216 protein-coding genes, 1 tRNA gene, 1 other RNA gene and 2 pseudogenes (2 of these 220 cut by a window edge) are annotated in these 223,910 nt (G+C 64.4%); 125 read left to right on the forward strand and 95 right to left on the reverse strand.

Annotated features, from left to right (window positions below):
• From trpB to AC2EBU_RS12225, 16 genes are all read right to left on the reverse strand, one after another.
• Positions 1 to 867 carry the 5' portion of a tryptophan synthase subunit beta gene (trpB, locus tag AC2EBU_RS12150; protein ID WP_484610689.1) on the reverse strand. 417 nt of this gene lie to the left of the window's left edge, so 867 of the gene's 1,284 nt are visible here — the first part of the coding sequence; the start codon lies at positions 865 to 867; its stop codon lies off the left edge, out of view.
• A 13-nt stretch (positions 868 to 880) separates the two neighbouring features.
• Positions 881 to 1,567 (reverse strand): phosphoribosylanthranilate isomerase, encoded by a 687-nt coding sequence (locus AC2EBU_RS12155; RefSeq protein WP_484610690.1) that lies wholly within the window; start codon positions 1,565 to 1,567, stop codon positions 881 to 883.
• Positions 1,564 to 2,355, reverse strand: a complete 792-nt coding sequence (gene truA / locus AC2EBU_RS12160; protein ID WP_484610691.1) for a tRNA pseudouridine(38-40) synthase TruA — start codon at positions 2,353 to 2,355, stop codon at positions 1,564 to 1,566. Before truA ends, AC2EBU_RS12155 begins: the two co-directional genes overlap by 4 nt.
• Before the next feature lie 35 nt (positions 2,356 to 2,390).
• A complete protein-coding gene (locus AC2EBU_RS12165; RefSeq protein ID WP_484610692.1) occupies positions 2,391 to 5,291 on the reverse strand; it encodes a FimV/HubP family polar landmark protein in 2,901 nt (966 codons plus the stop codon).
• Between the two features lie 112 nt (positions 5,292 to 5,403).
• The gene (gene asd / locus AC2EBU_RS12170) at positions 5,404 to 6,534 is read right to left on the reverse strand and encodes an aspartate-semialdehyde dehydrogenase (RefSeq protein WP_484610693.1); all 1,131 of its coding nucleotides are present in this window, start codon (positions 6,532 to 6,534) and stop codon (positions 5,404 to 5,406) included.
• 320 nt (positions 6,535 to 6,854) lie between these two features.
• Entirely contained in the window at positions 6,855 to 7,925 is a 1,071-nt protein-coding gene (gene leuB / locus AC2EBU_RS12175) for a 3-isopropylmalate dehydrogenase (protein ID WP_484610694.1), read from the reverse strand.
• Positions 7,926 to 8,009: 84 nt separating this feature from the next.
• Positions 8,010 to 8,660, reverse strand: coding sequence for a 3-isopropylmalate dehydratase small subunit (gene leuD / locus AC2EBU_RS12180; RefSeq protein WP_484610695.1), 651 nt, complete (start codon positions 8,658 to 8,660; stop codon positions 8,010 to 8,012).
• A 4-nt stretch (positions 8,661 to 8,664) separates the two neighbouring features.
• Positions 8,665 to 8,796: an entericidin A/B family lipoprotein gene (locus tag AC2EBU_RS12185; RefSeq protein WP_484610696.1), complete on the reverse strand. Its 132-nt coding sequence runs from the start codon at positions 8,794 to 8,796 to the stop codon at positions 8,665 to 8,667.
• A gap of 12 nt (positions 8,797 to 8,808) precedes the next feature.
• The gene (gene leuC, locus AC2EBU_RS12190; protein WP_484610697.1) at positions 8,809 to 10,230 is read right to left on the reverse strand and encodes a 3-isopropylmalate dehydratase large subunit; all 1,422 of its coding nucleotides are present in this window, start codon (positions 10,228 to 10,230) and stop codon (positions 8,809 to 8,811) included.
• Positions 10,231 to 10,497: 267 nt separating this feature from the next.
• The gene (gene gltA, locus AC2EBU_RS12195; protein WP_484610698.1) at positions 10,498 to 11,799 is read right to left on the reverse strand and encodes a citrate synthase; all 1,302 of its coding nucleotides are present in this window, start codon (positions 11,797 to 11,799) and stop codon (positions 10,498 to 10,500) included.
• A 61-nt stretch (positions 11,800 to 11,860) separates the two neighbouring features.
• Positions 11,861 to 12,136, reverse strand: a complete 276-nt coding sequence (locus AC2EBU_RS12200; RefSeq protein WP_484610699.1) for an FAD assembly factor SdhE — start codon at positions 12,134 to 12,136, stop codon at positions 11,861 to 11,863.
• Positions 12,137 to 12,149: 13 nt separating this feature from the next.
• A complete protein-coding gene (locus tag AC2EBU_RS12205) occupies positions 12,150 to 12,854 on the reverse strand; it encodes a succinate dehydrogenase iron-sulfur subunit (protein WP_484610700.1) in 705 nt (234 codons plus the stop codon).
• 30 nt (positions 12,855 to 12,884) lie between these two features.
• Positions 12,885 to 14,690 (reverse strand): succinate dehydrogenase flavoprotein subunit, encoded by a 1,806-nt coding sequence (gene sdhA / locus AC2EBU_RS12210; protein ID WP_484610701.1) that lies wholly within the window; start codon positions 14,688 to 14,690, stop codon positions 12,885 to 12,887.
• A gap of 25 nt (positions 14,691 to 14,715) precedes the next feature.
• Positions 14,716 to 15,081, reverse strand: coding sequence for a succinate dehydrogenase, hydrophobic membrane anchor protein (gene sdhD, locus AC2EBU_RS12215; protein WP_484610702.1), 366 nt, complete (start codon positions 15,079 to 15,081; stop codon positions 14,716 to 14,718).
• Between the two features lie 19 nt (positions 15,082 to 15,100).
• Positions 15,101 to 15,532: a succinate dehydrogenase, cytochrome b556 subunit gene (gene sdhC / locus AC2EBU_RS12220; RefSeq protein ID WP_484610703.1), complete on the reverse strand. Its 432-nt coding sequence runs from the start codon at positions 15,530 to 15,532 to the stop codon at positions 15,101 to 15,103.
• Positions 15,533 to 15,651: 119 nt separating this feature from the next.
• Complete coding sequence (locus AC2EBU_RS12225; protein ID WP_484610704.1) at positions 15,652 to 16,437, reverse strand: GntR family transcriptional regulator; 786 nt, start codon at positions 16,435 to 16,437, stop codon at positions 15,652 to 15,654.
• Between the two features lie 181 nt (positions 16,438 to 16,618).
• On the opposite strand from AC2EBU_RS12225, the gene AC2EBU_RS12230 reads away from it, so the two are divergent.
• From AC2EBU_RS12230 to acnB, 4 genes are all read left to right on the forward strand, one after another.
• Positions 16,619 to 17,605: a malate dehydrogenase gene (locus AC2EBU_RS12230; protein WP_484610705.1), complete on the forward strand. Its 987-nt coding sequence runs from the start codon at positions 16,619 to 16,621 to the stop codon at positions 17,603 to 17,605.
• Positions 17,606 to 17,621: 16 nt separating this feature from the next.
• Positions 17,622 to 18,605: an HpcH/HpaI aldolase/citrate lyase family protein gene (locus tag AC2EBU_RS12235; RefSeq protein ID WP_484610706.1), complete on the forward strand. Its 984-nt coding sequence runs from the start codon at positions 17,622 to 17,624 to the stop codon at positions 18,603 to 18,605.
• 84 nt (positions 18,606 to 18,689) lie between these two features.
• A complete protein-coding gene (locus AC2EBU_RS12240) occupies positions 18,690 to 19,295 on the forward strand; it encodes a hypothetical protein (RefSeq protein WP_484610707.1) in 606 nt (201 codons plus the stop codon).
• A 56-nt stretch (positions 19,296 to 19,351) separates the two neighbouring features.
• Positions 19,352 to 21,943, forward strand: coding sequence for a bifunctional aconitate hydratase 2/2-methylisocitrate dehydratase (gene acnB, locus AC2EBU_RS12245; protein WP_484610708.1), 2,592 nt, complete (start codon positions 19,352 to 19,354; stop codon positions 21,941 to 21,943).
• 243 nt (positions 21,944 to 22,186) lie between these two features.
• On the opposite strand, the gene AC2EBU_RS12250 is transcribed toward acnB, so the two are convergent.
• From AC2EBU_RS12250 to AC2EBU_RS12260, 3 genes are all read right to left on the reverse strand, one after another.
• Complete coding sequence (locus AC2EBU_RS12250) at positions 22,187 to 23,101, reverse strand: bile acid:sodium symporter family protein (protein WP_484610709.1); 915 nt, start codon at positions 23,099 to 23,101, stop codon at positions 22,187 to 22,189.
• 34 nt (positions 23,102 to 23,135) lie between these two features.
• Positions 23,136 to 24,884 (reverse strand): AMP-binding protein, encoded by a 1,749-nt coding sequence (locus AC2EBU_RS12255; RefSeq protein WP_484610710.1) that lies wholly within the window; start codon positions 24,882 to 24,884, stop codon positions 23,136 to 23,138.
• A 378-nt stretch (positions 24,885 to 25,262) separates the two neighbouring features.
• A complete protein-coding gene (locus AC2EBU_RS12260; protein WP_484610711.1) occupies positions 25,263 to 25,832 on the reverse strand; it encodes a hypothetical protein in 570 nt (189 codons plus the stop codon).
• A gap of 140 nt (positions 25,833 to 25,972) precedes the next feature.
• Here AC2EBU_RS12260 and AC2EBU_RS12265 point away from each other — a divergent pair, with 140 nt between their 5' ends.
• A complete protein-coding gene (locus AC2EBU_RS12265; RefSeq protein WP_484610712.1) occupies positions 25,973 to 27,067 on the forward strand; it encodes a PA0069 family radical SAM protein in 1,095 nt (364 codons plus the stop codon).
• 84 nt (positions 27,068 to 27,151) lie between these two features.
• Here the strand turns inward: AC2EBU_RS12265 and trhP are convergent, their stop codons facing one another.
• The 4 genes from trhP to AC2EBU_RS12285 form a co-directional block, all read right to left on the reverse strand.
• A complete protein-coding gene (gene trhP / locus AC2EBU_RS12270) occupies positions 27,152 to 28,558 on the reverse strand; it encodes a prephenate-dependent tRNA uridine(34) hydroxylase TrhP (protein ID WP_484610713.1) in 1,407 nt (468 codons plus the stop codon).
• A gap of 50 nt (positions 28,559 to 28,608) precedes the next feature.
• Entirely contained in the window at positions 28,609 to 29,475 is an 867-nt protein-coding gene (locus AC2EBU_RS12275; protein ID WP_484610714.1) for a sulfurtransferase, read from the reverse strand.
• 6 nt (positions 29,476 to 29,481) lie between these two features.
• A complete protein-coding gene (locus AC2EBU_RS12280; RefSeq protein ID WP_484610715.1) occupies positions 29,482 to 30,369 on the reverse strand; it encodes a DMT family transporter in 888 nt (295 codons plus the stop codon).
• A 69-nt stretch (positions 30,370 to 30,438) separates the two neighbouring features.
• Positions 30,439 to 31,578, reverse strand: coding sequence for an aromatic ring-hydroxylating oxygenase subunit alpha (locus AC2EBU_RS12285; RefSeq protein ID WP_484610716.1), 1,140 nt, complete (start codon positions 31,576 to 31,578; stop codon positions 30,439 to 30,441).
• Positions 31,579 to 31,807: 229 nt separating this feature from the next.
• Between AC2EBU_RS12285 and AC2EBU_RS12290 the strand changes: the two genes are divergently transcribed.
• The 4 genes from AC2EBU_RS12290 to AC2EBU_RS12305 all read left to right on the forward strand — a co-directional run bounded on the left by AC2EBU_RS12290 (position 31,808) and on the right by AC2EBU_RS12305 (position 36,170).
• Positions 31,808 to 32,038, forward strand: a complete 231-nt coding sequence (locus tag AC2EBU_RS12290) for an exodeoxyribonuclease VII small subunit (RefSeq protein WP_484610717.1) — start codon at positions 31,808 to 31,810, stop codon at positions 32,036 to 32,038.
• Positions 32,035 to 32,961, forward strand: a complete 927-nt coding sequence (locus tag AC2EBU_RS12295; protein ID WP_484610718.1) for a polyprenyl synthetase family protein — start codon at positions 32,035 to 32,037, stop codon at positions 32,959 to 32,961. The genes AC2EBU_RS12290 and AC2EBU_RS12295 overlap by 4 nt, the downstream gene beginning before the upstream one ends.
• A 5-nt stretch (positions 32,962 to 32,966) precedes the next feature.
• Complete coding sequence (gene dxs, locus AC2EBU_RS12300) at positions 32,967 to 34,853, forward strand: 1-deoxy-D-xylulose-5-phosphate synthase (protein WP_484610719.1); 1,887 nt, start codon at positions 32,967 to 32,969, stop codon at positions 34,851 to 34,853.
• A gap of 237 nt (positions 34,854 to 35,090) precedes the next feature.
• Positions 35,091 to 36,170, forward strand: coding sequence for a TRAP transporter substrate-binding protein (locus tag AC2EBU_RS12305; RefSeq protein ID WP_484610720.1), 1,080 nt, complete (start codon positions 35,091 to 35,093; stop codon positions 36,168 to 36,170).
• A 161-nt stretch (positions 36,171 to 36,331) separates the two neighbouring features.
• Here the strand turns inward: AC2EBU_RS12305 and AC2EBU_RS12310 are convergent, their stop codons facing one another.
• The 3 genes from AC2EBU_RS12310 to AC2EBU_RS12320 form a co-directional block, all read right to left on the reverse strand.
• Positions 36,332 to 38,146, reverse strand: a complete 1,815-nt coding sequence (locus tag AC2EBU_RS12310; protein WP_484610721.1) for a TRAP transporter large permease — start codon at positions 38,144 to 38,146, stop codon at positions 36,332 to 36,334.
• Positions 38,147 to 38,148: 2 nt separating this feature from the next.
• Positions 38,149 to 38,769 carry a TRAP transporter small permease subunit gene (locus AC2EBU_RS12315; RefSeq protein WP_484610722.1) on the reverse strand — a complete coding sequence of 207 codons (621 nt, stop codon included), beginning with the start codon at positions 38,767 to 38,769 and terminating at the stop codon, positions 38,149 to 38,151.
• Positions 38,770 to 38,943: 174 nt separating this feature from the next.
• Entirely contained in the window at positions 38,944 to 40,089 is a 1,146-nt protein-coding gene (locus tag AC2EBU_RS12320) for a substrate-binding domain-containing protein (protein WP_484610723.1), read from the reverse strand.
• 67 nt (positions 40,090 to 40,156) lie between these two features.
• Here AC2EBU_RS12320 and AC2EBU_RS12325 point away from each other — a divergent pair, with 67 nt between their 5' ends.
• From AC2EBU_RS12325 to AC2EBU_RS12345, 5 genes are read left to right on the forward strand one after another with little or no spacing between them, the layout of a single operon-like run.
• On the forward strand, positions 40,157 to 40,894 hold the full coding sequence (locus AC2EBU_RS12325; protein ID WP_484610724.1) for an ABC transporter permease: 738 nt from the start codon (positions 40,157 to 40,159) through the stop codon (positions 40,892 to 40,894).
• Positions 40,894 to 41,670 (forward strand): ABC transporter ATP-binding protein, encoded by a 777-nt coding sequence (locus AC2EBU_RS12330; protein ID WP_484610725.1) that lies wholly within the window; start codon positions 40,894 to 40,896, stop codon positions 41,668 to 41,670. The genes AC2EBU_RS12325 and AC2EBU_RS12330 overlap by 1 nt, the downstream gene beginning before the upstream one ends.
• On the forward strand, positions 41,667 to 42,494 hold the full coding sequence (locus AC2EBU_RS12335) for an ABC transporter substrate-binding protein (RefSeq protein ID WP_484610726.1): 828 nt from the start codon (positions 41,667 to 41,669) through the stop codon (positions 42,492 to 42,494). Before AC2EBU_RS12330 ends, AC2EBU_RS12335 begins: the two co-directional genes overlap by 4 nt.
• Positions 42,491 to 43,285 (forward strand): molybdate ABC transporter substrate-binding protein, encoded by a 795-nt coding sequence (locus AC2EBU_RS12340; RefSeq protein ID WP_484610727.1) that lies wholly within the window; start codon positions 42,491 to 42,493, stop codon positions 43,283 to 43,285. The genes AC2EBU_RS12335 and AC2EBU_RS12340 overlap by 4 nt, the downstream gene beginning before the upstream one ends.
• On the forward strand, positions 43,266 to 43,829 hold the full coding sequence (locus tag AC2EBU_RS12345) for a molybdopterin-binding protein (protein WP_484610728.1): 564 nt from the start codon (positions 43,266 to 43,268) through the stop codon (positions 43,827 to 43,829). Before AC2EBU_RS12340 ends, AC2EBU_RS12345 begins: the two co-directional genes overlap by 20 nt.
• 6 nt (positions 43,830 to 43,835) lie before the next feature.
• Here AC2EBU_RS12345 and modC read toward each other — a convergent pair whose 3' ends face one another.
• From modC to modA, 3 genes are read right to left on the reverse strand one after another with little or no spacing between them, the layout of a single operon-like run.
• Positions 43,836 to 44,930 (reverse strand): molybdenum ABC transporter ATP-binding protein, encoded by a 1,095-nt coding sequence (modC, locus tag AC2EBU_RS12350; protein ID WP_484610729.1) that lies wholly within the window; start codon positions 44,928 to 44,930, stop codon positions 43,836 to 43,838.
• Complete coding sequence (gene modB, locus AC2EBU_RS12355; RefSeq protein ID WP_484610730.1) at positions 44,927 to 45,613, reverse strand: molybdate ABC transporter permease subunit; 687 nt, start codon at positions 45,611 to 45,613, stop codon at positions 44,927 to 44,929. The genes modC and modB overlap by 4 nt, the downstream gene beginning before the upstream one ends.
• 18 nt (positions 45,614 to 45,631) lie before the next feature.
• Positions 45,632 to 46,402, reverse strand: a complete 771-nt coding sequence (gene modA / locus AC2EBU_RS12360; protein ID WP_484610731.1) for a molybdate ABC transporter substrate-binding protein — start codon at positions 46,400 to 46,402, stop codon at positions 45,632 to 45,634.
• 77 nt (positions 46,403 to 46,479) lie between these two features.
• Here modA and AC2EBU_RS12365 point away from each other — a divergent pair, with 77 nt between their 5' ends.
• A complete protein-coding gene (locus tag AC2EBU_RS12365; protein WP_484610732.1) occupies positions 46,480 to 47,283 on the forward strand; it encodes a TOBE domain-containing protein in 804 nt (267 codons plus the stop codon).
• A 58-nt stretch (positions 47,284 to 47,341) separates the two neighbouring features.
• On the opposite strand, the gene AC2EBU_RS12370 is transcribed toward AC2EBU_RS12365, so the two are convergent.
• Entirely contained in the window at positions 47,342 to 48,481 is a 1,140-nt protein-coding gene (locus tag AC2EBU_RS12370) for a helix-turn-helix domain-containing protein (RefSeq protein ID WP_484610733.1), read from the reverse strand.
• A gap of 167 nt (positions 48,482 to 48,648) precedes the next feature.
• On the opposite strand from AC2EBU_RS12370, the gene AC2EBU_RS12375 reads away from it, so the two are divergent.
• From AC2EBU_RS12375 to AC2EBU_RS12395, 5 genes are all read left to right on the forward strand, one after another.
• The gene (locus tag AC2EBU_RS12375; RefSeq protein WP_484610734.1) at positions 48,649 to 49,125 is read left to right on the forward strand and encodes a 4Fe-4S dicluster domain-containing protein; all 477 of its coding nucleotides are present in this window, start codon (positions 48,649 to 48,651) and stop codon (positions 49,123 to 49,125) included.
• A gap of 30 nt (positions 49,126 to 49,155) precedes the next feature.
• On the forward strand, positions 49,156 to 51,003 hold the full coding sequence (locus tag AC2EBU_RS12380; protein ID WP_484610735.1) for an aldehyde ferredoxin oxidoreductase family protein: 1,848 nt from the start codon (positions 49,156 to 49,158) through the stop codon (positions 51,001 to 51,003).
• Between the two features lie 3 nt (positions 51,004 to 51,006).
• Positions 51,007 to 52,362, forward strand: a complete 1,356-nt coding sequence (locus AC2EBU_RS12385) for an NAD(P)/FAD-dependent oxidoreductase (RefSeq protein WP_484610736.1) — start codon at positions 51,007 to 51,009, stop codon at positions 52,360 to 52,362.
• Between the two features lie 67 nt (positions 52,363 to 52,429).
• The gene (gene thiS / locus AC2EBU_RS12390; RefSeq protein WP_484610737.1) at positions 52,430 to 52,684 is read left to right on the forward strand and encodes a sulfur carrier protein ThiS; all 255 of its coding nucleotides are present in this window, start codon (positions 52,430 to 52,432) and stop codon (positions 52,682 to 52,684) included.
• Positions 52,647 to 53,015, forward strand: coding sequence for a hypothetical protein (locus AC2EBU_RS12395; RefSeq protein ID WP_484610738.1), 369 nt, complete (start codon positions 52,647 to 52,649; stop codon positions 53,013 to 53,015). Before thiS ends, AC2EBU_RS12395 begins: the two co-directional genes overlap by 38 nt.
• 144 nt (positions 53,016 to 53,159) lie before the next feature.
• Here AC2EBU_RS12395 and crcB read toward each other — a convergent pair whose 3' ends face one another.
• Entirely contained in the window at positions 53,160 to 53,537 is a 378-nt protein-coding gene (crcB, locus tag AC2EBU_RS12400; protein WP_484610739.1) for a fluoride efflux transporter CrcB, read from the reverse strand.
• 254 nt (positions 53,538 to 53,791) lie between these two features.
• Between crcB and AC2EBU_RS12405 the strand changes: the two genes are divergently transcribed.
• The gene (locus AC2EBU_RS12405) at positions 53,792 to 54,544 is read left to right on the forward strand and encodes an aspartate/glutamate racemase family protein (RefSeq protein WP_484610740.1); all 753 of its coding nucleotides are present in this window, start codon (positions 53,792 to 53,794) and stop codon (positions 54,542 to 54,544) included.
• Between the two features lie 10 nt (positions 54,545 to 54,554).
• Here AC2EBU_RS12405 and AC2EBU_RS12410 read toward each other — a convergent pair whose 3' ends face one another.
• From AC2EBU_RS12410 to AC2EBU_RS12420, 3 genes are read right to left on the reverse strand one after another with little or no spacing between them, the layout of a single operon-like run.
• Positions 54,555 to 55,856, reverse strand: coding sequence for a TRAP transporter large permease (locus AC2EBU_RS12410; protein ID WP_484610741.1), 1,302 nt, complete (start codon positions 55,854 to 55,856; stop codon positions 54,555 to 54,557).
• Positions 55,849 to 56,358, reverse strand: coding sequence for a TRAP transporter small permease (locus AC2EBU_RS12415; RefSeq protein WP_484610742.1), 510 nt, complete (start codon positions 56,356 to 56,358; stop codon positions 55,849 to 55,851). Before AC2EBU_RS12415 ends, AC2EBU_RS12410 begins: the two co-directional genes overlap by 8 nt.
• A 21-nt stretch (positions 56,359 to 56,379) precedes the next feature.
• The gene (locus AC2EBU_RS12420) at positions 56,380 to 57,360 is read right to left on the reverse strand and encodes a TRAP transporter substrate-binding protein (RefSeq protein ID WP_484610743.1); all 981 of its coding nucleotides are present in this window, start codon (positions 57,358 to 57,360) and stop codon (positions 56,380 to 56,382) included.
• Positions 57,361 to 57,553: 193 nt separating this feature from the next.
• Between AC2EBU_RS12420 and AC2EBU_RS12425 the strand changes: the two genes are divergently transcribed.
• The 3 genes from AC2EBU_RS12425 (at position 57,554) to AC2EBU_RS12435 (ending at position 62,604) form a co-directional block, all read left to right on the forward strand.
• A complete protein-coding gene (locus AC2EBU_RS12425) occupies positions 57,554 to 58,078 on the forward strand; it encodes a winged helix DNA-binding protein (protein WP_484610744.1) in 525 nt (174 codons plus the stop codon).
• A gap of 86 nt (positions 58,079 to 58,164) precedes the next feature.
• The gene (locus AC2EBU_RS12430) at positions 58,165 to 62,013 is read left to right on the forward strand and encodes a hydantoinase B/oxoprolinase family protein (RefSeq protein ID WP_484610745.1); all 3,849 of its coding nucleotides are present in this window, start codon (positions 58,165 to 58,167) and stop codon (positions 62,011 to 62,013) included.
• Between the two features lie 57 nt (positions 62,014 to 62,070).
• Positions 62,071 to 62,604, forward strand: coding sequence for a DinB family protein (locus AC2EBU_RS12435; RefSeq protein ID WP_484610746.1), 534 nt, complete (start codon positions 62,071 to 62,073; stop codon positions 62,602 to 62,604).
• Between the two features lie 108 nt (positions 62,605 to 62,712).
• On the opposite strand, the gene AC2EBU_RS12440 is transcribed toward AC2EBU_RS12435, so the two are convergent.
• The 9 genes from AC2EBU_RS12440 to gyrA all read right to left on the reverse strand — a co-directional run bounded on the left by AC2EBU_RS12440 (position 62,713) and on the right by gyrA (position 74,033).
• Entirely contained in the window at positions 62,713 to 63,306 is a 594-nt protein-coding gene (locus AC2EBU_RS12440) for a ComEA family DNA-binding protein (protein WP_484610747.1), read from the reverse strand.
• 133 nt (positions 63,307 to 63,439) lie between these two features.
• Positions 63,440 to 64,597: a lipopolysaccharide assembly protein LapB gene (gene lapB / locus AC2EBU_RS12445; RefSeq protein ID WP_484610748.1), complete on the reverse strand. Its 1,158-nt coding sequence runs from the start codon at positions 64,595 to 64,597 to the stop codon at positions 63,440 to 63,442.
• Complete coding sequence (locus AC2EBU_RS12450) at positions 64,587 to 64,886, reverse strand: LapA family protein (RefSeq protein WP_484610919.1); 300 nt, start codon at positions 64,884 to 64,886, stop codon at positions 64,587 to 64,589. Before AC2EBU_RS12450 ends, lapB begins: the two co-directional genes overlap by 11 nt.
• 75 nt (positions 64,887 to 64,961) lie before the next feature.
• Positions 64,962 to 65,276, reverse strand: coding sequence for an integration host factor subunit beta (locus tag AC2EBU_RS12455; protein ID WP_484610749.1), 315 nt, complete (start codon positions 65,274 to 65,276; stop codon positions 64,962 to 64,964).
• Positions 65,277 to 65,372: 96 nt separating this feature from the next.
• Positions 65,373 to 67,178 (reverse strand): 30S ribosomal protein S1, encoded by a 1,806-nt coding sequence (rpsA, locus tag AC2EBU_RS12460; protein ID WP_484610920.1) that lies wholly within the window; start codon positions 67,176 to 67,178, stop codon positions 65,373 to 65,375.
• A gap of 33 nt (positions 67,179 to 67,211) precedes the next feature.
• Positions 67,212 to 69,218 (reverse strand): bifunctional 3-phosphoshikimate 1-carboxyvinyltransferase/cytidylate kinase, encoded by a 2,007-nt coding sequence (locus AC2EBU_RS12465; protein ID WP_484610750.1) that lies wholly within the window; start codon positions 69,216 to 69,218, stop codon positions 67,212 to 67,214.
• Between the two features lie 5 nt (positions 69,219 to 69,223).
• A complete protein-coding gene (locus AC2EBU_RS12470) occupies positions 69,224 to 70,123 on the reverse strand; it encodes a prephenate dehydrogenase (protein ID WP_484610751.1) in 900 nt (299 codons plus the stop codon).
• A gap of 2 nt (positions 70,124 to 70,125) precedes the next feature.
• Positions 70,126 to 71,211 (reverse strand): prephenate dehydratase, encoded by a 1,086-nt coding sequence (gene pheA / locus AC2EBU_RS12475; protein WP_484610752.1) that lies wholly within the window; start codon positions 71,209 to 71,211, stop codon positions 70,126 to 70,128.
• Between the two features lie 173 nt (positions 71,212 to 71,384).
• Positions 71,385 to 74,033 carry a DNA gyrase subunit A gene (gyrA, locus tag AC2EBU_RS12480; protein WP_484610753.1) on the reverse strand — a complete coding sequence of 883 codons (2,649 nt, stop codon included), beginning with the start codon at positions 74,031 to 74,033 and terminating at the stop codon, positions 71,385 to 71,387.
• Between the two features lie 229 nt (positions 74,034 to 74,262).
• On the opposite strand from gyrA, the gene ompA reads away from it, so the two are divergent.
• The 4 genes from ompA (at position 74,263) to ssrA (ending at position 76,827) form a co-directional block, all read left to right on the forward strand.
• Complete coding sequence (ompA, locus tag AC2EBU_RS12485; RefSeq protein ID WP_484610754.1) at positions 74,263 to 74,961, forward strand: outer membrane protein OmpA; 699 nt, start codon at positions 74,263 to 74,265, stop codon at positions 74,959 to 74,961.
• A gap of 69 nt (positions 74,962 to 75,030) precedes the next feature.
• Complete coding sequence (gene ubiG / locus AC2EBU_RS12490; RefSeq protein WP_484610755.1) at positions 75,031 to 75,759, forward strand: bifunctional 2-polyprenyl-6-hydroxyphenol methylase/3-demethylubiquinol 3-O-methyltransferase UbiG; 729 nt, start codon at positions 75,031 to 75,033, stop codon at positions 75,757 to 75,759.
• Positions 75,756 to 76,427: a phosphoglycolate phosphatase gene (gene gph / locus AC2EBU_RS12495; protein ID WP_484610756.1), complete on the forward strand. Its 672-nt coding sequence runs from the start codon at positions 75,756 to 75,758 to the stop codon at positions 76,425 to 76,427. Before ubiG ends, gph begins: the two co-directional genes overlap by 4 nt.
• Positions 76,428 to 76,439: 12 nt before the next feature.
• Positions 76,440 to 76,827, forward strand: a transfer-messenger RNA (tmRNA) gene (gene ssrA / locus AC2EBU_RS12500).
• A 315-nt stretch (positions 76,828 to 77,142) separates the two neighbouring features.
• On the opposite strand, the gene AC2EBU_RS12505 is transcribed toward ssrA, so the two are convergent.
• Entirely contained in the window at positions 77,143 to 77,292 is a 150-nt protein-coding gene (locus tag AC2EBU_RS12505) for a hypothetical protein (protein ID WP_484610757.1), read from the reverse strand.
• 59 nt (positions 77,293 to 77,351) lie between these two features.
• Between AC2EBU_RS12505 and AC2EBU_RS12510 the strand changes: the two genes are divergently transcribed.
• From AC2EBU_RS12510 to AC2EBU_RS12560, 11 genes are all read left to right on the forward strand, one after another.
• Positions 77,352 to 77,693, forward strand: a complete 342-nt coding sequence (locus tag AC2EBU_RS12510) for a hypothetical protein (protein ID WP_484610758.1) — start codon at positions 77,352 to 77,354, stop codon at positions 77,691 to 77,693.
• Between the two features lie 75 nt (positions 77,694 to 77,768).
• Complete coding sequence (locus AC2EBU_RS12515) at positions 77,769 to 78,614, forward strand: major capsid protein (protein WP_484610759.1); 846 nt, start codon at positions 77,769 to 77,771, stop codon at positions 78,612 to 78,614.
• A 120-nt stretch (positions 78,615 to 78,734) separates the two neighbouring features.
• Entirely contained in the window at positions 78,735 to 79,055 is a 321-nt protein-coding gene (locus AC2EBU_RS12520; RefSeq protein ID WP_484610760.1) for a hypothetical protein, read from the forward strand.
• 1 nt (position 79,056) lies between these two features.
• Positions 79,057 to 80,220 (forward strand): hypothetical protein, encoded by a 1,164-nt coding sequence (locus AC2EBU_RS12525; RefSeq protein ID WP_484610761.1) that lies wholly within the window; start codon positions 79,057 to 79,059, stop codon positions 80,218 to 80,220.
• A gap of 3 nt (positions 80,221 to 80,223) precedes the next feature.
• Positions 80,224 to 81,309 carry a hypothetical protein gene (locus tag AC2EBU_RS12530; RefSeq protein WP_484610762.1) on the forward strand — a complete coding sequence of 362 codons (1,086 nt, stop codon included), beginning with the start codon at positions 80,224 to 80,226 and terminating at the stop codon, positions 81,307 to 81,309.
• The gene (locus AC2EBU_RS12535; protein WP_146463192.1) at positions 81,306 to 81,701 is read left to right on the forward strand and encodes a hypothetical protein; all 396 of its coding nucleotides are present in this window, start codon (positions 81,306 to 81,308) and stop codon (positions 81,699 to 81,701) included. The genes AC2EBU_RS12530 and AC2EBU_RS12535 overlap by 4 nt, the downstream gene beginning before the upstream one ends.
• Before the next feature lie 4 nt (positions 81,702 to 81,705).
• Positions 81,706 to 83,724: a hypothetical protein gene (locus AC2EBU_RS12540; protein ID WP_484610763.1), complete on the forward strand. Its 2,019-nt coding sequence runs from the start codon at positions 81,706 to 81,708 to the stop codon at positions 83,722 to 83,724.
• Complete coding sequence (locus tag AC2EBU_RS12545) at positions 83,717 to 83,938, forward strand: hypothetical protein (RefSeq protein WP_484610764.1); 222 nt, start codon at positions 83,717 to 83,719, stop codon at positions 83,936 to 83,938. The genes AC2EBU_RS12540 and AC2EBU_RS12545 overlap by 8 nt, the downstream gene beginning before the upstream one ends.
• A 76-nt stretch (positions 83,939 to 84,014) precedes the next feature.
• Positions 84,015 to 84,305 carry a DUF6127 family protein gene (locus tag AC2EBU_RS12550; protein WP_484610765.1) on the forward strand — a complete coding sequence of 97 codons (291 nt, stop codon included), beginning with the start codon at positions 84,015 to 84,017 and terminating at the stop codon, positions 84,303 to 84,305.
• Entirely contained in the window at positions 84,302 to 84,778 is a 477-nt protein-coding gene (locus AC2EBU_RS12555; RefSeq protein WP_484610766.1) for a hypothetical protein, read from the forward strand. Before AC2EBU_RS12550 ends, AC2EBU_RS12555 begins: the two co-directional genes overlap by 4 nt.
• Positions 84,775 to 85,230: a lysozyme gene (locus AC2EBU_RS12560; protein WP_484610767.1), complete on the forward strand. Its 456-nt coding sequence runs from the start codon at positions 84,775 to 84,777 to the stop codon at positions 85,228 to 85,230. The genes AC2EBU_RS12555 and AC2EBU_RS12560 overlap by 4 nt, the downstream gene beginning before the upstream one ends.
• Positions 85,231 to 85,243: 13 nt before the next feature.
• Here the strand turns inward: AC2EBU_RS12560 and cadR are convergent, their stop codons facing one another.
• Complete coding sequence (cadR, locus tag AC2EBU_RS12565; protein WP_484610921.1) at positions 85,244 to 85,708, reverse strand: Cd(II)/Pb(II)-responsive transcriptional regulator; 465 nt, start codon at positions 85,706 to 85,708, stop codon at positions 85,244 to 85,246.
• 102 nt (positions 85,709 to 85,810) lie between these two features.
• Here cadR and AC2EBU_RS12570 point away from each other — a divergent pair, with 102 nt between their 5' ends.
• The 8 genes from AC2EBU_RS12570 to AC2EBU_RS12605 all read left to right on the forward strand — a co-directional run bounded on the left by AC2EBU_RS12570 (position 85,811) and on the right by AC2EBU_RS12605 (position 96,603).
• On the forward strand, positions 85,811 to 88,048 hold the full coding sequence (locus AC2EBU_RS12570; protein ID WP_484610768.1) for a heavy metal translocating P-type ATPase: 2,238 nt from the start codon (positions 85,811 to 85,813) through the stop codon (positions 88,046 to 88,048).
• 4 nt (positions 88,049 to 88,052) lie between these two features.
• Entirely contained in the window at positions 88,053 to 88,826 is a 774-nt protein-coding gene (locus AC2EBU_RS12575; protein WP_484610769.1) for a transglutaminase domain-containing protein, read from the forward strand.
• 611 nt (positions 88,827 to 89,437) lie between these two features.
• Positions 89,438 to 90,721, forward strand: a complete 1,284-nt coding sequence (locus tag AC2EBU_RS12580; RefSeq protein ID WP_484610770.1) for a TolC family protein — start codon at positions 89,438 to 89,440, stop codon at positions 90,719 to 90,721.
• Positions 90,722 to 90,782: 61 nt separating this feature from the next.
• The gene (locus AC2EBU_RS12585; RefSeq protein ID WP_484610771.1) at positions 90,783 to 91,340 is read left to right on the forward strand and encodes a hypothetical protein; all 558 of its coding nucleotides are present in this window, start codon (positions 90,783 to 90,785) and stop codon (positions 91,338 to 91,340) included.
• On the forward strand, positions 91,337 to 92,467 hold the full coding sequence (locus tag AC2EBU_RS12590) for an efflux RND transporter periplasmic adaptor subunit (RefSeq protein WP_484610772.1): 1,131 nt from the start codon (positions 91,337 to 91,339) through the stop codon (positions 92,465 to 92,467). Before AC2EBU_RS12585 ends, AC2EBU_RS12590 begins: the two co-directional genes overlap by 4 nt.
• 1 nt (position 92,468) lies before the next feature.
• Entirely contained in the window at positions 92,469 to 95,588 is a 3,120-nt protein-coding gene (locus AC2EBU_RS12595; protein WP_484610773.1) for an efflux RND transporter permease subunit, read from the forward strand.
• Between the two features lie 45 nt (positions 95,589 to 95,633).
• The gene (locus AC2EBU_RS12600) at positions 95,634 to 96,020 is read left to right on the forward strand and encodes a hypothetical protein (RefSeq protein ID WP_484610774.1); all 387 of its coding nucleotides are present in this window, start codon (positions 95,634 to 95,636) and stop codon (positions 96,018 to 96,020) included.
• 58 nt (positions 96,021 to 96,078) lie between these two features.
• Positions 96,079 to 96,603, forward strand: coding sequence for a hypothetical protein (locus tag AC2EBU_RS12605; protein ID WP_484610775.1), 525 nt, complete (start codon positions 96,079 to 96,081; stop codon positions 96,601 to 96,603).
• Between the two features lie 172 nt (positions 96,604 to 96,775).
• Here AC2EBU_RS12605 and AC2EBU_RS12610 read toward each other — a convergent pair whose 3' ends face one another.
• On the reverse strand, positions 96,776 to 97,921 hold the full coding sequence (locus AC2EBU_RS12610) for an ABC transporter substrate-binding protein (protein ID WP_484610776.1): 1,146 nt from the start codon (positions 97,919 to 97,921) through the stop codon (positions 96,776 to 96,778).
• A 137-nt stretch (positions 97,922 to 98,058) separates the two neighbouring features.
• Between AC2EBU_RS12610 and AC2EBU_RS12615 the strand changes: the two genes are divergently transcribed.
• A tRNA-Ser gene (locus tag AC2EBU_RS12615) sits at positions 98,059 to 98,146 on the forward strand.
• Positions 98,147 to 98,193: 47 nt separating this feature from the next.
• Here AC2EBU_RS12615 and ureG read toward each other — a convergent pair.
• The 7 genes from ureG to AC2EBU_RS12650 form a co-directional block, all read right to left on the reverse strand.
• Positions 98,194 to 98,856: an urease accessory protein UreG gene (ureG, locus tag AC2EBU_RS12620; protein ID WP_484610777.1), complete on the reverse strand. Its 663-nt coding sequence runs from the start codon at positions 98,854 to 98,856 to the stop codon at positions 98,194 to 98,196.
• A gap of 30 nt (positions 98,857 to 98,886) precedes the next feature.
• Complete coding sequence (locus AC2EBU_RS12625; protein WP_484610778.1) at positions 98,887 to 99,594, reverse strand: urease accessory protein UreF; 708 nt, start codon at positions 99,592 to 99,594, stop codon at positions 98,887 to 98,889.
• Entirely contained in the window at positions 99,591 to 100,256 is a 666-nt protein-coding gene (gene ureE / locus AC2EBU_RS12630) for an urease accessory protein UreE (RefSeq protein ID WP_484610779.1), read from the reverse strand. Before ureE ends, AC2EBU_RS12625 begins: the two co-directional genes overlap by 4 nt.
• Before the next feature lie 37 nt (positions 100,257 to 100,293).
• On the reverse strand, positions 100,294 to 102,012 hold the full coding sequence (ureC, locus tag AC2EBU_RS12635; RefSeq protein ID WP_484610780.1) for an urease subunit alpha: 1,719 nt from the start codon (positions 102,010 to 102,012) through the stop codon (positions 100,294 to 100,296).
• Between the two features lie 12 nt (positions 102,013 to 102,024).
• On the reverse strand, positions 102,025 to 102,330 hold the full coding sequence (locus AC2EBU_RS12640; protein WP_484610781.1) for an urease subunit beta: 306 nt from the start codon (positions 102,328 to 102,330) through the stop codon (positions 102,025 to 102,027).
• 19 nt (positions 102,331 to 102,349) lie between these two features.
• Positions 102,350 to 102,931: a HupE/UreJ family protein gene (locus AC2EBU_RS12645; RefSeq protein WP_484610782.1), complete on the reverse strand. Its 582-nt coding sequence runs from the start codon at positions 102,929 to 102,931 to the stop codon at positions 102,350 to 102,352.
• Positions 102,932 to 103,018: 87 nt separating this feature from the next.
• Complete coding sequence (locus AC2EBU_RS12650; protein ID WP_484610783.1) at positions 103,019 to 103,321, reverse strand: urease subunit gamma; 303 nt, start codon at positions 103,319 to 103,321, stop codon at positions 103,019 to 103,021.
• An 83-nt stretch (positions 103,322 to 103,404) separates the two neighbouring features.
• On the opposite strand from AC2EBU_RS12650, the gene AC2EBU_RS12655 reads away from it, so the two are divergent.
• The 5 genes from AC2EBU_RS12655 to AC2EBU_RS12675 all read left to right on the forward strand — a co-directional run bounded on the left by AC2EBU_RS12655 (position 103,405) and on the right by AC2EBU_RS12675 (position 109,977).
• A complete protein-coding gene (locus AC2EBU_RS12655) occupies positions 103,405 to 106,992 on the forward strand; it encodes a hybrid sensor histidine kinase/response regulator (RefSeq protein WP_484610784.1) in 3,588 nt (1,195 codons plus the stop codon).
• Positions 106,973 to 107,986, forward strand: coding sequence for a response regulator (locus AC2EBU_RS12660; protein WP_484610785.1), 1,014 nt, complete (start codon positions 106,973 to 106,975; stop codon positions 107,984 to 107,986). Before AC2EBU_RS12655 ends, AC2EBU_RS12660 begins: the two co-directional genes overlap by 20 nt.
• A gap of 137 nt (positions 107,987 to 108,123) precedes the next feature.
• Entirely contained in the window at positions 108,124 to 108,690 is a 567-nt protein-coding gene (locus AC2EBU_RS12665) for a cytochrome b (protein WP_484610786.1), read from the forward strand.
• A 45-nt stretch (positions 108,691 to 108,735) separates the two neighbouring features.
• Positions 108,736 to 109,323 (forward strand): YceI family protein, encoded by a 588-nt coding sequence (locus AC2EBU_RS12670; RefSeq protein ID WP_484610787.1) that lies wholly within the window; start codon positions 108,736 to 108,738, stop codon positions 109,321 to 109,323.
• 78 nt (positions 109,324 to 109,401) lie between these two features.
• Positions 109,402 to 109,977 carry a YceI family protein gene (locus tag AC2EBU_RS12675; protein WP_484610788.1) on the forward strand — a complete coding sequence of 192 codons (576 nt, stop codon included), beginning with the start codon at positions 109,402 to 109,404 and terminating at the stop codon, positions 109,975 to 109,977.
• A 44-nt stretch (positions 109,978 to 110,021) separates the two neighbouring features.
• Here AC2EBU_RS12675 and AC2EBU_RS12680 read toward each other — a convergent pair whose 3' ends face one another.
• Complete coding sequence (locus AC2EBU_RS12680) at positions 110,022 to 111,056, reverse strand: zinc-dependent alcohol dehydrogenase family protein (RefSeq protein WP_484610789.1); 1,035 nt, start codon at positions 111,054 to 111,056, stop codon at positions 110,022 to 110,024.
• Between the two features lie 351 nt (positions 111,057 to 111,407).
• Between AC2EBU_RS12680 and urtA the strand changes: the two genes are divergently transcribed.
• The 5 genes from urtA to urtE all read left to right on the forward strand — a co-directional run bounded on the left by urtA (position 111,408) and on the right by urtE (position 117,602).
• Positions 111,408 to 112,676, forward strand: coding sequence for an urea ABC transporter substrate-binding protein (gene urtA, locus AC2EBU_RS12685; RefSeq protein ID WP_484610790.1), 1,269 nt, complete (start codon positions 111,408 to 111,410; stop codon positions 112,674 to 112,676).
• 71 nt (positions 112,677 to 112,747) lie between these two features.
• Positions 112,748 to 114,340, forward strand: a complete 1,593-nt coding sequence (gene urtB, locus AC2EBU_RS12690; RefSeq protein WP_484610791.1) for an urea ABC transporter permease subunit UrtB — start codon at positions 112,748 to 112,750, stop codon at positions 114,338 to 114,340.
• Positions 114,337 to 115,476 (forward strand): urea ABC transporter permease subunit UrtC, encoded by a 1,140-nt coding sequence (gene urtC, locus AC2EBU_RS12695; protein WP_484610792.1) that lies wholly within the window; start codon positions 114,337 to 114,339, stop codon positions 115,474 to 115,476. Before urtB ends, urtC begins: the two co-directional genes overlap by 4 nt.
• Complete coding sequence (urtD, locus tag AC2EBU_RS12700) at positions 115,473 to 116,351, forward strand: urea ABC transporter ATP-binding protein UrtD (protein WP_484610793.1); 879 nt, start codon at positions 115,473 to 115,475, stop codon at positions 116,349 to 116,351. Before urtC ends, urtD begins: the two co-directional genes overlap by 4 nt.
• 558 nt (positions 116,352 to 116,909) lie before the next feature.
• Positions 116,910 to 117,602, forward strand: coding sequence for an urea ABC transporter ATP-binding subunit UrtE (gene urtE, locus AC2EBU_RS12705; protein ID WP_484610794.1), 693 nt, complete (start codon positions 116,910 to 116,912; stop codon positions 117,600 to 117,602).
• 108 nt (positions 117,603 to 117,710) lie between these two features.
• Here the strand turns inward: urtE and AC2EBU_RS12710 are convergent, their stop codons facing one another.
• The gene (locus tag AC2EBU_RS12710) at positions 117,711 to 118,832 is read right to left on the reverse strand and encodes a galactose-binding domain-containing protein (RefSeq protein ID WP_484610795.1); all 1,122 of its coding nucleotides are present in this window, start codon (positions 118,830 to 118,832) and stop codon (positions 117,711 to 117,713) included.
• 16 nt (positions 118,833 to 118,848) lie between these two features.
• The gene (locus AC2EBU_RS12715; protein ID WP_484610796.1) at positions 118,849 to 119,412 is read right to left on the reverse strand and encodes a hypothetical protein; all 564 of its coding nucleotides are present in this window, start codon (positions 119,410 to 119,412) and stop codon (positions 118,849 to 118,851) included.
• A gap of 174 nt (positions 119,413 to 119,586) precedes the next feature.
• Here AC2EBU_RS12715 and AC2EBU_RS12720 point away from each other — a divergent pair, with 174 nt between their 5' ends.
• The 5 genes from AC2EBU_RS12720 (at position 119,587) to AC2EBU_RS12740 (ending at position 122,294) form a co-directional block, all read left to right on the forward strand.
• Positions 119,587 to 120,012 carry a nuclear transport factor 2 family protein gene (locus AC2EBU_RS12720; RefSeq protein WP_484610797.1) on the forward strand — a complete coding sequence of 142 codons (426 nt, stop codon included), beginning with the start codon at positions 119,587 to 119,589 and terminating at the stop codon, positions 120,010 to 120,012.
• Between the two features lie 12 nt (positions 120,013 to 120,024).
• Positions 120,025 to 120,564 carry a DUF924 family protein gene (locus tag AC2EBU_RS12725; RefSeq protein WP_484610798.1) on the forward strand — a complete coding sequence of 180 codons (540 nt, stop codon included), beginning with the start codon at positions 120,025 to 120,027 and terminating at the stop codon, positions 120,562 to 120,564.
• 42 nt (positions 120,565 to 120,606) lie between these two features.
• The gene (gene yghU / locus AC2EBU_RS12730; protein WP_484610799.1) at positions 120,607 to 121,476 is read left to right on the forward strand and encodes a glutathione-dependent disulfide-bond oxidoreductase; all 870 of its coding nucleotides are present in this window, start codon (positions 120,607 to 120,609) and stop codon (positions 121,474 to 121,476) included.
• Positions 121,477 to 121,504: 28 nt separating this feature from the next.
• Positions 121,505 to 121,906: a VOC family protein gene (locus AC2EBU_RS12735; protein ID WP_484610800.1), complete on the forward strand. Its 402-nt coding sequence runs from the start codon at positions 121,505 to 121,507 to the stop codon at positions 121,904 to 121,906.
• A gap of 148 nt (positions 121,907 to 122,054) precedes the next feature.
• Entirely contained in the window at positions 122,055 to 122,294 is a 240-nt protein-coding gene (locus AC2EBU_RS12740) for a DUF1272 domain-containing protein (protein ID WP_484610801.1), read from the forward strand.
• Between the two features lie 235 nt (positions 122,295 to 122,529).
• On the opposite strand, the gene AC2EBU_RS12745 is transcribed toward AC2EBU_RS12740, so the two are convergent.
• Together AC2EBU_RS12745 and AC2EBU_RS12750 are read right to left on the reverse strand one after the other, a co-directional pair.
• A complete protein-coding gene (locus AC2EBU_RS12745; RefSeq protein WP_484610802.1) occupies positions 122,530 to 123,252 on the reverse strand; it encodes a haloacid dehalogenase type II in 723 nt (240 codons plus the stop codon).
• Positions 123,249 to 124,319 carry a GlcNAc-transferase family protein gene (locus AC2EBU_RS12750; RefSeq protein WP_484610803.1) on the reverse strand — a complete coding sequence of 357 codons (1,071 nt, stop codon included), beginning with the start codon at positions 124,317 to 124,319 and terminating at the stop codon, positions 123,249 to 123,251. The genes AC2EBU_RS12745 and AC2EBU_RS12750 overlap by 4 nt, the downstream gene beginning before the upstream one ends.
• On the opposite strand from AC2EBU_RS12750, the gene cutA reads away from it, so the two are divergent.
• Positions 124,318 to 124,716 (forward strand): divalent-cation tolerance protein CutA, encoded by a 399-nt coding sequence (cutA, locus tag AC2EBU_RS12755; RefSeq protein WP_484610804.1) that lies wholly within the window; start codon positions 124,318 to 124,320, stop codon positions 124,714 to 124,716. The two genes, AC2EBU_RS12750 and cutA, sit on opposite strands and share 2 nt — an antisense overlap.
• 25 nt (positions 124,717 to 124,741) lie before the next feature.
• Here cutA and AC2EBU_RS12760 read toward each other — a convergent pair whose 3' ends face one another.
• Positions 124,742 to 125,575 (reverse strand): urease accessory protein UreD, encoded by an 834-nt coding sequence (locus tag AC2EBU_RS12760; RefSeq protein WP_484610805.1) that lies wholly within the window; start codon positions 125,573 to 125,575, stop codon positions 124,742 to 124,744.
• A gap of 209 nt (positions 125,576 to 125,784) precedes the next feature.
• Between AC2EBU_RS12760 and AC2EBU_RS12765 the strand changes: the two genes are divergently transcribed.
• Complete coding sequence (locus AC2EBU_RS12765) at positions 125,785 to 127,107, forward strand: enoyl ACP reductase FabMG family protein (RefSeq protein WP_484610806.1); 1,323 nt, start codon at positions 125,785 to 125,787, stop codon at positions 127,105 to 127,107.
• A 70-nt stretch (positions 127,108 to 127,177) separates the two neighbouring features.
• Here AC2EBU_RS12765 and AC2EBU_RS12770 read toward each other — a convergent pair whose 3' ends face one another.
• From AC2EBU_RS12770 to AC2EBU_RS12815, 10 genes are all read right to left on the reverse strand, one after another.
• On the reverse strand, positions 127,178 to 127,663 hold the full coding sequence (locus AC2EBU_RS12770) for a nucleoside deaminase (protein WP_484610922.1): 486 nt from the start codon (positions 127,661 to 127,663) through the stop codon (positions 127,178 to 127,180).
• 28 nt (positions 127,664 to 127,691) lie between these two features.
• Positions 127,692 to 128,456 (reverse strand): ABC transporter permease, encoded by a 765-nt coding sequence (locus tag AC2EBU_RS12775; protein WP_484610807.1) that lies wholly within the window; start codon positions 128,454 to 128,456, stop codon positions 127,692 to 127,694.
• 22 nt (positions 128,457 to 128,478) lie between these two features.
• Complete coding sequence (locus AC2EBU_RS12780; RefSeq protein WP_484610808.1) at positions 128,479 to 129,318, reverse strand: ABC transporter ATP-binding protein; 840 nt, start codon at positions 129,316 to 129,318, stop codon at positions 128,479 to 128,481.
• Between the two features lie 93 nt (positions 129,319 to 129,411).
• Positions 129,412 to 130,449 carry an ABC transporter substrate-binding protein gene (locus tag AC2EBU_RS12785; RefSeq protein ID WP_484610809.1) on the reverse strand — a complete coding sequence of 346 codons (1,038 nt, stop codon included), beginning with the start codon at positions 130,447 to 130,449 and terminating at the stop codon, positions 129,412 to 129,414.
• Between the two features lie 231 nt (positions 130,450 to 130,680).
• Positions 130,681 to 132,996 (reverse strand): NADP-dependent malic enzyme, encoded by a 2,316-nt coding sequence (locus tag AC2EBU_RS12790; RefSeq protein WP_484610810.1) that lies wholly within the window; start codon positions 132,994 to 132,996, stop codon positions 130,681 to 130,683.
• Between the two features lie 105 nt (positions 132,997 to 133,101).
• Positions 133,102 to 134,583, reverse strand: a complete 1,482-nt coding sequence (locus tag AC2EBU_RS12795) for a nucleobase:cation symporter-2 family protein (RefSeq protein ID WP_484610811.1) — start codon at positions 134,581 to 134,583, stop codon at positions 133,102 to 133,104.
• Positions 134,584 to 134,854: 271 nt separating this feature from the next.
• The gene (locus AC2EBU_RS12800) at positions 134,855 to 136,111 is read right to left on the reverse strand and encodes a M20/M25/M40 family metallo-hydrolase (RefSeq protein WP_484610812.1); all 1,257 of its coding nucleotides are present in this window, start codon (positions 136,109 to 136,111) and stop codon (positions 134,855 to 134,857) included.
• The gene (gene uraD / locus AC2EBU_RS12805) at positions 136,108 to 137,901 is read right to left on the reverse strand and encodes a 2-oxo-4-hydroxy-4-carboxy-5-ureidoimidazoline decarboxylase (protein ID WP_484610813.1); all 1,794 of its coding nucleotides are present in this window, start codon (positions 137,899 to 137,901) and stop codon (positions 136,108 to 136,110) included. The genes AC2EBU_RS12800 and uraD overlap by 4 nt, the downstream gene beginning before the upstream one ends.
• A gap of 5 nt (positions 137,902 to 137,906) precedes the next feature.
• On the reverse strand, positions 137,907 to 138,854 hold the full coding sequence (gene puuE / locus AC2EBU_RS12810) for an allantoinase PuuE (protein WP_484610814.1): 948 nt from the start codon (positions 138,852 to 138,854) through the stop codon (positions 137,907 to 137,909).
• On the reverse strand, positions 138,851 to 139,519 hold the full coding sequence (locus tag AC2EBU_RS12815) for a GntR family transcriptional regulator (RefSeq protein ID WP_484610815.1): 669 nt from the start codon (positions 139,517 to 139,519) through the stop codon (positions 138,851 to 138,853). The genes puuE and AC2EBU_RS12815 overlap by 4 nt, the downstream gene beginning before the upstream one ends.
• An 86-nt stretch (positions 139,520 to 139,605) precedes the next feature.
• Between AC2EBU_RS12815 and uraH the strand changes: the two genes are divergently transcribed.
• The 3 genes from uraH to xdhB (AC2EBU_RS12830) all read left to right on the forward strand — a co-directional run bounded on the left by uraH (position 139,606) and on the right by xdhB (AC2EBU_RS12830) (position 143,903).
• Positions 139,606 to 139,959, forward strand: a complete 354-nt coding sequence (uraH, locus tag AC2EBU_RS12820) for a hydroxyisourate hydrolase (RefSeq protein WP_484610816.1) — start codon at positions 139,606 to 139,608, stop codon at positions 139,957 to 139,959.
• Between the two features lie 105 nt (positions 139,960 to 140,064).
• Complete coding sequence (gene xdhA, locus AC2EBU_RS12825) at positions 140,065 to 141,552, forward strand: xanthine dehydrogenase small subunit (RefSeq protein ID WP_484610817.1); 1,488 nt, start codon at positions 140,065 to 140,067, stop codon at positions 141,550 to 141,552.
• Entirely contained in the window at positions 141,549 to 143,903 is a 2,355-nt protein-coding gene (gene xdhB / locus AC2EBU_RS12830; protein ID WP_484610818.1) for a xanthine dehydrogenase molybdopterin binding subunit, read from the forward strand. Before xdhA (AC2EBU_RS12825) ends, xdhB (AC2EBU_RS12830) begins: the two co-directional genes overlap by 4 nt.
• Before the next feature lie 94 nt (positions 143,904 to 143,997).
• On the opposite strand, the gene AC2EBU_RS12835 is transcribed toward xdhB (AC2EBU_RS12830), so the two are convergent.
• A complete protein-coding gene (locus AC2EBU_RS12835) occupies positions 143,998 to 144,594 on the reverse strand; it encodes an energy transducer TonB (protein ID WP_484610819.1) in 597 nt (198 codons plus the stop codon).
• A 124-nt stretch (positions 144,595 to 144,718) separates the two neighbouring features.
• Here AC2EBU_RS12835 and xdhC point away from each other — a divergent pair, with 124 nt between their 5' ends.
• Together xdhC and AC2EBU_RS12845 are read left to right on the forward strand one after the other, a co-directional pair.
• Positions 144,719 to 145,582 carry a xanthine dehydrogenase accessory protein XdhC gene (gene xdhC, locus AC2EBU_RS12840; protein WP_484610820.1) on the forward strand — a complete coding sequence of 288 codons (864 nt, stop codon included), beginning with the start codon at positions 144,719 to 144,721 and terminating at the stop codon, positions 145,580 to 145,582.
• Positions 145,583 to 145,713: 131 nt separating this feature from the next.
• A complete protein-coding gene (locus tag AC2EBU_RS12845) occupies positions 145,714 to 146,961 on the forward strand; it encodes a urate hydroxylase PuuD (RefSeq protein ID WP_484610821.1) in 1,248 nt (415 codons plus the stop codon).
• Between the two features lie 221 nt (positions 146,962 to 147,182).
• Here the strand turns inward: AC2EBU_RS12845 and AC2EBU_RS12850 are convergent, their stop codons facing one another.
• From AC2EBU_RS12850 to AC2EBU_RS12860, 3 genes are all read right to left on the reverse strand, one after another.
• Complete coding sequence (locus tag AC2EBU_RS12850; protein WP_484610822.1) at positions 147,183 to 147,512, reverse strand: RNA recognition motif domain-containing protein; 330 nt, start codon at positions 147,510 to 147,512, stop codon at positions 147,183 to 147,185.
• Between the two features lie 80 nt (positions 147,513 to 147,592).
• Positions 147,593 to 147,859, reverse strand: coding sequence for a translation initiation factor IF-1 (infA, locus tag AC2EBU_RS12855; RefSeq protein WP_484610823.1), 267 nt, complete (start codon positions 147,857 to 147,859; stop codon positions 147,593 to 147,595).
• Between the two features lie 28 nt (positions 147,860 to 147,887).
• A complete protein-coding gene (locus AC2EBU_RS12860; protein ID WP_484610824.1) occupies positions 147,888 to 148,124 on the reverse strand; it encodes a hypothetical protein in 237 nt (78 codons plus the stop codon).
• Between the two features lie 359 nt (positions 148,125 to 148,483).
• On the opposite strand from AC2EBU_RS12860, the gene AC2EBU_RS12865 reads away from it, so the two are divergent.
• Complete coding sequence (locus AC2EBU_RS12865; RefSeq protein WP_484610825.1) at positions 148,484 to 150,127, forward strand: bifunctional aminoglycoside phosphotransferase/ATP-binding protein; 1,644 nt, start codon at positions 148,484 to 148,486, stop codon at positions 150,125 to 150,127.
• A 43-nt stretch (positions 150,128 to 150,170) separates the two neighbouring features.
• Here the strand turns inward: AC2EBU_RS12865 and arfB are convergent, their stop codons facing one another.
• Positions 150,171 to 150,608, reverse strand: a complete 438-nt coding sequence (gene arfB / locus AC2EBU_RS12870) for an alternative ribosome rescue aminoacyl-tRNA hydrolase ArfB (RefSeq protein WP_484610826.1) — start codon at positions 150,606 to 150,608, stop codon at positions 150,171 to 150,173.
• A gap of 301 nt (positions 150,609 to 150,909) precedes the next feature.
• Here arfB and AC2EBU_RS12875 point away from each other — a divergent pair, with 301 nt between their 5' ends.
• Positions 150,910 to 151,860 carry a TerC family protein gene (locus AC2EBU_RS12875; protein ID WP_484610827.1) on the forward strand — a complete coding sequence of 317 codons (951 nt, stop codon included), beginning with the start codon at positions 150,910 to 150,912 and terminating at the stop codon, positions 151,858 to 151,860.
• A gap of 186 nt (positions 151,861 to 152,046) precedes the next feature.
• Here AC2EBU_RS12875 and AC2EBU_RS12880 read toward each other — a convergent pair whose 3' ends face one another.
• Both AC2EBU_RS12880 and AC2EBU_RS12885 read right to left on the reverse strand, forming a co-directional pair.
• Entirely contained in the window at positions 152,047 to 152,856 is an 810-nt protein-coding gene (locus tag AC2EBU_RS12880; protein WP_484610828.1) for a 3-hydroxybutyrate dehydrogenase, read from the reverse strand.
• Between the two features lie 63 nt (positions 152,857 to 152,919).
• Positions 152,920 to 154,473: a class I adenylate-forming enzyme family protein gene (locus tag AC2EBU_RS12885; protein ID WP_484610829.1), complete on the reverse strand. Its 1,554-nt coding sequence runs from the start codon at positions 154,471 to 154,473 to the stop codon at positions 152,920 to 152,922.
• A 42-nt stretch (positions 154,474 to 154,515) separates the two neighbouring features.
• On the opposite strand from AC2EBU_RS12885, the gene AC2EBU_RS12890 reads away from it, so the two are divergent.
• The gene (locus AC2EBU_RS12890) at positions 154,516 to 155,073 is read left to right on the forward strand and encodes a response regulator transcription factor (RefSeq protein WP_484610830.1); all 558 of its coding nucleotides are present in this window, start codon (positions 154,516 to 154,518) and stop codon (positions 155,071 to 155,073) included.
• Between the two features lie 40 nt (positions 155,074 to 155,113).
• Here the strand turns inward: AC2EBU_RS12890 and AC2EBU_RS12895 are convergent, their stop codons facing one another.
• Positions 155,114 to 155,737: a chalcone isomerase family protein gene (locus AC2EBU_RS12895; protein ID WP_484610831.1), complete on the reverse strand. Its 624-nt coding sequence runs from the start codon at positions 155,735 to 155,737 to the stop codon at positions 155,114 to 155,116.
• 107 nt (positions 155,738 to 155,844) lie between these two features.
• On the opposite strand from AC2EBU_RS12895, the gene AC2EBU_RS12900 reads away from it, so the two are divergent.
• Positions 155,845 to 156,441: a thioredoxin fold domain-containing protein gene (locus AC2EBU_RS12900; RefSeq protein WP_484610832.1), complete on the forward strand. Its 597-nt coding sequence runs from the start codon at positions 155,845 to 155,847 to the stop codon at positions 156,439 to 156,441.
• Positions 156,442 to 156,582: 141 nt separating this feature from the next.
• Here AC2EBU_RS12900 and AC2EBU_RS12905 read toward each other — a convergent pair whose 3' ends face one another.
• The gene (locus AC2EBU_RS12905) at positions 156,583 to 156,714 is read right to left on the reverse strand and encodes a hypothetical protein (RefSeq protein WP_484610833.1); all 132 of its coding nucleotides are present in this window, start codon (positions 156,712 to 156,714) and stop codon (positions 156,583 to 156,585) included.
• A gap of 208 nt (positions 156,715 to 156,922) precedes the next feature.
• Between AC2EBU_RS12905 and AC2EBU_RS12910 the strand changes: the two genes are divergently transcribed.
• Positions 156,923 to 157,936 carry a M14 family zinc carboxypeptidase gene (locus AC2EBU_RS12910; protein ID WP_484610834.1) on the forward strand — a complete coding sequence of 338 codons (1,014 nt, stop codon included), beginning with the start codon at positions 156,923 to 156,925 and terminating at the stop codon, positions 157,934 to 157,936.
• A gap of 1 nt (position 157,937) precedes the next feature.
• Positions 157,938 to 158,735 carry an alpha/beta fold hydrolase gene (locus tag AC2EBU_RS12915; RefSeq protein WP_484610835.1) on the forward strand — a complete coding sequence of 266 codons (798 nt, stop codon included), beginning with the start codon at positions 157,938 to 157,940 and terminating at the stop codon, positions 158,733 to 158,735.
• On the opposite strand, the gene AC2EBU_RS12920 is transcribed toward AC2EBU_RS12915, so the two are convergent.
• On the reverse strand, positions 158,721 to 160,211 hold the full coding sequence (locus tag AC2EBU_RS12920; protein WP_484610836.1) for an 8-oxoguanine deaminase: 1,491 nt from the start codon (positions 160,209 to 160,211) through the stop codon (positions 158,721 to 158,723). The genes AC2EBU_RS12915 and AC2EBU_RS12920 overlap by 15 nt on opposite strands.
• Here AC2EBU_RS12920 and AC2EBU_RS12925 point away from each other — a divergent pair.
• The 3 genes from AC2EBU_RS12925 to AC2EBU_RS12935 all read left to right on the forward strand — a co-directional run bounded on the left by AC2EBU_RS12925 (position 160,210) and on the right by AC2EBU_RS12935 (position 163,237).
• A complete protein-coding gene (locus AC2EBU_RS12925; protein WP_484610837.1) occupies positions 160,210 to 161,034 on the forward strand; it encodes a hydroxypyruvate isomerase family protein in 825 nt (274 codons plus the stop codon). The two genes, AC2EBU_RS12920 and AC2EBU_RS12925, sit on opposite strands and share 2 nt — an antisense overlap.
• On the forward strand, positions 161,031 to 162,341 hold the full coding sequence (locus AC2EBU_RS12930; protein ID WP_484610838.1) for a glycerate kinase type-2 family protein: 1,311 nt from the start codon (positions 161,031 to 161,033) through the stop codon (positions 162,339 to 162,341). The genes AC2EBU_RS12925 and AC2EBU_RS12930 overlap by 4 nt, the downstream gene beginning before the upstream one ends.
• A gap of 269 nt (positions 162,342 to 162,610) precedes the next feature.
• Positions 162,611 to 163,237, forward strand: coding sequence for a Crp/Fnr family transcriptional regulator (locus tag AC2EBU_RS12935; RefSeq protein WP_484610839.1), 627 nt, complete (start codon positions 162,611 to 162,613; stop codon positions 163,235 to 163,237).
• 87 nt (positions 163,238 to 163,324) lie between these two features.
• Here AC2EBU_RS12935 and AC2EBU_RS12940 read toward each other — a convergent pair whose 3' ends face one another.
• The gene (locus AC2EBU_RS12940) at positions 163,325 to 164,458 is read right to left on the reverse strand and encodes an NAD(P)/FAD-dependent oxidoreductase (protein WP_484610840.1); all 1,134 of its coding nucleotides are present in this window, start codon (positions 164,456 to 164,458) and stop codon (positions 163,325 to 163,327) included.
• Between the two features lie 82 nt (positions 164,459 to 164,540).
• On the opposite strand from AC2EBU_RS12940, the gene AC2EBU_RS12945 reads away from it, so the two are divergent.
• Positions 164,541 to 165,065 (forward strand): DsrE family protein, encoded by a 525-nt coding sequence (locus tag AC2EBU_RS12945; protein WP_484610841.1) that lies wholly within the window; start codon positions 164,541 to 164,543, stop codon positions 165,063 to 165,065.
• Positions 165,066 to 165,182: 117 nt separating this feature from the next.
• A complete protein-coding gene (locus tag AC2EBU_RS12950; protein WP_484610842.1) occupies positions 165,183 to 167,876 on the forward strand; it encodes a bifunctional acetate--CoA ligase family protein/GNAT family N-acetyltransferase in 2,694 nt (897 codons plus the stop codon).
• On the opposite strand, the gene AC2EBU_RS12955 is transcribed toward AC2EBU_RS12950, so the two are convergent.
• A complete protein-coding gene (locus AC2EBU_RS12955) occupies positions 167,852 to 168,790 on the reverse strand; it encodes a ketopantoate reductase family protein (RefSeq protein ID WP_484610843.1) in 939 nt (312 codons plus the stop codon). The two genes, AC2EBU_RS12950 and AC2EBU_RS12955, sit on opposite strands and share 25 nt — an antisense overlap.
• A 2-nt stretch (positions 168,791 to 168,792) precedes the next feature.
• Positions 168,793 to 169,092 (reverse strand): hypothetical protein, encoded by a 300-nt coding sequence (locus AC2EBU_RS12960; RefSeq protein ID WP_484610844.1) that lies wholly within the window; start codon positions 169,090 to 169,092, stop codon positions 168,793 to 168,795.
• A 230-nt stretch (positions 169,093 to 169,322) separates the two neighbouring features.
• Here AC2EBU_RS12960 and AC2EBU_RS12965 point away from each other — a divergent pair, with 230 nt between their 5' ends.
• From AC2EBU_RS12965 to AC2EBU_RS13000, 8 genes are all read left to right on the forward strand, one after another.
• Positions 169,323 to 170,723, forward strand: coding sequence for an NAD(P)/FAD-dependent oxidoreductase (locus tag AC2EBU_RS12965; protein ID WP_484610845.1), 1,401 nt, complete (start codon positions 169,323 to 169,325; stop codon positions 170,721 to 170,723).
• Positions 170,723 to 171,550 carry a DUF1365 domain-containing protein gene (locus AC2EBU_RS12970; RefSeq protein ID WP_484610846.1) on the forward strand — a complete coding sequence of 276 codons (828 nt, stop codon included), beginning with the start codon at positions 170,723 to 170,725 and terminating at the stop codon, positions 171,548 to 171,550. The genes AC2EBU_RS12965 and AC2EBU_RS12970 overlap by 1 nt, the downstream gene beginning before the upstream one ends.
• 16 nt (positions 171,551 to 171,566) lie before the next feature.
• Positions 171,567 to 172,796 (forward strand): class I SAM-dependent methyltransferase, encoded by a 1,230-nt coding sequence (locus AC2EBU_RS12975; RefSeq protein ID WP_484610847.1) that lies wholly within the window; start codon positions 171,567 to 171,569, stop codon positions 172,794 to 172,796.
• A gap of 3 nt (positions 172,797 to 172,799) precedes the next feature.
• Positions 172,800 to 173,366, forward strand: coding sequence for a chalcone isomerase family protein (locus AC2EBU_RS12980; protein WP_484610848.1), 567 nt, complete (start codon positions 172,800 to 172,802; stop codon positions 173,364 to 173,366).
• Positions 173,366 to 174,685, forward strand: coding sequence for an MFS transporter (locus tag AC2EBU_RS12985; RefSeq protein ID WP_484610849.1), 1,320 nt, complete (start codon positions 173,366 to 173,368; stop codon positions 174,683 to 174,685). Before AC2EBU_RS12980 ends, AC2EBU_RS12985 begins: the two co-directional genes overlap by 1 nt.
• Entirely contained in the window at positions 174,682 to 175,227 is a 546-nt protein-coding gene (locus AC2EBU_RS12990; protein ID WP_484610850.1) for a DUF3833 domain-containing protein, read from the forward strand. Before AC2EBU_RS12985 ends, AC2EBU_RS12990 begins: the two co-directional genes overlap by 4 nt.
• Positions 175,228 to 175,340: 113 nt before the next feature.
• Positions 175,341 to 176,075, forward strand: coding sequence for an SDR family NAD(P)-dependent oxidoreductase (locus AC2EBU_RS12995; RefSeq protein WP_484610851.1), 735 nt, complete (start codon positions 175,341 to 175,343; stop codon positions 176,073 to 176,075).
• Positions 176,072 to 176,509 (forward strand): nuclear transport factor 2 family protein, encoded by a 438-nt coding sequence (locus tag AC2EBU_RS13000; RefSeq protein ID WP_484610852.1) that lies wholly within the window; start codon positions 176,072 to 176,074, stop codon positions 176,507 to 176,509. Before AC2EBU_RS12995 ends, AC2EBU_RS13000 begins: the two co-directional genes overlap by 4 nt.
• Positions 176,510 to 176,530: 21 nt before the next feature.
• On the opposite strand, the gene xdhB (AC2EBU_RS13005) is transcribed toward AC2EBU_RS13000, so the two are convergent.
• Both xdhB (AC2EBU_RS13005) and xdhA (AC2EBU_RS13010) read right to left on the reverse strand, forming a co-directional pair.
• The gene (xdhB, locus tag AC2EBU_RS13005) at positions 176,531 to 178,930 is read right to left on the reverse strand and encodes a xanthine dehydrogenase molybdopterin binding subunit (RefSeq protein ID WP_484610853.1); all 2,400 of its coding nucleotides are present in this window, start codon (positions 178,928 to 178,930) and stop codon (positions 176,531 to 176,533) included.
• Positions 178,927 to 180,411 carry a xanthine dehydrogenase small subunit gene (gene xdhA / locus AC2EBU_RS13010; protein ID WP_484610854.1) on the reverse strand — a complete coding sequence of 495 codons (1,485 nt, stop codon included), beginning with the start codon at positions 180,409 to 180,411 and terminating at the stop codon, positions 178,927 to 178,929. The genes xdhB (AC2EBU_RS13005) and xdhA (AC2EBU_RS13010) overlap by 4 nt, the downstream gene beginning before the upstream one ends.
• Positions 180,412 to 180,495: 84 nt before the next feature.
• Here xdhA (AC2EBU_RS13010) and AC2EBU_RS13015 point away from each other — a divergent pair, with 84 nt between their 5' ends.
• The 11 genes from AC2EBU_RS13015 to AC2EBU_RS13065 all read left to right on the forward strand — a co-directional run bounded on the left by AC2EBU_RS13015 (position 180,496) and on the right by AC2EBU_RS13065 (position 192,491).
• Complete coding sequence (locus AC2EBU_RS13015) at positions 180,496 to 181,428, forward strand: LysR family transcriptional regulator (protein ID WP_484610855.1); 933 nt, start codon at positions 180,496 to 180,498, stop codon at positions 181,426 to 181,428.
• 63 nt (positions 181,429 to 181,491) lie between these two features.
• Positions 181,492 to 183,054 carry an ABC transporter ATP-binding protein gene (locus AC2EBU_RS13020; RefSeq protein ID WP_484610856.1) on the forward strand — a complete coding sequence of 521 codons (1,563 nt, stop codon included), beginning with the start codon at positions 181,492 to 181,494 and terminating at the stop codon, positions 183,052 to 183,054.
• Positions 183,041 to 184,105: an ABC transporter permease gene (locus AC2EBU_RS13025; RefSeq protein ID WP_484610857.1), complete on the forward strand. Its 1,065-nt coding sequence runs from the start codon at positions 183,041 to 183,043 to the stop codon at positions 184,103 to 184,105. The genes AC2EBU_RS13020 and AC2EBU_RS13025 overlap by 14 nt, the downstream gene beginning before the upstream one ends.
• Complete coding sequence (locus AC2EBU_RS13030) at positions 184,105 to 185,025, forward strand: ABC transporter permease (RefSeq protein ID WP_484610858.1); 921 nt, start codon at positions 184,105 to 184,107, stop codon at positions 185,023 to 185,025. The genes AC2EBU_RS13025 and AC2EBU_RS13030 overlap by 1 nt, the downstream gene beginning before the upstream one ends.
• 37 nt (positions 185,026 to 185,062) lie before the next feature.
• Complete coding sequence (locus tag AC2EBU_RS13035) at positions 185,063 to 186,223, forward strand: BMP family ABC transporter substrate-binding protein (protein ID WP_484610859.1); 1,161 nt, start codon at positions 185,063 to 185,065, stop codon at positions 186,221 to 186,223.
• Positions 186,224 to 186,282: 59 nt separating this feature from the next.
• The gene (locus tag AC2EBU_RS13040) at positions 186,283 to 187,332 is read left to right on the forward strand and encodes an adenosine deaminase (protein WP_484610860.1); all 1,050 of its coding nucleotides are present in this window, start codon (positions 186,283 to 186,285) and stop codon (positions 187,330 to 187,332) included.
• Positions 187,333 to 187,334: 2 nt separating this feature from the next.
• Entirely contained in the window at positions 187,335 to 188,462 is a 1,128-nt protein-coding gene (locus AC2EBU_RS13045; RefSeq protein WP_484610861.1) for an AI-2E family transporter, read from the forward strand.
• A 78-nt stretch (positions 188,463 to 188,540) separates the two neighbouring features.
• A complete protein-coding gene (locus AC2EBU_RS13050; protein ID WP_484610862.1) occupies positions 188,541 to 189,650 on the forward strand; it encodes a BMP family ABC transporter substrate-binding protein in 1,110 nt (369 codons plus the stop codon).
• A 73-nt stretch (positions 189,651 to 189,723) separates the two neighbouring features.
• A complete protein-coding gene (guaD, locus tag AC2EBU_RS13055; protein ID WP_484610863.1) occupies positions 189,724 to 191,001 on the forward strand; it encodes a guanine deaminase in 1,278 nt (425 codons plus the stop codon).
• A 143-nt stretch (positions 191,002 to 191,144) separates the two neighbouring features.
• Positions 191,145 to 191,714, forward strand: a complete 570-nt coding sequence (dcd, locus tag AC2EBU_RS13060; RefSeq protein ID WP_484610864.1) for a dCTP deaminase — start codon at positions 191,145 to 191,147, stop codon at positions 191,712 to 191,714.
• A gap of 54 nt (positions 191,715 to 191,768) precedes the next feature.
• A complete protein-coding gene (locus AC2EBU_RS13065; protein WP_484610865.1) occupies positions 191,769 to 192,491 on the forward strand; it encodes a pseudouridine synthase in 723 nt (240 codons plus the stop codon).
• Between the two features lie 151 nt (positions 192,492 to 192,642).
• Here the strand turns inward: AC2EBU_RS13065 and AC2EBU_RS13070 are convergent, their stop codons facing one another.
• A complete protein-coding gene (locus AC2EBU_RS13070; protein ID WP_484610866.1) occupies positions 192,643 to 193,416 on the reverse strand; it encodes an alpha/beta fold hydrolase in 774 nt (257 codons plus the stop codon).
• A 118-nt stretch (positions 193,417 to 193,534) separates the two neighbouring features.
• Here AC2EBU_RS13070 and AC2EBU_RS13075 point away from each other — a divergent pair, with 118 nt between their 5' ends.
• The 9 genes from AC2EBU_RS13075 to ntrC all read left to right on the forward strand — a co-directional run bounded on the left by AC2EBU_RS13075 (position 193,535) and on the right by ntrC (position 203,085).
• Positions 193,535 to 194,485 (forward strand): YncE family protein, encoded by a 951-nt coding sequence (locus AC2EBU_RS13075; protein WP_484610867.1) that lies wholly within the window; start codon positions 193,535 to 193,537, stop codon positions 194,483 to 194,485.
• Between the two features lie 88 nt (positions 194,486 to 194,573).
• On the forward strand, positions 194,574 to 195,320 hold the full coding sequence (locus tag AC2EBU_RS13080; RefSeq protein ID WP_484610868.1) for a polysaccharide deacetylase family protein: 747 nt from the start codon (positions 194,574 to 194,576) through the stop codon (positions 195,318 to 195,320).
• A 4-nt stretch (positions 195,321 to 195,324) separates the two neighbouring features.
• On the forward strand, positions 195,325 to 196,281 hold the full coding sequence (locus AC2EBU_RS13085; RefSeq protein WP_484610869.1) for a sterol desaturase family protein: 957 nt from the start codon (positions 195,325 to 195,327) through the stop codon (positions 196,279 to 196,281).
• Positions 196,282 to 196,344: 63 nt separating this feature from the next.
• Positions 196,345 to 197,238: an EI24 domain-containing protein gene (locus AC2EBU_RS13090; protein WP_484610870.1), complete on the forward strand. Its 894-nt coding sequence runs from the start codon at positions 196,345 to 196,347 to the stop codon at positions 197,236 to 197,238.
• Positions 197,204 to 198,088, forward strand: coding sequence for a competence/damage-inducible protein A (locus AC2EBU_RS13095; protein ID WP_484610871.1), 885 nt, complete (start codon positions 197,204 to 197,206; stop codon positions 198,086 to 198,088). The genes AC2EBU_RS13090 and AC2EBU_RS13095 overlap by 35 nt, the downstream gene beginning before the upstream one ends.
• A 221-nt stretch (positions 198,089 to 198,309) precedes the next feature.
• The gene (gene glnA / locus AC2EBU_RS13100; RefSeq protein ID WP_484610872.1) at positions 198,310 to 199,725 is read left to right on the forward strand and encodes a type I glutamate--ammonia ligase; all 1,416 of its coding nucleotides are present in this window, start codon (positions 198,310 to 198,312) and stop codon (positions 199,723 to 199,725) included.
• Positions 199,726 to 199,863: 138 nt separating this feature from the next.
• Entirely contained in the window at positions 199,864 to 200,427 is a 564-nt protein-coding gene (locus tag AC2EBU_RS13105; RefSeq protein ID WP_484610873.1) for a hypothetical protein, read from the forward strand.
• Positions 200,424 to 201,521 carry a nitrogen regulation protein NR(II) gene (gene glnL / locus AC2EBU_RS13110; RefSeq protein ID WP_484610874.1) on the forward strand — a complete coding sequence of 366 codons (1,098 nt, stop codon included), beginning with the start codon at positions 200,424 to 200,426 and terminating at the stop codon, positions 201,519 to 201,521. The genes AC2EBU_RS13105 and glnL overlap by 4 nt, the downstream gene beginning before the upstream one ends.
• Positions 201,522 to 201,558: 37 nt before the next feature.
• Positions 201,559 to 203,085 carry a nitrogen regulation protein NR(I) gene (gene ntrC, locus AC2EBU_RS13115; protein WP_484610875.1) on the forward strand — a complete coding sequence of 509 codons (1,527 nt, stop codon included), beginning with the start codon at positions 201,559 to 201,561 and terminating at the stop codon, positions 203,083 to 203,085.
• A gap of 31 nt (positions 203,086 to 203,116) precedes the next feature.
• Here ntrC and AC2EBU_RS13120 read toward each other — a convergent pair whose 3' ends face one another.
• From AC2EBU_RS13120 to AC2EBU_RS13155, 8 genes are all read right to left on the reverse strand, one after another.
• Positions 203,117 to 205,060, reverse strand: coding sequence for a PhoX family protein (locus AC2EBU_RS13120; RefSeq protein WP_484610876.1), 1,944 nt, complete (start codon positions 205,058 to 205,060; stop codon positions 203,117 to 203,119).
• A 3-nt stretch (positions 205,061 to 205,063) separates the two neighbouring features.
• A complete protein-coding gene (gene xth, locus AC2EBU_RS13125) occupies positions 205,064 to 205,843 on the reverse strand; it encodes an exodeoxyribonuclease III (protein ID WP_484610877.1) in 780 nt (259 codons plus the stop codon).
• 109 nt (positions 205,844 to 205,952) lie between these two features.
• The gene (locus AC2EBU_RS13130; protein ID WP_484610878.1) at positions 205,953 to 206,468 is read right to left on the reverse strand and encodes a dihydrofolate reductase; all 516 of its coding nucleotides are present in this window, start codon (positions 206,466 to 206,468) and stop codon (positions 205,953 to 205,955) included.
• A gap of 1 nt (position 206,469) precedes the next feature.
• Positions 206,470 to 207,342, reverse strand: a complete 873-nt coding sequence (locus AC2EBU_RS13135; protein ID WP_484610879.1) for a DMT family transporter — start codon at positions 207,340 to 207,342, stop codon at positions 206,470 to 206,472.
• A 199-nt stretch (positions 207,343 to 207,541) separates the two neighbouring features.
• Positions 207,542 to 208,384, reverse strand: a complete 843-nt coding sequence (locus tag AC2EBU_RS13140) for a thymidylate synthase (protein ID WP_484610880.1) — start codon at positions 208,382 to 208,384, stop codon at positions 207,542 to 207,544.
• A gap of 78 nt (positions 208,385 to 208,462) precedes the next feature.
• Entirely contained in the window at positions 208,463 to 208,948 is a 486-nt protein-coding gene (locus AC2EBU_RS13145; protein ID WP_484610881.1) for a CZB domain-containing protein, read from the reverse strand.
• 123 nt (positions 208,949 to 209,071) lie between these two features.
• Complete coding sequence (locus tag AC2EBU_RS13150; RefSeq protein WP_484610882.1) at positions 209,072 to 210,517, reverse strand: FAD-binding oxidoreductase; 1,446 nt, start codon at positions 210,515 to 210,517, stop codon at positions 209,072 to 209,074.
• Positions 210,514 to 210,897, reverse strand: a complete 384-nt coding sequence (locus tag AC2EBU_RS13155; protein ID WP_484610883.1) for a DUF2069 domain-containing protein — start codon at positions 210,895 to 210,897, stop codon at positions 210,514 to 210,516. Before AC2EBU_RS13155 ends, AC2EBU_RS13150 begins: the two co-directional genes overlap by 4 nt.
• Positions 210,898 to 210,918: 21 nt before the next feature.
• On the opposite strand from AC2EBU_RS13155, the gene AC2EBU_RS13160 reads away from it, so the two are divergent.
• The 7 genes and pseudogenes from AC2EBU_RS13160 to AC2EBU_RS13190 all read left to right on the forward strand — a co-directional run bounded on the left by AC2EBU_RS13160 (position 210,919) and on the right by AC2EBU_RS13190 (position 217,530).
• The gene (locus AC2EBU_RS13160) at positions 210,919 to 212,163 is read left to right on the forward strand and encodes a YihY family inner membrane protein (RefSeq protein WP_484610884.1); all 1,245 of its coding nucleotides are present in this window, start codon (positions 210,919 to 210,921) and stop codon (positions 212,161 to 212,163) included.
• Positions 212,164 to 212,574: 411 nt separating this feature from the next.
• A pseudogene (locus AC2EBU_RS13165) lies at positions 212,575 to 212,712 on the forward strand (RHS repeat-associated core domain-containing protein); the annotation flags it as partial.
• A 96-nt stretch (positions 212,713 to 212,808) separates the two neighbouring features.
• Positions 212,809 to 213,219: a hypothetical protein gene (locus tag AC2EBU_RS13170; protein ID WP_484610885.1), complete on the forward strand. Its 411-nt coding sequence runs from the start codon at positions 212,809 to 212,811 to the stop codon at positions 213,217 to 213,219.
• 248 nt (positions 213,220 to 213,467) lie between these two features.
• A complete protein-coding gene (locus AC2EBU_RS13175; protein WP_484610886.1) occupies positions 213,468 to 214,610 on the forward strand; it encodes a DUF1963 domain-containing protein in 1,143 nt (380 codons plus the stop codon).
• 88 nt (positions 214,611 to 214,698) lie between these two features.
• Positions 214,699 to 214,980, forward strand: coding sequence for a hypothetical protein (locus AC2EBU_RS13180; RefSeq protein WP_484610887.1), 282 nt, complete (start codon positions 214,699 to 214,701; stop codon positions 214,978 to 214,980).
• A gap of 496 nt (positions 214,981 to 215,476) precedes the next feature.
• Positions 215,477 to 216,538, forward strand: coding sequence for an RHS repeat domain-containing protein (locus AC2EBU_RS13185; protein WP_484610888.1), 1,062 nt, complete (start codon positions 215,477 to 215,479; stop codon positions 216,536 to 216,538).
• On the forward strand, positions 216,526 to 217,530 hold the full coding sequence (locus AC2EBU_RS13190; protein WP_484610889.1) for a hypothetical protein: 1,005 nt from the start codon (positions 216,526 to 216,528) through the stop codon (positions 217,528 to 217,530). Before AC2EBU_RS13185 ends, AC2EBU_RS13190 begins: the two co-directional genes overlap by 13 nt.
• Positions 217,531 to 217,586: 56 nt before the next feature.
• On the opposite strand, the gene AC2EBU_RS13195 is transcribed toward AC2EBU_RS13190, so the two are convergent.
• Positions 217,587 to 218,809, reverse strand: a protein-coding gene (locus AC2EBU_RS13195) for an IS3 family transposase (RefSeq protein ID WP_484610890.1) whose coding sequence is annotated in 2 segments (ribosomal slippage) — positions 217,587 to 218,551 and positions 218,551 to 218,809 — 1,224 coding nt in all. Because the reading frame shifts where the segments join, the coding sequence is not laid out codon by codon here.
• Between the two features lie 369 nt (positions 218,810 to 219,178).
• Positions 219,179 to 219,343, reverse strand: a complete 165-nt coding sequence (locus tag AC2EBU_RS13200) for an integrase core domain-containing protein (protein WP_484610891.1) — start codon at positions 219,341 to 219,343, stop codon at positions 219,179 to 219,181.
• Positions 219,344 to 219,592: 249 nt separating this feature from the next.
• Here AC2EBU_RS13200 and AC2EBU_RS13205 point away from each other — a divergent pair.
• From AC2EBU_RS13205 to AC2EBU_RS13245, 9 genes and pseudogenes are all read left to right on the forward strand, one after another.
• Positions 219,593 to 219,760: pseudogene (locus AC2EBU_RS13205) on the forward strand (RHS repeat-associated core domain-containing protein); the annotation flags it as partial.
• 24 nt (positions 219,761 to 219,784) lie between these two features.
• Positions 219,785 to 220,351 (forward strand): hypothetical protein, encoded by a 567-nt coding sequence (locus AC2EBU_RS13210; protein ID WP_484610926.1) that lies wholly within the window; start codon positions 219,785 to 219,787, stop codon positions 220,349 to 220,351.
• A 12-nt stretch (positions 220,352 to 220,363) separates the two neighbouring features.
• Positions 220,364 to 220,723, forward strand: a complete 360-nt coding sequence (locus AC2EBU_RS13215; RefSeq protein WP_484610892.1) for a hypothetical protein — start codon at positions 220,364 to 220,366, stop codon at positions 220,721 to 220,723.
• Positions 220,724 to 221,078: 355 nt separating this feature from the next.
• Entirely contained in the window at positions 221,079 to 221,537 is a 459-nt protein-coding gene (locus AC2EBU_RS13220; RefSeq protein WP_484610893.1) for a hypothetical protein, read from the forward strand.
• A 184-nt stretch (positions 221,538 to 221,721) separates the two neighbouring features.
• On the forward strand, positions 221,722 to 222,021 hold the full coding sequence (locus tag AC2EBU_RS13225) for an RHS repeat-associated core domain-containing protein (protein ID WP_484610923.1): 300 nt from the start codon (positions 221,722 to 221,724) through the stop codon (positions 222,019 to 222,021).
• The gene (locus tag AC2EBU_RS13230; RefSeq protein ID WP_484610894.1) at positions 221,912 to 222,454 is read left to right on the forward strand and encodes a hypothetical protein; all 543 of its coding nucleotides are present in this window, start codon (positions 221,912 to 221,914) and stop codon (positions 222,452 to 222,454) included. The genes AC2EBU_RS13225 and AC2EBU_RS13230 overlap by 110 nt, the downstream gene beginning before the upstream one ends.
• A 4-nt stretch (positions 222,455 to 222,458) precedes the next feature.
• Positions 222,459 to 223,127: a hypothetical protein gene (locus AC2EBU_RS13235; protein WP_484610895.1), complete on the forward strand. Its 669-nt coding sequence runs from the start codon at positions 222,459 to 222,461 to the stop codon at positions 223,125 to 223,127.
• A 274-nt stretch (positions 223,128 to 223,401) separates the two neighbouring features.
• The gene (locus AC2EBU_RS13240) at positions 223,402 to 223,641 is read left to right on the forward strand and encodes a NucA/NucB deoxyribonuclease domain-containing protein (RefSeq protein WP_484610896.1); all 240 of its coding nucleotides are present in this window, start codon (positions 223,402 to 223,404) and stop codon (positions 223,639 to 223,641) included.
• A gap of 86 nt (positions 223,642 to 223,727) precedes the next feature.
• On the forward strand, positions 223,728 to 223,910 hold the start of the coding sequence (locus AC2EBU_RS13245) for a hypothetical protein (protein WP_484610897.1). Its footprint extends 471 nt past the window's final position; 183 of the gene's 654 nt are visible here — the first part of the coding sequence; it begins with the start codon at positions 223,728 to 223,730; its stop codon lies off the right edge, out of view.

Here is a 223,910-nt window from a genome sequence, read left to right on the forward strand (position 1 = left end):
GACACCAGCACTGCCGCGCTGCAGTGAGGCGGAATGCCGTCCGCTGTCCAGCCCTTCGCCGGCCGCTTCGACACCGATCAGCCGGACTTCGTCCAAGCCAATGTAAGGGTAGAAAATCCCCATGGCATTGCTGCCTCCGCCGACGCAGGCAATCACTGCATCCGGTTGTGATGACGTCAGTCCGAGTTTTGCCAGCATGACGGGCATCTGGCTGCGACACTCGGTTCCGATCACACTCTGAAAATCGCGAACCATCATCGGGTAGGGGTGTGGGCCGGCGACGGTCCCGATGATGTAGAAGGTCGTATCGACGTTTGCGACCCAGTCCCGCATGGCTTCATTCAACGCGTCTTTGAGGGTCCGGCTGCCGCTCTCCACCGGTACCACGGTTGCCCCCAGAAGTTTCATGCGGTACACATTGGGGCTTTGGCGCTTGACATCTTCGGCGCCCATGTAAACCACACATTCGAGCCCGTAGCGCGCGCAGATGGTTGCCGTTGCCACACCATGCTGACCGGCACCGGTCTCGGCGATGATGCGCTGCTTTCCCATTCTCCGGGCCAGCATGGCTTGCCCGATGGTGTTGTTGATCTTGTGCGCTCCGGTGTGATTGAGGTCCTCGCGTTTGAGGAATATCTGCGCACCACCCTGTTCGCGGCTCATCCGGGCGGCATGGTAGACAGGTGACGGACGGCCGACGAAATGGCTGAGCTCCGACTGGAACTCTGCGAGGAAGGCCGGATCGTCCTTGAACTGCTCGTATGCCGCCCGCAGCTGATTGATTGCATGGGTCAGTGTCTCACTGACGAAACTGCCGCCGTAGATGCCGAAGTGGCCGGAAGCATCCGGCTTGTCGTAGTGGGTCATAATGGAAACTGGGTCAAACAGCCGAGGCGTCCGCGCTTCGAACTGCCTCGACAAAACGCTGAATGGCAATTGGATCCTTGATGCCTTTGGACGCTTCCACGCCCGAACTGACATCAACGGACAACGATCGCCCCCGGGAGCGGAAAGCCCGGATGCCATCGCCCACGTTTGCAGGTGTGAGTCCACCAGACAAAACGAGGTGAGAGTCGACGCTTGGAGGAACGAGTGACCAATCGAAGGTTTTGCCGCTGCCACCGTACGCGTCAACAAAGGTGTCGAGCAGGATGGCACTGGCTGCTTTGTAATTATTGGCAAATTCTAGCAAGTCAAAGGCCGCGCCATTTTTCTGCGGGATTCGTGCCGCTTTGATCCAGCGACGTGAGGCCAGTTTTGCCAGTTCGGCGCAGCGTTCCGGTGTCTCGTCACCATGAAACTGAACCAATGCGCTGTCGACCAATCTGCACGCCGACATGAACCATTCGTTGGTCGGGTTCACGAACAACAATACCGGCTGTACGAACGCTGGCAAAGGGCGGGCAAGTTCGGCGGCTCTTGCCGGTGCGACAAAACGCGGACTGCGCTCGTAAAGGACGAACCCGATCGTATCGACCCCGGCAATACAAGCGGTCTCAACGTCATGTTCCCGGGTCAGGCCGCAGACTTTGATACGGGTTCTGGTCGGGTAGTCTGGTTTGCTCACGGATTTGGGATCCAGTCGAACGCGGGTGTCCGTTCGGGCAGCCCCCATTGGGGTGCGTAAACCGGGCCCGCAAAATACAGCCCGTCAGGCGGGAACGTGGGGGCTGCGGCATCGCGGTTGCGTGCTGCGAGAACTTCGCCGACCCATTCTGGACTGCGCTGGCCACTGCCGACCGCGATCAGGCAGCCCATGATGTTCCGGATCATGTGATGCAGGAATGCGTCAGCCTGAAACTCAAAGCGCCAATACGCGCCCTGTCGACTGATTCTCGTTGCCGACATGGTCTTGATCGGGCTGGGTGATTGGCAACCACTGGCCCGAAAGGAAGTGAAATCATGTTTGCCAACAAGGTGCATTGCTGCGGCCAACATCGCGTCCCGGTCAAGCGGGCGAAAAACCCACCCGACAAGACCCGATTCCAAAGCTGGGCGAACGGCGGCTTCCTTCAGAACATAGATGTATCGACGAGCCAATGCGCTGGCGCGGGCGTGAAACTGATCGGGGACTGGTTTCGCCCACTCCACCGCAATATCCTTCGGCAGAAAGGCATTCGTTCCCCGGACCCATGAGAAACTGTCACGCGAAACGGGCGAATCCAGGTGAACTACCTGCATCAGCGCATGGACTCCCGCATCGGTTCTTCCGGCGCAGTTGACGCGCATCGAGCTTCCGACGAAAAGCGTCAACGCTGTTTCCAGCCGATCCTGGATGGTCAAGCCCGAAGGCTGGCTCTGCCAGCCCTGATAGGCTCCACCGTGGTAGGAAATACCCAGCGCGATACGCGCCACGGAGTCAGCCACTGCTGGCGAGCACCCGTCGATATTCAACCTAAGTCTGCGAGGAAGCGCTGGGCTTTGGCCTTCACCGAGCCACTTGACTCGGCAATGACCTCACGCACCAGTGCCTTGGCCGCGTCGGTGTCCCCTATCGCGTGGAACTCTTGGGCAAGTGACAGTTTGGTCTCCATGGCATCGCCACCGATATCAATTGGCGTGGTTGGCGCGGCTGCGGCAGGGGCGCGAGTCGGCGCAGTGGTCGGAGCGACCGCCTCTGACGCCGGTGAATCAAGGTCCAAAGACAAACCGCCCAAGTCAAACTCGAGCATGCCATCATTGGTCGAGGTTGCAGGAGCCGGCTTCGACGGAGGGGCGGAGGCGACCCCAAGATCGGGGATCTCAATGGAGTTGCCAATGTCCAGCGATCCGACATCAGCAACAGCCAGCGGTTGGATGGCCTGTACATTCAGGCTGACCGTCGGCGGCTGTTCGCTGCGGACAGGAGCTTCCGACGCCGCGAACGAATGCTCACCTGAGAAATCAAGGTCGCCCAGGTCGAGGTCAATTGAATCATTGGTCGTTGCAATCGGCTGCGTTTGCACTGCGACTGGAATGGTGCTGGACGCAAACGAAGATTCAACGTCCACGGCAGTCTCTGCGGGCCCAACCGGTTTGCCTCCTGGACGATACAGCGGGTTGGATGAATCGACTTCCAGCCCCAAGGCCGCAATACGTTCCCAGTCTGGCCCCGTGCCATTGGTGCTCTTGTAGACATCGACTGCGAGGGCTTCGAAGGCCTTGAGGTCGCGGCGTTTCGCGTAAATGTCCAGCAACTTCCCGTGAATAGCCAATCGTGTCGGGTGCAGCTTGAGCGCTTCTTTCAGGATTTCCTCAGCCTGCAGGTCTCTGCCGTAGGCGAGGTAGACATCGGCTTCAGCGACTGGGTCCACATCCCCCGCAGCGTCCAATTGGCTGGGGGAATAGGCCATTGAGGAGGCGGCCGTTGCTGCCTCGTTGGTGTCAATGCGTTGCCCGCCACTGGAGCCGAAAAAAGAGTCAGGTTGGAGACGGCTTTCGAGGAATGAACTGTCGACGGCACCGGTTTTCCTGGTTTGTCGCCAGCGGTAAAAACCGAAACCGCCAAGCAAAGCGATGAGCCCACCGCCCAAAGGTGCCAAGAAGGGGTTGTCAAGCAGACTCTCGAGGAAAGTCGGCTCTGGCGGAGGGGGTGGGGGCGGCGGCGCGGGTTTCTTGATCGGGGCTGGAGCCGGCGCAGAAGCAGCCGGGGCGGGCGCTGCAGATGTGGGCGTCCCTGTGGCAATACTGGAGGACGTGCTGGTCGCCGACGATGCAAGAGCCGTGGGTGTAACGGACGGGGTTCCGGCGTTCAGGCCGGTAGTTGCAGTTGCTGCCGCAGTCGTCGCCGCCGGGGTCGAAGCGGCGCCGACAGCTACCGAAGCTGCGGCACTGGCCTTCGGTGCGGCAACTGAGGCTGCCGGTGCAGCCGGAGTGCTGGCCGATGCGGCGGATGCCGGCTTCGAAACCGCAACAGCCGAAGCGGCGGGTGTGGGAGAAGATGCTCCCGCAATAGCGGGTTTGCTCGCCGGGGCCGCTGCTGGAACGGCCGCGGCCAAGGGTACCGCCGGACCTTTCCCGGCCGACGCAGGGCCCGAGGCCGAAGGCGAAGCGGCAGTGGCAGTGGAGGCCTTCAGTCGGGACAGTTCACCAATGTTCCGATTCAGTTCGGCCGCACGTTCGCTGGCTTCTTTGGCCTGTCGGGCACTGGCAATTTCGGCCTCTGCACTTTTGCCTTGAACATTGCCTTTGGAGAGCGTCAGCTTGTCCGCAGCGGGGGCTACCGATTTCTTGTCGTCGACCTGAGTTTGCACCGCCCCTGCCGCAGTGCGGGCTGCGGCCTCAACCGCTGTTACCGGTGTGCGCTCGGCCAACGTTCGCCGGAAATCATTGAAGCTACGTGCTTGAAGGCTGACTGTGCGCCTTGCCTCGGACGTTTGTATCGCAGTGACCTGTTCACTGGAAGGTACATCCAGTACTGCGCCCGCCCGGATACGGTTGACATTGCCACCTATGAATGCCTGCGGATTGGCTCGCAGCAGCGCTACCAGCATCTGGTCGAGCGACGCGCCCTCCGGCTTGACTCGCGCTGCAATCTTCCCGGCGGTGTCGCCGCGGTTGACCGTCACAGTGCTCTCAGTGGCTGAAGCACCCGCTTTCGGTTTGTCGTTTTCTGCCTTTTTCGTAGCACTCGCTGCGCCAGCGATCGGGCGCGCCGCAGTGGTTGTCTGAGGCGCAGTCTGCGTCAGGGAGGATGGTGTTGCCACTGCGGGCGTTTGCCCCGTTACGGCTGTCGTCGACAGATCGGACCCGGATTGTCGGGCCGCTGGCGGATCAATCAGCAAGGTGTAGTCCCGCACGATACGGCCGGTCGCCCACGTCGACTCAAGGATCAGATCGACGAATGGCTCGTTGACCGGACGCTCACTTTGGACCCGAATGAACCAGCGCCCATCAGAGCGGCGTGCCAGACTGGTTTGTGTATTGGCCAGGGCACTGTTGAAATCCACGCCGGCCGCCCGGAAAGCACTTGCAGCAGCAATACCGACTTTCAGAGAAGAGGCTTCTTCATCACTGATCTGTGTAATCTCGACCTCGGCACGCAGCGGCTCGCCCAAGGAGGAGAGGACACGCGCCTGCCCCAGCGCAAGGGCTTGAGCTCCGGTGGACAGCGCAGCCAGCGAGCAGGCCAGCGCGATCGCGTGGAGGGACCACGGGTTCCGTAGTCTGAAGGGTTCGAAATCCGCCCCTGCCTCCGTGGTCATTGTTTGTGAATTCATTTTTTGGAGCAAACGCCTTACCGCAATATCTGGATTCAGATATTTGACATTAACATCAATGCCTTGGCGTGACAAGCTGAGGTGAGTTTTCAATCTGCCCAGTCATCGCTTGCCCGCTTTCGGCAAGGGGCGTTGTTGCCTTGCGGCAACGGGCTGTCACCCCCTGTTACGCGGCGACAGCCCGCTGCAGGGGGCGGCGGGTTGTTCAAGCGTCCAGCAGGATACGCAGCATCCGACGCAGCGGCTCGGCGGCGCCCCAGAGCAATTGGTCGCCGATGGTGAAGGCGCCGACATACTCCGGCCCCATCGCCAGCTTGCGGATGCGGCCCACCGGGATGGTCATCGTGCCGGTCACAGCGACTGGCGTCAGGTCATGGATGGTGGCTTCGCGCGTGTTCGGGACGACTTTGGCCCACGGGTTGTCGGCGGCGATCATGGCCTCGATATCGGCCGCCGGCACATCCTTCTTCAGCTTGAAGGTCAGGGCCTGGCTGTGGCAGCGCATCGCGCCCACGCGGACGCAGAAACCATCCACCGGAATGGCAGGGGTACCGAAGCCTTCGCCCATGCCGAGGATCTTGTTGGTTTCGGCCATGCCCTTCCACTCTTCTTTGGACATGCCGTTGCCCAGATCCTTGTCGATCCAGGGAATCAGGCTGCCGCCGAGCGGCACGCCGAAGTTGGCGGTCTCGGCGCCGGACAGGCTGCGCTGCCTGGCGATCACCTTCCGGTCAATTTCCAGAATGGCGCTCTTCGGGTCGTCCAGCAGCGCCTTCACCTCGGCGTTCAAGGTGCCGTACTGCGTCAGGAGCTCGCGCATGTGCTGCGCACCACCGCCGGAAGCGGCCTGGTAGGTCTGGGTGGACATCCATTCAACCAGGCCAGCCTTGTACAGCGCGCCCACACCCATCAGCATGCAGGAGACGGTGCAGTTGCCGCCGATCCATTCCTTGCCGCCTTTGGTGAGGGCATTCTTGATGACCGGCATGTTGACCGGGTCCAGGATGATGACGGCGTCCTTGTGCATGCGAAGGGCCGACGCGGCGTCGATCCAGTGGCCCGTCCAGCCGGCGGCGCGCAGCTTGGGGTAGACCTCGTTGGTGTAGTCCCCGCCCTGGCAGGTGATGATGATCTCGCAGCGCTTGAGTGCGTTGATGTTGTTCGCGTCCTGCAGCGTGGTTTCGTTCTTCGCCATCGCCGGGGCCTTGCCACCGGCGTTGGAGGTGGAGAAGAACAACGGCTCGATCAGGTCGAAGTCTTTTTCCTCGACCATGCGATCCATCAACACCGAGCCGACCATGCCGCGCCAGCCGACCAGACCTACCAACTTGCTCATTTCAAACGCCCTTTCAGAAGATAAACAGTGCCAGACCAGACTGTTTTCCCGGCTCGTCAGGCCGGGGAGGGCGCACGACGAACCAGGCCGGATCAGCCCTTAATGGTCGTGGTTTTGGTGGAGATTGCGCGCACAGCCACACCGGCCATGGCGGCGGGTGCTGGATTCAGGGTGAACAGGCAGGCGGCAAACATGGGCAGGATTTTAGCGCATGGAGCCTTTGGCAAGGCTTACAACGACGAACCCAGGGTGTTGGGCCTGTGCGCAGCGTGCAACAATCAATCGGCACGGCCGTTTCTGCCTGCGCCTGCTGCGTCGGGTCAGCCCAAAGCCTTCACCACCGCGTCGCCCATCTGGGCTGTACTGACTTGGGTTGTGCCCTCGCTCCAAATGTCCGGGGTGCGCAGCCCTTGGGCGAGCACCTTCTGCACAGCCGCTTCAATGCGCTGGGCGGCTTCCTCCTGGTTCAGGCTGAAACGCAGCATCATGGCGGCCGACAGGATGGTGGCAAGCGGGTTGGCGATGCCCTTGCCGGCGATGTCGGGCGCGCTGCCGTGGCTGGGTTCGTACAGGCCCTGGTTCCTGCTGTTCAGGCTGGCCGACGGCAACATGCCGATGGAGCCGGTCAGCATGGAGGCTTCGTCCGACAGGATGTCACCGAACATGTTGCCGGTGACCACGACGTCAAATGCCTTCGGCTTCTTGACCAGTTGCATGGCCGCGTTGTCGACGTACATGTGCTCCAGATGGACGTCCGGGTACTGGGCATGCACCTCGGTCACGACATCCTTCCAGAACTGGAAGGTCTCCAGCACATTGGCTTTGTCGACGCTGGTGACTTTTTTGTTGCGCTTGCGTGCCGCCTGGAAGGCGACATGGGCGATGCGCTCGATCTCCGGCTTGCTGTAGCGCATGGTGTCGAAGGCTTCCTCGGCGCCCGGGAAATGACCGTCCACCGCGGTGCGGCGGCCGCGGGGTTGGCCGAAGTAGATGTCGCCGGTCAACTCGCGGATGATCAGGATGTCCAGGCCGGCGATCAATTCGGGTTTGAGGCTGGATGCGCCCACCAGCTGTTCGTAACAGATGGCCGGGCGGAAATTGGCGAACAGGCCGAGGTTCTTGCGCAGGCCCAGGATGGCCTGCTCCGGGCGCAGGGGGCGGTCCAGCTTGTCGTATTTCCAGTCGCCCACGGCGCCGAACAGCACCGCGTCGGCTGCCTTGGCCAGATTGAGGGTCGATTCGGGCAGGGGATGGCCGTGCGCCTCGTAGGCGGCGCCGCCGACCAGGGCGGATTCGGTTTCGAAACGCAGGTCCAGTGCATTCAGGACCTTGACCGCTTCCGCGACAATTTCGGTGCCGATGCCGTCACCCGGGAGAATTGCGATTTTCATGAAAAGTATCTATTTGATAGCGAAAAGTGACCTTCTCACGCTGGGTATTGGCACTTTTTGCTTGAAGAATGGCCGAAAGTCGGTTCAAAAGGTCGCGGTATGGGCCAGCCAAGGTTTGGTGGCAAGACGTTCTGTCTCAAAGGCCTTGATTTTGTCGGCGTGGCGTAGTGTCAGCCCGATGTCGTCCAGGCCGTTGAGCAGGCAGTAGCGGCGGAAGGGCTGGACCTCGAAAGGAATTTCTTCACCCTGCGATTGAATGACCAACTGGCGTTCGAGGTCAATTGTGAGCTGGTACCCCGGGAAGGCATGAACATCGTCGAACAGTCGGGCGATGGTGGCCTCGGGCAGGACAATGGGCAAAAGGCCGTTCTTGAAGCAGTTGTTGAAGAAAATGTCAGCAAAGCTGGGCGCCAGGATGGCGCGGAAGCCGTATTGGTCGATGGCCCACGGTGCGTGTTCGCGGCTGGAGCCACAGCCGAAATTCTTGCGTGCCAGCAAAATCGAGGCGCCCTGGTAGCGCGGCTGGTTGAGGACAAAATCCGCATTGGGGCGCCGTGAGGCGGGATCCTGACCCGGGAAGCCAGCATCGTGGTAGCGCCATTCATCAAAGAGATTGGGGCCGAAACCGGTCTTGCGGATGGATTTCAGGAACTGTTTGGGAATGATGGCGTCGGTGTCGACATTCTCGCGGTCCATGGGCGCCACCAAGCCCTGGTGCACGGTAAAGGTTCTCATCGGTTCACTTCTTTCTGGCGGCGTCTTCGAGCTTCTCGCCGGCCTTTTGAATGTCCTGTCCGACCCCCTTGACCGTGTTGCAACCGGCCAGCAACGTGATGGTGGCAAGGGCAAGAATGGCAACGATCCTGTTCATGGCAACACTCCTTCAGGTGAATTGACGGATATCGACAAAATGGCCGTGCACGGCAGCGGCAGCGGCCATGGCCGGGGAGACCAGATGGGTTCGTCCGCCCGCGCCCTGGCGGCCTTCGAAGTTTCGGTTGCTCGTCGAGGCGCATCGTTCGCCGGGCTCCAGGCGGTCGGCGTTCATGGCCAGGCACATCGAACAACCGGGCTCGCGCCACTCGAAACCTGCGGCTTTGAAGACTGTATCCAGACCCTCTCGCTCGGCTTGTTCTTTCACCAGACCGGAGCCAGGGACGACCAGTGCCAGTTTGACATTGCGTGCGACTTTGCGGCCCAGTTTTCGCACCACGGCCGCGGCTTCGCGCATGTCTTCAATGCGGCTGTTGGTGCAGGAGCCGATGAATACCTTGTCGACGGCAATGTCGTTGAGGGGTTTTCCCGGCTGCAGGCCCATGTAGGTCAGCGCCCGCTCCATCGCACCACGCTTGTTGGCGTCTTTTTCTTTGTCTGGGTCGGGGACCCGGTCGTCGATACCCAGAACCATCTCGGGCGAGGTTCCCCAGGTGACCTGCGGCACGATCTGCGATGCGTCCAACTCGACCAGGGCGTCGAAGCGCGCGTCGGCATCGGAATGCAGTGTTTTCCAGTAGGCGACAGCCTGGTCCCATTCCACCCCGGTGGGCGACAGCAAACGGCCGCGCACGTAGTCGATGGTCTTTTCGTCCACTGCAACCAAGCCGGCCCGGGCGCCGGCTTCGATGGCCATGTTGCAGACCGTCATGCGTCCTTCCATGGACAAGGCGCGAATGGCCGCACCGCCAAACTCGATGGTGTAGCCGGTGCCGCCGGCGGTGCCAATCTTGCCGATGATGGCCAGAACGATGTCTTTTGCGGTAACGCCGGGCGATGTCTGGCCCTCAACGCGAACCAGCATGTTCTTCGCCTTCTTGGCCAGCAGGGTTTGCGAGGCGAGTACGTGCTCCACCTCGCTGGTACCGATGCCGTGGGCCAGTGCGCCGAACGCGCCGTGGGTGGAGGTGTGGCTGTCACCGCAGACGACCGTCATGCCGGGCAGGGTGGCCCCGTTCTCCGGTCCGATGACATGCACGATACCCTGGCGTTTGTTGAGGAACGGGAAAAACGCCGCAGCACCGAATTCCCGGATATTGGTGTCCAGCGTCGTGACCTGTTCCTTGCTGATGGGGTCGGAAATGCCGTCGTAGCCGAGTTCCCACCCGGTCGTGGGCGTGTTGTGATCTGCCGTCGCCACCACGGAGCTGACACGCCAGACTTTGCGTCCGGCCTGACGCAGCCCCTCAAAAGCCTGGGGGCTGGTGACCTCGTGGACGAGGTGACGATCAATGTAGAGGATCGCGGTGCCATCCTCCTCCGTGTGAACGACGTGTTCGTCCCAGATTTTTTCGTAGAGGGTGCGTCCCATTCTGGTTTCCTTGCTGTGGAGCGAATTTTATTCGCCGCCGGGTTTCAGACGCTCCTCCGGGGCTGTGGCGTATTCCCGGGGGGGCGTATCTTTGTGGGGGCGGCGACCGCGCATCGCCATTTTCCAACAAGTTTTGGCGAAAAAGGGCAATACCCAGCGATATATGGTCGTTTATCGCTATATTTAATATAGCTATCGATGAGCCCGTACCAAGAAAAAACCCGCCGGGAGAGACCGGCGGGTGGGTCATAGCGGTGGCAAACCGGCTTACAGCGGTTTGACGTCGCGACGGGGCGAGCCGGTGAACAGCTGACGCGGACGGCCGATTTTGTATTCCGGATCGGCGATCATTTCATTGAGCTGGGCAATCCAGCCCACCGTGCGGGCCAGCGCGAAGATGCCGGTGAACAAGTTGACCGGGATACCAATCGCACGTTGAACAATGCCGGAATAGAAGTCTACGTTCGGGTAGAGCTTGCGCTGGACGAAATAGTCATCTTCCAGGGCGATCTTCTCCAGCTCTTTGGCCAGTTTGAACAGCGGGTCGTTTTCAAGGCCCAGTTCACTCAGCACTTCATTGCAGGTTTCTTGCATGAGTTTGGCGCGGGGGTCGTAGTTCTTGTAGACCCGGTGCCCGAAGCCCATCAGTTTGACGCCGGAGTTCTTGTCCTTGACCTTCTCCATGAACTCGCCGACTTTGGCAACGCCGCCATTGCGCTGGATGTCTTCGAGCATATTCAGGCAGGCCTCGTTGGCGCCGCCGTGGGCGGGGCCCCACAGACAGGCCACGCCCGCGGCGATGGCCGCAAACGGGTTGGTGCCGGAAGAGCCGCACAGGCGAACCGTCGAGGTCGAAGCATTCTGTTCGTGATCGGCGTGCAGGATGAAAATGCGGTCCATGGCCTTTTCCAGGACCGGATTGACCTTGTATTCTTCGCACGGAGTGCCGAACATCATGCGCAGGAAGTTGCCGGCGTAGCTCAGGTCATTCTTCGGGTACATGAAAGGCTGGCCTACCCCGTATTTGTAGGCCATGGCCACCAGGGTCGGCATCTTGGAAATGAGGCGGATTGCCGCAATTTCCCGATGCTCGGGGTTATTGATGTCCGTGCTGTCGTGATAGAAGGCCGACAGGGCGCCGACCAGGCCGGTCAGCACCGCCATCGGGTGGGCGTCCCGGCGGAAGCCGCGCAGGAAGAACTGCATCTGCTCGTTGACCATTGTGTGATTGAGCACGCGCTTGTGGAAGTCGTCGCGTTGGCCCTTGTTGGGCAGTTCGCCCTTGAGCAGAAGGTAGCAGGTATCCAGGTAGTCGCAGTGGGTGGCCAACTGCTCGATCGGGTATCCGCGATACAGCAACTCGCCTTTGTCGCCGTCGATGTAGGTGATGGTCGACTGGCACGAAGCGGTCGACAGGAAACCGGGGTCGTAGGTGAACATGCCGGTCTGCGCGTACAGCTTGCGGATGTCGATGACGTCCGGGCCGATGGTGCCTTGGTAGACAGGCATCTCGACACTGGGGCTGCCGTTGCTGAACGACAGGGTGGCTTTGTTGTCAGCGAGTTTCATTTCATGGTTTCCTTAGGTTAAGCCTCTTACCGGTCGACCGCCGCTTTGATACCTTTCGGCATCAGCCGCGCAGCATCGCCAATACGTCCTTTGCCGAAGCCGACTGCGCCGAATCGGAAGGCGCCGTTCGGCCCAGCAACAAGTCCAGGAGATCGTTGTCGGACAAGTCCATCAGTTCGGTCAATCCCTGCGCCTGCTCCGCGGTCAAGCCAGATTCATGCCTGGCAAAGAACCGTTCAATGAACAGATCGTTCTCCAGCAGGCCGCGGCGACAACGCCAGCGAAGCTTGCTCAGGGCGCGTTCGTCCAGCAGGATCTGACCGGATTCACTGGGCATTGCTGCAATTCCGTCAGACGGCCCGCCGGACCATCAACTCCTTGATCTTGCCAATCGCCTTGGTCGGGTTCAGCCCCTTGGGGCAGACGTCGACACAGTTCATGATGGTGTGGCACCGGAACAGGCGATAGGGATCCTCCAGGTTGTCCAGCCGCTCTCCGGTAGCCTGGTCGCGGCTGTCGGCAATAAAACGGTAGGCCTGCAGCAATCCGGCCGGGCCGACAAACTTGTCTGGGTTCCACCAGAAGCTGGGGCAGCTGGTCGAACAACTGGCGCAGAGGATGCACTCATACAGCCCGTTGAGCTCATCACGTTCTTCCGGCGACTGCAGACGCTCGCGTTCCGGCGCCGGGGTGGTGTTGATCAAGTAGGGTTTGACACTGTGGTATTGCTTGAAAAACAGCGTCATGTCGACGATCAGGTCACGTACCACCGGCAGGCCTGGCAGCGGTTTGAGAACAATCTCGCCTTTGAGTGTGTTCAGGTTGGTCAGGCAGGCGAGGCCGTTTTTGCCGTTGATGTTCATCGCATCAGATCCACACACCCCTTCGCGACAGGAGCGGCGGAATGACAGTGTCGGATCGACAGCCTTGAGTTTGACCAGGGCGTCCAGCAACATGCGCTCGGTGCCATCCAGCTCGACCTGAAGGGTTTGCATGTAAGGCTTGGCGTCCTTGTCCGGATCGTAGCGGTAGATCTTGAATGTGCGTTGTGCCATTTTCAGGTTCCTTTTGGTCGCGCGAGCCGGTCAGAAAGTACGGGGCTTGGGAGGGACAGTCTCCACTGTCAGTGGCTGGGTGCGCACCGCCTTGTAATCGAGGCGATTGCCATCCGTGAACCACAGGGTGTGTTTCATCCACTCGGCATCGTTGCGGCCCAGCGGGCAGGTCGGGTGCGTGACGTCGTGTTCGTAGTCGCGCACCAGATGGGCGCCGCGGCACTCCTTGCGGGCTGCCGCACTGGTCATGGTGGCTTGGGCAGCCTCCATCAGGTTCTCAACTTCCAGGGCCTCGATTCGCGCCGTATTGAAGACCTTGGAGTTATCCTTGAGGCCAATCCGGTTGACCCGATCGCGCAATGCATTGATCTTGGTCACGCCCTCATCCATGGATTCCTGGCTTCGGAACACCCCGGCGTGCGTCTGCATGATGGAACGCATGTCATTGGCGACGTCCTGGGAATACTCACCATCCTTGCAGCTGTCGAGGCGGCTCAGACGTGCGAGGGTGCGATCGGTGGCATCTGCGGGCAGGGGCTTGTGTTCCTGCTTGGGATTGACGTTGGCAACGATGTGGTTTCCAGCGGCCTTGCCGAAAACCAGCAGGTCCAGCAGGGAGTTGGTGCCCAGGCGGTTGGCACCGTGCACCGACACGCAGGAGCATTCGCCCACCGCATACAGGCCGTTGATCGGTCGGTCCTGTCCGTGGACTGTTTCGACAACCTGGCCATTGATGTTGGTCGGGATGCCGCCCATCTGGTAGTGGATGGTCGGTACCACCGGGATGGGCTCGCGCGTGATGTCAACGTTGGCGAAATTGACGCCAATTTCGTACACCGAGGGAAGCCGCTTGTGGATGGTTTCGGCGCCCAGGTGGTCCAGCTTCATGTGGATGTAGTCCTTGTTCGGCCCGCAGCCACGCCCTTCCAGGATTTCCTGGCCCATGCAACGCGAAACAAAGTCGCGGGGAGCCAGGTCTTTCAGGGTCGGGGCATAGCGTTCCATGAAACGTTCGCCGTTGCTGTTGAGCAAAATCGCGCCTTCGCCCCGGCAACCTTCCGTCAGCAAGACGCCCGCTCCTGCGACACCGGTGGGGTGAAACTGCCAGAATTCCATGTCCTGCAGGGCGATGCCTGCGCGGGCAGCCATGCCCAGACCGTCACCGGTGTTGATGAAGGCGTTGGTTGAGGACTGATAGATCCGGCCGGCGCCCCCGGTGGCGAGCAAAACGGTCTTTGCCTCAAGGACGTACAGGTCGCCGGTTTCCATCTCCAGTGCGGATACGCCGACGCAATCACCCGAGGCATCCCGGATCAGATCCAGCGCCATCCATTCGACGAAAAAAGTCGTTCGGGCGGACACATTGGCCTGGTATAAGGTGTGCAGCATGGCATGACCGGTACGGTCGGCTGCAGCGCAAGCCCTCTGCACGGGCTTTTCGCCGAAATTGGCGGTGTGACCACCGAACGGCCGCTGGTAGATCGTGCCGTCCGGATTCCGGTCGAAGGGCATGCCCATGTGCTCCAGGTCGTACACGACCTTGGGAGCTTCACGGCACATGAACTCGATGGCATCCTGATCGCCAAGCCAGTCGGAACCCTTGACGGTATCGTAGAAGTGGAACTCCCAGCTATCTTCGCTCATGTTGCCGAGCGAAGCCGAGACGCCGCCTTGTGCAGCGACCGTGTGCGACCGGGTGGGAAAGACTTTTGAAAGCACGGCCACGTTCAGTCCGGCGCGGGCCAGTTGCAGCGAAGCGCGCATGCCAGAGCCGCCGGCGCCGACGATCACCACGTCAAAACGCCGCCGGGCAATATCTTTTTTTGTATAGCTCATGGTTCTAGTTCTCTTGAGGGGCGTATCAGAGGCGCCACAGCACCTGGACGGCCCAACCGGCACAGCCGACAAGCCAGACGATGGAGAAGACCTGGAGGATCAAGCGGATTGCGACAGGTTTGACGTAGTCCATCCAGATATCACGCACACCAACCCACGCGTGATAGGCCAAGGAGATGATGACGGTAAAAGTCAGGACCTTCATCCATTGAGCGGCAAATATGCCGGCCCAGAGGTCATAGCCGATCGGGCCCTTGGTAAACACCACTTGCGCGAGTAGCAGCACGGTGAAAAGGGCCATCAGCACTGCCGTTACCCGTTGGGCCAGCCAGTCGCGCAGCCCATAGTGGGCGCCGACCACGACGCGTTTGGAACCGTAGTTGACGGACATATTGTGTTTTCCTTGTCGATCAGTAGAGCCCAAAGAGCTTGGCGCCCAGGACAGCGGTCAGGCCAACGCCAAGTACCAGGGTGACGATCGCCGATGAGCGACCGAACTCCTTGGTAACTGAGTGGGTGGCGTCCATGTAAAGATGGCGGACGCCGGCAACAAAATGGTGCAAGTAAGCCCAGATCAGTGCAAGTGCAACCAGTTTCACGAACCATCCAGGCACAAAACCCAGACCTGCGCCGAATGCGGAACTGAACCGGGCGAACGATATTTCGGAGGTGACTGACGTGTCGAACAACCAGATGATGAAGGGGAGCAACAAGAACAGAATCGCTCCGCTGACCCGGTGCAGTATTGAAACCCAACCTGCCGGAGGCAAGCGGTAGGTGGTCAGATCCGTGATGGCATTGATATTGCGGAACTCAGGCCGCTGTTTGGCAATTTCGGTCATGGTTAGTCTTTCGTGGATGTAACTGCCTTGTAATTCGAGATTGACGGACCGCGAAATTCTATTGCAACGCAACAAACTGACACGAGCATTTCAGCCCCTTGACCCTGATGGCAACATGATCAGTTCAGTTCGTTGCGGTAGTGGTGGGTATCAGTCCGATACAAGCCGTGGCGAAGTTCCATGGGGATGTCGTTGTAGGTGTAAGCGATTCGTTGCACGCTCAGCAAAGGAGTGCTCTCGTCAACCGCCAAAAGGCGAGCCTGTTCCCCATCGGGGCGGACAGCCCGGATTTTTTCCGCTGCCCGGACCATCCGGATACCGAACTCGGTTTCGAACATTTCGTACATTGGCCCGTGGTAGTCGGTCAGACGCTCTGCTGTCAGGCCTTTGAAGGGGCCGCCCGGAAGCCAAATATCGTCCAGAATGGTCGGTACCCCCGAAAATGCCAGCAAACGGCGGACGTGGAGCACCGGATCGCCCGGTTTCAGGGCCAAGAGACGGGCAACATCGGCATTGGCCCGTGTGCGGCGGCAGTCGACGATGTTGCGCTGGGCCGGGCCCTCGCTGTTTACATCGCCGCTATCCGGAACCAGTTTCAGGAACCGGTACTGCACCAGTTGTTCGGCGTGGGTTGCGACAAAGGTACCTCGACCTTGCCGCCGCACCAGCAGGTTCTCGGCCGCCAGTTCGTCGATCGCCTTGCGGACTGTGCCTTGACTGACACGAAAACGGGTGGCCAGATCGACCTCGCTTGGAATGGTCTCCCCGGGACGCCATTCGCCCGCTTGCAGGCTCTTCAGCAGCAGCGCCTTGATTTGCTGATACAGCGGACTGAAGGCCGGCGTGGCAACCGATACACCGTCGGTCTGGACAGGCGGTGTGGGGCTGTTGGGGGCGGTAGACATGATGAGCGAGCGGCCGGAACGGTCAGGGTCGCGGAAAGACCTTGATCATATCTTATATAAGACATAAGACAAGTTGACATATCAGGGTTTGTGCGGATAAACTGCCGCTGATTTGCGAGCTGAAAGTCGTCTGCGGCCTTGGTTCGCGCCCTCTGCTTCCCTTTCCTTTGGAGATCCTTTCATGAGCAAGACACCCGTTCGCGTTGCCGTTACCGGCGCAGCCGGCCAGATTGGCTACGCCCTCCTGTTCCGTATTGCTTCCGGCGAAATGCTGGGCAAGGATCAGCCCGTCATCCTGCAATTGCTGGAGATCCCGGACGAGAAGGCACAGAACGCCCTCAAGGGAGTCATCATGGAGTTGGAAGACTGCGCGTTCCCGTTGCTGGCCGGTATCGAAGCCCATGCTGACCCGATGACCGCCTTCAAGGACACCGATTACGCCCTGCTCGTGGGGGCGCGTCCCCGCGGCCCGGGCATGGAGCGCGCCGATCTGCTCGCTGCCAATGCCCAGATTTTTACCGCCCAAGGCAAAGCGCTCAATGCTGTTGCCTCACGCAACGTCAGGGTGTTGGTCGTCGGAAACCCTGCCAACACCAACGCCTACATCGCCATGAAGTCGGCGCCCGATCTGCCGGCGAAGAACTTCACCGCCATGCTGCGCCTGGACCACAACCGTGCCGCCAGCCAGATCGCGGCCAAGATGGGCATCGCTGTTGGCGACATCGAGAAACTGGCCGTCTGGGGTAACCATTCGCCCACCATGTACGCCGACTACCGTTTCGCCACCGTGAACGGCCAATCCGTCAAGGACACCATCAACGATCACGATTGGAACGCCAATACTTTCCTGCCCACCGTGGGCAAGCGCGGCGCGGCCATCATTGCCGCCCGCGGTCTGTCGTCGGCCGCCTCGGCTGCAAACGCCGCCATCGACCACATGCGCGACTGGGCCCTGGGCACCAATGGCAAGTGGGTCACCATGGGCGTGCCGTCCAACGGCGAATACGGCATTCCCAAGGAAGTCATGTTCGGCTATCCGGTCACCTGTGAAGGTGGTGAGTACAAGATCGTGGAAGGGTTGCCGATTGACGCTTTCTCGCAGGAATGCATCAACAAGACCCTGAAGGAATTGCAAGACGAGCAGGCCGGCGTCGCCCACCTCCTGTAAGTGCCCGGCAATCGCCATGGCCGATCCCGGGCATCCCCGACACGTCCTGCTGGGTGCCCAGGCCGGCGCGGCTTCCCTGCCGGTCTGTGATCATTACAGCGGTGTTGAGGCACGGATGCGCAAGAGCCTGGATCTCCAGGCTCAGATGGCTGCGGAATTCGGTACCTGCGTTTTTGACGTCACGCTGGATTGCGAGGATGGCGCTCCCGTAGGGGCCGAGGCGGCTCACGCGAAACTGGTGGCGGATCTGGTGGAAGGTGCGCGTGCGGGCGCTCGTGTGGCCGTGCGAATCCACCCGGTCGACCATCCCTGCTTCGACGCAGACATAGATCTGATCGCGGGCAGGGTGGGGGATCGCTTGTGTCACATCATGATTCCCAAGGTCGAATCACGGTTGGACGTTGACAGAGCCGTGGCAGCCCTGGCAAGGGCCGGCGCCGAGACGCCGTTGCAGGTACTCATCGAATCGCCGGCAGCGGTGCACGCAGCATTCGACATTGCCGCTCATCCGCAGGTTCAGTCGCTCAGTTTCGGGCTGATGGATTTTGTTTCTGCCCATGCGGGCGCCATTCCAGCCAGCGCGATGGGCGCCGCAGGTCAGTTCAGCCACCCTTTGGTGGTGCGAGCCAAGCTGGAAATTGCGTCAGCCTGTCATGCACACGGCAAGGTGCCTTCGCATTGCGTGGTGACCGAGTTTGCGGATGGCAGCGCCATGCGGTCCGCTGCCCAGCGGGCCTACCGTGAGTTGGGCTATACCCGCATGTGGAGCATCCACCCAGCCCAGATCCGTCCCATCGTCGAGGCGATGGCGCCTGATCCACAGGAAATTGCCACTGCGGCAGATATCATCACGGCGGCAATCGCGGAGAACTGGGCACCGATCTCGTTCCGGGGCAACCTGCACGACCGCGCGAGTTACCGCTACTACTGGCACGTGATCGAGCGCGCCTACCGTACAGGGCGTTCCGTTCCTGACGCGATTCGGATCTTTTGCGACTGAGCCCAGGCAAACTTCTAACCATCGGAGATACCAATGTCACGTAGCGCCCTCGCAGTTCTGGCTCTGGTATTGCCGGTCGCCGCCTTGGCACAGGCAGGCAGTTCCACCCCGGCAAAATTGCCGGCAGCCGAGAAGAAAACCGCAGTGTCTGCGAAGTCAAGCACGCCTTCCGGGTCAAATGCGGCTGCGTCGAAAACCACCAAGGTCGCATCGAGCGGAAAGAAGACCTTGCCGTCCGCCGCGCCTGTCTCGTCGACCTCCAGTCGTACCCAACTGCACAGCGCAGCGGTGCAAGTGGCGGCAGGCATTCGCGCTGCTGAGGCCGCGTTGACACCGGGTGAACTGGCCATTGCCCAGCAGGTTCATCGGGGTGTTCTGCCCTGCGAACTGGGTGCATCCGTTACCGTCGATGCGGACGAACGCGTGCCGGGGTACTTTACGGTCAGCGGTAAAGGCTTCCGCTACCGCATGCATCCGGTCGAAACCAGTACGGGTGCCATTCGTCTGGAAGACAAGCAGGCGGGGGCCGTCTGGCTGCAACTGGCCAACAAGTCCATGCTGATGAATCAGAAGCAAGGACGCCGAATTGCCGACGAATGTGCCAATGCCGAACAGGTTGCGACAGCAACCGCGCTAAAAAACAATCCGCCGCCGGCATTGATTGATGTCAGCGAACCCGTCAAACGATGAATCCCCCGGAGACCTTGCCGGCTCCGTAAATTTTTTTTGAGACAGGAGAAACCACCATGTTGAAAGCCTACCGTGAACATGCCGCCGAACGCGCGGCCCTTGGCATTCCCCCGCTGCCGCTTGATGCCAAGCAAGTGGAAGCACTGATCGAACTGATCAAGAACCCGCCCGCCGGCGAAGAGGCCTTCCTGATGGACCTCTTGACGCACCGCGTGCCCCCGGGTGTGGACGATGCCGCCAAAGTCAAGGCCTCGTTCCTGGCCGCCGTGGCCCACGGAGACCTCCAGGTCGGCCTGATCTCCAAGGCCAAGGCCACCGAACTGCTGGGCACCATGGTGGGCGGCTACAACGTCCACCCCCTGATCGAACTGCTGGACGACGCCGAGGTGGCGGCCGTGGCCGGCGCTGCGCTGAAAAAGACGCTGCTGATGTTCGACTACTTCAACGACGTGGCCGAGAAGGCCAAGGCCGGCAATGCGGTGGCCAAGGACGTGATGCAGAGCTGGGCCGACGCCGAGTGGTTCACCAGCCGCCCCGAAGTCGAAAAGAAGATCACCGTCACTGTCTTCAAGGTGCCTGGCGAGACCAACACCGACGACCTGTCGCCCGCGCCGGATGCCACCACACGCCCGGACATCCCGATGCACTACCTGGCGATGCTGAAGAACACCCGCCCCGACGCGGCCTTCAAGCCCGAGGAAGACGGCAAGCGCGGCCCGATGCAGTTCATCGAAAACCTGAAGAAGAAGGGCCACCTGGTCGCTTACGTGGGCGACGTGGTCGGTACCGGTTCATCGCGCAAGTCCGCCACCAACAGCGTGATCTGGGCCACCGGTCAGGACATCCCGTTCGTGCCGAACAAGCGTTTTGGTGGTGTGACCCTGGGCGGCAAGATCGCCCCCATCTTTTTCAACACGCAGGAAGACTCCGGCTCGTTGCCGATCGAAGTGGACGTGTCCAAGCTGGAAATGGGTGACGTGATCGACGTGCTGCCCTACGACGGCAAGCTGGTCAAGAACGGCGAGACCGTGGCCGAGTTCAAGCTCAAGAGCGACGTGCTTTTCGACGAAGTGCGCGCCGGCGGCCGCATCAACCTGATCATCGGCCGCTCGCTGACCGCCAAGGCACGCGAGTTCCTGGGCCTGCCCGCTTCCACGCTGTTCCGGCTGCCCAGCGTGCCGGCTGAAACCAAGGCCGGCTTCACGCTGGCGCAGAAGATGGTCGGTCGCGCCGTCGGTCTGCCCGAAGGCCAGGGCGTGCGTCCCGGTACCTATTGCGAGCCCAAGATGACCACCGTGGGGTCGCAGGACACGACGGGCCCGATGACCCGCGACGAGCTGAAGGACCTGGCTTGCCTGGGCTTCTCGGCTGATCTGGTGATGCAGTCCTTCTGCCACACCGCGGCCTACCCCAAGCCGGTGGACGTGAAGACTCATCGCGAACTGCCCAAGTTCATCAGCAGCCGCGGCGGCGTGTCCCTGCGTCCGGGCGACGGCGTGATCCACAGCTGGCTCAACCGCCTGCTGCTGCCCGACACCGTGGGCACCGGCGGTGACTCCCACACCCGCTTCCCGATCGGCATCTCCTTCCCCGCCGGTTCCGGCCTGGTGGCCTTCGGCGCCGCCACCGGCGTCATGCCGCTGGACATGCCCGAGTCGGTGCTGGTGCGCTTCAAGGGCCAGATGCAGCCGGGCGTGACCCTGCGCGACCTGGTGCATGCGATCCCCCTGTACGCGATCAAGGCCGGTCTGCTGACCGTGGCCAAGGCCGGCAAGAAGAACATCTTCTCGGGCCGCATCCTGGAAATCGAAGGACTGCCCGATCTGAAGGTGGAACAGGCGTTCGAGCTGTCCGACGCCTCGGCCGAGCGCTCGGCCGCCGGCTGCACCATCAAGCTCAACCCCGAGCCGATCAAGGAATACCTCACCAGCAACATCGTGCTGATGAAGAACATGATCGCCGACGGCTACCAGGACGCGCGCACCCTGCAGCGCCGTATCGAAAAGGTCGAAGCCTGGCTGGCCAACCCGCAGCTGCTGGAAGCCGACAAGGACGCCGAGTACGCCGCCGTCATCGAGATCGACCTGGCCGACATCAAGGAACCCATCCTGTGCTGCCCCAACGATCCGGACGACGCCAAGACCCTGTCCGAAGTCGCCGGCACCAAGATCGACGAGGCCTTCATCGGTTCGTGCATGACCAACATCGGTCACTTCCGCGCCGCGGCCAAGTTGCTGGGTGGCAGCCGCGACATCCCGGTCAAGCTGTGGGTCGCGCCGCCGACCAAGATGGACGAGAGCGAACTGATCAAGGAAGGCCACTACGCCAGCTTCGGCGCCGCCGGTGCACGCACTGAGATGCCCGGCTGCAGCCTGTGCATGGGCAACCAGGCCCAGGTGCGCGAAGGCGCCACCGTGGTCTCCACCTCCACCCGCAACTTCCCCAACCGCCTGGGCAAGAACACCAACGTGTTCCTGGCCTCGGCCGAGCTGGCGGCGATTGCGTCCAAACTGGGCAAGATCCCCACCGTGGCGGAATACCACGAAGCCATGGGCATCGTGAACAAGGACGGCGCGGCGATCTACAAGTACCTGAACTTCGACCAGATCGAGGAGTACGTGGAGAACGCGAAGGAAGCGACGGCCTGAGCGGCTTCTCGCTGAGTGAATAGAAACGGCCCAGGGAGCGATCACTGGGCCGTTTCGCGTGAGGTGCCGCAAACGGGGCGATGTCAGGCGCTAGTGGCAGCCGCAGGATACGGTGCTTTTTCCCGGCATCCCTGCCCACCTCAGGAAAACTCGCATGCTGCAGTCAGCACAGCCCTGTGCGTACGTTGCCCTACCAAAGCGGTGCCTGAACCCGGGTCGGTGCTGATGGATGGATCGGGGTGCCTACTTCACAGACAGCAGGGCACCGTCTTTCATCCGGTCACGGGCCAGCGCCTCCTCGTTGCTCTTGCGGCGGAAAAACACGGTCACGATGCTTGACGTGATGACGATGAAGAGCGAATACAGCACCGGAATCAGCAGCACTTCTTGCTGCATTTCCCCAGTGAACGTGAGTGTGACGATCAGCACCGCCAGCGGGCCGTTCTGAATGCCGGTCTCCAGCGCGATGGTTCGGCTGCGGTTCGGGTCTTGCTTTAGAACACGGGCCAGAAAGTAACCCAACGCCATTCCGAATACCCCGAGCCCGATGGCGGCAAAGAATACGTACCACGGCGTGTTGGCCAGCAGCATGTGGTTGCGCGGAATCCAGGTGAACACCAGGAACAGAATCACACCGATCCCCAACATGCCGCCCAGCAGCTCAACGCTGGCACCAATATTGGGGTTGAACTTGCGCAACACCATGCCAATGACGGTGGGCACCAGCAGGACGAACAGCACCTGTGCCACGTTACCTGCCGGAATCTTGAACTCACCCGTCAAGCCCGCCAGTTGCGAGTAAAACTCCAGCAGCGCAGGCACCATGCCCAGCGCAATCAGAGACGACACCGACGTCATCATGATCGACAACGCCAGCACAGCCTTGCTGAAGTACGTGAAGATGTTGGAAGTGGTGCCGCCCGGCATGCAGCCCATCAGAATCAGCCCCACTGTCAAGCCTGGAGACAAGCCCAGTGCCTTGGCCAGCAAGAACGCCAGCAACGGCATGATGCCGTATTGGCACAGAAGGCCCACCAGCACGCCCTTGGGTTTTCGAAAGGCAATCAGAAAATCGCGCCACGTCAGTGACGCGCCCATGCCGAGCATGATGACGATCATCATGATGCCCAGCAGCTTGGTTTCGAGTTCGGAAATCATGTGCAGCTTCTCTGGTTGTGTCTGTGAAGGGGGCTCAAGCGCGCTTCATTTCTTCGGCCACGGCCTTGCGCAGGTCTTTGCGCAGCACCTTGCCAATAGGGCTCTTGGGCAGTTCGTCGCGCACCACTACAAGTTTTGGCACCTTGTAGGCCGCCAGGTGTTTGCGGCAGTGTTCCAGCACGTCGGCGGGCATCACCTCTTTGCTGTGGTCAGGGTTCTGCACCACATAGGCGCGAACGGCCTCGCCGGTTTTTGCATCGGGCACGCCGATCACGGCTACCTCCAGCACATGGTCCATGTCGGCAATGACGTCTTCCACCTCGTTCGGGTACACGTTGAAGCCCGACACCAGGATCATGTCCTTCTTTCGGTCGACGATGCGCATGAACCCGGTTTCATCCATCACGGCAATGTCACCCGTGGCAAACCAGCCGTCGTGCATGACCTTGGCGGTTTCTTCGGCGGTTTGCCAGTAGCCCTTCATCACCTGAGGGCCGCGTACCCAGATTTCGCCGGGCGTTCCGGGGGCCACGTCTTGCCCCTCGTCGTTGGTAAGTCGCACGTCGGTGCCGGGGGCGGGAATGCCAATGCTGCCGTCACGTGGCGTGCCTGTCAGTGGGTTGAAGCTCACCACCGGCGCGGTTTCGGTCAGGCCGTAGCCTTCCGCAATCGGGGTTTTGGTGACATCACGCCAGCGCTGAGCTACCGCCGTGTGCAACGCAGTGCCGCCTGAAATTGACGCCTTGAGGGTTTTCGGCGGGTAGGCCACAAACCATTCTTCGTTCAGCAGGCCGTTGAACAGGGTGTTGACCCCGGTCATCCAGGTGATGGGGAAGTTCTCCATGGCACGTTGCAGGTTTTGCACCGGCCGTGGGTTGGGAATCAGCACGTTGTGTCCACCAATGGTCATGTAGCCCAACAAATTGGCCGTGAACGCGAAGATGTGGTATAGCGGCAGCGCCGTCATGACACATTCATTGCCGGGTGTCATGTGGCTTTGACCCATGGCATGTGTCTGGCAAATGTTGTTGAGCAAATTGCCGTGCGTCAGCATGGCCCCTTTGCTCACACCCGTGGTGCCGCCGGTGTACTGCAGCAGCGCCAGGTCATCGCGGCCCACGCCGTGCCAATATTGCTTGGCGGGTGTTTTTGCCAGGGTGGCACGGCCAGCGGTCAACGCATCCTTCAGGCGGATGTGTGGTGACGTGACCGGGGGCAGCACACGGTTCCAGTACTTTTGCACGCCCTTGACGATGATTCCCGGCACCGTCGGGAAAAACTCGGACACCGATGCCAGCACCACCTGCTTGATGCCGGTTTTTGACAGCACAGCGGGTAACTTGTCGGCAAACATGTCCACCAGCACCAGCACCCTTGCGCCGCTGTTGTTGAACTGATGGATCATTTCGGTTTCGGTGTACAGCGGGTTGGTGTTGACCAGCACACACCCGGCCTTGAACACACCCAGCGCCGCCACCGGGTAGCCCAGGCTGTTGGGCAACTGCACCGCCACGCGGTCGCCCGCATTCAGACCCAACACGGCGCGCAAGTAGCCGGCAAATGCGTCTGACAGTTCGTCTACCTCGGCGAAGCTCAGGCGGCCATTCATGCCGTTGGGTACCACACAGCTGAAGGCTGCTTTGGCTTTGCTTTCGGTTTGCCACTTTCTGCAGCTTTCGTGGGTCAGTTCCGCCAGGTTACGGTAAGGCAACTGCGCCAGGACAGGGGCGATTCCCACCTGTCGGTAGGTGGCATGCCAAGGAGGTGTGGTGTTGTCAGACATGGGGGTGAGAAGTAAAAGAACGATCGTGCTGGTTTTAAAGTTTGTGGATGCTAGTCAGCTTCGAGTCAAGTTTGTGGGTAGCCGATTCAGTTTTTAGCTGGTGTTTACCCCGGTGAAGGCTGCCTCGCAGCGTTTCGTCCCTACGTCGATGGCGGGCATTGCCCTGCAACTTTGCCCCAGCGAAAGCATCGTTTTGCTGCGCTAACAAAGCAGCCATTGCTTTCATCGGCTCTTGCCTGCCCAGCCACGGTCACTCCGCGTCACCGGTGAACGCACAGAAACGCCCGGCTTTGCTTGGGCATGGGCGCCAGTTCCGGCGGCGTGCGCGTGCGACGGGCGTCGAGGAAACGCGCCTCCGTCGTCACGGGGCCGGCCGGGCTACCGGGTCGCCGTCTCGTTGGCCGGGGTGGATTCGGCTGGCCCCGCAGCCGGTGCGGTGATCTGGGCGGGAGTCAGGGCAAGCGGCTGGCCCTGGAGTGCGGCAACGTACTGAGCCTGCGTCAAGTGCTGGTACAAGGGCCGAAAGACCAATTCGAACTCGAGCTGACCACTCGGCAAGACCTTGGGCGGAGCCATTTTCTCCGGCTTGCATTGGCTACCACAAGCATTCGCAAGCCCGCGCTGAACCGATCGGGCCGCGGTCGTCGCGGAGCGTTGTGCCTCCTGGGTGGTGAACGTGGCGCCGGTCGTAAAGACAAGGCGCCCGAGTCCATCGCGCGCGCTGTGTTGCACGCCCATCGCCCCGGTGAGCAGGGAAACGTTGGCTGGCCCCGGTGTTGCCGGTTTTTTTTTCGGTGCAGAAGCGGGCCGAGCCGGCGCCGACTCCGCGGCGAGCGGCCTCAGTGTGGGCACACCAGGTACGGCGGGCTCTTGCGCGAACGCGCTGCAGGTGACCGAGGTCAGGATGGCTGCGCGTGCGGAACAAGCAAGCAGACGTTTGGATTTCATGGGGGCATCTTCGCATGAACCTCCCGCTGTGTTCCAAATACCGAAGGCCACTTCGAATCGGCCAAGCCATGCGTGTCGGCGCCAGGGATCGCCAGAGCGCAGTGCTTGCCATGGTAACTGTATTTATATACAGTTTCTGGATGCCCGCCATCCCCCATCCACCCACGCTGGTTCTTAAAGGCCGTGGAACCTTGCTGAATGTGGCGCATCGGTTCACCCGCGAAGACCGGCAGCCGTTCGACGACGGCTGGTCATCGACTGACGCCCCCGCCCCCGCCCCCGTGACGGTGCCCACCGAAGTGCGCTGGGAAGACATCGGTCAGGCGATTACTCGCAACCATTCGCCCGACATCAGTTTTGAGCTGGGTCTGAACCCTTATCGCGGCTGCGAACACGGCTGCAGCTACTGTTACGCGCGCCCCAGTCACAGCTATCTGGGCCTCAGCCCCGGGCTGGACTTCGAGACCCGGCTGATCGCGCGGCGCAATATCGCCGAGCGCCTGCGGGCCGAACTGGTGCGCCCAGGTTTTGTGGCCCAAGTACTGGCGCTGGGCACCGTGACCGATGCCTATCAGCCCGTCGAGCGGCGGCTGCGCCTGACCCGCTCGGTGCTGGAGGTGCTTGCGCAAGCCCGTCTGCCGGTGGTCATTGTCACCAAGGGCAGCGGGATCGAGCGCGACCTCGATCTGCTGGCCCCCATGGCCGCGCAGGGATTGGTGGCGGTGTACGTCAGCATCACGACCCTGAAGGACGCCCTGGCGCGCCAGATGGAGCCCCGCGCCGCCGCACCGTACCGAAGGTTGCGTACCCTGGAGACTTTGGCCGCCGCCGGGATTCCCGTGGGCGTGAGCCTATCGCCGCAGATTCCGTTCCTGAACGACGATATGGAGCAGGTACTGGACGCCGCCCATGCCGCAGGAGCGCGCCGCGCGTTCTATCAGGTGTTGCGGCTGCCGTGGGAACTCAAACCATTGTTCGAAGACTGGCTGCAGCGGTGTTTTCCGGACCGCGCCGAACGTGTCATGGCCCGGGTCACGGAACTGCACGGCGGAAAGCGCTATGACCCCCGATTCGGGCTGCGCATGAAAGGGCAGGGCGTCTGGTCGCAGTTGTTGCAGCAGCGCTTCAACCAGCGATGCCAAAGGCTCGGAATGAACGAGTCTGCCGTGCCACTGACCACTGCGTTGTTCTCGCCCTCGGCGCTACACGGTCAGGCGAGTCTATTCGACGCATGATGACGGCGAACGTACTATAATAAATATAGCGTAAAGCGACCTTTTTACGATGGGTATCGGCCGCTTTTGTGCAATAGATCAGTGTCAGGCGGTCGCGGCGCTGCCTTCGAGCATCCGGGCCACCAGCGCGCCGGCGGCGGGCAGGCCCAGCGGCACCCACACCCGCAGCGGGTTGCCGGCCGCCACGGTGATCGGGCTGCCGTCCTGTGCCTGCATCGCGGCCAGCGGAACGCGCCGGTTGCCAGAGGGGTGGATCACCTCCAGCGTGTCGCCCACCGCAAACCGGTTTTTGGTCTCGACCTCGGCCCAGCCGTCTTCGCGCACCTGCAGCACTTCGCCGACAAACTGGCTGCGCTGGCTTTCGCTGTGGCCGGCCAGATAGTTCTGGTAGTCCTGGCTCGGGCGGCGCTCCAGCAGACCGCCGGTATAGCCGCGGTTGGACAGGCCTTCCAGCTCCAGCAGCAGTTCGGGATTGAAAGGTTTGCCGGCGACCGCGTCGTCGATGGCACGGCGGTAGACCTGCGCGGTGCGTGCCACGTAATAGTGGCTCTTGGTCCGGCCCTCGATCTTGAGTGAATCGATCCCCATCGCCGCGAGCTTGCCCACATGCTCCACCGCACGCAAGTCCTTGCTGTTCATGATGTAGGTGCCGTGCTCGTCTTCCATGATGGGCATCAGCTCGCCCGGGCGGCCGGCTTCCTCGATCAGCCAGACCTTGTTGGCCTCGGGGTGGCGCTGGCCGCTCCCGGTGGTGGAGAAGGCGCTGGCAGCGTCCTCATCTTCATTTGCGAAATTGAAACCATCAAGGCGCTGCAGCGGCACGGCATCGCCGGTATCGGTCTCGGTGGTTGCGGCCTGTGTCTTGTATTCCCATCGGCAGGCGTTGGTGCAGGTGCCCTGGTTGGGGTCGCGCCGGTTGAAATAGCCTGACAGCAGGCAGCGGCCGGAGTAGGCGATGCACAGTGCGCCGTGCACAAAAACTTCCAGCTCGATGTCCGGGCAGTCGTTGCGGATGGCCTGCACCTCGTCCAGGCTCAGCTCGCGCGAGAGGATGATGCGGCTCACGCCCTGCCGCTGCCAGAACTTCACCGCGGCGCTGTTGGTGGTGTTGGCCTGTACCGACAGGTGGATCGGCACCTCGGGCCACAGGCCCTTTTCCATCTGCTCGCGCACCAGCATGATCAGCCCGGCGTCGGCCATGATGAGCGCGTCGGGCCGCAGTTCCACTACGGGTTGCAGGTCGCGCAGGTAGGTACGCAGCTTGTCGTTGTGGGCGATCAGGTTGCTGGTGACAAAAAACTTCTTGCCACGCTCGTGGGCCTCCGCGATGCCCTGGGCAATCTGCTCAAGGCGGAATTCGTTGTTGCGCGCACGCAGGCTGTAGCGCGGCTGGCCGGCATAGACCGCGTCGGCGCCGAAATCGTAGGCCGCGCGCATGCGTTGCAGCGTACCGGCGGGCAGCAGGAGTTCAGGCGCTTTCATCGGCGGCATTCCTTAGCGGTGGTGTGACTGGCCGGGCAAATGGGCATGGGCGCGCCGGATCAGCCGCGCGCGACGGGCAGTCCGGGAGTATTGCACCACTCGCTCCAGCTGCCCGCGTACAGGGGCATTCGCCCCAGCCCGGCAACTTCCATGGCGAGCAGATTGGGTACCGCGCTCACGCCGCTGCCGCAATGGTGCACCACGGTGGCTGGATCGCGACCGGCGAGCAAGGCGTCAAACTCGGCGCGCAACACGGCGGCACTCTTGAAGCGGCCGTCGGATCCCAGGTTCTCGCCGAACGGGCGGTTCAGCGCGCCGGGAATATGGCCGGCCACCGGGTCCAGGGGCTCGATCTCGCCGCGAAAGCGCGCGCCGGCGCGGGCGTCGATGATCGTCTGCCCGGGGCGGCCAAGTGCGCGGGCGAGGTCCTGGGTGGTCACCAGAACGGCCTTTTCGTCCGACAGCTGGAAATCGCCGGCCGGTTGTGGTGTCGCCGGGCCGCTTTCAAGCGGGCCGCCAATGGCCTGCCAGGCCTGAAGCCCACCGTCGAGCACCGCCACCGCTTCGTGGCCCGCCCATTTCAGCATCCACCATAGCCGACCGCAGTAGTTGGCGCCGTTGCGGTCATAAACCACCACCTGGTCGGTCTGGTTCAGGCCGGCTTCGCGCAGCCAGCGGGCAAACCACTCCCGCCGGGGCAGCGGATGGCGCCCGCCGTTGATGGCCTGGTCGGGCGAACTCGCGCTCAGGTGGCGTTCGAGATGGGCCTGGATGGCGCCGGCGATGCGCCCCGTTGTGAACAGGCGGTCGGCTGCGGCGGGATCCATCAACTCGAAGCTGCAGTCGAAGACCAACAGCGGCGCCTGAGCCGTTTTCAGTGACTGCAACTCGGATGCCGAAATCAGGGTGGTGTAGGGGGCCGTCATGATGGTTCAATGCTCCTCGGCTGGGGGGTTGGCGATCGCTCGGGCGCGCAGGAATGTGGCGGCGATGCCGCTGGAAATGATCAGGGCCATGCCCGCCCAGCCGATCCACGGAATCTGGTCGCCGAACAGGAACAGGCCGAACAAGGCCGAAAAAACGATTCCGGAATATTGCAGGTTGGCCACCACCAACGTGGCGCCATGGGTATAGGCCTTGGTCATGCACAGCTGGCCCAGCGCCGCCAGCAGGCCGATCGGCAACAGCCACAGCGCATGCGGCCAGGTCCAGGGCGACATGCCGGTAAACAGCATGCCCACCGCGCCGGCGACCGCCGCGCCCATGGAGAAATAGAACACGGTGCGCGCCTCGGGCTCGCCCACGCGCCCGAGGGCCGCGACTTGCAGATAGGCGAACGCCGCCCCCAGGCCCGACAGCAGACCGATCAGCCCGGCAAACAGCTGGTCCTGCGCGATGGTGGGTTGCAACATCAGCACCACCCCGACAAACCCGGACATCACGGTCAGCACAATGGGGCCCTGGCGTCCGATATCCTGCAGCCGACCCATGACCAGGGTGCCGCCCACCAGGAAAGCGGCCACCCAGACGCCGCTCATGTAGTTGAGTGTCATGGCCGTGGCCAGCGGCAGATGGGCGATGGCGTAGAACCAGGTGGCCAGCGAGGCGACACCAATGACGCTGCGCCACAGATGCATCATCGGAACGGCCGTGCGCAGTGATACGCCCTGGGCCTGGCACAAGGCCGCCAGAAACACCATCCCGATAGCCCCGCGCCAGCACACCATCTCCAGGGTATTGAAGTGGGCCGACGCGAACTTGATACACACGCTCATGCTCGCGAAAAACAGCGAGGCGAGGACCATCCACAAGGCTTGCATGCCGGATTTTCAGTAAAAACCGGCAATAGCCAGCGTGAAAAGGTCGCTCTTTGCTATCAAAAAAGGAACTTATCGGGACCCTGCCGGAAGACCCATGGCCGTGCGGTACCACTCATGGAAATGCTGCATCCCGTCTTCCATGGGGCTTTGGTAGGGGCCGACCTCGTTGTCACCCCGATCAAACAGGGCCTTGCGCCCGGCGTCCATGCGCTCGCCGATTTCATCGTCCTCGATGCAGGTTTCCATGTAGGCGGCCTGCTGGGCTTCGACGAACTCGCGCTCGAAGGCGACGATCTCCTCAGGGTAATAGAACTCCACCATGTTCATGGTCTTCGTCGGTCCCTTGGGGTGCAAGGTTGACACGGTGAGAACATGTGGATACCACTCCACCATGATGTGGGGGTAATAGGTGAGCCAGATCGCTCCGCGCTCGGGCCGCTGGCCGTTACGGTATTTGAGCAGCTGCTGGTGCCAGCGCTGGTACACCCCGGAGCCGGGTCGGTCGAACAGGCTGGAAACCCCCACGGTCTGGACCGAATACTCCCGGCTGAATTCCCAGCGCAGGTCATCACAGGTGACGAAATGGCCCAGGCCGGGGTGGAACGGGCCGACGTGGTAGTCCTCCAGATAGACCTCGATGAAGGTCTTCCAGTTGTAGTTGCATTCGTGCAGTTCGACCCGGTCCAGCGCATAACCGGTGAAGTCGAGCTGGGCGCGCGGGCCCATGCCGGCCAGATCGGCTTCAATGTCCCGGCCGTTGTCCTCGAACAACAGGCCATTCCACTCGCGCAACGGGTAATTCGCCAGGTCCAGGCAGGGGTCGTGCGAAAAATGCGGCGCGCCCAGCAGTTGACCGCCGGGTGCATAGGTCCAGCGGTGCAGCGGGCAGACGATATTGCCGCCGGCATGCCCCTTTCCTTGACCTTGCAGGTTGCCGCGGCCCTTGAGCATGACCGCTTGCCGGTGACGGCAGACATTGGAAAGCAGCTCGACCTTGCCACCGTTGCTGCGCACCAGTGCGCGGCCCTCGCCCTCCTGCGGCAGAGCGTAGTAATCGCCAGTCTGGGGAACGGCCAATTGGTGCCCCACGTAGCGGGGCCCCGACTGGAAGATGCGCTCCATCTCGCGCTGATACAGCGCCTCGTCGAAGTAGCTGGAAACGGGTAGTTGGCTTGCGGCCTGCTGCAATTGAAGACTTAAATCAGACATGGGTGACCTGACCTAGAGACTCCCCCTATGAAGGGGCAGGTAAGCGCTTGATCCGGAGATTGGCGCGGGACACCCGCCGTCCGCAGACGTTCGGGCGAGGCGCGATTGTACCCTCGGGGGGTGAAGGCCCGATGGCCTGGACTGGAATGAGCTCCCCAATTCCGCGATGTGGCAGGGGGCTTGCGGGTCAAGCGCCTAAAATCGGCGGTTTACCCTGACCCGTTGTCGCATGCCCAAGGCACCGCAAACCCCCGCAGCTCCGGCCTCCTACGAGGCGGCACTGGAAGAACTCGAACAACTGGTCGCCCGCCTCGAAACCGGCCAGTTGCCATTGGAACAGTTGCTCAGCGGGTATCAGCGCGGCGCGCAACTCCTGGCCTATTGCCAGGCCCGCCTGGAAGCGGTCGAGCAGCAGATCAAGGTGCTGGACGGCAACGGCATGAAGCCGGAGACGGCATGACCGCCAACGCGCAAGAATCCTTTGCCGCCTGGTGCATCCGCCAGCAGGGGTGCCTGGAAGTGGCGCTGACCGATGCCATCCCTGTCTCCGGTCCGACCCGCCTGGGCGAAGCCATGCGGCATGCCACCTTGGGCGGCGGCAAGCGGCTGCGGGCACTCCTTGCGCTCGCCGCTGCCGAGGCGGTGGCCGGTGGCGCGGATCGCCTGCAAACTGCCGAGGCCGCCGCCGCACTGCGCGCGGCCTGTGCGCTGGAACTGATCCATGCCTACTCGTTGGTCCATGACGACATGCCGTGTATGGACAATGATGTGCTGCGGCGCGGCAAGCCCACCGTTCATGTGGCCTATGGTGAAGCGATGGCCTTGCTGGCCGGCGATGCCCTGCAGACCCTGGCTTTCGAAACCTTGACTCCGCCCGATGGGAGTGTGAACCCTTGCGTGCAGGCTGCCCTTTGCGGCCTGCTGGCCCGGGCCAGTGGCCATCAGGGGATGGCGGGGGGGCAGGCGCTTGACCTGGCCAGTGTGGGTGTCCGTCTGGACGAAAAACAGCTGCGGCTGATGCACCGCCTGAAAACCGGTGCATTGCTGGCGGCCAGCGTCACCATGGGCGCGGCCTGTGTGCCCGACCGCCCGGCCAGCGCGCGCGATGCCCTGGCGCGTTTCGGCGAAGCGGTAGGCCTGGCGTTTCAGGTCGTCGATGACATCCTGGACGTCACCGCCGATACCGCGACCCTGGGCAAGACTGTGGGCAAAGATGCCGCCGACGACAAGCCCACCTATGTTTCCGTCCTCGGACTGGAACGATCCCGCGCCTATGCGCACACCCTGCACCAACAGGCACTGGATGCCCTTGACGCCAGTGGCCTCAGCTTCACAACACGTCTGCGCGATCTGACCGCCTTGGTCGTTCAGAGGGAGAAATGACACCCATGACTGCGTTGCTCGAATCGATTTCCAGCCCGGCGGATCTGCGCCGCCTGCCGCGGTCCCAACTGCGTGCCCTGGCGGACGAGTTGCGGCAATGTGTCCTGCACAACGTCGCCCGGACCGGCGGACATCTCAGCTCCAACCTGGGCACGGTGGAACTGACCGTGGCCCTGCACTATGTGTTCAACACGCCGCATGACCGGCTGGTCTGGGATGTTGGTCACCAGACCTACCCGCACAAAATCCTGACCGGTCGGCGCGAGCGGATGCCCACGCTACGCCAGCTGGGTGGGCTCAGTGGCTTCCCGCAACGGTCTGAGAGCGAATACGACAGTTTCGGAACGGCGCATTCGTCCACCAGCATTTCGGCGGCATTGGGCATGGCCCTGGCCGCGCGGACCAAAGGGGAAGAGCGGCATGCGGTGGCCATCATCGGCGACGGCGCCATGACGGCGGGCATGGCCTTCGAGGCACTCAATAACGCGGGCGTCCAGGACTGCAGGTTGCTGGTGGTTCTCAACGACAACGACATGTCGATCAGCCCTCCCGTTGGCGCCCTCAATCGCTATCTGGCCCAGCTGATGAGTGGCCAGTTCTATGCCGCTGCCAAGAATGTCGGCAAGAGTGTGCTCAAGCCCATGCCACCGTTGTTCGAGCTGGCCAAGCGGCTGGAAGAACACGCCAAAGGCATGGTGGTGCCGGCCACGTTGTTCGAAAAATTCGGTTTCAACTATGTCGGCCCCATCGACGGGCATGATCTGGAGTCGCTGATTCCGACGCTGGAGAACCTGCGGCACCTGCAGGGGCCGCAGTTCCTGCATGTGGTGACGCGCAAGGGCCAGGGTTACAAACTCGCCGAAGCCGATCCGGTCACCTATCATGGGCCCGGCAGATTCGACCCGGCGGTCGGCATTGTTGCGCCCGCCGCGCCACCCAGGCCCAGCTTTACCCAGGTTTTCGGGCAGTGGCTGTGTGACATGGGTGCCAAGGACACCCGCCTGGTCGGCATCACGCCGGCCATGCGCGAAGGCTCCGGTCTGGTGGAATTCGAAAAGCGCTTCCCCGGACGCTATTACGACGTTGGCATTGCCGAACAGCACGCGGTCACTTTCGCGGCCGGGCTTGCCTGTGAGGGGCTCAAACCGGTGGTGGCCATCTATTCCACCTTCCTGCAGCGGGCCTACGACCAGCTCATTCATGACGTGGCCCTGCAGAACCTCCCGGTGGTGTTCGCGCTCGATCGCGCCGGCCTGGTCGGAGCCGATGGCGCGACCCATGCCGGCGCATACGACATTGCCTATCTGCGCTGCATCCCCAACGTGAGTCTGGCTTGCCCCGCCGATGAACGCGAATGCCGCCAGCTGCTGACCAGCGCGTTTCAGCAGGACCACCCCGTGGCCGTGCGGTACCCGCGCGGGGCCGGGGTCGGCGTTGCCGCCGGAACCGATCTGGAACCCCTGCCATTCGGGCGCGGTGAAGTGCGGCGCAAAGGGCACCGGATCGCCGTGCTGGCATTCGGCACCCTGTTGTACCCGGCACTGGAAGTGGCCGATGCATTGGACGCGACCGTGGTGAACATGCGCTGGGCCAAGCCGCTGGACACCGAACTGCTGCTGGACATCGCACGCAGCCACGAGGCGCTGGTCACGGTGGAAGAGGGCTGCCTGCCCGGAGGCGCCGGCAGTGCGGTTTCGGAGGCGCTGGCTGCAGCGGGCGTCTTGCGCCCGGTGTTGCACCTGGGCCTGCCCGATGCCTTCATCGAGCATGGCGATCCGGCCCGGCTGCTGGCCTTGCAGGGGCTGGATGTGGCGGGCATTCGCGCTGCGATCGAAGCGCGTTTCGTGCGCAACGCACCGTCCGCGCCGGTTACGCTCAAGGCGGTGGCCTGAAAAAATTTCACGCGCAGCGTGAACATCGGGTGCCTGGCGCGTTTTCGGCCCGGAAACACCGGCTTTTTCGGCGGTCGAACGGGGTATTCGCCTGAAGTCCGCGCGTACGTAGGACTACGGGAGGGAAAACCCCGGGCGCCGAGCCGGGCGCTATTCCTACAATCGACGTCGACCATTGGCGTCAGCGGTTTTGCGCGGCAAGGCCGTCTCGTTCAACTTTTATCAGGAGTCAATCCTATGGATCGTCGTTCCGTCATCAAACATGCTGGTATTGCCGGCGTGCTCGCCGCTGGCGCAGCACCTGCGGTACATGCCCAGGCCGCCATTCGCTGGCGCCTGACCTCCGCCTTCCCCAAGGCGCTGGACACCATTTACGGCGCCGCCGAAGTGTTCTCCAAGCAGGTCAATGCCATGTCCGGTGGCAAGTTCCAGATTTCCGTCCATCCGTCCGGGGAATTGGTCGGCGGCTTCGGTCAGGTCGATGCCGTACAGAACGGCACGGTCGAAATGACGCACACCGCCCCCTACTACTACTTCGGCAAGGACCCGACCTTTGCGCTGGGCTGCGCTGTCCCGTTCGGCCTGAACTCCCGCCAGATGACGGCCTGGATGCTCGAAGGCAACGGCATGAAGCTGATGCGCGAGTTCTACGCCAACTACAACATCATCAACTTCATCGGTGGCAACACGGGCGCCCAGATGGGTGGATGGTGGCGCAAGGAGATCAAGTCCGTGGCCGACCTCAAAGGCCAGAAGTTCCGCACCGGCGGCTTCAGCGGCGTGATCTTCGAAAAGCTTGGCGGTATTGCGCAAAGCATTCCAGGTGGCGAGATTTACCAGGCGCTGGAAAAAGGCACCATTGACGCGGCCGAATGGGTCGGCCCCTACGATGACGAGAAGCTGGGCTTCAACAAGGTCGCACCGTTCTACGCCTACCCTGGCTACTGGGAAGGCGGCCCGCAGCTGGATTTCTTCATCAACACCAAAGCCTTCAACGGTTTGTCGGCCGATAACAAGGCCATCGTTGAAACGGCGGCATCTTTTGCCCACGCGGAAATGCAGGCGCGGTATGACGCCCGCAACCCGGCTGCGCTCAAGCGCCTGGTGGCCGGCGGCACCAAGCTGTTCCGTTTCCCCAAAGAAGTGCTGGATACCGCGTTCAAGGCGTCGATGGACACGTATACCGAGCTGAGCGGAAAGAACCCGGCCTGGAAGAAGATCTACGACGACTACGCCAACTTCCGCCGCGACCAGAACCTCTGGTTCCGTTTTGCCGAAGCTGGTTTCGACGACTTCATGCAGCAGCAACGCCTGTAATCGGGTACCGCTCTGCTTCCCAAACCGCGCTTCGGCGCGGTTTTTTTGTGCTCGCCTGCCGGGTGCAGTGACCATCCCGCGCGTGTGGGCCGTACGGACACCCAAAAAAGAAAGCCCGGCATCGCCGGGCTTTCTTGCGGTGCACGCCACTGGCGTGCCGGCTACTTCTTCTTGTCGCGCTCGGCCGCCTCCAGAAGCGCCTTCATCGGGTCATCTTTGGGGCTGTCCGACGACGTTGGTGCGGCGGGGGACGGGGCGGCGGCGCCACCGCTCTGGCCGCCAGCGGCGGGTGGCTCCAGCCCGCTCATGGGGTTGCTGCTATCACGCGGGATGCCCTGATCGAGCTGCTGCATGATCGCGCTTTCGTCCAGGGTCTTGCCCTTTTCGATGTTGCCGGTCACCAGATTGGGGTAGGCAATCACCACGGCCACCATGATCAACTGCAGGACGATGAAAGCAATGGACCCCTTGTAGATCTCGGTCGTCGTCACCGCCTTGATGTTCTCGCCGGTCACGCGGTCCTTGTAGTCATTGCGGGGCGCCACGCTGCGCAGATAGAACAGCGCAAAACCGAAGGGCGGTGTCAGGAACGAGGTCTGCAGGTTCATCGCAATGATCACGCCGAACCAGATCAGGTCAATGCCCATTTTCTCGGCCACCGGCGCCAGCAACGGAATCACGATGAACGCGATTTCGAAGAAGTCGATGAAGCAGCCCAGGATGAACACCAGGATGTTCACGACGATCAGGAAACCGAGCTGCCCGCCCGGAATCTTGTCGAACAGGTGTTCCACCCAGATGTGGCCGTCGGCCGCATTGAAGGTGAAGCTGAACACCGTGGAGCCGATCAGGATGAACAGCACAAACGACGCCAGCTTGGCCGTGCTGTCCATGGCTTCACGGGTCAGACCCCAGGTCAGCCGCTTCTTGATCATCGCCAGAATCAGTGCGCCCACAGCACCCATGGCGCCGCCTTCGGTCGGCGTGGCCACGCCCAGGAAGATCGTGCCCAGCACCAGAAAGATCAGGATCAGCGGCGGCATCAGCACAAAGGTCACCTGCTCTGCCAGGCGTGACAGCAGGCCCATCTTCGTGACATGGTTGATGACCGACAAGGCCAGCGCGGTCAGCGAGGCCAGGGTCATCGACAGGATGATGATCTCGTCCTTGGGTGCGGCATTCGGGCGTTCGACGAGGTGTTTGATCATGCTGTCGTGCACCTGGGCCCAGCCGACCCCAACCACGGTGCAGATGACCATCAGCACCAGCAACGATCTGTGTCCGGAGCTGCCGTTGGGCTCCCGGTAGATGCGCGCTTCCATCGGCAAAGCCGGCGTCATTTTCGGAAAGAAGATGGCAACCACTGCGACGAACGCAAGGTACAGCCCGACCAGCATCAGACCCGGAATCAGAGCACCGGCATACATGTCGCCCACCGAACGGCCCAGCTGGTCGGCCAGCACAATCAGCACCAGGGACGGTGGAATCGCCTGCGCCAGTGTCCCGGATGCGGTAATGGTGCCGGTGGCGATGACACGGCTGTAGCCGTAACGCAGCATGATGGGCAGGGAGATCAGGCCCATGGAAATCACGGCCGCGGCAACCACGCCCGTGGTAGCCGCCAGCAGCGCGCCCACCAGAATCACCGCGATGGCCACGCCGCCGCGCACCGGGCCGAACACCTGGCCCACGGTTTCCAGCAGGTCTTCGGCCATGCCGGATTTCTGCAGGATGATGCCCATGAAGGTGAAGAACGGGATCGCCAGCAGCGTGTCGTTCTGCATGATGTTGAAGATCCGCAGCGGCAGCGCCTGGAACATCGCCGGCGGGAAGATGCCCGCTTCGATGCCGATCAGGCCGAAACCCAGGCCGGTGGCCGCCAGCGCAAACGCGACCGGGAAGCCGGTGAGCAGCAGCACCAGCAGGCCGCAGAACAGCAGCGGGACGAATTGTTGTGCCAGAAAAGTCGTTTGCATGATCAGGTGCCTTTCCGGTTGGCTTCTGCAGCAGCGGTCTCCGCGGCCACCTGGGCTGCGAGTTCTTCCATCAGCTTTTCATCGTCGGATTTGTGCACCTCGTGTGACAGCTGGTCGGGGCCCAGCCCTTTCAGGAAGGCGATGCGCTTGATCAGCTCGGACACCCCTTGCAGCAGCAACAGCGCGAAGCCGGCCGGAATCAGCGCGTACACCGGCCAGCGGATCAGGCCACCGGCATTGGACGACATCTCACCGCTGGCCAGCGCCTGGGTGAACAGAGGCCAGCCAAGCTGAATGATCAGGATACAAAGCGGAAACAGGACCACCACGATGCCGATGACATCGATCCAGTTGCGCGCTCGGGCTGTCAGCCGTGACGAAATGAAGTCGATGCGGACATGGGCGTTTTGCAGCAGGCAGTAGCCGGCGCCCAGCATGAAGACGCCCGCAAACAGATACCACTGGATTTCGAGCATGGCGTTGGAGCTCATGCTGAACGCCTTGCGCACCACGGCGTTGCCGGCGCTGATCAGGGTGGCCGCGAGAATCAGCCACATGGTGAGTTTGCCAACCCAGGTGTTGATCGCATCGATCAACCTGGACAGGCCGAGTAAAGAGGACATGGTCAGTCTCCTGTTGTGTTGGGCGGCCGGATGGGGCCGTCGGGAACCCCGGTGCGGCCGACCGGGTTTTCGACCGCACAGGAAGCAGGGATTCTAGGCGCCGCCGCTGCCATTGGCGGCATGAAAAAACTTCCAAGTGCGCTGAAATTCCTACGTACCGGGGTTAACCCTAGGCTATCGGTCGGCAACCTCTGCCGTTGCGAACGCCGACGGTCGGGCCGCCGCTTTGGGCCTGAGGTTCCACCAGGGCATGACGGCGCGCAGCGACAGCACCTGTCCGCTGCGCGCTGGCTCGCAACCCGCCGCGCTGACCAGATGCTGCTGCCAGTCGGCACGGGCCAGCAAGGTCCGCAAGGCCCGCACGGCGGGTTGCTCCAGCTCGGACTTCAGGCACACCAGATGGAATGCTTCGCGCTCCAGCGGTACAAACCCCAGGCCCTGCGCGCGCGCGGCCGACTCGATGCCCACGGCGACATCGCCCAGTCCGGCCGCAAGTGCCTGGGCTGCTGCGGCATGCGAAGGTTCGGCGTGGTCTGCCATACACAGGTCGGACTCGGTCAGCCCCTCGCGGGCCAGCCATGTCTGGGTGAGATAGCGGGTGCCGCTGCCGCCCGCACGGCCGACAAACCGCGCCCCGGATCGCGCCACGTCGGTGAGGGATCCGATCCGCAACGGATTTCCGGCCGCGACCATCAGGCCCTGCGTGCGTTCGACAAAACCGATGATCTTGTGCTGCCCGGGCCGCAACAGGGGCTTGTACGCTGCGGCCAGGGGTGAACGCGGCGAAATCGCGGCCGGTGCATGCAGCGCCGCCATGATGCAGCGGCCTTCGTTCAAGGCTCGCAACGCATCCAGGGTTGCCGCAGGCCGGATATCCAGATGCAGACCATTCTCCTGACCATGCCGGGCTGCGAACTCACGCAGTGTTACCAGCGCTTCATCATGGCTGGCGTACAGACTCAGCACATGGGCATGAGGGTCGAATGCGACGGCAAAGGTGCGCTCCAGTTCCGCGCGCAGGGCCTCGATCTGTGGCGCCAGCCGTGCCTGGGCTTGCCGCTCGGCCCACAGCAGTTTGGAGCCGAACTCGGTCAACCGGGCCGACTGGCCCTTGCCCCAGATGATCAGCGGGTTGGCGAGCTCGCCTTCCCAGCGTTTGAGTTCGCCCCAGGCATGCCGGTAGGACATGCCCAGATCCCGGGCGGCCGCCGAAATGGATCCGCCCCGGGCCACCGCAGCGAGCAGATCCATCAGCGGATGGCGCAGGCCCCGGTCGCCGGTCGTGTGGGTCAGCGCGTAATGCAGGGCCACCTTATGCATTGCAGTACATATCGATCAAAGTGCTTTGGATCCTTACGATAGCGCACTTCAAAAACCATAGTTCCTGATGGCATCCTTTCTCGACAGTGTCCAGACTGCGGCGCAGTTGGTCACGTCTTTCGATCCCACCTTGTGGTCCATCGTCGGCCGGTCGCTTTCCGTCAGCGCCACGGCATGTGTGATCGGCTGTGCCATCGGTCTGGCGGCCGGCGCCTGGCTGGGCGTGGCGCGCTTTTCGGGCCGGCAGGCCGTGATGGCGATGCTTGGTACCTTGCTGGCTTTGCCGTCGGTCGTGGTGGGGCTGGTGGTTTACCTGCTGTTGTCCCGGTCGGGCCCGCTGGGCTTCCTGGGTTGGCTGTTCTCGTTCAAGGCCATGGTGCTGGCCCAGGTGATTCTGGTGGTCCCGGTGGTGACGGCGCTCACCCGGCAGGTCATCGAGGACGCCGAGCGCGGGCACGGCGAACAATTGCGTTCGATGGGCGCGGGGCCGTGGCTGCGCTGTCTGCTGCTGGCGTGGGACGAACGGTACGCGCTGTTCACCGTGATGGTGGCAGCCTTCGGCCGGGCGATTTCCGAAGTGGGCGCCGTCATGATCGTGGGCGGCAATATCGACGGCTTCACCCGCGTCATGACCACGGCGATTGCGCTGGAGACCAGCAAAGGTGATCTGCCGCTCGCGCTGGGGCTGGGTCTGGTTTTGATGGCGGTGGTGTTGGTCCTCAACGCTGCCATGACGGCGCTGCGCCATTGGCGCGAGCGGCGCGATGGCGCCGTCAGCGACGTCACACGCGGCCTGGTCGCCTGATGCGCGATCACCTGGTCGAGCCCCACAGCCAGCCGGGTGCGCCGCCCGCGGCGGCACTGCTGCGGCTGGAGCACGCCTACGTGCGGTTCGGTGCCGTCGCGGCGCTGCACGATCTGAATCTGGTCGTCCATGCTGGTGAGCGGCTGGCCCTGATTGGCGCCAATGGCAGCGGCAAAAGCACGCTGCTGCGCCTGATGCACGGCTTGATCGACCCTTCCTCCGGCGCCTGTTGGCGCAGCCCGCACCATACACAGGCCATGCTTTTCCAGCGTCCGCACATGGTGCGGACCAGTGCCCGCAGCAACGTGGCGCTGGCGCTGTGGTTGCGCGGATGTCCATGGACGGTGGCTGTGGAGCGGGCGGAGGCGGCGCTGCACCGTGTGGGTCTGGGCGATCGGGCCACCCGCAGCGCGCGTACCTTGTCGGGTGGTCAGCAGCAGCGCCTGGCTCTGGCGCGCGCCTGGGCGCTACAGCCGCATTTGCTGCTGCTGGACGAGCCAACAGCCAGTCTGGACCCCCATGCCAAGCGCGAGGTCGAAACGCTGATGGCCGCCTTTGCAGCCGGCGATGAGGGCGCGGGAGCTTGCGGCGGCGCCATGACACTGGCGTTTGCCAGTCACAACCTCGGCCAGGTCAAGCGCCTGGCCACCCGGGTGGTCTACATGGAGGGTGGCCGGATTCTGGCTGACCTGCCGGTAGATCGTTTTTTTCATGCGCCGGATCTGGCGTCTGCCAGTCCGGAGGCCCATTTGTTCGTCAAAGGAGAGTCGTTATGAGGTTTTTCGAGCGTTTTGAGGCAGTATCCAGCGTGAAAAGGTCGCTTTGTGCTATTGTTCTAATAGTTCCTGCGGTGTCCTGGGCGCAGTCGATTGTGGTCGCATCGACGACTTCAACCGAGCAATCCGGCCTGTTCGGCCATATCCTGCCGGCGTTCAAGCAGGCCAGCGGCATCGACGTGAAGGTGGTGGCGCTGGGAACCGGGCAGGCCATCGACATGGCGCGCCGGGGCGATGCCGACGTGCTGTTCGTCCATGACAAGGCGGCGGAGGAAAAATTCGTCGCGGACGGTTACTCGTCCAGGCGACACGAAGTCATGTACAACGACTTTGTGCTGATTGGTCCGAAAGCCGACCCGGCCGCAGCCCGGGGTGCCGATATCGTGGCTGCGCTCAAGAAAGTGGCAGCCGCCAACGCGCCGTTTGTCTCGCGCGGTGACAAGAGCGGTACCCATGCGGCGGAACTTCGGTTCTGGAAGCTGACCGACAACGAGGCGGCCAAAGGCGGGGGCTACCGGGAATGCGGCTGTGGCATGGGCCCGGCACTGAACATCGCCGCGTCGAGTGGCGCTTATGTGCTCGCTGACCGCGGCACCTGGCTCAACTTCAAGAATCGCGCCGATCTGGCCGTGCTGGTCGAGGGTGATCGGCGCCTGTTCAATCAGTATGGCGTGATGCTGGTCAGCAGCGCCAAACATCCGCAGGTCAAGACGGGCGAGGGCCAGAAGTTTGTCGACTGGGTCACTGGCCCCGCCGGTCAGGCCGCCATTGCGAGCTACAAGATAGGCGGCGAACAGCTGTTCTTTCCGAACGCCGTGAAATGAGAGCACTTGCTGTCGCTGTGGCGCTGGTCATGGGCGGTTGCGCGGCGCCCGCCCGCGTGTCCGACCCGGTCGTGGTGTATGCGGCTGGCAGCCTGCGGGACGCGCTTACCGAGGTTGCCCGGGACTACGAAGCGCGGACGGGGCAACCTGTCGCGATGGTGTTCGGGCCCTCGGGATTGTTGCGCGAGCGCATCGAGAAAGGCGAAGGCGCCCATGTCTTTGCCTCCGCTGATACCCAGCACCCGAAACGGCTTGCCGATGGCGGCGCCTGGGTTGCCCAGACGGTCTTTGCCCGAAACAGCTTGTGTGCGCTGGTGCGATCCGGGTTCGTTGTCAACACGGACAGCCTCCTGGACAGCATGCTGCGGGTCGACGTCAGGCTGGGCATGTCCACACCCAAGGCCGATCCCTCGGGCGATTACGCGCTTGCCTTGTTCGAAAGAGCCGGAGCGATTCGTCCTGGCGCCCGGGAGGCGCTTGCCGGGAAAGCGTTGCAGTTGACCGGTGGCCCGACTTCGATGGCGGCTCCGCCGGGGCGCAATCTCTACGCCTGGGTCATGGAGCAGGGCAGCGCCGACATCTTTCTGACCTACTGCACCAATGCGGTGGCAGCCCGCCGGGACCGAAACTCGCTCCAGGTGGTCCAAGTGCCGGCGGCCCTGCAGGTGGGGGCTTCGTATGGGCTGACCTATCGCCAAGGTGCCCCCGCTGGTGCCGCAGCGTTCGCCGGGGCGCTGCGGGAGGGGGCTGCCCAGAATATCCTGGCCCGTCATGGTTTTGCCCGGCCCTGACGTGGACACCGCCGCATTGGACCGCCGCGCATGGTTGTTCGCCGCAGTGGGCGCGGCGGTTTCTCAGTTGCCGGTCCGGGCCCAGGGCATGGCAGAGGGTTCGATCGCCCTGTTGCGCGTCGATGGTGCGGTCCGGATGCCTCTTGTTCTTACGGCCGCGCAGCTCGGGAGCTTGCCGTGGCGGGATTACTCGGAGGTGCGGGAGGTACGGCAGGGTGAGTCGACGGCCAGGCAGGCGGTCGCCTACCGAGGTCTGCCGCTGCGCGAACTGCTGGACATGGCGCAATTGCTTCCCGACCGCCATGCGGTGCGACGCACCGTTTTCCTGCTCACGGCCAGCGACGGCTACCGGGTCTCTTTCTCGTGGGGCGAACTGTTCAACAGTTCTTTGGGCGAAGGTGTGATCCTCGTGCGCGTACAAGATGGACGGGACCTGATCGAGGTCGATGGATTTGTGGCGCTTCGCTCTCTCCACGATAGCCGACCGGGCCCACGGCATGTTCGCAAGTTGACCCGGGTGGAAGTTTTGGTTCCTGGGGGGTGAAGTGGGTCAGCGCACCATGGCCACGCCCTTGATCTGGGCGTAGACCGGCAGTCCGGGCGCGACACCCAGGCGTTCGCATGACAGGCGGCTGATACGCGCCAGCAGACGGGTGGCATGGCCAAGGCGCAGGCCCACCAGCATCTGGCCGGGGCCATCGTCGCCGATGTCGGTCACCGTGGCGGGCAGGATATTGAGCACACTGGTCTGTTCGGCGCGTTGCAGGGACAGGCTCACGTCGCGCGCCTGTATGCGAACCCGCACGGGAGTGCGGTCGGGCAGCGGTGTGGCGCGGGTCTGGGGCAGCAGGAGGGTGCCGCCGTCAAAGCGCAGTTCGCAGAGGCCGGAATCGCTCTGCAGGCCACAGGTCACGGCTTCGATCAGCGCGCCAGCACCGTCGCCGTGTGCCAGCGGAAGGTCGGGTCGGGAGAGCATTTCGATCACCGGCCCATGCGCCCGCGCCCGACCCGCGTCCAGCAAGACCAGATGGTCACCCAGGCGTGCGGCCTCGTCCAACGAATGGGTGACGTAGACCACCGGAATGTCCAGGCGGTCGTGCAGATGTTCCAGCCAGGGCAGGATCTCGGCCTTGCGCGGCGCGTCCAGCGCGGCCAGCGGTTCGTCCATCAGCAGCAGGCGCGGGCTGGCGGCCAGGGCGCGGGCGATCGCAACGCGCTGGCGTTCGCCTCCCGAAAGCTCCCGCGGGCGGCGTTGCAGCAGGTCGCCGATGCCCAGCAGTTCCAGTCCGTGGCGCCAGTCGTGGCGACGCTCGCCGGCGGGTGTGCGGTCGAAGCCGAAACGCAGGTTGCCCTCCACGCTGAGGTGGGGGAAGAGGCTGGCTTCCTGGAACACGTAACCCACTGCGCGCCGGTGCGGCGGCACAAACAACCGCTGCCCGGAATCCTGCCAGACCAGCTCGCCCACCGCCACGTGCGCCTCGCAGCGGGCTTCCAGACCCGCCAGCACCCTGAGGCAGGTGGTCTTGCCGGAACCCGAGGGCCCGAACAGGATGGTGATGCCGCGGCCCGGCAGAGCGAGGTCGACATCGAGGGCAAAACTGCCCCGGTCGACCCGGGCGCGCAGGTGCAACGTGCGGGCGCTCATTCGTGTGCCTCACGGGCCCGGCGTGCGGTGTAGATCTGCAGGGTAATGAGCACCGTAAAGGCGAACACCAGCATCACCGCGGCCAGGCGGTGGGCGTCGGCGTATTCGAGGGCCTCGACATGATCGAAGATCTGCACCGACACCACGCGCGTCACGCCGGGGATGTTGCCGCCGATCATCAGCACCACGCCGAACTCGCCCACGGTGTGGGCAAAGCTCATGATGCAGCCGGTGACCAGGCCAGGCCGGCACAGCGGCAGCACCACGCTGAAGAACGTGTTCATCGGACCGGCCCGCAGGGTGGCCGCGGCTTCCAGCGGCCGCTCCCCCAGCGACTGCATGCTGTTCAGGATGGGTTGCACCATGAAGGGCAACGAATAGAACACGGATGCCACCACCAGTCCTGCAAAGGTGAAGGGCAGGGTGGGCAGGCCCAGCGCCAGCATCCATCGCCCCAGCGGGCCTTCGGGCCCCAGTGCGACCAGAAGATAAAACCCCAGCACCGACGGCGGCAGCACCAGGGGCAGCGCCACCAGCGCGCCCACCGGTTTCGCCACCCAGCCGCGCGAGCGCGCCAGCCACCAGGCCAGCGGGGTGCCCAGCAGCAGCAGGATCAGCGTCGTCAGCGCGGCGACCCGGGCAGTGAGCCACAGGGCTTGAAGGTTGTCGGGTGTCAGGTACACGGGTGAATCAGGGTCCGGTCAGTGGTCGTAGCCGTAGGATCGGATCAGGTCCCTGCCTTTGGGGCTTTGCAGCAGCTGGAGCAGCGCTTTAGCGGCCGCATTGTCTGCGCCTCGTTTGAGCAGCACCGCATCCTGGAGGATCGGGTCGTAGTTCGCCTGCGGAATCACCCACATCGAACCTTCCTTGAGCTGGCCGCCCGAGAGCACCTGCGACAGGGCCACGAAACCCACGTCCGCGTTGCCGGTCTTCACGAAATTGAAGGTCTGGCCGATGCTTTCACCCTGTACCAGCTTGGGTGTGATCGCGTCCTTCAGGCCCAGCTTGTCCAGAACCTGGACGGCGGCGGCGCCATACGGCGCGGTCCTGGGGTTGGCGTAGGCCACCTTGCCGAGGTCGGCCGCCTTGAGCACGGCGCCCTTGTCATCGACCCGCCCGGCCTTGGCCGACCACAACACCAGCTTGCCGATGGCGTAGGTGAAGCGCGTTCCGGGCTGCGCCAGACCGTCTTTCTCCAGCATCTCGGGGCGCTCGTTGTCGGCCGACAGGAACACGTCAAACGGCGCGCCGTTCCGGATCTGGGTGTAGAACGCGCCCGATGCGCCGATGGAGATTCTCAGGGTGTGGCTGGTCGTCTTCTCCAGCACGGCGGCGACGGCCTTGATCGGTTCGGCGAAGTTGGCGGCCACCGCAACCTGGGCTTCGGCCGCAAGGGCGCCTGCGACGGACGCGCCCGCGAGCAGTACCAGAACACGGCACAGGGCCCAGCGACCCAACTTTGGATAATCCACGGCAGACTCCTTGTTCGTCACGCGATCTCAACAGTTCGTTATCCCTTTTTGGAATAGCGAAGTATAGGACCCTTCGGATGACGCAATTCGACCAAACCCTGAAACTCGATGGTGCTGGGGCTGTGGGCCTGTCCCAGGCACTTGGCGATGCCAGCGCCGACAAGCGCCTGGAGGTGCTGCGCCGGGTGGCGGAGACTGGCTCGATATCGCAGGCAGCCCGCGAGGCGGACATCAGCTACAAGGCGGCGTGGCAGGCGATCGACACGCTCACCAACCTGGCTGGCGAACCGCTGGTGGACCGAACCGTCGGGGGCAGCGGAGGTGGTGGCGCGCGCCTCACCCCGCAGGGCCTGCAATTGCTGGCGCTCGCAGACGAACTGCAGCAGGCCCGCGAGGCGGTGCTGGCCCGTTTTGCCGGGAATCCGCTGGCCGCCGCAGGCCTGGGCCTGCAGACCAGCATGCGCAACCAGTTGCCCTGTCGGGTCGAGTCGCTGCAGGCGGATGGGACCGGCGACCCCACCGTTCGGGTGTGGGTACGCACGCCCGGGGCGGCACGCCTGGTCGCGCAGATCACCCGCGAAAGTGCCGACCTGCTGGGGCTGGCGCCCGGGCTGCCGGTACTCGTGCTGTGCAAGGCCACGGCGGTGCGTATCGCGACGGGTACCGACCCCACCGGGGGCGACGAGCCGGGCGACGAGGCTGCCCCCACGCTGTCGGGCAGGGTCGAACGCGTGTCGGCCGGGCACAGCCACGACGAGATCACGCTGGCGCTGCCGGCAGGGGGGCGCTGGGTGGGTTTTGCGCCGCACCCGTGTGCCGCCGCCGTGGGGGACGGGGCCTGGGCGGCCATGGCACCATCCTCCCTGGTACTGGCCCGCTGAACGCCCGCTTCCCAGCCGTGACGAAGCGGCTTCAAGCGGCGCGCGGCCAACTCGCGCCTCAGGATTTATCGGCAGCCGGCGGCTGGCGCACGCCCAGTTTGCGATACACCGTGGCGCGGCTGATACCCAAGGTGCGGGCGGCTTCGGCCACATTGCCGCGCGCCTGCTGCACGGCTTGCCGGATCAGGCTGTGTTCCAGGTCACGCAACGGCAGTCTGGCGACCCCCGGCGCGCCTGTATTGTCCGCGTCGCACGGTCCGGACAGCATCGCGACAGCCTGCACCTGAAACCCTGACCAGAGGGGAACATCCACCGGTCCGGTGCCGCGCCGTGCGGCATCGAACAACATCGGCCAGGGCATGGCAAACAGGTCGCTGGCATGCAGCCGCGCCTGCGCGGTCGTGCCGGAAGCGGCGATGCCGAGAATCTGGCGGGCGGTGGGGTTGCAGCCGGTGACGACGCCCTCGCTGTCCAGGCAAATCAGGCCATCTTGCTCATGGTTGCCGACCCCACCAGGCCAGTTGATCCACAGGGCAAGCGCGTGAGGCAGGGCCTGCACCAGGCGATTGCCGATGGCGCGCGCCGAAGCGTCGGCCAGATGGCGCAGCTGCGGGCGCTCGGCGACGTCGATGCCGGTCAGGTCCAGCATGCCGGCACAGCGGCCGTCGGGGCCGAACACTGGCGCCCCGGCGCAGGTGTACATGCCGGTATCGCAAAAGAAATGTTCGCCGCGGTGCAGCCACACGGGCTGCAGCTCAGTCAGTGCGGCGCCAATGGCCGTCGTGCCCACGGCCTTTTCGGACAAATCCACGCCAATCCGCGCCAGGGCCGTGGCGCGGCGGTCCTGGCGGTCGATTTCGCCTTCGACGTCCACGACGACGCCGGTGGCATCCGTCAGGATGGCGAAATAGCGGGTGCCGGCAATGGCCCGTGCCAGGCGCTCGATGACCGGGCGGGCCGCGCTGCGCAGCGGCTGACTGGCGTCGTGCACGCGACGCATGGCCGCAGCGGGGACGGCGTCGAAGGCTACCGGGGAGTCCGGGCTATAGCCACGTTGGAGGCAGCGCTGCCAGGATTTCAGGATGAAGTGTTCCACCGGCGCCGGAGTGCCCTCGGGCGCACCGCCCAGCACCAGCCGGCGCGCCCGCTCGATCAGCGGCAGACGCTCCTCAGGTGGCAGACTGGAAACGGCTTGCATAGGCTCATGGTAGTGGAAGACAGTGTCGCAAGCTGAGAATTTCTCACATGCGACGGCTGGAACCAAGGGTTTTTACTAGGGCTTTCCCGGCTGCGCCGCCGCACCATCGCTATGTTTGTTCATTCATAGGCAAGGCCGTGCATAGGCCGTTACCCAAGGAGACATCGATGCAAAAGGTTTTGCACATCAACCCGGACAAGTGCACCGGGTGCATGCAATGCGAGATGGCCTGTTCTTTCGAGAACTACGGCACCTATGCCACCGCCAAATCACGGATCAAGGTGTTCGACTTTCACCACACCGGGAAAAAGGTTCCCTATACCTGTACCCAGTGTGACGAAGCCTGGTGCCAGCATGCCTGCCCGGTCGAGGCGATTACGGTCGACAAGCTCACCGGCGCCAAAGTGGTCAGCGAGTCCACCTGTGTCGGGTGCAAGGTCTGCACCATTGCCTGCCCGTTCGGCACGATCAACTACGTGCAGGAGACCGGCAAGGTCCAGAAATGCGACCTGTGTGGCGGTGAACCGGCCTGCGCGGAAGCCTGCCCGACCGGTGCCATCACCTTCATCGATGCCAACTGGACTGGGCTGGGCAAGATGCAGCAATGGGCCGACAAGCTGGGCAACCAGCCGACCGCTGCCTGACCGATCGACGCGAACACAAGGAGAAGCAACATGTCCTGGGCTGGAAAAATCCTCCGCGTCAACCTGAGCGCGGGCACCGTCGCCAACGAACCGTTGAACATGGAGTGGGCGCGCGCCTACCTCGGTTCGCGCGGTCTTGCGGCCAAATACCTCACCAGCGAAATCGATCCGAAGGTCGACCCGCTTTCGCCGGACAACAAGATCATCTGGGCCACCGGTCCGCTGACCGGCACCATGGCCTCCACCGGCGGCCGCTATACCGTGTCGACCAAAGGCCCGCTGACCGGCGCCATTGCCTGCTCCAACTCAGGCGGGTACTGGGGCGCCGAACTCAAGATGGCGGGCTGGGACATGATCATTTTCGAGGGCAAATCCGCCACGCCGGTGTACCTGTACATCAATGACGACGTGGCCGAGCTGCGTGATGCCTCGCACCTGTGGGGCCAGAGTGTCTGGAAGACAGAAGCGGCGCTCAAGTCCAGCCTGCAGGACCCGCTGCTGCGTATCAGCAGCATTGGCAAGGCCGGTGAAAACGGATGCCTCTATGCGGCGGTGGTCAACGACCTGCACCGCGCCGCCGGCCGCTCGGGTGTGGGCACCGTCATGGGCAGCAAGAACCTCAAGGCCATCGCCGTGCGGGGCACCAAAGGCGTGGGCAACATCCGTGACCCCAAGGCCTTCATGGCCGCCGCCAAAGCCGCCAAGAAGGTGCTTGCCGACAACGCGGTCACCGGCCAGGGGCTGCCCACCTATGGCACCCAGGTGCTGATGAACGTGATCAACGAAGTCGGCGCGCTGCCCACGCGCAACCACCGCGACGTGCAGTTCGAAGGTGCCAAGGACATTTCTGCCGAAGCCATGGCCACCCCGCGTGCCACCGACGGCAAGAAGCACCTGGTCACCAATCAGGCCTGTTTCGGCTGCACCATCGCCTGCGGGAGGATCTCCAAGATCGATGAATCCCACTTTTCGGTCAAGAACAAACCCGAGTACTGGGGCGCGTCCGGTGGGCTGGAGTACGAAGCCGCCTGGGCGCTCGGCGCGGCCAACGGCGTCAACGATCTGGAGGCGCTGCAGTTCGCCAACCTCATCTGCAACGAAGAAGGCATGGACCCCATCAGTTTCGGCGCCACCGTCGGGGCGGTGATGGAACTGTATGAAATGGGTGTGCTGAGCAAGGAGCAGATTGGTATCGAGTCACCATTCGGCTCGGCCCAGGCCCTGTGTGAACTGGCGGTGATGACTGCCCGCGGTGAAGGCTTCGGCAAGGAGATTGGCCTGGGTTCGAAGCGGCTGACGGCCAAGTATGGCCACCCGGACCTGTCGATGAGCGTCAAAGGCCAGGAGTTCCCGGCCTACGACGGGCGCGTGATTCAGGGTATCGGCCTGGCCTACGCGACGTCCAATCGTGGCGCCTGCCACCTGCGCGGCTACACCATCGCCTCGGAAGTGCTGGGCATTCCGGTCAAGACCGAGCCTACCGAAAGTGAGGGCAAACCGGAGCTGGTCAAGGCTTTCCAGGACGCCACCGCCGCATTCGATTCCGCTGGCATCTGTGTGTTTACCAGTTTCGCCTGGACCCTGGCCGACGTGGCACCCCAGGTGCAGGCGGCGTGCGGCGAAGAGTTCTCCATGGAGCAACTCGCCCACATTGGCGAACGCATCTGGAACATGGAGCGCGAATTCAACAACGCAGCCGGCTTTACCAAGGCGGACGACAGCCTGCCCAAGCGCCTGCTGACCGAGGCCGCCAGGACCGGCCCCGGCAAAGGCGTGGTCAGCAAGCTGCCCGAGATGCTGCCCAAGTACTACGCCGCGCGCGGCTGGGACAGCGAAGGCCGTCCGACCGTCGATACCAAGTCGCGACTGGGTCTGTAAGGCATGACCCACCATGTCATCCTCGGCGCCGGCCCGGCCGGCGTGATCGCTGCGGAAACCATCTGCAAGCACGCCCCGCGGGACACCATCACCGTTATCGGTGACGAAAACGAGGCTCCGTATTCGCGCATGGCGATCCCTTACCTGCTGATCGGCAAGGTCGGCGAGGAAGGGACCCATCTGCGGCATACGGCCGGGCATTTCGAGGGGCTGGGCATCACGGTTCTCCGGGGTGTCCGGGCCAAGGTGCTGGATGCCTCCAAACGCACCATCCAGCTCAGTGACGGCAAGACGATCAGCTTCGACACCTTGCTGATCGCAACCGGCTCCTCGCCAGCGACCCCGCCGATTCCGGGCATCAACGGCCCCGGCGTGCACAGCTGCTGGACGCTGGCCGACGCCCGTGCAATTGCCAATCTGGCCCGGCCCGGTGCGAAGGTGCTGCAGATGGGGGCCGGGTTCATCGGCTGCATCATCATGGAGGCTTTGCAACAGCGGGGTGTGGCGCTGTCGGTGGTCGAGATGGGCGACCGCATGGTGCCGCGCATGATGGGTCCGGCCGCCGGCGGCATGATCAAGGCGTGGTGCGAGACGAAGGGGGTGAAGGTCTACACCGGCGCCCGGGTTGAGGCCATCGAGCGCGGTACGGGAGCGGCGCCAGGGCTGATGGGCAAAATTGCCGAGGTCGTGGGGATTGGCAGTTCGGCCATGCCCCGCGGGGCCATGACGGTGCGGCTTTCCACCGGCCAGTTGCTGGAAGCCGACCTCGTCATCAGTGCCACCGGGGTCCGACCCAATATCGGCTTTCTGGAAAACTCCGGGGTCCGCTGCCTGGTGGGCGTGTTGACCGACGAGCATCTGCAGACCAATGTGCCGGGCATCTACGCCGCCGGGGACTGCGCGGAAGCTTTCGACAAAGTGAGCGGCAAGACCATCGTCAGCGCCATCCAGCCCAATGCGGCCGAGCAGGCCCGGGTGGCCGCGCTGAACATGGTCGGCCGCACCACGGCGTTGCGCGGGGTCACACAGATCAACGTGCTGGACACGCTGGGCCTCGTTTCCGCAAGCTTCGGCAACTGGGAAGGGCTGCCCGGTGGCCAACAGGTCGAATTGACCGACCAGGCTAACCATCGCCACCTCAGCCTGCAGTTCAAGGACGACGTGCTGGTCGGCTGCAACAGCGTCGGCTGGACCGCGCATGTCGGTGTCATGCGGGGACTGGTCGAAGGACAGGTGCGTCTGGGTGCGTGGAAAGATGCGCTGCTGCAGGATCCGACCCGCCTGATGGACGCCTACCTGGCCTGTGCGCAGGGCCAGAATGGCTGGAGCGGGGCCCACGACGCCCGGCGTCGCGCCTGACGTTTCGTGTGCCGGGTGGCGGCTGCCACCTGGCCATGACGGCCTTTCCTCAATCTCCACCGGCCCCATGCAGATCACGCTCAAGCTGTTTGCGTCGTTGACCGACTACCTGCCTCCCGCCGCACGGGCCGGCAATGTGCTGGCGCTGGACGTTGCGCCCGATGCCAGCATCGCCAGGATCATCGAACCCTTCGGACTGCCGCCCAAGCTGGTGCATCTGGTACTGGTCAATGGCGCTTATGTGCAGCCGGCAGATCGCCTGACCCGTACCCTGGTCGAGGGCGATGTCCTGGCGATCTGGCCCCCGATTGCCGGCGGCTGACCGGGCCAGTCGCCGCCCCTTTGCCGTGACTTTGCGCAGCAGCTACCCGTCGCACTTCCAGCGCGACATGGCCTGCACCGAGGCCGAGTGGCTCGGCTGGCTGCCCCGTGCCCTGGGGGCCGTGGCCTGGGAGCGGACCGGCGCCCGCCTGCACGCAAGCCTGGAAGGGGGCGATCTGCACATTCACTGGGCACCGGCACCGCCCCGTGTGATGGGCTTGATGCGGCTGCCCCGTCTGCTGGTGGAATTCCGTTTTGAGGGGGTGGACGAGGTGTCCCGCACCCGGTTCATGCGCCACTTTGACCTGACGACCCAGCGTGGCGGCGGTTGAGCGGCGACGGCAGCCCCCCCAAGCCCCTGTTTGATGGTTTTCAAGCGAAAACAATCAATACCCATCATAAAAAGGTCGCTTATTGCTATAAAAACAGGATTGATTCACCTGGTAACAGGCCCGCCACGGCGGGGCTGCCGCACCTCAGGCCAGCAGTCGCAGGGTAGTTTTGAGGCCCACGATGGTCAGCAGCAGGGAACCCAGAAGATGCAGCGTGGCGGTGATCAGGGCGGTCGCGTAGCGGGCCTGGTTGAGGAGCAAGACGACCTCGGCGCTGAAGCTCGAAAACGTGGTCAGCGCACCCAGAAAACCTGTCACCAGGGCCAGGCGCCATGTCGGGTCCAGATGCGGCAGACTCTGAAAAACCGCCAATGCCACCCCAATCAGGTAGCCGCCGACGAGGTTGGCCGCCAGTGTGCCCCAGGGCAGGAAAGCCGTTCCGGTATTGAGCCACAGTCCCAGTTGCCAGCGCAGCAAGGCACCAGCGCTGGCGCCGACACAGATCGAGACAAGTGCGGCCATGGAAGGGGCAGACAAGGCGGTCAAACACAGAAGTTGGACAGAGGCCGTGATTGTGCATTGCTCGGCAGGCCGGCGGATCCGCGGCGTCCGACACCAGCGGCCGAAAATGGGCGATCAACACAGACGGCACAATTCGGTCAGGCCATGGCGCACGGGGCGCTGTGCCTCGCAGGCGCCCGTCGTGCGCAGAAAGATGTCCGTATGCAAGGCGACCAGCGCTCCGGCAGGCCGGCTCGATTCCAGGAACCACGCCCATGACAGGACCGGTGATGCAGACGCCGACGCAGATTTCCCGGCATTTGCTGCGGCCGGGGCAGGCGCCGTTCCTGGGGGTCGTGATGCTCGACACCCGTTTCCCGCGCCCGCTGGGCGACCTGGGCAATCCCGCCACCTGGTCGGTACCGGTGAATGTCCGGGTCGTACGCGGTATCTGGCCGGACAAAGTGGTGCAGTCGGCCGCCGGATTGCACGCCGGGCGGGTTGGTCAGGCCTTCGTCGCGGTGGTTCAGGCGCTGGTGCGCGAGGGCGCCGTGGCGGTGACCACCAGTTGCGGCTTCCTTGTGCTTTTGCAGAAAGAACTGCAGGCGGGCGTCCGGGTGCCGGTCCAGACCTCCAGCCTGTTGCAACTGCCACGTCTGCTGGCCATTCAGCGCCGTGTGGGGGTGTTGACCATCGCGGCCGGCAAGTTGGGGCGGGAGCACCTGCGCGCCGCCGGTGTGCCGCGTGAACGCCTGGCCGACGTGGTGATCCAGGGTGTGGATCCGAAAGGCGAATTCGCCACCCGTATCCTCGGCAACCAGCCCGAACTGGATCTGGAGAAGGCCCGCGCCGATGTCGTCGCAGCCGCTGTGGCGCTGAAGGCGCGCGAGCCGTCACTGACCGATGTGGTACTGGAGTGCACCAACATGCCGCCCTACCGCGCGGCCGTGGAGGAAGCCACAGGCCTGAAGACCTGGTGCCTGCTGGACGATCAGCGGCTGCTGCGGCCGTTTCGTCCCGCCGAATAGGGCCTTGGCCCTAGTGCATCATCTGCTGGGGCAGCCAGGTCACGATGGCCGGGAACAGCCAGATCAGCACCACGGCCCCCACCATCAGGGCAAACATCGGCAGCGTCACCCGGGCGATCCACAGCAGGTCGCGCCCCGTCATGCCCTGCAGCACAAACAGGTTGAAGCCCACCGGCGGCGTGATCTGCGCCATCTCGACCACCAGCACGATGAAGATGCCGAACCAGATCAGGTCGATGCCGGCGGCCTGCACCGTGGGCAGGATGACCCCCATGGTCAGCACCACCATGGAAATGCCATCCAGGAAACAGCCCAGCACGATGTAGAACACGGCCAGAACCAGGATCAGCTGTCCTTGTGTCAGCCCGAGCTGGGCAATCCACTCCGCCAGGTGGCGCGGCAGGCCGATGTAGCCCATCGACAGGGTCAGGAAGGCGGCGCCGGCCAGGATCAGCGCGATCATGCAGTACAGCCGCGTGGCGCCCATCAGCGATTCGGTGAAGGTCTGCCAGCTCAGCGAACCCTGGGCTGCCGAGATGATGAGCGAGCCGACCACACCGACGGCCGCCGCCTCGGTGGCGGTGGCGATGCCGGCGTAGATCGAGCCCAGCACCGCCGCAATCAGCAGCACCACGGGAATCAGGCTGCGCGACGCCGACAGCTTCTGCATGAAAGTCAAGGTCTGGTCGGCGGCCGGGATCTTGCCGGGATTGGCCAGCGCCCAGGCGGCGATGTAGCCGGAGAACAGCAGCGCGAGCATCAGACCGGGCAGCACGCCGGCGATGAACAGCCGGGCGATGGACACCTCGGCGGAGACGCCGTAGACGATCATGATGATCGACGGCGGAATCAGCAGGCCCAGCGTGCTGGCACCGGCCAGGGTACCGACGATCATGTGTTCCGGGTAGCCGCGCCGGCCCAGCTCCGGCAGAGTCATCTTGCCGATGGTGGCGCAGGTGGCCGCGCTGGAGCCGCTGACGGCGGCAAAAATGGTGCAGCCCGCCACGTTGGTGTGCAGTAGCCGGCCGGGCAGCCCTTGCATCCACGGTGCCAGGCCACGGAACATGTCCTGCGACAGCCGGGTGCGGAACAGGATTTCGCCCATCCAGATGAACAGCGGCAGCGCGGTGAGGGTCCAGCTGGACGCCGAGCCCCAGATGGTCACCGCCATCGCGTCCCCGGCCGGACGCGAACTGAACAGCTGCATGCCAATCCAGGCGACGCCCGACAGCGTCAGCCCGATCCAGACGCCGCTGCCCAGGATCAGGAACAGCGACAGCACCAGCAAGCCGGTGATGGCCAGATCACTCATTGCGCAGCGCCTCCCCGCTGGTCGCGGCGACTCGGCGGCCGCGGATCTCGAGGATGAACTCGTCCAGGAAGGCAATGGCCAGAATCACCGTGCCCGCCGCCATGGCCAGCTGCGGGATCCACAGCGGTGTGGCGTCGTTGCTGGTGGAGATGTCGTGGAACTGGTGCGACTGCCAGGCCAGCCGGCAGGCGTAGAACGCGAACAGCAGCGCCAGCAGGTTGGCCGCGCCCAGCGCCCACAGCTCCATCGCCCGGCGCCAGCGGCCGCGCATCGCGTTGATCACCAGCGTGACACGGATGTGCTCCCCGCGCTTGAGCGTGTGCGCCAGCGCCAGAAAGCCGGCCGCCGCCATCAGGTAGCCGGCGTAGGCGTCCGTGCCGGGCACATGGAAATGCAGCTGCCGGCTGAGGATGGACAGCAGCACCATGCCCAGCAGGCAAACCATGCAGGCCGCACCCAGCCAGGCCGCCCCGTCATACAAGGTGTCCAGTGCTCGCCGCATGGCCTGCCTCCGCGCCGGTGCTTACTTCTGGAACGCGTCGACCAGCTGTTTGCCTTCCGGTCCGGCTTTTTCCAGCCACTCCTTGAGCATGGTCTCACCCACTTTCTTCATGTCCGCCTTGAGCTGTGCGGACGGGGCGTGAATCTGCATGCCGTTCGCCTTGAGCTTGTCCAGGCTGTCGGTGTTGGTCCGCTTGCTGGCGGCCAGGCCGCGCACTTCGGCGTCGGCGGCGGCTTTCAGCACCGCGTCCTGCGTCGGCTTGTCGAGCGCGTCGAAGGCCTTCTTGTTCACGATCACCGCGTTCTTGGGCAGCCAGGCCTGGGTGTCGTACCAGTTCTTGATGTGCTCATAGGTCTTGGTGTCGAAACCGGTGGAGCCGCTGGACATGTAGCTTTCCACCACGCCGGTGGCCATGGCCTGCGACAGTTCGGCCGCCTGCACGGTGACCGGCTGGGCCCCCACCAGCTCCGCGATGCGGGCGGTGGCCGGACTGTAGGCGCGCCACTTCAGACCCTTGAGGTCGGCGGCCGAGGCCAGCGGCTTCTTGGAGTAGATGCCCTGCGGCGGCCATGGCACGGCGTACAGCGACATCATGCCCTGCTCGGCCAGCTTCTTGTCGAGCATCGGTTTCTGCACTTTCCACAGCTTGGCGGCTTCGTCATAGCTGTCGGCCAGGAACGGAATGCCGTCGGCACCGAAGATCTGCCATTCGTTCTGGAAGTTCACCAGCAGGATTTCGCCGATCTGGGCCTGGCCGCCCTGCACCGCGCGCTTGATCTCGGGCGCCTTGAACAGGGCCGCGTTCGGGTGCACCGTGATCTTGAGCTTGCCGCCCGAGGCCTTGTCCACGTCGTCGGCAAATTGCTGCAGGTTCACGGTGTGGAAATTCGTGGCCGGGTAGGCGGCGGGCAGGTCCCATTTGGTCTGGGCCTGGGCATGGATGGCGCAGGCGCCGAATGCCAGGCCGATGGCGAGAGACAGGGTGCGGCGGGTCAGGGTCATGGGGGCTCCTCAAAAGTGGACGGACGGACACAACTCAGCGCAAGACGCGGTATTTGCCCGGCGGTGCCATTGCCCTCCGGACAAACCCGTAAAGCAGGTTCTGAGTCAGCCTGCTGACTTGCAGTCTAGGACTGTCGCCGATAAAGTGTCAACAATTTCTCAACGTTCTGATGACAAAACGAGGGAAAACCCCATGACCGAATCTGATGCTTCACCACCCGCCGAGGCGGGCATCGTGTCTTCGTCCCACCTGGTGTCCCCACGCAGCCGCCAGACGTCGGAGTTCGAGTTCGGGATGATCGTGGCCTGGAACGCGTTCTCCCGCTGGGCGGTGCGCTGCATGGCCGCCGCCGGTGTGCCCGACCTGACCATCACCGACGTGCTGCTGCTGCACCACGTGAACCACCGGGCGCGCAACAAGAAGCTGGCGGACATCTGCTTCGTCCTGAACTATGAAGACACCCATGTGGTGGCCTATTCGCTCAAGAAACTGGTGACCGCCGGTCTGGTGCAGGCCGAGAAAAGCGGCAAAGAGGTTTTCTACAGCCCCACGACGGAAGGCGAAGCGGCGGTGCAGCGCTACCGCGCTGTGCGCGAGCAGTGCCTGATCGACAACCTCGACCCACCGATGAACGACGCCCTGGGCGAGGCGGCGCGCATGTTGCGCACCATGTCGGGGCTGTACGACCAGGCCGCGCGCGCGGCGACGGCGCTTTGAGGGCGGTCGATGACTCCTGAAGCGATAGCTGAAAAGCACCATTCCATGATGGGTATGTGCCATTTTTTTTCTGAAACGGGTCTGTGATGCGATCTGACACCTCTTCTTCCGTCGCCAACCCGTCCCAGGAGCCCCGCTGGCAGTTCTGGATCGACCGCGGCGGCACCTTCACCGACATCGTCGGCAAACGGCCGAACCCGGACGGCAGCTTCACGCTCGTCACCCACAAGCTGCTGAGCGACAACCCCGAGCAGTACCGCGACGCGGCGGTGGCCGGCATCCGCCACCTGCTGGGCCTGTTGCCGGGCGAGCCGGTGACACCGGAACAGGTCGAGTGCGTGAAGATGGGCACCACCGTGGCCACCAACGCGCTGCTGGAGCGCAAGGGCGAGCCCACGCTGCTGGTCACCACGCGCGGTTTTCGCGACGCGCTGCGCATCGCGTACCAGAACCGCCCGCGCCTGTTCGACCGCCGCATCCTGCTGCCGGAGCTGCTGTACGAGCGGGTGGTCGAGGCGGAGGAGCGTGTCGGCGCCCATGGCGAGGTGGTCGAACCGCTGGACGAGGCCCACCTGCGCGAGCGGCTGTGGGCGGCCTTCGACGCTGGCCTGCGCAGCGTGGCCATCGTGTTCCTGCACGGCTACCGCTTCACCGCGCACGAGTTGGCCGCTGCGCGTATCGCCCGCGAGGTGGGCTTCACCCAGGTCAGCACCAGCCACCAGACCAGCCCGATGATGAAGTTCGTCAGCCGGGGCGACACCACGGTGGTCGATGCCTATTTGTCGCCCATCCTGCGCCGTTATGTCGAGCAGGTGGCCGGCGAGATGCCGGGGGTGAAGCTGTTCTTCATGCAGTCCTCCGGCGGGCTGACCGACGCGCACGCCTTCCAGGGCAAGGACGCCATCCTGTCCGGGCCGGCCGGCGGCATCGTCGGCATGGCCCGCACCGCGGCGCTGGCCGGCATGGACCGGGTCATCGGCTTCGACATGGGCGGCACCTCCACCGACGTAAGCCACTACGCCGGCGAGTTCGAGCGCGAGTTTGAAACCCAGGTGGCCGGCGTGCGCATGCGCGCCCCGATGATGAGCATCCACACCGTCGCCGCCGGCGGCGGCTCCCTGCTGCAGTTCGACGGGGCGCGGTTTCGCGTCGGCCCGCAGAGCGCGGGCGCCAACCCCGGCCCGGCCAGCTACCGGCGCGGAGGCCCGCTGGCGGTGACCGACGCCAACGTGATGGTCGGCAAGATCCAGCCGGCGTTTTTCCCCAAGGTTTTCGGCCATGGCGCGAACGAGGCGCTGGATGGTGAGGTCGTGCGCGAACGCTTCGCCGCGCTGGCAGCCCAGACCGGACGGACACCGGAAGACGTGGCCGAGGGCTTCATCCGCATCGCGGTTCAACAGATGGCCAATGCCATCAAGAAGATATCCGTGGCGCGGGGCTACGACGTGACACGCTACACGCTGCAGTGCTTCGGCGGCGCCGGTGGCCAGCACGCCTGCCTGGTCGCGGACGCGCTGGGCATGACGCGGGTGCTGGTGCATCCCCTGGCCGGTGTGCTGAGCGCCTACGGCATGGGCCTGGCCGACCAGAACGTGATCCGCGAGCAGGCGGTGGAGCTGAAGCTGGCCACCGACGCCTTGCCGGCCATCTCGCAGCAACTCGATGCGCTGGCCGAAACCGCGCGCGCCGAACTGGCCCGCCAGCAGGCCAGCGCCGGCGCCGTGTCGATGCATCGGCGGGTGCATGTGCGTTACGAAGGCACCGATTCGGCGCTGATCGTCGGTTGGCCCGAGGCTGGCCCAGCATCGCCCGCGGAGGTTCTCGCCGCTGTCACCGCGGGTTTCGAAGCCGCCTACCGGCAGCGGTTTGCCTTTCTGATGACGGGCAAGGCGCTGGTGGTGGAGGCCGTGTCGGTCGAAGCCGTCGTCGCTGGTGATGCGCCGGCCGAGCCGGTCCATGCGTTGCACCCGCCGCGCGCCGTGCCGCGCCGCAGCACGGTGCCGGTGTACTCCGGCGGCCGCTGGGTGGAGGCCGCCCTGGTGGTTCGCGAAGACCTGCGCCCCGGCGACGAGATTCCCGGCCCGGCCATCATTGCCGAGAAAAACGCCACGACCGTGGTCGAACCCGGCTGGGCGGCCACCCTGACCGCGCTGGACCATCTGGTGCTGGAGCGCCGCGAGGCGCGGGCGGTGACTTACGCCGCGGGCACCACGGCCGATCCGGTGCTGCTGGAGGTGTTCAACAACCTCTTCATGAACATCGCCGAGCAGATGGGCCTGCAGCTGCAGAACACCGCCTACTCGGTCAACATCAAGGAGCGGCTCGACTTCAGCTGCGCGCTGTTCGACGCCGAGGGCTACCTGATTGCCAACGCGCCGCACATGCCGGTGCACCTGGGCAGCATGGGTGAGAGCATCAAGACCGTGATCCGCGAGAACGCCGGCACGATGCATCCGGGTGACGTGTATGTGCTGAACGACCCCTACCATGGCGGCACGCACCTGCCGGACATCACCGTCATCACGCCGGTGTACCTGGGTGCGGGCGACGGCCAGGAGGGCGCTTCGGATGTGCTCCCTCTCCCACCGGGAGAGGGCGGGGGTGAGGGCCGGCGCCCGATGTTTTACGTCGGTAGCCGCGGCCACCACGCCGACATCGGTGGCGTCACACCCGGCTCCATGCCGCCGTTTTCCACGCGCATCGAGGAAGAGGGCGTGCAGATCAACAACGTCAAGCTGGTCGACCGCGGCGTGTTGCGCGAGGCGGAAATGATCGCGCTCCTCAGCGGTGAACCGAGCGCAGCGCCGGGCCGCCCCAAGCAAGCGAGCGCCCCCTCGGGGGGCAGCGAGGACACGCCAGTGCCGAGCGTGGGGGCCAAATACCCCTCAAGGAACCCGCAGCAGAACCTCGCGGACCTGAAGGCCCAGATCGCCGCCAACGAAAAAGGTGTGCAGGAGTTGCGCAAGATGGTCGACCAGTTCGGCCTCGACGTGGTGCAGGCCTACATGCGCCATGTGCAGGACAACGCCGAGGAGTCGGTGCGCCGCGTCATCACGCGCCTGAAAGACGGTGAATTCACCCTGCCGCTGGACAACGGTGCGCAGATCCGGGTGGCCATCCGCGTCGACGTCGCCCGCCGCAGCGCCACCATCGACTTCACCGGCACGTCGCCGCAGCAGACCAACAACTTCAACGCACCCACCGCGGTCTGCATGGCGGCGGTGCTGTATGTGTTCCGCACGCTGGTGGACGACGACATCCCGCTCAACGCCGGCTGCCTGAAACCTTTGCACGTCATCATCCCGCCCGGCTCCATGCTGAACCCGAACCCGCCGGCCTCGGTGGTGGCGGGCAATGTGGAAACCTCCACCTGCATCACCAACGCGCTGTTTGGCGCCCTGGGCGTGATGGCCGGCAGCCAGCCGACCATGAACAACTTCACCTTCGGCAACGCGCGCCACCAGTATTACGAGACCATCTCGGGCGGCAGTGGCGCGGGCGGCGTGTTCGACGCAGAAGGGCGGCTGACGGGTGGCTTCAACGGCACCAGCGTCGTGCAGACCCACATGACCAACTCGCGCCTGACCGACCCGGAGGTGCTGGAGTTCCGCTTCCCGGTGCGGCTGGAGAGCTACGCCATCCGGCAAGGCTCGGGCGGTGCCGGGCGCTGGCGGGGCGGCGACGGCGGGGTGCGCCGGGTGCGATTCCTGGAGGCCATGACCGCCAGCATCCTGTCCAACGGACGGGTCCATCCCGCCTTCGGCCTGGCCGGCGGGAAGGCTGGTACGCCGGGCATCAACCGCGTGGTGCGCGGCGACGGCCGGGTCGAGACCCTGGCCCACATCGGCAGCGCCGAGATGGCGCCGGGTGATGTGTTCGAAATCCACACCCCCGGCGGCGGCGGATTTGGCGTTCCGGGGCAGGAATCTGCATGATTTCGGCCTTTACCCATCGTCAAATCGTCATTCATTGCTATTGAAGCAGGAGTATTCGTGGCCGGACTGATGGACAACTACCGTTTTCTGGCGCGCTACAACGGCTGGTTCAATACCCGGCTGTACGACGCCTGCGAGCCGCTGGATGACGCCGGGCGCCAGGCGCCGCGCGGTGCGTTTTTTGGCTCCATCCACGGCACACTGAACCATATCCTGTGGGGCGACATGGTCTGGCTGGGCCGACTGGCGGCGCAGGCCCAGGCGGGAGAGGCCGCGCTGCCAGCGGCCTTGCTGGTGCTGCCGGATGGTGCGCGCCACGAGACCACCCTGCACGCCGACTGGGCCGCGCTGCGCGCCCATCGCGCCGGACTCGACGCCGCGTTGCAAGCCTGGCTGGCGGCTGTGCCCGACGACTTTGCGCAGCGCACGATGCGTTACCGCAATACCCAGGGCGTGGCGCGTGAGCACCCGGTGTGGCAGGCCTTGACCCATCTGTTCAACCACCAGACCCACCACCGCGGCCAAGTCACAACATTGCTCGCCCAGGCGGGCGTGGATGTGGGTGTGACCGATCTCATTGCGCTGGTCTGAATGCTATAGGTACGATAGCTAAAAATGACCGTTTGACGCTGGGTAGGGGCTGAAAAGGCGCAAAAAAACCCGCCGAAGCGGGTTTCACGGGATGCCGGAGCTTCCGGATCACTTCTTGGCGGCGCTGGCAGCCGGCTTGGCGGCCTCAGCCTTCTTGTCGTCCTTCTTCTCGTCCTTGGCCTTCTTGTCAGCCTCTTTCTTTGCCTTGGCTTCTTCGGCTTTGGCCTTCTTCTCTTCTGCGGCCTTGGCTTTGGCGTCGTCCTTGGCCTTCTTGTCGTCGGCCTTGGCGTCTTTCTTTTCATCCTTGGCGGCCGCAGCCGGCTTGGCATCGGGCTTCTTCTCTTCCTTGGCAGCAGCAGCCGGCTTGGCATCGGCCTTCTTCTCTTCGGCCTTCGCGGCGGGCTTTTCGTCCTTCTTCGCCGGGGCGGCCGAGACACCCTTGAATCCGGCACCGTTGACGGTCATGCCTTCGGCGGAGAACTTGGCAGCATTCGTTTCGCCGATGCCCTTGACGCGGTCGATGAAGTCGTTCCAGTCCTTGAAATTGCCTTTCTTGCGTTCGTCGACGATCTTGGCAGAAATGCCGGGGCCGATGCCCTTGATGCCGTCGAGTTCCGCGGCAGTGGCCTTGTTTACATCCACTGCGGCAAACGCGGCAGCGGCGTAGAGCATGGCCACGAGGGCCAGAATTTTCTTCAGCATGCGAAACACTCCTGTGGGGCTGGGGGTAGGAACGGTCGGTTGACCGGGATGCGCGACTATAACGGGCGGCCAGCAAGCGGCGTTGACAGGCTTGTCGTGCGAACCTTGGTATTAACCCTTGGTTGTCGGGTGGTCAAAGTTCTTCGAGCCGGCGGGGCGGGTAGCTGTCCCAGGCCTGGCATCCGGGGCATTGCCAGAAATGCTCGCGCGCCTCGAAACCGCAGGCTGCGCAGCGGTAACGTGAAAGCGGTCGGGAGGCGTGTTCCACCGCGCGGCAGACCGGTGCCGCGACGGCCTGGGGGCTGCCCTGCTGTCCAGCCAGCCACCGGGCCGCTGCGATCAGGGACGGTTGCCGCTCCAGATGGTCCAGGTAACGCTGTTGGGCTTGAGCGGGCGGCCGGCCGATCTGCAGGTCGAGTTGCACCAGTGCCTCGACGAGGTCGATGGAGGGTGAATCCTTGTTGGCCTGCTCCAGCAGGCGCCGGGCGTCGGCTTCTTCACCGACCGCCAGGCCTACCGCTCGGACCAGGGGCGCCGCCAGGGCCAGCGCCTGAGGGCAGTTTTCGGCAAGGGCTCGGAGCGTCGACCATGCCTCGTGGGCCCGCCCTGCGTCGCGCTGTAGGGCGGCGAGTTGCAAGCGCGGACGGGCAACCTGTGGCGCCGTATCGATCGCACGCCGCAGGCAGTCGATCGCAGCGCCTTCGTCGCCTCCCTGCTGGTGCGCCTGGGCCTCCTCGCACAGATAGTGCGCGAGCCGGTTGTCGAAACGTGCCGGTCCTTCGGCCTGCAGGCTCTGGGCCACGGCACTGGCATGCGACCATTCGCGCGAGCGTTCGTAGATGGCCAGCAAGGCCAGGCGCGCCGGCTCGGCATGGGCGGTACCTTCTAGCTTGCGCAGGGCGTCTTCCGCGCGGTCGAGCAGACCGGCTTTGAGGAAGTCCAGTGCCAGCGCGTGTTGCGCGCGGTGCCGGTCGGTCTCACTCAGGTCGGCCCGTGACAGCAGGTGCTCATGGACCCGAACGGCGCGGTCGTATTCGCCCCGTCGGCGAAACAGGTTGCCGAGGGCAAAGTGCAGTTCACTGGTGTCGGGATCGCGCTGGACCGCCTCGATGAACGCGTCGATGGCTTTGTCCTGCTGTTCGTTGAGCAGGTAGTTGAGTCCGCGGAAATAGGCTTTGGGCGCCTGGCGATTTTCAATGCGCAGTTGCCGCAGATCCAGACGGGAAGCCAGCCAACCCGCAGCGAAAGCCAGGGGCAGACCGAGCAGGATCCAGTAGATTTCAAGGTCCACGCTGGGCTCCGGAAATGCGGCCCGCAGCGGGTGCCGCCGGCGCAGGAGGGACGGAAGGGGATGGGGGCGCGGACTTGGACGGACGGTGGCTGCGCCACCAGCGCGGCACCATGGCCAAAGCGCCGATTGCCAGACCGGCGGCAAACGACGCCAGCACGACGAGCACCAGTGGCGCGCGCCACTGGTTGCCGAAGAAGAAGTGGACGGTGACGTCCTGCTGGTTGTTCAGGGCGAAGGCAAACATCGTGAAAAAGATGAAGCCTTTGAGCAGCCAGCGCAGCAGCGTCAGGATCGGTTTCATGGGTCAGTCCGGTTCGCGCGGTCATTGTGCCCGGCCGCGACGGCCGCGACAACGCGCGGGGACTCAGGGCAGTTCGCCCCGTTCCTTGAGTTCGGCGGTACGCTGATCCAGTGCTTCGCGCAGGGCTTTGCCGGGCTTGAAGTGGGGAACGCGCCGTTCAGGGATTTGCACGCTTTCGCCGGAGCGCGGATTGCGACCGGTGCGTGGTGGGCGACGGCTGATGGAGAAACTGCCGAAGCCGCGGATTTCGATGCGATGTCCACGTACCAGCGCATCACCCATCGCATCCAGAATGGCCTTGACGGCCGACTCGGCGTCACGGTGCGTGAGCTGGTTGAAGCGTGCGGCCAGTTCGTCGACAAGATCGGATCGGGTCATCGCAGGAAAGGGAGCAAGGTATTCGCAACTGCCGGAAGGGCGCCGCCCCGGCCGCCCCCGGAGGGCGGTGGGGCAGTACCCGTTCCGTCAGGACACTCAGTTGTTGTTGTCCAGCTTGGCGCGCAGCAGGGCGCCCAGGCTGGTCGTGCCGGCGTTGCCCGTATTCTGGTTCAGGCTGGCCATGGCTTCCTGCTGGTCGGCGGCGTCCTTGGCCTTGACCGACAGCTGGATGTTGCGGGTCTTGCGATCGATGTTGACGATCACGGCGGTGACTTCATCGCCTTCCTTGAGCACGTTGCGGGCATCTTCGACGCGGTCACGCGAAATCTCGCTGGCCCGCAGATAACCCACGATGTCTTCGCCCAGGTCGATTTCGGCGCCGCGCGGGTCAACCGTCTTCACCTTGCCGGTAACCGACGAGCCTTTGTCGTTGACGGTGACGAAGGTCGTGAACGGGTCCTGGTCCAGCTGCTTGATACCCAGGCTGATGCGCTCGCGGTCCACGTCGACGGCCAGCACGATCGCTTCGACTTCCTGGCCCTTCTTGTAGTTGCGCACGGCGGCTTCGCCCGGCTCGTTCCAGGACAGGTCGGACAGGTGCACCAGGCCGTCGATGCCGGCGGCCAGGCCGACGAACACGCCGAAGTCGGTGATCGACTTGATCGGGCCCTTGACGCGGTCGCCGCGCTTGGTGTTCTGGGCGAATTCCTGCCACGGGTTGGCGCGGCACTGTTTCATGCCCAGGCTGATGCGGCGCTTGTCTTCGTCGATCTCAAGAACCATGACTTCGACTTCGTCACCCAGTGAAACGATCTTGGACGGTGCCACGTTCTTGTTGGTCCAGTCCATTTCGGAGACGTGCACCAGCCCTTCGATGCCCGGCTCCAGCTCGACAAACGCACCGTAGTCGGCAATGTTGGTGACCTTGCCGAACATGCGGGTACCCTGCGGATAGCGGCGGTTCACGCCCATCCAGGGATCGTCGCCCATCTGCTTGAGGCCCAGCGAAACGCGGTTCTTCTCAGTGTCGAACTTGAGGATCTTGGCGGTGAGTTCCTGACCTGCGGTGACCACCTCGGAAGGGTGACGGACACGGCGCCAGGCCATGTCGGTGATGTGCAGCAGTCCGTCGATGCCGCCGAGGTCCACGAATGCACCGTATTCGGTGATGTTCTTGACGACGCCGCGGACGATTGCGCCTTCGCGCAGGGTTTCCATCAGCTTGGCGCGCTCTTCGCCCATCGAGGCCTCGACCACCGCACGGCGGCTGAGCACGACGTTGTTGCGTTTGCGGTCCAGCTTGATGACCTTGAATTCGAGGGTTTTGTTCTCGTAGGGCGTGAGGTCCTTGGTCGGACGGGTGTCGACCAAAGAGCCGGGCAGGAAAGCGCGGATGCCGTTGACGAGCACCGTGAGGCCGCCTTTGACTTTGCCGCTGGTGGTGCCGGTGACGAACTCGCCCGACTCCAGCGCTTTTTCCAGGGCCAGCCAGGAAGCAAGGCGCTTGGCGGTGTCGCGGCTGAGGATGGTGTCACCGTAGCCGTTTTCGATGGATCCGATGGCCACCGAGACGAAGTCGCCTTCCTGGACTTCGATTTCGCCCTTGTCGTTCTTGAATTCCTCGATTGGCACGTAGGCTTCGGACTTCAGGCCGGCATTGACGACCACAAAATTGTGCTCGATGCGGACCACCTCGGCGGTGATGACCTCACCGGGGCGCATTTCGGTGCGTTGCAGGGATTCTTCGAAAAGGGCGGCAAAAGATTCAGACATGGATTTTCCGTTTGCGCAACCGGTGACGACGAAGGCACGATTGCCGTCGTTAGCGGACTGGGATTGCGACAGTGCTTGGCGGTTGATTCCGCAGTGACATTGAAAACCCGCCGGCCTGTGCGCATGCAGCGCGGGTGGGAGCCGGTGGGGCCGTTGTTCCGCTCAGGCGGACCTGAACGGTTGTTTGCTCTGCCACCATTCCAGCACGTGGCTGACCGATTCTTCAATCGTCAGCTCCGAGTTGTCGAGTAGCAAAGCGTCCTGCGCTGGCTTGAGGGGAGCTGCCGATCGGGTGGTATCCCGGGCATCTCTTGCCTCCAGATCGGCGCGAAGATCGTCGATGTTAGCAGAAATCCCTTTGGAAATCAACTGCTTATGGCGCCTCTGCGCTCTCTTGGCGGCGCTCGCAGTGAGAAAAACCTTCAATGCCGCATCAGGGAAGATGACGGTACCCATGTCGCGCCCATCGGCGACGAGGCCGGGGAGGCGGCGGAAACTCAGTTGCAGGTCAATCAGCGCCCGGCGCACTGGCGCCATCGCCGAAACCAGTGACGCATCCATTCCCGCCGCTTCACTGCGTATGGCGTCCGTGACATCGTCCTCTCCGAGCCAGACCCGCCCGGATCGGAAGCGGACCGGCAACCGGGCGGCCAACCGGGCGGTGTCCTGCTCGACGGTTGGGTCCGGGCAATCAATGGCCAGCGCGGCGCGCCGAGCAGCCAGGCCGGTCAGCCGGTACAAGGCACCCGAATCCAGAACGGAGAAACCCAGTCGCTGCGCCACATGGTCCGCCAGGGTGCCTTTGCCGGAGGCTGTTGGACCATCGATACAGATGACGGGGACGGCCTCGGCACGGGTCCGGGCAACGGAAAAATACGCTTCGAAGTAGTCCGGAAAGGTTTTCCCGACACATTTCGGATCCTCGATCCGTACCGCCAGGCGTGCCGGGTTGAAAGCGGCAAGCGAAAAACACATGGCAATGCGGTGATCGTCATAGGTGTGGATGCTGGCCGCGCGCCAATCTCTTGCGGGCAAGGGGCTGACGCGCAGAAAGTCCGGCCCTTCGTCCACCATGGCGCCAAGTTTGCGCAGTTCGGTGGCCATCGCAGCGATGCGGTCGGTTTCCTTGACGCGCCAACTGGCGATATTGCGCAGGGTGCAGGGCCCATCGGCGTAGAGTGCCATGACGGCCAGGGTCATCGCGGCGTCTGGAATCGCATTGCAGTCCAGGTCGATGGCGCGCAGCGGCCAGGAGCCACGGGAAATCTCCATCCAGGTGGGGCCGCCCACGACGGTCGCTCCCATACGTCGGGCCGCATCGACAAAACGGATGTCCCCCTGGATGGATTGCTCGCCGACCCCTTCAATGCGTACCGGGCGGTCGCTGCCTCCGATCGCACCCAGGGCGATGAAATAGGACGCCGACGAAGCATCGGCTTCGACGGGGATTCTCCCGGGCGAGCGGTAGCGTGACCCGGCCGGGATCGTGAATCGCTCCCAACCCTGGCGTTCCACCGTGATGCCAAAGCGGTGCAACAGGTTCAGCGTGATGTCGATGTACGGCTTGGAGATCAGCTCACCGATGACTTCCACGACCATGGCGCGTTCGGCGCACACCAGCGGCAAAGCCAACAGCAGGGCGGTCAGAAATTGGCTTGATACGTCCCCGCGCACCCGGATCGGCTGGTCCAGTTGCAGGACAGGATGGCCAATTCGCAGCGGTGGATAGCCTTCTTGTCCGACGTAGTCGACGCGGCAGCCGAGTTGCCGCAATGCGTCGACCAGATCGCCAATCGGGCGTTCGTGCATCCGGGCGACACCGGAAAGCTCGAAATCACCACCAAGCATTGCCAACGCTGCAGCCAAGGGTCGCATGGCGGTACCGGCGTTGCCCAGGAACAAGCGGACAGGGTGTTCCGGGCGGCGTCCGCCAATGCCGGTGACCGAAACCTCCTGGCCTTTCCGCTCAATGTGGCAACCCAGTTGCTCCAGGGCCGCGAGCATCACCCGCGTGTCGTCCGAATCGAGCAGGTCTTCAACGACGGTGACACCCTGGCTCAGGGCGGCCAGCAGCAGGACCCGGTTGGAGATGCTTTTGGAGCCTGGCAGGCTGACGGTGCCACCGGCGCTGTCCAGCGGCGGCAGATCAAGAAACGGGACATCGAACATGGAGATTACTTGGTACTTCGAGTGCCACCGAGCCGCCAATGCGCCCGCGTGTGGCTGGCATGGTCGATCAGACCTTCCAGGGTTTCGCCATCGCCCGTGGATATCAGGTGTTCCATGGCCTGTAACGATTGCTGGAACAGTCGTGACTGGGCAAGCAACTCCTCCCGGTTGGCCATCAGGATGTCGCGCCAGATTTTCGGGTCGCTGGCCGCAATGCGGGAGAAGTCGCGAAAGCCGGGGCCGCCGAGCGAGAGGAACTCACGGCCCTGCGGCTGCCCGGCAATCGAGTTCATCAGGGCAAAAGCAATCAGGTGAGGCAGGTGGCTGACGGCGGCAAACGCGGCGTCGTGGGCCTCGGGCGACATCCGCACGACGTGGCTGCCCAAGGCCTCCCACAAGTCGGCGGCGCGGCGCAGTTGGGTCGACTGCGTCCGTTCAATCGGCGTCAGAATGACTTGCTTGCCTCGATACAGATCCGGATCCGAGTGCTCAACGCCAGCGACTTCGCGGCCGGCGATCGGGTGCGCGGGCACAAAGCAACCAACCTGGTCGCGCAGAACCCGCCGCGCTGCATCGACGACATCGCGTTTGGTCGAGCCCACGTCCATGAGCAGGCAACTGGGCGAGACCAGGTTTCGGATCGCCTTGAACGTGGCTTCCGTGGCGGCGACGGGTACGGCCAGCAACACGATGTCAGCGCCGGAGACAGCCAGCAGCGCCGAGGGAGCCTCCACATCGATCACACCGAGCTGGCGGGCTTTCTCGGTCGTTGAAGGCGATTTGCTGTAGCCGACGACCCGCTTTACCAGCCCCGCCCGCTTCATCGCCAGGGCGAACGACCCACCCATCAGGCCGCAACCGATCAGGCCCAACTGTTCGAATACCGGAGGTTTGTGGTTGGACATGTTCACTCTCCGAGGGGGTAGGTGCCGAGCACCTTGAAGAAGGCACACAGGCCACGCAGTTCTGCCAATGCAGCGGCAACGGGGGGCTGCGAGGGATGACCCTCAAGATCAATGTAGAAATAGTATTCCCATTGCTGCCCTGAGCGCGCAGGGCGGGATTCGAAGCGCGTCATCGATACCCCGTGCGTTTTCAGCGGCACCAGCAGGTCGTGTACCGCACCTGGCCTGTTCGGAACCGAGACAATCAGGCTGACACAGTCGCGCCCGGAGGCCTGGGGCGGGCCCAGAACCGACGGCAGGCAGACGACGGCAAAACGGGTCCGATTGAAGGCGTCATCCTGAATGGCATGGGCGGCCACAAACAGGCCGAACTCCGAAGCTGCCCGTTCGCTGGCAATGGCGGCCCAGGCCGGGTTGGTCGCCGCCAGCCGCGCGCCCTCGGCATTGCTGGAAACGGCCCGTCTCTCGACATCGGGCAGATGGGTGTTGAGCCACCCCTGGCACTGTGCCAGGGCCTGCGGATGGGCCAGCACCGCTTCAATGTCGTCCCGCGAGTTTGTCTGGCGAAGCAGGTTGTGGCGCACCAGCAGGCTGGTTTCGCCGGTAATGTGCAAAGGCGACTGCAAAAACAGGTCGAGCGATCGCGAAACCACCCCTTCGGTGGAATTTTCCACCGGTACAACGCCAAACTCGGCGGTGCCGGACGCCGCACTGCGAAAGACTTCGTCGATGCTCACGCAGGGCACCCGCTCGATGCTGGAACCAAAAAACTGCAGGGCGGCCTGTTCGCTGAACGTTCCGGCCGGTCCAAGAAATGCGACGCGCTGGGCTGCTTCCAGCGCTCGACAGGCCGACATGATCTCCCGCCAGATGGGTGCCAGGCTGGCGTTTTTCAGCGGCCCGGGGTTGGCCGCCTGCAGCCCGGCAATCACCTGGGCCTCCCGTTCAGGCCGAAACACCGCGGAGCCTTCCGCGCGTTTGATTTCGCCCACTTCATGGGCGAGTCCGGCGCGGCGGTTGAGCAGGGTCAGCAATTCGCGGTCGACCCCGTCAATCAGGGATCGCAGTTCGGGAAGGGTTCGGGTCATGTCGGCTCGGGTCGAAACTCTGTTGAATTTTCTGTTTTCGGGTGCGAACTGTCTTCGCACAAGGGCATTGGACCGCGGTTCATCGCGAAAACCGCTCGGATCCGGTGCGTTTCAAATCTTTATGGCCAGTACCCAGCGTATTTTGGTCACTTTAAGCTACAAAAACAATAGTTTCAGGTCGGCCCGTCGGGTGCCGCGTCCGTGTCGCCGGTACCCGGCTCGGATGCCTCCAGCCCGTTGGCGTCGTTCTCCACAATGCGTTGCAGGCCGCTGAGTTCGGCGCCGGCATCCAGTGCAATCAGGGTCACGCCCTGGGTCGCCCGGCCGAGTTCGCGAATTTCGCTGACACGGGTGCGCACCAGCACGCCCTTGTCGGTGATCAGCATGATTTCGTCATCGGGTCGAACCAGCGTCGCGGCGACGACTTTGCCGTTGCGCTCACTTTGCTGAATGGCAATCATGCCTTTGGTGCCGCGGCCGTGGCGGGTGTACTCGGTAATCGAAGTGCGTTTGCCGTACCCGTTGATGGTGGCCGTCAGCACACTTTGCTGCTCGTCTTCGGCAACCAGCATGGCGATGACACTCTGGCCGTCGTCAAGCATCATGCCCCGAACGCCGCGGGCATTTCGGCCCATCGGGCGGACATCGTTCTCGTCGAAGCGCACGGCCTTGCCGCCGTCCGAGAACAGCATGACGTCGTGTTGGCCATCGGTGAGCGCTGCCCCGACCAGCACGTCGCCCTCGTCAAGGTCAACGGCAATGATGCCGGCCTTGCGCGGGTTGCTGAATTCGTCCAGGGTTGTTTTCTTGACTGTACCCATCCGTGTCGCCATGAACACATAGTGGTCTGCCGGGAAGCTGCGGTTGTCTCCTGTCAGCGGCAACACGACGTTGATCTTTTCCCCTTCGACCAGCGGAAACATGTTGACGATCGGGCGCCCGCGTGAGCCGCGGGAGCCGGAAGGAGCCTCCCAGACTTTGAGCCAGTACAGCCGTCCGCGGTTGGAAAAACACAGCAACCAGTCGTGGGTGTTGGCAATAAAGAGTTGGTCGATCCAGTCATCTTCCTTGGTCGCCGTGGCCTGTTTGCCGCGTCCGCCGCGTTTCTGGGCGCGGTATTCGGCCAATGGCTGGCTTTTGATGTAACCGCTGTGGCTGAGGGTCACCACCATGTCGGTCGGGGTGATCAGGTCCTCGGTCGACAGGTCCTGCGCACTGGTCTCGATCTCGCTGCGCCGCGCACCCAGTCGGGTCTGCCCGAATTCGCTGCGCACGGCCACCAGTTCGTCACTGATGATGGTGGAGACGCGCTCGGGCCGCGCCAGGATGTCCAGCAGATCATCGATCTGGGCCATCACGTCCTTGTATTCGGCGACGATTTTGTCCTGCTCCAGACCGGTCAGCCGTTGCAGGCGCATCTGCAGAATTTCCTGGGCCTGCGTTTCGGACAGGCGGTAGAGGCCGTCCGCCTGCATGCCGTACTGGCGCTCCAGCCCCTCGGGCCGGTAGTCATCGGCGTTGACCGTTCCGCCATCGGCCCGGGCCCGGGTCAGCATCGTGCGCACCAGCTGGCTGTCCCAACTACGCGCCATCAGCTCCGATTTTGCAACCGGAGGTGTGGGGCTTTCGCGGATGATGCGGATGAATTCGTCAATATTGGCCAGCGCCACCGCCAGACCCTCAAGCACATGGCCACGCTCGCGGGCCTTGCGCAGCTCGAAAACGGTACGTCGGGTGACGACCTCTCGCCGGTGCTCAAGAAACACCGTGATCAGATCCTTGAGGTTGCACAGTTTGGGCTGACCGTCGACCAGCGCCACCATGTTGATGCCGAAGGTGTCCTGCAGCTGGGTTTGCTTGTAGAGGTTGTTGAGCACCACCTCGGGCACTTCGCCACGCTTGAGTTCGATGACCAGACGCATGCCGGACTTGTCGGACTCGTCCTGGATGTGGCTGATGCCTTCGAGCTTTTTCTCGTGCACCAGTTCGGCCATGCGTTCCTGCAGGGTCTTCTTGTTGACCTGGTAGGGAATCTCGTCAACGATGATGGCCTGCCGCTGTCCCTTGTCGATGTCCTCGAAATGGCACTTGGCGCGCATTACGACACGGCCGCGGCCGGTGCGGTAGCCGTCTTTCACGCCCTGGGTTCCGTAAATGGTGCCTCCAGTGGGGAAGTCGGGTGCCGGAATGATCTCCATCAGTTCATCGATGGAGCAATCCGGATGACGTAACGCATGCAGGCAAGCGTCGACCACTTCATTGAGGTTGTGCGGAGGAATATTGGTGGCCATGCCGACCGCGATACCGCCAGAGCCGTTGACCAGCAGATTGGGTAAGCGAGTCGGCATGACCAGCGGCTCCTTCTCTGAGCCGTCGTAGTTCGGGCCGAAGTCGACCGTATCCTTGTCGATGTCCGCCAGCATCTCGTGGGCGATCTTCGACATGCGGATTTCGGTGTACCGCATGGCGGCCGCGTTGTCGCCATCGACCGACCCGAAGTTGCCCTGTCCGTCGACCAGCATGTGGCGCAGGGAAAAGTCCTGCGCCATGCGCACAATGGTGTCGTAGACCGCGCTGTCGCCGTGCGGGTGGTACTTGCCGATCACATCGCCGACGATACGGGCCGATTTCTTGTAAGGCCGGTTCCAGTCGTTGTTGAGTTCGTGCATGGCGAATAACACCCGCCGGTGCACCGGTTTCAGGCCGTCCCGCGCGTCGGGCAAGGCCCGCCCGACGATGACGCTCATGGCGTAATCGAGATAGCTGCGCCGCATCTCCTCTTCCAGACTGATGGGCAGGGTTTCTTTGGCGAATGAGGTCATGAGGAGGGCGGGCGACGCGAAGGGCTGGCCATTTTACGGGCACTCGCCTGTGGCTCAGTCGCAACATCCTGACGGGTCGTCGCGGGCAAAACCACGGCTTTGGCGCCGTTGCGGCCGCAGGCGCCGGCCGACGTATGGCACAATGGTCTTCAACGTTGTTGGTGGTGGTCACTATCAGCGTCCAATCTCTCGCAGCGAGGCTGCGGCTTTTTTCCCCATGAGGAGAACCATGAAGAAACTGAACAAAGTGGCGATGTTGTTTGCCTCCGCCGCCCTCGCTACCGCCGCCGGTGCCCAGACGATCGACAACTGGCGTGCCTCCGACGGAACCGTGTGGAAAAACGGCTCGAACGAACTGTGCTGGCGTGATGCTGCCTGGACCCCTGCCACGGCCGCCGCCAATTGCGACGGTGCGATCAAGGCTGCTGCTCCGGCTCCGGCTCCGGCTGCCGCCCCGGCTCCGGCTGCTGCTCCGGCTCCGGCTGCTGCCCCGGCCCCTGCTGCCGCGCCCGCCGCGGCTCCGGCTGCTCCGGCTCCGGCCCCCGCGCCGGCTCCCGCTCCCGCCGCTGCAACCAAGGTCACCTACGCAGCAGACGCCTTCTTCGATTTCGACAAGGCCGTCCTGAAACCGGAAGGCAAAGCCAAGCTCGACGATCTGGTTGGCAAGGTCAAGGGCATCAACCTGGAAGTCATCATCGCTGTCGGTCACACGGACTCGGTGGGTTCTGACGCCTACAACCAGAAGCTGTCGGTCAAGCGCGCCGAAGCGGTCAAGGCCTATCTGGTGTCCAAAGGTATCGAGAAGAACCGTGTCTACACCGAAGGCAAGGGCGAGAAGCAGCCCGTCGCCGACAACAAGACCAAAGAAGGCCAGGCCAAGAACCGCCGGGTTGAGATCGAGGTGGTGGGTACCCGCCCCAACAAGTAATTCTCCCGAATTGCTTGCGAAAAGCCCCGGCAACGGGGCTTTTTTTATGGTTTTGAGGAAAATCGTCCCATGAACTCCACGCCGAACGTCGACCCGGCCGAACTGGCCAAGTTTTCGGAACTGGCCCACCGCTGGTGGGATCCAGAAAGCGAATTCCGACCCCTGCACCAGATCAACCCTTTGCGCCTTGAGTGGATCAATGCTCAGATCCCACTGGCCGGCAAGACGGTGCTCGATATCGGTTGTGGTGGCGGCATTCTGTCCGAGGCGATGGCCCGCAAAGGCGCGGACGTGCTGGGCATTGATCTGGCATCGAAGTCGCTCAAAGTCGCCCAGTTGCATGCCTTGGAAGCAGCGGTTGCCAAGCTGCGATACCGTGAAGTCAGTGCCGAAGACCTCGCGATCGAGTCGCCTGGCACGTTCGATGTGGTGACCTGTATGGAAATGCTGGAGCACGTGCCGGCGCCGTCCTCGGTTGTAAGTGCTTGCGCAGCGCTGGTAAAACCGGGCGGCTGGGTGTTTTTCTCCACGCTGAACCGCAACGCCAAGTCATTCCTGTTTGCCGTAGTCGGCGCCGAATACATCCTCAATCTGCTTCCCCGGGGAACCCACGACTTTCAACGAATGATTCGTCCCAGCGAGCTTGCGGCCTTCTGCCGGTCGGCGGGGTTGGATCTCCATGGCACTCGGGGCATGGAGTACAACCCGCTGACCCGGCGCTACTGGCTCAGTGATGACATCAGTGTCAATTACCTGATGGCGGTTCGCCGGCCGGCCATCAACAGGAGTGCCGCGTGAGCCGTTATGGAGAAATCCAGGCCGTGTTGTTCGATCTGGACGGCACACTGATCGACAGCGCTCCCGACCTGGGGGCTGCTGCGGACCGGATGCGCACGTCAAGGGGGTTGTCGTCGCTGCCGCTGGCGGATTACCGGCCCATGGCGGGCGCGGGTGCACGCGGCATGATCGGTGTGGCATTCGGGCTTGTTCCTGAGCACCCGGACTTTGGCGCTTTGCGGGAAGAATTCTTTGCCAATTACGAAGCCTGCCTGAATGAACGAACCCAGGTGTTTGACGGCGTTGCGACCCTGATTGGCGAACTGGATTCTCGGGGGCTGCGCTGGGGGGTTGTGACCAACAAGATGGCCCGATTCACCGATCCGATCACCCGTGCCATGCCGCTGTTCGCAACCGCGGCCACCGTCATCAGTGGCGACACCACTCCCCATGCCAAGCCCCATCCCGCACCGTTGCTGGAGGCTGCGCGCCGACTGGGCGTAGCACCCGAGCGCTGCCTTTACGTGGGCGACGACGCGCGCGACATTGTGGCGGGCAAGGCAGCCGGCATGATCACGGTGGCGGCGACTTACGGTTACCTGGGGGTCGAAGGTGACGTGCAGTCCTGGCAGCCGCACGCGGTCATTGATTTTCCCGACCAACTCTTGAATTTGCTCGAAGCAGCCTAAAATAGCCGCTGAGGGGCTGCATTGGTTTCGACGTGGGTTGGAATCGTAGCGGTGCATGTCGAGCTGAATGCGCTCGTTAAACAGATTCAAACAAACTAACTGCAAACGACGAACGTTTCGCACTCGCTGCTTAAACACCAGTGAGCTTTACAACAGCAGGCCGATGGGCTGGGCAAGGGTGGACTGATCGAAAGGTCGGGCTGTCCAGGCTGTAAAGTTATTCACATCGGCTGGCTCCCGGTCGGGCATCTTGACCGGGGGCGAGATCCAAGGATGCTGGCGTCCGGTGTAGCGTGCGGCTGCGCGACACCGGTGGCGAGACTCAAACCAGACCGCTAAACATGTAGATCTGTACGAGGAAGATTGACGGACGGGGGTTCAACTCCCCCCAGCTCCACCATAATGTGAAATCCCAACCCTTATCCGGTTGGGATTTTTTTTGCCCGTTCCCCCTGTGTTGGCGCGGTTTCCGCCTCTTGCCTCTTGAGCGCAGCCCTCCGGAAGTCGCCGTTCCAGGCGCGCATTCCGCCGTTTTTCTCTCTCTGTTCTCTGTTGCCCTCTTGAGCATTCAAGGCCCGAAGTCGTGGATTGACGCGGGTTTGCGGGCCGTCGGTTTGCTTCTTCGCTTGCTCTAGCGGGCGCGACTGAGACGGCGAAAGGCACAAAAAAACCGCCAGAACCGAGATTCGGGCGGCGTGTCGGTGTGGCACGGATGTCAGCGCGAGCCTGCCACCAGCGCCTCACGTTGCGCCAGCCAGGACGCCGACAACCTGCCGCGCAGCAACTGGCTGACGCCCACATCGAGGCGTCCCAGGGCGATGGCTTCGATCAAGTCGGGGGCCAGTTGTGCCAGTCGGCTCCCCACTCCCGAAGTTGGCGGCAAGCCACTCCGGTCTTTTTAGCAACCCCCAGATGGAGTCATCAATGAATGATCGAACCGACCCCGCTGCTCCTGATCGGCTTGCTGCTGATCCTGCTGGCAGTTCTTCTCAACAGGCGGCCGCCACCGCCATGACCGTGGCCGACGCGATTGAGGTCGCCCAGACCTGCACCCTGGCCGGGCGCACCGACCTGATCGCAGGCTTCCTCGAAGCGAAGGCATCACCCGCCAAGGTACGCAGTCAGTTGCTGGCGGCGAAGGCCGAAGCGTCCCCCGAAATCGTCAGCCGCATCGCTCCCGATGCTGCTGCATCCACGAGCAACCCGCTGCTCGATGCCGCGAAGCAGCTCGCGGCCAAGTCCGCATCACTGAAGAAGGAGATCTGAGATGCCCACCGTGTTTTCTGAATCGATGAACTTGGGCGACCTGCTCAAGTACGAGGCCCCAACCCCGCCTTCTCGATGTCGGCGCTCACCGCCGCCATCAACTTCCTGCCCAACAACTACGACCGCTTGGGCGCGATGGGCCTGTTTGTCGACAAGCCGCAGCGTTTTCGCTCGGTGATCGTGGAAGAGCAGAACGGTGTGCTCACCCTGCTGCCAACGATGCCCCCGGGCTCGCCGGGCACCGTGGGCGTGCGCGGCAAGCGCAAGGTGCGCTCGTTCACCATTCCGCACATCCCCCACGACGACGTGATTCTGCCGGAGGAAGTTCAGGGCATCCGCGCCTTTGGTTCGGAGACGGAACTGCAGACCGTGGCGGGCGTGATGGCGCAGCACCTGCAGACGATGCGCAACAAGCACGCGATCACGCTGGAGCATCTGCGCTTCGGCGCGCTCAAGGGTCAAATCCTGGACGCCGATGGCAGCGTGATCTACGACCTCTACAACGAATTCGAGATCACGCCCAAGGAGTTCGCCTTTGAAATTGCCGATCCCGCCAGCGGGTTCGACGTCAAGAAGGCCTGTCTGGACGTCGTCCGCTACGTCGAGGACAACCTGCAGGGCGAACGTATGAGCGGCCTGCACGCCTTCGTCGGCGAGGACTCCAACATCGACTGGCTGGCGTTGTTCGGCGAGCGCGGCGACGACCTGCTGTCGGCCATCGCCATTGCCGTCGGCAAGCCTCGGGCGTGGGTCGATGAGCTGGCTGCCGATGAGGCAATCCTGCTGGCGGCCAAGGTGATCGAGGTGAACGCCGATTTTTTTACCCGGACGGTGATCCCGAAGCTCGACGGGCTGTTCAGCCAAGCGAAGCTGCCGCCCATCGTGAAAGCGGTGGCTGGTTTGACGCCGTCCAGCACCTGATCGAGCACGGCCACCGCCTGCAGGACATCCTCGACTACACGTTGGCGCAGGTGCGCGGCTTCGTCGCTGCGACGGCGCGCACCGATGCGGCCCGCGACGCTCGGCTGCTGGTCGCCAGCTGTGGCGACCACTTCTTACCTCATCACCGGAGCCTTGCTGATCCAGTCTGCCACCCGGCAAGCCGGTCGCCCCATCACGCTGGTGGGCGCACCCGACATGGCTTGGGTCACGCGGGCCACGGTCGAGCAACTACGGGCCTGGGCCGCGCTTCCAGTCGGCAGTGCTATCGGCCGATTCGGCTTGACCTTCGCCGATGGCCGCTCGTTCACCGTGGCATTCCGCCACGCAGAAACGGCCATCGAAGCTGAGCCCGTGCTAGGCATCCCGGCCCGTGCCGCTACCGACTTCTATCGCCTGACCCTTCGATTCCTGGAGATCTGAGATGCCGATCCAATCCGGCGACGTGAAACTGCTGAAGTCCGCCGTGATGGCGGACGTGCCCGAGGGCGGTGGCGCGCCCACGGGCAACACCATTGCCGATGGCGTCTCGAACGCCATCTTCCCTGACATCTCCGAGCTGGATCGCGCCGGGGGCCGGGTCAACCTGCGCAAGTCCTTCGTGTCGGTGCAGACCGACGACACCGACACCTACTTCGGTGCCAACGTGATCGTGGCCGAGCCGCCGCAGGATGCGCGCGTCAGCGTCACGCTGTTCAGCACCGAGAAGACCTTCGACACGCGCGAGCAGGCCCAAGTCCGTATCGAGGCCTACCTCAACAAGGGCCCGGAGTGGGCTGGCTACCTGTTCGAGAACCACATCGCGGGCCAGCGCGTCATTCAGCTTTTCCAGCGCACCACCGACACCGTTCCCAATGTCGGCCAGACCTTGGTCTTGATCGAGAACGAGGGCCTGGGCACCCAGAAGGAGCAGTACATCCGGGCCACCTCGGTGTCCGTCGTCGAGCGCACGTTCACTTACGACGGCGACAAGGACTACAAGGCCAGCATCGTCACGGTCGACATCGGCGATGACCGACTGTTCTTCTTGTTCTGCACCAATGCTGCCGGATACGGCTGGTACGGGCGCAGCTCGTATTGTTTCGGCGACATCAGCAGCTTCAAGCCCGGCGACAACTACGGCACCGTGCTCTGTGCTGAAGACGTCTATTGGAGCAACAGCAGCAGCGGCTATTCGAGCTACCCGGGGCAGTACAACGGCTACGGGCTGATTTCGTCTTTGGACTTCTCGGGCAAGGTGCTGTTGCGCAATCACACCCAGCTCGGCAACCCCGTTCGCTTCGGGCTGACCTCCCTGAACACGAACAACGGCCAGCAAATCTGCGGTCGGGGTCCGACGCCGTTTCCGAACGGAGCCGACTACAGCTTGTGGCTGCTGCCCACCTACCTGCGGCAGGAAGACGGGCATATGCGCGGCATCCTGCCCGGGATGCTGTGGATGCCGCAAGACCGGCCCTACAGTGATCAGACCATCGTGGACAACGTGGTCGGTCAATCGGGAAAGCGCTTCCTGTTGGTCAGGACGCAGTACAGCTCGGAAACCGAAGGCGCGCAGATCGCGTTCGACATCACCGGCCCGTGGAGGTAAGCCATGAGCTACCCGCTGAGCGAGTCCTTCGCCACGGCTCCCGCGCCCGGCTACACCGCAGTGCTGGGCGGAATGGCCGCAACACACAACAGCGCGCAGCAGTCCATCGACATCTCGACCCCCAACAGTCAGTCCATCCTGCGCTTCAACGAAACCGCCCACGGCGATTTCTGGTTCGAGGTCGATGTCGAATTGCTGACCGACCCGAGCGCCCGCAAGCACATCGGCCTGTGGATGACTACCGGCAACGGCTCCGAGGGCTACCGATTCGCGCATCTGGACGGTGCCTGGGTCGTGACACGCTGGAACAGCGGCTTCGGCGACGGCGCGGCAGTGACGGGCGGCGTCAACGAGGGAGCAAAACCGGTCGCGGGCGTCGCTGACGTGGCCCCGACCTTCAACGTCGGCCAGCGGATGACCCTGCGCTGCGAGGTCATCGTCGGAGCCTTCGACGCCAACGGCGTGCCGTGGGCCCGTCTGATCCAGTTCAAGGCCGGTGGGGTGCTGATGTTCCAGGTCGGGGATGCGGCCTACCGGGGCAAGCTGATCCCGGGCGTGTTCCTGTATGGGGCCACGGCGCGTGTCCACGCCATTGAGGGTGACACGCCGTCAGGTCTGCCCGCATTTCCCGCAACCGTCGGCGTGAACGCCGCCGATGACCTGTTGCCACTGGCCGGTGGGTCGACTTCGGTGCTACCTGATCCCACCGCCAACATTGGCGTGAATGCCGACTGCGACCTGATGCGCTTGAACAGCCCCAACTCTGAACTGTGGAACCGGGGCGGCGGCTACGACTGGCACTTCCACGCGATTCCGAACGGCCGCAAGGACATCCACTTCAGCGGCCACGGGGTGATCGTCGGAACCGTGAAGGAGAAGGGTCAGCCCGACCAGCCCCTGGTGCGGCGGGTGCAACTGATCAGCGAGAACACCCGCGTCCTTGTGGCCGAGACCTGGAGCGACACCACGGGCGCGTACCGGTTCGAGCTGATCGACCCAGCCCAGAGATACACCGTCGTCAGCTACGACCACAAGCAGATGTACCGCGCCGTGATCGCGGACAACCTTCATCCGGAGATGATGCCGTGACCGTTGCCATCACTGTCGAACACAACGAGGCGCGGCTGGCGGGAACCCTGGCATTTCTGGATGCAGGCAGCAACCCGGCGCGTCTGCGCATCTACGGCGGCACCCGACCGGCTACACCGGCGACGACGCCGACGAGCGCGATGCTGGTCGAGATCAGGCTCACCAAGCCTGCAGGCACGATTGCAGGCGGGCTCCTGACGCTGGCGCAGCAGGAGGATGGCTTGATCACCAGCACCGGCGTTGCTTCGTGGGCGCGGCTGGTCAATGGCAACGAAGTCACGGCGCTGGATCTGGACTGCAGCGGCACGGATGGCAGTGGTGACGTGAAGCTGGCAAGCACCAATCTCTATCTGGGCGGCGACGCACGGATGGTGTCAGCGATCCTGGGGTAGGCCGGTGCCGAGCGCATCCAGCGAATTGATGCTGGCCGTCACGCTTCCGATACCCGAGGTCAGCATCGCGTTCGGTCCACCTCTGGTCAACCTGCTGTTCGATCAGCCTGCCGCCACCGACGCCAACTTAGTGTTCGGAGCGGGCTTCGTCGCACCGCGCGACGACTTGGTTGTGCTGGCCAGCCTGCCGCTGCCGGTTGTCTCGATCAAGTTCATCCCGCCAGCGCGGGCCGAATTGCTGGCAGAGCTACCTGCCTTGACGGTCAGCACGTTGCTGCTGCGCCCGAGCGTGCCCTTGGACGTTGCGGGCGCAAGTCTTCCCGGTGTCGTGTTCTCCGGCGAGGTCAGGTACTACTCGCGCACGCAGCGACCGACGGTTGGCCAGACCGAGCACCCTTGGCAGGTGGCGAGGCAGACCGAGGATGGTGCCGCTCAGGGCCAGCAGGACGCTGCAGCAACACCCGCTGGCTGGGCCGCGTTCTGGCGGCGCACCTTGGGTGTTCCTCAAGGCATCCAGCACAGGTTGCCGCCGGTGCTGGCGGCAGCGCCCGAGCAACGAGGCGCTCGCCACCAGGATGCGACCCGGCTGCAGGATTCGACGTGGTTTACGCACCAGGACGCCACGCGGTTTGAAGCGGCCCGACGCGGTCTGTTCCAGAACGCAGGCCCTCTGCGGAATGCCACGCGGTTCCGGCATCAGGACGGTGACCGCACGAAGCGCGCCGGGAGAGTGTCCCTGTGGCAAAGCGCTGTGTTGGTGGTACGCGGCCAGGGGAGCGATTTTCAGACCGCACGGCCGCAACTAAAGGGCTGGCGCGGCAGGTATCAGGAGGCGGTGCCACCGCCACCGGGCATCAGCCGGTGGGTGGTGCCCGAGCCGCCTGTTCCGCAGCCTTGCTACACGCCCAGTCCGCACCTGCTGTTTGCCGCGTTGGCCGCGACCGATGGGCATCTGCTGTTCCTTTGTGAAAACTACGTCACCCCACCACCTCCGGATGGTGAGCCGGTGGTCATTACTGTTCGGAGGGTCTATTTCGTGATCAACAACGTGACCCTGTTCCGCGTGTCCGATGGCGCGCCGATACCGGTGTTCAATCTCTCGCTGTCGCTCGATGCCTCGTCTTGGGCGTGGGGCTTCGATGCGGTTCTGCCTGCCAGGGCCGAGTCCCTGGTCGCGCCCGGCAGCGCATCCGGGCCAGTCGAACTCGTGGCCAGCGTCAACGGCACCCCGTTTCGCGTGCTGGCCGAGAGCATCAGCCGCGAGCGCATCTTTGGTGACGCCAGCATCCGCATCTCCGGACGGGGGTGCAATGCCGTTCTGGCCGCGCCCTACGCGCCGGTGATGACGTTCTCGAATACCGAGGGCCGCACTGCTCGGCAGTTGATGGACGATGTGCTCACGGTCAATGGCATCCCGCTGGGCTGGGCGGTCGATTGGGGCCTGACGGACTGGAACGTCCCCGCCGGTGCGTTCGCGCAGCAGGGGTCGTGGATCGACGCACTGACCGCCATTGCCGGTGCTGCAGGTGGCTACTTGATTCCGCATCCCTCGGCCCAGAGCATCCGCGTGCGTCACCGCTACCCGGTCGCGCCTTGGGAATGGAGCACGGTCACGCCCGACTTCGTGTTGCCCGTCGATGCTGTCGCCCGCGAGTCGCTGCGCTGGTTGGAAAAGCCTGCGTACAACCGCGTGTTCGTTTCCGGGCAGGACGTCGGCGTTCTCGGGCAGGTGACCCGGGCCGGGACTGCCGGAGATGTGCTGGCACCCATGGTCGTCGACCCGCTGATCACCGAAGCGGCGGCCGCGCGTCAGCGTGGCATCGCCGTGCTGGCCGACACCGGTCACCAGCTCGAGGTTAGCCTGCGCCTGCCTGTGCTCGCAGAGACCGGGATCATCGAGCCCGGCGCGTTCGTGGAGTACCAGGACGGCAGCGTCACGCGACTGGGCATCGTCCGCGCGACCCAGGTGGACGCCGGGATGCCCGAGGTCTGGCAGACGCTGGGAGTGCAGGCCTATGCATAACCTCTACGAGCAGTTTCGCCAGCTGATCCCCGAGCCGCCGCTACAGGCGGGCACCGTCATCGACGTCGGCTCCGGCGTGGTCACTGTCGCATTGCCCGGTGGTGGCCGAATCAAGGCGCGGGGCTCTGCGGCCCTTGGCCAGAAGGTGTTCGTCCGCGACGACGCCATCGAAGGTATCGCCCCCAGCCTGACGCTGGAAATCATCGAGATCTGAAACCGAACTGATTCAACCCTGAGACCCGCCCTGATGCTCACGCATCGGGCGGGTTTCGCATTTCTGGAGCACGCAAATGAACGCACCGACTGTGACAGAGGGCATGGTGACCATGCCCAAGGACGAATTCGAAGAACTGCTGGAGCGCGTCGCCGAACGCGGCGCTCGCCACGCGCTGGCTGACGTGGGCCTCGACGGCGAAGACGCGGCCAGCGACATCCGCGAGCTGCGGGGCCTGCTGGAGGCGTTCAACACGGCCAAGCACACCGCGTGGCAGACGGTGGTCAAGGTGATCACCACCGGCTTCCTGCTGGCGCTGGTCGCAGGCGCAATCATCAAGCTCAAGGTGTTCGGAGGTGGCCAATGATCGAGACACTGCTCGGTGGCCTCCTGGGCGGGGCCTTCCGTCTTGCACCCGAACTGCTCAAGTGGCTCGACCGCCAAGGCGAGCGTGGCCACGAACTGGCGATGCAAGACAAGGCGCTGGAATTCGAAAAGCTGCGTGGCGCGCAGCGCATGGCCGAAATCGGCGCGAGCGCCGATGCGGCGTGGAACGTCGGAGCCATCGATGCGCTGCGCGACGCCGTCCGCACCCAGGGTGAGAAGACCGGCGTGCGCTGGGCCGACGCGCTCTCAACCAGCGTGCGTCCGGTGATCACCTACTGGTTCATGGCACTGTACTGTGCAGCCAAGACGGCGGCATTTGTGGCTGCCGTGACCGCTGGTGCTGGCTGGGGCACAGCCATCCTGCACGCCTGGACGGAAGCGGATCAGGCGCTGTGGGCTGGTGTACTGAACTTCTGGTTCCTCGGGCGCGTGTTCGACCGGGTGCGTTCGTGAGCGAAGTGCCGAAAACGGCCATCGAGCTGGCCAAGCGATTCGAGGGGTTCCACCGCGTGCCGAAGGTCGATCCTGGACGCGCACACCCGTACATCTGTCCTGCAGGGTACTGGACGATTGGCTACGGCCACCTCTGTGATCCGAAGCACCTGCCGATCACCGAGACCGAGGCCGAGGTCTATCTGGCGCGCGACCTGCAGACGGCGCTCGCCGCGACGCTGCGTTACTGCCCGGTGCTCGCCGCCGAACCCGAAGGGCGACTTTCGGCCATCGTGGACTTCACATTCAACCTTGGCGCGGGGCGGCTGCAGACGTCGACGTTGCGTCGGCGAGTTAATCAACGCGACTGGGTTGCGGCCGGGCAGGAACTGCGCCGATGGGTCTATGGCGGCGGGAAAGTGCTGCCGGGACTCGTCGTCCGACGCGAAGCAGAGTCACGCCTACTGGGCTGACGCCAACATCTCCTCAGTGTTTGCCTTTGATACTGTGTGAGCCATGCACATGAACCCGACGAGCGGACGAATCGTGATCTTGCCGAGACGCCGCAGACAACTCGGTCAAGATGCCACATTGGCTGGCCTGTTGAGATTCACGGCAGGTTTCCCGCAAAGTCTTGAGCTGTCGCTCCAGACCCTTTAACTCCTTGATCCGGGCGGCTACATGACCGATGTGCTCGTCGAGCAGATCGTTCACCTGTGCGCAATTCTCGTGAGGTGAGTCCTTGAAGGTCAAAAGAATCCGGATTTCTTCCAAGGTCATGTCCAGCCCTCGACAGTGCCGGATGAACGACAGTCGGGCAACGTGCTCGTCCCCATAGACGCGGTAGTTTCCCTCTGTTCGTGCTGTTTCTGGCAGCAAACCCTCGCGCTCGTAGTACCGAATTGTCTCTACTTGGGTGTGAGTGGCCTTGGCCAATTCGCCGATTTTCATATCTGCACCTTGGGTGTCAGTGGTTTGACCCAAGGGCATATTGTACTCGCTTGACACTGTAGTGGCTACAGGGTTTCTAATAGATCCAACCAGGAGAAAATCATGAGCCCCTCAGACCAGCATCAACTAACTGATGCAGACAACACTTGCGGCTGCAGCAGTAGTCAAGCATCACCGGCTGCTATCGAACCGACCGCTTCCACCAATGCGACCGCCGGATTGCATCGGTTTCGCATTGCCAATATGGACTGCGCATCAGAGGAGTCGGAAATTCGCCGTGCGCTAGAGGGAGTGGCGGGCGTCAGGAGCTTGCAGTTCAACCTCCGTGATCGTGAGCTGACCATTGCCGCAGATGACGCGGCCTTGCCGCAAGCTCTGGCAGCGATTCGCAACGCCGGTTTCAAGCCTGAGGCGAACGGCATTGAAGGCGAAACGACTCAGGTGAAAACGGCTATCCCATTGGGTTTTTGGGCTACTTGGGGCAAGCTGATCAGTGCTCTGGGTCTGGCATTGGCCGCCGAAGGTTTGGCGTTCGCGCTCCCGGACAGTTGGACAGTGAAAGCCATAGGCATGGCGTTTGCATTCTTTGCCATCGGATTGGCGGGTTTTTCTGTCTATGCCAAGGGGCTGACGGCGCTGCGGCAGGGGCGCTTGAATATCAACGCACTGATGACGGTGGCTGTCACGGGGGCGTTCCTGATTGGTCAGTGGCCAGAAGCAGCAATGGTGATGGCCCTGTACGCTATTGCAGAAGCGATTGAAGCCCGTGCAGTAGATCGCGCCCGCAATGCCATCAAGAGCCTGCTGGCACTCGCTCCGGAGCAGGCCGAAGTGCGTCAGGCCAACGGCGACTGGGAACGCATGTTCGTCAAGGCAGTGACTGTCGGGGCGACGGTGCGCATCCGCCCAGGTGAACGAATTCCGCTGGACGGTATCGTGACGCTGGGTCAGAGTGCGGTCGACCAATCTCCCGTCACCGGCGAGAGTCTGCCAGTTGACAAGGCCCCCGGTGACGAGATCTACGCGGGCACTATCAATCAGGCGGCGGCACTGGAAATGCGGGTCACCGCTCCCGCTTCGGACAGCACTTTAGCCCGCATCATCCACGCGGTCGAGCAAGCCCAATCGTCGCGTGCACCAACGCAACGCTTCGTAGATCGATTTGCTGCTATCTACACCCCGGCGGTGTTCGTGCTAGCCGTCGCCGTAGCTCTTTTTATGCCCTGGCTGATGGGTTGGGACTGGACGCACGCGCTCTATAAGGCGTTGGTGCTGCTGGTCATTGCTTGTCCTTGTGCCCTAGTGATCTCCACCCCCGTAACGGTGGTCAGCGGCCTTGCAGCCGGCGCGCGCCGGGGCATTCTGATCAAAGGCGGTGTGTACTTGGAGGAAGCCCGCAAGATCAAGGCCGTGGCCCTGGATAAGACCGGCACCATCACCGAAGGCAAGCCTAAACTGGTGGCCTTCGAGTCCATGGACACGAGTGCCGATCAAGGGGCGTTGGAAGTGTTCGCAAAAAGCCTCGCGGTTCGCTCAGATCACCCGGTTTCCAAGGCCATTGCCGAGGGGCTTCCGACAGGGGTGCAAGACGTTGCTGAGTTTCAAGCCGTCGCAGGGCGTGGTGTTCAGGGCGTGATCAGCGATCACCCCTACGTGCTGGCCAACCACCGTTGGATTGAGGAACGCGGACAGTGCTCGGCAGAACTCGAAGCCCGTCTAAAAGTACACGAAGAGGCCGGGCGCACAGTCACGATCCTTGCTAACTCCCAGCGCCTGATGGCCATCTGCGCAGTGGCCGACACCATCAAGCCTTCCTCCGCGCAAGCGGTCGCCGAGCTTAAATCTCTAGGGGTGACGCCGGTGATGTTGACCGGTGACAATGTCGCAACAGCACGAACTGTGGGGACACAGGCGGGCATTGACGAGGTGCGCGGCAACTTACTTCCAGAAGACAAGCTGGAAGCGATTGGTGACCTACAGCAGCGCTTTGGCATGACGGCCATGACCGGTGATGGCATCAATGATGCACCGGCCCTAGCCAAGGCCAACATTGGCTTTGCGATGGGAGCGGCAGGAACCCATACCGCGATGGAGGCCGCCGACGTGCTGATCATGAATGATGACTTGCGCCGACTGCCCGAAACGATAAGGCTCTCAAAACGCACGCACACGGTGCTCTGGCAGAACATCAGCCTGGCGCTGGGTATCAAGTTTGTGTTCCTGTTGTTTACTCTCTTCAACAATGCCTCGATGTGGATGGCCGTGTTTGCGGACATGGGGGCGAGCTTGTTGGTGGTATTAAATGGACTGCGCTTGCTCAGTCAAAAAGTGCGCAGGTAACCCTATGAAAATCATTGAACCAGTCGACCTCAGTCATCTGACAGAGCCAACAGAGCTTCTGAATTTCAGACATCCTACCGTTCAGTCGTTGGTCGCTGGCCGCCGGTGGCGAGAACTCGGCATTCGCGACCGGATCGGTGCGGCATACAAGTTCGTCAGAGATGAGATCGCATTTGGCTACAACAAGGCAGACGACTTGCCCGCATCGCAGGTGTTGGCCGATGGCATCGGCCAATGCAACACCAAGGGCGCACTGCTGATGGCCTTGCTCCGTGCGCTTGACGTACCGTGTCGATTTCACGGCTTCACCATCGACAAGGCTCTGCAAAAAGGTGCGATCACCGGCATCGCCTACTGGCTCGCACCACGCAGCATCATTCACAGTTGGGTTGAAGTCTGGTTCGAGGAGAAGTGGGTCAACCTCGAAGGCTTCATTCTTGACTGTGGCTACCTTGGCGCGTTGCAAAGGCGCTTTTCAGATCATCGGGGCGCATTCTGTGGGTTCGGAGCAGCCACACCCGATCTACAAAATCCGCGTGTAGAGTGGCTTGGAGAGGATACTTACATCCAGAAAGACGGGATCAACGCCGATCTCGGCATCTACGATGCGCCAGACGCTTTCTATGCTGCGCGTGGCATCAATCTATCAGGGATAAAGCGCTGGCTGTTCCAGTGCCTTGTGCGGCATTGGATGAATCGCAACGTGGCTGGCATCCGAAATGCACGGTTCAATCGCCAAGCACCCAGCGCCAACACACCCCGAAGTGGTCTGGGTTGAGTTGAATTCGACAACAAATGCCTGTTTGGTTTCGGTCAATCATCGTCGATGATTGCCAAAAAAAGTCTATAGCTGCTACACTGTTAACTATTATGCGTCGATGGCTGGCAATTTTTCTATTGGTGTTCATGCCGCTGCAGCTCACTTGGGCGGCGGTGAGCACCTATTGTCAGCACGAAAGCGGTGCCGCAGCCAAGCATCCCGGCCACCACGATCATGAGCATAAGGCTGCGGATGGCAAGGACACATCGCCTGAACCGGTCAAGTATGGTGGTGGTGATCCTGATTGCGCGGCCTGCCACGCTGGATGCGCTTCTGTCCCGGCTGACGGTCTCACGATTCACTTGGTTGCCGACTCATCGCTTGCCACAGAGGATCGCCGAGCGCGCCTCACATCCCCGCCTTTCGAACGCCCCGAACGCCCTCAGTGGCGTGCCCTCGCCTGATCGGCGGGGAGCGCGTTCCTTTCCTCGTCGTCACCAAAGCAGTCACGCTTCGCATGTGACCGCATGAGGCCGTCTTTGCACGGTTGATGTGACGATGTAGTAGGCGACCATTTGGATCGCCCCCGCCGATTCCCTCGTGTACTTAATTCACTGGAGAATCGGATCTTGAACGGTATTCATAATCACAAACGACGGGCATCACTTCCCGTCCTCAGCGCCACGCTGGCGATTGCACTGAGCGCTGGCGCAGCGGGTGCCTTGGCCCAAACCGTTGCGAAGCCCGTGGGGCTGACGCTGAGCCAGGCCTTCGAAGCGGCGTGGGCGCGCCAACCGGAGCTGGCAGCCCTGGCGGCCCGCCGAGATGCAGCCCGGGCGCAGCAGCAAGCCGCGCAGTCCTGGACACCCGAGCCTGTGGCGCTGGAGGTGACCGGCAAGACCGACCGCCTCAACCGCAATCTCGGCACACGCGAATACGAAGCAGGCCTTGCGATCCCCCTGTGGCTGCATGGCGAACGCGGGCGCAGCCAGGCACTGGCCCAGGCCGAAGGCCGTGCTGTCGAAAGCCGCACCACCGCAGCCCAGCTGCGTGTGGCTGCCGCCGTGCGTGAAGCCTGGTGGAACTGGCAACGCGCGCGTGCCGATGCCGCCACTGCACAGGGCCAACTCGACAACGCGCAACGGATCGCAGCCGATGTCGGCAAACGGCTCAAGGCCGGCGATCTGGCACAGGCCGACCAGCACCAGGCCGATGGCGCCGTTGCTGCCGCCCAGGCGACGGTGGCGCAGGCGCAAGCGGCCGTGATCGTGGCCGAGCAGTCCCTGCGCACGCTGGTGGCGTCGCCCGGCCTGGCGCTCACAGCTGGTCCGGTCGATCTCATCGCCGAGCCGGAGCCTGGCGCTGCGGAAACAGACATGGACACGCACGGCGAGTTGCTGGCGCTAAAGGACCGCGCCTCGGTGGCCGAAGGCGTGGCGGCCCTCGCGGCGACGCAGTCGCGCGCCAACCCCGAACTGATGATCGCCACCACGCGCGACCGCGGTGCCTCCGGCGAGGCCTGGCAACAGACCTTCACGGTCGGCGTGCGCATACCTTTCGGGGCGGGTCCGCGTCACGACGCGCGCACGGCCGCCGCGCGGGCGGAGAACATCGAGTTGCAGGCGCAGCTGAATCTGGAACGGACCCGGCTGTCGAGTGAACGCGACTCGGCCAAGGCACGCACCGACTCGGCCCGGCTGCAGTTGGCAGCGGCGGAGCGCCGCGCACAACTGGCGCGCGAGTCCCGCGGCTTCTTCGACAAGTCCTTCCGCCTGGGCGAGACTGATCTGCCGACCCGGCTGCGCATCGAGGCCGAAGCGGCCGAGGCCGATCGTCAGGCTGCGCGCAGCCGCATCGAGCTCGCAGCCGCCATCTCCGCCTGGCGCCAAGCGCTTGGCTTGTTGCCGCAGTGAAGCCCGCAGCTGCGATGAAGCCAACCGACACTCAACCCAACACTCTTCCGGACATCCACCCATGAAACTCTTCCACACTCTGGTCGCGATTCCTATCGCGGTCCTGATCCTGGTACCGAAACTTGCAATGGCAGGCGAGGGCCATGACCACGGCGAAGCCGCACCCACGGCCTCTGGTCCCGTCCTGCCCAGATTCGCCGCCGTGTCGGACTTGTTCGAACTGGTCGGCGTGCTCAACGGCAAGCAGATTACGCTGTACCTGGACCGTGTCGCTGACAACAGCCCGGTCACTGAAGCCCAGATCGAACTCGAGATCGGCGGCAAGAAATTCAAGGCGGCCAAACAAAGGACAGACGAGTTCGAAGTCGTGCTGGCCGAAGCGCCCAAGCCTGGCGTCCTGCCGATCATCGCCACGGTGAATGCCGGGTCCGACGCCGACCTGCTGGCAGGCGAACTCGACATCCACGAAGCTGCACACGCTGATGAGGCAGCACATGCCCACTCGTGGAAGGAATATGCCGGCTGGGCGGCGGGAGGAATCGCCGTGCTGGTGATGCTGCTGACGGTCGGTCGCCGCGTGCTGTCGTCGCGCCAGACCCGTGTCGGAGGTGTCGCATGAAGCGCGCCCTGATTCTTTCCAACGCGCGGCAGGCCATCGTCGCCAGCATCGTGATGATGCTGTCCACGGTGCATCAGGCACAAGCTGGCGAAGGCCATGACCATGGCGACGGCGGCGCTGCGCCCAGCGCGAACGGCCCGCAGCGGCTGCCCGACGGCAGCGTGTTCCTGCCCAAGCCGGCACAGCGCCAGCTGGGTGTGCGCACCCTGACCACGGTCGACGCCGAGCTGCCGCGCTCGGTGGAACTCACCGGCAAGGTGCTGATGGACCCGAACGCCGGGGGCAAGGTGCAGCCGCTGAATGCCGGCCGCATCGAGCCCGGCCCGCGCGGTCTGCCCAATCCGGGCCAAGCGGTGCGCAAGGGCGAGGTGCTGGCCTACGTGGTGCCCTCTGCATCACCCATCGAACGCTCCAACCAGTCGTCCCATCTGGCCGAGCTGCGCGCGGCCAAGTCGCTGGCCGACAAGCGCGTGGCTCGCTTGAAGGAACTGGCGGACACGGTGCCGCGCAAGGACATCGAAGCCGCAGAGAGCGAGTCCGCCAGTCTGGCTGAGCGCATTGGTGCGATCGGTGGCGGCCTGGCCACGCGTGAAGCCCTGGTGGCGCCCGTGTCCGGCGTCATCGCGTCGGCCCATGCGGTGGCCGGGCAGGTAGTGGATGCGCGCGAGCTGCTGTTCGAGATCGTCGACCCGAGCCGCCTGCGCATCGAGGCCTTGGCCTTCGATCCTGCCCTGGCCGCCAATGTGGGCAGCGCCACGCTGTCCATCGGCAACCAGCGCGTGCCGCTGGAGTTCATCGGTGCCGCGCGCAGCCTGCGCGAGCAGGCGCTACCGCTGGGCTTCCGCGCCCAGGGCGCTACCCTCAACAGCCTGGCCGTCGGCCAGCCGGTGCGTGTCTTCGTGCAAACCCGCGAGAAGGTCAAAGGGCTGGCGGTCCCGGTCGCTTCGCTGATGAAGAACCCGGCCAATCAGACCATCGTCTGGGTCAAGACCGCGCCGGAACGGTTCGAGCCCCGCACGGTCATGACCGAATCGCTGGACGGCATCAGCGTGTCGGTCACCGCCGGCCTGAAGGCCGGCGACAAGGTCGCCACCGAAGGCGCCACCTTGATCAACCAGGTGCGCTGACATGTTCAAGTGGCTACTCGACAACAGCCTCGGCAACCGGCTGCTGGTGATCATCGCCAGCGTCGTGCTGATGGCCTACGGCGCGTTCACGCTGACGCGCACGCCGGTGGACGTGTTCCCCGACCTCAACAAGCCCACGGTGACCATCATCACCGAGGCCGGCGGCATGGCCGCCGAGGAGGTGGAACAGCTCATCACATTCCCGCTGGAAACCACGATGAACGGCCTGCCGGGTGTGGAGACGATCCGCTCCACCTCGTCGGCCGGCCTGTCCTTCATCTACGTCACCTTCGACTGGAGCACCGACATCTTCCGCGCCCGCCAACTCGTCAGCGAGCGACTCGCGGCGATGGAGGAAGGCATTGCCGAAGGCGTGCTGCCCCGCATGGGCCCGATCAGCTCGATCATGGGCGAGATCATGCAGATCGCGATCCCCGTGGACACCACGAAGATCAGCGCGATGGCGGTGCGCGAATACGCCGACTGGGTGTTGCGCCCTCGCCTGCTGTCGGTGCAGGGCGTGGCGCAGGTCATCCCCATCGGCGGCGAGGTGCGGCAGTTCCAGGTCCAGCCCAACACCGTGCGCATGGCAGAACTCGGTATCACGCACGAGCAACTGGAAGCGGCGTTGAAGGGCTACTCCAGCAACACCTCGGGCGGCTTCCTGGAGCTGAACGGGCGTGAGTACCTGATCCGCAACCTGGGGCGAACGTCGCGGCTGGACGACCTGAAGAACCTGGCCCTGACCTCCAAGGTGGGCCAACCGATCCTGATGCGCCAGATCGCCGAGGTGACTTTCGCTGCGGCCAACAAGCGCGGCGATGCCGGCTATGAAGGCCAGCCGGCCGTCATCCTGGGCATCCAGAAGCAGCCTTCGGCCGACACCATCGCGCTGACGCGGAACATCGAGGAAGCCCTGGCGGGGTTGAAGACTTCCTTGCCGGCCGGCATGCAGGAACCCAAGGTCACCTTCCGCCAAGCCAGTTTCATCGAGGCCTCGATCACGACGCTGCAGGGCAAGCTGATCGGCGCTTCGGTGTTCGTGGCCGTGATCCTGTTCTTCTTCCTCGGCACGCTGCGGCCCACGATCATCGCGTTGACCGCGATCCCGGTGTCGATCTTCATCACGGCCCTGGTTTTCCGCTACTTCGGCCTGTCGATCAACACCATGACGCTGGGCGGTCTGGCCATCGCCATCGGTGGCCTCGTGGACGACGCGGTGGTGGGCGTCGAGAACGTGCTGCGCCGCTTGAAGGAAGACCGCGCCAAACACCCGCACTCGCGCATCCACCCGTTGGAAGTGGTGGCGCACGCCACGATGGAAGTGCGCTCGGCGATTTTGTACGCCACGGTGATCATCGTGCTGGTCTTCATCCCGCTGTTCGCGCTTCCGGGGCTGGAAGGCAAGCTGTTCGTGCCACTGGGTATCGCCTTCATCGTGTCGACGCTGGCTTCGCTGATCGTCTCGGTGACGGTTACGCCAGTGCTCAGCTTCTACCTGCTGCCTCGGATGAAGAACCTCGACCACGGCGACACAAAGGTGTTGCGCTGGTTGAAGTCGGCCTACCAGTCGTCTCTGCAGTCCGTGCTGAACGCACCGAAGGCCGCGCTGGCGGCGGCCGGAGTGGCGGTGGTGGTGGCTGCGGCTGCCGTGCCCTTCTTCCCGACCACTTTCCTGCCGCCTTTCAACGAAGGCACGCTGCTGATCGGGCTGCGGCTAAACCCGGGCGTGACCTTGGCCGAAACCTCGGCGCTGGCGCGCCAGGCTGAGGTGCTGGTGAGCCAGGTACCCGAGGTCACGCACGTGGGCCGGCGCAGCGGCCGGGCCGAGCTGGACGAACACGCCGAAGGCGTGCACGTCAGCGAGCTCGACGTGGGCCTGAAGCCCACCGCCGAGCTCACGCGCACCATGGACGAGATCAAGGCAGACATCCGCGCGCGCCTGGTCAACCTGCCGGCCGCGCTGGAGATCGGCCAACCGATCTCGCACCGTATCGACCACATGCTCTCGGGCGTGCGTTCGCAGATCGCCATAAAGATCTTCGGCGAAGACCTGGATGCACTGCGCGGCCAGGCAGACGTGCTGCGCGCGAAGCTGGCCGCCATCCCCGGCATTGCCGACCTACAGATCGAGAAGCAGGTGCTGGCGCCGCAGATCAAGGTGCGTGTGGACTACGCTGCTGCGGCTCAGTATGGCGTACCGGCACCCCAGGTACTGACCACGCTGCAGAACCTGGTCGAGGGCGAGAAGATTACGCAGATCGTCGAGGGCAGCCGGCGCTTTGCGCTGGTGGTGCGGCTGCCGGAGTCGGCGCGTTCGGTGGAAGGTCTGGGCCAGATCCTGATCGAGACGCCGAACGGCCGTATTCCGTTGTCGAAGATTGCGACCATCGAAGATGGCGACGGTCCGAACCAGATCAGCCGCGACGACGGCAAGCGGCGCATCGTGCTGTCGGCCAACGCTTCCGGGAGGGCCTTGTCGGAGATCGTGGCTGACATCCGCAAGGTGGTGGCCGAAACGAAGCTGCCCGAGGGCTACTTCATCACTCTCGGCGGCCAGTTTCAGGCGCAGGAAGAAGCCTCGCGCTTGGTCGGTCTGCTCAGCATCGTGTCACTGACCTTGATGTTCGTGGTGCTCTACAGCCGCTACAAGTCCAGCGTGCTCGCAGCGCTGATCATGGTGAACATTCCTTTGGCGCTGGTGGGTGCGGTGCTGGGCTTGTGGCTGTCAGGCCAGCCCTTGTCCGTTGCCGCCTTGGTCGGCTTCATCACCCTGGCGGGCATCTCGGTGCGCAACGGCATCCTGAAGGTCAGCCACTACATCAACCTGATGCGATTCGAGGGTGAGAACTTCGACCACAAGATGATCCTGCGCGGCTCGCTGGAGCGGCTGAGCCCGGTGTTGATGACGGCGCTGGTAACGGCCTTCGCGCTGGCGCCTTTGCTGTTCGAGGCCGAGCAGCCCGGTACCGAGGTGCTGCACCCGGTGGCTGTGGTGATCTTCTCCGGCCTGATCAGCTCCACCCTGCTTGACACCTTCCTCACGCCCGCGATGTTCTGGCTGTTCGGCCGCAAGCCTGCCGAAGCATTGATGGACAGCAAGGATACCGAGGCGCTTTGATCCCATCCCCCATGTCAACGTTTTCCACCCCCTGAAAGGACTCTCATGAAGACGACAACTCTCCTCGCTGCCCTTGCCCTGACCATGGGCGGCACAGCCTTCGCTGCAGGCGACAAACACGCTCACGCCCACGAGCACAAGCCCATGCATGGGGGCGTGGTCGTCGAGGTCAAGGACATGGACTACGAACTTGTCGCCAAACCCGATGTGCTGCAGTTGTACCTGCGCGATCACGGAAAGCCAATTGACATCAGCAAGGCAACGGCAAAGATTACTTTGCTCTCGGGTGCCGAAAAACAAGAGGTCGAGTTAAAGCCGACCGGGGACAAGCTTGAAGCCAAGGGAAGTTTCAAGGTTACGCCTGGCACGAAAGTTGTCGCGCAAGTCAATCTTGCAAGCAAGGCTGCGACGGCAAGATTTGTTTTGAAATGACTCTGGGGCCGAGAGGGACATTCCTCTCGGCATTTTCCAACACAATTGAAAGGCAACCATGAACTTTCTTGTCAAAGGTATTTTGACACTAGCAGCTGTACTTGCATTTGCTGGCTGTGCGACACCGGTTGATCGCTTGGCTGAGAAGCCTTACTGTCACAAGGATCGTGGCAGAAACGCCTACTGCACCAAAGATGCTGCGCCCAGTCTTACAAGAGACGAAGAAGCGAAGCAGTTTTCCTCTAATCCTGAGGCTCTTACGGTATACATAGTTCGCTACTGGGGGGATGGTCACCATCCTATGGACATTTCGGTCGATGGCGGTGCAGCGATGGAAACTGTTCCCAACTCAATGATCCGCCTGCGAATGAAGGAAGGTAGTCATCGAATCTCTTTCAGTGTCGGCGGGAAATCGTTTGATCGAACAATTTCCGGGATGGCAGGAGAGGTTCGCTTGGTGGGCATTACTGGCACGGACTGGTCTTGGGGTAGTTCGTCTCACGTGTGGGCAGACGATTCTGATGATCAGATAAAAAGACAGGCTCGCCGGTCTCGTCTGATTAAAGACATCTCTTTGCTTTGACCCAATTCGGCCAAATCGTCGAATCCGCGCCCTAAAGGCCCGTGCGTTACTATCTGGTTCTGAAAGCGGACGCGGGTTCGGTTCCGTGTTCCACCACCACCTTCAGGAGCCCGGATTCCCTCCGGGATTTTCTTCTTTCGGGCGGGCGAACGGGCGGCAACCCTGCGGCGGATTACTTCACCAGTTTGCCCTGGCTGTTAATCACGGTCAGTTCCACAAACCGGGACGCACTGGCGCCACCCCGGGAGAAGCTCACTTCCATGCCGCCGACGTCATAGTTCTTCAGGGACTGCATCGCTGTCACAAGGCTCTCCCGAGTCAGACCTCTGCCTGCACGGCGCAAGCCCTCGGCCGCGACCTTGGCATTGATATAGCCTTCGAGGCTGAGATGGGAAAACTCGGAATGTCCGGCTGCCTTCATGGCCTGTTGGTATTCGCGCACGATCGGCAGGACCGCGTTGTTGGGGAAAGGCACGACCTGTGCGATGGCAACACCGGTTCCGTCGTCGCCCAGCGCTTTCAGGTTGCCAGCCGTGGCGAGCACCGACAGGGCGTACATCTGCAAACCTTTTCGGTTTTTGTTGACCATCTTGATCGTTTCTATGGTCGGCTTCCCCGCCAGACCCAGAACCAGCGCATCGGGTTGCGCCGCCAGCAATTTGGTGACGGCGGCGGCTGCATCACTGGCGTTGTTCTCGACCGACGCGACGGCGACCGCCTTGAGCTTGCGTTGCTCAAGTGATTCGTTTGCCGCCGCGAGCACCTCTTTGCCGAAACTGTTGTTCTGGTACGCGATGCCGATGCGCTTGAAACCGATGGTGGTCAGGTGCTGGATCAGCTTGTCGGCCTCATCGGCATAGCTGGCGCGCAGGTTGAATACGTTCCGATACTCCGGCTTTCGGATCGACGGGGCGCCGGTAAACGGCATGAGCAGCGGCAGGCCGGCTTTCTGGGCAACCGGGATCAGCGCTTCGTTGTTGGGTGTGCCAAAGGTGCCAAACAGGGCCAGCACATCGGCGCTGATGAATCCCTCGACGTTCTCGATGGTCTTTTTGGCGTCATAGGCGTCGTCCTTGCTGTCAAGAACGACCTTGCGACCGTTGACCCCTCCTTTGGCATTCAGAGCGTCAAAATAGACTTTGGAACCTTTCAGAACCTCCTGGCCCAAGTCGCCCAAAGGGCCGGTCAAGGTCGTGCTTTGGCCCAGCACGATGCTGTCTCCTGCCACGCCCGACTGCGCCACTGCCGCAACGGGAAGCAGCAGTCCCGCCCCGAGTACTGCCGCAACCTGGCGGCGATTGAAGTGCTTTGTATTCATTTTTTGTCCTCGCATCGCTTACGAATTTCAGCGTTCAGTATGCGCGCAAAGCACGCCATTCCGCTACGGCCGGTCTCTGCGTTTTGTGGTGTGTTGCCATCGTGTCACAGCCGCGGCCGGTTAGAATCCCCGCCTTCGGAAGTGTGGCAGAGTGGTCGATTGCACCGGTCTTGAAAACCGGCGACCCGAAAGGGTCCGTGAGTTCGAATCTCACCGCTTCCGCCAGATCAAACCACCCAAAGCGCCCTCCGGGCGCTTTTTTTTGGCTGCGTTCAGGCCGTCGCCGCCAGCATGCCGCGTTCTTCGATGAACCGGACCACGGCTTGCAGCCCGTCGCGGGTTTTCAGGTTGGTCATCACAAAGGGTTTGAGGCCTTTGGGTGTGGTGCGCATGCGCCGGGTGTCCGCTTCCATGACCGTCAGATCGGCGCCCACATGGGGCGCCAGGTCGGTTTTGTTGATGACGAACAGGTCGCTTTTGGTGATGCCGGGGCCGCCCTTGCGGGGGATTTTTTCGCCGGCCGCCACGTCGATGACGTAGATCGTCAGGTCGGAGAGCTCGGGGCTGAAGGTGGCGGCCAGGTTGTCGCCGCCGCTTTCCACGAACACGATGTCGGCGTTCGGGTGCTCGGCCAGCATGCGGTCGATGGCTTCCAGGTTGATGGAGCAGTCTTCGCGGATGGCGGTGTGCGGGCAGCCGCCGGTTTCCACGCCCATGATGCGCTCGGCCGGCAGCGCGCCGCTGACGGTGAGCAGCCGCTGGTCTTCCTTGGTGTAGATGTCGTTGGTGATGGCCACCAGGTCGTAGCGCTCGCGCATGGTTTTGCACAGCATCTCCAGCAGCGTGGTCTTGCCGGAGCCGACGGGGCCACCGATGCCCACCCGCAGCGGCGGCAGGGGTTTGGTGCGGTTCGGGATGTGGTGCAGGGTGCTCATGGGTGTCGGATCTCGGTGGAAAAACGGGCGTCAGGAACGGAACAGGCGGGAATACTGGGTTTCGTGCTGCGCGGACAGGATGGCCAGCATGGGCGAAAACGCCTGGGGCGCGCCGGCCGGCAGCGCCAGCGCGGTGTCGACGGCCGCCGGAATCTCGGCCGCCAGGCGCGCCAGCACCCGCTGGCCGGCGTTCTGACCCAGCGGCACCGCCTTGAGTGCGGCCTGGACCATGTTTTCCGCCCAGCCGAAGGCGTGGGCCAGCGCGATGTCGCGCGCGCCGGCCTCGGTGCGGGCGGCGGCCAGGGCGCAGGCCACGGGGTAGCTGGGGTCCATGGCGGCCAGGGCGTCGGTCTGGGCACGTCGGGCCGCGTCGGCGCCGTCCTGGTTGCGCAGCCAGTCGAGCAGCGAGCGGCCCATCTGTTCGGTCTGCAGCCGCAGCTCGGCGGTTTCGCGCGTCGAGAGCACCCAGCGGTTGAGGGCCTGCACCCGCGCCAGGTCGCCGGCGCGCCAGGCCGCCACGGCCTGCACCAGCACGGCCAGGTCGCCCCGCGCCAGGGTCAGGTGCAGCTGGTGCGACAGCCAGTCGACTGCTTCATTTTCAGTAGCAACCAATGACCTTTCCACGCTGGCTTCCAGCCCTTCCGAGTAGGAAAAGCCGCCGATGGGCAGCGCGGGGGAGGCCAGCCAGATCAGCTGCAGCAGGCTGGCGGCCGGCAGGGGGCCGGGCGGCGTGGTCATTCGTGGTGGTGGCCACAGCCGGGGCCGTGGACATGGACCGGTGTGGCGGCCACCACCGGGATCCCGACCGGGCGCGCGGACGCTCCGGAAGCGGGTCCGGGCGCTGCGGCGTGGTGGTGCGCGTGGCCGTCGTGGCCGTGGGCAGGGCTGTGGTCGTGGCCCTCATGACCGTGTGGGTGGTGCGTGTGTCCGTGATGCCCGTGGCCGCCGGCGGCGTAGGCCCCCCCTTCCGGCTCGAACGCCTCCTGGGTCTCCACGACGGTGAGGTGCATGGCGCGCAGCAGGTCGGCCAGCACATGGTCGGGTTCGATCTTCAGGTGATCGGGGGCCAGTTCGATCGGCACGTGGCGGTTGCCCAGGTGATAGGCGGCGCGGGTCAGGTCGAACGGGCTGCCGTGTTCGGCGCAGGCGGTGATGCGCAGCACCGGCTGCGGCGCGGCGACGACACGGATCAGCGAGCCGTCCTCGGCCACCAGCACGTCACCCCCGCGCACCACCGTGCCACGGGGCAGGAAGATGCCCAGCGAGCGGCCGGACGAGTCGGTGGCGGAAAAGCGGCTTTTCTGGCGCACGTCCCAGTCGAGCTCGACGGTGGGGGCGCGGCGCACCAGTGCGGCGGCGAGGCCCTGGCCCCGGGGAAGAATCTTGGCGACCTGTTGCATGGCGAAAGGGCGGCGCCGTCGGGGGCGCCGGTTCGGTTCAAAACAGGAAGTATCGCTGCGTCATCGGCAGGCTGCTGGCGGGCTCGCAGGTCAGCAGCTGGCCGTCGGCGCGCACCGCGTAGGTCTGGGCATCCACCTCCATGCGCGGGGCGTAGCCGTTGTGGACCATGTCGCGCTTGCCCACCCCGCGGATGCCGCGCACCGCCGACACCGGCTTGGCCAGGCCGAAGCGCTCCCGGATGCCGGCCGCCAGGCCGGCCTGGGACACGAACGTCAGCGAACCGCGCGCCAGCGCGCCACCGAAGGCGCCGAACATGGGCCGGTAATGCACCGGCTGGGGGGTGGGGATGGAGGCGTTCGGGTCGCCCATGGCGGCCATGGCGATGAAGCCGCCCTTGAGGATCAGCGAGGGCTTGACGCCAAAAAAGGCGGGCTTCCACACCACCAGGTCGGCCCATTTGCCGACTTCGATGCTGCCCACCTCGTGGCTGATGCCGTGGGCGATGGCGGGGTTGATGGTCAGCTTGGCCAGGTAGCGTTTGACGCGGGCGTTGTCGTGGCGGTCGGTGTCGCCGGGCAGGGGGCCGCGCTGCAGCTTCATCTTGTGTGCGGTCTGCCAGCAGCGCAGGATGACCTCGCCCACCCGGCCCATGGCCTGGCTGTCCGAGCTGAACATGCTGATGGCACCCAGGTCGTGCAGGATGTCTTCGGCCGCAATGGTTTCCTTGCGGATGCGGCTTTCGGCAAACGCCAGATCTTCGGCGATGGCCGGATCCAGGTGGTGGCAGACCATCAGCATGTCGACGTGTTCGTCCAGCGTGTTGACGGTGTAGGGCCGCGTCGGGTTGGTGGAGGAGGGCAGCACATTGGCCTCGCCGACCACCTTCAGGATGTCGGGCGCGTGACCGCCGCCTGCGCCTTCGGTGTGGAAGGTGTGGATGGTGCGGCCCGTGAACGCCGCCACCGTGTCTTCCACAAACCCGGATTCGTTCAGCGTGTCGGTGTGGATGGCGACCTGGGTGTCGGTTTCTTCCGCCACGTTCAGGCAGTTGTCGATGGCGGCGGGGGTGGTGCCCCAGTCCTCATGAAGTTTGAGGCCGATGGCGCCGGCGTCGATCTGCTCGCGCAGCGCACCGGGCAGGCTGGCGTTGCCCTTGCCCAGAAAACCCAGGTTCATCGGAAAGGCGTCGGCGGCCTGCAGCATGCGCTCGATGTTCCAGGCGCCGGGTGTGCAGGTGGTGGCGAAGGTGCCGGTGGCCGGGCCGGTGCCGCCGCCGATCATCGTGGTGACGCCGCTGCACAGGGCCTCTTCGATCTGCTGCGGTGCGATGAAATGGATGTGGGTGTCGATGCCGCCGGCGGTGACGATGTTGCCTTCGCAGCTGATGACCTCGGTGCCCGGGCCGATGACGATCTCCACGCCAGGCTGGGTGTCGGGATTGCCCGCCTTGCCGATGGCCACGATGCGCCCGCCCTTGAGGCCGATGTCGGCCTTGACGATGCCCCAGTGGTCCAGGATGAGGGCGTTGGTCAGCACCGTGTCCACCGCGCCGGCGCTGCGGGTGCGCTGGCTCTGCGCCATGCCGTCGCGGATGGTCTTGCCGCCGCCGAATTTCACTTCCTCGCCGTAGCCGCCGGCGCGCAGCGTGTGGTCGTCTTCCACCTCGATGACGAGTTGGGTGTCTGCCAGCCGAACCCGGTCACCGGTGGTGGGGCCGAACATTTCGGCGTAGGCGCGTCGTCCGATGCTTGCCATGTTGTGCTTCTTTCAGAGTGCGCCCTGCACCAGGCCGCGAAAACCGTAGACGGTGCGGTCGCCGGCGTAGTCCACCAGCTCCACCGTGCGCTGTTGGCCGGGCTCGAAGCGCACGGCGGTGCCGGAGGCGATGTTCAGCCGCATGCCGCGCGCGGCGTCGCGGTCAAAGCCCAGCGCCGCGTTGGTTTCGGCGAAGTGGTAGTGCGAGCCCACCTGGATGGGCCGGTCACCGGTGTTGCGCACCACCAGGGTCAGGGTGCGGCGGCCGGGGTTGAGGGCGTGTTCGCCCTCGTCGATGAGCAGTTCGCCGGGGATCATGGCTTCAGGCCCCCTCTGTTCAGGCCATGCGCAGCAGCAGCGTGGCGCCCAGCAGCGCGACGGCGCCACCGGCGGCCGTGCCGGCCAGGCGGTGCCTGGCCTGCAGCCAGTGGCCCAGGCCCACGCCCGCCAGGTGCAGCGCGGCGGTGGACAGCACCATGCCGGCCAGCGCCAGCCACTGGGCGTCACCGCCCAGCTCCTGGCCGTGTGCGGCGCCGTGGAAAAAGGCAAAACCGCCGGCCAACGCGGCCGCGGCCGCCAGCGGCAGGCCGCGCCGGGTGGCCACCAGCAGGCCCAGCACCAGCAGCGAGGCGGCAATCATCGGCTCCACGCCCGGCACGGACAGCCCAGCAAACCCGCCCAACGCGCCCGTCGCCAGCAGCAGCACAAACGCCAGCGGCGCGACCCAGACCGGGCGCACCGCCAGCGCGCTCCACAGGCCCACGGCCAGCATGGCCGCCAGGTGGTCCGCCCCGGTGAAGGGGTGCAGCAGGCCGGCCAGCAGGCCGGTGTGGCTGTGGCCGTCGCCCCCGGTGTGGGCCAGGGCGACCACCGGCAGCAGCAGGGCGGTCAGCAGGGTGATTTTTACTCTTGTTTTCATAGCACACAATGACCTTTCGACGCTGGGTATGGGCAAAAAAAGCTTGAAATTCTGTGGACGGGGCGGTTTCCGGCGGCGCGGCAGGGCTCAGACGATGGGCTGGTGCACGGTGACCAGCTTGGTGCCGTCCGGAAAGGTGGCCTCGACCTGGATGTCGGGAATCATCTCGGCGATGCCGTCCATGACGTCGGCGCGGGTCAGCACCTCGCGGCCGGCGCTCATCAGCTGAGCCACGGTCTGGCCGTCGCGGGCGCCTTCCATCACGGCGGCGCTGATCAGTGCCACCGCTTCGGGGTAGTTGAGCTTCAGGCCGCGCGCCTTGCGCCGCTCGGCCAGCAGCGCGGCGGTGAAGATCAGCAGCTTGTCTTTCTCGCGGGGGGTGAGTTCCATGACGTCGGCACAAAAGCGGGGGAGGTGGTCATCATCGCAGCAAAGGCCGTGCCCGGCCATACGCCATCCGGCGCAGGCGTGGCATGGAACCTGCAGCCGCCGGCGCCATGTCTTCCCCGGCCGAGCCCCGTCCTGTTTTTCCGGCCGAACCCGACGCGCCGGCGGTGGAGCGCCCCGTTGAAGCCCCCCAGCAGGTGGTCAAGGTGCGCCGCGACTACAACCGCTGGGTGGCCAGCGAAACGCTGGAAGACTATGCGCTGCGCTACACGCCGCAGCGCGGGCGCCGCTGGTCGGAGTGGCGGGTGGCCAATACTGCCTTCGGGGCGGCGTCGTTCCTGATCCTCGAAGCGGTGGGTGCCACGCTGCTGGTGCAGTACGGTTTTGCCAACGCCTTCTGGGCCGTGCTGGCCACGGGGCTGATCATCTTTCTTGCGGGCCTGCCCATCAGCATCTGCGCGGCCCGTCACGGGGTCGATATGGATCTGCTCACCCGGGGCGCCGGGTTCGGGTACATCGGCTCCACCATCACGTCGCTGATCTACGCTTCGTTCACCTTCATCTTTTTTGCGCTCGAAGCGGCCGTCATGGCCTACGCGCTGGAGTTGGCGCTGGGCATTCCGCCGGCCTGGGGCTACGGAATCTGTGCGCTGGTGGTGATTCCGCTGGTCACCCACGGGGTGTCGGCCATCAGTCGCCTGCAGGTCTGGACGCAACCGCTGTGGCTGGTGATGCTGGTGGTGCCGTATGTGGCCGTGCTGGCGAGCGATCCTGGTGCGTTTGCCGGTGTGACGCACTACGGCGGTGAAAGCGGGCAGGCGACCGGGTTCAATACGCTCTATTTTGGTGCGGCGCTGACCGTGGGTATTGCGCTCATCACCCAGATGGGCGAGCAGGCCGACTATTTGCGCTTCATGCCGGTCGCAACGCCAGCGACGCGCCGGCGCTGGTGGGTCGGCGTACTGATGGGCGGGCCCGGCTGGGTGGTGCTGGGGGTGGTCAAGATGCTGGGCGGCATGCTGCTGGCGTATCTGGCCATCGGCCACATGGTGCCGGTGGACCGGGCGGTGGACCCGAACCAGATGTACCTGGCGGCGTATGAATATGTGTTCCCGCACTACGGCTGGGCGGTGGCGGCCACGGCGCTGTTTGTGGTGGTGTCACAGCTCAAGATCAATGTGACCAATGCCTATGCCGGCTCGCTGGCCTGGTCCAACTTCTTCTCGCGCCTCACCCACAGCCACCCCGGGCGGGTGGTGTGGGTGGTGTTCAACACCCTGATCGCCTTCATGCTGATGGAGATGAACGTGTTCAGCGCGCTCGGCCAGGTGCTGGGGCTGTACGCCAATCTGGCCATTGCCTGGTTCATGGCCGTGGTGGCCGACCTGGTGGTGAACAAGCCGCTGGGCTTGTCGCCGCCGGGCATCGAATTCCGCCGGGCCCGCCTGTTCGATATCAATCCGGTGGGGGTCGGCGCCATGGCGCTGGCGTCGGCGCTGTCGGTGGTGGCCCATCTGGGCTTCTTCGGGCCGCTGGCGCAGGCGTTCTCCGCGGTGATCGCGATGGTGACGGCCTTTGTCGCCGCGCCCCTGATCGCCTGGGCCACCGGGGGGCGCTACTACCTCACCGGTGCTGCCGCTGCCGACCGTGGCCCGACCGGCGCACCCGGGGGCGGCGCCTATCTGGCCAACCGACTGCAGCGCTGCACCGTGTGCGAGCGCGACTACGAAGCGCCCGACATGACCCATTGCCCGGCCTACCGCGGTGCGATCTGCTCGCTGTGCTGCACGCTGGACGCCCGCTGCGGCGACCTGTGCCGCCCGCAGGCGAACCTGTCGGCGCAGTGGTCGGCGGCGCTGCGCTGGTTGCTGCCGCGGCGGGTCTGGCCGTATCTGGACACCGGGCTGGGGCATTTCCTGCTGCTGATGCTGGTGATTGCCCCGCTGCTGGCGGCGGTGCTGGGCCTGCTCTACCACCAGGAGCTGCAGACCCTGGCCCGCGCGGTGACCGAGGCCGAACTGCTGGAGGCGCCGGGTGCCGCCTTGCGCTCGGGCCTGCTCAAGGCCTACATGGCGCTGCTGGTGGTGTCGGGCTTGGTGGCCTGGTGGCTGGTGCTGGCGCACAAGACCCGGCAGGTGGCGCAGGAAGAATCCAACCGCCAGACCGGTCTGCTGATGCGTGAAATCGAGCTGCACCGCCGCACCGACGAGGCGCTGCAGCGCGCCAAACAGGTGGCCGATGAAGCGCGCGCCGCAGCCGACCAGGCCAACCAGGCCAAGAGCCGCTACATCAGCGCCATCAGCCACGAGCTGCGCACGCCGCTCAACAGCATCCTGGGCTACGCGCAGCTGATGGCCGAAGACGAGGCCGTGCCGCCCCACCGCAAACAGGCGGTGAACGTGATCCGCCGCGGCGGCGACCACCTGCTGTCCCTGATCGAAGGCACGCTTGACATTGCCCGCATCGAGTCGGGCAAGCTCACGCTGGACGTGGCCCCGATGCGCTTTGCCGACTGCGTGCACGAAATGGCGGCGCTGTTCGAGCTGCAGGCCGCGGCCAAGGGGCTGGCCTTCCGGTTCGACGCACTGGGGGACCTGCCCGAAGTGGTGCGCGCGGACGACAAGCGGTTGCGCCAGATCCTGATCAACCTGCTGGGCAACGCGATCAAGTTCACCGCCCGCGGCACCGTCACGCTGCGGGTGCGGCATGCGCGGGAAATGGCCCGCATCGAGATCGAGGACACCGGCCCGGGCCTGACGCCGGCGGAGATCGACCACATCTTCGAGCCTTTTGCCCGTGGCGGCAGTGGCGGCACCCCCGGGGCGGGCCTGGGCCTGACGATTGCCAAGATGCTCACCGCGCTGATGGGCGGGGAACTGACGGTGCGCAGCACACCCGGCCAGGGCTCGGTGTTCCAGGTGCGGCTGTTCCTGCCCGAGGTGGCGGGTCCGGCGCGAGTGCCGGTGTCGGCCCCCGCGGCCGTGCGCAAAGGCTACGAAGGGGCGCGCCGCCGCATCCTGGTCGTGGACAACGAAGAGGCCGACCGCGACCTGCTGGTGCAACTGCTCGAACCCATCGGGTTCGAGTTGCGCCAGGCCCGCAGCGGCCACGACGCGCTGGACCTGGTGGCCACCGGCTACCGGCCGGATGCGGTGTTCATGGACCTGGCCATGCCCGGCATCGACGGCTGGGAAACGCTGCAGCGTCTGCGCGTGGCGGGGCTGACGGCGACCGCCTGCGCCATCGTGTCGGCCAACGCCTTCGACAAGGGGCTGGACAACACGGTGGGCATCGGCCCCGACGATTTTTTTGTCAAACCGGTGCGCCACCGGGAGTTGCTCGACTGGCTGGGGCGGCGGCTGGATCTGGTGTGGACGGCCGAGGTGGCGCCGCTGCCGGGGGCCGGCGCCGCCCCATTGCCCGACGCACCCACCCCGCCAGCGGCGGCCGCGCCCGCCGGCCCCTGGCCCGAGGCGGCGAGCCTTGCCGCGCTGGAGCAGGCCGTGACGCTGGGCTACTACCGTGGCATCCTCAACGCCCTGGACCAGATCGGGCGCGAGCAGCCCGCCTGCGCCGCCTTTGTCGCCCAGATGCGCGAACACGCCCTGGCGTTCCGTTTCGAGGCCATGCACCAGATACTGTCCACCGCACGCCATGCCCAACCTGCCGCCTGAGCCCGCCCGCCACCCGTTTGACCGCAGCGACAGCGATGTGGTGCTGATCGTCGACGACGTACCGGACAACCTGGCGGTGCTGCACGACGCGCTCGACGAATCGGGATACACCGTGCTGGTCGCCACCCACGGCGAGGCGGCGCTGGCGCGCGCGGCGCAGGCGCTGCCCGACATCGTGCTGCTGGACGCCATGATGCCCGGCATGGACGGGTTCGAAGTGGCGCGCCGCCTCAAGGCCGACCCGCGCACCGCCGCCATCCCCATCATCTTCATGACCGGCCTGACCGAAACCGAACACCTGGTGGCCGCACTCGAAGCCGGCGGGGTGGATTACGTGACCAAGCCGGTCAAGGCGCGCGAGGTGATGGCCCGCATGGGCGTGCACCTGGGCGGCGCCCGGCGCGCGCGGCACGCAGCCAGCCAGGCCAGCCAGGCGCGCAATGCGCTCGACGCCTTCGGCTACGCCAGCATCACCGTGCGCGCCAGCGACGGTCGCCTGGTGTGGCAGACCCCGCTGGCGCGCGAACTGCTGCTGGCCTGGTTCGGCGAGCCCAGCGCCGAGGCGCCCGAGGCGGTGCAGACCTGGCTGCGCCGGGTGGTGGCCGGGGGGGCGCCGCTGGACACCGCGGCCGAACCGCCGCGGCTGTCGATCGAGCAGGGCGCCCGGCGGCTGACGTTCCGCCTGCACCGGCAGGCCGGTGACAGCGAAGGCGGCGGCGACTGGCTGATCGTGATGCGCGAGGTGTCGGACGACAAGATCATCGAGTCGATGAGCCTGGCCTTCAAGCTCACCGCACGCGAGGCCGAGGTGCTGTACTGGGTGGTCAAGGGCAAGATCAACCGCGACATCGGCGACATCCTCGGCGCCAGTCCGGCCACCGTGAAAAAGCACCTGGAGCGGGTGTTCGCCAAACTCGGGGTCGAAACGCGCACGGCGGCCGCCGCCATGGCGCTGGGCCGCATCCGGCAGCTGCATCCCCAGTTCGAGGGCTGAACCGCCAGCGTTCGATCGTTCAGAAAATTTGAAATGAGGCGTCAATCACGTTGACGCTGAAACGGCGCGGGCGCCCCTAGACTCCGAGGCAGCTTGTTGCGATGCAGCAAGCGCCCGTATTCAGAAAGGTTCGCCCCATGGCCCCCGATTCCGGCGCGTCCGCGCGCTACTCGACCCCTGCCATCGTGCTGCACTGGCTGTTGGGTGCCGCTCTGGTGGCGGTGTTCGTGTTGGGGATCTACATGCACGATCTGCCTTTTTCGCCGCAGCGGCTGAAACTCTACAACTGGCACAAGTGGGCCGGCGTGGCCATCCTGGCCCTGTCGGTGCTGCGCCTGGTGTGGCGTCTGACCCACCGCCCGCCGGCGCTGCCGCCCGCCGTGGCGTCGGCCATGCCGGCCTGGCAGCACATGGCGCATCACGCCACCCACCACGCGCTGTATGCGCTGTTCTTCATCGTGCCGCTGGTGGGGTGGGCCTACAGCTCCGCTGCCGGTTTCCCGGTCGTTTTTCTGGGCGTGCTGCCGCTGCCGGACTTTGTGCCGGCCGACAAGGCATTGGCCGAGCTGATCAAGCCCTGGCACGAAATCACCGCCTTCGCGTTGGCTGCCCTGGTGCTCGTGCATGTCGGCGCGGCGGCCAAGCACCACCTGATGGATCGGGATGGCCTGCTGTGGCGCATGGTGCCCGGTCGCCGGGGTTGACCCGTCCTTTGCCCGTTTTCCATGGACCCTTTTTGGAGTGAAAGCATGAATCTGCCTGTTTCCCGTGTGGTGGCGTTATCGTCACTGGCCTGTCTACTGGCTGCGCCGAGCGCGTTAGCGCAGCAAAAACTGATTCCGGCGCAAAGCAGCCTGGCGTTTGTCATCAAGCAGATGGGCGTGCCGGTCGAAGGTCAGTTCAGATCCTTCGATGCCCAGGTGGCATTCGACCCGGCCAAGCTGGCGACCAGCCGCATCGGCTTCACGGTGGACATTGGCAGTGCGACCATGGGTCTGAAAGAGGTGGATGTGGAGCTACCCAAACCCGTGTGGCTGGCCGCTGCGCGGTTTCCACAGGCCACTTTCCAGTCTTCGGCCCTCAAGGCACTGGGCGGGGGCCGTTACGAGGTGGCGGGAAAACTTTCCATCAAGGGGACATCGCGCGAAGTGACCGTGCCGGTCACGCTGGCGCAGACCGGCGCGGCGCCGAACCTCACCACCACGGCAACGGGTGTTTTCAGCATTCCGCGCCTGGCCTTCAAGGTGGGCGAGGCGGAGTGGGCCGACACCTCCATGGTGGCTGACGAGGTGCAGGTGCGGTTCAAGCTGGCCGTCACTGGAATTCAGAAGTTATGAATCTCCCACGGCATCACTGCGTCATCGATGACGCAATCGATGCCCTTTCCTTTCGCTTTTTCAACAAGGAGTCTATCCATGCGCGTTTCCCTTTTCGCCCTGGCCGCTGCGGCCGCCCTGTCCACCGGCGTGGTCCATGCCCAGTCGGTGAACTACGTGATCGAACCGACACACACGTTTGCCACCTTCGAAATCGGTCACCTGGGCGTCAGCACCAACCGGGGCCGCTTTGACAAGAAGTCGGGTTCCGTCACGATCGACCGCGCCGCCAGGACCGGCAAGGTGGATATTTCGATCGACGTGGCATCCGTCAATACCGGTACGGCCGCATTCGACAAGCACCTGCGCAGTGCCGACATCTTTGATACCGACAAATTCCCGACCGCCACGTTCAGTGGTGACAAATTCACCTTCGACGGTGACAAGGTGACGGCGGTGGACGGCACCCTGACCCTGATGGGCAAGTCGGCGCCCGTCACGCTCAAAGCCAGGAATTTCCACTGCACCCAACATCCCATGCTCAAGCGCGAGGTCTGTGGGGGTGATTTCGAAGCCGGTTTCGACCGCACGGTGTTCGGCGTGAACTACGGTGTGCAATTCGGGTTCCCCAAGGACGTCCGTGTCGTCATCCAGGTGGAAGCCATCCGACAGTAAATCGCAAGCGGTGCGCGCCCCAGGGGCGCGCAGCCGGGCGGCCCTCAGTGCCGTATGCACACCTTGCCGAAATGCCGGCCCGACTTCAGATAGGCCAGGGCGACGTGCAGTTCGTCGAACGGGAAGACCCGGTCGACGACCGGCCGCAGCTTGTGCGCCTCGATGGCACGGGCCATGGCGAGGAAGTCGTCGCGGCTGCCCACCGTCACACCCTGCAGCCGCACGGCGCGTGTCACCACCAGGCCCAGCGGCGCGTTCATCGTGGCGCCGCCCAGCACCCCGATCATTGCCACCGTGCCGCCCGCGCGCACGGCGCGCAGCGACTGGGGCAGGGTGTCTTCGCCGCCCAGTTCGATCACCAGGTCCACGCCGTCGCGCCCGGTCAGGGCGCGGGCGATATCCCGCGCACGCCGGCCCCAGTCCGGGTGGGTGCGGTAGTTGAGCGTTTCATCGGCCCCCAGCGCTCGCACGCGCGCCAGCTTGTCGTCGCTGGAGGAGGTGCAGATCACATGGGCGCCACACAGCCGGGCGAACTGCAGCGCAAACAGCGCCACGCCGCCCGTGCCTTGCACCAGCACGGTGTCGCCCGGGCGCACCTGCCCGTCGGTGACCACGGCGCGCCAGGCGGTCAGGCCCGCCGTGGGCAGGCAGGCGGCTTCGATGTCGTCCAGACAAGCCGGTGCCGGGCCCGTGCCGGACTCGGGCAGCACCAGGTATTCCGCCAGCGTGCCGTCGGTTTCGCAGCCCAGGCCGCGCGAGAGTTTGTACGCATCCGGCGGGCCGCCAGCCCAGGTCTGGAACAACAGCGGGCACAGTCGCTCGCCGGGGCGCGCCAGGGTCACGCTGGGGCCCACCTGGTCCACCACGCCCGCGCCGTCGCTGAGCATTACCAGCGGTAGCGCCTGCATGCGGGCGCCGTAACCCTTGAGCGGCACCAGCAGGTCGCGGTAGTTGAGGGCGGCGGCGTTCATGCGCAGCCGCAGCTGGCCGGGGCCGGCTTCAGGGATGGGCCGGCGGCCGATGCGCAGATGGTCCATGGACCAGTCGCCTTCGACCTGAAATACCTTCATGGTGGTCATCCGTGCTCCTCCGAGCGGGCGGGGGCCCGCGTACGTCGTCGATTGTGCCGCCACGTCATCGGCGCACAGACCTGACCGGCGGGTTTTCGGGGAAATTCGAGGAGTTTCGGTCAATAGCCATCGTAAAAAGGTCATTGTTTGCTATCAATGCAGGAATGACGGGCGCTGGATTTCTGGCGTCAGCGGTCGGAAGGCGGGCTTTTGTTGCACCGCCGCATACGCCATGCGGCGTATTTCGGGAACCCGGGGCGGCCCCTAGCATGGACCTGTCCGCTGAACACACGCTGCCGCAAGGGGCGTCAACCGGCGAACTTCACAGGTCCCCTGGTTCAACCCTTCTGGAGTATCACCATGCAACGCCGTTTCACCCTCAAAGCCCTCGCGGCCGCCTCCGCCCTGGCCGGTCTGGCCATCCTGCCCGCGCACGCCCAGTCCAAAGACACCATCAAAGTGGGTGTGCTGCACAGCCTGTCGGGCACCATGGCCATTTCCGAAACCGTGCTGAAAGACACGGTGCTCATGGCCATCGACGAAATCAACGCCAAGGGCGGGGTCCTGGGCAAAAAGCTGGAGCCGGTGGTGGTCGATCCGGCTTCCAACTGGCCCTTGTTCGCAGAAAAGGCCAAACAGTTGCTGACGCAAGACAAGGTGGCCGTGGTTTTCGGCTGCTGGACCTCGGTGAGCCGCAAGTCGGTGCTGCCGGTGTTCGAAGAGCTCAACGGCCTGTTGTTCTACCCGGTGCAGTACGAGGGTGAAGAGCTGTCCAAGAACGTGTTCTACACCGGTGCCGCGCCCAACCAGCAGGCCATTCCGGCGGTGGACTACCTCATGAGCAAGGACGGTGGCGCGGCCAAGCGCTGGGTGCTGCTGGGCACCGACTATGTCTACCCCCGCACCACCAACAAGATCCTGCGCGCCTACCTCAAGAGCAAGGGCGTGAAGGACAGCGACATCGACGAGAAGTACACGCCGTTCGGCCACTCCGACTACCAGACCATCGTGGCGGACATCAAGAAGTTCAGCGCCGGTGGCAAGACCGCCGTGGTGTCCACCATCAACGGCGACTCCAACGTGCCCTTCTACAAGGAACTGGGCAACGCCGGCCTGAAGGCCAAGGACGTGCCGGTGGTCGCCTTCTCGGTGGGTGAGGAAGAGCTGCGCGGCGTGGACACCAAGCCGCTGGTGGGCCATCTGGCTGCCTGGAACTACTTCATGTCCATCAAGAACCCGGTCAACGACGACTTCATCAAGAAATGGAGCGCCTACGCCAAGGCCAAGAACATCGCTGGCCACAAGGACAAGCCGCTGACCAATGACCCGATGGAAGCCACCTACATCGGCATCAACATGTGGAAGCAGGCGGTCGAGAAGGCCAAGACCACCGATGTTGACAAGGTCATCGCCGCCATGGCCGGTCAGACCTTCAAGGCACCGAGCGGCATCGTCAGCAAGATGGACGAAAAGAACCACCACCTGCACAAGTCGGTGTTCATCGGCGAGGTCAAGGCGGATGGCCAGTTCAACGTCGTGTGGAAGACCCCGGGCCCGGTGAAGGCCAAGCCCTGGAGTCCGTACATCGAAGGCAACGACAAGAAGAAAGACGAGCCCGAGAAGAAGTAAGGGGAGGGCGACCCTTGGGGGAAGGGCGCCAGCCTTTCCCCATTTTTTCACCCTGCGGATGACACCACACCATGCACCGATCTTCTCTATGGCTCCGGCTTGCCGTTTTTCTGGCGTGTCTGGGGCTGTGGTCCGGGGCCGCGCAGGCCCTGACCGCCGCCGAGGCCACGGCCATCGCCACCGGTGAAACCGATGCGCGCATCGAAGCGCTGGCGAAAGCCGTCGCCGCCGGCGATGAACGCACGGCCGCCTTCATCCAGGCGCTGGCTGACGATGCGGTGAAAGTTGCCGGCGAGAAGGTCTTCATCGTTCGCGACGGCAAGGCGTCGGACCCGGTGACCGGTCAGGCCGCCACCGTGCCCGACAACGCCGAAGACGTGGTCAGCAACAACCGCATGCGCGGTGAAATCGACAACGCGCTGGCGGCGCTCAAGCTGTTCAGTCCCGACGACAAGTTGCGCCTCCAGGGCGTCAAGGCGCTGCTGAAAGAACCCGACGAATCCCGCCTGCCCTTGCTGGACAAGGCGCTGGCCGCCGAAAAGAACGACAGCATCCGTGCGCAACTGCAGCTGGCCCGGGCCGCCGCGCTGCTGGGCAGCAGCGACAAGGCCCGCCGCCTGGAAGCCGCCAAGGCGCTGGCCGCCAGCAAGACGCCGGAGACCAAACTGCTGCTGAACGAACGTCTGCAGGCGGAAACCGAAGCGGACGTGAAGGGCCAGCTGCTGGCCTCGCTGCAGGCCATCGAAGGCGCCCTGGTCTGGGGTGACAAACTGGGTGCCCTGTTCTCCGGCATCAGTCTGGGCTCCATCCTCCTGCTGGTGGCGCTGGGCCTGGCCATCACCTACGGCCTGATGGGCGTGATCAACATGGCCCACGGCGAGCTGATGATGATCGGCGCCTACGCCACCTACGTCATGCAGGGGCTGTTCCAGAAATACCTGCCCGGGGCGTTCGACTGGTATCTCGTGGCGGCCGTGCCGGTGGCCTTCATGGCCTCCGCGCTGGTGGGCGCCGCCATGGAGCGCAGTGTGATCCGCTTCCTTTACGGCCGTCCCCTGGAGACCCTGCTGGCGACCTGGGGCATCAGCCTGGTGCTGATGCAGGCGGTGCGTTCGCTTTTCGGCGCGCAGAACGTGGGCGTCGAAAACCCCAGCTGGATGAGTGGCGGCGTGCAGGTGCTGTCCAACCTGACGCTGCCGTACAACCGCCTGGTCATCATCGGCTTTGCCGCCGCCGTGCTGTTGGGCATGGCCTTTCTGATTGGCCGCACCCGCCTGGGCCTGTTTGTGCGCGGCGTCACGCAGAACCGCCCGATTGCGTCGTGCATGGGCGTGAACACGGCGCGCATCGATACCTGGGCCTTCGCGCTGGGCTCGGGCATCGCCGGGCTGGCCGGCTGCGCGCTCAGCCAGATCGGCAACGTGGGCCCGGACCTGGGCCAGAGCTACATCGTCGATTCGTTCATGGTGGTGGTCCTGGGCGGCGTAGGGCAGTTGGCCGGCACGGTGTATGCCGCGATGGGCCTGGGCATCCTCAACAAATTCCTGGAAGGCTGGACCGGCGCCGTGCTGGCCAAGATTGCGGTTCTGGTTTTCATCATCATCTTCATCCAGAAGCGGCCGCAGGGCATCTTCGCGATGAAGGGCCGGAGTGCAGAAGCATGAGCACGACCCCGACCCCGTCGTCTCACCCTGCAGTGGCGTCGCTGCAGTTGCCTGCACCGGCTCCCTTGCTCAGCCGCACCGGCTGGTCGGCCTTCATCGTCGCGCTGATCGTGGTCTGCGCCGTGGCGCCGGTGCTCAACCTGCTGGTGCCGGCCGGCAGTGTGTTCCACCTCAGCGACTATTCGGTGGCGTTGCTGGGCAAGATCATGTGTTTCGCCATCTGCGCGCTGGCCATGGACCTGATCTGGGGCTACACCGGCATTCTGAGCCTGGGTCACGGCCTGTTCTTTGCACTCGGCGGCTATGTCATGGGCATGTACCTGATGCGCCAGATCGGCCGCGACGGCAATTACAAAAGCGACCTGCCGGACTTCATGGTGTTCCTGGACTGGAAGACCCTGCCCTGGCACTGGGCCTTCTCGGACAGCTTTGTTGCGACGCTGTTCCTGATCGTGGCGGTGCCCGGTCTGGTGGCGCTGGTGTTTGGCTACTTCGCCTTCCGCTCGCGCATCAAGGGCGTGTATTTTTCCATCATCACCCAGGCGATGACCTTTGCCGCCATGCTGCTGTTCTTCCGCAACGAGACCGGTTTCGGCGGCAACAACGGCTTCACCGACTTCAAGCGCATCCTGGGCATTCCGATTGCGCAGCCGTCGACGCGGATGGTGCTGTTTGTGCTGACCGGCTGCACCTTGCTGGGCTTTTTCCTGCTGGCGCGCTGGCTGGTGCGCAGCAAATTCGGCCGGGTGCTGCAGGCCATCCGTGACGCGGAAAGCCGCGTGATGTTTTCCGGCTACTCGCCGCTGCCCTACAAGCTGACGATCTGGGTGATCTCGGCCGTGATGTGTGGCGTGGCCGGGGCGCTGTACGTGCCACAGGTGGGCATCATCAATCCCGGCGAAATGAGTGCCGCCAACTCGATCGAGATCGCCATCTGGGCGGCGGTGGGTGGCCGCGCCACCCTGATCGGACCGATCGTCGGAGCTTTCATCGTCAACGGCGCCAAGAGCTGGCTGACGGTGACCGCGCCCGAGTTCTGGCTGTACTTCCTCGGCGCCCTTTTTATTGCTGTCACGCTGTTTTTGCCCAACGGGGTCGTCGGCCTCGTGAAGAAACTCAAGGGAGGTGAAAAATGACTCCTGATCTGATGGAGGAAGGCGCGCGGATTCGTGAAGCCCGTGCGGCACCGCCGGGGCCAACCGGCAAGACAGAATCCGGCGGCCGTGCCGCCGGCTTTTCGCGCATCGCCACACCGGGCGAGGTGGATGTCACCCACGGCCGCATCCTGTACCTGGAAGACGTCTGCGTCAGTTTCGACGGCTTCAAGGCCATCAACAACCTGAGCCTGGACATCGCCCCGGGTGAGCTGCGCTGCATCATCGGCCCCAACGGCGCCGGCAAGACCACGATGATGGACATCATCACCGGCAAGACCCGGCCCGATTCCGGCACGGTGTTCTTCGGCTCGACCATCGACCTGCTGCGTCACAACGAACCCGAAATTGCCCAGCTGGGGATCGGCCGCAAGTTCCAGAAACCCACGGTGTTCGAGCAGCTCAGCGTGTTCGAGAACCTGGAGCTGGCGCTCAAGACCCCCAAAGGCGTGGCCGCTTCCATGCGTTTCCGGCTGGACTCCGGCCAAAGCGACCGCCTGGCTGAGGTGCTGCACACCATTCACCTGGCCGACGCGGTGACCCGCCAGGCCGGCAACCTGAGTCACGGCCAGAAGCAATGGCTGGAAATCGGCATGCTGCTGATGCAGGACCCGAAGCTGCTGCTGCTCGACGAGCCGGTGGCCGGCATGACCGACGAGGAAACCGCGCGCACCGCCGAACTCTTCCTCACGCTCAAGGGCAAGCACAGCCTGATGGTGGTGGAGCACGACATGAGCTTCATCCGCACCATCAGCGAGATCGTCACCGTGCTGTGCGACGGCTCGGTGCTGGCCCAGGGCACGCTGGACCAGGTGCAGGCGGACGAGCGGGTGATCGAGGTGTATCTTGGGCGCTGAAACTCCTGCCCCTGTTCGCCAGGATGGCCGGGTCTCGCCCCGGCAGGCGAGGCACTTTTCTTTGCTTCGCCAAAGAAAAGTACCCAAAAGAAAGGCGACCCTGGTGGCCGTGTCCCCGGCTGCGCCGGGGCAACCTGCGGTGCTCGACGGCAGCGGGGTCTGCGCAAACTCGCCCTGCGGGCTCAAACATGCGCAGCCCTGTTTCCGCTGCCGTCTGCGCTCCTCGGCACCGCCACAAGGGAACCCGAAATTCCGCCCGCATCGAAGTGCTGCAGCGTTTGAGGCGGGGGGCTCCCACTGCCGTGTGCGGAGGCGAGTCGCGCAGGGCCGGGCGGAAAAAGAAGCGCAGATGTCTGAGCCCGCAGGGCGAGTTTCTGCGCTTCCCGCCCGGACCGAGCAACGCAGCGTGCCCGGAGCGAAGCGCAGGGACGACGCACCCGGCTCGCCTTTTCTTTGGGTACTTTCTTTTGGCGAAGCAAAAGAAAGTGCCTCGCCCGCCGGGGCGAGACCCGGCCACGCACCCTCACGAAGGTTCCACCGGAAAGCAGAAGGCCCGACATGCTGAACGTCAAGAACATCAACCAGTACTACGGCGGCTCCCACATCCTGCGGGATGTGAGCCTGCAGGCCGAACTGGGCAAGGTCACGGTGCTGCTGGGGCGCAACGGGGTGGGCAAGACCACGCTGCTCAAGAGCCTGATGGGCCTGGTGCCCATCAAGACCGGCACCATCGAATTCGACGGAAAAGCCATCCAGGCCGCCACCCCGTACGAACGCGCCCGCGCGGGCATCGGCTTCGTGCCGCAGGGGCGGGAAATCTTTGCCCGGCTGACCGTCGAGGAGAACCTGCGCATGGGGCTGGCGTACAAACCCGGCGGCACACCGATTCCAGCCGAGCTGTACGAACTGTTCCCGGTGCTCAGGCAGATGCTGCACCGCCGCGGGGGTGACCTCTCCGGCGGGCAGCAGCAGCAACTGGCGATTGCCCGCGCGCTGGCGCCCCAGCCGCGCCTGCTGATCCTGGACGAACCCACCGAGGGCATCCAGCCCAGCATCATCAAGGACATCGGCCGCGTCATCCGCATGCTGGCCGACCGCGGCACCATGGCCATCCTGCTGTGCGAGCAGTACTACGACTTCGCCCAGGAACTGGCCGACGACTACCTGGTGATGGAGCGCGGCGAAGTCATCGCCCGCGGCCCGGGCCGCGAAATGGAAGCCAAGGGCGTGCGGCAGCTGGTGGCGATCTGACCGACGCCGGCCGCGGCCGCGGCCGGCGTCGATTCCCTACGGTTTGTGCCAATACTTGCCTGTACCAAGCGCAAAAAGGTCGCTTTGCGCTATCATAAAAGAGTTAAATTACGGTGCCGGCCCGAAAACCTGCACTTCGGCCAGCGTGAGGTAGTTCGTTCCGAGCAATTGCACCTGGACCTGTTTGCCGGTGACCGCGGGCACCGGCACTTCCACGGACGGGTTCGGGTAGCCGCCTGCGGTGAACAGCGCCTTGCTGAAAACGACATTGCCGTTGGCATCCCGCACAGTGACTTCGAAATTGGTCAGGCGTTCTTTGGCGACTTCGTTGCGGTTCCAGACCACGATCTTGGTGATGGTCCTGGGTGTCGGAAAGCTGACCTTCCACCATGGGCGGTTCTCGTTGTTGGTATGGGCGATCGGCGTGGCGCAACCGTGCGCGACCCCCGCCGAGGTGACCCCGTCAATCGCGTAGTTTGCGCCCGCCGGGCAGCCCCCCCCGTACACGGATGACTGACTCGCGACGGCGCCCGCCGTCGCGTGGTTGGTGATCGGCCTGTTGGCGGGCGTTGGCGATGGCGTGGGCGAGGGGGACGGCGCTGGAGTTGCCCCGGAGGTCGATGTCGGGCCCGGGGTTTTCTGGGTATTGCCGGTCGAACCTTTGCCCGATGGCTCGGCTCCTGTGGTCGCCGGTGGCTTCGGGTCGGCCACTGCCGGCGGTGGAGGAAGATTCCCCTGGCTGGCGCCCGGAGCGAAATCGACGACCAGATTGGCGCTCGACGCAGGTTGCGAGCAATTGTTTCCCGAGCAATGGACCGGATTGCAGAGGGAGACCGGGGTGCTCAGCTGTCCTTTGCTGCCCACTTCCCATCGCTCGATGCGATCCATGGTGATGCCCTCCTGCGTATTCGCGGTCGTGGGCGGGCCTCCGTTGTATGTGGCGGAGATCGCGCGGGAAAAATCCGCAATGGTGTGCCCGACAACATCCTCTCGCCGGTTGTGCAGGTTCTGCCGGTAGAAGGGTGCCATCTTCAGCCGCACGGTAATGACGCCTTGCCCCGCCGGAATGGCAACCACGGTCGTGTGACACTGGCCCGCCTGTGCACTCTTCAATGGCGGCCACGAGGCCGAATACTGGTAAATGATGGTGGCGTTGCCGATTGCGCTGGCACCCCACAGAAGGGCTGCCAGCGATGCCGTGGCGATGGGCCTGGTGCGCAAGGTGTTCAAGATGAATCTCCGCAAATCAGTTCCTGGCCTTGGGTGTCGCCACATCTTTCGCGCCGCCACCTGCCGAGTCGATCGATGAGTGCGGCCCTTTCGCGCCCGCTTGACCATCCTTTGCCCCGGGCTTGCCGGTCGGAGTGTGGGGCGTCGACTGCTTCGTGCCAACGGGCGTGTTGCCAGGGACGTTTTTGCCTGCGCCACTGGAGCCCGCCGGGTTTTGACCGGCTGGGTTGCCGGTGATGTTTTTGCCTGCGCCGCTGGAGCCTGCCGGGTTTTGGCCAGCTGGGTTGCCGGTGATGTTTTTGCCTGCGCCGCTGGAGCCTGCCGGGTTTTGGCCGGCTGGGTTGCCGGTGATGTTTTTGCCCGCGCCGCTGGAGCCTGCCGGATTCTGGCCAGCCGGGTTGCCGGTGATGTTCTTGCCTGCACCGCTGGGTCCTGCTGGGTTTTGACCGGCGGGGTTGCCGACGATGTTGGGCGTTTGAGCGAACGCCGTGAACGCGGCAGCAGCCAAGGCAATCGCCGATCCCCCTTGCACAACGCGTTGACGGAAATACTGCGGGGTCCGACAGCTTCTTTGAATCATGAACGACTCCTTTGAGGTGGTTGAGTTTCGGGAAACGCGCCCCGAAACTTCATCCTAGGCCTGCCCCCGAGGCTGTTTTTGTCCTGCGTCAAGCAAGGGCGTGCTTGCGTTCGTGAACCCGGAGATGCGCGAACCAGCGTAGACTGGGACGGCTTTTTCGCACGGGGAAGACCCATGGATATTGACGACTTCATGGCCGGGTACCAGGCCGCCTGGCAGGCACGCGACGACGCGGCTTTTGCCGCGCTCTTCGCTCTGGACGGCCAGTATCACAACACCCCGTTTGCGGTCCAGCGGGGGCACGAGCAATTGCGCGCATATTGGCAGCGGGTGAAGCTGCAGGAAGATGTGCAACTGCACTACACCGTGTTGGCCCGGGCGCCTGGCAGTGGCATTGCGCACTGGCATGTGACCTACCAGGTGGCGTCTGAGGAGCTTTTTGCCATCTGGGCGCGTTCGACCGGCACCCACCTGCCAACGCGCCAGAGCGGCGACCCACTGCCTCGCATGGTGCTCGACGGGGTCTTGCAGGCCGAATTTGAGGGCGCCACCTGCCGTTGCTGTCGCCTGTGGTGGCACAGCCAGCCGCAACCTGCCTGAAGAGGCCCGCTCATGCATCCGGACACCGTTGTCGATTTCTGGTTCGCCGAACTCACGCCCGCGCAATGGTGGCGGGTGGACGCGGCGCTGGACGAAACCATTCGCACCCGTTTTGGTGCCGTGCATCGGGCCGCTGGCGCGGGTGAGCTGGCCTGCTGGCGCGAGACGGCGCACGGCCGTCTGGCGGAAGTCATTGTGCTGGATCAGTTCTCCCGCAACCTGTATCGCGGCACCGCCGCCGCGTTTGCCTGCGACGGCATGGCCCTGGTCCTGGCGCAGGAGGCAGTGAGGGCGGGCGCCGACCAGCAGCTGCCGGTGCAGCAGCGTGCTTTTTTCTATCTGCCCTGGATGCACAGCGAATCGCTGCGCCTGCACGACGAGGCGCTGCGGCTGTTCAGCGCGCCCGGCATGGAGGGCAACCTGCAGGCCGAACACCAGCACCGCGCCATCCTGGAGCGCTTTGGGCGTTACCCGCACCGTAACGCCGCACTCGGCCGGGTCTCCACCCCGGAGGAAGAGGCCTTCCTGTTGCAGCCTGGCTCACGTTTCTGAGCGCCGCCTGCACGCGCCCGCCATTTGCGGCACCATAGGCGCATGAACGACACCACCCCCTACACCCCTCCCAAAGTCTGGACGCCGCCCGAGAGCAGCGGCGGCCGGTTTGCCAACATCAACCGCCCGGTCGCCGGCGCCACCCACGAGAAGGAACTGCCTGTGGGTCAACACCCGCTGCAGCTGTATTCGCTGGGCACGCCCAACGGCGTCAAGGTCACGGTGATGCTGGAAGAGCTGCTGGCCGCGGGCCACACCGGCGCCGAATACGACGCCTGGCTGGTCCGCATCAACGAAGGCCAGCAGTTCGGCAGCGGCTTTGTCGCGATCAACCCCAACTCCAAGATTCCCGCGCTGGTGGACCGCAGCGGGCCGCAGCCGGTGCGGGTGTTCGAGTCCGGCGCCATTCTGCTGTACCTGGCGGAAAAATTCGGTGCCTTTGTGCCCACCGAGCCGGCCGCGCGCGCCGAATGCCTGAGCTGGCTGTTCTGGCAGATGGGCAGCGCGCCGTTCCTGGGCGGCGGTTTCGGCCACTTCTACGCCTACGCGCCGGAAAAAATCCGCTACGCCATCGACCGCTACGCGATGGAAGTCAAGCGCCAGATGGACGTGCTGGACCGCCGCCTGGCCGAGGTGCCCTATGTGGCCGGTGAAAACTACACCATCGCTGACATGGCCATCTGGCCCTGGTACGGCCAGCTGGCCAAGGGGCTGCTGTACGAAGCTGGCGAGTTTTTGCAGGTGCACTCCTACACGCACGTGGTGCGCTGGGCCGAGCGCCTGTACGAGCGCCCGGCGGTGCGGCGCGGGCGCATGGTCAACCGCGTGCAAGGCGACCCGGCCAGCCAGCTGCACGAGCGCCACGACGCCAGCGACTTCGACCTTCGCACGCAGGACAAGCTGGCCGGCTGATGGCGCCGCGCCGCGAGAGCAACTGGCGATGTTTTCCCACATCTTCCTGGGCGTTGCCGACTTTGATCGGGCGCTGGCTTTTTACCGCGCCCTGATGCCGGTGCTGGGCGTCGCCGAGCGCTTCTGTGACCCGTCCCGTCCCTGGGCCGGCTGGCAGTCGGCGCCGGGGCCGCGTCCGCTGCTGTTGATCGGCACACCCTGGAACGGCCAGGCGCAGGCACCCGGCAACGGCCCGATGACCGCCTTTCTGGCGCCCGACCGGGCCACGGTGGACCGCGCCTGGGCCGTGGCGCTGGCCCATGGCGGCACCGACGAAGGCCCGCCCGGCCTGCGCCCCGAATACCACGCCCATTACTGGGGCGCCTATTTCCGCGACACCGAAGGCAACAAGCTGTGTGTGGCCTGCCATGAGCCCGAAACCGGCCGCTGAGGCGGTGCAGCAGGCAGATTCGGGCTGAAAATGGCCTGTTCCCAGCGTGGAATGGTCACTGTTTGCTATTGATTCAGGAGTTTTGCCTGGCTGTCGTCGCCCCCGCCACCTGGGTTACGCTGATGTCCTGAACTTCCGGAGCCTGACCATGCTGCAACTGCGCCCCAACTGCGAATGCTGCGACCGCGACCTGCCGCCCGAATCGACCCTGGCGCGCATCTGCAGCTTCGAATGCACCTTCTGCGCGCCCTGCGCCGACACCGTGCTGCACGGCGCCTGCCCCAACTGCGGCGGCGAGCTGGTGGCACGCCCGCGTCGCCCGGCGGCCAAACTGGCGGCCCACCCGGCCTCGACCGAGCGGGTGCTCAAAGCGGCCGGCTGCCGGTGACGCCCGAAACCCGCGCGCAGATGTCGCGGCGACTGGTCTCGATGGCGATCGGCGTGGCGGCCTATCTGGCCGGATTCCTGGCGCTGGCGGCTTTTTGCTGCCGTGCCCCATGGCGCCGGGGCGCCGAGTCAGGCGCGCTGGCTGCGGCCGTCCCGGCTGTCGGTGGGCGCCGGCGCGAGGGGCAGATCGGCAATGGCACTCGCGAGCGCGGTGTGCGTTTGCGCCGGGCCGGAGGTCAGGCTCCGAGCTGGTCGGCCAGGTCGGTCAGGCTGGTCGCGTGCAGGTCGTTGGCCGGCTGCGGAGACACGTCCTTGACATGCGCCGCGCCGAACTCCAGCGGGCGTTCGATGTAGGCGGTGCGCAGGCCGCAGGCCCGGGCTGCGGCAAGGTCGTCGTGATGCGCGGCCACCAGCATCACCTGCTCGGGTGACCGATCGAACAGCGCTGCCGCGCCCCGGTAGACCGCCGGATCGGGCTTGTAGGCGCGAAAAACCTCGGCGGAGAGAACACAGTCCCACGGCAGGCCGGCCCGTTTGGCCATGTTCGTCAGCAGCGCGATGTTGCCGTTGGACAGTGGGGCAATGGTGCAGGCCTGTTTCAGCCGGGTCAGGCCGGCCACGGTGTCGGGCCAGGGCCGCAGGCGGTGCCATACCTGGTTGAGGTGTCTGCGCTGCGCGGCATCCAGTTGCGACAGGCCAAAGCGCGGCAGCAGCGCTTCCAGGATTTCGCGGTGCAGGGTATCCAGCGTCACCCACGGGCGACGTCCTTCGCGCACGGCCGCCATGGCCGGTTGATAGCCGGCACGCCAGGCCAGGGCAAAGGCGTCGCCGTCCACCGACGGCGCGATGTCGGCCATCTCGCGGACAACGCTGCCGTGCCAGTCGACGACGGTGCCAAAGACGTCAAACAGCAGCAGCGGGGGCGGGGTGTCTGCGGCGCGGGGGGCAGGTGTGGTCATTGGGGCGGCGCTTCCGGGTTGGCTGTGGCGGGCTCGGTCAGGGGCGAGGGTTGCGGCTCGGGCGCCGCGGGCGGGCGGGTCGCCAGGTTGTTGTGGGGCGCAGGCGGACGCTGCGCATTGCCCCAAGGTCCATGGAAGGCCCGGGGCGCGATCGTGCGCAGCTCGTAGTCGATGCCACTGAACGCGGCGTACTGGGCCATGGTCCGCTCGCTGCCCAGACCGTAGACGCCCAGATCCTGGCTGCGTGTGACCAGCGCCTGCAACCGGGCGCGTGATCGCGCCTCCAGCGCCCACCACCGGTTTTTGCGTACCTGGTCATGGGCGGCGTCCCAGTGCAGCGGGCGCGCGGAGGCGTCGGCGCCCACCGCGCGGTACAGGTGGTACACCGGCAGCGCCGGTATGTGAAAGATGTCCCAGCCATGGGTGTAGAGGCGGGCGGCCAGGGCCTGCTCTTCACCGTGGAAGTACAGATAGGGGTCGTAGGGAAACTGCTGGACAAAGGCGCCGGGCGCGAACAGGCAGCCAGCGCCCAGGTGATAGCCGCGCAGGGCGGCGTCGATCTCGACCGGATGGGCTTCGAAGGACAGAACCGGGTGGTCTTCGGCAAAGCGGCAGCCGGGTTTGAGCACATGCGCCAGGACTTTGCCGGTCACGGCGCGGCTGACCGGGTGGCCGCCTTCAAACTCGAAGGCGTTGGGGTAGGAAGAGATGACACAACGGCGCTGGTGGCGTGCAATGCCGTGCGCGGCGTGAATCAGCCGGGTGTCCCAGCCAGGGTCGAAGTCCATGTGCGAATCGATCTGGAAGAACCAGTCCTCCCCTTCGTACAGGGTCATGGCCAATGCCCGCGCCCAGCACGGCCCGCGTGCCTGCGTGGCATCGATGTCCAGCACCGTCAGCCGGGACGGGGCCAGGCCACTTTCGTCCAGCGGCGGGCTGCCGGCCGGCCGCTGGTTGACCACCACCAGGTGCAATGCCTCGGGATGGGAGGCCTGTTCCACGGCGCGGCGCAGCGTGAAGGGCAATACCGGGTCGCAGTACGCGGCGATGCTGACGAAAATGCTCATGGCCGAACGATACTGCATCATCGGACGCACCAGCGCGTCCGCCAACCGGGAAGACACCATGCCAACCAACGCCGCCATCGACACTCCGATCTGCGTGGTGCTGACCACGGCGCCCTCCGAATCTGTGGCCGACGAGCTCGCCGCCGCGATCATCCATCGGGCACTGGGTGCCTGTGTGCAGATTGACGCGGTTCGCAGCCACTACCGGTGGCAGGGCGCCGCCTGCGCCGAGTCCGAATGGCGGCTGACGATCAAGACCCGGGTCGACCGCTACCCGGCGCTGGAAGAATGGCTGCGCGAAGCGCATCCGTATGACACACCGCAGATCGTGATGTTGCCGATCGCCGACGGACTGGCGGCCTACTGTGAATGGGTGCGCCAGGGCAGCGCAGGCTGACCGGAGCCGCCCACGGGCGGCGTTCTCACATCGCCCAGATGCGGGGCCGCACCGGCGCCAGGCCCCACAGCAGCGGGCGCCAGGCCGCGCGAATGGCCTGCAGCAGCGCCATCGCCGGTTCGACCCGGCCCGTCAGCACCCGCGCAATCACGACCCGATCGCCCGGCGCGGTGGCCCCGGCGGCGCCACCGGCCAGGTCGGCGCTGTCGATGACGGCGCGGGCGGCGTCCAGCAGGGCTTCGCGCCGGGTGCGCGCCAGCGCCGATCCGACGACAACAAACACCGAGGCCAGGCAGCGGTGCCCGGCCAGCCCCTGGGGCCCGTCGAGCAATCGCCTGTCGTCGGCGGCGATGTGGCCGCGCTCCAGCCAGACGCCCGGCACTTCGATGTGTTGCAGAAAGCGGCCACGCAAAAATGGCTGCCCGGCTTCCGGCAGGCCGAGCGCCGTGCAGTCCCAGGCCAGCAGCTCGGCGCCGGGTTCCACGGTCGCGACCAGGTGGTTCTCGGCCTGGCAGGCGTCGTAACACAAGGCCTCCAGCGGCAACCATTCGGCGCGGGCGCCCGCCGCCAGCATCAGCTGCGAGCGCTGGACGGCGGTCTGCCCCGCCGAACGGTAGAAGCGGGTCGCCCCGGGTGTGGTGACCAGTGCATGGGCACCGGGCGCCACCGTTGCCGCGATGTCGAGCAGGTCGCCGCCGACCAGTCCTCCCGGAGGATGCACCAGCACGTTGTGGCAGATGGCGTCGCCCTCCGGGTACAGGCTCTGCAGGATGCGCAACGGCCCGTCGTGCCGGTGTCGCACCACCGTGCGACCCTGTTCAGCGGTGTAGTCCAGGTGCAGGCGCGCGTGCCAGGTCATGGTGTGCCGGCGTTGAAGTGACGCCTGTTCAGTGCGAAAACCATAGCTGAAAGTGACCTTTTTGCGCTGGGTAAACGATGTTTTTGCCGGATAAAGGGAGGAGTCGCCGCTTCGCGAGGCGGTGCACGGTCAGGGAAGCAGAAAACAGGCCAGAAGGCGCCCGGCGCGGGGACGGCGAAAGCGCCGCTGGCAGACGCAATAATAGGCACATGAACACACTGACACCCCTGCGCGAACTTCCGCAGCACAACATTTTTCGGCCGGGCGACGTTTTTGTCCTTTTCGGCGAGCTTTTCGGTCGCGGCTATGCCAACGGCCTGGTGAACGAGGCCCGCAAGGCCGGCATGACGATGGTCGGCATCACCGTCGGGCGGCGGGACGAAGCCAACGCGCTGCGTCCGCTCAACGACGAGGAACTGGCGCAGGCCGAGGCCGCGCTCGGCGGCAGCATCATCAACCTGCCGCTGATGGCCGGATTCGACCAGGACGCGCCCGCCGGCACGCCCACACCGACCGAGATGCTGGGCAAGCTGACACTCAAGACCTGGACCGAGGACAAACTCGACTGGGACCATATCGAACAGTGCCGCGCCGTGGGGGTGAAGCGCTTCACCGACACCCTGGCGCAGGTGATGGCGCAGCTGGACGCCCGGGTGCCGGACGGCGCCAACGTGTTTTTTGCCCACACCATGGCCGGCGGCATTCCCAAGGCCAAGGTGTTCCTGGCCATCGCCAACCGGGTCTACAAGGGGCGCGGCGAGCGCTTCCTGTCGTCGCAGACGCTGCTGGACAGCGATCTGGGCAAGCTGATCCTGATGAATTTCGACGAAGTATCGGCCAACACCTTCGGCCACCTGATCGAGGCCAGCCGCGCGCTGCGCGAGCGGGTGCAGGCAGCGGGCGGCCAGGTGCGCTACTCGGCCTATGGCTATCACGGCACCGAAATCCTGGTCGACGGTACATACACCTGGCAGACGTACACCAACTACACCCAGGGTTACGCCAAGATGCGCCTGGAGCGCATCGCCCAGGCGGCGTGGGCGCAGGGCGTGAAGGCCACGGTTTACAACTGCCCGGAAATCCGCACCAATTCCTCGGACATCTTCGCGGGCGTCGAATTGCCGCTGGTAGCCTTGCTGAACGCACTCCGGCGCGAGGGTGGCGGCGCGTGGGCGCAGGCGCAGTGGCAGGCCTGTGCCGACCTTCTGGCCGAGGGTACGACCGTCGAGGCCATGCTGCAGAAGGTCGACGCCTTCCACACCAGCGCGGTGATGATCCCGTTCCGCGACTTTGCTGCCTGGCCCATGGCGAACACGGTCGAGCAGGCGGGTCTGACGATAGGCACCTCCGAAGAGATCCAGAAACTGCACAAAGACACCAAGGCCCTGGTGACCGACCTGTTGAGCGCGCTGGTGATCGAAGGCACCGGGCCGCTGATGTTCGGTGAATCTTCGGCGCCGAGCGGCCCCGTGCTCTGGCTCAACCACGACATCATTGCCCGCCAGCTGAACCGTCAGCACGCCAACGACTGAAACGAGCCGTTTAGCTATAGTTTATATAGCTAAAGAAGACCTATTCACGCTGGGTATTGCGGATTTTTATCTATTTTTTCCAGAAATCGCGGTGCAGCGCCGCGATATCGTCTTCCACCGCCGGCACCGGACCGATGACCTCGATGGATTTCTGCCCGGCAGCCAGCACCGTGCGGCACGGCAGGTCCATGGTGGGGTTTTCGCCGTGGTTGCCGGTCAGCTCCAGCAGACGGCGTTCGGTCATGCCGTAGACCAGCCGCCCAATATGGGCCCAGTACTGCGTACCGGCGCACATGGCACAGGGCTCGACGGTGGTGACCAGGGTGCACTGCCACAGGTAGTCGGCGTCGTAGAGGGCGGCGGCGGCGCGGGCCAGCGTGGATTCGGCATGGTTGACGGTATCGACGTTGCCTTGCTCCATCAGCACCGTTTCGCCGTCCGGGGCCAGAAGCACCGCGCCGAAAGGATGCCGGCCTCGGGCCTTCACGCGCGCTGCGACGGCATTGGCATGGCGCAAAGCCCGCTCGACCCGCGCCGGCGTGAGGGGCTGGCGCACCTCGCCGCTGTCTGTCGGGGCGAGGGCTTCAGTGTTGGGAACCACGGTGGGCCCAGGCGGTGGTGTGCTTTTCGATGAAGCTGAACAGCTCGTACATCGCCATCGCCATCACGCCAACGACCAGCAGGCCACTGAAGGCGAGTCCCATCTGCAAGGACGAACCGGCCGAGATCAGCAGGTAACCGATGCCTTCGTTGGCCGCGGTCATCTCCGACACCGTGGTGCCGACAAAGGCCAACGTGATCGCCACCTTGAGCGAACCGTAAAAATAAGGCATTGAACGGGGCAGGCCCACTTTGACCAGCACGTCCCAGCGTTTGGCGCCCAGCACGCGCAGCACGTCTTCCAGTTCAGGTTCCAGCGTGGCCAGGCCGGTGGCGATGTTCACCATGATCGGGAAGAAGCTGATCAGGAAGGCGGTCAGGATCGCCGGGCCGATGCCGATGCCGAACCACACCACCAGAATCGGCACAAAAGCCGCCTTGGGCAGGGCATTGAAGGCGGTCATCAGCGGGTAGACCGCGGCGTAGGCCAGGCGCGAGCTGCCGATCAGGAAGCCCAGCAGCACGCCGACGACGATGGCGATGCCGAATCCGGCCATGGTGACCCAGAAAGTGCGCCAGGCATGCTGGGCGATGACGGCCTTGAACTCGACCGTCTGCTCCCAAATGCGGGCCGGACTCGGGAAGATGAACTCCGATACGTTGAATATCGAGCAGATCGCCTGCCAGATGATGACAATCAGCGTCAGCAGGATCAGCGGCGACCAGCGTTCGAGTTGCTTGTTGTTCATGGCGTACTCCAGACTCGGCGGTTCACTGGTTGATGACGGTGCCCTGCTTGCGCATGGCACCGATGTGGCCGCGCAACTCGTGCACGATGTCGGTGAACTCGGGGGTGTAGGTCACTTCCAGGTCACGGGTGCGGGGAATGGTGATTTCCTTCTTGACCACGAAGCGGCCCGGGCTTTTGCTCATGCAATACACCGTGTCCGCCAGGAAAACCGATTCGCGCAGGTCATGGGTGACCAGAATGACGTTGAAGCGCTGGGCTTCCCACAGGTCGCGCAGCGTGCACCAGAGCTCTTCGCGGGTGAACGCGTCCAGCGCACCGAAAGGCTCGTCGAGCAACAGCATCTTGGGCTCGTGAATGAGCGCACGGCAGATGCTGGCACGCTGCTGCATGCCGCCGGACAGCTCCCACGGGAACTTGCGTTCGTAGCCTTTCAGGCCGACCGACTGCAACAGCTTGACGGCGCGGGCCTCGAATTCAGCCTTGCGGGACTTGAACTGGCTGCGGTACGGCTCGACGATTTCCAGCGGCAGCAGCACGTTGTCGAGTGTGGTGCGCCAGGGCAGCAGGGAGGGCGCCTGAAAGGCCATGCCGGAGATTTTCAGCGGACCGGTGACGAGTTTGCCGTCAATGTGAATCTGCCCCTGCGACGGCCGCTTCAGGCCGGTGGCCAGCTTCATGAAGGTGGATTTCCCGCAACCCGATGGTCCGACGATGGCGATGAACTCGCCGTCATGCATTTTCAGGTCGATGGCTTCGACCGCGTATTGGCTCTTGGCGAGCAGCTCGTCGTTGTAAGCCAGCCAGACATCGTCAAAGTCGACAAAGTAGGGCGTCTTCGGAGGGGCGGAAGTTTCAGTCATGGTGCCTGGGGTCCTGAAGGGCGGCGGACGGACGCGCGGGCGCACCCGGCGTGGACGGACGCCGGGCCCGCAGGCGCCGGCGACGCAAGGGCCTTACTTCTTGCCTGCCGGGGGCAGGATGTTCAGCTCGGCGGCGCTCGGCAACATGGAGCCGTTCCAGACCGCATCGGGGTTGATGCGGGTCTTGGTGTTGAACGCGTCGGACACCTGGGAGGCCATCAGTGCCAGACGCCCGGGAACGACCTGGCCAAAGCCTTCCTTGCGGGCGTCCGGGCTGGCGACGACGGCATCGATGGCCATTTTCAGGCGGCGGGTCTCCAGCGGCACGTTGATGATGCCGTCACGCTGCTTGACGAAGTCGATTGCCGCATCCGGTTTGGCCATGACTTCCTTGGCGCCTTTGGCAAAAGCGCTCAGGAAGGCCTTCACGGCGGCCGGGTTCTCCTTGATGAACTTGGGCGAGGCGATGATCACGTTGCCGTAGAGTTTGACGCCGTAATCGGCGTAGGGCATCACCACGATGTCCTCTGGCTTGACGCCCCGCGCCTCCAGGTTCAGCATCGAGGTGAACGAGAATCCGGTGATGGCGTCGATGTCGCCACGGGCGAGCATTGTCTCGCGCAGCGGTGGGTCCATCGAAACCCAGTTGACGGAGCTGATGTTGTTGGCCTTCTGGAAGATCGGGAAGGCTTTGCGGCCCGCATCGAACACCGGAGCGCCCAGCTTCTTGCCGTTGAGGTCGGCGGTGGTCTTGATGCCGGACTTCTTGAGCGCCAGCACGGCGGCCGGGGTGTTGTTGTAGACCATCATGACCGCAACCGGCTTGTTGGGCGCGTCGGGGTTATTGGCATGGAACTCCATCAGCGCGGCCAGGTCGGCGAAACCCATGTCGTAGGAACCCGAGGCAACCCGGGTGACGGTGCCGCCGGAACCGTTGCCGGAGTCGATGGTGACATCCAGCTTGGAATCCTTGAAGTAGCCCTTGGCATGAGGCAGCAGGAACAGCGCCGAAGGCCCTTCAAAGCGCCAGTCCAGCTGGAATTTGATGGGGGTGACCTGGGCGTGTGCGCTGCCGAAAGCGGCGGCGGCAGCCAAGGCGGCGGTGGTCTTGAGGAAAGTACGCTTTTTCATGAGGACTCCGTTTGCAGAAGGTCGGTTGACAAGGGGTTAGCAGCAAGGACAGTGCCAGCTCCCGCCAAGCATAGGCACGGTGCCGGGAAGGATTGAATACATAAACTGTATACAGTTTGCACCGCTTCGCAGCGAGTCAGCATCCTGAAATACCCTGATGGAGCCCGCTTTCGGTGCATGACGCACTCGAAACGGGCGGATCGATCGGGGGCCGCCCGGCGACGAGTCCGATCAGCTGCGGCTGGCCTCGGGGCGCAGCGAGTTGCTGGCGGCGACGGCGGTCATGTTCAGCACCCGACGAACGGTGGCTGCTGGCGTGAGGATATAGGCTGTACCGGCGCCGCCCATCAGGATCGGACCCACCGTGACCCCGCCACTGGCGGTTTCCTTGAGCACGTTGTAGAGGATGTTGGCCGCATCCAGGTTGGGACACACCAGCAGATTGGCGGTGCCTTTCAGGGTGGAGTCGGGCAGATAGACGTTGCGGATTTCCGGCTGCAAGGCGGCGTCACCATGCAGTTCGCCATCGCATTCGATCTCGGGGTGGGCAGCAACGAACAGGTCGCGCGCCAGGCGCATCTTGCGGGCCGACGCCCGCTTTGACGAGCCATAACTCGAATGCGACAGAAAGGCGACCCGCGGCGGCAGGCCGAAGCGCTGGACCTCCTGTGCGGCCATCCAGGCGATCTCGGCCAGTTGCTCGGCGTCGGGCTCGTCATTGACGTAGGTGTCGGTGATGAACAGCGGGCCTTTGTTGGTCATCAGCGCGTTCACTGCCGCATAGTTGCGTACCCCGGGCCTTTTGCCAAGGATGGCGTCGATGCGCTCGAGGTGGGTCATGTAGCTGCCCACGAGGCCACAGATCAGCGCGTCGGCATCGCCCAGGGACACCATCAGCGAGCCGATGATGGTGTTGGAGCGCCGTACCGCCGCCTTGGCCACTTCGGGAGAAGCGCCATTGCGTTTCATCAAGAGGTGGTAATGCTCCCAATACTGGCGAAACCGTGGGTCGTCCTCCGGGTTGACGTTCTCGACATCCACACCCAGGCGCATGCGAAGGCCGGCCTTTTCTATCCGTGCGGCGATCACCGACGGGCGTCCGATCAGGATGGGCACCGCCAGGTGGTCGTCGATGGCCATCTGTGCGGCGCGCAGCGCGCGCTCGTCTTCGCCATCGGCATAGGCCACGCGCTTGCGGTTGTTGGGCAGCGACTTGGCGGCATTGAAGATGGGGCGCATCAGCAAGCCGGTCTGGGTCACAAAGCGCGTCAGGCTTTCGGTGTAGGCCTCCATGTCGGTAATGGGTCGCGCCGCCACACCGGAGTCCGCGGCGGCCTGCGCCACGGCCGGTGCGATCTTGAGGATCAGTCGCGAGTCGAATGGTTTGGGTATCAGGTACTCGGGGCCGAAGGTCAGGTCCTGGCCGGCGTAGGCGGTGGCCACTTCGTCACTGGTCTCGGCCTTGGCCAGCGCGGCAATCTCGCGCACGCAGGCGAGCTTCATGGATTCGGTGATGCGGGTGGCGCCACAGTCCAGCGCACCGCGGAAGATGTAGGGGAAACACAGGACGTTGTTGACCTGGTTCGGATAGTCCGAGCGGCCGGTGGCAATGATGCAGTCCGGCCGGACGGCCTTGGCCAGCTCGGGGCGGATTTCGGGCTCGGGGTTGGCCAGCGCCAGGATGATCGGTTTCGGTGCCATGGTCTTGACCATCTCGGCGGTCAGCACCCCGGCGGCCGAGCAGCCCAGGAAAACGTCGGCGCCATTCACCGCATCGGCCAGGTGCCGGGCATCGGTCTTCTGGGCGTAACGCGCCTTGGATTCGTCGTAACCGCCCGGGCGGCCGTCGTAGATGACGCCTTTGGAGTCGCAGACGAAGATGTTGCTGCGCCGCACCCCCAGTCCCACCATCACGTCGAGGCAGGCGATGGCGGCGGCGCCGGCGCCGGACACCGCCACCTTGACCTCACCGATGGCCTTGCCCACCAGCTCCAGGCCGTTGATCAGCGCGGCGGCGGAGATGATGGCAGTGCCGTGCTGGTCGTCGTGGAACACCGGAATGCCCATGCGTTCGGTGAGTTTCTTCTCGATGTAGAAACACTCCGGCGCCTTGATGTCTTCCAGGTTGATGCCGCCCAGCGTGGGCTCCAGCGCGGCAATGATGTCGATCAGCTTGTCGGGGTCGCGTTCGGCCAGTTCGATGTCGAACACGTCGATGCCGGCAAATTTCTTGAACAGGCAGCCCTTGCCCTCCATCACCGGTTTGCCGGCCAGCGGGCCGATGTCGCCCAGGCCGAGCACCGCGGTGCCGTTGGTCACCACACCGACCAGGTTGCCGCGGGCGGTGAAGTCGGCGGCCAGGCTGGGGTCCTGCTGGATGGCCAGGCACGGATAGGCCACGCCGGGGGAGTAGGCCAGCGACAGGTCGCGCTGGTTGGACAGCGGTTTGGTCGGGGTGACGGCGATCTTGCCCTTGTGGGGTGAGCGGTGGTATTCGAATGCGGCGTCGCGCAAAGCTCTTTCGGCGGGGGAAAGTTGGTCGGTCATGGGGTTTCGCAAGTCTGGCTGAGGGGCAATACAAGGCATTAGCCTAACGCATGGCGAGGCGACCGAGCTGTTCAGCGTGCGCTGCGAGCCGGCGCGGCACCCCGGTCAATGGGCATCGGCCTGGCGCGCGGCACGCACGGCAGCGTCCTGGTCGCCACCGGCGCCGTTGAAATACAGGTTCAGGGCCACGGCGGCGATCGACGCCAGCAGGATGCCGGATTCGATCAGCGGGTGCAGGCCGTGCGGCAGCCACTGCTTGAAGTTGGGGGCGACCAGCGGAATCATGCCGAAGCCGACCGACACCGCGACGATGAACAGGTTGTTGCGGTTGCCCTGGTAGTCCACCTGGGCCAGGATGCGGATGCCGGTGGCGGCCACCATGCCGAACATCACCAGCCCGGCGCCGCCCAGCACGAAGGTGGGCAGCGATTCCACCAGCGCCGCCATCTTGGGCAAGAGGCCCAGCACGATCAGGATCACGCCGCCGGCCACACACACAAAGCGGCTCTTGACGCCGGTGACGCCCACCAGACCGACGTTCTGCGAAAAGCTGGTGTAGGGAAAGGTGTTGAAGATGCCGCCGATCAGTGTGCCCAGGCCGTCGGTGCGCAGTCCGGCCGTCAACGCCTTCTGGTCCACCTTGCGGTCGGTCATCTCGCCCAGGGCGAGGAACATGCCGGTCGATTCGATCATCACCACGATCATCACCAGCGTCATGGTCAGGATCAGGATCGGATCGAACACCGGCGTGGCAATTTCGAACGGCAGCACCAGGTCGAACCAGCCGGCCTTGGCCACCTTTTCAAAGCTCATCAGGCCGGCGGCCGTGGCGATCACCCCGCCGATGATGATGCCCAGCAGCACGGAAATGTTGGCGACAAAGCCCCGGGCGTACTTGGCAATCAGCAGGATGGAGGCCAGCACGACGGCGGCGATCGCGATGTGGGGCAGCTGGGCATATTTCGGGTTGGGCACCGTGCCGACGATGGCCAGGTTCGGCGGCACCGGCGGCACCGCGCCGGTGCTTGCCGCCTGCCGGGCCGCGTCCAGCCAGGCCAGGTGTTCCGGGCTGGGCACGCTCGGGGCCGTGGGGCCGAAGGGGTTGCCGAAGATCCAGTTGATGCCGATGCGCATCAGGCTGATGCCGATCACGGCAATGATGGTGCCCGTCACCACCGGCGGGAAAAAGCGCAGCATGCGGCTGACCACCGGGGCGATCAGGATCGAGATCACGCCCGCGCCGATGATGGCGCCGAAGATCAGCCCGGCGCCAGCGGTGCCGGGGTTGGCGTTGGCCATGGCCACCATGGGCGCGACCGAGGCAAAGGTCACGCCCATCATCACCGGCAGCTTGATGCCGAACCACTGCGTCGCGCCCAGCGACTGGATCAGCGTGACCAGGCCGCAGCAGAACAGGTCGGCCGAGATCAGCATCGCCACCTGTTCGGGGCTGAGCTTGAGGGCGCGCCCGACGATCAGCGGCACGGCCACGGCGCCGGCATACATCACCAGCACATGCTGCAGGCCCAGGGCGGCCAGCTTGCCGCCGGGCAGGCGTTCGTCGACAGGGTGAACGGCAGAAGTCATCGCAGGGTACCTCGGGCTAGTTATACGGTGCACAAAACTGTATACATAAAAATCGTCGATGTGTATACAGTTTTACCCGGGGTTGTGAACGGTCTCGGGCGTTGCCGTCTGCCCCGCGGCAGCAGTCCGACGGCGAATTTCGAACAAAAGTGCCTATACCCAGCGTCAGAAGGTCATTGTTTGCTATCAAAAGCAAAGCCCCTGCGCCGGAAACCGGGGCAGGGGCCGAGGTGGGGTCGGGGGCGTTTGGTGTGCCCGCAGGCTGCCAGGATCAGGCCAGCAGGTCGCGCAAGGTACGCGCCACCACCTTGGTGGCGCGGCGCAGGTCGTCCAGCAGCAGGTTTTCGTCGGCGCGTTTGGCGTTGGACTCGCGCACGGTGCGCGGTCCGGCGCCGTAGATCACGCCCGGGATGCCGCGTTCCACATACAGGCGCACGTCGGTGTACAGCGGCGTGCCCACCGCCGGGATGGGTTCGCCGAACACCGCCTCGCCATGGGTCTGGATGGCGTTGACCAGCGGCGCGTTGCCGGCCAGCGGCACCATGGCCCGCGCCAGCAGGATGCGGCGGATGTCCACGCCCAGCACCTTGCCGCCGCGGGGCGGGCTGAAGCTGGCGGCGGCCTGTTCGATGGTGCGGCGCAGCGACGCTTCCACCTCGGCCGGGTCTTCTTCTGGGATCATGCGGCGGTCGAGCTTGAGCACCACCTTGCCCGGAATCACGTTGGTGTTGGTGCCGCCCTGGATCAGGCCGACATTCAGGTACGGGTGGGTGATGCCTTCGACGTTCGAGCGCACCTGCAGGTAGTCGCCGTTCAGGCGGTACAGCGCGTTCAGGATGTGCACCGCGCCCTGCAGCGCGTCGGTGCCGCTGTCAGGGATGGCCGCGTGTGCCATGTCGCCGTGCACCGCCACCTCCATCTGCAGGCAGCCGTTGTGCGCCACCACCACCTGGTAGCTGAAACCGGCGGCGATCATCAGGTCGGGTCGCGTCAGGCCCTGGTCCAGCAGCCAGCCAGGGCCGACTTCACCGCCGAATTCCTCGTCGTAGGTGACGTGCAGCTCCACCCCGCCGCGCAACGGCGCACCAAGGGATTCCAGTGCGCGGATGGCAAAGGTGAAGCTGGCAATGTCGCATTTGCTCACCGCTGCGGCGCGGCCCCAGATGCGGCCGTCGGCGATCTCGCCGCCATAAGGGTCGTGGGTCCAGCCTTCACCGGGGGGCACCACGTCGCCGTGGGCGTTCAGGGCGATGGTCGGGCCGCCCGGGGCGTAGGCGCGGCGCAGGATCAGGTTGGTGATGCTCTCCAGCCCGGCCGCCTGGACGGCCGCCACTGGCGGGCTGTGTTTCTCGGCGTTCAGGCCCATCCCGGCCAGCAGCTCGGCGGTGCGCTCGGCATGCGGGGCGTTGTTGCCGGGCGGCGTGTCGGTTGGCACGCGGATCAGCTCCTGCAGGAAACGCACCTGGTCGTCGAAATGGGCGTCGATCCAGCGGTCAAGGGCGGCGTAGTCGGGGGTCGGGGCGGTCATGGCGTTTCCTGGGCAAGGTCGTTCAGAAGATTCGTGAAGGCGTCCACGGCGAGTTGCATGTCGTGGCTGGTCGTGCTTTCCAGCGGGTTGTGGCTGATGCCGGCGTTTTCGCCGCGCACGAACAGCATGGCCTGGGGCATGATTTCGTGCAGCTTCATGGCGTCGTGGCCGGCGCCGCTGGGCATGCGGTGCAGCGGCAGGCCCAACTGCTCCACGGCCCGCTCCCAGCGGGATTGCCACGCCGGGTCGCTGGGTGCGGCGGCGGCGCGCAACGTCTCTTCCAGGCTCCAGCGGACGCCGCGGCGGGTGCATATGGCATCGAGCTGTTCCCGCACGTCGGCCACCAGCGCGTCGCGCTGGGCATCGGTGGGCGCACGCAGGTCCAGCGAGAAGTGGCAGCGGCCCGGCACCACGTTGATCGATCCGTTCGGAACCCCCAACTGGCCCACCGTGGCCACCGAATCCCCGTCGCGCAAGGCGCGCTCCTCAGCAAACAGCATCAGTTCGGCGACCGCGTTGGCCGCGTCGCAGCGGCGGTCCATCGGGGTGGTGCCGGCATGGCTGGCCGTGCCGATGACCTCGCCGACGTAGCGCACGCTGCCGTTGATGGAGGTGACGATGCCCAGCGGCAGCCCCATTTCGCACAGCACCGGGCCCTGCTCGATGTGGACTTCGACAAAGCCCAGGTAGTCGGCCGGGTTGCGCCGAAGCCGGGGAATGTCGTCCACACACAGGCCCGCGTGGCGCATGGCGTCGCGCAGGGCCACGCCCTCCGCGTCGCGCTGGTCCAGCCATTCGGGGCGGAAGTCGCCGGTCAGCGCACCGGAGCCCAGGAAGGTGGCCTTGTAGCGCTGTCCTTCCTCTTCGGAAAAGGCGACCACTTCGAGACCGAACGGCAGGCGCCGGCCGGCGCGGGCCAGCTCGCGGACGCAGGCCATGGGCACGAAGATGCCCAGGCGGCCGTCGTACTTGCCGCCGTTGCGCACGGTGTCGTAGTGGCTGCCGGTCAACAGTAAACGGGCCTGGCCGGCGGCGCCGCCCGTCGGTGGGGCGGGGTGGTAACGCCCCACCACGTTGCCCACTGCGTCGATCTCCACGGTGTCGAACCCGCAGTCCTTCATCCCGTGACTGATGCGCTGCGCGCAGGCCCGATGGGCGTCCGTGAGGTAGGTCACGGTCAGCTGGCCGTGTTCGGCAAAGCCGGGGTCGCTGTGCTGGGCCAGGCGTTCGTGCCAGTCCCAGACGTCATGGCCCAGCGCCGGTTCGAGGCCGAACTTGTCGGCCAGGCGGATTTCCACGATGCGGTGGATGTTGCGAAGGCATTCCTGCAGTTCGAACGCCGGGTGCCCCTGCAGGCGGCGCTCGAACGCCGCGATGATCTGCTGCCGGCTCAGCCCGGTGCCGCGCGGGCCCCGCACGGCCAGGATGAACGGCCAGCCGAACTTGGCGTTGTAGTCGGCGTTGAGCTGCTGGATGTGGGCAAATTCTTCCGGTGAGCAGTCGGTCAGGCCGGCCTTGCCCTGCTCATGGGTGGATTCAGCGGTCAGGGTCTTGCTGACCATGGCCTTGCCGGCGAGTTCCGGGTGGGCGCGGATCAGCGCGATCTGGGCCTCGCGTCCCGCCGCGGCCAGCACCTGCACCATGGCGTGCTGCAGGTGCGGGACGGAGCGGAAGGGGCGGGCTGCCAGGGCGCGCTCGGCGATCCAGGGGCTGTGTTCGTACAGCCCGTCCAGCATCTGCGCGGCCTCGCCGTGCGACGCGGCATTGAGTTGTTCCAGGGTGAGTGGCATGGTGTTCAGGGGTTGGCGGAGTAGGGGTGGACCTGTTTCCAGTGGCGGGCGATGTCGATGCGGCGGCACACCCAGACCCGGTCGTGACGTGCGATGTGGTCCAGAAAGCGCTGCAGCGCCAGGATGCGGCCGGGCCGCCCCAGCAGGCGGCAGTGCATGCCCACGCTCATCATGCGGGGCGTTTCGTCGCCTTCGGCATACAGCGCATCGAAGCTGTCGCGCAGGTAGGTGAAGAAGTCCTCGCCCTGCGAAAAGCCCTGGGGCAGGGAAAAGCGCATGTCGTTGCAGTCCAGCGTGTAAGGCACCACGAGGTGCGGCACCACGACACCGTCCGACTTGCGCACCCGCATCCAGAACGGCAGATCGTCGCCGTAGTAGTCGCTGTCGTACTCGAAGCCGCCGTGGTCGACCACCAGGCGCCGGGTGTTGGGGCTGTCGCGACCGGTGTACCAGCCCAGGGCCCGCTGGCCGGTGAGTTTTTCGATGATGGCCATGCCGGTGCGCAGGTGCTCCCGCTCCACCTCTTCCGGAAGGTTCTGGTAGTGGATCCAGCGCCAGCCGTGGCAGGCAATCTCGTGGCCGAGCTCGACAAACGCCGCCGTGAGTTCGGGGTGGCGTTCCAGCGCCATGCTGACACCGAACACGGTCAGCGGCAGTCCGCGGCGTTCAAACTCGCGCAGGATGCGCCACACCCCCACGCGGGAGCCGTATTCATAGATGCCCTCCATGCTCAGGTGGCGGTCCGCATAGCTGGCCGGGCTGAACATTTCCGAGAGAAACTGCTCCGAGCCGGCATCGCCGTGGAGCGTGGCGTTCTCGCCGCCTTCTTCGTAGTTCAGCACGAACTGCACCGCCACGCGGGCGTTGCCGGGCCAGGCGGCATGGGGCGGGTTGCGGCCGTAGCCGACCAGGTCGCGCGGGTAGGGCAGGGTGGTGTCGTAGGGGCGGGTCATGACAGGGCCAGGGAAATGTCGTGGGTGGGCATCTTGCGGTCGAAGGTCAGGCTGGCCTCCACATGGGCCAGGTGCTCGTGCATCAGTGCCACGGCCCGGGCTTCGTCGCCCGCCTCCAAAGCAGAAATGATGCCTTCGTGTTCCTCGCTGGAGTGCTCGGCCGCGCGCTGCGACTGGTACATCAGCGTGATCAGCGCGCAGCGGGAAATCAGGTCACCCAGCAGCTGGGCCAGCACCTCGTTGCCCATCAGCTCGGCCATGCGCACATGAAAGTCGCCCAGCAGCTCGGTGCGCCCGGGCACGTCGTCGCGGGCCACGGCAGCCTTTTCATGGGCCACGTGTTCGCGCAGGGCCTGGATCTTGCCTGCGTCCACGTCGCGGGCGAAGGCGCGGGTCATCTCGGCTTCCAGCATGCGTCGCACGGCGAACACCTGGCGCGCCTCTTCCACCGACGGGGCCGCGACAAAAGCGCCCCGGGCGGGCTCCAGGCGGATCAGGCGGTTCTGCGAGAGCTGGAACAAGGCCTGTCGCACCAGGGTGCGCGACACGCCAAAATGATCGGCCAGCTTCTGCTCGGCCAGCTTGGTGCCGGGCAGCAGCCGGTGTTCGATGATGGCGCGGGTCAGCGCCTCGACGATGTTGTGGGTGGCGGTGCTGGTCTCCATGGGCTGGATGATAGAGTGATTTGGGAAAAGTGTATACACTTTGGTCGACTGCAACGGTTCAACACTTTTTCGACTGCGAGGACACCATGGGATTGAGCACACATGTACTGGACACGATGCACGGCTCTCCGGCGGCCGGCATGGCCGTGGCGCTGTACACCACGCAGGGCGACGCGGCCACGCTGGTGCGCCAGTTCACGCTGAACGCCGACGGCCGCAACCCCGACGGCCCGCTGTATGACAACACCAGCCTGCGCAAAGGCACGTACCGGCTGGTGTTCGACGTGGCGGGGTATTTCAAGGCCCGGGGCGTGGTCTTGCCGGAACCCAATTTCCTCAACCGCGTCAGCCTGGATTTCGGGGTGGCCCATGAAGACCAGCACTACCACGTGCCGCTGCTGGTCAGCCCCTGGAGCTATTCCACCTACCGCGGCTCCTGATGCGGCCGTGGCCGGCGCCGACGAGCCCTGGTGTATACGGAAATCCATATGGTCGTCATACGGCCAGACAAATAAAATCGTCCCTTTTCCCACTTCCGCCCCACCATGACCCAAGTGACCAACACCGTGCGCTTTGTGCTGGACGGCCGAATCGTCGAAGCGCAAGGCGAGCGCCGCACCACCACGGTGCTGGACTACCTGCGCGAACAACTGCACCGCACCGGCACCAAGGAAGGCTGCGCCGAGGGCGATTGCGGCGCCTGTGTGGTGCTGGTCGGCGAGCTCAATGCCGCGGGTGACGCGGTGGACTATCGCAGCGTCAATGCCTGCATGCAGCTGCTGCCCACGCTCGACGGCAAGTCGGTCAAGACGGTGGAAAGCCTGGCGCGCACAGACGGCAGCCTGCACCCGGTGCAGGAGGCCATGGTGGGCTGCCACGGCTCGCAATGCGGCTTCTGCACCCCCGGCATCGTGATGAGCCTGGCCGGCCTGCTGCAGACGGTGGCCCAGCCCGGCCGCCAGGTCATCAACGACGCGCTCAGCGGCAACCTGTGCCGCTGCACCGGCTACAAACCCATCGTGGATGCCGCGCTGGTCGCGGCGCAGGCCCCGCGCGAGCAGCTGAAGATCGACGACGCAGCGGACCTGCCGCTGCTGCGCGAGATCCGCCGTGCCACCGAGCCCACCTACAGCCTGGACGGTGAAATCGTGGTGCAGCCGGTGGTGCGCACCCGCAAGGGCAACGAATTTGTCTCGCCCGCCACGCTGGCCGAAGTGGCCGACTACCTGCAAAGCCACCCGCAGGCCACGCTGCTGGCCGGCAGCACGGAAATCGGCCTGCAGGTGAACAAGCAGTTCCGCCGGCCCGACCACATCGTCTACCTCGGCAACGTGGCCGCGTTGCGTCGCATCGAGGTCCGTGGCGACGCCTGGCGCATCGGCGCGGCGGTGCCGCTGGCCGACATCGAACCGCTGATGGCCGAGGCCTGGCCCGACTTCGCCGAGGTGCTGCGCCGCTTCGGCTCGCCGCCGATCCGCGCCACGGCCACGCTGGCGGGCAACATTGCCAACGGTTCGCCCATCGGGGACTCCATGCCGTGCCTGATGGCGCTGGGCGCGAGCCTGGAGCTGCGCCGCGGCCACAAGACCCGCACCGTGGCGCTGGACGCCTTCTACACCGGCCAGAAAGCCAACGTTCTGCAGCCGGGCGAGTTCATCGAGGCGGTGCTGCTGCCGCGCCCCGCGGCGGGTGTGGTGTTCCGCGCCCACAAGGTCAGCAAACGCTTCGAGCAGGACATTTCCGCCACCTGCGCCGCGATCCGTTACCGGCTGAAAGACGGACGGTTGAGCGACGTGCGCCTGGCCTACAACGGCCTGGCACCGGCGCCCTGCCGCGCGCCGAAGATCGAGGCCGTGCTGGAAGGCCGGGCGCCCGACGCCGTGTCGGCCGACGAGATCGACGCGGCCATTGCCGCCAGCTTCACCGCCCGCGACGGGTTGCGTGCCACCTGGGCCTATCGCTCGCTGGTGGCGCGGAACCTGGTGCTCCAGTTCATCGAAGAGTCCCAGCCCAGCCAGGAGGCCGTGTCATGAATGCACCCACCGACCTCAAGAACCTGATTCCCGCCACCGAGCAGGGCCGAGATGTGGTCCATGAATCGGCCCGGCTGCACGTGACCGGCGGCGCCACCTACACCGACGACATTCCCGAGCTGCGTGGCACGCTGTACGCCGCGCTGGTGCTGTCGCCCGTGGCCCACGGCGAACTGATCGGCGAGGGCATCGACCGCGCGGCGCTGCTGAAAGAGCATGGCGTGGTGGCGGTGTTCACCGCGCGCGACATCCCGGGCGAAAACAACTGCGGCCCCATCGTGCACGACGACCCCTTCCTGGCCGATGGCAAGGTGGAGTTTGTCGGCCAGGCGGTGGCGGTGGTCGTGGCGCGCGAGATGCTCTATGCCCGCGAGGCCGCGAAAAAGGCCCAGGTGCTGGTCAAGGAGTTGCCGCCCATCCTCACCATCGAGGATGCGATGGCGGCCGGCAGCTTTGTCATGCCGGCCAAGGGCATCGTGCGCGGGGACGCCGCGCAGGCGATTGCCGCCGCGCCGCGCCGCATCCGTGGCAGCACCCGCACCGGCCAGCAGGAACAGTTCTACCTGGAAGGGCAGATCACCTATGCCGTACCGCGCGAAGACGGCCAGCTCACGCTGTACTGCTCCACCCAGCACCCGGACGGCAACCAGCGTGAAGCCGCCGCGGCGCTGAACCTGTCCACCAACGACGTGGAAGTCATCTGCCGCCGCATGGGCGGCGGCTTCGGCGGCAAGGAAGGCAACGCCAGCATCTTCAGCCAGAGCGCGGCGCTGGCGGCGTTCAAACTGCAAAAGCCGGTGAAGCTGCGTGTGAACCGCGACGACGACATGACCGTCACCGGCAAGCGGCACGACTTCCGCATCGACTACGAGGTCGGTTTCGACGACACCGGCCGTATCCTGGGCGCCGACATCACGCTGATGTCGCGCTGCGGCTACAGCGTGGACTATTCCGGCCCGGTGAACGACCGCGCCTGCCTGCACATCGACAACTGCTACCACATCCCGGCGCTCAAGCTGGTCAGCCACCGCTGCAAGACGAACACCCAGAGCTCCACCGCGTTCCGCGGCTTCGGTGGCCCGCAGGGCATGTTCGGCATCGAGACGGTGATCGACGAGATCGCCTCGGTGCTGGGGCTGGACCCGCTGGACGTGCGCAAGCGCAACCTCTACCAGGACCCGGCGGTGTCGGGCAACCCTGACACCATGACCACCCAGTACAACCAGCTGATCGAAGACTGGGTGGGTGACCAGGTGATCGCCCAGGTGGAAGCCCAGGCCGGCTACGCCGAGCGCCGCGCCGCCGTGGCCGCCTTCAACGCCACCAGCAAGACCCGCAAGCGCGGCCTGGCGCTGGTGCCGCTGAAGTTCGGCATCAGCTTCACCGCGACACACCTGAACCAGGGCGGCGCGCTGCTGGTGATCTACATGGACGGCTCGGTCAGCGTCAACCACGGCGGCACCGAAATGGGCCAGGGCCTCAACACCAAGATGGCGCAGGTCTGCGCCGACGGGCTGGGCATCAGCGTGGACAAGGTGCGCGTCACCGCCACCGATTCGCAGAAAGTGCCCAACGCCTCCGCCACGTCGGCCTCCAGCGGCGCCGACATCAACGGCGCCGCCATCATGAACGCCACCGCGCAGATGCGTGAGCGCCTCCAGCCGGTGGCTGCGCGTCTGCTGGGCTGCGAGCCCGAGGTGGTGCGTTTTGCCGACAACGCCGCACACGGCGGCGGCAAGTCGGTGCCCTGGGCGGACCTGACAAAACAGGCCTGGCTGGACCGGGTCGGGCTGTCGGTGACGGGCTTTTACATGACGCCCGAAATCAAGTACGACTTCACCACCCTGAACGGTCGCGCCTTCTATTACTACTGCTACGGCGCCTCGGTGTCCGAGGTCGAAATCGACACCCGCACCGGCGAGTGGTGGCTCAAGGCGGCCGACATGGTCCACGACGCCGGTCGCAGCATCAACCCGGCCCTGGACAAGGGCCAGGTGGAAGGCGCCTACATCCAGGGCATGGGCTGGCTGACCATGGAAGAGTGCATCTGGGACAAAAAAGGCAAGCTGCTGACGCATGGCCCCAGCACCTACAAGATCCCGGTGGCGGGTGACGTGCCCGAGCACTTCAACGTCACCCTGTTTGATGGCCACAACCTCAAACCCACGCCGTTCAACAGCAAGGCCGTGGGCGAGCCGCCGCTGATGCAGGCGCTGTCGGTGTTCTTTGCCCTGCGCGACGCCGTGGGCGCCGCCGGTGGCCACGACGCCCGGGTCAGCCTGGTGGCGCCGGCCACGCCCGAGCGCATTTTGCTGGCCTGCGAGCGCGGGCGGGCGGCGGCGCGCGGCTGATCCGGTCCGCACCGCGACACCGCCTGCGGACCAAAGGCCGGTTCCCCACGGGACCGGCCTTTTTCACGGGAGGCGCAGGGCGATGGCCTCTGCTTCAGTCCTGGCCTTCGGTCAGGGTGTCGAGCTGGAAGCGTCCGCTTTTGTCCCACAACCAGGTGTCGGTGTAAGTGACTTTGCCCATCCGCCCCGGGGCGGGGAAGGGCGCCGCGGCGCGCACCGTACGCTCGATCTCGGCGACCACCTCGGGGGCGTGGCGTGGCGCCCGCAGCCAATGGGTTGAAGCAACGTGGCCGTTGCGGTCGATCTGCACCTCCAGCACACCCACCGCGTACAGGTACGCCGGAAGACGTCCGCGGAAAATTCGGTGGCCGTTGTGGTGATAGAGGTGGGCTGCGGCGTCTTTGCGGTATTCCCGGGGTGTGCCAGCGGTCGATGCACGTGGCGCCGCCGGATAGGCGGGTTTTGCCGCAGCGGGCGGGGCTTCCCGGTCGGGGCTGGCCGGTCTGACCGGCGAGGCCGCAGGCGCCGGCGCGGTTGGCGGGACCGGCGGGAGGACAACGGGCGTGGGCGCACCAGAGGGCACGGTCGTGCATCCCGAACCGATCAGGGCCGCCAGCAACAACGCTGCCGGGGTGCCTGCCGAAGGCAACGGTGGTGAGCCGGTTTTGAGCAGGGGAAATCGCAGGGTCATGGTCAAAGCGTTCCAGGGCGGTTGCGTAGGTGAGCGGGCGGCCACTCGGCTGCGCCGGAGCAAGGCATCGTTGCGCGCCGCCGCGCAATGTGCCCGAAAATCGCAGCCTGCGGGGCCGGCCCGCATGGAAAGGCAAGAATTGTCCAATGATCTCACGGCGGTGTTGGCGCAACTGGCCCGCAATCCCGGCGTACTGGTGACCGTGGATGCCACCAGCGGCTCCGTGCCGCGTGAACCTGGGGCCTGGATGGCCGTATTTCCTGATGCGGTTGTCGGCACCGTGGGCGGCGGCCACCTGGAGTTTGAAGCGATTGCCCGTGCCCGCGCCATGACGTCCGACGCGGCGCACCTGATCGAACGGTTTGCCCTGGGGCCAAGCCTGGGTCAGTGCTGCGGTGGTGTGGTGATGCTGCGGCTGGAACCGATCACGGCGGCCGACGGACCGACACTGGGCGCCCGGCTGGCGCCGCCGCGGGCGCCGGTGGCGCTGTTCGGTGGCGGGCATGTAGGCAAGGCACTGGTGCGGGTACTGGGCACTTTGCCGGTCTCGGTGCACTGGATCGACAGCCGGGATGAAATTTTTCCGGTCGATCTGCCAGCCAATGTGTGCGCTGAACACTCCGATCCGGTGCAGACGGCGGTTCGTGACCTTGCGCCGGGAAGTCTGGTGCTGATCATGAGTTTCAGCCATGCCGAGGATCTGGATGTGGTGGCGGCCTGCCTGCTGCGCCAGCGCGAGCAGGGCGATCTGCCCTTCATCGGCCTGATCGGGAGCCGCACCAAATGGGCGACCTTCCGCCGCCGCCTGGCCGAGCGGGGTTTCACGGACGCCGAATGTGGCGCGGTGACCTGCCCGATCGGCTTGCCCGGAATTCGGGGCAAAGAGCCGGCGGTGATTGCGGTATCGGTGGCGGCACAGTTGTTGCATGGTTTTCTGGTGCCAAACGAGGGTTTACCCCGGACTTCGGTTGTCCCAGGGCACCCCTGAACGTGAATTTTTTGTATACACTTCGGTCGACAGGTCGCAGCGGTGCCCGGTGGGGAGTCTTCCCGCCATGTGCGCGACCTCTACCGGACTGCTCACAGCGCCCGCAGTGGTGAGCAGCTTGGAGTTCCCTTATGGAAGCGTACCTGCTGGATTGGGCCAACCTGCTGCTGCGTTGGCTGCACGTCATCACCGCGATTGCCTGGATCGGCTCGTCGTTCTACTTTGTCTTTCTCGACAACAACCTGATCAAGCCGAAGTCGCCCGACCTGCTGGAAAAGGGCGTGGACGGCGCCATGTGGGCGGTGCACGGCGGCGGGTTCTACAACCCGCAGAAATACATGGTGGCGCCCAAGAAGATCCACACCGAGCTGCACTGGTTCTACTGGGAAAGCTACTCCACCTGGCTGTCCGGGTTTGCCCTGTTCACGGTGTTGTATCTGTGGAACGCGAGCACCTTCCTGATCGACAAGTCGCTGCTGGACTGGTCTCCCGCCGCCGCCATTTCGGCAGCGCTGGGCTTTCTGGTGGCGTTCTGGCTGATCTACGACCGCATCTGCCAGTGGTTCGGCTTTCGCGAAAACGGCGACGCCATCGTCGGCGCACTGGTCTTTGCTGTCATCTGTCTGGCCTCCTGGGCTGCCTGTCAGCTGTTTGCGGGCCGCGCCGCCTTCCTGCTGGTGGGCGCGATGATTGCGACGGCCATGAGCGCCAATGTGTTCTTCTGGATCATTCCCGGCCAGCGCAAGGTGGTGGCCGCCATGACCTCGGGCGAGAAGGTGGACCCGAAGGCGCTGGCCATCCACGGCAAGCGGGGCAAGCAGCGCAGCGTGCACAACACCTATTTCACGCTGCCCGTCATCTTTGCGATGCTGAGCAATCACTACGGTTTTCTGTACACGCACCGGTTCAACTGGATCATCCTGATCCTGATGATGCTGTCTGGCGCGCTGATCCGCCAGTTCTTTGTGCAGCGCCACGGCTGGCACCACGGCCGGGCCGCCAACCCATGGCCGTATGCGGCTGCCGGGGTGGCGGTGTTGGTGGCGGTGATCGTGGGCCTGAAAGTGGCCGAGCCCCCCCCCGGGGTTGATTCTATTTCAATAGCGCAAAGCGACCAAAATACGCCGGGTATCGCCCAAAATGAGTATCAAAAGGTCAAAGCCGTGCTTGACCAGCGCTGCGCACAGTGCCACAACGCCCAGGTTCAGATGAAAAACATCCGACTGGACAGCGATACAGCGATCACGGCCCAAGCCCAGGCCATTTACCAACAGGTGGTGCTGCTCAAGCAAATGCCCATGAACAACGCCACAGGCATGACAGAAGCAGAACGCGCCCTGGTGGGCGCGTGGTTCCAGAGCGGGGCCAAGGGGCCTTGAGCGGACCGACCGGGGCAGCCCGCAGTCGGACTGGCCCCGGAACCTTTCCTGGCCGTGCCGTGGGTACGCCGCGTCAGGAAAAATCGGGTCATACCCAGCGTAAATTGGTCACCTGATGCTATTTTTTCGGTAGTATCGGATCGCTTGGTCACGCCCATGCCCGCATTCGGGCGGCGCCGTCACCGATGGGCCCCATCGAGGTCCATCGGTTCGGGTGGATTTCAGTAAGCGCGACGACCGCCGCCGTTGCCGCCGCCGTAGCCGCCACCGCCGTAGTCACCGCCGCTGCGCGGCGGGCGGGCTTCCATCGGGCGGGCGACGTTGACGGTCAGGTCACGTCCACCGACGTTCTTGCCGTTCAGGCCCTGGATGGCGGCCTGCGCTTCGGCGGCGGAACCCATCTCGACAAAGCCAAAGCCTTTGGAACGGCCGGTGTCGCGTTCCATCATCACCTTGGCCGACTGAACGGCGCCGAAGGCAGAGAAAGTCTGTTGAAGATCGTCATCACGGACGGAGTAGGCGAGGTTGCCAACGTACAGTTTGTTGCTCATGTTTGAGTCTTTCGTAAAAAGCTCCACCGGTTCTGGCGGAAGCGTGGGGGAAAAGGAAATGGGCTGTCATGGCCGCCGCGTCAGCGGCGGGCTTTGCGGTTGGGCACGTTGGGGCGTGGGCCGCGGTTTTCGATGTGACGGAAGGTGATTCGACCCTTGCTCAGGTCGTAAGGTGACATTTCCAAGGTCACCTTGTCTCCGGAGAGGATGCGAATGCTGTGTTTGCGCATCTTGCCACCGGTATAGGCGATCAGTTTGTGACCGTTGTCCAGGGTGACGCGGTAGCGCATGTCGGGCAGGATTTCGTCAACCTTGCCATGCATCTCGATAAGTTCTTCCTTGGCCATGATGAGGGGCTTTCGTCGGAATGGCTGCTCAGGCCAGGGACTTGGGATTGATGAGCCAGTAAAGGCCCTGGACTGCGGCGTACATCAACGCGCTTTCGCGACTGGGGAACTGGGGTGTAAAGGTGTAGACATGGTCATGCGTCTGTCGTCCGCTGCCGCGGCTGATGGACAGAGACGCCCGGAACTGCTCGTCAGAGCCCGGACGGGTCGACGGCGTGAGGCGAAATTTGCCCACCGAGAAGGAGGGCGAGGTGCTTGTGGTCATAGAGGCCGAAAAATGAGAGAACGATGTGCCACCCCCAGGGGCCTCTTGGGCCGTTATCCTGCGGGGGCGTTTGGCGGTACCGGCACGCGAGAAGTCAGGCGCGGACTGCGGTGAAGCTTGCCAATAGGGAAAAGCGTGACCACCAGAGCGAATCCGGGTAACCGGATTGGTGGATTCGGGGGCGGCGTAGGACGCCGCTGCCTTGATCAGACCTTGTCGACGCGAAGGTAAGCAGACGCCATCGACTCAGCTAATGTAACCGAGTTTTGATTTGTGTGCGTGATCACATCATCCGCGCTGACGTTTATCGGTGTTCGATGCCGAAGAACTCTGGTAGCTTCGGGTGGGAAAGCTGCTTCATGCCACGGCCCGCTCCACGATCCCTGCCTGATCCGCGCTCCGACCCGATCACCGCCCACGAGCGGCTGCTGGCGGCCCTGGCCCGCCGCCTGGCGGCCGACACCGGCGCCGACCCGGTGGTGGTGCGCACCCACATCTCCAGCCTGGTCCTGGCCGGTGACACGGTCATCAAGCTCAAGCGCCCGGTGCGGCTGCCGTTTCTGGACTTTTCCACACCCGCCCGGCGCCGCCATTTCTGTGAGGAAGAGCTGCGGCTGAACCGCCGCACCGCGCCCGACCTGTACCGCGACGTGGTGCCCCTGACCGGCACGCCCGAGGCCCCGCGCCTGGGCGGTGACGGCCCGGTGCTGGACTGGGCGCTGCGCATGCGCCGTTTCGACCCGGCCGGCGAGTTTGCCGCCCGGGCGCGCGCCGGCGTGCTGGACGCAGCCGACATCGACGCACTGGCTGCCCACGTGGCGCACTTTCACGCCGCCCTGCCGGCGGTGCCGCCCGCGCAGCAGCCGCGCACCGGCCCGCGCGAGGCCGCCGCCGCCGCGCTGGACGCCATCGGCGCGCACCCGGGCCGGCCGGGCGACGTGGACACCGCCGCCGTCGCCGCCACCCGCACCCTGCTGGCCGCCGCCTTTGCCGCCCAGGCGGCGCGCCTGGCGCGCCGGGCCGCCGCCGGTTGGGTGCGTGAAGGCCATGGCGACCTGCACCTGGGCAATATCGTGCGCTGGCAGGGGCAGGTGATGGCCTTTGACGCGCTGGAGTTCGACGCCAGCCTGCGCACCATCGACGTGGTGGCCGACGTCGCCTTTGTGTTCATGGACCTGCTGGCCCACGGCCTGCCCGGTCTGGCGTGGCGCTTCATCGGCGGCTGGGCCGAACAGACGGGGGACGTTGACGGCCTGGCGCTGCTGCGCCCGTTGGCGGCCTACCGCGCGCTGGTGCGCGCCCAGGTGGCGTTGCTCTGCGGCAACCCGGCCGCCTTCGCCCGCTACTGGCCGCTGGCCGTGCAGCTGGCGGCGCCCCCGCCGACGCTGCGTCTGGTGCTGGTGACGGGGCTGAGCGGCGCGGGCAAATCCACCGTGGCCGCGCGGCTGGCCGAGGCGCTGGGCGCGGTGCGCATCCGCTCGGACGTGGAGCGCAAACGCCTGGCGGGCCTGGCGCCCACGGCACGGGTGGCAGCGGGCTCCGACGCGGCGGCGCAGCTGTACGGCACGGAGATGACCCAACGCACCTACGGGCGGCTGAACCAGCTGGCGGGCGACCTGCTGGCGGCCGGGGTGTCGGTGGTGGTGGATGCTGCCGCGCTGCGTCAGGCCGAGCGCGAGGCGTTGCGCGCCACCGCCGGCCGGGCCCAGGCTGCCTTCGATCTGGTGGACTGCCAGGCGCCCGCCGCGCAGATGCGCTCGCGCATCGCCGAGCGCGCCGCCGCCGGCACCGATCCGTCCGACGCCACCGCCGCGGTGCTGGAGCGGCAGACCGCCTTTGCCGAGCCCCTGCCGCCCGGTTGGGCCGCCATCACCCACCGGCTGGTGAACGACGCCGACCTGGCCGCGCTGCAGTCGCGGGTCCAGGCACTGGCGGAGGTTCTGGCCTGGACGCTGAAAGACTCCGGAAAAAAGAGCAAACTATCACCGTTTGACGCTGGGTAACGGCATTATGCGGGTGTGCAGGGCGCTCAGGGGCCCCCGCCCCTCAGCCGTCCAACCCGTCACCGCCACCTACCCGTCCGCGCCGCTGTTTGATGCCCGCCCGCAACGCCTTGCCCTGAAGCCGCCGCTGGCGTGATGCCAGGGTCGGCCGGGTGGGTCGTCGGCGTTTGGGCGCGGCGGCGACGCTGTCGACCAGGTCCTGAAGGCGGGCCAGGGCGTCAATGCGGTTGGCGGTCTGGGTGCGGTGGGACTGAGCCTTGATGATGACGACGCCGTCCTCGGTGATGCGCTGGTCGTGCAGTGCCCGCAAGCGGGCCTTCACTTCTTCGGGTAACGACGAAGTGGCAATCTCATAGCGCAGGTGTACGGCACTGGAGACCTTGTTGACGTTCTGCCCGCCCGCACCTTGTGCCCTCATGGCGGTGAACAAGACCTCATCCTCGCGAACGGTGAGGGCGGACGGGAGCGTGGATCGGTTCACTGTCTGAGCGCGGGTTGCGTTGGCGGTTGGAGGCAAGTGCGGCGTTCGCGCATGGTAGCGCGGACAACCGACCAATTCCCCGCCGCATTGCGGGGAATAGGCGCACTTCGTACCATCGCCCATCCCTTCAAGGGGAGTAGCGAGCCGGCAGCCCTCTTTTGAGATGGGGATCCGGTGGCGTCAACCGTCAATACGCAGGCTGCACGCGCAGTCCGCCGGTTGCGCCGGCACCGGCTAACCCGGTTGTCACGCAAGACCTTGCGGGTGTTTTTCAACACCTTTTTCTGCGAGGTTCTTGCTGATGGATACCATCGTTCCGGTCTGGTTGTGGGTTGTCTTTGTCGCCATTGTGCTGGCGGCGTTGTTCGTGGACTTTGTCGTGCTTAAGAAGCAGGGCGCGCATGAGGTGGGCGTGCGCGAGGCGCTGAACTGGTCCGTGCTCTGGGTGGCGTTGAGTCTGGCCTTCAACGGACTGCTGTGGTGGGCGGTGAAGGACACCACCGGTTCGACCGCCATCGCCACCGAGAAGTCGCTCGAGTTCCTGACCGGTTACCTGATCGAGAAGAGCCTGGCGGTGGACAACATCTTTGTCTTCCTGATGATCTTCACCTACTTTGCGGTGCCGCCGGCCTACCAGAAGCGGGTGCTGATGATCGGCATCATCGGCGCCATCGTGCTGCGCACCATCATGATCCTGGTCGGCGCCTGGCTGCTGGAGCAGTTCCACTGGGTGCTGTATGTGTTCGGCGCCTTCCTGATCCTGACCGGCATCAAGATGTGGTGGGCTGCCGGCAAGGAGGCCAGCCTGGACGACAACCCCGCGCTCAAGCTGCTGCGCAAGGTGCTGCCGGTGAGCAAGCAGTTTGACGGCGAAAAATTCTGGACCGTGGAAAACGGCAAGAAGATCGCCACGCCGCTGCTGATGGTGATCGCCCTGGTGGCACTGACCGACGTGATCTTCGCGGTCGATTCGATCCCCGCCATCTTCGCCATCACCAAGGACCCGTTCATCGTGCTGACCAGCAACGTGTTCGCCATCCTGGGCCTGCGCGCGATGTTCTTCCTGCTGCAGGCGGCGGCCAGCCGCTTCCACCTGCTGAACTACGGCCTGGCGGTGATCCTGGTCTTCATCGGTACCAAGATGATGCTGATCGATATCTTCAAGATTCCGGTTGCGGTGTCGCTGGGCGTGGTGCTCGGCATCTTGGCGATCACGATGGTCTGGAGCGCCAAGACCGCGCCCAACACCTGAGTCTGCCCCACCCGAGGCCGGGTGGACTTTGTTGGCCGGTGGGTGCCCCAACAGGCGCCTGCCGGCCATTTTTTCGATGAAAATGACCAATACCCGTCGTAGATTGGTCTTTTCTCGCTATTAAAATAATATCTTACGGCCGTGTTGCGACTTGTCTTTGATCCAGGTCGCGGAGGTGTCCTGTTCTTACTGCGCGGTCCACCCGCCGTCGATGGGGATGGCCGCGCCGGTGAGGTTGTGCGCGGCCGGTTCGCACAGCCAGACCACGGTGCGGGCGATCTCCGAGGGCAGCGAGGTCCGCCCGCTGGGCTGCTTCTCGCGCAACAGGTCGCGGATGCCGGCTTCGCGGTCGCCGCCGAAGGCGTTGGCGCGGGCCACGATCTGCGGCTCGATGATGGCGGTTTCGGTCCAGCCGGGGCAGATGCAGTTGGCGGTGACGCCGCCCGTGCCCCGGTTGCCGGCAGCGGCGGCCTCCAGCGCGGTGACCCGCGTCAGGCCGACCAGGCCGAACTTGGCTGCCACGTAGGGCGCCTTGTTGACCGAGGCCACCAGGCCATGCACCGAGGCGATGTTGACGATGCGGCCGTAGCCGCGCTGCACCATGCCGGGCAGCGCGCGGCGGGTGGTGTCGAAAGCGGCCGAGAGGTTGACGGCCAGGATCGCGTCCCAGCGCGCTCGGGGCATCTCGGCCAGCGGCGCGGTGTGCTGGATGCCGGCGTTGTTGACCAGAATGTCCAGCGGCCCGTCGGCCAGCACGGCGTCCATCATCGCGTCCACGGCGGCGGGGTCCGCCAGGTTGTGGTCCAGGCTCTGCACCGCGCCGGAGCCGGCGGCGGCCACGGCGGCGCAGGCCTGCGCATGCACCGCCGCGTCGGGCAGGCCGTGCAGCAGCACGGTGGCGCCGGCGCGGGCCAGTTCGGTGGCCATGGCCAGGCCGATGCCCTGGACCGAGCCGGTGACGAGGGCGCGGCGGCCCTGAAGAAAGGTGTCGCTCATGGCGGGTGTCTCCTGTGATTGCGGGGTGACGGTTGACGCGATCGGGGCCGGCGTCACCGGTGTTCAGCCGGCGGGCGGCACGGATGCCGGCGCGCGCAGGCGCTCGCGCAGTGCGGTCTTGAGCACCTTGCCGTAGTTGTTCTTGGGCAGTTCCGGCACGATGTGCCAGGCCTTGGGCCGCTTGAAGCGGCCCATCTGCGCCAGGCAGTGCGCGTCCAGCGCGGCCACCGTCAGTGCCACGCCCGGCATCGGCACCACAAAGGCCACCACCACCTCGCCCCACTCCGGATCGGGCGCGCCGACCACGGCCACTTCGGCCACGCCGGGCGCGGTGAGCAGCACCTCCTCCACCTCGCGCGGGTAGATGTTGGAGCCGCCGCTGATGATCAGGTCCTTGCTGCGATCCTTGAGGGTGAGGAAGCCCTCGTCGTCCAGGCAACCCACGTCACCGGTGAACAGCCAGCCGTCGCGGATGGCGGCTGCGGTCGCCTCGGGGTTGCGCCAGTAGCCGGCCATCACGCTGTCGCCGCGCACCAGCACCTCGCCGACCTCGCCGGTGGGCAGCGGGTTGCCGCTTTCGTCGGCGATGCGCACCCGCACCGGCGTCTGCGCCACACCCACCGACGCCACCCGATCGCCGTGGCGGGGGTGGGCGGTGTCGGCCAGCACGGCACGCGACAGCGCCGTGCCCACCATCGGTGTCTCGCCCTGGCCGTAGATCTGCACGAAGCGTGGCCCCATCACGCGCAGCGCGCGCTCGATGTCGGCCCGGTACATCGGCGCCCCCCCGTAGACGATGGTCTTGAACGCGCGGGCGCAGTCGGCTGCCGTGATGCCGGCGGCCTCGGCGTGGTCCACCAGGCGCTTGACGATGGTGGGCGCCGCAAACGTGGACAGCGGCCCCAGCGCCCAGCCCAGTTCGAACAGTTCCGCCGGATCGACCCCGCCCGAGGCCGGCACCACATGCGCCGCGCCGGCCATCAGGTGCGGAATGGCGTAGATGCCGGCGCCGTGCGACATCGGCGCGCCGTAGACGATGTGGTCCTGCCGCGCCACCGGGTCGACGTCGACGAAGTAGGTCAGGCCCATGGTCATCAGGTTGCGGTGCGTGAGCATCACACCCTTGGGCCGGCCGGTGGTGCCGCTGGTGTAGAACAGCCAGGCCAGGTCGTCGGGGCCGCGTTCGGCCAGCGGCTGCAAGGCTTGGCCGGGTATCGGCTCGAACAGCGCATCGCAGGCGGCGGATTCGATGTCGATCTGCCGCGCCAGACCCGCCAGCGGCCCCGGGGCCACGTCGGCGGTGACGAAGGCCAGGCGGGCCTGCGCGTTGTCGACGATCCACTCCACCTCGCGCGGATGCAGTTTGGCGTTGACCGGCACCACCGCCGCGCCGGCCAGCCACAGGCCCCACAGCAGTTCGAGATAGCGCGGATGGTTGCGCAGGAACAGCACCACCCGGTCACCCGTGTCCAGGCCGTCGGCGCGCAGCCGCTGCGCCAGCGCCAGGCCGCGGCGCGCCCACTGGTCGTGGCTGGCCCAGGGCGTGGTGCCGAAAAAGAGGGCGGGTCGGTCCGGGTCGAGCCGGGCCTGGCGGAGCAGCAGATGAGCAAGGTTCATGGGCCGCACGATAGCCGGATGGCCCCGGCTTTGAAATACGGTATGAATACCGTATATTCACCGCCGACCATGCCGGATCAGGACGACTTTCTGCTGGCGCCCGCCGCGCTGTGCGTGACGCGCGAGCGACTCATCGCCCGTTGCAACGCCGCGTTTGGCGAGCTGTTCGGCTATGACACGACCGAACTGGTGGGGCAGTCGATCAGCGGGCTGTATCCGTCGCCGCAGGAGTTCGAGCGCACCGGCGAGCGCGGCTACCCGCGCATGCGGCGCGACGGCCGCTACGAGGACGAGCGCCTGATGCGGCGCCACGACGGCGAGCTGATCTGGTGCCGGGTGCGCGGCCACGCGGCCGACGCCACCGACCCCGCCCGGCACGCGGTGTGGTGTTTCGAGGCCCTGGGCCCGGTGCAGGCGCCGGCCGCGCGCCTGAGCCCGCGCGAGCGCGAGGTGGTGACCCAACTGGCCCACGGCCTGACCAGCAAGCAGATCGCCCGCGAGCTGGGCCTGAGCCCGCGCACGGTGGAAATGCACCGCGCCAGGCTGCTGCGCAAGCTGGGGGTGCGCAGCACCACGCAGCTGCTCGCGCATCTGGCCTGAGCGGGGGCGTGCACAACCGCACAGGCGTGGCCACCCCCGATCAGGACGGGGCCGGGGGCAAACCCAGCAGGCCGCGCCGCAAACGTTCGTCCGCAGGGTGGGCGCCGATGAACACTGCCAGGAGCGCGTCGTACAGGTCCTCGCCGGGAATCGGCGGACCTTGAAGTGCGCCGTTGATTCTCAGCTCGGTTCCCTGGCCTGGCAGATAGTCGAGCGAGACCGTGTCCGACTTTCGCCGGGAGCCGGCCTGCTCGAACCGATCGGTCAGCTGCTGCAGGCGGTCGGCCAATCGGTCCCGTACGGTTTGCGTGCTATTGCGGGAAACCCCGCGGGTGAGCGCCTGGGCCAGTTCTCGGGCAGCCACATTGCGCAGCAAGCGAATCTCCAGACGCTTCGGTCCGCTTTGGCCACTGGCTTCGGCATGGCTGGTGGCCGGTTGGGGCAGATATAGCGCCGCCGCATAACCGCGAATCACGGAAACGGCGCGCACCCCAAGGCCGTTGAGGCGCAGCGGCTGGCCTGCCAGCACGACCCTATCCTCGAAGGTTTGGCCTTCGAACTGGAGCGGCGCGGCCACACTGAGCGGATTTGCCACCGCGGCGAGGCTCAAGATCAGCACCCAGCGCGGGGCGCTTGACGGAAAACGGAACGAAATGGCACGCATGGGCTGATTAACGCACGGGCCGTGTGGGGCGCCGACCGGGGCGGGACGGGAACGCGCTACCATGCGCGCACTGATCAACCTGCGGGGCACCATTCCCCTTTCGAGTCATGAAACGTCGATCCCTGTTAGTTCTGTCCCTGGGTGGGGCGGCCGTTGCGCTGGCAGCTTGCGGCAAGAAGGAGAGCGAAGTCCCGGCCGTACCTGCACCGGCCAAGGTCACTCCGCGTGCACCAACCGTGGAAGCCCTGGCGGAGGTCCGGGGGTTCACCGTCGGAGCGTTGATGAGCGCGAACCCGGTCTACGTTTTTTTTGATCCGCAATGCCCACATTGCGCCAAATTGTGGGAAGCAGCCAAGCCTTTGCACAGCAAGGTCAAATTTGTCTGGGCCCCGGTGGCTTTGCTCAATGCCAGCAGCCTGCCACAGGGCGCGGCCATCCTGGGCGCCGCCGATCCTGTGGCCGCGATGAACGAACATGAGGGGTCGTTGCTGGCCAAGAAAGGTGGCATCTCGGCCCCCGGCACACCACCGGCCGACCTTGCGCAGGCCATCAAGACGAACACGGGTCTGATGGAGGCCTTCGGGGCGACCGGCGTGCCCTTCACCGTCGCCCGCAACCTGCGTACCGGCCAGATGGCCAAAGGGGACGGTTCGATGTCGACCGCCGACCTGGCCAAGCTGATAGGGGTTGACGGGCCGCAATAGCCCGAGCCACCAGCCGCACAGGTCAGGTGCCGGGGCGGTAGTTGAGGGGACGGATCATGAGAGCGGCAAGCCCGTTTTGGCTATGGGAGGGGGAATGGACAAGCCGGCGGACGCTGCCCGCCGAAGCGAGTGCCGGCGGGCCTAGCGACCGAGGTGCTGTGGCGGGCGTGGCGACAGCAGACGCGCGCGCTGAAGCGCAATGAATTCGCGGATGCCCCACACCATGCAGGCGGGCAGCGCAAGCAGCCGGAAGAAGGGAAAGGTTCGGTTCATACAGACTCTGGACGTGGTCCCGGGGGGGGCTTGGCCGAGTCCAGCGTAGCGGGTCGATATGACAGGCGTGTGAATGCACATGGTCGACCCGGCAGGCTCAACGGACATTGCGGTCGCAGGCATCGCCAGGCGCTATGCTGGGCGGTGAAACCCGGCGCGAATCGGCCTTCGCCTGGGCGGGAGGCGGCTGGATGCCGAATGCTTGCGAATGAGTTCATTGCGGTTGCCAGAGTTGCTGGCGCTCGAACGCCTGATCGAACTGGGTGGCGCCCATCTGCAGGCGCGGGATGCTTGTCGTATCGAACTCCGGGAGGGAGAAACCTTGCCGGTGCGGGTCGTGACTCTGGGCAATCCCGACCCTCAGGTTCCGGCAGTCGGCTATTTCGGGGGCGTTCACGGTCTGGAGCGGATCGGCGCCAGCGTCGTGATCGCCCACCTGCAGAACCTGGTGATGCGTCTTTCCTGGGACAGCACACTGCACCGGCAACTCGAAACCGTTCGCTTGGTCTTCATGCCGCTGGTCAACCCCGGCGGCATGGTTCTGGGCACCCGGGCGAATCCGAGGGGTGTCGACCTCATGCGCAACGCGCCGGTGGATGCGGACGAACCGGTTCCGTTCCTGGTGGGTGGGCAGCGTACCAGTCCGGGGCTTCCCTGGTACCGAGGCCGGGCGGGTGAACCCCTGCAGGCTGAAAGCGCGGCCCTGTGTGCGGTGGTGGCGGAACAGTTGCTGACGAGGTCTTTCAGCCTGGCGGTGGACTGCCATTCCGGGTTCGGGGCCCGGGACCGGGTATGGTTTCCCTACGCCGGCACGCGGACACCGATCGCGCACCTTGCTGAGTTGCATGCGCTGATGAAGGTGTTCGAGCAGTCCCATGCCCATCACCGCTACCTGATCGAGCCCCAGAGCCAACAGTACCTGGCACATGGTGATCTCTGGGACCATCTGTATCGGCAGTCCCTGGCGCAGGGCCACGGCCTGTTTCTGCCGCTGACGCTCGAAATGGGCAGCTGGTTGTGGATTCGCAAGAATCCCCGGCAGCTGTTCTCGCGGCACGGCCTGTTCAATCCGCTGATCGAACACCGCCAGCAGCGTGTCCTGCGCCAGCATCTGACCCTGCTGGATTTTTTCGCCCGGGCCGCATGCAGTCATCCGCTGTGGCTGCCGCGGGGCGAATCGCGCGCCGCGCACCACGCGCAGGCATTGCAGGACTGGTACTGACATGATGCGGCCACCGATCACCACCGCCGCTGGACGGACCTGGGTGCTCTTGCGGGGACTGACGCGCGACAGCCGCCACTGGGGGCGTTTTGTCGGCGAACTGCAGGCCGCTTTTCCGCAGGACCGAATCGTCGCGCTGGATTTCGCTGGCAATGGCGCGCGGTACGCCGAGCGCAGCGCCATCCGGGTGGCGGACATGGTCGAGCAGGCGCGGGCCGGACTGAGTCACAAAGGCGTCCGGCAACCGGTGTACCTGCTGGCGCTGTCGCTGGGCGCGATGGTCGCCGTGGAGTGGGCCAGTCGCCATCGGGAAGAGGTGGCGGCGATGGTGCTGCTCAATACCAGTCTGCGTCCCTACAGCACGTTCTTCCAGCGTTTGCGGCCCGCCAGCTACGGCCCCATCCTGGCCCGGATGGCGTTGCCCGCCACGCCGCTGGACTGGGAGCAGACCATCCTTCGGCTGACCAGCAATCGTCCCGATAGGGCCATCTTGCCCCAATGGGCCGCCTGGCGGGCCGCCTGCCCGGTTCGTCGTTCGAACGCACTGCGGCAGCTATTGGCGGCGGCACGCTACCGGGCACCGCCGGGCCCGCTGCCCGTGCCGACCTTGGTGCTGGCGAGCGCTCGGGACCGCCTGGTCTCGGCCGAATGTTCCCGGACCCTCGCCCGTCACGGTCGCGCCGACTGTGTGCTGCACGACTGGGCCGGGCACGACCTGCCACTGGATGACGGACCCTGGGTCGTACGCCAGACGGCCCGCTGGCTCGCGGAAAAGGCCGGTTCGTCAGAAGCCATCTGACTGCGCCAGCGTCACGGCCAGGCGGTTGTGGCGCTCGATCAGCGGGCCCAGATCCACGGTGGTGAGCCGACCCTCGCGCACCACCACCCGCCCGTTCACCACCGTCCAGGCGGCTTGCGGGCTGGCGCACAGCAGCAGCGCACCCACCGGGTCGTGCACCGCGCCGCCGGCAAAGGCCAGCGTGCGCAGGTCGAACAGCGCCAGGTCGGCGCACATCCCCGGCGCCAGGTGGCCGATGTCGCGCCGGCCCAGCACCTGCGCCCCGCCGCGGGTGGCCAGCGCCAGCGCGTCACGGGCGGTCATCTCGGCCGGGCCCAGGTCACAGCCGAAGAAGGTCTGACGCCGGCCATCCGCCGCGGTGCGGGTTTCCGGCGGCGCCAGCGCGCGTCCCACGCGGGCCAGCAGCAGGGCCTGCCGCGCCTCGTTGACCATGTGGGCGGCGTCGTTGCTGGCGCTGCCGTCCACCCCCAGGCCCACCGGCACGCCGGCATCGAGCAGGCGGCGCACCGGTGCGATGCCGCTGGCCAGGCGCATGTTGCTGCAGGGGCAGTGCGCCACGCCGGTGCGGGTGGCGGCAAACAGGCTGATGCCGGCGTCGTCGAGCTTGACGCAGTGGGCGTGCCAGACGTCCTCGCCCAGCCAGCCCAGGTCCTGCGCGTATTCCGCGGGGGTGCAATTGAAGCGCTCGCGGCTGTAGGCCAGGTCGTGGTCGTTTTCCGCCAGATGGGTGTGCAGCCGCACGCCATGGGCCCGCGCCAGCGCCGCCGACTCGCGCATCAGGTCGCGGCTGACCGAAAACGGCGAACACGGCGCCACCGCCACCTGCACCATGGCGCCGTGGCCCGCGTCGTGGTACGTCTCGATCAGCCGCTGGGTGTCCTTCAGGATGAAGGCTTCGTCCTCGACCACCCGGTCCGGCGGCAGGCCGCCCTGGCTCTGGCCCACACTCATGCTTCCGCGGGTGGCGACAAAACGCATGCCGATGGCGCGCGCGGCCTCGATGCTGTCGTCCAGGCGGACGCCGTTGGGGTAGATGTACAGGTGGTCGCTGCTGGTGGTGCAGCCCGACAGCAGCAGCTCGGCCATCGCCACCTGGGTGCTCACCTGCACCATCTCGGGCGTCAGCCCGGCCCAGATCGGGTAGAGGCCGCGCAGCCAGGCAAACAGCTCGGCGTCCTGCACACCGGGGATGGCGCGGGTCAGGCTCTGGAACATGTGGTGGTGGGTGTTCACCAAGCCAGGCAGCACCAGGTGGCCGCGGGCGTCGATCACCTCGGCGGCGCTTTGGCGCAGCGCGGGCGGCAACTCGGTTGCCGCGCCGAGCCATTCGATGCGATTGTGGCGAACGAATATTGAGGCGTTTCGCAGCTCCCGCCCTTTGGACGGTTCGGGGTGGTCGAACGTGGCGATGCAATCAGCGTTGTGGATCAGCAGGGTGGACATGGCGAATGGAGGCTGCGCCACAATGTGCGGCATGTTCGCATTCTCAGCCAACCTCAGTACTTTGTTTGCCGATCGGCCGTTTCCTGAACGTTTTGCAGCTGCGCGGGTGGCGGGCTTCGAGGCCGTCGAGTGCCAGTTCCCCTACGACTGGGAGGCCGATCAGCTGGCGGCGCAGTTGCGGGCGCAGGGGCAAAAGATGGTGCTGCACAACCTGCCGGCCGGCAATTGGGCCGCAGGCGAGCGCGGTATTGCCTGCCATCCGGACCGGCTCGATGAATTTCGCGCCGGTGTCGAGTGCGCGATTCGGTATGCCAGGACGCTGGGAGTAACTCAGCTGAACTGCCTGGCTGGCGTTCTGCCCGACGGGATCGATCCGCGCGAAGCCGAGGAAACGCTGTGTGCCAACCTGTGCCACGCGGCACGGACGCTTTCTGCGCACGGACTGCGTTTGCTGGTGGAGCCGATCAACCCGATTGACGTACCCCGCTTTTTTCTGGATCGGCCCTCGCGTGCGTTCGCCCTTGTTGCCGAACTGCGTGAACGGCACGGACTGGACAATCTGCTGGTGCAGTTTGACATCTACCATGCTCAGCGAACCGAAGGTGAGCTGGCCGCAACCCTGCAGCGGTGGCTTCCACTGATCGGCCATGTGCAGGTGGCTGACAATCCGGGCCGTGCGGAGCCCGGAAGCGGGGAGATCCGGTTCCCTTTCCTTTTCGACTGGCTCGAGCGCATCGGCTACCAGGGCTATGTCGGATGTGAGTACTTTCCGGCCGACAAGGGTGACCGGGGTACCGAAGCCGGGCTTGCCTGGCTGGCCGGACATGGGCGCACAGCTGGCGGACGGCATTCATGACCAGATCGCCGCGGGAGCTGTTGCGACACCTGTTTGACATTGCGGTGGCGCGTGCTCTGCCGCTGCACATCTCGGCCGGCCATCTGCCTGCGCCGCCCACAGGCCGCACCTTGGTCCTGGGCGCCGGAAAGGCCGCTGCCGCCATGGCGCAAGCGGTCGAGACTTATTGGCCGCCGAGGGCTCCGCTCTCCGGACTGGTCGTGACCCGGTATGGGCACACCCCAGCACGGCCCGATGGCATCGCCCAGCGTATCGAGGTGGTGGAGGCGGCGCATCCGGTTCCCGATGCGGCGGGACTGGACGCTGCGCGGCGCATTCTGTCGCTGACAAACGGTCTCACCGAGGACGATCTGGTGCTGTGTCTGATCTCGGGCGGCGGGTCTGCACTGCTGACGCTGCCGTGTGACGGTCTGAGCCTCGCCGACAAGCAACGGATCAACCGCCAGTTGCTCGAATGCGGAGCTCACATCGGCGAAATGAATACCGTGCGCAAGCACCTCTCGCGCATCAAGGGCGGGCGTCTGGCCGCAGCCTGCGCACCCGCCCGGGTCCTGACCTTGACCATCAGCGACGTGCCGGGGGATGACGTGAGTGTGATTGCCAGCGGGCCGACGGTGGCTGACGCAACAAGCTGCGCCCAGGCGCTGGCTGTTTTGCGGCGATACCGCATCGACGTACCGCCGGCCGTGCTGGCGCAACTGGAAACCGGTGCGCTTGAAACGCCCAAGCCGGGGGATCCCCGCCTCGCGCGCTGCGAGACCCGCCTGATGGCGACACCACAGCACAGTCTGGCCGCCGCCGCCGACGCCGCGCGCGCGATGGGTCTGCACGCCTACATCCTCAGTGACGAGATCGAAGGCGAGTCGCGCGAGGTGGGGAGGGTCCATGCGGCGCTGGCGCGGTCGACTGTGCTCGGGCGCAGCAGTTTCAAGGCGCCCTGCGTCATCCTCAGCGGTGGCGAGACCACCGTGACCCTGAGCGCGAGTGTGCAGGGGCGGCCCAAGGGCCGGGGCGGACGCGCCGGCGAGTTCTGCATGGGCCTCGCACAGGCCTTGAACGGTCATCCCGACGTCTGGGCACTGGCGGCCGACACCGACGGCATAGACGGCGTGGAAGACAACGCTGGTGCGTTGGTCACACCGGATACCCTGACACGGGCGCAAGCGCGGGGACTTCAGCTTGCCGATTACCTGGACCGTCATGACGCCTACGGTTTCTTCGGCAGTCTGGAGGATCTGGTCATCACCGGGCCGACTTTTACCAACGTCAACGACTTCCGGGCGATTTTCGTTGGGAGATCGCGCTGAATTTACGTCGATTTAGCTATAATAAGTATAGCAACAAGCGACCTTTTTATGATGGGTACAGCTCGAAAACGTAAAGAATTGCGGTAAATGCCATGCTCGGGGCATGCGGGGAAGTCGGCGGGGCGGGCGGCGGTGTGCCACACGGGCTGCACCCAGGCCTGACGGGCTTTCGCCCGTCCAACCCGGGGCGCGGCCGCTCCGATTCGACCTTGCGCTCGGTTGACGTGGGTCAAAGCCGGTGCTCCGGTTGCGCGGCACAGTGCGCAAATATGTTGACCTCTCCGACCTTCGATTCCTCTGTTGGCTTGCAAACGCTGCCGGCCGGGTCGCCCTTGCTCCGTCGGGGGGTGACCTTGGACGAAGTCCTTCATGTCGAAGCCGGACGGGTGGCTTTGGGCCTGACCGAGGGCGACGAACTGGTTCACCAGCTGGGTGTGGTGCAGGGGCCGTTCTGGCTGGAGGCCACGGCGGCGGTGCTGGGGCTGCCCAGTGCCGTCGATGCGCGGGCCGAAAGCGCCGTGACGGTTCGCCGCGTTCCGCTGCGGGTCTTTGAAGCCCATCTCAGTGCCATGCCGGCGCCCGCGCGGGCTGTGTTGCTGGATGTTGCGCGCGCACATCGCCAGCAGACCGAGCTGGCCGTCAGCCGATTGGCCAAAGACGCCGAAGCGCGCTGCGCCGAATGGCTTTTGCGCCATGCCGAGCCGGTCGGTGAGCCTGGTTCGATGGCGGTTTTGCTGCGTGAGCGCAAGCGCATCATCGCAGCCCAGCTGGGTATTGCGCCCGAGACTTTCTCGCGTGTCTTGCGCCACCTTCGGGAGCAAAGCCTGATCAGTGGCTCCGGTCGGGTCGTCAACCTGGTCGACCCCAACGGGTTGCGGTCTCTGGCCGGAGTTTGAGCCACCGCTGGTTTCGCCCGGCGAAAATTTTTTCCCAGGCAATTCGGTGCGCTAACTCCCCCATTCGTCTGCCTGGGTCCGGGGCACTCAGGTCGGGTGAAAACGGGCCGGCGAAAATGCGTCTGGGCTGACGCCGGACCGGATGAGTACGCTGCTCAACGGCGTTCCGCGAATCAGGCAGGCCGCCAGATCGCTGGCCCCTGGGGCACTCTGAATGCCATAGCCCCCTTGACCTGCCAGCCAGAAGAAGCCTTCACATTGCGGATCGAACCCTATGACCATTTCGCCGTCCGGGGCGAAGGTGCGCAGGCCTGCCCACGTGCTGGTTGGCCGACGTATCGTCAGGCGGGTCGCTTCTTCGATCCGGTAAATCGCGGTGGCAATGTCCATCTCCTCGGGGGCCACATCGTGGGGCGTTGTCGGGTCGGCGTTCGCCGGCGAACCCAGCAGACGACCATGACCCGGCTTGATATACCAGCCTTCATCCATCGCGATCAGGGCAGGCCAGCGCGACGGCTCATCATCTGCCCCAGCCTCGAAGGTGAACGCGCTGCGTCGTCGCGGCTCCACGCCGACAGGTCGGGCACCACAAAGGCGGGCGGTTTCGTCAGCCCACGCACCGGTGGCGTTGACAAGCAGTGGTGTGTCGATGCCCGAACCGTCGGCCAGCCGCAGGCGCCAGTTCCCGTTTGCCCGTGCCACCGATTCAATGCGGATGTCGGTGCGAACCTGGGCGCCGAGCCGCCGTGCGCCGCGCAGATAGCCCTGATGCAGCGCGTCAACATCCATATCCTGCGCACCCGGCTCCAGCAGGCCGCCAATCAACCTGTCTCGGCGCAGGCAGGGTGCAAGCTCCCATGCGGCCGCCGCGTCCAGCACCACCAGGTCGGGGCAGACTGCCGAGAGCTCGGCCAGAGAGTTCTTCAGCAGGATCTCCTGCCCCTGAAACGCCAGGTGCAGCGCGCCGCGCGGCGCCAGCAGGGGAACCTCGGCGAAGCCGTCGGGCGGCGAGCACAGGAATCCCCGACTGGCTCGCGTCAGCGCGCGCACGCCGGCGGGACCGTACGATTCGAGGTACAGGGCCGCCGAGCGGCCGGTCGTGTGATAGCCGCATTGGGTCTCTCGTTCCAGGATTGCCACGCGATGGAACCCTGCCAGCTGCCAGGCCAGCGAGGCGCCAGCGATCCCGCCGCCGAGAATGACGCAGTCGAATTCGGACATGTGGGCATTTTCCCACGGGTCTACACTGCGGTCGGAGCGTGTGGCTGCGGCCATCGCATCCAGAAATGCAAGGAGCAAAACTGTGATTTCCACGATGAGCAGGCGAGCGGCGTTTGCGTTGGCCGCCGGTCTGGCGATGGGCGCAGGTGGCACCGCAGCCCAGGGTCGTCGCGTCCAGACTCCTTATGCCAGGCCCAAGGTGTTGTTTGATGTCTATCTCGACCACCCCGCCAAAATGGGCGCCGCCTTGTTCTGGCTACGGGCTTTCGTGAACCCGCTGACAGAGGCGCCCTACAGCTTTTTCCCGGAAGACATGAGTGTTGTGGTGCTGCTGCATGGTACGGAAATCGTCACCGTGGCGCGCAAGAATGAAGATCGCTACCAGGAGGTCGTTCAGCGCATGCGAGCTTATGTTGAACAGGGCGTTCGCTTTCGTGTTTGTGGCCTCGCCTTGTCGGACTACGGCTATCAGGATGCCGACATGCAGTCCTTCATCGAGATTGCGCCGTCGGCAATGACCGAATTGGTGCATTGGCAGAACCAAGGCTATGCGCTGATTGTTCCGCAGGTGACCGACAAACGTGTCGCGATCGAGGACATCCGATGACGATCCGTCATTACCTCGCTTAGTGGGGTGACCCCAGAAAAGTACACCACACAGACCTCCATTCGGGATGTTTCCCGGTAACCTAGGGTTCGTCCCTGTGTTTGTGGAGTGACTGTTGTGAGTATTCGAAATCTGGACTCGCTGCTCGATCCGTCCTCGGTGGTGGTGATTGGTGCATCGCCCCGTTTGGCAAGTGTCGGCGCCACGGTCTGGCGCAACATGCTGACGGCCGGTTTCAAAGGGCCGGTGATGGCGGTGAATCCTAAGTACCGGGAGCTGGACGGACAGCGCTGTTACGCCCGGGTAGATGAACTTCCCCAAGCGCCTGAACTGGCCGTTATCTGTACGCCGGCTCCGACCGTTGCCGCTCTGGTGCACGAGCTTGGATCCCGCGGTACCAAGGCGGCGGTGGTCTTGACCGCCGGTCTGACGGCCTCGGACAAGCAGGCGGTTCGTGACGCCGCCCGTCCGTATCTGCTGCGCTTGCTGGGTCCCAACTGTATCGGGCTGATCGCACCCCATGCGGGACTCAACGCGAGTTTCTCGCATGTCGGCGCCGATCGCGGCGATCTCGCTTTTGTCTCACAGTCGGGCGCCTTGGTGACTGCCATGCTGGATTGGGCCCGGGCGCAGCGAATCGGGTTTTCGCAGGTGGTTTCGTTGGGTGAACATATCGATGTCGACTTCGGGGACATGCTGGACTTCCTGGCCACCGATTGCCGGACGCGGGCGGTGCTTTTGTATGTCGAGTCCATCGAATCGCCCCGCAAATTCATGTCGGCCGCGCGGGCGGCAGCCCGCAACAAGCCGGTCATTGTGGTCAAGAGCGGACGATCAGAGCGGGGTCAAAGGGCTGCCGCGTCTCACACGGGCGCTCTGGCAGGAGCGGACAGTGTCTATGACGCGGCAATTTCCCGGGCCGGCATGTTGCGCGTGGATACCCTGCAGGACCTGTTCCTGGCGGCCGAGACACTGACCCGGTTTCGAGCCAACCGCAGCGAGCGGCTGACCATTCTGACAAACGGGGGCGGTGCCGGTGTCATGGCGGCCGACGCGGCGGCCCGATCGGATGTTCCGCTGGCGGAGTTGTCAGCAGAAACCGTGTCGCGGCTTGACGCTGTTTTGCCTGGCAACTGGTCACAGAGCAACCCGGTCGACATCATCGGTGATGCGCCGGTGGACCGGTATTTGCGGGCATTCGAAGTGCTTGCCGACGATCCGCAGGCCGGCGCCGTTCTTTTCATTCACGCACCGACGGCGATTGTTCCGAGTGCCGACATTGCTCGCGCGGTTGCTGTCATGCCCAAACCGCTGACAGGACGTCTGTTCAGCTCCTGGCTGGGTGGTCAGGGTGTCGCCGAGGCCCGCGACGTTTTCTCCCAGGCCGGTATTGCCGGCTTTGCGACCCCGGAAGACGCGGTCAAGGCGTTTGGCATGCTGCGGGCCTATCACCGCAACCAGGAGGAACTGATTGAGGCGCCTCCTGCGGACGCTTCGCCGCTGGGGGCCGCAGCAGCCAGCATGGACATCAAGGCAGCGCGTCAGGTCATCCGCGATGTTCTGGATCAGGGGCGCGAACTGCTGACCGAGCCGGAGGCGAAAGCCGTTCTTCAGGCCTGTGGTGTGCCGGTCGCGTCTACTCGCACGGTTGCTGCCGATCCGCAGATGGCGGCATCCGTCGCCGACGAAATCGGATATCCCGTGGTTCTGAAAATTCTTTCGCCGGAGATCTCGCACAAATCGGACGTGGGTGGAGTCGTACTGGGACTTGACCACAGGGATGCCGTGGTCGAGGCGGCGCGGTCCATGCTGGAGCGGGTTGCCCGCTTGCGTCCGGATGCTCGGCGCGTTGGCCTCACGGTTCAGCGTCAGGTTCGGCGTCGCCACGGACAAGAGCTGATCATTGGCTCTGCGGTGGACCCGGTCTTCGGCCCGGTCATCCTTTTCGGGCAAGGGGGAACCGCGGTCGAACTGGTTGCTGATCGTGCGATTGCCCTTCCGCCGCTCAACGAACCACTGGCCCGCTCGCTGGTTGCACGGACGCGGGTTTCGCGCCTGCTGCGTGGATGGCGTGACGTGCCGCCTGCTGACCTCGAATCGGTACACCGGACCCTGATTCAGGTGTCGCAGATGCTGGCTGATTTGCCCGAACTGGCCGAAATCGACATCAATCCGCTGATTGCGAGCCCGGAGGGCGTGGTCGCCCTGGACGCGCGAATTCGTGTGACTGCACAAAACGCGGGCGGGGCGGCCCGGTTTGCCATTCGTCCCTATCCCGCTGAACTCGTCGAAACCGTCGTCTGGAAAGGCCGAGAGCTTGTGTTGCGGCCAATTCGCCCGGATGACGAACTGCGCCATATCGAGTTTCTGACGCATCTTGACCCGGAAGACATCCGCTTGCGGATTTTCTACACCCGCAGAACCATGGAGCGCAGCGAACTGGCGCGGCTGACCCAGATCGACTACACCCGCGAGATGGCCTTCATTGCGGTTGCGGCCGGGCCTGATGGACTCTTGCAGACCCTGGGGGTCGCCCGGGCAATGACGGATCCGGACAATATCAGTGCCGAATTCGGTGTCATCGTTCGTTCGGAGCTCAAAGGGGGGGGATTAGGCCGCATTCTGATGGACAAACTGATCCGTTATCTGCGGGCGAACGGGACACGGCGACTGGAAGCGGTCGTCTTGCAGGAGAACACCCGCATGCTGGAGATGGCGCGGCGACTCGGCCTGCGCGATGCTCCGGAACAGCCCGAGTTTGATACCCGGGCCCTGGTCATGGACCTTCAGGACGAGGCTGCGTTGGCCTGACCGGTCTGCCAGGTTTCGGCCAGGCGGGTGGTGACCCAAAGCGCGGTGTTCGCCGGGGTCGCAATGCCCAGCGCCTTCCCCCTGCGGGCGATGTGGCCGTTGAGGTAGTCGATTTCGCTGGGCCTTCCGCGCATGAGATCCTGCGCAGTCGACGAGTGCTGTCGGGGCATCGTTTCGGCAATGCGGCGCACCGCCAGCCTGATATCCCCGGGTATGGCGACACCGTCTGCCGCCGCCACGGCCTCACATTCGGCCACGACGGCCTCCATGACGTCCTCGACGCCAGGCTGGCGAATCAGGTCACCATAGGCCATGTGTCCGGCCGCTGACAAGGCGTTGTAGGCGCAATTGAGGATCAGCTTCGCCCACAACGCGCCGCGGACGTTTTCGTCCATGATGGCCGCAATGCCGGCGGCGCGGAATGCCTGACCGACGCGCTCGGGCATGGCTGCGCGCTCGATGACCAATTCCCCACGGCCGTGATGCCGCACGTGGCCAGGGCCAGCCATCTCCGACGCGACATAGACCACAGCGGACGAGACTTTGAAACCGGGTAAGACCGCACGCAGTCGCTCAGCGTTGTCAACCCCGTTCTGAAGGCAGATGATCACGGTGCCCGGTGCAAGATGAGGGTGCATTTGCTGGCCGGCGCGCTCGGTGTCCGGGGACTTCACGGCGAGCAGAATCAGTTCGGCGTCGAGAACCCCAACGGGTTCCGTGGTCGCCTGGACCGCCACTTTGATATCGAAGTCCCGCGACTGAAGTCGAAGGCCTTGCGCATTTATCGCTTGGACGTGTTCGGGGCGTCCGATCACGGTGACCTGATGGCCGGCCCTGGCCAACAACGCGCCGTAATAACAGCCGACCGCGCCTGCGCCATAGACGGCAACGTTCAGTGGCCGGTCCGTGGGCATGGTCAGACCGGATCCGCCAGCAGCTTGGAGATTGCCGCGATATGGGCAGCGCTGGGCTTCTCCGCCGGCATGTCGTCTTCTGCGGCGCTGGCGTTTTCATGAGCCTGGATGGCTGCGACCATGGCGTACTGATTTTCCCAGGACAGGGTTTTGCCTTCAGGGCACATGTCGCGCAGGGTCCCGAACCAGTAGTAGCCGTCTGCGCCACCAAACAAGCGGTCAATGCCGCCCGCATCGCCGGTCTTGAGACCTTGCGCGGAAAGTATGAGTTTGAGCTTGTGGTGGGAAAGGGAGTAATGCATGGGGTTCGATTTTTTCGGTTTGGCGGGTAGGTCGAGGACGGATTCTACGGACCGTCAGAATCCTCACCCCTCGGTGGCAAACCGCCTCAAACTGCGGAAGTAGCCATACTGGCTGAGTGGTTAATTTGCACGAAACTGGATATAAACAGACCAAAAAGAAACAATGTGACCGAGCAGTAAAAAAATAGTCTCATCAATTCCGGTCTTCAAAGTCGAATCAGAGGAAGCTTATGTACAACGATGTCTCGGGTCTTGCGCTGGGTGGTGGTCCGGGAGGGCGGCGGGTCGCTGTCGTCGGATCTGGCGTGGCGGGGCTTGGCGCGGCCCATGCCCTTCGCCACCGAGCCGATGTGACCCTTTTCGAGTCTGCGGAGTGGTTTGGTGGTCACGCGCATACGGTCGACGTGACATTGCGCGATCGCGACGGTGCGGAACAGACGTTTGGCGTTGACACCGGATTTCTGGTTTTGAATGAGCGGACCTATCCGCAACTCCTGGCGCTGTTTTCCGAGCTCGGGGTGGCTATTGCGCCTTCGGATATGTCGTTTTCGGTTCAGGCTCCCGGAGCGGGGCTTGGCGGCGGAACGCTGGAATGGAGCGGCTCAAACCTGCGGACATTGTTCGCCCAACCGAGCAATCTGATTCGACCGCGTTTCTGGGGCATGTTGCTTGAAATCGTCCGGTTCAACCGCCTGTGTACCCGTTTGGCGGCGGAGCGACTGGATGACGCGGCCTGCCAGGATATGGAGGAGCCGCTCGAACAGTTTCTGAACAGGAACGGCTTCTCCGCAGCGTTTCGCGATTGGTACCTGTTACCGATGCTGGGCTGCATCTGGAGCTGTCCGACCGATCAGATGTTGCGATTTCCGGTCGTGACGATGGTCCGCTTCTGTCACAACCATGGTTTGATTCAGATCGAAAATCGTCCCCAGTGGTATACGGTGCCTGGCGGCTCGCGCAACTATGTTGAACGGCTGATTGCGCGTTTGGGTGACGTGAGGCTGAGAACGCCGGTACGCCGGATTCTGCGGACACCGGGCTCGGTGACCCTTGTCACGGACCAAGGCGCGGAACGCTTCGATGCCGTCGTGCTGGCCTGTCACACCGATCAGGCACTTCGTTTGCTGGGCGCGGGCGCAACCGAATCTGAACGCTCCGTGCTTGGAGCGATCCGTTATCAGCCGAACCGGGCGGTGCTGCACACCGACGCTTCGGTCATGCCGAAATCTGGCAAGGCCTGGGCGGCGTGGAACTATGTCCGTGCCAGCGATCGTGAACAGGAGGCATCCAGGGTTAGCCTCCACTACTGGATCAACCGGCTACAGCCACTGCCGGTGGAGCAGCCGGTGATCGTTTCGCTCAACCCGCTGGAATCGATCGATCCTTCCCTGGTATTGGGGGAATGGACCTATGACCATCCTGTGTTTGACCTTGGGGCGATCCGGGCGCAAGCGCAGATCGAGGCAATTCAGGGAACTGAACAAACCTGGTATGCCGGGGCCTGGTGCGGCTACGGATTTCACGAGGATGGTCTCAAGAGCGGACAACAGGTGGCCGGGCAGATGGCGAACCATCCCGGTCTGGCCCGCCATTTCCGCGGTTCCGCAAAGGCGGTGGCGGGAGAGGCGTGATGCGCCCGGCACGCCTTTCTCCGCCGTCCAGAGACGGTGTAGCAGGAATCGCCTTTGGCGAGGTCCGTCACTCGCGCGCCGAACCTCAGCCCAACGCATTCAACTACCCGGTTTTCTTCCTGTGGTTGCCCATGAGATCCTTGCGAGACACCGCCTCGCCCGTCTTGCACCGCAATCGTGGTGGAGCCCTCAGTTTCCATGACCGCGACCATGGCGACGGACGGGACGACTCCCTTCAATGGCTTGACGAAGTTCTGGCCCGCCATGGTGTGGATGACGTCACTGGTGAAGTATGGCTCCTGACCTTTCCGCGAGTCCTTGGTTTTGTCTTCAAGCCGGTCAGTTTCTGGTTCTGTCATCGTCGGGACGGACGCCTGCGCGCGGTGCTTGCTGAAGTCAACAATACCTTCGGGGAGCGTCACTTCTACCTCCTGGACGCGCCCCGGTACGGCGTTGACTGTGAAGCAGAAAAGGCATTTCACGTCTCGCCGTTCTGCCCGGTTCAGGGCAGGTACCGCTTTCGATTTATGGCGACCGCCGGCGGTTCAGGTCCGGCGTCGCCGCCGCGGGTTGTCGCGCGCATCGAATATTTCACTGATGCTGCCCAGGAAAGCCCTGTGCTGACCACGAGCATCAGCGGCGCCGTCAGTGCGTTGAATCCGGCGACGCGGTGGCGAGCCATCCTTGGTTACCCCGCCATGACCGCGCTGGTGGTGGCTCGGATCCACTGGCAGGCGCTGAAGCTGTGGCTGAAGCGCCTCCCCTTCTACCGACAGCCCCCGGCTCCGCCGCGACAGGTGACCCTGGTCGCTGGCAAATCGAACTGAAAAGGAAACGATAGCGATGAATAGCAGCAGCTTGCCGGCCCGCAGTGCCAACGACGTATCCGCCAGAAACGTACCAGCGGTCGCACGACCTGCCCTCAGGTGTCTTCAAACCATCGAACACGGAAGCCTTTCACTGACACTTCCCGACGGTTCCGTCAGTCGATTCGGGGTGGAGGGTGGCGCCCACGCCAACCTTCGCTTGAACAACTGGCGGCTCTTCGCCGAAGTGCTCAAGTCCGGCGATATCGGAATGGCGGAATCGTTCTTTCGGGGCGATTGGTCGACGCCGGACCTGGCGCAACTGCTCACGTTGCTTTTACGTAATCGTGTTCATCTGGAGTCGCTGATCCACGGCAGCTGGTGGGGCGGACTGATCTACCGCCTGCGTCACCGGTTCAACCGCAACAGCCGCGCAAACAGCCGCAAGAATATTCACGCGCATTACGACCTGGGCAACGCGTTCTACGCGCTCTGGCTCGACCCAACGCACAACTATTCTTCGGCCTGGTTCGAATCCCCGGATTTGAACATGGAGGAGGCGCAACATGCCAAGGTGCGGCGGGCGCTGGCGATGGCTGGGGTTCGGGCTGGTGATCGGGTGCTGGAGATTGGCTGTGGTTGGGGCGCACTGGCCGAGAAGGCAGCTCTCGAGTTCGAAGCCAACGTGGTTGGGGTGACTCTGTCGACCGAACAGCTGGCGTACGCGCGAGAGAGGCTTGACCGGCTTGGGGCAGGGAACCGCGCGGACCTTCGATTGCAGGACTATCGCGACATCGCCGATGAGCCGTTCGATGCAATCTGTTCCATCGAGATGGTGGAAGCCGTCGGGCACGAGTACTGGCCGACCTACTTCGAACAGGTGAGCCGCCTGCTCAAACCGGGGGGGCGAGCCTGCATTCAGAGCATCGTGATCGCCGATGAGCATTTCGCGCGCTATTTGTCCGGTACGGACTTTATCCAGCAATACATTTTCCCCGGTGGTTGTCTGCCGAGCCCTTCCGCCTTCCGTGCGAATGCCGTAAGAGCCGGTCTTGAGGTCGTTGACGAGCTGTGTTTCGGCAAGGACTACGCTCACACGCTGCGATGGTGGCGCGAGCGATTCATGCAAAGAAAAGACGAGGTGCTGTCTTTAGGATTCGACGCGCGGTTTTTGCGGATCTGGGAGTTCTACCTGGCGTATTGTGAAGCCGCTTTTCTGGACGGCAGCACCGATGTCGTGCAGTTCACCTTGCGCAAGCCGGGCTGAATCATGCGCTGCATATCTTTTTTCCGTACCTTGTTCTTGTCAGCCGTGATTCTCCTTTGCGCGGGGGCGGCCGTCGCAGCAGAACCGGGCGATGCCGCAGCCGCGCTTCGCGACAAGACCGCCACCGGCTCGGGCACGCTTCGGTTCCTGGGCGTACCGATCTACGACGCGATCCTGTTCTCCTCAAGCGGCGCTGACCTTCGGCGATTTGAAGCCCATCCACTTGCGCTTGAACTGACCTACCGCCGTGCGCTCAAAGGTGCTGCCATCGCTGAGCGGTCGCTGAAAGAAATGGCAGACCAAGGTCCGATTGATCCGCCACGAGCGACACGTTGGCTTGCGCAAATGACGGCCGCATTTCCTGATGTCAACCCGGGCGATCGGTTGCTGGGAACCCATCACCCGGTCACGGGAGCGCGGTTCTATTTCAACGGGCGCCTGAAAGCCTCGATCGACGACGCTGAGTTCTCCCGGCGCTTCTTTGCTATCTGGCTGTCGCCCCAAACATCGCAGCCAGGCCTGCGGGACGCGTTGCTCTCAGGTCCTCGTCCGGTCATTGGAGCGCGGTAATGCACATACCCGGGCATCCAGCGGCTCTGTTCGTCGGATCTGGCGGGTGGAGACACGGCATTGCCTATGGATTCCTTGGATTGCCCTTGGCTTTCGTCGCCTTGCCCTTGTACGTGCTCTTGCCAAACCACTACGCCCGCGCGTTCGGCGCGCCATTGGCGGCACTCGGGATGGTTCTGCTGCTCGCGCGGCTTTTTGATGCAGTACTCGATCCTTTGATTGGCCGCTGGTGCGATCGCTTGGCTGCCCGCTCGTCGGGGGCGCTTCTGGCTGTCGCTGGGGGTAGCGGATTGATCCTCGTGGGGGGATTTGGCGCCCTGTTTTTTCCGCCGCTGTCCGTGGTGACTGCCGGCACGGGCGCGATTCTGATGTGGGCGGGGGTATCGCTTGTGTTCACGTACACGGCGTACAGTGTGGTTGCGGTGGCCCATCAGGCATGGGGAGCGCGCTTGGGCGGAACGGAGACTCAGCGCAGCCGCGTGGTCGCATGGCGGGAGGGGGCGGCGGTTGTGGGTGTTTTGCTTGCTGCCGTTTTGCCGTCCGTTGCCGGACTGGCGCCAACTGTTGGGGTATTCGCCCTGTTACTTGCCGTCGGCTGGGTCTGTTGGGCACGCAGCGTTTCACCTCCGCTCGGGCAGACCGCGCTGACGAACGCGACATTCTCCCCGTGGGGCCAGGGGCCTTTCCGACGACTGATGGCGGTTTTCCTCATCAACGGCATTGCCAGTGCGATCCCCGCCACGCTGGTGCTGTTTTTCGTTCAGGATCGACTTCAGGCATCCCCGCAACTGGAGCCGCTATTCCTGTTGACCTATTTCGCGTGTGCTGCGATGTCGATACCCGCTTGGACGTGGAGTGTCGCCCGGTTTGGTCTCGCTCGCAGCTGGCGAACCGGAATGTTGCTTTCGGTTGGTGTATTTGTGTGGGCGGCGACTCTGGGAGCTGGGGACCTTCTGCCATTTTTTGTTGTCTGCGCCCTGTCCGGGTTTGCGGTAGGTGCCGATCTGACCATGCCAAGTGCTCTGCTCGCCGGCATTGTTGACGACTGCGGTGAACGCGGCAAGCGTGAAGGCGCGTTCTTCGGATGGTGGAACTTTGCTGCCAAGCTGAATCTGGCGCTGGCGGCCGGATTGGCGTTGCCCATGCTCGCGTGGTTTGGCTATACCCCGGGCGATCGCGCGCCAGAGGGGCTGGTCGCATTGACGTTTGCCTATTGCGTGCTGCCCTGCGCGCTCAAGTTGCTGGCCGCTGCGGCGCTGCAGTTTGCAATCATCACGCCTGCTGGTCGCAGGTCCCTTACCAACGAGGTTTCGCAATGAGAAGAAGAACGGTAGTGACGGCTGCCCTGGTGTCCGGGGCGGGGATGTTGGCCGGCTGCGCTGGTCCCGAGATTGTGAACTACGCCAACGAGCGCCCCGAACTTGACCTGCGTCGCTACTTCAACGGGGTGGTCGATGGGTACGGCGTATTCACCGACCGCGGCGGAAAGGTGGTTCGCCGTTTCACGGTAGTGATGAATTGTTCATGGCAAGGTGAATCCGGCGTTCTGGACGAGGACTTCACCTACTCGGACGGTGAGCGCCAGAAGCGGATCTGGCGTCTGCGCCACCTCGGCGATGGGCGATACGTCGGCACGGCGGACGACGTGAAAGGCGAAGCAAGAGGCCAGACCCAGGGCAACGCGTTCCGGTGGAACTACACCTTGATGTTGCCGCTCGATAAGTCGGTCATCGAAGTGCAGTTCGACGACTGGATGTACCTCATGGACGACCGCGTCATGCTGAACCGCGCAGAGATGAGCAAGCTGGGGTTTCGTCTCGGCGAAGTCACCTTGGCCTTTGTCCGTCGGTCGGGACGCTGACCATGGCCCATTCCCCGCTGGCTGTCCAGAGGGCGGCCCCTCTGCCCGAAAGAGTCCCCGTGGTCCCCGGCTTCTTTGGCGCGGCGAATCCCCGCTTGTTGCATTGGAAAGGGTTGCGGGTCTGGCTGATCGGTGCATCCACGGGCATTGGTGCCGCCACCGCGAGAGCCTTGCACGACCGGGGGGCGACGGTGTTTGTCTCATCCAGAAGCCAAACTACTCTGGATGAACTGGTGCGCGGCATGGCGAACGCCCGTGCCTGCCCCCTTGACGCGACGGACGAGCGTGAAGTGACGCGCGCCGCGCGGATGATTGCCGCGGAGGGCCCGTTGGATCTGGTTCTCTATTGCGCCGGACACTACAAACCGATGCGGGCCGTGTCGATGGACCTGGAAGAAATGCGCCGTCATCTTGATGTCAATTACATCGGCGCTCTGAACGTGTGCTCTGCGGTCGTCCCGCAATTGCTCACTCAAGGTCATGGCCATTTGAGTCTGGTTTCCAGTGTGGCGGGCTTTCACGGACTTCCGAACGGGCTGGCCTATGGCCCTACCAAGGCGGCGCTGACGCACCTGGCCGAAACCCTGCACCTCGATCTGTCGGAACACGGCGTGGGCGTGAGCGTCATTCACCCCGGCTTCGTGCAGACCCCCCTGACCGCCGGAAACGACTTCACCATGCCCGCTCTGATCACGCCCGAAGCAGCGGCCAAAGCCATGATTGAAGGCTGGGCCGCGGGACGTTTCGACATTCATTTCCCACGACGGTTTACGCTGTGGGTAAAAATGCTTCGGTTGCTGCCCTACCGCGTCAGCTTTCCTTTGATTCATCGCGCTACCGGACTGTGAATACCCTGTCGATCAGCGTCGAGCGCGTTGTCGCCTATTTCGAAAGCCTCACTCCGGCGTCGTTGAGTGATATTGCTCGGATATATGCCGACGATGCACGATTCAAGGACCCGTTCAACGACGTGCAAGGCGTCGGGGCGATTCGTGCGGTGTTCGAGCACATGTTCCGGACGCTGGATGAGCCGCGATTTGTCGTGACAAGGCGGGTTCTGGACGGTCGCCAGTGTTTCCTCGTCTGGGAGTTCCACTTTCGATTCCGCAGCGATCGCGCGGGGCTTTCTCAAGTCATCCATGGCGGCTCCTACCTGCAGTTGGGTGAAGACGGACGCATTGAAATGCACCGCGACTACTGGGATGCGGCCGAAGAGCTCTACGAGAAGATACCGGTTCTCGGAGCGCTCATGCGCTGGCTGCGCCGGCGAGCCGCCGGGTAGCCAATCGACTGTCCTGCGAGGTCAGAGCGCCGATAGGACTTCTTCGGGCGTTGCCGGTGCATTCATGGCTTGCGCCTGACCGCCCGCCTGTGCGACCGCGTCCCGGATGGCTTCGTACACACTGATGGCGAGCATGAAGGGCGGTTCCCCCACCGCTTTGCTGCCAAAGACGTTGTCTTCCGGGTTTGGCTCAGGCCACAGGGAAACCGTGAAATGCTCCGGAACATCCCCGGTCGCCGGAATCTTGTAGGTGCTGGGCGCGTGCGTCCGCAGCATCCCCTTGCTGTCCCACACCAATTGCTCGGTCGTTAGCCAACCCATACCCTGCACAAAACCGCCTTCAATTTGCCCGATATCGATGGCCGGGTTAATGCTGCGCCCGACGTCGTGCAGGATGTCGACCTTTAGCACCCGGTTTTCACCGGTCAGTGTATCGATTGCGACCTCGGTTACCGCGGCACCGTAGGCGAAATAGTAAAACGGCCGCCCGAGCATCGTTACCTTGTCATAGTGGATCTTTGGCGTGCGGTAGAAACCGTCACTCCACAGCTGAATGCGGTTGGCGTAGGCGGCGCGAACCACGTCCTCCCATGCGCGTGTGGTCTTGTCCGTGACGACCTGACCAGCCTCGAAGCGAACGGCCCCGGCACCGCAGCCGTCCATTCCCGCGACAAACGCGGCTAGGTTCTGGCGTATCTGTCGGGCGGCGTACTGGGCCGCGCGTCCGTTGAGATCGGTGCCGCTGCTCGCCGCAGTTGCGCTGGCATTGGGCACCTTGCTCGTGTCGGCAGCCGTCGACAGAACCCTGTTGAAAGGCACGCCCAGTTCATCGGCCACGATCGCGGCCACCTTGGTATTGAGGCCTTGGCCCATCTCGGTGCCGCCGTGATTGACCTGAACGCTGCCGTCCGTGTAGACATGGACCAACGCGCCCGCCTGATTGAACAGGGTCGCGGTGAAGCTGATGCCGAACTTCACCGGAGTGAGTGCGATCCCGCGCTTGATGACCGGGCTGGAGGCATTCCACCGGGCAATCTGCCCCACACGCTCCCGATAGTTTGCGCTGCGCTCCAGACGGGTCATCAGGGGGCGGAGGATGTTGTCTTCGACCCGCATCTGGTAGTGGGTGGTATCCCGGCGGCGTACCGGCCCGACGAGACTTTCCGGTGCAATGACTTCATCGCTGTACAGATTGACCATGCGGACATCCAGCGGATCAAGACCCAGATGGCGGGCAATGTCTCCCATGATGCGCTCGATCACGATTACCCCCTGAGGGCCGCCAAAACCTCGGAATGCGGTGTGGCTCTGGGTGTTGGTCTTGCACCGATACGAGTGAATGACAACGTCTTCCAGGAAGTACGCGTTGTCGCTATGAAATACGGCGCGGTCGGCCACCGGTCCGGAAAGGTCGGCACTGAATCCACAACTGGCCAGCATCTCCAGATCGAGTCCGCACAGGCGACCACGTTCGTCGAAGCCGACTTTGTAGCGGTAGGCAAAAGGATGGCGTTTGCCGGTAATCAGGAAGTCGTCATCGCGGTCCAGTCGCAGCTTCACCGGGCGCTGCAGCTTCCGGGCTGCAATGGCGGCCCAGACCGCCAGATGACCGGCCTGGGTTTCCTTCCCGCCGAAACCCCCGCCCATACGACGACAGGAAACGGTCACCGCGTGGTTGGCCAGACCCAGCGCATGTGAGACCCAGTGCTGCACTTCGCCGGGATGCTGGGTGCTGCTGCAGACCAACCATTGGTTCTGCTCCTGGGGGATCACATAGGCAATCTGTCCCTCCAGGTAAAAGTGCTCCTGCCCGCCGAGTTCGAACGCCCCGGCAAGCCGGTTTGGCGCGCGTCGCAAAGCGCCCGCCGCATCGCCACGGGCGACATGCACCGGCGGCAGCACATAGCTCTTTTTCGCATGCGCCTCCTGGGGGGAGAGGATCGGCTCCAGTGGCTCGATATTCCATTTCACCAGGCGGGCGGCTCGGCGCGCGGTCATGGCATCGTTGGCCACGATCAGTCCGCCCACCTGACCGAGAAATTGCACCGTTCCCACAGCAAAAACCGGTTCGTCGTGAGCAAAGGCGGCAAGTGTCTGCTCGCCCGGGATGTCCTCAGGTCCGATGAAAGCCCACACCCCCGGCATATTCAGTGCTGCCGTGGCGTCGATACCCTTGAGCACGCCATGGGCCACGGGAGAGCACACAGGCGCAGCGTGCAAGGTACCCTGCACCTCGTCAATGTCGTCGATGTAGGCGGCAGCGCCAGCCACCTGGGCACATGCGCTTTCGTGAAATCTGGAGTTCCCACACTCCACCGCAGACGCGGGCAGGCGCCCCCCAGGCGGACTGTCGCCCCCTTGGGGCAGTCCGGCATTCGGGCCAGTTCCGCTTGTCACGGGCTGGAATTCGGGGGCATTCATGCGGATACCTCCAGCGGGTTTTCGAGGTTGATGTCGGTCAGGCCCTCACTTTCCAGCCAGAAGCGGCGCAGCAGGTTGCCCAGCACCGTTTGCCGGTAGGCCGCGCTGGCCCGCATGTCCGAGATCGGCTGGAACTCATTGCGCAGCCTGGCGATGGCGTTCATCACTGTGGTTTCGTTCCAGGGCTGGCCGACAAGGGCTGTCTCGGTGCCGGCAGCCCGGACCGGCACGGCCGCAACGCCACCGACGCCAATGGAGGCCCCACGCACCACCCCGTTGGTCACGGTCAGGTTGATGGCCAGGCAGATGGCAGAAATGTCATCGTCGAACCGTTTGCTGACCTTGTAGACGCGAGACATTTCCCCGGGGATGGGCTTTGGCACCTTGATCCAGCACAATAGCTCGTCGGAATGCATGACATTGGTGCGGTAGCCGGTGTAGAGGTCTTCCAGCCGCAGCTCGCGGTGCGCGACCTCGCCCTTGGTGCGTCCCTTTTTCCACCGCATCAGGACGACACTGGCCCCAAGCGCGATGAGCAGGGGCATGGAATCGCCGATGGGCGAACCGTTGGCCACATTGCCTCCCAGGGTGCCCGAATTGCGTACCGGCAGACCGGCAAAACGCTCGGCAAAGCGCCGCAGATGGGGGCGGATCTGCACGAGCGCATCAAAGGCGTCGGTCAGCGTCACCGCGGCGCCGATGGCGACATGGTGCGGGTAGTTCTCGACACGCAGCAACTCCCGCGTGGCGGTGACGTCCAGCACCGAGGCAAAACGCTTGTGTTGCTTGGTAACCCACAGGCCGACATCCGTGGTGCCGGCGACAACCTGGGCTCTGGGGTCGTTGGCGCGGGCCTGCAGCAGGGCTTTCAGGCGGGTCGGGCGCCGGTATGTGGTGCGGGACGCGGACCGGGGGCGCAGATCAAGAAGCGCCGCCACGGTGGCTTTGGCGTTCACTGCACACCCAGTGGGCAAGGGCAGGGCGCCCATCTGTTGCGCTGCCTCCAGGATGGGCCGGTATCCGGTGCAGCGACAGAGATTGCCAGAAAGATCGGCTTGAGCCTGCGCGCGGGTGATGCCTTGACCACCGCGTGAATTCACATACATGCCGAAAAGGCTCATGACAAACCCGGGCGTGCAGAAGCCGCATTGGCTCCCGTGGCACCGGACCAAGGCTTCCTGAACCGGGTGCAGTTCGCCGCCAGGCGACACAATGTCCTCTGCGGTATAGACGGCCATGCCGTCGACCGAGTGCGCGAGCCGGATACAGCTGTTGATGGCTTTGTGGCGCAACTCGCCGTCCACCACTTCGCCCAGCACCACGGTGCAGGCGCCGCAGTCGCCCTCGCCGCAGCCTTCCTTGACTGCAGTGCAGCGCAAGTCTTCGCGTAGCAATTCCAGCAGGGTCCGGTCGGGTGGTACATTGTCCAGGCGCACCGGCTGGCCGCGACGAAGAATCCGAATGGGTTTGACCTTGTCCATGAAAGCAGTCCTCTTGCGCGAGGGTAGGGCGGCCGTGGTGGCCGGGCATTCCGATCCTGTTATGGACTTCATTCTGACGAACGTATGCGCGATCAGACACTCTTCGACAAGATTGATCTCCATCTGATCAGGGTCTTGCATACCGTGTTAACCGAGCGAAGCGTGTCACGTGCGGCGATCCGGCTGGGGATGTACCAGCCGGCGGTCAGCGCGTCGCTCAAACGTCTGCGTGACCTGGCGGGCGATCCCCTGCTGGTGCGGTCGGGCTCCGCGATGGTGCCTACCGATGCCGGCCTGCAGATGATCGAGCCCGCCGCCAGCATCCTGCGCGCCGCCGAGTCGCTGTTCTCTGACGCACGTGGCTTTGAACCCACCACGGCACGGCACACATTTCGCATCGCTGCCAGCGACTACCTCGACCCCCTGTTCCTGCCGCGCCTGGTCGCACAGATCAAGGCGCAGGCGCCACATTGCCCGATCGAAATCCATCCCCTCTCCGCTGAGAGCGACTATCGCGCCCGTCTGGCCCAAGGCGAGGTCGACGTCGTGATAGGCAATTGGCCGACGCCGCCGGATCACCTGCATCTCGGGCGCCTTTTCGGCGATGAAGTGGTTTGCCTGGTTGCGCAGGACCACCCGGCTGTGCGACGTGGCTGGGATAGTCAGGCCTGGCTGGAGGCGGAACATATCGCGCCGACCCCAACCCACCCGGGGGCGCGGGGCGTGATCGACGACCACCTCGATTCGCTGGGCTTGCAACGAAACATCACTGCCCGGTGTCCGCATTTCGGCCTGATTCCCAGCATGGTGGCATCAAGTTTGCTTGTTTTGACGACAGGTCGGCAGTACTGTGAGCGGTACGTCGATCGTCTCCCGGTCAAGATACTGCCCTGTCCGATTGCCTTTCCGCGCCTGATGTACTACCAGCTCTGGCATGAACGTACCCATGCGTCGCGACCGGCGCGCTGGTTGCGCGACCGGGTGAAGGCAGTTGCCGCTGAACTTCGAAAAGAATAGCAAAAAAAGACCTTTTTATGCTGGGTATTGACCAAAAAGACTTCACAAACAGGGTGGCGCGCCATGGGTGAGCTCCGATTGCTTCTCAGCGGCATCACCAAACGGTATCCCGGCGTGGTGGCCAACAGCGGTGTTGCCCTGAGCGTGCGGGCCGGCGAGATTCACGCGGTTCTGGGGGAGAACGGCGCGGGCAAGTCCACGCTGATGAAGATCATTTACGGCAGCGTCAAGCCCGACGAAGGGCAGATGCGGTTTGATGGCCGCGAAGTGGTGATCCGCAATCCGCAGGAGGCGCGTGCCTTGGGTATCGCGATGGTGTTCCAGCATTTCAGCCTGTTCGATACCTTGACGGTGGCGGAAAACGTCTGGCTGGGGCTGGACAAGCAGCTGAGTCTGTCCCAGGTCAGTGAGCGGATCAGCCTGAAAGCGGCGGAGTACGGTCTGGATCTGGACCCGGCGCGTCCGGTTCATACCTTGAGCGTCGGGGAGATGCAGCGAGTCGAGATCATTCGCGCACTGCTGACCGATCCGCGGCTGCTGATTCTGGACGAGCCCACCTCCGTGCTGACACCCCAGGCGGTGGACAAGCTTTTTGTCGTGCTGCGCAAGCTCGCGTCCGAGGGGTGCAGCATCCTGTACATCAGCCACAAGTTGCACGAAATCCGCGAACTGTGCACCGCCTGCACCGTGCTGCGCGGTGGCAAGGTCACCGGGGTGACCGACCCGCGCCAGGAATCCAATGCCAGCCTGAGCCGACTGATGATCGGCGCCGAGCCGCCCGCGCTGGAGCGGGTGGCACCGCAGACGGGGGGCGTCATGCTCGAAGTGCGCAACCTGTCGCTGGCGCGCGAGGACCATTTTGGTGTGGACTTGCACAACATCGACCTGGCGGTACGCACCGGGGAGGTGGTCGGTGTTGCCGGTGTTTCGGGCAACGGGCAACGGGAAATGCTGTATGCCCTGTCGGGTGAAGACACCCGCGCATCGGCCGAGATGGTGTGGCTGGATGGGCGCCCGGTGGGCGCCCTCGGTCCCCGTCCGCGCCGGGCGCTGGGTCTTCATTTTGTGCCGGAAGAGCGACTGGGACGCGGTGCGGTTCCGGCGCTCAGTCTCGCGCAGAACTTGCTGTTGACCCGCGATGATGCGGTCGGTGCCGGGGGCTGGATTCGGCTGGGCGACTTGCGACGGCAAGCCGAGGAATTGATCAGTCGGTTCAATGTCAAGGCCAACGGGCCGGATGCGTCGGCGCGCTCACTGTCCGGTGGCAATTTGCAGAAATTCATTGTCGGTCGGGAGATCGATGCGCAGCCGAAACTGTTGATCGTCTCGCAGCCGACCTGGGGTGTCGACGTCGGTGCGGCGGCCCAGATCCGGGGCGCGATCCTGGCGTTGCGCGACGCCGGCTGTGCGGTGCTGGTCTTCAGCGAAGAGCTGGACGAGCTGTTCGAAATCAGCGATCGACTACATGTCATGGCGCATGGCCGGCTTTCGCCTTCACTGGACCGGGCCGAGGCGACCGTGAGCCAGATCGGCGAATGGATGAGTGGGCTGTGGAGTCCGGCGGTGCAGGCGCACCTGGCCGATGTGGAGCACAGCAGTAAAGAGGTCGCGCATGATCCGGCTTGAACCGCGGCCCCAATCGTCTGCGCTTTGGAGTTACGGCTCGCCGATCCTGGCGCTGGTCATCACCGTGCTGATCGGTCTGGCCCTGTTCACGTTGCTGGGCAAGGATCCGGTCAAGGGTCTGCTGGTCTTTTTCTGGGAACCCATCAGAACACCTTACGCCGTGGGCGAGCTGATGGTCAAAGCCACGCCCCTGCTGGTGATTGCGCTCGGCCTGGCGGTGTGTTTCCGCTCCAACGTCTGGAACATCGGGGCCGAGGGGCAGTTTGTGCTCGGCGCCATTGCGGGCGGTGGTGTGGCACTGCTGGCGGGCAAGGACACCGGCGCCTGGATCGTGCCGGCCGTCTTGGTGGCCGGGGTGCTGGGGGGCATGGCCTGGGCGGGGCTTACCGCGCTGCTGCGCGACCGCTTCAACGCCAATGAAATCCTGGTGAGCCTGATGCTGGTCTATGTCGCGATCCAGCTGCTCAATTATCTGGTCTACGGGCCGTGGAAAGACCCGGGCGGATACAACTTTCCCCAGTCGAAAACCTTTGAATCCGTCACCAAGATTCCCCGGCTGATGGAGGGATCGCGAGTTCACGTCGGACTGATTCTGGCCCTCGCCGGCGCAGCGGCATTGTGGATTTACCTGTTTCGCACCCGGGCTGGATTCGCGCAGCAGGTGGGTGGCCTGGCGCCGGCCGCCGCCCGCTATGCCGGTTTTTCCTCCCGCAAGGCGCTGTGGCTGGCGCTGCTGGTCTCGGGCGGCGCCGCCGGTCTGGCCGGCGCTCTCGAGGTGGCTGGTCCGATCGGCCAGCTGACACCGTATGTGCCCGCAGGCTACGGCTTTGCCGCGATCATTGTTGCCTTTGTCGGGCGCCTGCACCCGGTGGGCATGGTGTTTTCGGCGATCCTGATGAGTATGTTCTACATCGGCGGCGAGCTGGCGCAGTCGCGCCTGGGTCTGCCCAAATCGATCACCGGGGTTTTCCAGGGGCTGTTGCTGTTTGCCCTGCTCGCCTGTGACACCCTGATCGCCTACCGAATCCGGTGGAAGAAAGGAGCACGCTGATGGACGCCTATGCGTTGCTGATTGCGGCAACACTCAATGCCGGGACCGTTCTGGCACTGGCGGCGCTCGGCCTGCTGATCAACGAGAAAGCCGGCATCGTCAACCTCGGCGCCGAAGGCATGATGTTGTGTGCCGCGATCGCCGGTTTCGCGGCGGTGGTTCATACGGGCAGTGACTGGGCCGGATTCGCTGCGGGGATCGGCGCCGGGGCCTTGCTGGCCGCGGTGTTTGGTGTGCTGGTGATCTGGCTCAACACCAACCAGTACGCCACCGGCCTGGCCTTGAGCCTGTTCGGGCTCGGCTTCTCGGCCTTTGCCGGTATTGCCTATGTGCAGGAAAAGCTGCCGGAGCGAGCCCAGTTCGTCCTGCCCGTGCTGGGTGATTTGCCGCTGATTGGCCCGGCGCTTTTTCGCCACCATCCGCTGGTCTATGGGGCCATGGCGCTGGTTGCCGGCCTGATCTGGTTCCTGTACCGCTCGCGTGCCGGCCTGGTGCTGCGGGCCGTGGGCGAGTCACCCGAGTCTGCGCACGCCCTGGGCTACCCGGTTCGCCTCATCCGATGGCTGGCGGTTGTGGCCGGGGGCGGCCTGTGTGGCCTGGCGGGCGCTTACATCTCGGTTGTCTACACCCCGTTGTGGGTGGAGGGCATGGTGGCCGGCAAAGGCTGGATCGCGTTGGCGCTGACCACCTTCGCCACGTGGCGGCCGGCGCGTGTGCTGCTGGGCGCCTACCTGTTCGGCGGGGTCACCATGTTGCAGTTTCACCTGCAGGGCATCGGCGTCGAAGTGCCCAGCCAGTTCCTGACCATGCTGCCCTATCTGGCCACCATCGTGGTACTCGCACTGATTTCCCGCAACCCCACGTGGATCAGGGTCAACATGCCGGCCTCGTTGGGTAAACCGTTCTTCCCCGGCTCATAATGGCCATTTTTTCAACCTTGACTCTTCAGGAACATCCATGACTGATCTTCGCAAGCGCTCCCTGCTCAAGGCGGCGGCATTTACGGCCATTGCCGCGGCCGCCCTCGCCGGCTGTGGCAAAAAAGAAGAAGCCAAACCCGCTGCTGCGCCGGCGGCTGCTCCTGCTTCGGCTCCGGCCAAGCCTGAGCCGCTGAAGATTGCCTTCGCCTACGTCGGACCGGTCGGTGATGGCGGCTGGACGTTCGCGCACGACAACGGTCGCAAGGCGATCGAGAAAGAATTCGGTGACAAGGTCGTCACCAGCTTCGTCGAGAAAGTGCCCGAAAGCGCCGACGCCGAGCGCGTGATCCGCGACATGGCCGCGCAAGGCAACAAGCTGATCTTCGGCACTACCTTCGGCTATATGGAACCCATGCTCAAGGTTGCGGCCGACAACAAGGGGATCAAGTTCGAACATGCCACCGGCTACAAGACGGCCGAGAACATGCGCACGTACGACAGCCGCACGTATGAGGGCGCGTACATGGCCGGTGTCATCGCCGGCAAGATGACCAAGTCCAACACGCTGGGGGTCGTCGGCTCGATTCCCATTCCCGAGGTCATCCGCAACATCAACAGCTTCACGCTGGGTGCGCAATCGGTCAACCCCAAGATCAAGACCAAGGTGGTCTGGGTGGGCGAATGGTTCAATCCGCCCAAGGAAACCGAGGCCGCCACTGCGCTGATCAACGGTGGCGCCGACGTGCTGATGCAGAACACCGATTCCTCGGCCGTCTTGCAGACCGCCGAGAAGATGGGCAAGCGTGCCTTCGGCTGGGACAGCGACATGACCGCCTACGGTCCCAAGGCGCACCTGGGATCGGCGATCATCAACTGGGGTCCGTACTACATCAAGGCCACGCGCGAGGCGCTCGAAGGCAAGTGGACCACCGGCCAGAGCTGGTGGGGCGTCAAGGAAGGTGCGATCGACATGGTGTCCGTTGCGGCCGACGTGCCCGAAGACACCAAGAAGCGCGTCGATGAAATTCGTGCTGGTCTGAAGGACGGCAGTTTTGTCATCTGGAAAGGTCCGATCGTCGGTCAGGATGGCAAGGAAGTGCTGGCCAAAGACGCCGTAGCCGACGACAAATTCCTCGGTGGTGTCAATTTCTACGTCAAGGGCGTGGAAGGCAAGATCCCCGGTGGTGATAAAAAGTGATCATCCGATGAGCTGAAACCAGGGCCGCCTTCGGGCGGCCTTTTTTCTGGAGTTCCACCATGTTCAAAGTCCACCCCGTTGCGCCCGACCGGCTACCCCAACTGCTGCGCGCCATGCCCAAGGCCGAGCTGCACATCCATATCGAGGGCTCGCTGGAGCCGGAGATGATCTTCGCGCTGGCGCAGCGTAACGGTGTGGCGCTGCCCTACGCCAGCGTGGAAGCCTTGCGCGCGGCCTACGCCTTCACGGACCTGCAGAGCTTTCTCGACATCTACTACGCCGGCGCCAGCGTGCTGCTGAAGGAGCAGGACTTCTACGACATGGCCTGGGCCTATTTCGAGAAAGCCAAGGCCGACAACGTGGTGCGTGCCGAGCTCTTCTTCGACCCGCAGACCCACACAGCGCGGGGTGTGTCGATGGAAACGGTGATCACCGGCCTGCGCCGCGCCTGCACCGATGCCGGCACCAAGCTGGGCATCAGCGCCGACCTGATCCTGTGCTTCCTGCGCCACCTCAGCGAAGACGACGCGTTCGCCACGCTGGAGCAGGCACTGCCGTTTCGCGACCGCTTCATCGGCGTTGGCCTCGATTCCAGCGAGGTCGGCCATCCGCCCGAGAAGTTCACCCGAGTGTTCGGGCGCTGCCGCGAACTCGGACTGCACCTCGTCGCCCATGCGGGCGAGGAAGGGCCGCCGGCCTACATCTGGAGCGCGCTGGACCTGCTCAAAGTTCAGCGCATCGACCACGGCGTGCAAAGTGCCCGAGACCCGGCGCTGATGGCGCGCCTGGCGAAAGAGCGCATCCCGCTGACGGTGTGTCCGCTGTCGAACCAGAAGTTGTGTGTGTTTCCCGACCTGAAAGACCACAACCTGCGTCAGTTGCTGGATGCCGGCCTGTGCGTCACCATCAACTCCGATGATCCGGCCTATTTCGGTGGTTATATCAATGACAACTTCCTGCAGACCTTCGCGGCCCTGCATCTGAGCACCCAGGACGCCTGGACACTGGCCCACAACAGCCTGCAGGCCAGTTTTGCGCCGGAAAGCGAACAGCGCCGCTGGGTTCACGCCCTCAAAGAGACGTTTGAGCGTTTCGTCGAGCACGACTGACCATGGAAACAGACCAACTTGCCGGGCAGTCGCTGACCACCCGCCGTGTGCTTCTGGGCGCGTTGCTGGTGGTCGGCGTCGCGCTCGCCTGGGTGCTGCAGCCTTTTCTGGGGGCGATTCTCTGGGGTGTGATTCTGGGGCTGTTGTTCGCGCCGGTGTTCCAGGCGCTGCTGGGGCGCCTGGGTCCTCGGCCGAACCTCGCCGCCGCCCTGACCGTTCTGCTGGTGGTGATCCTGCTGGTCATTCCTTTCGGTTTCATTGCCGGATCGCTGGCGGTCGAACTGGCGGCGGCCGTCGAGCGCCTGCGGTCCGGGCAATGGAACCTTGCCGAGGCTGCGCACCGGGTCTTTGACGCGTTGCCGGGTTGGGTGCTGGTGGTGCTTGACCGATTCGGCCTGGCCGAGTTCGATGTCCTGCAGGCCCGTATCACCGCCGCGCTGGCGCGCAGCACGCAGTTCATCGCCGGGCAGGTGTTCAACATAGGGCAGAACAGCTTCGAGTTTGTGCTCCACCTGTGCATCACGCTGTACCTGGCCTTTTTCCTGATCCGCGATGGCCAGAGTCTGGCCGCCAAAGTGCGACGCGCCATCACGCTGCCGCGGGGGCATGCGGACGCGCTGATGGAACGTTTTGCCACGGTGGTGCGCGCCACGGTCAAAGGCAATCTGGTGGTGGCGGTGGTCCAGGGCTCGTTGGGCGGCCTGGCGTTTGGCTTCCTGGGGGTGTCGGGCGCGGTGTTGTGGGGTACCGTGATGGCCTTCCTGTCGATGGTGCCGGCGGTGGGTGCCTCACTGGTATGGGCGCCCGTGGCGCTGTATCTGTTTGCCACAGGTGCGGTGCTCAAGGCCCTGGCCCTGGTCGCCTGGGGTGTTCTGGTCATCGGATTGGTCGACAACCTGTTGCGCCCCATTCTGGTGGGCAAGGACACCGGATTGCCCGACTACGTGGTGTTGATGACCACCCTGGGCGGCCTGGCGGCGTTCGGCCTCAACGGTTTTGTGCTGGGGCCCATGGTGGCCGCCATGTTTCTGGCCGTCTGGGACCTGTACACGCAGTCGCACGAGCCGGCGTCGCAAAAGCCCGCCGCCGCCACCGAGACCGGTCCGTTGCCGGGCGAGCCGCCCGCCTGAGCGGTAAAATCGAAAGGAAAGGCTGCGCCCCGGCGGCCTTTTTTCTTGTCTATTCCCGGGGCCATGTAGAGGAACACCATGTACAAAAACCTCGCCGCGGCCTCGCGCGCCGCTGCCTGTGTCTTTTTTGCCGCCGCCATACTGCTCCCCCCCGCCCAGGGCCAGACCCGCACCGCATCGGAGCCGGTCAAGGCGGGTTTCGTCTATGTCTCGCCAATCACCGAAGCCGGCTGGACCCGCCAGCACGACGAGGGGCGCAAGGCGGTCGAGGCGGCGCTGGGCGCCGGTGTGAAAACCAGCTTTGTCGAAAACGTCGCCGAAGGTGCCGATGCCGAACGCGTGATTCGCGACCTGGCGCGTCAGGGTCACCAGATCATTTTCACGCCCAGCTTTGGCTATATGGAGCCGACGCTGAAGGTCGCCAGAGATTTTCCCGGCGTGAAGTTCGAGTCCATCACCGGCTACAAGACCGCCGAGAACGTGGCCACGGCCAATGCCCGCTATTACGAGGGGCGCTATCTGGCCGGCATCGCCGCCGGGCGCATGACCCGGACCCACATCGCCGGCTACGTGGCGGGATTTCCGATTCCTGAAGTGCTGCAGGGCATCAACGCCTTTGCGCTGGGCATGCGGTCGGTGAACCCCAAGGCCGAAGTCAAGGTGGTCTGGCTCAACGCCTGGTTCGACCCTCCGCGCGAGCGCGACGCGGCCATGACACTGTTCAATCAGGATGTGGACGTGATCGCCTTTCACACCGGATCCACCGCCGTGATGGCCGCCGCCCAGGAGCGCGGCAGGATGGCCGTGGCCTACCACTCGGACATGCGCCGTGTCGGCCCCGATGCCCAGATCGTCGCGGTGACGCACCAGTGGGGCGCCTACTACACCGCACGGGTCCGGGCGGTGGCCGCTGGCACCTGGAAAAGCGGCCAGGTCTGGGGCGGTGTCAAGGAGGGCATGATTCGTGTCGGCGATTTCGGCCCCAAAGTGCCCAAAGCGGTGCAAGACGAAGTGCTGGCGCGCCAGCAGGACATCGCCGCCGGACGCCTGCACCCTTTCCACGCCCGCACCGTGGTCCGCGACAACGAAGGGCGCGAGCAGATCGCGGCCGGCCAGACCCTGACTGACGGGCAGATCCTCACCATGAACTGGCTGGTCGAAGGCGTCGCGGGCAAGCTGCCGCGCTGATGCGGGTGTCGCGCATGACCGTCATTCGGCCCGGCATATGCCGCTGGCCTGGAATGTGCCTATGCTCGCCGCCATGAAAGCCTATCGCGCCCGCCTGTTGCGCTTTGCCCACGACGGCAGCGCCCTGTTCGACGACGACGGCCTGCTGGTCACCGGTCCCGGCCCGGCGGGCCGGGCGGTGGTGCGGGCCGCCGGTCCCTATGCCGCCACCGTGCAGGACTTCCCCGATGTGCCGGTGGAGCACCTGCCCGGCCACATCCTGGCACCGGGTTTCATCGACCTGCATATCCATTACCCGCAGACCGATGTGATCGGCTCGCCCGCCGACGGCCTGCTGCCCTGGCTGGAGCACTACACCTTTCCGCACGAGGCCCGTTTTGCCGACGCCGCCTACGCCGCGGACGTGGCGCGCTTTTTTCTGGACGAACTGGCCCGCCACGGTGTCACCACGGCGCTGACCTTCGCCACCTCGCACCCGGCGTCGGTCGACGCGCTGTTCACCGAGGCGCAGCGGCGCGGCCTGCGGCTGATCACCGGCAAGGTGCTGCAGGACCGCCACAGCCCCGACGGCGTGCGCGACCAGACCGAGCAAAGCCTGATCGACACCGAGGCGCTGATTCGCCGATGGCACGGCGTGGACCGGCTGGGTTACGCCATCACACCGCGCTTTGCCCCAAGCTGCACCGAGGCGCAGCTGCTGGGCGCCGGCGAACTGGCCGCGCGCCACCCGGACGTGTGGATCCAGTCCCATGTCGCCGAGAACCTGGACGAGGTGCGCTGGGCGCGTGAGCTGTTCCCGGCCTCGCGCTCCTATCTGGCGGTCTATGACGACCACGGGCTGATGCGCGATCGCGCGGTGTACGCCCACTGCATCCACTTCGACGACCACGACCGGGCGCTGATGCGCGACACCGGCACGGCCGCGGCCGTCAGCCCCACCAGCAACCTGTTCCTGGGCAGCGGCTTTTTCGACTACGCCGGCGCCGAGCGGGTGGGTTTCCGCTTCGGCCTGGCCAGCGACGTGGGCGGCGGCACCAGCTTCAGCCCGTTCCACACCATGCTGGCGGCCTACACCGTGGGGCGTGAAGGCCGGACCAAACCCGGCCTGAGCCTGAGCCCGCAGCAGCTGTGGTGGCAACACACCGCCGGCGCGGCGCGCTCGCTGGGGCTCGAAGGGGTGGTGGGCAATCTGGCGCCCGGGTGCGAGGCCGATTTCGTCGTGCTCGATCCCGCGGCGACGCCGCTGCTGGCCCGGCGCACGGCCGCCGCGAACTCGCTGGAAGAGCTGCTTTTCGCGATGATTGTGCTGGGTGACGACCGGGTGGTCACCCGGACCGTGATTTCAGCATGATTTAGGGAAATAGCCAGCGTAAAAAGGTCGATTCATGCTATGGAAAACATAGTCCTCTGACCGATTGCCGAAAGAGTCACCGCGCCTCGCCGCAGGCCGTCCGTGCGGATCGCCCGCCTACAATGCCCGCAGGAGAGCACCCGATGAGCATCAAGAGCGACAAATGGATCCGCCGCATGGCGCAGCAGCACGGCATGATCGAGCCGTTCGAGCCCGGCCAGGTCCGCACGGCCGCCGACGGGCACAAGATCGTCAGCTACGGCACCAGCAGCTACGGGTATGACATCCGCTGCGCGCGCGAGTTCAAGGTGTTCACCAACATCCACAGCACGGTGGTGGACCCCAAAAACTTTGACGAGAAAAGCTTTGTGGACATCGAGAGTGATGTCTGCATCATCCCGCCCAACAGCTTCGCGCTGGCGCGCACGATGGAATATTTCCGCATCCCGCGCAACGTGCTGACCATCTGCCTGGGCAAAAGCACCTATGCCCGCTGCGGCATCATCGTCAACGTCACGCCCTTCGAGCCGGAGTGGGAAGGCTATGTGACCCTCGAATTCAGCAACACCACGCCGCTGCCCGCCAAGATCTACGCGGGCGAGGGCTGCGCCCAGGTGCTGTTCTTCGAGAGCGACGAGGTCTGCGAAACCAGCTACAAGGACCGCGGCGGCAAATACCAGGGCCAGCACGGGGTCACGCTGCCCAAAACCTGAACCTGTTGCGTCCCGGCAGGCGCCGGCCCGGCCGGTGCACCGGCGCCCTTTGCCATGCGACTCGATGACATCCTCTACACCCAGGGCTTCGGCACGCGCCGCGTGTGCGCGGGCCTGATCCAGCAAGGCCATGTCCGTGTGGCCGACGCGGTGGTGACCGACGCCGGTGCCGACTTCCAGCCCGAGGGCCTGGCGTTTTCGGTGCAGGGCACCGACTGGACCTGGCACGACAAGGCCTACCTGGTGCTGCACAAGCCGGCCGGCACCGAATGTTCGCAAAAACCCTCCACCTGGCCCAGCATCTACACCCTGCTGCCCGGCCCGCTGCGCCAGCGCCCGCAAAAAGGCGCGGTGCAGGGTGTGCAGGCCGTGGGCCGGCTGGACCAGGACACCACCGGCCTGCTGCTGCTGACCGACGACGGCACCTTCATCCACCGCATGAATTCGCCGCGCAAACATGTGCCCAAGGTGTACGAAGTGACGGTGAAGCACCCGCTGACGGACGCCCAGGTGCAGCGTCTGCTGGCCGGTGTGGTGCTGGACGACGACCCCCGTCCCGTCAAGGCCGCCGCCTGCGAAGCCGTGGGCGAACACCACCTGCGCCTGACACTGACCGAAGGCAAATACCACCAGGTCAAACGCATGCTGGCCGCAGTCGGCAACCGGGTCGAAGGCCTGCACCGCTCGCAGGTGGGCGGGTTTCGCCTGCCGGGCGACCTGGCGCCCGGCCAGTGGCGCTGGCTGACCCCCGGCGACCTAGCCGCCATCACCGGTTGAGTCCGAATCGGGGCGTGCCGGCCGTGGGACGCCTGCTGTCAGCGGCTTCGAAACCGTGCACCGACAGCTGGTGGGCCGTCTTCAGGTCGTTTCCAGGCGAAAATTGCCCGTACCCAGCGCAGAATGGTCATCTTTTGCTATCGATGCGGGACTATTCAACCCCTGCCAGAAATGTCGTGATTGCGGCTTGCACCGTGTCAGGCTGGTCCTTGTGGGGTGAGTGGCCACAATCCGGCAGCTTGAGCAGGCCGGTCTGCGGGGCGCGGGTGGCGATGTCGTCGATCTGCGCCAGGGTGCCGTAGGGGTCGTCCTCGCCCTGGATGGCCAGCAGCGGGGCGGTGATGCGGCGGCAGTCTTCGCGGATGTCGAAGGCGCGGAAGGAGTCGCTGAGCCACACGTCGTTCCATTGCCAGAAGGCGCTGTCCACATTGTCGTGATAGCGGGCCAGGCGTTCGCGCAGGCCGCTGGCGTAGGCGTCGCGCGCCTGCGCGATGGCGGCCACCGACACATCTTCGACCATGACATGCGGCGCCATCACGACGCAGGCTGCGACCGGGAATCGGCTGGCGTGCAGCAGCGCGATGGTGCCGCCGTCGGAGTGGCCCACCAGCACCGGACGTTCGATGCCCAGTCGGGCCAGCAGCGCGGGCAGCACCTCCCAGGCTTCGCGGTGCATGTAGTCGGGCGCCAGGCGGCCCGTGTCGCGCACGTCGGGCACCGGGCTGGAGCGGCCGTAGCCGCGGCGCGAGAAGACCAGGCCGGCGCGGCCGGTGGCGGCGCACAGCTGGTCGGGCCAGTCGCGCCACATCGCCACCGAGCCCAGGCCTTCGTGCAGGAAGACCAGCGGGGCGGCCGCTGGGGTGCCAGCGGGGGCGGCGATCGCTCGGATTTCCAGGGCGGTGGCGTTGATTTGGATCAAGTTCATGGGGTTGTTCGCGTGACCGTGGACGGCGGCGCCCGAGCCGACGGCTACACTTGCGGGCTGTCTGAAAGTTGGTGTTGTAGTGCGCGTTTTTTCCCGATTTTTGCCGTTTTTGGTTCTGATGGCCGGGTTGCTGGGTGGCAACCCGGCACTGGCGGTGTCCCCGGCCCCGGTCTTTGTGCTCAATTCGCTGGATGGCAACGTCAGCGTCATCGATCCGACCACCTGGAAGGAGACCAAGCGCATTCCGACCGGCAAGGAGCCACACCATCTTTATATGACGCCCGACGAAAAGTCGGTCATTGTGGCCAATGCGCTCAGTGATTCACTCACCTTCATCGACCCGCGCACCGCCGAGGTGCAGCGCGAGGTCCGCAACATCCTCGATCCGTACCACCTGCGTTTTTCGCCGGACATGAAGTGGTTCGTCACGGCTGCCAACCGGCTCAACCATGTGGACATCTATCGCTGGGACGGCAGGGACATGCATCTTGCCAAACGCATTCCCACCGGCAAAACGCCCAGCCACCTGTGGATTGATACGCGCAGCACCACGGTCTGGGCGACCATGCAAGATAGCGACGAACTGGTGTCCATCGATCTGGCCACGCAGTCGATCAAGTGGCGGATCAAGACCGGTTCGCTGCCGGCCGACGTGTTTGGCACGCCCGACGACAAACACCTGCTGGTGGCCTTGACCGGAGGTGACGGGGTGCAGGTATTCGACGTGTCCGGGTCGGGCGCCCGCCTGGTCAACACCGTTCGTACGGGCCAGGGGGCCCATGCCTTCCGCGCCGCGGGCGACCGGCGGCATGTTTACGTCAGCAACCGGGTGGCCAACACCATCAGCAAGTTCGACTACCAGGCCATGGCCGTAGTCGACCGATATCCCGGGCCGTCCGGCCCCGACTGTATGGATGTGTCGGCCGACGGGAATTTCATTCTGGTGGCGTCGCGCTGGGCGGGAAAACTGACCGTGATCGACACCCGCTCCCGCGCGGTGGTGCGGCAGGTCAAAGTCGGCAAGTCGCCCCATGGTGTGTGGACCCTGGATCATGCGCCGCGCCAGTAAGTCCATCCATTTTCGACGCCCCGCTAGGGTTCGGGCGGCTGCGTTCGCTATCGTTGGAGTAGCGCTGATAGACCATTTTGCGCTGGCTATGGCCCAAAATGATGCGAAATCGGCCTGCGCCAGGCCCGTGTACCTGACGTTTGACACCGGGCACATGGGTGTGGCGCCGTTGGTGGCCGATGTGCTGCGCCGCCAGCAGGTCCGGGTGACGTTTTTCGCTGCCAACGAGAAGACCCAGGAGGGCGACGGCAGTCTGGGCAATCATTGGGCGCCCTGGTGGAAGGCGCGTGCCGCCGAGGGGCATGAATTCGCCTCGCATACCTACGACCATACCTACTGGCGGGGTGATCTGCCGGGCGTGGAGCCGCGCTTTCGTATCCAGCCCTCCGCCGGGGCGCTGGCCGGGCGTGAGTTCACCTGGGATGCGGCCAAGTACTGCGCCAATATTGCCTATGCGGCCGAGCGCCTGCAGGACCATACCGGCAAGAAGCCGCTGCCACTGTTCCGGGCGCCGGGCGGCAAGACCTCGCCCCGCCTGCTGGCGGCGGCCAAGGCCTGTGGATACGAGCATGTCGGCTGGGCGCCGGCCGGTTTTCTGGGCGACGAATTGCCCAGCGCGCAGTACCCGAACGATGCCTTGTTGAAAAAGGCCCTGCGCGACATTCGCGCCGGCGACATCCTGATGGCGCATCTGGGCATCTGGTCGCGCCAGGACCCATGGGCTCCGGCGGTGCTGGAGCCGCTGCTCGTCGGACTCAAGGCCAAGGGCTTCTGTTTCGAGACGCTGCGCACACACCCGCAATACCGGGACTGGATCGCGCAGCGCGGCGGGTGAGCCAGTGGACAGCCTGACGGACTGGTTCGGACAGGTGCAGCAGGCCGTGTTCGAGGCCGCAGTGCAACCGCTGGCACTGGCCGTTGGCGCGGCCAACCTGTTGCCGGATGCTTTTGAAGGCACAGGCTGGCTGCTGGTCGGCTTGTTGCAGATCGCGGTGATGCTGGCGGTGATCGGGCCGCTGGAGCGGCTCTGGCCGGTGGAGCCCATTGTCGACCGCGCGGCGGTGCGCGTGGATGTGATCTACACGCTGATCCACCGCCTCGGGTTGTTCAAACTGGTGATGTTTTTCACCGCCGAGAACTGGCTGGAGGCGGGCATTGGCGAGTTGCGCGCGCTGGGGCTGCCGACGTTTCACCTCGACCAGCTCATCCCCGGTGTGACCGACATCCCGCTGGTGGCCTTTCTGATCTACCTGCTGGTGTTCGATTTTGCCAATTACTGGGTCCATCGGGCGCAGCACCAGTTCGAATGGTGGTGGGCCTTGCATTCGCTGCACCATTCGCAGCGCCAGATGACGATGTGGTCCGACAACCGCAATCACCTGCTCGACGATGTGATCCGCGACCTGCTGTTTGTCACGCTGGCAATCCTCATCGGAGTCGGGCCTGGCCAGTTTGTCGCGCTGGTGGCGCTCAGCCAGTTGAGTGAGAGTTTCCAGCATGCCGACCTGAAGATATGGTTCGGGCGGGTCGGCGAGCGGCTGTGGGTAAGTCCGCGCTTTCACCGTTTGCATCACAGTATCGGCATCGGGCATGAGAGCGCGGGAAAGGGGACTCTCGGAGGCTTTAACTTCGGCGTGCTCCTGCCCTGGTGGGACATGGTGTTTGGCACCGCCAATTTCGAGCGTCGCTTCGACCCTACCGGCGTGCGCGACCAGGTGGAGCAGGGGCGTGACTACGGACGCGGATTCTGGTCGCAGCAGCTCCAGGGCTTGCGCCGGCTGGTCGGCCGGGCATGATTCGGCAGCCCGCCCGTGCGCCAGGCGCCTTGACCGGCGTCAACCGGGCGCTATGCTTGCGCCATGTTGCCGCTCATTGATGCCTTCTGGCGTGCCGCCGCTTATTGCCTGCATCCGCGGGTCATTGCGCTGTCGGTCCTGCCGCTGCTGATCCTGGTTGTTCTCAGCCTGGGTCTCGGATACCTGTGGTGGACACCCGCGGTGGACTGGGTTCGCCACGCGCTGGACGCCAGTACCACCATGACTCGCCTGGCCGTGTGGGTCGAAACGCTGGGGGTGCCGAACCTGCGCGCGGCACTGGCGCCGCTGCTGGTGATTCTCGCCGTTACCCCGGTGGTCGTGCTCGCTTCGCTGTTGCTGGTGGCTGTCCTGATGATGCCGGCGCTGGTGCGTCTGGTGGGCGAACGGCGCTTTCCCGATCTGGAGCGCAAACACGGCGCGTCGCTGCTGTTCAGTGTGGTGTGGTCGCTCGGTTCGCTGGTCCTGGCGGTGGTTGCGCTGGCGGTGTCGCTGCCGCTGTGGCTGGTGCCACCGCTGATTCTGGTGTTGCCACCCCTCATCTGGGGGTGGCTCACGTACCGTGTCATGACCTTTGACGCGCTGGCCGAATATGCCAGCGCCGACGAGCGGGCCGAGGTGTTTCGCCGGCACCGGGGGCCTTTGCTGGTGATGGGCATCATCTCGGGCTTTCTGGGGGCGGTGCCGAGTGTGGTATGGGCCTCCGGCGCCCTGTTTGCGGCCTTGTTCCTGGTTCTGGTGCCGGTCGCGATCTGGATCTACAACCTGGTTTTCGCGTTTTCGTCGCTGTGGTTTGCCCATTTTGCTCTGGCGGCATTGTCCCGCTTGCGTGCCGAGGCGGCGCCGGTGGCGGCCGTTGCCCCTGTGACACCGGTGTTGGCCGCAGACCCACTACCATTGCCGGATGAACCAGCCAAACTTCCCGCACCGGGCGCCTGAACCCCTGGCGTTCGGACTCATCGTCATCGGTGACGAGATACTTTCCGGCAAACGGGCCGACAAACACCTGTCGAAGGTGACCGAGCTGCTGGCCGCGCGCGGCGCCGGTCTGGCCTGGGCGGAGTATGTCGGAGATGAGCCGCGGCGCATCACCCGGGTCTTGCAGCGGGCTTTCGATTCCGGGGACATCGTTTTTTCGACCGGGGGCATCGGGGCCACTCCTGACGACCATACCCGGCAATGTGCCGCCGCAGCGCTGGGGGTGGAACTGCAGCTGCACCCGCAGGCCAAGGCGCTGATCGAAGAGCGCATGCGGACGCTGGCACGCGAGCAGGGCAAGGTCTACGACCCCGAGCGGCCGGGCCATATCCATCGACTCAATATGGGCGTGTTCCCCCTCGGGGCGCAGATCATTCCGAATCCGTACAACCAGATCCCGGGTTTCAGCTGTTACCCGCCGCCTTTGGATGGATCAGATCAGGCCGCAGCGGCGCCGGCGTGTCCGGGCATTCACTTTGTTCCCGGCTTTCCGGTGATGGCCTGGCCGATGATCGAATGGGTGCTGGACCAGTTGCCGCCCCTGTGGTTCTCGCCGCTCAACCGTCAGGAGCGGTCCATCATCCTGTTTGATGCCATGGAGGCCACACTGACGCCGTTGATGTTGCAGATCGAGCGGGACCATCCCGGTGTCAAGGTCTTCAGTCTTCCCAGCGTGGACCATCCGGAGTGGGGTCGCCATGTGGAGCTTGGCGTCAAAGGGCAGGTGGAGGCTGTGGAGGCCGCCTACCGCGATCTCAAGGCGGGGTTGGCCCCCTTCACCACCCGTACAGGCCCCGAATTGGTGCGATAAATTGAGCGCATTATTTTGGTGCATTACGGATGCACCAAAATGGGTTGCTCGCAAGCTGTCGGGCGGCTTGTTTTGTGCTGCAGCGACCTTGGGGCTGTGAATTCCGGGGCACAATCGGAAACATCGGGTTGTCATGTGTGCCGGCCTCGGTCTGGCACAAATTCTGCATCCAGTGACCCCGAATTCACATTCGATCAACCCCCGTCAACCAGGAGAATCTGATGGCCAAGAGCGTCGCAGACGTCATGAGCATGGTGAAAGAGAACGAAGTCAAGTTCGTTGACTTCCGCTTCACCGATACCCGCGGCAAGGAGCAGCACGTGACCGTGCCGGTCTCGCACTTCGATGAAGAGAAATTCACCGATGGTCATGCCTTCGACGGTTCTTCCATCGCCGGCTGGAAAGGCATCGAAGCGTCCGACATGTTGCTGATGCCGGACCCCAACACCGCCAACATCGACCCGTTCTTCGAAGAATCCACGCTGATTCTGACCTGCGACGTGCTCGAACCCGGTGACGGCAAGGCCTATGACCGCGATCCGCGCTCCATTGCCCGCCGTGCCGAAGCCTACCTGAAGGCGTCCGGTCTGGGCGACACCGCCTACTTCGGACCGGAGCCCGAGTTCTTCATTTTCGACGGCGTTCGCTGGAGCAACGAACCTGGCAACACCTTCTACGCCATCGAAGAATACGAGGCCCCCTGGAACAGCGGCAAGCAGCTGGAAGGCGGCAACCGCGGTCACCGTCCGACAACAAAGGGTGGTTACTTCCCGGTCCCCCCGGTCGACAGCACCCACGACATGCGCGCCGAAATGGTGCTGATCCTCGAATCGCTGGGCATCCCGGTCGAGGTGTTCCACCATGAGGTTGCTGGCGCTGGCCAGAACGAAATCGGTACCAAGTTCAGCACGCTGGTCGAGCGCGCCGACTGGACACAGATGCTGAAATATGTCGTCTGGAACGTTGCCAACGCCTATGGCAAGACCGCGACCTTCATGCCCAAGCCCTACGCCGGTGACAACGGATCGGGCATGCACGTGCACCAGTCCATCTGGAAGGACGGCAAGAACCTGTTTGCGGGCAACGGCTACGCCGGCCTGAGCGATTTCGCCATCTACTACATCGGCGGCATCATCAAGCACGCCCGCGCCTTGAACGCCATCACCAACCCGACCACCAACAGCTACAAGCGCCTGGTACCGCACTTCGAAGCTCCGGTGAAACTGGCCTATTCCAGCCGCAACCGCTCGGCCTCCATCCGTATCCCGCACGTGGCCTCGGACAAAGCCCGCCGTATCGAGGCGCGTTTCCCGGATCCGATGGCCAATCCGTACCTGTGCTTCTCGGCATTGATGATGGCGGGCCTGGACGGGGTGGAAAACAAGATCCACCCGGGCGAAGCCGCTACCAAAGACCTCTACCACCTGCCCCCGGAAGAGGACAAGCTGGTGCCTACCGTGTGCCACAGCCTGGACCAGGCGCTGGAGCATCTGGACAAGGACCGCGCCTTCCTGACCAAGGGTGGCGTGTTCACCGACTCCATGCTCGATGCCTACATCGAGCTGAAGTCGAACGAAGTGACGCGCTTCCGCATGGCGGTGCACCCGGTCGAGTACGACATGTACTATTCGCTGTAAATACCTGTCGGGTTTCAGAAAAAAGGACGGCATGGCCGTCCTTTTTTTCTGGGCTTTCCGGGGCGTTTGCCGTGTGGTTTGCCGACTTTGCCCCATACTTGCGCTTTTCACCGGTCTGAAACCGCCTCAATTTCCGTCATGTTGATCGTCCGAATCCTGCGACTTGCCGTTCTTGCCGCCACGGTCGGCGGGGGGCTGCCCGCGCTGGCGCAGGGCGGGATCTACAAGTGTCCCGGCAACGAATACACCGATCGGGTCAAGCCCGACGAGGCGCGCGCGCGCGGATGCCAGCTCATCGAAGGCACCGCAGTAACGATCATTCCGGCGGCCCGGCCCGCCACCGGCAACGGCTCGGCCAGTGCGTCGCGTCCCGCCGCCGCGCCGTCGAGCGGCCCGCGGGTCGACACCAACGAGCAGCGTGCCCGCGACGCCGATGCCCGCGCCATTCTGGAGGCCGAGTTGCGCAAGGCCGAAAGTCGTCGGGCAGAGATCGCCCGCGAATACAACAACGGCGAGCCGGAAAAACAGGGCGCCGAGTTCAGGAATCACCAGAAATACATTGAACGGGTGGCTGAGCTGAAAGCCGGTATTGCCCGTCTGGACAGCGACATCACCGGATTGAAGCGCGAACTGTCCCGCCTGCCGGGTGGTGCGCCCCCCGCGGCCAGTGCCTCAGCCCCGGCGGCTGCAGCGAGCCGATGAGTGCCAGCGGCCCCGCCGGCCGCAACGGCGCCGAAGCCTCGGGCGCGGACCGGTTCGCCGCGCTGGATTTGCTGGCGACGCTGGTTGCCGTCGTTCGCACGGATGGCAGTGTCCTGTTTGCCAATTCGGCCCTCGAAGACGCCATTGGCCAGTCCCGCCGCAGTATCCAGGGCGCGTCAGCCCCCTCATTTTTCCAGGAGCCGATGGTTTTGCGCAGTGCCCTCGAAGGGGCGAAGGGCAATGAGTTTGCCGCCCTGCGCTACGACGCGCGGCTGATTCGCAACCAGTTTGACCCACTGCCCGTGCATGTGATCGTCGCCCAGACCGAGCGGGCCGACGAAATCGTGATCGAGCTGCTGCCGCTGGAAGCCCAGACCCGGCAAGGCCGCGAGGAGCGGCTGATCGACCAGGCGCAGGCCAACAAGGAACTGATCCGCAATCTTGCCCATGAAATCAAGAATCCCCTCGGCGGCATCCGGGGGGCTGCGCAATTGCTCGAAATGGAGATCGATTCGTCCGAGTTGCGCGAGTACACCCAGGTCATCATTCACGAGGCGGATCGCCTGCAGAGCCTGGTCGATCGCCTGCTGGCGCCCCATCGCAAACCCCATGTGGTCGGTGACGTGAACATTCACGAGGTGTTCGAGCGCGTGCGTTCGCTGATCCTGGCCGAATTCCCGCGCGGCCTGACCGTCGTGCGCGACTACGACACCTCGATCCCCGAGTTCCGCGGCGACCGCGAGCAGCTGATCCAGGCCGTGCTCAACATCACCCACAATGCGGCCCAGGCCCTGGCCGACGCGATCGCGGAGGGCACCGCCGAAATCACTTTTCGCACCCGGATTGCGAGGCAGGTCACTTTCGGCAAGAAGCGATATCGTCTGGCACTGGAATTGCATGTCATCGACAACGGGCCCGGTGTACCGGACTCGATCAGGGATCGGATCTTCTACCCGCTGGTTTCCGGGCGGGACGGTGGCTCCGGTCTGGGCCTGACGCTGGCACAGACTTTTGTGCAGCAGCATCAGGGATTGATCGAGTGCGACAGCGTGCCCGGAAGAACGGACTTCAAGATCTTGATTCCGTTGCCCTGATGTCTTTGCGGGCCACTGTGCCGGGAACCAGAAAACCATGAAGCCGATCTGGATCGTTGACGATGACCAATCCATCCGCTTCGTGCTGGAAAAAGCGCTGTCGCGGGAAAACCTCCCGACCCGCAGTTTCTCCAATGCGCGCGATGTGTTGCAGGCGCTGGAGGCCGGGTCCGGCGAAGAGGGGCCACAGGTACTTGTCAGCGACATCCGGATGCCCGGGGGTTCGGGCCTGGACTTGCTGACCAAAGTCAAAGACCGGTATCCTGGCCTGCCCGTCATCATCATGACGGCCTTTTCCGATCTGGACAGCGCCGTTTCGGCCTTTCAGGGGGGCGCCTTCGAATACCTGCCCAAGCCGTTCGATCTGCCCAAGGCGGTCGAGCTGATCCGCCGCGCCGTCGACGAAAGCCTGCGTGAAGAAGTCGCTGAAGAGCGCATGACGGCCACACCCGAAATGCTGGGGCAGGCACCGGCCATGCAGGACGTGTTTCGCGCGATTGGCAGGCTCAGCCAGAGCAATGTGACGGTCCTGATCACCGGGGAGTCGGGCTCGGGCAAAGAGCTCGTGGCAAGAGCGCTGCACAAGCACTCGCCGCGCGCCAACGGCCCGTTTGTGGCCATCAATACCGCAGCCATCCCCAAAGATCTGCTCGAGTCCGAATTGTTCGGCCACGAACGCGGTGCCTTCACCGGTGCACAGACCATGCGGCGCGGGCGATTCGAGCAGGCCGACGGCGGAACCCTGTTTCTGGATGAAATCGGTGACATGCCTTTTGATCTTCAGACCCGCCTGCTGCGAGTTCTGAGTGACGGACATTTCTACCGTGTCGGCGGACACAGCGCGGTCAAGGCCAATGTGCGCGTGATCGCGGCGACCCACCAGAACCTGGAGCAGCGCGTGAAGGAGGGGGGGTTTCGCGAGGACCTGTTCCACCGCCTGAACGTGATCCGCCTGCGTCTGCCGGCGCTGCGCGAGCGTCGTGAGGACATTCCCATGCTGGCCCGGCATTTCCTGCAGCAAAGCGGGCGCCAGCTCGGTGTCGAACCCAAGCGTATTGCCGACGAAGCCCTGACAGCGCTGGCTGCCTTCGCCTTTCCGGGAAACGTCCGCCAGCTGGAGAACATCTGCCACTGGCTGACTGTCATGGCGCCAGCCCAGATGATCGAAGCCAAGGACCTGCCGCCGGAGGTTCTGGGCGCCGATGGCGTTGAATCGCCCTCGCCAGTTCCCGCACCCGCCACAGCCAACGCGGCGACTGCCGTGGCCCCACGTTCCGATGCCTCGTTCGGCGGACCGGGCGAGAGCCCCGTGGCAGGGTCTGCCGGGCACGACACCCCGTTGGCGCCCGAATCCGCCTGGGAGGCCGGGCTGGAGGCAGATGCGCGTGCGTTGCTGGATGCCGGGCGCAATGACGTGTGGGATGCCTTGACGCGGCGTTTCGAGTCGCGCCTGATCCAGACCGCCCTGGCCAATACCCGCGGACGGCGCATCGAAGCCGCCAACCGCCTGGGCATCGGGCGCAACACCATCACCCGCAAGATTCACGAATTGGGTCTGGAGTAGCCCGGCCACACCGGCGACTCCGCGCGGGCGCTCAGGTGCCGATCACGCCGCCGTCGTTTTTGCGAATCACCACCGTGGCCGAGCGGGGTCGCCCGCCCGGCTGGTAGTCCGGCCAGTTCGAGAAGCGGGCCGGTTGTGCCGGGTCGCTGCGATCGCTCGGCGTCTCCCCCGGGTGCTGCACATTGATGAACATCGTGCGGCCGTCCGGTGTCCAGGCCGCGCCGGTGATTTCACAATGCCGGGGGCCGGTGAGAAAGCGCCGCATTTCGCCGGTGGTCAGGTCACAGGCCAGCATCTGGTTGTTGCCCAGGTTGGCAAATTCCCCCAGACCCATCTGGCTCGCATGCATGTCGGTCTGAATCCACAACAGGCCCCCCGGTCCGAAGGCCAGACCGTCGGGACACGCGAACAGGTCGCCCTGGATGGTGCCCCGGGCCTCGGGCCGCGCCTGAACCGGGTCACCGGCCAACACCAGATGGCTCCAGCGGAAGCGGGTGGCATCAAAGTCGCCCCGACCCGCCTCGCCTTCGTCCCAGCGAATGATGTGACCATGGGTGTTGCCCTGGCGGGGGTTGGCCGCATCGGTCGGTGGCTGGCCCGGCCGGCCCCGCTCGGCATGATTGGTCAGGGTGCAGAAAACCGTACCCCGTAGCGGGTCGATGGCCAGCCATTCAGGGCGGTCCATCGGGGTTGCGCCCAGTGCATCGCTGGCTTGCCGTGCCTTGATCACGACTTCACCCTGGTCGGCGAAGCCGTTGGCCGCCGTCAGTGGCCCCTGACCTTGCACCAACGGCAGCCAGTGGCCGGTGCCGTCCGCATCGAAACGCGCCACATACAGCGTGCCGTGATCCAGCAGCTCGCGATTGGCCTGGGCGGCGGTCAGGCCATGGCCCGCCGGCCGGATCCGGTCGCGGCTGACGAACTTGTAGATGTATTCATTGCGGGCATCTTCGCCGCTGTAGACCACGGCGCGGCCGTCTTGGGTCACGGCCACCCAGGCGCCTTCGTGGGCCGCCCGTCCGAGCGCCGTGCGCTTGACCGGGGTGCTGGCGGGATCCGCCGGATCAAGCTCCACCACCCAGCCGAAGCGGTTGAACTCGTTCGGATGCTTCGTGGCGTCGAATCGTTCATCGAAGGCGGGCCAGCCGAAAAACGCGGTGCGCACCATGCCCCAGCGGCGCTGATGGGCGTCGGGCTGGTCGCCGCCGGAGAAATAGAAGCGGAAATTCTCTTCGCCACTGAGGTAGGTGCCCCAGGGGGTCTGACCGGCGGCGCAATTGTTCAGCGTGCCCGCGACCAGGCGCCCCGACGGATCGCCGGCGGTCTGCATCAGGCGGTGGCCCGCCGCCGGGCCGCCTACGGCGCAGTGTGTCGCGGCAGTAATGCGCCGGGCATAGCGGGACGGCCGAACCATCTGCCACTGGCCTTGGTTGTCCTGCGCAATTTCGATGACACTGATGCCATGGGCCGCCTGACTCTTGCGCACCTTCTCGGCGGTCCAGGTCGCCAGGCCGTCGGGAAACAGCAGGCCGTCATCGACGTACTCATGGTTCATCACCAGCAGGCCGCGGCGACTGCCGTCGAGCGGAAAGTAATGCAGACCGTCATGGTGCATGCCCACCTGCAGCGCCTGGTCGGCGGCGCTGGCGGACGCGTCGTGGCGCCACGGTGGCATCGGGGCGCCCGCCACGCCAATCGGCTCGCCCCAAGCCGCAAAAGGGGTTGCGGTGTAGCCGGGGGGAACCACCAGCCGGTCCGCCCTGTCGACGCCAATTGCCGCAAAGCCCGGCCGCATCCGCGCTCCCCGGGCGGGGCCCGTGCCGGCGCAGCCGCTGGCTGCCGCGCCGAACAGCGACATCATGGCAGCGCCGACCGATGCCTGCAGCACGGTCCGCCGGGGCAGTGCTGCCAGCTCGCGCAGGCCCCAGGCGCGGGACGGATTGCTGTCTTCCAGGTTGTCTTCGGGGTGTCGCATGGCTCAGCCCTCCAGCGTCAGCACCACCGGGGTGTGGTCACTGGGTTTGGTCCATTTGCGCGGCGCCCGGTCGATGGTGCAGGCGCGCACCGCCGGTTGCAGGGCGGTGCTGACCAGGATGTGGTCGATGCGCAAACCGCGGTTTTTCTGAAACCCCAGCATGCGGTAATCCCACCAGCTGAAACTCCGCGGCGCCTGCTCGAACAGGCGGAACGTGTCCACCAGCCCCAGTGCCAGCAGCCGGCGGAAATGTTCGCGCTCTTCGGTGGTGTGGTGAATGGTCTCGCGCAGGCCGTCGGGGTCATGGCTGTCGCGATCTTCGGGCGCGATATTGAAGTCCCCGGCCAGCACCAGACGCGGATGTCGGGCCAGTTCGTCGGCCAGCCAGCGGTGCAGCGCGTCCAGCCAGGCCATTTTGTAGGCGAACTTCTCGCTGCCCGGCTCCTGGCCGTTGACAAAATAGCCGTTGACCACCCGCAGCGGCCCGCCCGGTGTGTCCACCGTCGCGGCAATGATGCGGGACTGCTCGTCGGCAAAGCCGGGAATGTTGCGCACCACATCCCGCAATTCCTGGCGGGCCAGCAAGGCGACGCCGTTGTAGGTTTTCTGGCCAAACGCCGCCGCCTGGTAGCCGGCCGCCGCCAGCGCATCAAACGGAAACTTGTCGTCGGTCAGCTTCAGTTCCTGCAGGCACAGCAGGTCGGGTGCGGCGATGGCCAGCCAGTCCAGCACATGCTGATGGCGCGCGGTCAGGGAGTTGACGTTCCAGGTGGCGATTTTCACGGGTTTTCCTTAATATTTGGCCGGTACCCAGCGTAAAAACGTGCTTTGATGCTATGAAAAAAGGGATCGTTTTGTTGCCCCCTCGGCCGCGCGGCCGGGGGCTGCACCGTCAGACGGCACCGACCCGGTGGCGGCGCCAGGTCACAAACCGGTATCGCAGATGGTTGGCGGCGGTCTGCCACGGTTCAGCCTGCGGTGTCCATTCGGTGCCCAGAGTCGGGGCCAGCGCGTCACCGGCAAACGGGCTGTCGATTTCGGTGACCACCGCCGTGTCGGCCAGCGGCAGCGCCTGGGCGTAGATCTCGGCGCCACCGATGACCCAGGCATCGGCGGCGCCGGCGCAGGCGGCCACGGCCTCGGCGACTGAGCCGGCGCGCACCGCTCGCGGCGCCTGCCAGCCGGCCTGGCGGGTGATGACGATGTTGGCGCGGCCCGGCAGGGGGCGGAATTTCGGCGGCAGCGAGTCCCAGGTCTTGCGGCCCATGATGACCGGGCAGCCCAGCGTGGTGCGCTTGAAATGGGCCAGGTCTTCGGGCAGGTGCCAGGGCAGGCGGCCGTCGCGGCCGATCACGCCATTGGACGCGCGGGCAAAGATCAGGTGCAGGCGGGGGGTGTCGGTGTGCATGTCAGGATTGTGGCCGCTGTGCCGGGGGCGTGCCGCCGCGCGGGGGCAGCAGCACCGCGGCGATGGCGGCCATCACGCAGACCATCGCCACGCCGTCCTGCCAGCGTGGCCATTCGCCCACGATCAGCGGCGCGCTCAGGGTGCCGATCATCGGTACCGCCATGACGCTCATCGCGCTGGTGGCGGGCGGCAGGTTGCGCGCCAGGCCGAACCAGATGATCTGGGCGAATCCGTAGTTGATCAGCACGCCGTAGGCCAGGCTGGCCCACATGACCGGCGTGAACCGCATCGCGGGCAGCGGCTCGGTGACGGCGGCGATGACCCAGATGCAGGCGGCCGCGCAGAACATCATCCAGACGGTGAGTGCCTCCACCGGCAGCGTGTGTTTCATGCGCCGCATCATCAGCGTTCCGATGGCCCAGCACACCGCGGCGCCGCCCATCCAGAGCACGCCGACCGGCCGCCCGGCCAGCGCGCGCAGCTCGTCGGACACCAGCAAGGCAATGGCCACCGCGACGGCCACGGCGGCGAAGGCAACGCGGCGGGTGAGCCGCTCGCCGAGCAGGCCCACGCCGATCAGCACCGTCCAGATCGGCATCGTGAAGCCCAGGATGGCGGCACGGCCCGAGGCCAGCTCCTTCACGCCGAAGATCGACATCACGTGCCAGCCCAGCATGTTGGGCAGACCCAGCAGCGCCACGGCGCGCCATTCGGGGCCCTGCGGCGTCATGCGGATGCCGCGGGCGCGGTAGAACGCGTACAGCCACAGCGCACCGCCCGTCATGGTGAGCGCGCGGAAGTACATCGGCGTGATCTCGCGCAGCGAGAGCTTCATCATTGGCCAGTTGACGCCCCACATCAGCGTAAGCGCCACCAGCGCCCAGAATTGCCGGCGGGAAATCACCGGGGGCGCAACGGCCGCCGCGCCGGGCCGCCCCAAGCAAGGCCAGCCCCCGCGGGGCTGAGTGCCGCGGCTCCGGATGTGCCTGCGCACATCCGGACGGCATGAAGGGCCGTTGCCTCTGGCTGAGGCACGTACAGCGACCACACGCAGTGAGGGAGCGTGGGGGCCATCAAATGGCCACCGGGGCCTTGATGGCCGGGTGGCTCTGATAGCCGAGCACCTCGAAATCCTCGTATTCGTAGTCGAAGATCGATTCGGGCCGGCGTTTGAGGTGCAGCGTGGGGTAGGGCAGGGGCGCGCGCGCGAGCTGCAGCGCCACCTGCTCGGCATGGTTGCTGTAGATGTGGCAATCGCCGCCGGTCCAGATGAAGTCGCCCACGTCCAGGTCACACTGCTGCGCCACCATGTGCGTCAGCAGCGCATAGCTGGCGATGTTGAAGGGCACGCCCAGGAAGATGTCGGCGCTGCGCTGGTAGAGCTGGCAGCTCAGGCGGCCGCGGCCGCCGGGCTCGGTGGCCGGCGCCACGTAGAACTGGAAGAACGCGTGGCAGGGCATCAGCGCCATCTGGTCGAGTTCGGCCACGTTCCAGGCGCTCACGATGATGCGGCGCGAGTCGGGGTTGGTCTTGAGCGTGCGGATGACGTCGGCGATCTGGTCGATGTGGCCGCCGTCGGGCTTGGGCCAGCTGCGCCACTGCACGCCGTAGACCGGGCCCAGGTCGCCATCGGGGCGCGCCCACTCGTCCCAGATGGTGCAGCCGCGTTCCTGCAGCCACTTCACGTTGGAGCCGCCGCGCAGGAACCACAGCAGCTCCACGATGATGGCGCGCAGGTAGACCTTCTTGGTGGTCACCAGCGGAAAGCCCTCGTTCAGGTCGAAGCGCATCTGGTAGCCGAACACGCTTCGGGTGCCGGTGCCGGTGCGGTCGGCCTTGAACACGCCATGGGTGTCCACATGGCGCAGGAAGTCTTCGTATTGGGAGCGGACGGGGCGGTGGGGGGAGAGGCTCATGCCGGGCAGGTCCGTGAAGTGAGACGGCGCGCTGCGCGGCCGCAAAACCCGCGATTTTATCGGCCTGGCCCGACCGCGTCAGCGTCCCAGTCCGCGTTTGAGCTCCTTGAGCATCAGCACCACCTGGTTGGAGGCATGCCGGTAACCGCTGCCCAGGGCCTGGGCCGCCTTGTCGGCTTCGCCGCCCTGGGCGAGGGCCAGCACGTTCGACGCCTGCACATGAAAGTATTTGTGCCGCGCGACCAGCACGGTGAAGGCGGGGTAATGTCCCAGCCGCTGGCCGCCCGGACCGTGCAGCCACTTGCCCAGGTCGCAGCGGTCGTCCCGGCAGACCAGTTCGGGTCGGAGGTCTTCGGCGGAATTGCCGTCCAGCACGTTCTGCAGGCGCAGCTTCCAGTTTTCGTGGGCGGCGATGGCGGTGTCGATATCAATCTCGGACAACACCGCCGCCGCAGTGCTGGCGTCCAGACCGATTTCGCTGGCGGCGTCGTCAGGCAGGCGCGAAAGTGCCGGATCGGCCTGGTCGAGCTTGTCGGTCTTGAAAAATCGGCTGAAAAATCCCATGGCATCACTCCCGCGTGCAGCAGATGCGAGTCATTGTGATCAACCCGCGCGGGACGGGGTTGACCTGCGTCAGGGATGGCTGCCACAGGCCGGCGGGACGTTGCGCCCCGACGCCTCGGCGCCTCAACGCAGCAGAACGCGCCCCGGATTGAGGGTATTGCGGGGGTCCAGCGCCTGTTTGATCGCGCGCATCAGCGCCAGTGCCACGGGCGATTTGTAGTGCGCCAGCGTCGCCGCCTTGAGGCTGCCGACACCGTGCTCCGCCGAAATCGAGCCGCCAAATCGCGCCACGGCGCCGTACACCAGGGTGTTGACGCGCTCTTCCTCGCGCGCCAGGAAGGCGGCAGGGTCTTCGCCCGCCGGCGCCTGCACGTTGTAGTGCAGGTTGCCGTCGCCCAGATGGCCGAAATTCACCAGTCGCACGCCGGCAATTTCGCGTGCCAGCAGCGCGTCGGTCTCCGCCACAAAAGCCGGAATGCGCGACACCGGCACGGAAATGTCGTGTTTGATGTTCAGGCCTTCCTCGGCCTGCGCCAGCGGAATGCTCTCGCGGATGTGCCACAGCTGGCGCGCCTGGTTCAGGCTCTCGGCCACCACCGCGTCGCTGACCCGTTCCTGCTCCATGGCTGTCTCCAGCAGGTGCTCGAACAGGGCGCGGGCGTGCTGTTCCGATTCGTGATCCGAGTTTTCGAGCAGCACAAAATAGGGTGCTGCCATGCTTGCGTCCATCAGCGGCACGGTGAGCTGCGGTAAGTGCCGTTCCACCAGGCTCAGCGCGAACCGGCCCATGACCTCGAAGCCGGTCAGGCCGGGGCCGAGGTGGTGGTGCGCCAGACCCAGCAGCGCCACCGCGGCCTGGAGCGAGGGCACGGCAGCCCACGCGGTGAGTCGGACCTTGGGCAGCGGGTAGAGCTTCATCGTCGCGGCGGTGATGATGCCCAGCGTGCCTTCGCTGCCGATCATCAGGTCGCGAAGGTCGTAACCGGTGTTGTCCTTGCGCAGGCCCGACAGGCCATCCCAGATGTCGCCCTGCGCCGTCACCACCTCCAGCCCCAGGCACAGGTCGCGGGTATTGCCGTAGCGCACCACCTGGGTGCCCCCGGCATTGGTGCCCAGGTTGCCGCCGATGGTGCAACTGCCCTCGGCCGCCAGGCTCAGCGGAAACAGGAAACCGGCTGCCTCGGCCGCTTCCTGCAGGTTCTGCAGCACGCAGCCGGCTTCGACGGTGATGGTCAGGTTGGCCGCGTCAATCGCGCGCACGGCCGTCATGCGGGTCAGACTCAGCACCACCTGCGTGCCGCTGTCATCGGGCACGGAGCCCACGGCCAGCCCGGTGTTGCCGCCCTGCGGCACGATGCTGATGCCGGCTGCCGCGCAGGCTTTCACCACGGCCGCCACCTCGGCGGTATTGCCGGGGCGCACCACGGCCAGCGCCCGGCCGCGCACGCGCTTGCGCCAGTCCTGGGTGTAGGCGCTCAGGTCGCCTTCGGCCAGCACATGCCGCTCGCCCACGGCGGCGCGCAGCACATCCAGCAGGGGCTGACGCGGCGGGTCGGTCGTCGGATTCATGCTGTGGCGCTGTCCGCGCCGGTGGCTTTTGCCTGGCGCAGCCGCAGGCGGATATGGGCGGTGCACGCCACAAACAACACCACACACAGCAGCACTTCGGCTGCGGCCAGCCAGGCACCCGGCCCGTGCTCGCTGGTGGCGCGCACCAGGCCTTCGGTGACGTAGAGCCACACCAGCAGGCTCAGCCAGCGGTAGGTGTACATGCGGTTCTTCAGCAGGCCGGCCAGGGGAATGCACAAGGGCAGCACCTTCAGGGCCAGCCAGGATCCGCCGGGACGCAGCGGCGCCAGCCACAGTTCCCACGCCAGGCACAGCGCAATCAGCGCCAGCAAGGACGCTACGGCCAGACGGCGGCTGAGTTCGACGGGGTTGCGTGTCATCGGGCTGGCATCATAGCGACCATGCGCCCTTTCGCCCCGCTGGATCTGTTGAAGACCTTGCAGCACTTCCCCTGGCTGCACACCGCCCGCACGTTGCGCGACCGTTTTCGCGAAGACCGCCTGGCGCTCAACGCCAGCAGCCTGACGTTTACCACGGTGCTGGCGCTGGTGCCGCTGTTCACCGTGCTGCTGGCCGTGTTCTCCGCTTTTCCGGCGTTCGGCAAGTTGCAGGGCGTCATGCAGCAATGGCTGGCCGACAGCCTGTTTCCCGAATCCATTGCCCGCCAGGTCATGGGCTACCTGACGCAGTTCTCCGCCAAGGCCAGCCGGGTCGGGGCGCTCGGCTTTGCCTTTCTGCTGGCGACGGCGGTATCGCTGGTGCTGACGATAGACCGCACGCTGAACGCCATCTGGCGCGTGCGCCGGCGCCGGCCGCTGGCGCAGCGGGTGCTGATGGTCTGGGCGGTTCTTTCCCTGGGGCCGCTGCTGCTGGCGGCAACACTGGCGATCGCGTCCTACGCGGTGTCGGCCTCCCGTGGCCTGGTGGGCAAGCTGCCCACCGCCATGGGCATGGGCCTTGATCTGCTTGAGTTGCTGATTGCCGTGGGCGGTGTGGCCGCGCTGTACCGCTTTGTGCCCAACACCCGCGTCCGCTGGAGCCATGCGTTGGCCGGCGGGGTGTTTGTCGCGCTGGGGCTCGAACTGGCCAAGACCGGTCTGGCGACCTATTTGCGGGTCATGCCGGGCTTTTCCGCGATTTACGGCGCGTTTGCAACCATCCCCATCCTGCTGCTGTGGATCTATCTGGTCTGGATGGTGCTGCTGTTCGGTGCCGTCATTGCGGCATACCTGCCCAGCCTGCTGGCGGGCGTTGCGCGGCGCGGCGACACCCCGGGCTGGCGGCTGGAGCTGGCGCTGGAGGCGCTGGCCCTGCTGCAGCAGGCCCGCGAGCATCCTGGCGCGCCGGCGCTGGCGACCAAGGACCTTGCCGAAACCCTGAAGGTGGACCCGCTGCAACTGGAGCCGGTCATGGACACGCTGATCCAGCTCGGGCTGGTCGGAACGCTGGACTCCGGGGGCGAAGTGCTGCTGGTGGACTTGCCGCGCACGCCGGCCCAGCCCCTGGTCACCGCCTTGCTGCTCGCCGATACGGCCACCCTCGCGCCGTTGCGCGCTCGGGCGCTGCCGGCCGGCATGACGCTTTCGGAACTTCTGCTGAATAGCTCCCGAAAAGAGAGCGAACAAAGACCTTTTTACGCTGGGTAACGGCCGAAAACATCTGATTTCTGCGGCGCAACCCGTTTCGGGGTCCGTCGAACGCGTTGCCTGGCCTCGATGCGCGGGCCGTGCCGACGCACAGCGTCACCAGCGCGCCTTCGGGCAGGTCCACACCACCTACCTGCGTGGGGCGCAGCGCCCGGCGGTTGCCGAGCTGGTTGGACGATTCAAAGCGCCGGAATTCGTCCACCGCCAGTGTCAGCGGTGCCTGCTGGGCGGCCGCGTCGCCTGCGGTGGCCGCCAGACGTGCGAGCAGACCGGCGAGGCGCTTTTTCGCCCGATTCAAGACCAAAACCATCAATACCCAACGCAAAAAGGTCGCTTTGCGCTATCGCAAGCGTAGCGATTTGACCCATCGGGCGGAGTCATGGTCAGGGCCAGAGTCCGGTCTCCAGACCGATCTGCTGCCCCTGGCCCGGCACCTGGGCACCCGCCTCGGGGCGGTTCATCAGTGCGGATCCGTTTGAGGGGAGGCAGAGGGATCCGCGGTCACTGAATCGCTACCTCTATGCGAGTAGCGATCCGGTTCAAAGGACTGATCCAAGCGGGGAGATGAGCTTGGGAGAAATTGGAACCGGTTTGAATATACAGGGCTCCCTGACGAGCCTCGCTCAACAGCAGATACTGGGATACGTGGAAGACCGCATCTTCGGTGGAGATGAAACGCTAGATGGACCACCGAGTCTGTATGAGATGCTCTTCGCCATACTCTTTAAAGCGATAGCTGGCGTTGGGCCAGAGACGGTGGTTGACACTGGTTCTGCTGCGATGCACCTCGTTTTGTCTGCCATAAAAATGCCTGAACGCCACCATGTCATTCCGATTTACATGTGTGGGGGAAAAGTTCAAGAGAAGGTTTGGGTCTCAGGCCAAGATCATGATCATTTGCACGCGAGTCTTTTGGCGCTGAATTTGTCAATCAACATTGCCGGTAAAGCATATGACGTGCTTGGTAAGCGGCGACGCAGTAAGTCCGATTTGCCCCCGCTCATAAAGACCGCCAAGAGCCCTTATGGCCGTGAGGCTATCGTCGCTGGTTTGTGAGTGTTTTACTCTACAGGCGGCTGGATCGGCACAGGTGCCGGTGAAAAAACTGGTCAGAACATGGGTGCGGTACTTATGCGGGAAGGCATGCAGTTCGCAACCGCAAATCACACATGGCAAAAATGCAGCCGCTAACCGTTATGTCTCATCCAGCGCTTCAAATCAGGCAAGTCATTGCAGTGCCTTGCGGGGAAAAGGAGGTCCCAGTCGCAGACTACACATGTGTGGCGAGATATGCGTACAACCTGTTGTCTGCCCCCAATGGACTTGCTGGCAGCATTGTTGAGGAGTGGTCTGCCGATTCGAATTCAAACGAACGCACGATATGGTTCAGTCTGAGCAATGGCAGGTACGCATATGCGAATCAACGGGTAGACAACCCCAACAAGCTTGACCTGTGCGTCGCGGCAGCACCGAACCGGCACGGCAGATCTATGGTCAGCTTCGCCGATCTGTCAGCCGTTGCAAGTGCCCTTGGCATCGAAGTCAATAGTCATATCTGGATCACGCACGATGACATTGCTGAGTTCATCGAGCATGCCAGGCGATTGCCACCAGGCGCGGCGGCTTGGTTCAACGGGCAACAACCACAGGCGTCGACTGCTGCAAGTGCGAAATTCGATGCGACGCGTGGCGCGAGCAGTCGATATTCAAACTATGAGAAGCAGATCGACCCTCAGTTTTTGGCGCTGGCCAAACAGTATGGTGTGCCCGCGTTGCAGCTGCAACACAGCCGGGAACCAGCGCGATCGCACCTAGGCGGAACGCCTGGGCTGCCGAAGACCACTCCATGGCCTCAGCGCAACGGACGTCCATTGGATTTTGTAATTCGTCTATCACTTGCGGAGATGCATAAGGCGCATAAGGTTGACTGGCTGCCAGCGAAGGGTGCTCTTCTGTTTTTTTTCGATTTCGAGTCCGAAGTTCTGGGTCATGATCCAACGGATCGCTCGCGGTGGGCGGTGCTGTACGTTGCAGATTTGCCGCGCGCCCTTCACCACGGCGTTGCCCCAGATGCGCCCATCGCACTAAAGGCTACCAAGATAACCAGCGTACCCAGCGTTGAGCGATTGGGCATTCTCGCGCCAGAGTCACCGACCCCCCCTGCCGATGTTTGGCAGCGTATGTGCGAAACCCCTTTTGGCCGACGGCACAAACATCAACTTGGCGGATTCCCCTATGTCTTGCAAAGCGACGACATGCAAAATATTGCCTGCGAGTTGACGACCAATCCTCCTGAAACAGCAGCGGCGTGGCGCCTTTTACTCCAACTCGACACGGGCGCGCACCGCCAGTGTCCAGACGTTGGCATGCTCTACTTTTGGGTGAAAGCGCAAAGTGCTCGCGCTGGTGACTTCGACTCGGTCGTTTGCTTCCGGCAAAGGGATTGATAGAAATGGCGGTCAATCAGCAATGCCTTCCAAAACCTATCTCAGGGCTACGTTGACCTTCTTCGAACCTTCGCTCCGGGGTGGTCTCTTGGATGACATTGCCTACTCGTATCGTCCGCTGATGAATCTAGTTGGTGAACAGCGGACATCTTGTCACTTTGAGCGAATCGGACCCGGCGGAGGTGTGATGGCCCTTGGAGTTCCTTACGAAGTGCTGATAAAGCTCACCATGCGCAATTCGATCGAGGAGCACTACGGAAAGTCGATCCACGAATTCTTCCCAACTGACCGCGATCTCACCTTGACTGTCATTCCAGAACGCGTAGTGGCCGAGGGCAAGGTGATTGGCATTGTTGAGGGAGCAAGTTGAATCTCGGCTTCAGTGCAAATTCAATAGCTGCATGGGCATATCGCACGAGGGATGGCGCCCGATTCTCTTCTTGCTCTCTCAAGCAAAAAAGCCACCTGCAACCCCTGCCAGCCGCTAAAACTGTGGGGTTCCGGTGGCTTCTTCCTTTTTGGCCGACACCTGGCGTGCTACTCCTTCTTGCCAGCGGCCTTTGTCTTGGTGGTCCCGGCCTTGCTGGGCTCGCCCTCCTGCGTCACAAGCCCGATAGAGCGCTTGGGCGGTGGCGCTGTCACCGCCGGATGAATACTCCTCATGGCCCAGATTTGGATTGGAATCAACCCCAAGCCGCTCTTTTCGCCTGATTCAAGGCAAAAACAGCCCCTACCCAGGGCAAATAGGTCGCTTTGCGCTATCGCGGGCATAGCGTTCTGGCCCAGCCGGCCAGACCCTGTCCCGCCAGATCACCGCCTGGCACGGGGCAACCGGCGCCACCGCCACCCCCACCGGCGACAGCCTGGTGCGCCAGGTTCGCATCGATGCGGCCACCGGTCAGAGTCCGGGACCGGTCATCCAGGCCGATCTGCTACCCCTGGCCGGGCACCTGGGCACCAGCCTGGGGGCGGTGGATGCGGCCGGGCAAGTGCAGGAGGCGGTGGCCACCGACGCGTTCGGGCAGCTGCGCATCCCGGGCAGCCACAGCAATCCGGGAGGATTCACCAACGCCCCCGTCGGTGGCTGGCAGCAAAGCCACCTGTTTGCGGGGGAATACTGGGATCAGGATGCGCAGCTGCTGTACCTGCGCGCGCGCTGGTACGACCCGCAGATCGGGCGGTTCATCAGCGCGGATCCGTTTGAGGGGAGGCAGAGGGATCCGAAGTCGCTCAATCGGTATGTCTATGCGAGTAGCGACCCCGTTCAAAGGACTGATCCGAGCGGAATGATGAGCTTGGGAGAAATTGGTGCCGGGCTCAATACGGTGGCCACGTTGTCGATGCGGGCTTACAACGCGTACGACTTTGTCAACTCGCTCATCGCTCCTGACATGGACCGTGAAGATGACAACGCAAGTGAAAAGCCGACTATTTGGGATTCCATAATGGCCATGACAATTAGGGCGTTGGACCCTAGCGCGCTTATGTCTGCCGGTGGCCCAAGCATGAGCGGCTTTGCCGGCCTACCCATTGGCCCGAAGCCACCCTTGCACCACTCCATTCCTGTCTACATGTGTGGGGCGGACAATCAGTTTCCAAAGGTCCAGTTGGACAGGGCGGACCACGACGTTATTCACATGTTACTGGATGCGACTGCACTCTCAGTTGAGGTGTTGGGCAAAGCCATTCATCTGTCGCTGAATCGTGGAAGATTCAGAAATCAGAGCAACAAGACCTATATGCGGTACGCTGCTCGGAACCCGACGACGAGACTTGCTATTGTCGGAATGCTGTACGGGTTCTATGAAGGCACCGGGTTCATTGACCACGGGCACGGTGTGACGATTCGGCAGGCTCTTGGGGAGTACGGGCCCCTATACGCTCGGCATAAATCCAATACATCCTGGAGTAAAAATTGCAAGAAGTAACAACTGGCGCTATCACGCTCCGGCAGGCCCAAGAGCTTTTTGGCCCTCTCTTGTCCAATCATCAAAGCGACTCTGGCGCGAGACTGGTAACGCTGGAACTCCATGAACTGGGGTTTCAGATCAGTTGGTATGTGGCACCCAGGAATCACTACCTGTTTTTTGTGCCGAGGTATCGCTCAAGCGCCCGCTGGCAAAAACTCAGTGCATGGTATCGCTCGTTCTTTGATGCGGCGATGGTCAGCAGGGTGAAGGCCTTCGCTCGCCAAAACAAATGGTCGGTGACCACTTTGCCCATTCTGTCAGGACTGAACGTCGAAGCGGTCTCCGGTTTTGGATCGAAGTTCCAGGGTTGGAATGACTTGGTGGAAGTAGAACAGTACGTGTTGCCGCTGAAAGCAGGTTGTGCCGACGGCTTGCGCGACTACCTACTTGATTGGGAGCGGGTGCTTGCACCGTACGTATTTCGGCGGTTCGAGGAGGGCATCTCTCCCGTTATTGCCGCAGTCAATAGTGATCTTTCTCTCGGCCTTACCCCAACGCCGATGACGACAACTCCAGATCGAGTACTGAGCGATGCCAAGAAGTCCACTCGCGTCCTGAGCGATGTACTGAGTCGCTGGTCGGAAGCGGACGTAGTGCAGGCGCTTCATATGCATCAGACCTTTCCGAATTTGCTACGTCTGAACATGATGCCAAGCTCCCAAATCACGGATAAAGCGAAAGTGGCGTGGGAAGCGGTGTATGACTTGCGTGTTTCATTTCTCGAAAAGTTCCCACTGCCCTGGTTCTATGAAGGCTTGATCGATTCGCTTGGCGCGGAGACCGAAAGGTGGATGCAAAGTGCTAGCCAAATTGTCGAGGAGGGCGCCCCTCCAGTGTCAAAACCAGTTGTCCCGGCAGAACTTTACGATCGCGTCGCGCGGGTGGCGCTCACGATCGAACGCAAGTACCCAATCTTGTTAGCGAAATCTATAGAAAGGCTCGCAGTGTGAGGGTGGAGTTGGAGTTGGAGTTGACCCACTTCGGTGGACGGGTAGTGGTTTGATTCTCAAACCGTTTCAGACATTGTCTGCTCATGCACGTTGGCATCATCGACAACATCAAACAGGGCCAGCTTGCTCCTTTCAAAGTTCAGCGGTGAAAGATAGCCCAGGCCGCTGTGGCGGCGCCGGGGGTTGTACCAGCCTTCAATCCAGGTGAAGACCGCCATGCGGGCCTGAGCCTTGCTCTGGAAGGTGCTGCGCTCCATGAGCTCGCCTTCCAGGCTGGCGAAGAAGCTCTCGGACATAGCGTTGTCGTAGGCATCACCCACCGTTCCCATAGAGGGCCGCACCTGCATCTGCCGGCATCGTTCGCCAAAGGCCACGCTGGTGTACTGGCTGCCCTGGTCCGAATGGTGAATGACACCCTTGGGTTTGCGTTGCTCCAACGCCATGTTCAAGGCTGTCAGCACCAGGTCGCTCGTCATGCGCTCTCCCATGGCCCAGCCCACCACGCGCCGGCTCCAGACATCGATGACCACAGCCAGATAGAGGAAGCCCATCCAGGTCGGCACGTAGGTCATGTCCGCCACCCACAGCTGGTTCGGACCTGTGGCGTGGAAACGCCGGTTGACCAGGTCGCTGGCCGGTGGCTGACGCTTATCGCGACGGGTGGTGACAGTGAAGCCTCGGCGCTTGCTGACGCCGTGGATACCGGCTTCGCGCATGAGGCGGGCCACACGCTGGCGGCTGATGCACACGCCTTGCTCGATGAGCTCCGCTCTCACGCGCGGCATGCCGTAGGACTCATAGGAGTTCTGGTGAATCTGGCGGATGCGCTCGGTCATGACCGCGTTAGCGATGCTGCTCTGGGACGGGGCACGGTCTCGCCAGGCATAGAAGCCGCTGGCTGACACGCCCAGGACGCGGCACATGGTGCGCACAGGGAGGTCGGCCTGGTTCGCCATCACGAGTCCGAAGGCTTCGTTGAAGTCGCATCGCTGCGACCGGCAAACCAGGCCGTAGCCTTTGCCAATATGTCGCGCTCCATCTGGACCTGGCGCAATTGCCGGCGTAAGCGCACCAGCTCTTCACGTTCGGCGGTGGTCAGACCTTCCTTTCCAGGCAAGGGCTTGCCGTCGTCGATAGCGGCTTGGCCAACCCAGTTGGTGATGGACTGGGCGGTGACGCCGAACTCACGCGAGAGCTGCGCGGGTGAGCGGCCGGCTCGAACGAGCTCGACCATCTGCTGGCGAAATTCCGCCGGGTACGGCGGTCGGACTTTGGACATTTGCGACTCCTTGAACACAAAGAATGATGTGTCCACGGAATAGGGTCAACTCCAGACTTCAATTTCTCTATTGCTGTTTAGTTGTCCTGTCCAAGCGTCCACGCGGCAGGAACCGAGTGAATTCAAGCCCCGATTCCGGTCTGTCCGTGGACGTTTAGGCTGAAATCCCCAAGTTCCCATCCCGTCTCCCGGTCAGCCTCCTGACCATATTCCCTCGAATCTTCGCGAAATGACCCCCACAGCCGTGTCCATCCGCACCAGCGCATGGACACCGGCAACCATGCGGTGGACGGTCGTCGGTGCGCTCCGTTCCTGCATGGGAGCAGACTACACGGCAACGATCTATTGACCCAGCAGTTTCTACACAGGTCAGGCTGCCAAGGCATAAGCCTCAGCCGGGGTCCTCATGTTCAGCGCCTGATGTGGACGCCGGTGGTTGTAATAGCCAATCCAGTCGGCGATCACTTGGCTGGCATGCTGCAGTGCCTCGAAGCGGTGCCGATGCACGCCCTGGTCTTTGAGGGTTCTGATCACTCGCAACACCGGATCATGCGGGGCAGTTCAATCGCCGCACAACCATCCCCAAGCCGCTCTTTTGCCTGATTCAAGGCCAAAACAGCCCATACCCAGCGTAAAAAGGTCGCTTTGCGCTATCACGGACATAGCGTTCTGGACCAGCCGGCCAGACCCTGTCCAGCCAGATCACCGCCTGGCACTGGACAACCGGCGCCACCGCCACCCCCACCAGCGCCCCCGCCGGCGGCTGGCAACAAAGCCATCTGTTTGCGGGGGAGTACTGGGATCAGGACAGCCAGTTGCTGTACCTGCGCGCGCTGGTACGACCCGCAGATCGGGCGGTTCATCAGCGCGGATCCGTTCGAGGGGAGGCAGAGGGATCCGAGGAGCTTGAACCGTTATGGGTATGCGCATGGGGATCCGGTGCATGGTACGGACCCCAGCGGCGCGGAAACCGCGATGTCGCTGTCCATCGGAACGAGCGCGTCGCTGGGCATGGGTGCGGCCGGTGCGGCGGCTGCGAAGATGCTCATGGGCTCGTTCCTGCGCAAGCTGGTGCTGACGGTGGGCACGCTGGCGATTGCCTCGATTCCCTCGGCGCAGATGGAGCAGGCGAAGAAAAATGCCCGTGCAACGCTGATGACGCAGGTGCTGGAGAAATCGCGTCGCAGGCGTGGAGCGCTGCTGTTCCATTACACCGACGCACCGCGGGCGGCGGCGATCATGGGCAGCCAGAAGATGATGTGCTCACCCATGTATCGTGGGCGGTTGGGCGGCGGCATTACGTTCCCCGCGGGCGCCTATGCAACCGACATTCCTCCGTGGACGACGTCAGTGACACGGCGCGGCCTGGCCGATCGGTTTTACGGTGGCAATCTGGGCAGGGCGGTATCCTGGTTCGCGGCTATCGATGGTGAGGAATTAAGTCCAGTCCACGGAACGCAGCAATATGTGCGTTACTGTCCCGCGGGGGCCCTGATAGATGTGGACGTGTTCCCGATCGGGCCGAATTTGATGAACCCTTAGCAGGGCAATGCCATGAAATCAACAGCCATTCTGGACGTCACGATCTGCCGGGCCGATGAGGATCAATCAAAGAATCCCAGGCTTAAGCACGCAATCGACTTCGGGGATGTGGTGCTAGATCGACAAAGGGAGTCTCGCGAGCTCACCGTGGACTTCAAGGCGACGTACGAGGTGGACGTGAAGGTCGTTTCACAGGTGACGACTTCTCTTGATGGGCGATCTGCCAACGCCCACGTAATTGTGTTTCGTGGCGAGCGCACCATAGGAATGATGGCTGCATGGGTGCCTTTGAGGCACACGAGCTCCTTCTCTGTCGAATGCTTGGACAACGGCGAGTCGATCTACACCAGCGTGACGCTCAATCCGCGTTGAGGTCACTCTCTTTCCAGAAGGAAGCCTTCCGCGTTGCACCGCCGATGGATATAGCTTCATCGTTTCCGATGGGTCCATTCTTTCGATCACGCCGCAAATCAACAAGGCTGCCAAGTACGCGGTCGGACAGGATCCTCAGGCTGTATCGCTGATTGCACGTTCGCCTCTGCTTTTTGGTCAGCGCGCCCACAGGTGGCGCCATCGCCGGGCGCATGAACGCGGGCGCGACGCTGCAAGCCACCGACGGGTATTGGTCATGGTCCAGGGCGGCATGCTGGTCAACGCCGATAGCGGACAGCTTTGCGAAAAATCATCAGTACAGTAAGACGGTCCCCTGCAAAAAGTAGGTCAGAACATGACGCCCATAGCCTATGCCGCTTTGCCGAAACCAACTGCGCGAGGGAACATCAGCACCGTTGCCTGGATCACGGCTGACTTCGATGCAATTGCCGTAACGTTGAAGGCCAGGCCTAAGGCGTTTAGTTCCAAGCCGACCAGGGGTGCTCCGGACGAGCGTTACCGCTCTATCTTCCTTCGCCTATCGAACGGTGCCTACGCTGTGCTCACGGAATGGGATCACGAGCCGGGTCAAATCGATCTTGACTTGGAAGTTCACGATCACGAGTTTGTTTACGAAGATGAATATGGGGAAGTGATCGCTGAACTGCGAGTGGACCAGCAGAGGGTAAGAAGGCTTCAAGGAAATCTGACGTGGCTTGCGTCACGCAAGGCCAAGAAAGTACCTCGCCAGGAACCACAGTTGCCGGAAGATTGGTGGAACCACGTCAAGGTGGTGCCACTCGATAAAACATAGGACCTGTGCCGTTCTTCAAAGAGAAATCTCCCCCTTCCCACCTATGGCGGGTTAGCTTGTGCCATCCCACCGTCCCCGCAAGCAGCCCCAGCCGAATTCAACCTCCTAAACTGCGTAAGAAGGTCGCTTTGCGCTATCACAGGCATAGCGTTCTGGCCCGGCCGGCCAGACCCAGACCCGTCAGATCACCGCCTGGCATTGGACAACCGGCGCCCCCGCCGGCGGCTGGCAGCAAAGCCATCTGTTTGCGGGGGAGTACTGGGATCAGGACAGCCAGTTGCTGTACCTGCGCGCGCGCTGGTACGACCCGCAGATCGGGCGGTTCATCAGCGCGGATCCGTTTGAGGGGAGGCAGAGGGATCCACGTTCACTGTGTGAACGTCGCCATTCCGTTGGTGACAACCAAAGCCGGTCTGACAACACTCGCCAAGTTCTCGTTGCAGTTTGCGTTCGAGTACGCCACCGGTATTCCGACCTCCGTTAACCCCAAGAACATTCTTCCTGCGATCAAAAGCATCAAAGGGGTGATGTCGAACCTGAAAGGGAACTGGCTGGACAAGTTAAAGGTGGGCCGCGACTTTGAGAAGAATGTCGCAGACGTGTGGACGGGCCTAACGAAGAACAAAAAGTGCTTTAGCGGCGGTCAAGTAAGTCCCGTCAGGAAGAATTGCTTCATCCCTGACTATTTGACCAAGGCTGGTGGGTGGGTCGAAGTCAAGACGTCCATGGGCGCCGTGAACAAGGCGCAGTTCCAAGAGTTCGTCAAAATATCTGGCAACGTCAATCAACCGCTGACGATGGTGTTCCTCAAGAAGCCAACTGCATCGGAAACGACGATGCTACAGAAGTGGGCAACAGAGGCGAGTGGCGGCAAAACTGACGACCTCTTGCTGTCAGTGATACATGTCCTGGACTGATGCTATGAAGGCTCCAATCCTGATACACCAAGCGTTACTTGCAGATGGATTCGTGTATGGCGATGGCCACTACATGGGTATGGCGCAAGGCAGACCATTCTCGCAAGAAGTTCGTTTCGATCGTTGCTCTGATCCAAAGGGAAGTTACCTCATCGAGCTGATGATCTTCTATCCTTCCGTCGAATCTGCCGTGGGAATAGTGCCGCTCAACACGACATGTTTGAGAGCGGATGGCAAGCTGTGGCAAGTGCCGGATCACACTCAGGAGGAGCTCTATTTCTTTCTTTCTGGGTCCGGGCCTGATCATCAGACCATAGTGAATTGGATCCGCAACTGGCTGGCGGTTCTGATGGATGGGGAGGCCATGGTGAGGCTTGCCGATTACCTGATGGGTGGAGAAAGCCCGTCTGAGGAATTTCGATACGTTGAGGATTCGCCGTACCTTAGACGTCGGGAGAGTGTGTACCTTCTGCAGACCAAGATTGGCTACCTGAACTATTTGGGCCGATTTGATGAGGCGCGCGAAGTGCTTAAGGCTCCCATGGTTGGCGCCAAGAAGGATGATCCATTTCTTGCCAAGTTGAGCGGTGATGTTCAATCAAGGGCGATTGCTCCGTCGACCGGTCACATGAAGTACCTCGGTGAGCTTGGGCTCCGAATCTCAGTTCCATGAGTAAGCGCTCGATAAACCACACCCTACCGCAGCCGACCTGAACTGCGTACATCTTCGTGCTCCCATCAACCCTCTCGGTCAAATTGCTTCTCGTTGCGTACGCGGTGGCGCAGTTGATCGGAATTGCAATCCTGGCTTCCATGTCTTCATCGTGGGCGACTTGACTCCGCACCATCGTCAATTGGTTGCGGATTCGATCAGTACGGGGTACCCGTTTTCGTTAAACCGAAAGGAACCCCCGCACAGCAGAAGTTGGTTGCGCAGAGCTGGATGCATGGGCTCTCGCGCCGACGTCCTAGATTGTGACGAGTACCCTTACGCAGCAACCTCCCAGGGGGGCGAAAATAATCCGGTGAACTACCGTCTGCTGTCTTCGCCCGACAATCAACTTCCTGGTGCACTTCTCAGCGGCTTTTATACGCGATGCAAGCTGGAAGGCAAAGTCGATCCTGGCGATCAGTTCTTCGTTGTGCCGCTTGTTGGAGCGCCCACGGTCGGTCTATGCGCAAAGTAATCTGGGTGGTTGCGTTCGTTCTAATGGGTGGGTGTGAGCCGTCTCCGCCCGCGACTGTACTCAGGGATCAACTCACGGGTGATGGAATGAAACTTTCCCAGCAGGCGTCTGGATATAGAGGGGCTCTGGAGGGCATGCGTAACTTTCTGGAGTGCTGGAGCAAGGAGGTGGACGCACACCTGGGCAAAAGGACCGCTGGGCCACTCAAAGCTCCGAATCTCACTAGCGTCGATCCGCGTTTGCCGCTTTCGGCGCGTCATTTCTTTGCA

This window comes from Curvibacter sp. T50, assembly GCF_057219955.1.

Excerpts from the sequence above, each read along its gene's own strand:
- AC2EBU_RS12910 (WP_484610834.1), top strand. The coding sequence starts at position 156,923 with ATGAGTTCATTGCGGTTGCCAGAGTTGCTGGCGCTCGAACGCCTGATC.
- AC2EBU_RS12385 (WP_484610736.1), top strand. The coding sequence starts at position 51,007 with ATGACCCACCATGTCATCCTCGGCGCCGGCCCGGCCGGCGTGATCGCT.
- AC2EBU_RS13020 (WP_484610856.1), top strand. The coding sequence starts at position 181,492 with ATGGGTGAGCTCCGATTGCTTCTCAGCGGCATCACCAAACGGTATCCC.
- AC2EBU_RS13240 (WP_484610896.1), top strand. The coding sequence starts at position 223,402 with ATGGGCTCTCGCGCCGACGTCCTAGATTGTGACGAGTACCCTTACGCA.
- AC2EBU_RS13160 (WP_484610884.1), top strand. The coding sequence starts at position 210,919 with ATGCGCCCTTTCGCCCCGCTGGATCTGTTGAAGACCTTGCAGCACTTC.
- AC2EBU_RS13065 (WP_484610865.1), top strand. The coding sequence starts at position 191,769 with ATGCGACTCGATGACATCCTCTACACCCAGGGCTTCGGCACGCGCCGC.
- dcd (WP_484610864.1), top strand. The coding sequence starts at position 191,145 with ATGAGCATCAAGAGCGACAAATGGATCCGCCGCATGGCGCAGCAGCAC.
- AC2EBU_RS12845 (WP_484610821.1), top strand. The coding sequence starts at position 145,714 with ATGGAAGCGTACCTGCTGGATTGGGCCAACCTGCTGCTGCGTTGGCTG.
- AC2EBU_RS12575 (WP_484610769.1), top strand. The coding sequence starts at position 88,053 with ATGAAAATCATTGAACCAGTCGACCTCAGTCATCTGACAGAGCCAACA.
- ureG (WP_484610777.1), bottom strand. The coding sequence starts at position 98,856 with ATGAGCACCCTGCACCACATCCCGAACCGCACCAAACCCCTGCCGCCG.
- ntrC (WP_484610875.1), top strand. The coding sequence starts at position 201,559 with ATGAAGCCGATCTGGATCGTTGACGATGACCAATCCATCCGCTTCGTG.
- AC2EBU_RS12795 (WP_484610811.1), bottom strand. The coding sequence starts at position 134,583 with ATGACTTCTGCCGTTCACCCTGTCGACGAACGCCTGCCCGGCGGCAAG.
- AC2EBU_RS12930 (WP_484610838.1), top strand. The coding sequence starts at position 161,031 with ATGACCAGATCGCCGCGGGAGCTGTTGCGACACCTGTTTGACATTGCG.
- AC2EBU_RS12715 (WP_484610796.1), bottom strand. The coding sequence starts at position 119,412 with ATGATTCAAAGAAGCTGTCGGACCCCGCAGTATTTCCGTCAACGCGTT.
- AC2EBU_RS12330 (WP_484610725.1), top strand. The coding sequence starts at position 40,894 with ATGCGCGATCACCTGGTCGAGCCCCACAGCCAGCCGGGTGCGCCGCCC.
- AC2EBU_RS12420 (WP_484610743.1), bottom strand. The coding sequence starts at position 57,360 with ATGACCCTGACCCGCCGCACCCTGTCTCTCGCCATCGGCCTGGCATTC.
- AC2EBU_RS12185 (WP_484610696.1), bottom strand. The coding sequence starts at position 8,796 with ATGAACAGGATCGTTGCCATTCTTGCCCTTGCCACCATCACGTTGCTG.
- trhP (WP_484610713.1), bottom strand. The coding sequence starts at position 28,558 with ATGCCGCCGATGAAAGCGCCTGAACTCCTGCTGCCCGCCGGTACGCTG.
- AC2EBU_RS12515 (WP_484610759.1), top strand. The coding sequence starts at position 77,769 with ATGTCGGCGCTCACCGCCGCCATCAACTTCCTGCCCAACAACTACGAC.
- AC2EBU_RS13045 (WP_484610861.1), top strand. The coding sequence starts at position 187,335 with ATGGAAACAGACCAACTTGCCGGGCAGTCGCTGACCACCCGCCGTGTG.
- AC2EBU_RS12965 (WP_484610845.1), top strand. The coding sequence starts at position 169,323 with ATGTACAACGATGTCTCGGGTCTTGCGCTGGGTGGTGGTCCGGGAGGG.
- AC2EBU_RS12835 (WP_484610819.1), bottom strand. The coding sequence starts at position 144,594 with ATGACCCTGCGATTTCCCCTGCTCAAAACCGGCTCACCACCGTTGCCT.
- cadR (WP_484610921.1), bottom strand. The coding sequence starts at position 85,708 with ATGAAAATCGGCGAATTGGCCAAGGCCACTCACACCCAAGTAGAGACA.
- AC2EBU_RS12315 (WP_484610722.1), bottom strand. The coding sequence starts at position 38,769 with ATGTCCTCTTTACTCGGCCTGTCCAGGTTGATCGATGCGATCAACACC.
- cutA (WP_484610804.1), top strand. The coding sequence starts at position 124,318 with ATGGCCGAACGATACTGCATCATCGGACGCACCAGCGCGTCCGCCAAC.
- AC2EBU_RS12780 (WP_484610808.1), bottom strand. The coding sequence starts at position 129,318 with ATGACTGAAACTTCCGCCCCTCCGAAGACGCCCTACTTTGTCGACTTT.
- AC2EBU_RS13130 (WP_484610878.1), bottom strand. The coding sequence starts at position 206,468 with ATGCACACCGACACCCCCCGCCTGCACCTGATCTTTGCCCGCGCGTCC.
- AC2EBU_RS12865 (WP_484610825.1), top strand. The coding sequence starts at position 148,484 with ATGCCACGGCCCGCTCCACGATCCCTGCCTGATCCGCGCTCCGACCCG.
- AC2EBU_RS13210 (WP_484610926.1), top strand. The coding sequence starts at position 219,785 with ATGTCGCTGTCCATCGGAACGAGCGCGTCGCTGGGCATGGGTGCGGCC.
- AC2EBU_RS12745 (WP_484610802.1), bottom strand. The coding sequence starts at position 123,252 with ATGACCACACCTGCCCCCCGCGCCGCAGACACCCCGCCCCCGCTGCTG.
- AC2EBU_RS12325 (WP_484610724.1), top strand. The coding sequence starts at position 40,157 with ATGGCATCCTTTCTCGACAGTGTCCAGACTGCGGCGCAGTTGGTCACG.
- AC2EBU_RS12650 (WP_484610783.1), bottom strand. The coding sequence starts at position 103,321 with ATGGAACTCACCCCCCGCGAGAAAGACAAGCTGCTGATCTTCACCGCC.
- sdhD (WP_484610702.1), bottom strand. The coding sequence starts at position 15,081 with ATGTCCGTCAACTACGGTTCCAAACGCGTCGTGGTCGGCGCCCACTAT.
- AC2EBU_RS12860 (WP_484610824.1), bottom strand. The coding sequence starts at position 148,124 with ATGACCACAAGCACCTCGCCCTCCTTCTCGGTGGGCAAATTTCGCCTC.
- acnB (WP_484610708.1), top strand. The coding sequence starts at position 19,352 with ATGTTGAAAGCCTACCGTGAACATGCCGCCGAACGCGCGGCCCTTGGC.
- AC2EBU_RS13235 (WP_484610895.1), top strand. The coding sequence starts at position 222,459 with ATGAAGGCTCCAATCCTGATACACCAAGCGTTACTTGCAGATGGATTC.
- AC2EBU_RS12675 (WP_484610788.1), top strand. The coding sequence starts at position 109,402 with ATGCGCGTTTCCCTTTTCGCCCTGGCCGCTGCGGCCGCCCTGTCCACC.
- AC2EBU_RS12455 (WP_484610749.1), bottom strand. The coding sequence starts at position 65,276 with ATGACCCGATCCGATCTTGTCGACGAACTGGCCGCACGCTTCAACCAG.
- AC2EBU_RS12750 (WP_484610803.1), bottom strand. The coding sequence starts at position 124,319 with ATGAGCATTTTCGTCAGCATCGCCGCGTACTGCGACCCGGTATTGCCC.
- AC2EBU_RS12785 (WP_484610809.1), bottom strand. The coding sequence starts at position 130,449 with ATGAAAAAGCGTACTTTCCTCAAGACCACCGCCGCCTTGGCTGCCGCC.
- xdhB (WP_484610818.1), top strand. The coding sequence starts at position 141,549 with ATGAATGCACCCACCGACCTCAAGAACCTGATTCCCGCCACCGAGCAG.
- AC2EBU_RS12235 (WP_484610706.1), top strand. The coding sequence starts at position 17,622 with ATGGCCGATCCCGGGCATCCCCGACACGTCCTGCTGGGTGCCCAGGCC.
- AC2EBU_RS12725 (WP_484610798.1), top strand. The coding sequence starts at position 120,025 with ATGCATCCGGACACCGTTGTCGATTTCTGGTTCGCCGAACTCACGCCC.
- AC2EBU_RS13150 (WP_484610882.1), bottom strand. The coding sequence starts at position 210,517 with ATGAATCCGACGACCGACCCGCCGCGTCAGCCCCTGCTGGATGTGCTG.
- sdhC (WP_484610703.1), bottom strand. The coding sequence starts at position 15,532 with ATGACCGAAATTGCCAAACAGCGGCCTGAGTTCCGCAATATCAATGCC.
- AC2EBU_RS13095 (WP_484610871.1), top strand. The coding sequence starts at position 197,204 with ATGAACCAGCCAAACTTCCCGCACCGGGCGCCTGAACCCCTGGCGTTC.
- AC2EBU_RS12990 (WP_484610850.1), top strand. The coding sequence starts at position 174,682 with ATGAGAAGAAGAACGGTAGTGACGGCTGCCCTGGTGTCCGGGGCGGGG.
- AC2EBU_RS12960 (WP_484610844.1), bottom strand. The coding sequence starts at position 169,092 with ATGCATTACTCCCTTTCCCACCACAAGCTCAAACTCATACTTTCCGCG.
- uraD (WP_484610813.1), bottom strand. The coding sequence starts at position 137,901 with ATGCCACTCACCCTGGAACAACTCAATGCCGCGTCGCACGGCGAGGCC.
- AC2EBU_RS12900 (WP_484610832.1), top strand. The coding sequence starts at position 155,845 with ATGAAACGTCGATCCCTGTTAGTTCTGTCCCTGGGTGGGGCGGCCGTT.
- AC2EBU_RS12510 (WP_484610758.1), top strand. The coding sequence starts at position 77,352 with ATGAATGATCGAACCGACCCCGCTGCTCCTGATCGGCTTGCTGCTGAT.
- AC2EBU_RS12660 (WP_484610785.1), top strand. The coding sequence starts at position 106,973 with ATGCCCAACCTGCCGCCTGAGCCCGCCCGCCACCCGTTTGACCGCAGC.
- AC2EBU_RS12570 (WP_484610768.1), top strand. The coding sequence starts at position 85,811 with ATGAGCCCCTCAGACCAGCATCAACTAACTGATGCAGACAACACTTGC.
- AC2EBU_RS12290 (WP_484610717.1), top strand. The coding sequence starts at position 31,808 with ATGCCCAAGGCACCGCAAACCCCCGCAGCTCCGGCCTCCTACGAGGCG.
- sdhA (WP_484610701.1), bottom strand. The coding sequence starts at position 14,690 with ATGAGCTATACAAAAAAAGATATTGCCCGGCGGCGTTTTGACGTGGTG.
- AC2EBU_RS12410 (WP_484610741.1), bottom strand. The coding sequence starts at position 55,856 with ATGAGTGATCTGGCCATCACCGGCTTGCTGGTGCTGTCGCTGTTCCTG.
- AC2EBU_RS12275 (WP_484610714.1), bottom strand. The coding sequence starts at position 29,475 with ATGACGGCCCCCTACACCACCCTGATTTCGGCATCCGAGTTGCAGTCA.
- AC2EBU_RS12645 (WP_484610782.1), bottom strand. The coding sequence starts at position 102,931 with ATGAAAACAAGAGTAAAAATCACCCTGCTGACCGCCCTGCTGCTGCCG.
- leuD (WP_484610695.1), bottom strand. The coding sequence starts at position 8,660 with ATGAGAACCTTTACCGTGCACCAGGGCTTGGTGGCGCCCATGGACCGC.
- AC2EBU_RS12875 (WP_484610827.1), top strand. The coding sequence starts at position 150,910 with ATGGATACCATCGTTCCGGTCTGGTTGTGGGTTGTCTTTGTCGCCATT.
- AC2EBU_RS12970 (WP_484610846.1), top strand. The coding sequence starts at position 170,723 with ATGCGCCCGGCACGCCTTTCTCCGCCGTCCAGAGACGGTGTAGCAGGA.
- AC2EBU_RS12465 (WP_484610750.1), bottom strand. The coding sequence starts at position 69,218 with ATGTTCGATGTCCCGTTTCTTGATCTGCCGCCGCTGGACAGCGCCGGT.
- AC2EBU_RS12340 (WP_484610727.1), top strand. The coding sequence starts at position 42,491 with ATGAGAGCACTTGCTGTCGCTGTGGCGCTGGTCATGGGCGGTTGCGCG.
- AC2EBU_RS12655 (WP_484610784.1), top strand. The coding sequence starts at position 103,405 with ATGGAACCTGCAGCCGCCGGCGCCATGTCTTCCCCGGCCGAGCCCCGT.
- AC2EBU_RS12605 (WP_484610775.1), top strand. The coding sequence starts at position 96,079 with ATGAACTTTCTTGTCAAAGGTATTTTGACACTAGCAGCTGTACTTGCA.
- AC2EBU_RS12885 (WP_484610829.1), bottom strand. The coding sequence starts at position 154,473 with ATGAACCTTGCTCATCTGCTGCTCCGCCAGGCCCGGCTCGACCCGGAC.
- AC2EBU_RS13155 (WP_484610883.1), bottom strand. The coding sequence starts at position 210,897 with ATGACACGCAACCCCGTCGAACTCAGCCGCCGTCTGGCCGTAGCGTCC.
- AC2EBU_RS12760 (WP_484610805.1), bottom strand. The coding sequence starts at position 125,575 with ATGACCTGGCACGCGCGCCTGCACCTGGACTACACCGCTGAACAGGGT.
- AC2EBU_RS12850 (WP_484610822.1), bottom strand. The coding sequence starts at position 147,512 with ATGAGCAACAAACTGTACGTTGGCAACCTCGCCTACTCCGTCCGTGAT.
- gyrA (WP_484610753.1), bottom strand. The coding sequence starts at position 74,033 with ATGACCTCATTCGCCAAAGAAACCCTGCCCATCAGTCTGGAAGAGGAG.
- AC2EBU_RS12915 (WP_484610835.1), top strand. The coding sequence starts at position 157,938 with ATGATGCGGCCACCGATCACCACCGCCGCTGGACGGACCTGGGTGCTC.
- AC2EBU_RS12890 (WP_484610830.1), top strand. The coding sequence starts at position 154,516 with ATGAATACCGTATATTCACCGCCGACCATGCCGGATCAGGACGACTTT.
- xdhC (WP_484610820.1), top strand. The coding sequence starts at position 144,719 with ATGGAAAGGCAAGAATTGTCCAATGATCTCACGGCGGTGTTGGCGCAA.
- AC2EBU_RS13035 (WP_484610859.1), top strand. The coding sequence starts at position 185,063 with ATGACTGATCTTCGCAAGCGCTCCCTGCTCAAGGCGGCGGCATTTACG.
- AC2EBU_RS12265 (WP_484610712.1), top strand. The coding sequence starts at position 25,973 with ATGCCCGCCATCCCCCATCCACCCACGCTGGTTCTTAAAGGCCGTGGA.
- ureC (WP_484610780.1), bottom strand. The coding sequence starts at position 102,012 with ATGGCAAGCATCGGACGACGCGCCTACGCCGAAATGTTCGGCCCCACC.
- AC2EBU_RS12555 (WP_484610766.1), top strand. The coding sequence starts at position 84,302 with ATGATCGAGACACTGCTCGGTGGCCTCCTGGGCGGGGCCTTCCGTCTT.
- AC2EBU_RS12940 (WP_484610840.1), bottom strand. The coding sequence starts at position 164,458 with ATGTCCGAATTCGACTGCGTCATTCTCGGCGGCGGGATCGCTGGCGCC.
- AC2EBU_RS12640 (WP_484610781.1), bottom strand. The coding sequence starts at position 102,330 with ATGATCCCCGGCGAACTGCTCATCGACGAGGGCGAACACGCCCTCAAC.
- AC2EBU_RS12905 (WP_484610833.1), bottom strand. The coding sequence starts at position 156,714 with ATGAACCGAACCTTTCCCTTCTTCCGGCTGCTTGCGCTGCCCGCCTGC.
- AC2EBU_RS12440 (WP_484610747.1), bottom strand. The coding sequence starts at position 63,306 with ATGCTGAAGAAAATTCTGGCCCTCGTGGCCATGCTCTACGCCGCTGCC.
- ubiG (WP_484610755.1), top strand. The coding sequence starts at position 75,031 with ATGAACTCCACGCCGAACGTCGACCCGGCCGAACTGGCCAAGTTTTCG.
- AC2EBU_RS12980 (WP_484610848.1), top strand. The coding sequence starts at position 172,800 with ATGCGCTGCATATCTTTTTTCCGTACCTTGTTCTTGTCAGCCGTGATT.
- AC2EBU_RS12600 (WP_484610774.1), top strand. The coding sequence starts at position 95,634 with ATGAAGACGACAACTCTCCTCGCTGCCCTTGCCCTGACCATGGGCGGC.
- AC2EBU_RS12800 (WP_484610812.1), bottom strand. The coding sequence starts at position 136,111 with ATGACCGCCCCGACCCCCGACTACGCCGCCCTTGACCGCTGGATCGAC.
- AC2EBU_RS13090 (WP_484610870.1), top strand. The coding sequence starts at position 196,345 with ATGTTGCCGCTCATTGATGCCTTCTGGCGTGCCGCCGCTTATTGCCTG.
- AC2EBU_RS12925 (WP_484610837.1), top strand. The coding sequence starts at position 160,210 with ATGTTCGCATTCTCAGCCAACCTCAGTACTTTGTTTGCCGATCGGCCG.
- AC2EBU_RS12665 (WP_484610786.1), top strand. The coding sequence starts at position 108,124 with ATGGCCCCCGATTCCGGCGCGTCCGCGCGCTACTCGACCCCTGCCATC.
- AC2EBU_RS12370 (WP_484610733.1), bottom strand. The coding sequence starts at position 48,481 with ATGCAAGCCGTTTCCAGTCTGCCACCTGAGGAGCGTCTGCCGCTGATC.
- AC2EBU_RS12985 (WP_484610849.1), top strand. The coding sequence starts at position 173,366 with ATGCACATACCCGGGCATCCAGCGGCTCTGTTCGTCGGATCTGGCGGG.
- AC2EBU_RS12595 (WP_484610773.1), top strand. The coding sequence starts at position 92,469 with ATGTTCAAGTGGCTACTCGACAACAGCCTCGGCAACCGGCTGCTGGTG.
- AC2EBU_RS13015 (WP_484610855.1), top strand. The coding sequence starts at position 180,496 with ATGCGCGATCAGACACTCTTCGACAAGATTGATCTCCATCTGATCAGG.
- AC2EBU_RS13050 (WP_484610862.1), top strand. The coding sequence starts at position 188,541 with ATGTACAAAAACCTCGCCGCGGCCTCGCGCGCCGCTGCCTGTGTCTTT.
- urtA (WP_484610790.1), top strand. The coding sequence starts at position 111,408 with ATGCAACGCCGTTTCACCCTCAAAGCCCTCGCGGCCGCCTCCGCCCTG.
- crcB (WP_484610739.1), bottom strand. The coding sequence starts at position 53,537 with ATGGCCGCACTTGTCTCGATCTGTGTCGGCGCCAGCGCTGGTGCCTTG.
- AC2EBU_RS12310 (WP_484610721.1), bottom strand. The coding sequence starts at position 38,146 with ATGCAAACGACTTTTCTGGCACAACAATTCGTCCCGCTGCTGTTCTGC.
- AC2EBU_RS12285 (WP_484610716.1), bottom strand. The coding sequence starts at position 31,578 with ATGTCTGATTTAAGTCTTCAATTGCAGCAGGCCGCAAGCCAACTACCC.
- AC2EBU_RS12430 (WP_484610745.1), top strand. The coding sequence starts at position 58,165 with ATGCGATCTGACACCTCTTCTTCCGTCGCCAACCCGTCCCAGGAGCCC.
- AC2EBU_RS12815 (WP_484610815.1), bottom strand. The coding sequence starts at position 139,519 with ATGGAGACCAGCACCGCCACCCACAACATCGTCGAGGCGCTGACCCGC.
- AC2EBU_RS12735 (WP_484610800.1), top strand. The coding sequence starts at position 121,505 with ATGTTTTCCCACATCTTCCTGGGCGTTGCCGACTTTGATCGGGCGCTG.
- AC2EBU_RS13105 (WP_484610873.1), top strand. The coding sequence starts at position 199,864 with ATGTTGATCGTCCGAATCCTGCGACTTGCCGTTCTTGCCGCCACGGTC.
- leuC (WP_484610697.1), bottom strand. The coding sequence starts at position 10,230 with ATGGGACGCACCCTCTACGAAAAAATCTGGGACGAACACGTCGTTCAC.
- AC2EBU_RS13220 (WP_484610893.1), top strand. The coding sequence starts at position 221,079 with ATGACGCCCATAGCCTATGCCGCTTTGCCGAAACCAACTGCGCGAGGG.
- AC2EBU_RS12550 (WP_484610765.1), top strand. The coding sequence starts at position 84,015 with ATGAACGCACCGACTGTGACAGAGGGCATGGTGACCATGCCCAAGGAC.
- AC2EBU_RS12880 (WP_484610828.1), bottom strand. The coding sequence starts at position 152,856 with ATGAGCGACACCTTTCTTCAGGGCCGCCGCGCCCTCGTCACCGGCTCG.
- xdhB (WP_484610853.1), bottom strand. The coding sequence starts at position 178,930 with ATGAATGCCCCCGAATTCCAGCCCGTGACAAGCGGAACTGGCCCGAAT.
- AC2EBU_RS12975 (WP_484610847.1), top strand. The coding sequence starts at position 171,567 with ATGAATAGCAGCAGCTTGCCGGCCCGCAGTGCCAACGACGTATCCGCC.
- thiS (WP_484610737.1), top strand. The coding sequence starts at position 52,430 with ATGCAGATCACGCTCAAGCTGTTTGCGTCGTTGACCGACTACCTGCCT.
- AC2EBU_RS12720 (WP_484610797.1), top strand. The coding sequence starts at position 119,587 with ATGGATATTGACGACTTCATGGCCGGGTACCAGGCCGCCTGGCAGGCA.
- AC2EBU_RS12765 (WP_484610806.1), top strand. The coding sequence starts at position 125,785 with ATGAACACACTGACACCCCTGCGCGAACTTCCGCAGCACAACATTTTT.
- leuB (WP_484610694.1), bottom strand. The coding sequence starts at position 7,925 with ATGAAAATCGCAATTCTCCCGGGTGACGGCATCGGCACCGAAATTGTC.
- puuE (WP_484610814.1), bottom strand. The coding sequence starts at position 138,854 with ATGACCCGCCCCTACGACACCACCCTGCCCTACCCGCGCGACCTGGTC.
- AC2EBU_RS12415 (WP_484610742.1), bottom strand. The coding sequence starts at position 56,358 with ATGCGGCGAGCACTGGACACCTTGTATGACGGGGCGGCCTGGCTGGGT.
- AC2EBU_RS12625 (WP_484610778.1), bottom strand. The coding sequence starts at position 99,594 with ATGACCACGCCGCCCGGCCCCCTGCCGGCCGCCAGCCTGCTGCAGCTG.
- AC2EBU_RS12955 (WP_484610843.1), bottom strand. The coding sequence starts at position 168,790 with ATGCCCACGGACCGGCCACTGAACGTTGCCGTCTATGGCGCAGGCGCG.
- AC2EBU_RS13080 (WP_484610868.1), top strand. The coding sequence starts at position 194,574 with ATGGCCCAAAATGATGCGAAATCGGCCTGCGCCAGGCCCGTGTACCTG.
- AC2EBU_RS12365 (WP_484610732.1), top strand. The coding sequence starts at position 46,480 with ATGACGCAATTCGACCAAACCCTGAAACTCGATGGTGCTGGGGCTGTG.
- AC2EBU_RS12740 (WP_484610801.1), top strand. The coding sequence starts at position 122,055 with ATGCTGCAACTGCGCCCCAACTGCGAATGCTGCGACCGCGACCTGCCG.
- AC2EBU_RS12610 (WP_484610776.1), bottom strand. The coding sequence starts at position 97,921 with ATGAATACAAAGCACTTCAATCGCCGCCAGGTTGCGGCAGTACTCGGG.
- AC2EBU_RS13025 (WP_484610857.1), top strand. The coding sequence starts at position 183,041 with ATGATCCGGCTTGAACCGCGGCCCCAATCGTCTGCGCTTTGGAGTTAC.
- gltA (WP_484610698.1), bottom strand. The coding sequence starts at position 11,799 with ATGAAACTCGCTGACAACAAAGCCACCCTGTCGTTCAGCAACGGCAGC.
- AC2EBU_RS12470 (WP_484610751.1), bottom strand. The coding sequence starts at position 70,123 with ATGTCCAACCACAAACCTCCGGTATTCGAACAGTTGGGCCTGATCGGT.
- ureE (WP_484610779.1), bottom strand. The coding sequence starts at position 100,256 with ATGCAACAGGTCGCCAAGATTCTTCCCCGGGGCCAGGGCCTCGCCGCC.
- xdhA (WP_484610854.1), bottom strand. The coding sequence starts at position 180,411 with ATGGACAAGGTCAAACCCATTCGGATTCTTCGTCGCGGCCAGCCGGTG.
- AC2EBU_RS12255 (WP_484610710.1), bottom strand. The coding sequence starts at position 24,884 with ATGTCTGACAACACCACACCTCCTTGGCATGCCACCTACCGACAGGTG.
- AC2EBU_RS13120 (WP_484610876.1), bottom strand. The coding sequence starts at position 205,060 with ATGCGACACCCCGAAGACAACCTGGAAGACAGCAATCCGTCCCGCGCC.
- AC2EBU_RS12305 (WP_484610720.1), top strand. The coding sequence starts at position 35,091 with ATGGATCGTCGTTCCGTCATCAAACATGCTGGTATTGCCGGCGTGCTC.
- AC2EBU_RS12895 (WP_484610831.1), bottom strand. The coding sequence starts at position 155,737 with ATGCGTGCCATTTCGTTCCGTTTTCCGTCAAGCGCCCCGCGCTGGGTG.
- AC2EBU_RS12335 (WP_484610726.1), top strand. The coding sequence starts at position 41,667 with ATGAGGTTTTTCGAGCGTTTTGAGGCAGTATCCAGCGTGAAAAGGTCG.
- infA (WP_484610823.1), bottom strand. The coding sequence starts at position 147,859 with ATGGCCAAGGAAGAACTTATCGAGATGCATGGCAAGGTTGACGAAATC.
- AC2EBU_RS12405 (WP_484610740.1), top strand. The coding sequence starts at position 53,792 with ATGACAGGACCGGTGATGCAGACGCCGACGCAGATTTCCCGGCATTTG.
- AC2EBU_RS12920 (WP_484610836.1), bottom strand. The coding sequence starts at position 160,211 with ATGCCGCACATTGTGGCGCAGCCTCCATTCGCCATGTCCACCCTGCTG.
- AC2EBU_RS12230 (WP_484610705.1), top strand. The coding sequence starts at position 16,619 with ATGAGCAAGACACCCGTTCGCGTTGCCGTTACCGGCGCAGCCGGCCAG.
- AC2EBU_RS12375 (WP_484610734.1), top strand. The coding sequence starts at position 48,649 with ATGCAAAAGGTTTTGCACATCAACCCGGACAAGTGCACCGGGTGCATG.
- AC2EBU_RS13145 (WP_484610881.1), bottom strand. The coding sequence starts at position 208,948 with ATGGGATTTTTCAGCCGATTTTTCAAGACCGACAAGCTCGACCAGGCC.
- xdhA (WP_484610817.1), top strand. The coding sequence starts at position 140,065 with ATGACCCAAGTGACCAACACCGTGCGCTTTGTGCTGGACGGCCGAATC.
- uraH (WP_484610816.1), top strand. The coding sequence starts at position 139,606 with ATGGGATTGAGCACACATGTACTGGACACGATGCACGGCTCTCCGGCG.
- AC2EBU_RS13040 (WP_484610860.1), top strand. The coding sequence starts at position 186,283 with ATGTTCAAAGTCCACCCCGTTGCGCCCGACCGGCTACCCCAACTGCTG.
- AC2EBU_RS12545 (WP_484610764.1), top strand. The coding sequence starts at position 83,717 with ATGCATAACCTCTACGAGCAGTTTCGCCAGCTGATCCCCGAGCCGCCG.
- AC2EBU_RS12670 (WP_484610787.1), top strand. The coding sequence starts at position 108,736 with ATGAATCTGCCTGTTTCCCGTGTGGTGGCGTTATCGTCACTGGCCTGT.
- AC2EBU_RS13030 (WP_484610858.1), top strand. The coding sequence starts at position 184,105 with ATGGACGCCTATGCGTTGCTGATTGCGGCAACACTCAATGCCGGGACC.
- urtB (WP_484610791.1), top strand. The coding sequence starts at position 112,748 with ATGCACCGATCTTCTCTATGGCTCCGGCTTGCCGTTTTTCTGGCGTGT.
- modC (WP_484610729.1), bottom strand. The coding sequence starts at position 44,930 with ATGAGCGCCCGCACGTTGCACCTGCGCGCCCGGGTCGACCGGGGCAGT.
- glnA (WP_484610872.1), top strand. The coding sequence starts at position 198,310 with ATGGCCAAGAGCGTCGCAGACGTCATGAGCATGGTGAAAGAGAACGAA.
- AC2EBU_RS12395 (WP_484610738.1), top strand. The coding sequence starts at position 52,647 with ATGTCCTGGCGATCTGGCCCCCGATTGCCGGCGGCTGACCGGGCCAGT.
- urtD (WP_484610793.1), top strand. The coding sequence starts at position 115,473 with ATGACTCCTGATCTGATGGAGGAAGGCGCGCGGATTCGTGAAGCCCGT.
- AC2EBU_RS12200 (WP_484610699.1), bottom strand. The coding sequence starts at position 12,136 with ATGCCCAGTGAATCCGGTCAGATCCTGCTGGACGAACGCGCCCTGAGC.
- AC2EBU_RS12790 (WP_484610810.1), bottom strand. The coding sequence starts at position 132,996 with ATGACCGACCAACTTTCCCCCGCCGAAAGAGCTTTGCGCGACGCCGCA.
- ompA (WP_484610754.1), top strand. The coding sequence starts at position 74,263 with ATGAAGAAACTGAACAAAGTGGCGATGTTGTTTGCCTCCGCCGCCCTC.
- AC2EBU_RS13215 (WP_484610892.1), top strand. The coding sequence starts at position 220,364 with ATGAAATCAACAGCCATTCTGGACGTCACGATCTGCCGGGCCGATGAG.
- AC2EBU_RS12680 (WP_484610789.1), bottom strand. The coding sequence starts at position 111,056 with ATGACCACCATGAAGGTATTTCAGGTCGAAGGCGACTGGTCCATGGAC.
- AC2EBU_RS12425 (WP_484610744.1), top strand. The coding sequence starts at position 57,554 with ATGACCGAATCTGATGCTTCACCACCCGCCGAGGCGGGCATCGTGTCT.
- yghU (WP_484610799.1), top strand. The coding sequence starts at position 120,607 with ATGAACGACACCACCCCCTACACCCCTCCCAAAGTCTGGACGCCGCCC.
- AC2EBU_RS12590 (WP_484610772.1), top strand. The coding sequence starts at position 91,337 with ATGAAGCGCGCCCTGATTCTTTCCAACGCGCGGCAGGCCATCGTCGCC.
- AC2EBU_RS12935 (WP_484610839.1), top strand. The coding sequence starts at position 162,611 with ATGTTGACCTCTCCGACCTTCGATTCCTCTGTTGGCTTGCAAACGCTG.
- AC2EBU_RS12225 (WP_484610704.1), bottom strand. The coding sequence starts at position 16,437 with ATGTCTACCGCCCCCAACAGCCCCACACCGCCTGTCCAGACCGACGGT.
- urtC (WP_484610792.1), top strand. The coding sequence starts at position 114,337 with ATGAGCACGACCCCGACCCCGTCGTCTCACCCTGCAGTGGCGTCGCTG.
- AC2EBU_RS12280 (WP_484610715.1), bottom strand. The coding sequence starts at position 30,369 with ATGCAAGCCTTGTGGATGGTCCTCGCCTCGCTGTTTTTCGCGAGCATG.
- urtE (WP_484610794.1), top strand. The coding sequence starts at position 116,910 with ATGCTGAACGTCAAGAACATCAACCAGTACTACGGCGGCTCCCACATC.
- guaD (WP_484610863.1), top strand. The coding sequence starts at position 189,724 with ATGAAAGCCTATCGCGCCCGCCTGTTGCGCTTTGCCCACGACGGCAGC.
- glnL (WP_484610874.1), top strand. The coding sequence starts at position 200,424 with ATGAGTGCCAGCGGCCCCGCCGGCCGCAACGGCGCCGAAGCCTCGGGC.
- AC2EBU_RS12295 (WP_484610718.1), top strand. The coding sequence starts at position 32,035 with ATGACCGCCAACGCGCAAGAATCCTTTGCCGCCTGGTGCATCCGCCAG.
- AC2EBU_RS12205 (WP_484610700.1), bottom strand. The coding sequence starts at position 12,854 with ATGGCACAACGCACATTCAAGATCTACCGCTACGATCCGGACAAGGAC.
- AC2EBU_RS12250 (WP_484610709.1), bottom strand. The coding sequence starts at position 23,101 with ATGATTTCCGAACTCGAAACCAAGCTGCTGGGCATCATGATGATCGTC.
- AC2EBU_RS12320 (WP_484610723.1), bottom strand. The coding sequence starts at position 40,089 with ATGCATAAGGTGGCCCTGCATTACGCGCTGACCCACACGACCGGCGAC.
- asd (WP_484610693.1), bottom strand. The coding sequence starts at position 6,534 with ATGAGCAAGTTGGTAGGTCTGGTCGGCTGGCGCGGCATGGTCGGCTCG.
- AC2EBU_RS13075 (WP_484610867.1), top strand. The coding sequence starts at position 193,535 with ATGGCCGGGTTGCTGGGTGGCAACCCGGCACTGGCGGTGTCCCCGGCC.
- AC2EBU_RS13070 (WP_484610866.1), bottom strand. The coding sequence starts at position 193,416 with ATGAACTTGATCCAAATCAACGCCACCGCCCTGGAAATCCGAGCGATC.
- pheA (WP_484610752.1), bottom strand. The coding sequence starts at position 71,211 with ATGACCCGAACCCTTCCCGAACTGCGATCCCTGATTGACGGGGTCGAC.
- dxs (WP_484610719.1), top strand. The coding sequence starts at position 32,967 with ATGACTGCGTTGCTCGAATCGATTTCCAGCCCGGCGGATCTGCGCCGC.
- AC2EBU_RS13140 (WP_484610880.1), bottom strand. The coding sequence starts at position 208,384 with ATGAGCCTCTCCCCCCACCGCCCCGTCCGCTCCCAATACGAAGACTTC.
- AC2EBU_RS12345 (WP_484610728.1), top strand. The coding sequence starts at position 43,266 with ATGGTTTTGCCCGGCCCTGACGTGGACACCGCCGCATTGGACCGCCGC.
- AC2EBU_RS12260 (WP_484610711.1), bottom strand. The coding sequence starts at position 25,832 with ATGAAATCCAAACGTCTGCTTGCTTGTTCCGCACGCGCAGCCATCCTG.
- AC2EBU_RS12530 (WP_484610762.1), top strand. The coding sequence starts at position 80,224 with ATGAGCTACCCGCTGAGCGAGTCCTTCGCCACGGCTCCCGCGCCCGGC.
- AC2EBU_RS12775 (WP_484610807.1), bottom strand. The coding sequence starts at position 128,456 with ATGAACAACAAGCAACTCGAACGCTGGTCGCCGCTGATCCTGCTGACG.
- AC2EBU_RS12525 (WP_484610761.1), top strand. The coding sequence starts at position 79,057 with ATGCCGATCCAATCCGGCGACGTGAAACTGCTGAAGTCCGCCGTGATG.
- AC2EBU_RS12380 (WP_484610735.1), top strand. The coding sequence starts at position 49,156 with ATGTCCTGGGCTGGAAAAATCCTCCGCGTCAACCTGAGCGCGGGCACC.
- AC2EBU_RS12585 (WP_484610771.1), top strand. The coding sequence starts at position 90,783 with ATGAAACTCTTCCACACTCTGGTCGCGATTCCTATCGCGGTCCTGATC.